This window comes from Pseudomonas stagnisoli (genome assembly GCF_048595745.1).
Lineage (GTDB): Bacteria > Pseudomonadota > Gammaproteobacteria > Pseudomonadales > Pseudomonadaceae > Aquipseudomonas > Aquipseudomonas alcaligenes_A.
Map to the genome: position 1 here is coordinate 2819736 of NZ_CP184361.1, position 221089 is coordinate 3040824.

224 protein-coding genes, 5 tRNA genes, 1 other RNA gene, 1 pseudogene and 1 riboswitch (2 of these 232 only partly in view) are annotated in these 221089 nt (G+C 65.3%); of the genes and pseudogenes, 69 read left to right on the top strand and 162 right to left on the bottom strand.

Features of this window, described 5'->3' with window-relative positions:
* Positions 1-1021: the 3' portion of a ribonuclease E gene (rne, locus tag ACOAPY_RS13545; protein WP_465153604.1), read on the top strand. Its footprint begins 1988 nt before the window's first position; 1021 of the gene's 3009 nt are visible here — the last part of the coding sequence; its start codon lies beyond the left edge, outside the window; it ends in the stop codon at positions 1019-1021.
* Between the two features lie 82 nt (positions 1022-1103).
* Here the strand turns inward: rne and murB are convergent, their stop codons facing one another.
* From murB to ACOAPY_RS13585, 8 genes are all read right to left on the bottom strand, one after another.
* Positions 1104-2123, bottom strand: coding sequence for a UDP-N-acetylmuramate dehydrogenase (gene murB / locus ACOAPY_RS13550; protein WP_465153605.1), 1020 nt, complete (start codon positions 2121-2123; stop codon positions 1104-1106).
* Entirely contained in the window at positions 2120-2584 is a 465-nt protein-coding gene (locus ACOAPY_RS13555; RefSeq protein ID WP_465153606.1) for a low molecular weight protein-tyrosine-phosphatase, read from the bottom strand. Before ACOAPY_RS13555 ends, murB begins: the two co-directional genes overlap by 4 nt.
* Positions 2584-3348: a 3-deoxy-manno-octulosonate cytidylyltransferase gene (gene kdsB, locus ACOAPY_RS13560; protein ID WP_465153607.1), complete on the bottom strand. Its 765-nt coding sequence runs from the start codon at positions 3346-3348 to the stop codon at positions 2584-2586. The genes ACOAPY_RS13555 and kdsB overlap by 1 nt, the downstream gene beginning before the upstream one ends.
* On the bottom strand, positions 3349-3534 hold the full coding sequence (locus ACOAPY_RS13565) for a Trm112 family protein (RefSeq protein WP_021700485.1): 186 nt from the start codon (positions 3532-3534) through the stop codon (positions 3349-3351).
* 39 nt (positions 3535-3573) lie between these two features.
* Positions 3574-4578 carry a tetraacyldisaccharide 4'-kinase gene (gene lpxK / locus ACOAPY_RS13570; RefSeq protein ID WP_465153608.1) on the bottom strand — a complete coding sequence of 335 codons (1005 nt, stop codon included), beginning with the start codon at positions 4576-4578 and terminating at the stop codon, positions 3574-3576.
* Positions 4575-5003 (bottom strand): ExbD/TolR family protein, encoded by a 429-nt coding sequence (locus tag ACOAPY_RS13575; protein ID WP_169919176.1) that lies wholly within the window; start codon positions 5001-5003, stop codon positions 4575-4577. The genes lpxK and ACOAPY_RS13575 overlap by 4 nt, the downstream gene beginning before the upstream one ends.
* Complete coding sequence (locus ACOAPY_RS13580) at positions 5000-5671, bottom strand: MotA/TolQ/ExbB proton channel family protein (protein ID WP_021700488.1); 672 nt, start codon at positions 5669-5671, stop codon at positions 5000-5002. The genes ACOAPY_RS13575 and ACOAPY_RS13580 overlap by 4 nt, the downstream gene beginning before the upstream one ends.
* A gap of 72 nt (positions 5672-5743) precedes the next feature.
* Positions 5744-7969 carry a DNA internalization-related competence protein ComEC/Rec2 gene (locus ACOAPY_RS13585; protein WP_465153609.1) on the bottom strand — a complete coding sequence of 742 codons (2226 nt, stop codon included), beginning with the start codon at positions 7967-7969 and terminating at the stop codon, positions 5744-5746.
* Between the two features lie 95 nt (positions 7970-8064).
* Here ACOAPY_RS13585 and ACOAPY_RS13590 point away from each other — a divergent pair, with 95 nt between their 5' ends.
* Positions 8065-8592 (top strand): DUF2062 domain-containing protein, encoded by a 528-nt coding sequence (locus ACOAPY_RS13590; protein ID WP_465153610.1) that lies wholly within the window; start codon positions 8065-8067, stop codon positions 8590-8592.
* A gap of 34 nt (positions 8593-8626) precedes the next feature.
* On the opposite strand, the gene ACOAPY_RS13595 is transcribed toward ACOAPY_RS13590, so the two are convergent.
* Genes ACOAPY_RS13595 through ACOAPY_RS13605 form a run of 3 tightly spaced genes read right to left on the bottom strand, consistent with a single transcriptional unit; the run spans position 8627 to position 11797 of the window.
* Entirely contained in the window at positions 8627-9871 is a 1245-nt protein-coding gene (locus ACOAPY_RS13595) for a lipoprotein-releasing ABC transporter permease subunit (RefSeq protein WP_465153611.1), read from the bottom strand.
* Positions 9871-10554 (bottom strand): lipoprotein-releasing ABC transporter ATP-binding protein LolD, encoded by a 684-nt coding sequence (lolD, locus tag ACOAPY_RS13600; RefSeq protein ID WP_076424685.1) that lies wholly within the window; start codon positions 10552-10554, stop codon positions 9871-9873. The genes ACOAPY_RS13595 and lolD overlap by 1 nt, the downstream gene beginning before the upstream one ends.
* Entirely contained in the window at positions 10547-11797 is a 1251-nt protein-coding gene (locus ACOAPY_RS13605; RefSeq protein ID WP_465153612.1) for a lipoprotein-releasing ABC transporter permease subunit, read from the bottom strand. The genes lolD and ACOAPY_RS13605 overlap by 8 nt, the downstream gene beginning before the upstream one ends.
* A 98-nt stretch (positions 11798-11895) precedes the next feature.
* Here ACOAPY_RS13605 and ACOAPY_RS13610 point away from each other — a divergent pair, with 98 nt between their 5' ends.
* From ACOAPY_RS13610 to ACOAPY_RS13620, 3 genes are read left to right on the top strand one after another with little or no spacing between them, the layout of a single operon-like run.
* A complete protein-coding gene (locus ACOAPY_RS13610) occupies positions 11896-12468 on the top strand; it encodes a PilZ domain-containing protein (protein WP_465153613.1) in 573 nt (190 codons plus the stop codon).
* Positions 12465-12767 (top strand): phosphodiesterase, encoded by a 303-nt coding sequence (locus ACOAPY_RS13615; protein WP_465153614.1) that lies wholly within the window; start codon positions 12465-12467, stop codon positions 12765-12767. Before ACOAPY_RS13610 ends, ACOAPY_RS13615 begins: the two co-directional genes overlap by 4 nt.
* Positions 12764-13483 (top strand): glycerophosphodiester phosphodiesterase, encoded by a 720-nt coding sequence (locus ACOAPY_RS13620; protein WP_465153615.1) that lies wholly within the window; start codon positions 12764-12766, stop codon positions 13481-13483. Before ACOAPY_RS13615 ends, ACOAPY_RS13620 begins: the two co-directional genes overlap by 4 nt.
* Before the next feature lie 338 nt (positions 13484-13821).
* Here ACOAPY_RS13620 and sthA read toward each other — a convergent pair whose 3' ends face one another.
* From sthA to ACOAPY_RS13670, 10 genes are all read right to left on the bottom strand, one after another.
* Positions 13822-15216 carry a Si-specific NAD(P)(+) transhydrogenase gene (gene sthA, locus ACOAPY_RS13625; RefSeq protein WP_465153616.1) on the bottom strand — a complete coding sequence of 465 codons (1395 nt, stop codon included), beginning with the start codon at positions 15214-15216 and terminating at the stop codon, positions 13822-13824.
* Positions 15217-15333: 117 nt separating this feature from the next.
* Positions 15334-15567: a (Na+)-NQR maturation NqrM gene (nqrM, locus tag ACOAPY_RS13630; RefSeq protein WP_280053857.1), complete on the bottom strand. Its 234-nt coding sequence runs from the start codon at positions 15565-15567 to the stop codon at positions 15334-15336.
* Positions 15564-16574: an FAD:protein FMN transferase gene (locus ACOAPY_RS13635; protein ID WP_465153617.1), complete on the bottom strand. Its 1011-nt coding sequence runs from the start codon at positions 16572-16574 to the stop codon at positions 15564-15566. Before ACOAPY_RS13635 ends, nqrM begins: the two co-directional genes overlap by 4 nt.
* A complete protein-coding gene (gene nqrF / locus ACOAPY_RS13640) occupies positions 16567-17790 on the bottom strand; it encodes an NADH:ubiquinone reductase (Na(+)-transporting) subunit F (protein ID WP_465153618.1) in 1224 nt (407 codons plus the stop codon). The genes ACOAPY_RS13635 and nqrF overlap by 8 nt, the downstream gene beginning before the upstream one ends.
* A 155-nt stretch (positions 17791-17945) precedes the next feature.
* Complete coding sequence (nqrE, locus tag ACOAPY_RS13645; protein WP_076424699.1) at positions 17946-18554, bottom strand: NADH:ubiquinone reductase (Na(+)-transporting) subunit E; 609 nt, start codon at positions 18552-18554, stop codon at positions 17946-17948.
* A complete protein-coding gene (locus ACOAPY_RS13650) occupies positions 18554-19228 on the bottom strand; it encodes an NADH:ubiquinone reductase (Na(+)-transporting) subunit D (RefSeq protein ID WP_465156808.1) in 675 nt (224 codons plus the stop codon). Before ACOAPY_RS13650 ends, nqrE begins: the two co-directional genes overlap by 1 nt.
* Complete coding sequence (locus ACOAPY_RS13655) at positions 19225-20010, bottom strand: Na(+)-translocating NADH-quinone reductase subunit C (RefSeq protein ID WP_465153619.1); 786 nt, start codon at positions 20008-20010, stop codon at positions 19225-19227. Before ACOAPY_RS13655 ends, ACOAPY_RS13650 begins: the two co-directional genes overlap by 4 nt.
* Positions 20003-21211 carry an NADH:ubiquinone reductase (Na(+)-transporting) subunit B gene (locus ACOAPY_RS13660; RefSeq protein WP_465153620.1) on the bottom strand — a complete coding sequence of 403 codons (1209 nt, stop codon included), beginning with the start codon at positions 21209-21211 and terminating at the stop codon, positions 20003-20005. Before ACOAPY_RS13660 ends, ACOAPY_RS13655 begins: the two co-directional genes overlap by 8 nt.
* Before the next feature lie 3 nt (positions 21212-21214).
* Positions 21215-22552 (bottom strand): Na(+)-translocating NADH-quinone reductase subunit A, encoded by a 1338-nt coding sequence (locus ACOAPY_RS13665; RefSeq protein ID WP_465153621.1) that lies wholly within the window; start codon positions 22550-22552, stop codon positions 21215-21217.
* Positions 22553-22853: 301 nt separating this feature from the next.
* Positions 22854-24320 (bottom strand): glyceraldehyde-3-phosphate dehydrogenase, encoded by a 1467-nt coding sequence (locus ACOAPY_RS13670; RefSeq protein WP_465153622.1) that lies wholly within the window; start codon positions 24318-24320, stop codon positions 22854-22856.
* Between the two features lie 133 nt (positions 24321-24453).
* On the opposite strand from ACOAPY_RS13670, the gene mfd reads away from it, so the two are divergent.
* Positions 24454-27894, top strand: coding sequence for a transcription-repair coupling factor (mfd, locus tag ACOAPY_RS13675; protein WP_465153623.1), 3441 nt, complete (start codon positions 24454-24456; stop codon positions 27892-27894).
* Positions 27895-27906: 12 nt separating this feature from the next.
* A complete protein-coding gene (locus ACOAPY_RS13680) occupies positions 27907-28431 on the top strand; it encodes a CsiV family protein (RefSeq protein ID WP_374560709.1) in 525 nt (174 codons plus the stop codon).
* Positions 28432-28488: 57 nt separating this feature from the next.
* Here ACOAPY_RS13680 and ACOAPY_RS13685 read toward each other — a convergent pair whose 3' ends face one another.
* The 4 genes from ACOAPY_RS13685 to ACOAPY_RS13700 are packed head-to-tail and all read right to left on the bottom strand — an operon-like array spanning position 28489 to position 31530.
* Positions 28489-29226, bottom strand: a complete 738-nt coding sequence (locus tag ACOAPY_RS13685) for an S-methyl-5'-thioinosine phosphorylase (protein WP_465153624.1) — start codon at positions 29224-29226, stop codon at positions 28489-28491.
* 13 nt (positions 29227-29239) lie between these two features.
* Complete coding sequence (gene nagZ, locus ACOAPY_RS13690; protein ID WP_465156810.1) at positions 29240-30238, bottom strand: beta-N-acetylhexosaminidase; 999 nt, start codon at positions 30236-30238, stop codon at positions 29240-29242.
* Positions 30239-30257: 19 nt separating this feature from the next.
* Positions 30258-30782 (bottom strand): L,D-transpeptidase family protein, encoded by a 525-nt coding sequence (locus ACOAPY_RS13695; RefSeq protein WP_465153625.1) that lies wholly within the window; start codon positions 30780-30782, stop codon positions 30258-30260.
* A gap of 40 nt (positions 30783-30822) precedes the next feature.
* A complete protein-coding gene (locus ACOAPY_RS13700; RefSeq protein WP_465153626.1) occupies positions 30823-31530 on the bottom strand; it encodes a TetR/AcrR family transcriptional regulator in 708 nt (235 codons plus the stop codon).
* 243 nt (positions 31531-31773) lie between these two features.
* Here ACOAPY_RS13700 and lexA point away from each other — a divergent pair, with 243 nt between their 5' ends.
* The gene (gene lexA / locus ACOAPY_RS13705; RefSeq protein ID WP_465153627.1) at positions 31774-32385 is read left to right on the top strand and encodes a transcriptional repressor LexA; all 612 of its coding nucleotides are present in this window, start codon (positions 31774-31776) and stop codon (positions 32383-32385) included.
* 17 nt (positions 32386-32402) lie between these two features.
* Complete coding sequence (sulA, locus tag ACOAPY_RS13710; protein ID WP_465153628.1) at positions 32403-32870, top strand: SOS-induced cell division inhibitor SulA; 468 nt, start codon at positions 32403-32405, stop codon at positions 32868-32870.
* Positions 32871-32919: 49 nt separating this feature from the next.
* Here the strand turns inward: sulA and ACOAPY_RS13715 are convergent, their stop codons facing one another.
* The 7 genes from ACOAPY_RS13715 to ACOAPY_RS13745 all read right to left on the bottom strand — a co-directional run bounded on the left by ACOAPY_RS13715 (position 32920) and on the right by ACOAPY_RS13745 (position 41076).
* Positions 32920-33153 (bottom strand): hypothetical protein, encoded by a 234-nt coding sequence (locus tag ACOAPY_RS13715; RefSeq protein WP_021700515.1) that lies wholly within the window; start codon positions 33151-33153, stop codon positions 32920-32922.
* 166 nt (positions 33154-33319) lie between these two features.
* Entirely contained in the window at positions 33320-33841 is a 522-nt protein-coding gene (locus ACOAPY_RS13720; RefSeq protein WP_076577948.1) for a DUF6586 family protein, read from the bottom strand.
* 71 nt (positions 33842-33912) lie between these two features.
* A complete protein-coding gene (gene topA / locus ACOAPY_RS13725; protein ID WP_465153629.1) occupies positions 33913-36522 on the bottom strand; it encodes a type I DNA topoisomerase in 2610 nt (869 codons plus the stop codon).
* 90 nt (positions 36523-36612) lie between these two features.
* Positions 36613-36867, bottom strand: coding sequence for a DUF1653 domain-containing protein (locus tag ACOAPY_RS13730; protein ID WP_076424729.1), 255 nt, complete (start codon positions 36865-36867; stop codon positions 36613-36615).
* Positions 36868-36929: 62 nt separating this feature from the next.
* Entirely contained in the window at positions 36930-38105 is a 1176-nt protein-coding gene (fadA, locus tag ACOAPY_RS13735) for an acetyl-CoA C-acyltransferase FadA (protein WP_076424731.1), read from the bottom strand.
* A gap of 30 nt (positions 38106-38135) precedes the next feature.
* Positions 38136-40283: a fatty acid oxidation complex subunit alpha FadB gene (gene fadB / locus ACOAPY_RS13740; RefSeq protein WP_465153630.1), complete on the bottom strand. Its 2148-nt coding sequence runs from the start codon at positions 40281-40283 to the stop codon at positions 38136-38138.
* A gap of 355 nt (positions 40284-40638) precedes the next feature.
* Entirely contained in the window at positions 40639-41076 is a 438-nt protein-coding gene (locus tag ACOAPY_RS13745; protein ID WP_076577942.1) for a hypothetical protein, read from the bottom strand.
* An 87-nt stretch (positions 41077-41163) separates the two neighbouring features.
* Here ACOAPY_RS13745 and ACOAPY_RS13750 point away from each other — a divergent pair, with 87 nt between their 5' ends.
* A complete protein-coding gene (locus ACOAPY_RS13750) occupies positions 41164-41607 on the top strand; it encodes a universal stress protein (RefSeq protein WP_076577940.1) in 444 nt (147 codons plus the stop codon).
* 28 nt (positions 41608-41635) lie between these two features.
* Here the strand turns inward: ACOAPY_RS13750 and ACOAPY_RS13755 are convergent, their stop codons facing one another.
* Entirely contained in the window at positions 41636-42322 is a 687-nt protein-coding gene (locus ACOAPY_RS13755; protein ID WP_076577938.1) for a DUF6901 family protein, read from the bottom strand.
* Between the two features lie 20 nt (positions 42323-42342).
* Positions 42343-44256, bottom strand: a complete 1914-nt coding sequence (locus ACOAPY_RS13760; RefSeq protein ID WP_465153631.1) for an ATP-binding cassette domain-containing protein — start codon at positions 44254-44256, stop codon at positions 42343-42345.
* Positions 44257-44405: 149 nt separating this feature from the next.
* Between ACOAPY_RS13760 and ACOAPY_RS13765 the strand changes: the two genes are divergently transcribed.
* Complete coding sequence (locus tag ACOAPY_RS13765; protein WP_465153632.1) at positions 44406-46334, top strand: transglycosylase SLT domain-containing protein; 1929 nt, start codon at positions 44406-44408, stop codon at positions 46332-46334.
* A gap of 84 nt (positions 46335-46418) precedes the next feature.
* On the opposite strand, the gene ACOAPY_RS13770 is transcribed toward ACOAPY_RS13765, so the two are convergent.
* From ACOAPY_RS13770 to ACOAPY_RS13795, 6 genes are all read right to left on the bottom strand, one after another.
* Complete coding sequence (locus tag ACOAPY_RS13770) at positions 46419-47225, bottom strand: MOSC domain-containing protein (RefSeq protein ID WP_465153633.1); 807 nt, start codon at positions 47223-47225, stop codon at positions 46419-46421.
* Between the two features lie 66 nt (positions 47226-47291).
* Positions 47292-48221 (bottom strand): chemotaxis protein, encoded by a 930-nt coding sequence (locus ACOAPY_RS13775; protein WP_465153634.1) that lies wholly within the window; start codon positions 48219-48221, stop codon positions 47292-47294.
* A gap of 79 nt (positions 48222-48300) precedes the next feature.
* Positions 48301-49221 carry a lipid kinase YegS gene (gene yegS / locus ACOAPY_RS13780; protein ID WP_465153635.1) on the bottom strand — a complete coding sequence of 307 codons (921 nt, stop codon included), beginning with the start codon at positions 49219-49221 and terminating at the stop codon, positions 48301-48303.
* Between the two features lie 47 nt (positions 49222-49268).
* Positions 49269-50828, bottom strand: coding sequence for an FGGY-family carbohydrate kinase (locus ACOAPY_RS13785; protein ID WP_465153636.1), 1560 nt, complete (start codon positions 50826-50828; stop codon positions 49269-49271).
* A complete protein-coding gene (locus ACOAPY_RS13790; RefSeq protein WP_465153637.1) occupies positions 50825-52411 on the bottom strand; it encodes a glycerol-3-phosphate dehydrogenase/oxidase in 1587 nt (528 codons plus the stop codon). The genes ACOAPY_RS13785 and ACOAPY_RS13790 overlap by 4 nt, the downstream gene beginning before the upstream one ends.
* A 1-nt stretch (position 52412) precedes the next feature.
* The gene (locus tag ACOAPY_RS13795; protein ID WP_465153638.1) at positions 52413-54011 is read right to left on the bottom strand and encodes an FAD-binding oxidoreductase; all 1599 of its coding nucleotides are present in this window, start codon (positions 54009-54011) and stop codon (positions 52413-52415) included.
* Between the two features lie 124 nt (positions 54012-54135).
* On the opposite strand from ACOAPY_RS13795, the gene gliR reads away from it, so the two are divergent.
* Positions 54136-55164, top strand: coding sequence for an AraC family transcriptional regulator GliR (gene gliR / locus ACOAPY_RS13800; protein WP_279999261.1), 1029 nt, complete (start codon positions 54136-54138; stop codon positions 55162-55164).
* A gap of 9 nt (positions 55165-55173) precedes the next feature.
* Here the strand turns inward: gliR and ACOAPY_RS13805 are convergent, their stop codons facing one another.
* Positions 55174-56370, bottom strand: coding sequence for a molybdopterin molybdotransferase MoeA (locus tag ACOAPY_RS13805; protein WP_465153639.1), 1197 nt, complete (start codon positions 56368-56370; stop codon positions 55174-55176).
* On the bottom strand, positions 56367-56906 hold the full coding sequence (gene moaB, locus ACOAPY_RS13810) for a molybdenum cofactor biosynthesis protein B (RefSeq protein ID WP_076577916.1): 540 nt from the start codon (positions 56904-56906) through the stop codon (positions 56367-56369). Before moaB ends, ACOAPY_RS13805 begins: the two co-directional genes overlap by 4 nt.
* A gap of 67 nt (positions 56907-56973) precedes the next feature.
* On the opposite strand from moaB, the gene mobA reads away from it, so the two are divergent.
* From mobA to ACOAPY_RS13825, 3 genes are all read left to right on the top strand, one after another.
* Positions 56974-57567, top strand: a complete 594-nt coding sequence (mobA, locus tag ACOAPY_RS13815; protein ID WP_465153640.1) for a molybdenum cofactor guanylyltransferase MobA — start codon at positions 56974-56976, stop codon at positions 57565-57567.
* 60 nt (positions 57568-57627) lie between these two features.
* Positions 57628-57849: a YgdI/YgdR family lipoprotein gene (locus ACOAPY_RS13820; protein ID WP_076577912.1), complete on the top strand. Its 222-nt coding sequence runs from the start codon at positions 57628-57630 to the stop codon at positions 57847-57849.
* An 89-nt stretch (positions 57850-57938) separates the two neighbouring features.
* A tRNA-Pro gene (locus tag ACOAPY_RS13825) sits at positions 57939-58015 on the top strand.
* Positions 58016-58126: 111 nt separating this feature from the next.
* Here the strand turns inward: ACOAPY_RS13825 and ACOAPY_RS13830 are convergent.
* A tRNA-Arg gene (locus ACOAPY_RS13830) sits at positions 58127-58203 on the bottom strand.
* Positions 58204-58613: 410 nt separating this feature from the next.
* Here ACOAPY_RS13830 and ACOAPY_RS13835 point away from each other — a divergent pair.
* The gene (locus ACOAPY_RS13835) at positions 58614-58940 is read left to right on the top strand and encodes an Arc family DNA-binding protein (RefSeq protein ID WP_465156812.1); all 327 of its coding nucleotides are present in this window, start codon (positions 58614-58616) and stop codon (positions 58938-58940) included.
* A 52-nt stretch (positions 58941-58992) separates the two neighbouring features.
* Here the strand turns inward: ACOAPY_RS13835 and mgtE are convergent, their stop codons facing one another.
* Entirely contained in the window at positions 58993-60435 is a 1443-nt protein-coding gene (gene mgtE, locus ACOAPY_RS13840) for a magnesium transporter (RefSeq protein ID WP_076577908.1), read from the bottom strand.
* 311 nt (positions 60436-60746) lie between these two features.
* On the opposite strand from mgtE, the gene ACOAPY_RS13845 reads away from it, so the two are divergent.
* Positions 60747-61250 (top strand): DUF4124 domain-containing protein, encoded by a 504-nt coding sequence (locus ACOAPY_RS13845; RefSeq protein ID WP_280053968.1) that lies wholly within the window; start codon positions 60747-60749, stop codon positions 61248-61250.
* A 40-nt stretch (positions 61251-61290) separates the two neighbouring features.
* Here the strand turns inward: ACOAPY_RS13845 and ACOAPY_RS13850 are convergent.
* From ACOAPY_RS13850 to ACOAPY_RS13910, 13 genes are all read right to left on the bottom strand, one after another.
* A tRNA-Arg gene (locus tag ACOAPY_RS13850) sits at positions 61291-61367 on the bottom strand.
* Between the two features lie 72 nt (positions 61368-61439).
* Positions 61440-61516, bottom strand: a tRNA-Arg gene (locus tag ACOAPY_RS13855).
* A gap of 104 nt (positions 61517-61620) precedes the next feature.
* Positions 61621-61711, bottom strand: a tRNA-Ser gene (locus tag ACOAPY_RS13860).
* 62 nt (positions 61712-61773) lie between these two features.
* Positions 61774-61959: a carbon storage regulator CsrA gene (gene csrA, locus ACOAPY_RS13865; RefSeq protein ID WP_003244478.1), complete on the bottom strand. Its 186-nt coding sequence runs from the start codon at positions 61957-61959 to the stop codon at positions 61774-61776.
* Between the two features lie 184 nt (positions 61960-62143).
* Positions 62144-63382 carry an aspartate kinase gene (locus ACOAPY_RS13870; protein ID WP_076424773.1) on the bottom strand — a complete coding sequence of 413 codons (1239 nt, stop codon included), beginning with the start codon at positions 63380-63382 and terminating at the stop codon, positions 62144-62146.
* 102 nt (positions 63383-63484) lie between these two features.
* Positions 63485-66109 carry an alanine--tRNA ligase gene (gene alaS / locus ACOAPY_RS13875; RefSeq protein ID WP_465153641.1) on the bottom strand — a complete coding sequence of 875 codons (2625 nt, stop codon included), beginning with the start codon at positions 66107-66109 and terminating at the stop codon, positions 63485-63487.
* A gap of 154 nt (positions 66110-66263) precedes the next feature.
* Positions 66264-67256 carry a succinylglutamate desuccinylase gene (gene astE / locus ACOAPY_RS13880; protein WP_465153642.1) on the bottom strand — a complete coding sequence of 331 codons (993 nt, stop codon included), beginning with the start codon at positions 67254-67256 and terminating at the stop codon, positions 66264-66266.
* A 19-nt stretch (positions 67257-67275) separates the two neighbouring features.
* Positions 67276-67560: a topoisomerase II gene (locus tag ACOAPY_RS13885; RefSeq protein ID WP_465153643.1), complete on the bottom strand. Its 285-nt coding sequence runs from the start codon at positions 67558-67560 to the stop codon at positions 67276-67278.
* Positions 67561-67572: 12 nt separating this feature from the next.
* A complete protein-coding gene (gene astB, locus ACOAPY_RS13890; RefSeq protein ID WP_465153644.1) occupies positions 67573-68919 on the bottom strand; it encodes an N-succinylarginine dihydrolase in 1347 nt (448 codons plus the stop codon).
* Positions 68919-70382, bottom strand: coding sequence for a succinylglutamate-semialdehyde dehydrogenase (astD, locus tag ACOAPY_RS13895; RefSeq protein ID WP_465153645.1), 1464 nt, complete (start codon positions 70380-70382; stop codon positions 68919-68921). Before astD ends, astB begins: the two co-directional genes overlap by 1 nt.
* Positions 70379-71404: an arginine N-succinyltransferase gene (gene astA, locus ACOAPY_RS13900; RefSeq protein WP_272793300.1), complete on the bottom strand. Its 1026-nt coding sequence runs from the start codon at positions 71402-71404 to the stop codon at positions 70379-70381. The genes astD and astA overlap by 4 nt, the downstream gene beginning before the upstream one ends.
* Positions 71405-71506: 102 nt before the next feature.
* Positions 71507-72523 carry an arginine/ornithine succinyltransferase subunit alpha gene (aruF, locus tag ACOAPY_RS13905; RefSeq protein ID WP_021700548.1) on the bottom strand — a complete coding sequence of 339 codons (1017 nt, stop codon included), beginning with the start codon at positions 72521-72523 and terminating at the stop codon, positions 71507-71509.
* Positions 72524-72694: 171 nt separating this feature from the next.
* A complete protein-coding gene (locus ACOAPY_RS13910) occupies positions 72695-73915 on the bottom strand; it encodes an aspartate aminotransferase family protein (RefSeq protein ID WP_465153646.1) in 1221 nt (406 codons plus the stop codon).
* A gap of 805 nt (positions 73916-74720) precedes the next feature.
* On the opposite strand from ACOAPY_RS13910, the gene ACOAPY_RS13915 reads away from it, so the two are divergent.
* Entirely contained in the window at positions 74721-75227 is a 507-nt protein-coding gene (locus ACOAPY_RS13915; protein ID WP_465153647.1) for a hypothetical protein, read from the top strand.
* A gap of 17 nt (positions 75228-75244) precedes the next feature.
* Here ACOAPY_RS13915 and ACOAPY_RS13920 read toward each other — a convergent pair whose 3' ends face one another.
* From ACOAPY_RS13920 to ACOAPY_RS14040, 25 genes are all read right to left on the bottom strand, one after another.
* Positions 75245-76015: a Mom family adenine methylcarbamoylation protein gene (locus ACOAPY_RS13920; protein WP_465153648.1), complete on the bottom strand. Its 771-nt coding sequence runs from the start codon at positions 76013-76015 to the stop codon at positions 75245-75247.
* Positions 75954-76178 carry a Com family DNA-binding transcriptional regulator gene (locus ACOAPY_RS13925; protein WP_465153649.1) on the bottom strand — a complete coding sequence of 75 codons (225 nt, stop codon included), beginning with the start codon at positions 76176-76178 and terminating at the stop codon, positions 75954-75956. The genes ACOAPY_RS13920 and ACOAPY_RS13925 overlap by 62 nt, the downstream gene beginning before the upstream one ends.
* 134 nt (positions 76179-76312) lie before the next feature.
* Positions 76313-76804 carry a hypothetical protein gene (locus ACOAPY_RS13930; protein WP_465153650.1) on the bottom strand — a complete coding sequence of 164 codons (492 nt, stop codon included), beginning with the start codon at positions 76802-76804 and terminating at the stop codon, positions 76313-76315.
* Positions 76804-77559, bottom strand: coding sequence for a hypothetical protein (locus ACOAPY_RS13935; RefSeq protein WP_465153651.1), 756 nt, complete (start codon positions 77557-77559; stop codon positions 76804-76806). Before ACOAPY_RS13935 ends, ACOAPY_RS13930 begins: the two co-directional genes overlap by 1 nt.
* Before the next feature lie 9 nt (positions 77560-77568).
* Entirely contained in the window at positions 77569-78600 is a 1032-nt protein-coding gene (locus ACOAPY_RS13940) for a phage tail protein (protein WP_465153652.1), read from the bottom strand.
* A 5-nt stretch (positions 78601-78605) separates the two neighbouring features.
* The gene (locus ACOAPY_RS13945; RefSeq protein ID WP_465153653.1) at positions 78606-79205 is read right to left on the bottom strand and encodes a YmfQ family protein; all 600 of its coding nucleotides are present in this window, start codon (positions 79203-79205) and stop codon (positions 78606-78608) included.
* Positions 79196-80257: a baseplate J/gp47 family protein gene (locus ACOAPY_RS13950; protein WP_465153654.1), complete on the bottom strand. Its 1062-nt coding sequence runs from the start codon at positions 80255-80257 to the stop codon at positions 79196-79198. Before ACOAPY_RS13950 ends, ACOAPY_RS13945 begins: the two co-directional genes overlap by 10 nt.
* Positions 80247-80702, bottom strand: coding sequence for a phage GP46 family protein (locus ACOAPY_RS13955; protein WP_465153655.1), 456 nt, complete (start codon positions 80700-80702; stop codon positions 80247-80249). Before ACOAPY_RS13955 ends, ACOAPY_RS13950 begins: the two co-directional genes overlap by 11 nt.
* A complete protein-coding gene (locus ACOAPY_RS13960; protein ID WP_465153656.1) occupies positions 80702-81250 on the bottom strand; it encodes a phage baseplate assembly protein V in 549 nt (182 codons plus the stop codon). The genes ACOAPY_RS13955 and ACOAPY_RS13960 overlap by 1 nt, the downstream gene beginning before the upstream one ends.
* The gene (locus tag ACOAPY_RS13965) at positions 81237-82277 is read right to left on the bottom strand and encodes a phage baseplate assembly protein (protein WP_465153657.1); all 1041 of its coding nucleotides are present in this window, start codon (positions 82275-82277) and stop codon (positions 81237-81239) included. The genes ACOAPY_RS13960 and ACOAPY_RS13965 overlap by 14 nt, the downstream gene beginning before the upstream one ends.
* Positions 82270-83496 carry a DNA circularization protein gene (locus tag ACOAPY_RS13970; protein WP_465153658.1) on the bottom strand — a complete coding sequence of 409 codons (1227 nt, stop codon included), beginning with the start codon at positions 83494-83496 and terminating at the stop codon, positions 82270-82272. The genes ACOAPY_RS13965 and ACOAPY_RS13970 overlap by 8 nt, the downstream gene beginning before the upstream one ends.
* Complete coding sequence (locus ACOAPY_RS13975) at positions 83496-85346, bottom strand: phage tail tape measure protein (RefSeq protein WP_465153659.1); 1851 nt, start codon at positions 85344-85346, stop codon at positions 83496-83498. Before ACOAPY_RS13975 ends, ACOAPY_RS13970 begins: the two co-directional genes overlap by 1 nt.
* Before the next feature lie 94 nt (positions 85347-85440).
* A complete protein-coding gene (locus ACOAPY_RS13980) occupies positions 85441-85785 on the bottom strand; it encodes a hypothetical protein (protein ID WP_465153660.1) in 345 nt (114 codons plus the stop codon).
* Positions 85786-85794: 9 nt separating this feature from the next.
* Positions 85795-86139: a phage tail tube protein gene (locus ACOAPY_RS13985; protein ID WP_465153661.1), complete on the bottom strand. Its 345-nt coding sequence runs from the start codon at positions 86137-86139 to the stop codon at positions 85795-85797.
* 9 nt (positions 86140-86148) lie between these two features.
* Entirely contained in the window at positions 86149-87621 is a 1473-nt protein-coding gene (locus ACOAPY_RS13990; RefSeq protein WP_465153662.1) for a phage tail sheath subtilisin-like domain-containing protein, read from the bottom strand.
* 3 nt (positions 87622-87624) lie between these two features.
* Positions 87625-87822 (bottom strand): DUF2635 domain-containing protein, encoded by a 198-nt coding sequence (locus ACOAPY_RS13995; protein WP_465153663.1) that lies wholly within the window; start codon positions 87820-87822, stop codon positions 87625-87627.
* Complete coding sequence (locus tag ACOAPY_RS14000; protein ID WP_465153664.1) at positions 87822-88406, bottom strand: hypothetical protein; 585 nt, start codon at positions 88404-88406, stop codon at positions 87822-87824. Before ACOAPY_RS14000 ends, ACOAPY_RS13995 begins: the two co-directional genes overlap by 1 nt.
* On the bottom strand, positions 88406-88918 hold the full coding sequence (locus tag ACOAPY_RS14005) for a phage virion morphogenesis protein (protein WP_465153665.1): 513 nt from the start codon (positions 88916-88918) through the stop codon (positions 88406-88408). The genes ACOAPY_RS14000 and ACOAPY_RS14005 overlap by 1 nt, the downstream gene beginning before the upstream one ends.
* Positions 88918-89418 carry a gp436 family protein gene (locus ACOAPY_RS14010; protein WP_465153666.1) on the bottom strand — a complete coding sequence of 167 codons (501 nt, stop codon included), beginning with the start codon at positions 89416-89418 and terminating at the stop codon, positions 88918-88920. The genes ACOAPY_RS14005 and ACOAPY_RS14010 overlap by 1 nt, the downstream gene beginning before the upstream one ends.
* A complete protein-coding gene (locus tag ACOAPY_RS14015; RefSeq protein ID WP_465153667.1) occupies positions 89418-89762 on the bottom strand; it encodes an HI1506-related protein in 345 nt (114 codons plus the stop codon). Before ACOAPY_RS14015 ends, ACOAPY_RS14010 begins: the two co-directional genes overlap by 1 nt.
* Before the next feature lie 13 nt (positions 89763-89775).
* The gene (locus tag ACOAPY_RS14020; RefSeq protein ID WP_465153668.1) at positions 89776-90684 is read right to left on the bottom strand and encodes a Mu-like prophage major head subunit gpT family protein; all 909 of its coding nucleotides are present in this window, start codon (positions 90682-90684) and stop codon (positions 89776-89778) included.
* Positions 90685-90711: 27 nt separating this feature from the next.
* Positions 90712-91110 carry a hypothetical protein gene (locus tag ACOAPY_RS14025; RefSeq protein ID WP_465153669.1) on the bottom strand — a complete coding sequence of 133 codons (399 nt, stop codon included), beginning with the start codon at positions 91108-91110 and terminating at the stop codon, positions 90712-90714.
* A 9-nt stretch (positions 91111-91119) separates the two neighbouring features.
* A complete protein-coding gene (locus tag ACOAPY_RS14030) occupies positions 91120-92178 on the bottom strand; it encodes a phage protease (protein ID WP_465153670.1) in 1059 nt (352 codons plus the stop codon).
* A 55-nt stretch (positions 92179-92233) separates the two neighbouring features.
* On the bottom strand, positions 92234-92662 hold the full coding sequence (locus ACOAPY_RS14035; protein ID WP_465153671.1) for a hypothetical protein: 429 nt from the start codon (positions 92660-92662) through the stop codon (positions 92234-92236).
* On the bottom strand, positions 92640-93458 hold the full coding sequence (locus ACOAPY_RS14040; RefSeq protein WP_465153672.1) for a DUF6731 family protein: 819 nt from the start codon (positions 93456-93458) through the stop codon (positions 92640-92642). The genes ACOAPY_RS14035 and ACOAPY_RS14040 overlap by 23 nt, the downstream gene beginning before the upstream one ends.
* Before the next feature lie 104 nt (positions 93459-93562).
* Between ACOAPY_RS14040 and ACOAPY_RS14045 the strand changes: the two genes are divergently transcribed.
* Positions 93563-94725 (top strand): IS3 family transposase gene (locus tag ACOAPY_RS14045; RefSeq protein WP_465153673.1). Its coding sequence is split into 2 segments (ribosomal slippage): positions 93563-93818 and positions 93818-94725, totalling 1164 coding nucleotides; the frame shifts between segments, so codons are not numbered across the junction.
* A gap of 369 nt (positions 94726-95094) precedes the next feature.
* Here the strand turns inward: ACOAPY_RS14045 and ACOAPY_RS14050 are convergent.
* From ACOAPY_RS14050 to ACOAPY_RS14070, 5 genes are all read right to left on the bottom strand, one after another.
* A complete protein-coding gene (locus ACOAPY_RS14050; protein ID WP_465153674.1) occupies positions 95095-95475 on the bottom strand; it encodes a hypothetical protein in 381 nt (126 codons plus the stop codon).
* Between the two features lie 257 nt (positions 95476-95732).
* On the bottom strand, positions 95733-96455 hold the full coding sequence (locus ACOAPY_RS14055; RefSeq protein ID WP_465153675.1) for a hypothetical protein: 723 nt from the start codon (positions 96453-96455) through the stop codon (positions 95733-95735).
* 23 nt (positions 96456-96478) lie between these two features.
* Positions 96479-97669: a phage head morphogenesis protein gene (locus tag ACOAPY_RS14060; RefSeq protein ID WP_465153676.1), complete on the bottom strand. Its 1191-nt coding sequence runs from the start codon at positions 97667-97669 to the stop codon at positions 96479-96481.
* Positions 97669-99198 (bottom strand): DUF935 domain-containing protein, encoded by a 1530-nt coding sequence (locus tag ACOAPY_RS14065; protein ID WP_465153677.1) that lies wholly within the window; start codon positions 99196-99198, stop codon positions 97669-97671. The genes ACOAPY_RS14060 and ACOAPY_RS14065 overlap by 1 nt, the downstream gene beginning before the upstream one ends.
* A gap of 8 nt (positions 99199-99206) precedes the next feature.
* Positions 99207-100706 (bottom strand): hypothetical protein, encoded by a 1500-nt coding sequence (locus ACOAPY_RS14070; protein WP_465153678.1) that lies wholly within the window; start codon positions 100704-100706, stop codon positions 99207-99209.
* Positions 100707-100846: 140 nt separating this feature from the next.
* On the opposite strand from ACOAPY_RS14070, the gene ACOAPY_RS14075 reads away from it, so the two are divergent.
* On the top strand, positions 100847-101311 hold the full coding sequence (locus tag ACOAPY_RS14075; protein WP_465153679.1) for a hypothetical protein: 465 nt from the start codon (positions 100847-100849) through the stop codon (positions 101309-101311).
* A gap of 2 nt (positions 101312-101313) precedes the next feature.
* Here the strand turns inward: ACOAPY_RS14075 and ACOAPY_RS14080 are convergent, their stop codons facing one another.
* The 21 genes from ACOAPY_RS14080 to ACOAPY_RS14180 form a co-directional block, all read right to left on the bottom strand.
* Positions 101314-101826: a DUF3486 family protein gene (locus ACOAPY_RS14080; RefSeq protein WP_465153680.1), complete on the bottom strand. Its 513-nt coding sequence runs from the start codon at positions 101824-101826 to the stop codon at positions 101314-101316.
* 1 nt (position 101827) lies between these two features.
* A complete protein-coding gene (locus ACOAPY_RS14085) occupies positions 101828-102139 on the bottom strand; it encodes a hypothetical protein (RefSeq protein WP_465153681.1) in 312 nt (103 codons plus the stop codon).
* Complete coding sequence (locus tag ACOAPY_RS14090; RefSeq protein WP_465153682.1) at positions 102132-102515, bottom strand: hypothetical protein; 384 nt, start codon at positions 102513-102515, stop codon at positions 102132-102134. The genes ACOAPY_RS14085 and ACOAPY_RS14090 overlap by 8 nt, the downstream gene beginning before the upstream one ends.
* Entirely contained in the window at positions 102515-103153 is a 639-nt protein-coding gene (locus ACOAPY_RS14095; RefSeq protein WP_465153683.1) for a DNA-packaging protein, read from the bottom strand. Before ACOAPY_RS14095 ends, ACOAPY_RS14090 begins: the two co-directional genes overlap by 1 nt.
* Positions 103150-103686, bottom strand: coding sequence for a lysozyme (locus ACOAPY_RS14100; RefSeq protein ID WP_465153684.1), 537 nt, complete (start codon positions 103684-103686; stop codon positions 103150-103152). The genes ACOAPY_RS14095 and ACOAPY_RS14100 overlap by 4 nt, the downstream gene beginning before the upstream one ends.
* Positions 103683-104018, bottom strand: a complete 336-nt coding sequence (locus ACOAPY_RS14105; protein ID WP_465153685.1) for a hypothetical protein — start codon at positions 104016-104018, stop codon at positions 103683-103685. Before ACOAPY_RS14105 ends, ACOAPY_RS14100 begins: the two co-directional genes overlap by 4 nt.
* A gap of 93 nt (positions 104019-104111) precedes the next feature.
* Entirely contained in the window at positions 104112-104591 is a 480-nt protein-coding gene (locus ACOAPY_RS14110) for a hypothetical protein (protein WP_465153686.1), read from the bottom strand.
* Between the two features lie 14 nt (positions 104592-104605).
* Positions 104606-105037, bottom strand: coding sequence for a Mor transcription activator family protein (locus ACOAPY_RS14115; RefSeq protein WP_465153687.1), 432 nt, complete (start codon positions 105035-105037; stop codon positions 104606-104608).
* A complete protein-coding gene (locus ACOAPY_RS14120) occupies positions 105034-105456 on the bottom strand; it encodes a gp16 family protein (RefSeq protein WP_465153688.1) in 423 nt (140 codons plus the stop codon). Before ACOAPY_RS14120 ends, ACOAPY_RS14115 begins: the two co-directional genes overlap by 4 nt.
* Positions 105453-105734, bottom strand: coding sequence for a hypothetical protein (locus tag ACOAPY_RS14125; RefSeq protein WP_465153689.1), 282 nt, complete (start codon positions 105732-105734; stop codon positions 105453-105455). The genes ACOAPY_RS14120 and ACOAPY_RS14125 overlap by 4 nt, the downstream gene beginning before the upstream one ends.
* An RNA gene (locus ACOAPY_RS14130) (hammerhead ribozyme type II) lies at positions 105735-105807 on the bottom strand.
* Positions 105807-105995 carry a hypothetical protein gene (locus tag ACOAPY_RS14135; protein ID WP_465153690.1) on the bottom strand — a complete coding sequence of 63 codons (189 nt, stop codon included), beginning with the start codon at positions 105993-105995 and terminating at the stop codon, positions 105807-105809. Before ACOAPY_RS14135 ends, ACOAPY_RS14130 begins: the two co-directional genes overlap by 1 nt.
* A 1-nt stretch (position 105996) precedes the next feature.
* Positions 105997-106284, bottom strand: coding sequence for a hypothetical protein (locus tag ACOAPY_RS14140; RefSeq protein ID WP_465153691.1), 288 nt, complete (start codon positions 106282-106284; stop codon positions 105997-105999).
* A gap of 1 nt (position 106285) precedes the next feature.
* A complete protein-coding gene (locus ACOAPY_RS14145; RefSeq protein ID WP_465153692.1) occupies positions 106286-106948 on the bottom strand; it encodes a DUF3164 family protein in 663 nt (220 codons plus the stop codon).
* 13 nt (positions 106949-106961) lie between these two features.
* Entirely contained in the window at positions 106962-107282 is a 321-nt protein-coding gene (locus ACOAPY_RS14150) for a hypothetical protein (RefSeq protein ID WP_465153693.1), read from the bottom strand.
* Positions 107269-107655, bottom strand: a complete 387-nt coding sequence (locus tag ACOAPY_RS14155; protein WP_465153694.1) for a hypothetical protein — start codon at positions 107653-107655, stop codon at positions 107269-107271. Before ACOAPY_RS14155 ends, ACOAPY_RS14150 begins: the two co-directional genes overlap by 14 nt.
* Positions 107652-108410, bottom strand: a complete 759-nt coding sequence (locus ACOAPY_RS14160) for a hypothetical protein (RefSeq protein ID WP_465153695.1) — start codon at positions 108408-108410, stop codon at positions 107652-107654. The genes ACOAPY_RS14155 and ACOAPY_RS14160 overlap by 4 nt, the downstream gene beginning before the upstream one ends.
* On the bottom strand, positions 108410-109126 hold the full coding sequence (locus tag ACOAPY_RS14165) for an AAA family ATPase (RefSeq protein ID WP_465153696.1): 717 nt from the start codon (positions 109124-109126) through the stop codon (positions 108410-108412). The genes ACOAPY_RS14160 and ACOAPY_RS14165 overlap by 1 nt, the downstream gene beginning before the upstream one ends.
* A 17-nt stretch (positions 109127-109143) precedes the next feature.
* Entirely contained in the window at positions 109144-111204 is a 2061-nt protein-coding gene (locus ACOAPY_RS14170; RefSeq protein ID WP_465153697.1) for a DNA-binding protein, read from the bottom strand.
* Positions 111197-111640 (bottom strand): hypothetical protein, encoded by a 444-nt coding sequence (locus ACOAPY_RS14175; RefSeq protein ID WP_465153698.1) that lies wholly within the window; start codon positions 111638-111640, stop codon positions 111197-111199. The genes ACOAPY_RS14170 and ACOAPY_RS14175 overlap by 8 nt, the downstream gene beginning before the upstream one ends.
* 2 nt (positions 111641-111642) lie before the next feature.
* The gene (locus tag ACOAPY_RS14180; protein ID WP_465153699.1) at positions 111643-111993 is read right to left on the bottom strand and encodes a helix-turn-helix domain-containing protein; all 351 of its coding nucleotides are present in this window, start codon (positions 111991-111993) and stop codon (positions 111643-111645) included.
* A gap of 159 nt (positions 111994-112152) precedes the next feature.
* On the opposite strand from ACOAPY_RS14180, the gene ACOAPY_RS14185 reads away from it, so the two are divergent.
* Positions 112153-112854 (top strand): XRE family transcriptional regulator, encoded by a 702-nt coding sequence (locus ACOAPY_RS14185; protein WP_465153700.1) that lies wholly within the window; start codon positions 112153-112155, stop codon positions 112852-112854.
* A gap of 536 nt (positions 112855-113390) precedes the next feature.
* Here the strand turns inward: ACOAPY_RS14185 and argR are convergent.
* From argR to ACOAPY_RS14235, 10 genes are all read right to left on the bottom strand, one after another.
* Positions 113391-114377 (bottom strand): transcriptional regulator ArgR, encoded by a 987-nt coding sequence (gene argR, locus ACOAPY_RS14190; protein WP_465153701.1) that lies wholly within the window; start codon positions 114375-114377, stop codon positions 113391-113393.
* Between the two features lie 16 nt (positions 114378-114393).
* Positions 114394-115158, bottom strand: a complete 765-nt coding sequence (gene aotP / locus ACOAPY_RS14195) for an arginine/ornithine transport ATP-binding protein AotP (protein ID WP_021700551.1) — start codon at positions 115156-115158, stop codon at positions 114394-114396.
* A gap of 19 nt (positions 115159-115177) precedes the next feature.
* Positions 115178-116290 (bottom strand): succinylglutamate desuccinylase/aspartoacylase family protein, encoded by a 1113-nt coding sequence (locus tag ACOAPY_RS14200; protein WP_465153702.1) that lies wholly within the window; start codon positions 116288-116290, stop codon positions 115178-115180.
* Between the two features lie 10 nt (positions 116291-116300).
* Positions 116301-116999, bottom strand: coding sequence for an ABC transporter permease (locus ACOAPY_RS14205; RefSeq protein WP_076424791.1), 699 nt, complete (start codon positions 116997-116999; stop codon positions 116301-116303).
* A 10-nt stretch (positions 117000-117009) separates the two neighbouring features.
* Complete coding sequence (locus ACOAPY_RS14210) at positions 117010-117699, bottom strand: ABC transporter permease (protein ID WP_061904752.1); 690 nt, start codon at positions 117697-117699, stop codon at positions 117010-117012.
* Positions 117700-117832: 133 nt separating this feature from the next.
* Positions 117833-118609 carry an ABC transporter substrate-binding protein gene (locus tag ACOAPY_RS14215; protein WP_061904753.1) on the bottom strand — a complete coding sequence of 259 codons (777 nt, stop codon included), beginning with the start codon at positions 118607-118609 and terminating at the stop codon, positions 117833-117835.
* Positions 118610-119017: 408 nt separating this feature from the next.
* Positions 119018-120382 (bottom strand): MBL fold metallo-hydrolase RNA specificity domain-containing protein, encoded by a 1365-nt coding sequence (locus ACOAPY_RS14220; RefSeq protein WP_465153703.1) that lies wholly within the window; start codon positions 120380-120382, stop codon positions 119018-119020.
* Positions 120382-122769, bottom strand: coding sequence for a phosphoketolase family protein (locus ACOAPY_RS14225; RefSeq protein ID WP_465153704.1), 2388 nt, complete (start codon positions 122767-122769; stop codon positions 120382-120384). The genes ACOAPY_RS14220 and ACOAPY_RS14225 overlap by 1 nt, the downstream gene beginning before the upstream one ends.
* A gap of 145 nt (positions 122770-122914) precedes the next feature.
* Positions 122915-124870 carry an acetate--CoA ligase gene (gene acs, locus ACOAPY_RS14230; RefSeq protein ID WP_076424795.1) on the bottom strand — a complete coding sequence of 652 codons (1956 nt, stop codon included), beginning with the start codon at positions 124868-124870 and terminating at the stop codon, positions 122915-122917.
* A gap of 273 nt (positions 124871-125143) precedes the next feature.
* Complete coding sequence (locus tag ACOAPY_RS14235; protein ID WP_203791939.1) at positions 125144-126697, bottom strand: sigma-54-dependent transcriptional regulator; 1554 nt, start codon at positions 126695-126697, stop codon at positions 125144-125146.
* A 218-nt stretch (positions 126698-126915) separates the two neighbouring features.
* Here ACOAPY_RS14235 and phhA point away from each other — a divergent pair, with 218 nt between their 5' ends.
* The 3 genes from phhA to ACOAPY_RS14250 all read left to right on the top strand — a co-directional run bounded on the left by phhA (position 126916) and on the right by ACOAPY_RS14250 (position 129387).
* Positions 126916-127740, top strand: coding sequence for a phenylalanine 4-monooxygenase (gene phhA, locus ACOAPY_RS14240; RefSeq protein ID WP_465153705.1), 825 nt, complete (start codon positions 126916-126918; stop codon positions 127738-127740).
* 97 nt (positions 127741-127837) lie between these two features.
* Complete coding sequence (locus ACOAPY_RS14245; protein WP_465153706.1) at positions 127838-128191, top strand: 4a-hydroxytetrahydrobiopterin dehydratase; 354 nt, start codon at positions 127838-127840, stop codon at positions 128189-128191.
* Positions 128188-129387, top strand: coding sequence for an amino acid aminotransferase (locus tag ACOAPY_RS14250; protein WP_465153707.1), 1200 nt, complete (start codon positions 128188-128190; stop codon positions 129385-129387). The genes ACOAPY_RS14245 and ACOAPY_RS14250 overlap by 4 nt, the downstream gene beginning before the upstream one ends.
* Before the next feature lie 362 nt (positions 129388-129749).
* On the opposite strand, the gene ACOAPY_RS14255 is transcribed toward ACOAPY_RS14250, so the two are convergent.
* Genes ACOAPY_RS14255 through selD form a run of 3 tightly spaced genes read right to left on the bottom strand, consistent with a single transcriptional unit; the run spans position 129750 to position 132243 of the window.
* On the bottom strand, positions 129750-130106 hold the full coding sequence (locus ACOAPY_RS14255; protein WP_278958415.1) for a hypothetical protein: 357 nt from the start codon (positions 130104-130106) through the stop codon (positions 129750-129752).
* Positions 130103-131209 (bottom strand): tRNA 2-selenouridine(34) synthase MnmH, encoded by a 1107-nt coding sequence (mnmH, locus tag ACOAPY_RS14260; protein ID WP_465153708.1) that lies wholly within the window; start codon positions 131207-131209, stop codon positions 130103-130105. The genes ACOAPY_RS14255 and mnmH overlap by 4 nt, the downstream gene beginning before the upstream one ends.
* Positions 131209-132243, bottom strand: coding sequence for a selenide, water dikinase SelD (gene selD / locus ACOAPY_RS14265; protein WP_465153709.1), 1035 nt, complete (start codon positions 132241-132243; stop codon positions 131209-131211). The genes mnmH and selD overlap by 1 nt, the downstream gene beginning before the upstream one ends.
* Before the next feature lie 160 nt (positions 132244-132403).
* On the opposite strand from selD, the gene ACOAPY_RS14270 reads away from it, so the two are divergent.
* The 4 genes from ACOAPY_RS14270 to phnE are packed head-to-tail and all read left to right on the top strand — an operon-like array spanning position 132404 to position 135634.
* On the top strand, positions 132404-133255 hold the full coding sequence (locus ACOAPY_RS14270; RefSeq protein WP_465153710.1) for a putative selenate ABC transporter substrate-binding protein: 852 nt from the start codon (positions 132404-132406) through the stop codon (positions 133253-133255).
* On the top strand, positions 133252-134049 hold the full coding sequence (locus ACOAPY_RS14275; protein ID WP_465153711.1) for a phosphonate ABC transporter ATP-binding protein: 798 nt from the start codon (positions 133252-133254) through the stop codon (positions 134047-134049). The genes ACOAPY_RS14270 and ACOAPY_RS14275 overlap by 4 nt, the downstream gene beginning before the upstream one ends.
* Entirely contained in the window at positions 134043-134870 is an 828-nt protein-coding gene (locus ACOAPY_RS14280; RefSeq protein ID WP_465153712.1) for a PhnE/PtxC family ABC transporter permease, read from the top strand. Before ACOAPY_RS14275 ends, ACOAPY_RS14280 begins: the two co-directional genes overlap by 7 nt.
* Entirely contained in the window at positions 134867-135634 is a 768-nt protein-coding gene (gene phnE / locus ACOAPY_RS14285; protein ID WP_465153713.1) for a phosphonate ABC transporter, permease protein PhnE, read from the top strand. Before ACOAPY_RS14280 ends, phnE begins: the two co-directional genes overlap by 4 nt.
* A 160-nt stretch (positions 135635-135794) precedes the next feature.
* Here phnE and ACOAPY_RS14290 read toward each other — a convergent pair whose 3' ends face one another.
* The 4 genes from ACOAPY_RS14290 to edd form a co-directional block, all read right to left on the bottom strand.
* Positions 135795-136769, bottom strand: coding sequence for a diguanylate cyclase (locus tag ACOAPY_RS14290; RefSeq protein ID WP_465153714.1), 975 nt, complete (start codon positions 136767-136769; stop codon positions 135795-135797).
* Positions 136770-136815: 46 nt separating this feature from the next.
* Positions 136816-137229, bottom strand: coding sequence for an alternative ribosome rescue aminoacyl-tRNA hydrolase ArfB (gene arfB / locus ACOAPY_RS14295; protein ID WP_465153715.1), 414 nt, complete (start codon positions 137227-137229; stop codon positions 136816-136818).
* Between the two features lie 151 nt (positions 137230-137380).
* Positions 137381-138094, bottom strand: a complete 714-nt coding sequence (pgl, locus tag ACOAPY_RS14300; RefSeq protein ID WP_465153716.1) for a 6-phosphogluconolactonase — start codon at positions 138092-138094, stop codon at positions 137381-137383.
* The gene (gene edd, locus ACOAPY_RS14305; RefSeq protein WP_465153717.1) at positions 138091-139914 is read right to left on the bottom strand and encodes a phosphogluconate dehydratase; all 1824 of its coding nucleotides are present in this window, start codon (positions 139912-139914) and stop codon (positions 138091-138093) included. The genes pgl and edd overlap by 4 nt, the downstream gene beginning before the upstream one ends.
* Before the next feature lie 132 nt (positions 139915-140046).
* Between edd and ACOAPY_RS14310 the strand changes: the two genes are divergently transcribed.
* Positions 140047-141090 (top strand): metal-dependent hydrolase, encoded by a 1044-nt coding sequence (locus ACOAPY_RS14310; RefSeq protein ID WP_465153718.1) that lies wholly within the window; start codon positions 140047-140049, stop codon positions 141088-141090.
* 60 nt (positions 141091-141150) lie between these two features.
* Positions 141151-142758, top strand: coding sequence for a methyl-accepting chemotaxis protein (locus tag ACOAPY_RS14315; protein ID WP_465153719.1), 1608 nt, complete (start codon positions 141151-141153; stop codon positions 142756-142758).
* A 66-nt stretch (positions 142759-142824) separates the two neighbouring features.
* On the opposite strand, the gene ACOAPY_RS14320 is transcribed toward ACOAPY_RS14315, so the two are convergent.
* The 3 genes from ACOAPY_RS14320 to ACOAPY_RS14330 form a co-directional block, all read right to left on the bottom strand.
* Entirely contained in the window at positions 142825-144228 is a 1404-nt protein-coding gene (locus ACOAPY_RS14320; RefSeq protein ID WP_465153720.1) for an amino acid permease, read from the bottom strand.
* A 304-nt stretch (positions 144229-144532) separates the two neighbouring features.
* On the bottom strand, positions 144533-145585 hold the full coding sequence (locus ACOAPY_RS14325) for a Leu/Phe/Val dehydrogenase (protein ID WP_465153721.1): 1053 nt from the start codon (positions 145583-145585) through the stop codon (positions 144533-144535).
* A gap of 172 nt (positions 145586-145757) precedes the next feature.
* On the bottom strand, positions 145758-149225 hold the full coding sequence (locus tag ACOAPY_RS14330) for an indolepyruvate ferredoxin oxidoreductase family protein (protein ID WP_465153722.1): 3468 nt from the start codon (positions 149223-149225) through the stop codon (positions 145758-145760).
* 198 nt (positions 149226-149423) lie between these two features.
* Here ACOAPY_RS14330 and ACOAPY_RS14335 point away from each other — a divergent pair, with 198 nt between their 5' ends.
* From ACOAPY_RS14335 to ACOAPY_RS14365, 7 genes are all read left to right on the top strand, one after another.
* Complete coding sequence (locus ACOAPY_RS14335) at positions 149424-149891, top strand: Lrp/AsnC family transcriptional regulator (RefSeq protein ID WP_021700581.1); 468 nt, start codon at positions 149424-149426, stop codon at positions 149889-149891.
* A 96-nt stretch (positions 149892-149987) separates the two neighbouring features.
* On the top strand, positions 149988-151178 hold the full coding sequence (locus tag ACOAPY_RS14340; RefSeq protein WP_465153723.1) for a DUF5677 domain-containing protein: 1191 nt from the start codon (positions 149988-149990) through the stop codon (positions 151176-151178).
* 981 nt (positions 151179-152159) lie between these two features.
* On the top strand, positions 152160-152369 hold the full coding sequence (gene cydP, locus ACOAPY_RS14345; protein WP_279999324.1) for a cytochrome oxidase putative small subunit CydP: 210 nt from the start codon (positions 152160-152162) through the stop codon (positions 152367-152369).
* Complete coding sequence (locus tag ACOAPY_RS14350; protein ID WP_279999325.1) at positions 152366-153931, top strand: cytochrome ubiquinol oxidase subunit I; 1566 nt, start codon at positions 152366-152368, stop codon at positions 153929-153931. The genes cydP and ACOAPY_RS14350 overlap by 4 nt, the downstream gene beginning before the upstream one ends.
* A 10-nt stretch (positions 153932-153941) precedes the next feature.
* Positions 153942-155084 carry a cytochrome d ubiquinol oxidase subunit II gene (cydB, locus tag ACOAPY_RS14355; protein WP_272793268.1) on the top strand — a complete coding sequence of 381 codons (1143 nt, stop codon included), beginning with the start codon at positions 153942-153944 and terminating at the stop codon, positions 155082-155084.
* A gap of 12 nt (positions 155085-155096) precedes the next feature.
* Positions 155097-155213, top strand: coding sequence for a cytochrome bd-I oxidase subunit CydX (gene cydX, locus ACOAPY_RS14360; RefSeq protein WP_049269383.1), 117 nt, complete (start codon positions 155097-155099; stop codon positions 155211-155213).
* Positions 155203-155496, top strand: a complete 294-nt coding sequence (locus ACOAPY_RS14365) for a cyd operon YbgE family protein (RefSeq protein ID WP_061904783.1) — start codon at positions 155203-155205, stop codon at positions 155494-155496. The genes cydX and ACOAPY_RS14365 overlap by 11 nt, the downstream gene beginning before the upstream one ends.
* A 46-nt stretch (positions 155497-155542) precedes the next feature.
* On the opposite strand, the gene maiA is transcribed toward ACOAPY_RS14365, so the two are convergent.
* The 4 genes from maiA to hppD form a co-directional block, all read right to left on the bottom strand.
* Positions 155543-156196, bottom strand: a complete 654-nt coding sequence (gene maiA, locus ACOAPY_RS14370; RefSeq protein ID WP_465153724.1) for a maleylacetoacetate isomerase — start codon at positions 156194-156196, stop codon at positions 155543-155545.
* Between the two features lie 102 nt (positions 156197-156298).
* A complete protein-coding gene (locus ACOAPY_RS14375) occupies positions 156299-157282 on the bottom strand; it encodes a fumarylacetoacetate hydrolase family protein (RefSeq protein WP_465153725.1) in 984 nt (327 codons plus the stop codon).
* 143 nt (positions 157283-157425) lie between these two features.
* Positions 157426-158565 (bottom strand): homogentisate 1,2-dioxygenase, encoded by a 1140-nt coding sequence (locus ACOAPY_RS14380; protein WP_465153726.1) that lies wholly within the window; start codon positions 158563-158565, stop codon positions 157426-157428.
* A 127-nt stretch (positions 158566-158692) separates the two neighbouring features.
* On the bottom strand, positions 158693-159775 hold the full coding sequence (gene hppD / locus ACOAPY_RS14385) for a 4-hydroxyphenylpyruvate dioxygenase (RefSeq protein ID WP_465153727.1): 1083 nt from the start codon (positions 159773-159775) through the stop codon (positions 158693-158695).
* 362 nt (positions 159776-160137) lie between these two features.
* Between hppD and ccoG the strand changes: the two genes are divergently transcribed.
* The 3 genes from ccoG (at position 160138) to ACOAPY_RS14400 (ending at position 163707) form a co-directional block, all read left to right on the top strand.
* A complete protein-coding gene (gene ccoG, locus ACOAPY_RS14390; protein ID WP_465153728.1) occupies positions 160138-161553 on the top strand; it encodes a cytochrome c oxidase accessory protein CcoG in 1416 nt (471 codons plus the stop codon).
* A 62-nt stretch (positions 161554-161615) separates the two neighbouring features.
* Positions 161616-163025 carry a GntR family transcriptional regulator MpaR gene (gene mapR / locus ACOAPY_RS14395; protein ID WP_465153729.1) on the top strand — a complete coding sequence of 470 codons (1410 nt, stop codon included), beginning with the start codon at positions 161616-161618 and terminating at the stop codon, positions 163023-163025.
* Positions 163026-163077: 52 nt separating this feature from the next.
* On the top strand, positions 163078-163707 hold the full coding sequence (locus ACOAPY_RS14400; RefSeq protein ID WP_465153730.1) for a hypothetical protein: 630 nt from the start codon (positions 163078-163080) through the stop codon (positions 163705-163707).
* 24 nt (positions 163708-163731) lie between these two features.
* Here ACOAPY_RS14400 and ACOAPY_RS14405 read toward each other — a convergent pair whose 3' ends face one another.
* The 5 genes from ACOAPY_RS14405 to ACOAPY_RS14425 form a co-directional block, all read right to left on the bottom strand.
* On the bottom strand, positions 163732-165510 hold the full coding sequence (locus ACOAPY_RS14405; protein WP_465153731.1) for an ABC transporter ATP-binding protein: 1779 nt from the start codon (positions 165508-165510) through the stop codon (positions 163732-163734).
* Complete coding sequence (locus ACOAPY_RS14410; protein ID WP_465156814.1) at positions 165503-166102, bottom strand: DsbA family protein; 600 nt, start codon at positions 166100-166102, stop codon at positions 165503-165505. Before ACOAPY_RS14410 ends, ACOAPY_RS14405 begins: the two co-directional genes overlap by 8 nt.
* A gap of 149 nt (positions 166103-166251) precedes the next feature.
* The gene (gene trhO, locus ACOAPY_RS14415) at positions 166252-167190 is read right to left on the bottom strand and encodes an oxygen-dependent tRNA uridine(34) hydroxylase TrhO (protein ID WP_465153732.1); all 939 of its coding nucleotides are present in this window, start codon (positions 167188-167190) and stop codon (positions 166252-166254) included.
* Positions 167191-167314: 124 nt separating this feature from the next.
* Positions 167315-167620 (bottom strand): BolA family protein, encoded by a 306-nt coding sequence (locus ACOAPY_RS14420; RefSeq protein WP_465153733.1) that lies wholly within the window; start codon positions 167618-167620, stop codon positions 167315-167317.
* Positions 167621-167633: 13 nt separating this feature from the next.
* A complete protein-coding gene (locus tag ACOAPY_RS14425; protein WP_076577819.1) occupies positions 167634-168131 on the bottom strand; it encodes a DUF2059 domain-containing protein in 498 nt (165 codons plus the stop codon).
* Positions 168132-168301: 170 nt separating this feature from the next.
* On the opposite strand from ACOAPY_RS14425, the gene ACOAPY_RS14430 reads away from it, so the two are divergent.
* The 3 genes from ACOAPY_RS14430 to ACOAPY_RS14440 all read left to right on the top strand — a co-directional run bounded on the left by ACOAPY_RS14430 (position 168302) and on the right by ACOAPY_RS14440 (position 171398).
* Positions 168302-169312, top strand: coding sequence for a DUF2804 domain-containing protein (locus tag ACOAPY_RS14430; protein WP_465153734.1), 1011 nt, complete (start codon positions 168302-168304; stop codon positions 169310-169312).
* Positions 169313-169390: 78 nt separating this feature from the next.
* Positions 169391-170785 carry a class II fumarate hydratase gene (locus ACOAPY_RS14435; protein ID WP_465153735.1) on the top strand — a complete coding sequence of 465 codons (1395 nt, stop codon included), beginning with the start codon at positions 169391-169393 and terminating at the stop codon, positions 170783-170785.
* Positions 170778-171398, top strand: coding sequence for an NAD(P)H-dependent oxidoreductase (locus tag ACOAPY_RS14440; protein WP_465153736.1), 621 nt, complete (start codon positions 170778-170780; stop codon positions 171396-171398). Before ACOAPY_RS14435 ends, ACOAPY_RS14440 begins: the two co-directional genes overlap by 8 nt.
* On the opposite strand, the gene ACOAPY_RS14445 is transcribed toward ACOAPY_RS14440, so the two are convergent.
* On the bottom strand, positions 171388-172353 hold the full coding sequence (locus ACOAPY_RS14445) for a DMT family transporter (RefSeq protein WP_465153737.1): 966 nt from the start codon (positions 172351-172353) through the stop codon (positions 171388-171390). The genes ACOAPY_RS14440 and ACOAPY_RS14445 overlap by 11 nt on opposite strands.
* Positions 172354-172560: 207 nt before the next feature.
* Between ACOAPY_RS14445 and ACOAPY_RS14450 the strand changes: the two genes are divergently transcribed.
* Entirely contained in the window at positions 172561-172770 is a 210-nt protein-coding gene (locus ACOAPY_RS14450; RefSeq protein WP_076577809.1) for a DUF6316 family protein, read from the top strand.
* Here ACOAPY_RS14450 and pap read toward each other — a convergent pair whose 3' ends face one another.
* Positions 172771-174258: a polyphosphate:AMP phosphotransferase gene (pap, locus tag ACOAPY_RS14455; protein ID WP_465153738.1), complete on the bottom strand. Its 1488-nt coding sequence runs from the start codon at positions 174256-174258 to the stop codon at positions 172771-172773.
* A 95-nt stretch (positions 174259-174353) separates the two neighbouring features.
* On the opposite strand from pap, the gene mnmC reads away from it, so the two are divergent.
* The 8 genes from mnmC to ACOAPY_RS14495 all read left to right on the top strand — a co-directional run bounded on the left by mnmC (position 174354) and on the right by ACOAPY_RS14495 (position 182329).
* Complete coding sequence (gene mnmC / locus ACOAPY_RS14460) at positions 174354-176306, top strand: bifunctional tRNA (5-methylaminomethyl-2-thiouridine)(34)-methyltransferase MnmC2/FAD-dependent 5-carboxymethylaminomethyl-2-thiouridine(34) oxidoreductase MnmC1 (protein WP_465153739.1); 1953 nt, start codon at positions 174354-174356, stop codon at positions 176304-176306.
* 85 nt (positions 176307-176391) lie between these two features.
* On the top strand, positions 176392-176937 hold the full coding sequence (locus tag ACOAPY_RS14465) for a Tll0287-like domain-containing protein (RefSeq protein WP_169919275.1): 546 nt from the start codon (positions 176392-176394) through the stop codon (positions 176935-176937).
* A 1-nt stretch (position 176938) separates the two neighbouring features.
* The gene (locus tag ACOAPY_RS14470) at positions 176939-177205 is read left to right on the top strand and encodes a metal-sensing transcriptional repressor (protein WP_076424883.1); all 267 of its coding nucleotides are present in this window, start codon (positions 176939-176941) and stop codon (positions 177203-177205) included.
* 28 nt (positions 177206-177233) lie between these two features.
* The gene (locus ACOAPY_RS14475) at positions 177234-177776 is read left to right on the top strand and encodes a rhodanese-like domain-containing protein (protein ID WP_465153740.1); all 543 of its coding nucleotides are present in this window, start codon (positions 177234-177236) and stop codon (positions 177774-177776) included.
* Complete coding sequence (locus ACOAPY_RS14480; protein WP_465153741.1) at positions 177776-178531, top strand: sulfite exporter TauE/SafE family protein; 756 nt, start codon at positions 177776-177778, stop codon at positions 178529-178531. The genes ACOAPY_RS14475 and ACOAPY_RS14480 overlap by 1 nt, the downstream gene beginning before the upstream one ends.
* Positions 178532-178533: 2 nt before the next feature.
* Positions 178534-179226: an MBL fold metallo-hydrolase gene (locus ACOAPY_RS14485; protein ID WP_465153742.1), complete on the top strand. Its 693-nt coding sequence runs from the start codon at positions 178534-178536 to the stop codon at positions 179224-179226.
* 92 nt (positions 179227-179318) lie between these two features.
* Positions 179319-182072, top strand: a complete 2754-nt coding sequence (locus ACOAPY_RS14490) for a 7TM diverse intracellular signaling domain-containing protein (protein WP_465153743.1) — start codon at positions 179319-179321, stop codon at positions 182070-182072.
* A gap of 26 nt (positions 182073-182098) precedes the next feature.
* Positions 182099-182329 (top strand): YheU family protein, encoded by a 231-nt coding sequence (locus ACOAPY_RS14495; RefSeq protein ID WP_076577795.1) that lies wholly within the window; start codon positions 182099-182101, stop codon positions 182327-182329.
* 16 nt (positions 182330-182345) lie between these two features.
* On the opposite strand, the gene ACOAPY_RS14500 is transcribed toward ACOAPY_RS14495, so the two are convergent.
* The 3 genes from ACOAPY_RS14500 to ACOAPY_RS14510 form a co-directional block, all read right to left on the bottom strand.
* Complete coding sequence (locus ACOAPY_RS14500) at positions 182346-182678, bottom strand: YnfA family protein (RefSeq protein ID WP_465153744.1); 333 nt, start codon at positions 182676-182678, stop codon at positions 182346-182348.
* A 65-nt stretch (positions 182679-182743) separates the two neighbouring features.
* Entirely contained in the window at positions 182744-183172 is a 429-nt protein-coding gene (locus ACOAPY_RS14505) for a hypothetical protein (RefSeq protein WP_465153745.1), read from the bottom strand.
* A gap of 67 nt (positions 183173-183239) precedes the next feature.
* The gene (locus ACOAPY_RS14510) at positions 183240-184400 is read right to left on the bottom strand and encodes an MFS transporter (protein ID WP_465153746.1); all 1161 of its coding nucleotides are present in this window, start codon (positions 184398-184400) and stop codon (positions 183240-183242) included.
* A 395-nt stretch (positions 184401-184795) separates the two neighbouring features.
* On the opposite strand from ACOAPY_RS14510, the gene ACOAPY_RS14515 reads away from it, so the two are divergent.
* Positions 184796-186976, top strand: a complete 2181-nt coding sequence (locus ACOAPY_RS14515) for a hypothetical protein (protein ID WP_465153747.1) — start codon at positions 184796-184798, stop codon at positions 186974-186976.
* Between the two features lie 55 nt (positions 186977-187031).
* Here ACOAPY_RS14515 and ACOAPY_RS14520 read toward each other — a convergent pair whose 3' ends face one another.
* From ACOAPY_RS14520 to cobG, 6 genes are all read right to left on the bottom strand, one after another.
* Complete coding sequence (locus ACOAPY_RS14520; protein ID WP_465153748.1) at positions 187032-188246, bottom strand: O-antigen ligase family protein; 1215 nt, start codon at positions 188244-188246, stop codon at positions 187032-187034.
* A gap of 33 nt (positions 188247-188279) precedes the next feature.
* Positions 188280-189692 carry an undecaprenyl-phosphate glucose phosphotransferase gene (locus ACOAPY_RS14525; RefSeq protein ID WP_465153749.1) on the bottom strand — a complete coding sequence of 471 codons (1413 nt, stop codon included), beginning with the start codon at positions 189690-189692 and terminating at the stop codon, positions 188280-188282.
* 233 nt (positions 189693-189925) lie between these two features.
* A complete protein-coding gene (cobJ, locus tag ACOAPY_RS14530) occupies positions 189926-191587 on the bottom strand; it encodes a precorrin-3B C(17)-methyltransferase (RefSeq protein WP_465153750.1) in 1662 nt (553 codons plus the stop codon).
* On the bottom strand, positions 191580-192320 hold the full coding sequence (locus ACOAPY_RS14535; protein ID WP_021699152.1) for a precorrin-2 C(20)-methyltransferase: 741 nt from the start codon (positions 192318-192320) through the stop codon (positions 191580-191582). Before ACOAPY_RS14535 ends, cobJ begins: the two co-directional genes overlap by 8 nt.
* Entirely contained in the window at positions 192320-192946 is a 627-nt protein-coding gene (locus tag ACOAPY_RS14540; protein WP_465153751.1) for a precorrin-8X methylmutase, read from the bottom strand. Before ACOAPY_RS14540 ends, ACOAPY_RS14535 begins: the two co-directional genes overlap by 1 nt.
* Positions 192943-194238: a precorrin-3B synthase gene (gene cobG / locus ACOAPY_RS14545; protein WP_465153752.1), complete on the bottom strand. Its 1296-nt coding sequence runs from the start codon at positions 194236-194238 to the stop codon at positions 192943-192945. Before cobG ends, ACOAPY_RS14540 begins: the two co-directional genes overlap by 4 nt.
* A gap of 97 nt (positions 194239-194335) precedes the next feature.
* Positions 194336-194533: riboswitch (cobalamin riboswitch) on the bottom strand.
* A 182-nt stretch (positions 194534-194715) separates the two neighbouring features.
* On the opposite strand from cobG, the gene cbiE reads away from it, so the two are divergent.
* Genes cbiE through ACOAPY_RS14560 form a run of 3 tightly spaced genes read left to right on the top strand, consistent with a single transcriptional unit; the run spans position 194716 to position 197360 of the window.
* The gene (gene cbiE / locus ACOAPY_RS14550; RefSeq protein WP_465153753.1) at positions 194716-195918 is read left to right on the top strand and encodes a precorrin-6y C5,15-methyltransferase (decarboxylating) subunit CbiE; all 1203 of its coding nucleotides are present in this window, start codon (positions 194716-194718) and stop codon (positions 195916-195918) included.
* Entirely contained in the window at positions 195915-196637 is a 723-nt protein-coding gene (locus ACOAPY_RS14555) for a cobalt-precorrin-6A reductase (RefSeq protein ID WP_465153754.1), read from the top strand. Before cbiE ends, ACOAPY_RS14555 begins: the two co-directional genes overlap by 4 nt.
* A 9-nt stretch (positions 196638-196646) precedes the next feature.
* Positions 196647-197360 carry a (2Fe-2S) ferredoxin domain-containing protein gene (locus tag ACOAPY_RS14560; protein WP_465153755.1) on the top strand — a complete coding sequence of 238 codons (714 nt, stop codon included), beginning with the start codon at positions 196647-196649 and terminating at the stop codon, positions 197358-197360.
* A gap of 117 nt (positions 197361-197477) precedes the next feature.
* Here ACOAPY_RS14560 and ttcA read toward each other — a convergent pair whose 3' ends face one another.
* Positions 197478-198305 carry a tRNA 2-thiocytidine(32) synthetase TtcA gene (gene ttcA, locus ACOAPY_RS14565; RefSeq protein WP_465153756.1) on the bottom strand — a complete coding sequence of 276 codons (828 nt, stop codon included), beginning with the start codon at positions 198303-198305 and terminating at the stop codon, positions 197478-197480.
* A gap of 86 nt (positions 198306-198391) precedes the next feature.
* Between ttcA and ACOAPY_RS14570 the strand changes: the two genes are divergently transcribed.
* From ACOAPY_RS14570 to ACOAPY_RS14580, 3 genes are all read left to right on the top strand, one after another.
* A complete protein-coding gene (locus tag ACOAPY_RS14570) occupies positions 198392-198985 on the top strand; it encodes a DNA-J related domain-containing protein (RefSeq protein ID WP_465153757.1) in 594 nt (197 codons plus the stop codon).
* Between the two features lie 166 nt (positions 198986-199151).
* Complete coding sequence (locus ACOAPY_RS14575) at positions 199152-199751, top strand: Yip1 family protein (RefSeq protein ID WP_280055222.1); 600 nt, start codon at positions 199152-199154, stop codon at positions 199749-199751.
* 85 nt (positions 199752-199836) lie between these two features.
* A complete protein-coding gene (locus tag ACOAPY_RS14580) occupies positions 199837-200331 on the top strand; it encodes a SprT family zinc-dependent metalloprotease (protein WP_465153758.1) in 495 nt (164 codons plus the stop codon).
* 9 nt (positions 200332-200340) lie between these two features.
* On the opposite strand, the gene ACOAPY_RS14585 is transcribed toward ACOAPY_RS14580, so the two are convergent.
* From ACOAPY_RS14585 to ACOAPY_RS14600, 4 genes are all read right to left on the bottom strand, one after another.
* Positions 200341-200631 carry a lysozyme inhibitor LprI family protein gene (locus ACOAPY_RS14585; protein WP_465153759.1) on the bottom strand — a complete coding sequence of 97 codons (291 nt, stop codon included), beginning with the start codon at positions 200629-200631 and terminating at the stop codon, positions 200341-200343.
* 147 nt (positions 200632-200778) lie between these two features.
* Positions 200779-201954, bottom strand: coding sequence for a CaiB/BaiF CoA transferase family protein (locus ACOAPY_RS14590; RefSeq protein WP_465153760.1), 1176 nt, complete (start codon positions 201952-201954; stop codon positions 200779-200781).
* A gap of 2 nt (positions 201955-201956) precedes the next feature.
* Entirely contained in the window at positions 201957-203594 is a 1638-nt protein-coding gene (locus ACOAPY_RS14595; RefSeq protein WP_465153761.1) for an AMP-binding protein, read from the bottom strand.
* 100 nt (positions 203595-203694) lie between these two features.
* Complete coding sequence (locus ACOAPY_RS14600; protein ID WP_076579201.1) at positions 203695-204618, bottom strand: LysR family transcriptional regulator; 924 nt, start codon at positions 204616-204618, stop codon at positions 203695-203697.
* Between the two features lie 156 nt (positions 204619-204774).
* On the opposite strand from ACOAPY_RS14600, the gene ACOAPY_RS14605 reads away from it, so the two are divergent.
* The 3 genes from ACOAPY_RS14605 (at position 204775) to ACOAPY_RS14615 (ending at position 208328) form a co-directional block, all read left to right on the top strand.
* Positions 204775-206475, top strand: coding sequence for an amidohydrolase (locus ACOAPY_RS14605; RefSeq protein WP_465153762.1), 1701 nt, complete (start codon positions 204775-204777; stop codon positions 206473-206475).
* A gap of 96 nt (positions 206476-206571) precedes the next feature.
* Positions 206572-207315 carry a TorF family putative porin gene (locus ACOAPY_RS14610; RefSeq protein ID WP_465153763.1) on the top strand — a complete coding sequence of 248 codons (744 nt, stop codon included), beginning with the start codon at positions 206572-206574 and terminating at the stop codon, positions 207313-207315.
* 110 nt (positions 207316-207425) lie between these two features.
* Positions 207426-208328 carry a DMT family transporter gene (locus tag ACOAPY_RS14615; protein WP_465153764.1) on the top strand — a complete coding sequence of 301 codons (903 nt, stop codon included), beginning with the start codon at positions 207426-207428 and terminating at the stop codon, positions 208326-208328.
* A 258-nt stretch (positions 208329-208586) separates the two neighbouring features.
* Here ACOAPY_RS14615 and cysK read toward each other — a convergent pair whose 3' ends face one another.
* Positions 208587-209561, bottom strand: coding sequence for a cysteine synthase A (gene cysK / locus ACOAPY_RS14620; RefSeq protein ID WP_465153765.1), 975 nt, complete (start codon positions 209559-209561; stop codon positions 208587-208589).
* 213 nt (positions 209562-209774) lie between these two features.
* On the opposite strand from cysK, the gene ACOAPY_RS14625 reads away from it, so the two are divergent.
* The 3 genes from ACOAPY_RS14625 to ACOAPY_RS14635 all read left to right on the top strand — a co-directional run bounded on the left by ACOAPY_RS14625 (position 209775) and on the right by ACOAPY_RS14635 (position 212524).
* A complete protein-coding gene (locus tag ACOAPY_RS14625; protein WP_142134971.1) occupies positions 209775-210620 on the top strand; it encodes an AAA family ATPase in 846 nt (281 codons plus the stop codon).
* A gap of 145 nt (positions 210621-210765) precedes the next feature.
* Complete coding sequence (locus ACOAPY_RS14630; protein WP_076424938.1) at positions 210766-211944, top strand: vWA domain-containing protein; 1179 nt, start codon at positions 210766-210768, stop codon at positions 211942-211944.
* 85 nt (positions 211945-212029) lie between these two features.
* Positions 212030-212524, top strand: a complete 495-nt coding sequence (locus tag ACOAPY_RS14635; RefSeq protein ID WP_021699176.1) for a PaaI family thioesterase — start codon at positions 212030-212032, stop codon at positions 212522-212524.
* A gap of 46 nt (positions 212525-212570) precedes the next feature.
* On the opposite strand, the gene ACOAPY_RS14640 is transcribed toward ACOAPY_RS14635, so the two are convergent.
* The 4 genes from ACOAPY_RS14640 to ACOAPY_RS14655 are packed head-to-tail and all read right to left on the bottom strand — an operon-like array spanning position 212571 to position 214829.
* Positions 212571-213104, bottom strand: coding sequence for a DUF2937 family protein (locus ACOAPY_RS14640; RefSeq protein ID WP_076424942.1), 534 nt, complete (start codon positions 213102-213104; stop codon positions 212571-212573).
* Positions 213105-213106: 2 nt separating this feature from the next.
* On the bottom strand, positions 213107-213886 hold the full coding sequence (locus ACOAPY_RS14645) for a class II glutamine amidotransferase (protein WP_465153766.1): 780 nt from the start codon (positions 213884-213886) through the stop codon (positions 213107-213109).
* 3 nt (positions 213887-213889) lie between these two features.
* Positions 213890-214336: an HIT family protein gene (locus tag ACOAPY_RS14650; protein WP_465153767.1), complete on the bottom strand. Its 447-nt coding sequence runs from the start codon at positions 214334-214336 to the stop codon at positions 213890-213892.
* A 10-nt stretch (positions 214337-214346) separates the two neighbouring features.
* Positions 214347-214829: an MFS transporter gene (locus ACOAPY_RS14655; protein ID WP_465153768.1), complete on the bottom strand. Its 483-nt coding sequence runs from the start codon at positions 214827-214829 to the stop codon at positions 214347-214349.
* A 106-nt stretch (positions 214830-214935) separates the two neighbouring features.
* Here ACOAPY_RS14655 and ACOAPY_RS14660 point away from each other — a divergent pair, with 106 nt between their 5' ends.
* The gene (locus ACOAPY_RS14660; protein ID WP_465153769.1) at positions 214936-216972 is read left to right on the top strand and encodes a S9 family peptidase; all 2037 of its coding nucleotides are present in this window, start codon (positions 214936-214938) and stop codon (positions 216970-216972) included.
* Positions 216972-217397, top strand: coding sequence for a hypothetical protein (locus ACOAPY_RS14665; protein ID WP_465153770.1), 426 nt, complete (start codon positions 216972-216974; stop codon positions 217395-217397). Before ACOAPY_RS14660 ends, ACOAPY_RS14665 begins: the two co-directional genes overlap by 1 nt.
* Here the strand turns inward: ACOAPY_RS14665 and ACOAPY_RS14670 are convergent.
* The gene (locus ACOAPY_RS14670) at positions 217381-217677 is read right to left on the bottom strand and encodes a hypothetical protein (protein ID WP_465153771.1); all 297 of its coding nucleotides are present in this window, start codon (positions 217675-217677) and stop codon (positions 217381-217383) included. The genes ACOAPY_RS14665 and ACOAPY_RS14670 overlap by 17 nt on opposite strands.
* 84 nt (positions 217678-217761) lie before the next feature.
* Here ACOAPY_RS14670 and ACOAPY_RS14675 point away from each other — a divergent pair.
* Positions 217762-218116, top strand: a pseudogene (locus ACOAPY_RS14675) (YajD family HNH nuclease).
* Between the two features lie 50 nt (positions 218117-218166).
* Here the strand turns inward: ACOAPY_RS14675 and ACOAPY_RS14680 are convergent.
* The 3 genes from ACOAPY_RS14680 to ACOAPY_RS14690 form a co-directional block, all read right to left on the bottom strand.
* Positions 218167-218709, bottom strand: coding sequence for a hypothetical protein (locus ACOAPY_RS14680; protein ID WP_465153772.1), 543 nt, complete (start codon positions 218707-218709; stop codon positions 218167-218169).
* Positions 218710-218804: 95 nt separating this feature from the next.
* Positions 218805-220028, bottom strand: coding sequence for a hypothetical protein (locus ACOAPY_RS14685; protein ID WP_465153773.1), 1224 nt, complete (start codon positions 220026-220028; stop codon positions 218805-218807).
* Positions 220029-220085: 57 nt separating this feature from the next.
* Complete coding sequence (locus ACOAPY_RS14690; RefSeq protein ID WP_021699188.1) at positions 220086-220535, bottom strand: YcgN family cysteine cluster protein; 450 nt, start codon at positions 220533-220535, stop codon at positions 220086-220088.
* Positions 220536-220723: 188 nt separating this feature from the next.
* Between ACOAPY_RS14690 and ACOAPY_RS14695 the strand changes: the two genes are divergently transcribed.
* On the top strand, positions 220724-221089 hold the start of the coding sequence (locus ACOAPY_RS14695; RefSeq protein ID WP_465153774.1) for a methyl-accepting chemotaxis protein. It continues 1257 nt past the right edge of the window; 366 of the gene's 1623 nt are visible here — the first part of the coding sequence; its start codon is at positions 220724-220726; the stop codon falls past the right edge of the window.

Genomic DNA, 221089 nt, shown 5'->3' on the forward strand with positions numbered 1-221089 from the left:
CGAGCGCGGCGAGCGCCAGCCGCGTGAAGCCCGTGAGCCGCGCGAGGAGCGCCGTCGCGAACTGCGCGAGCCGCTGGACGCTGCCACGACCGGTGAAGGCCAGGAACAGCGCGCCGAGCGCAAGCCGCGCGAAGAGCGTCAGCCGCGCCCGCCGCGTGAAGAACGTCAACCGCGTACCGAGCAGCTGAATACCGAGGCTGCCGAAGAGGAAGTGCTGGAGAACGCCGAGCAGCTGGAAGACGGCCAGGATGCCGCTGAAGGCGGCGAAGGCGGCGACCGTCCGCGTCGTCGCTCGCGTGGTCAGCGTCGCCGCAGCAACCGCCGCGAGCGCCTGCGCGATGCCGACGGCAACCCGATCGCGGATGACGCCGAGGACAACGCAGACGCAGCCGAGGCAAGCACCGAAGTCGCGCCCGCCGCAGGCGCTGCCGTAGCCGTCGCCGCTGCCGTGACCGTGGCCACCGAGGAAGCCCTGGCTCAGCCAGAGCAAGCGCCGGTAGCCGAGCAAGCGCCCGCCGAAATCACCGGTGCAACCGAAGAGCCCACCCCTGCCCCGGCCATCGTGGCCGAGCCGGTAGTGGAAGCTGCTGCGCCGGAGCCGGCTCCCGTTGCGCCGGTTGTCGAGACTCCGGTCGTGGCTGCCGAAGTGGCGTCCGTCCCCGTACAGGCCGCCCCAGCAGTCGCGCCGCAAAGCACTGGCGGCCGGGCACCGAATGACCCGCGCGAAGTACGCCGCCGTCAGCGCGAGGCAGAGCGCCTGGCTGCTGAAGCCGCTGCCGCAGCGCAAGTGGTCGCCGCTCCGGTCGAGGCGCCTGCTGAGGTCGAGGCTGCTCCAGCCGCTGCCGCTGCTGTGGTTGAACAGGCTGCTCCGGTCGAGGAAGCCGCTGAAGCGCCAAGCGAAGTCGTTCTGACGACTGAAGCGGTAGCCGAAACGCCGAGCGAGGAGCCGGTGATTGCCAGCGCCACCGAACCGGCTGCTGAGCAAGCGGAAAAGGCAGAAGAGGCAAAACCGCAGATCTAAGGTCTGCGGCACAAAAAAGGGGATGCTTCGGCATCCCCTTTTTTATTTCTGCCTTGCACCTCGGCAAAGCCAGATTACGGACCTAGAGCACGTTGGGCTCAATCTCCAGCAGCACACCGAAGCGTCGCTCGATATCCGCACGAATGCGCTGTGCCACTGCCAGCAACTGCACGCCACTGGCCGTACCGTAGTTCACCAGAACCAACGCCTGCAGGCGATGCACGCCGGCGTCGCCTTCGCGAAAGCCTTTCCACCCTGCCCGCTCGATCAACCAGCCGGCGGCCAGCTTGACCATCCCCTCGCCCGCCGGGTAGCTGACCAGGTCGGCGTGCTCGGCACGGATACGCTCGGCCAGCTCACTCGTCACCACCGGATTCTTGAAGAAGCTACCGGCATTGCCCAGCACGGTCGGATCCGGCAGCTTCTCGCTGCGGATGGCGCAGATGGCGCGACTGACGTCGCTCGGCGTCGGCACCTCGATGCCTTCGGCCTCCAGGCGCTGCCTCACCGGGCCATAGTCCAGGTGCAGGCTGGCCTGGCGGCTGAGGGCAAAGCGCACGCGCAGGATCAGCCAGCGCCCCGGCTGCTGCTTGAACAGACTGTCGCGGTAGGCGAAGGCACATTCCTCAAGGCCGAACTCGCGTAGCTCGCCGCTTCGGCGATCCAGCGCGGTCAGCCCGGCGAAGACGTCCTTGATCTCCACGCCGTAGGCGCCGATGTTCTGCATCGGCGCGGCGCCGACCGTGCCGGGAATCAGGCTGAGATTTTCCAGCCCGCTCAGGCCCTGCTCCAGGCTCCAGAGCACGAAGGGATGCCAGGGCTCGCCCGCCTCGGCCTCGACCAGCACCCGCTCGCCGTCGTCTTCGAGAATGCGCAGGCCACGGCTGGCCATGCGCAGCACCAGGGCTTCGACATCGCCGGTGAGCAACAGGTTGCTGCCGCCACCGATGGGCATTAGCGGCAGGCCGCGGCGCGCGGACTCGGCCAGGGCCTCACGCACCTCGCCGTCGTCGTGCGCCTCGGCGAACAACCGGGCTTTGGCATCGACAGCGAAGGTATTGAACGGTTTGAGGGAGACAGACTCTTGCAGTCGCAGGCTCACAGGCGCCCCCTGATCTCGGCGAGCAGCGCATCGCTGGCCTGTTCGATCAGGTCCAGTACCTGCTCGAAGCCATCGGCGCCGCCGTAGTAGGGGTCGGGCACCTCGTCCAACGCCAGGTCGTAACGGCGCAGGAACAGGTCCAGTTCGGCACCGCCCGTGGCGGGTCGCAGCGCCTGCAGGCGGGCCAGGTTGTCATGATCCATGGCCAGGATCAGGTCGAAGTGCTGGAAATCCTCGCGCTGTACCTGGCGCGCACGCAGGCTCGACAGATCATAGCCACGGGCCGCCGCAGCCTGGGCGGAACGCCCGTCCGGCGATTTGCCGACATGCCAGTCGCCGGTACCGGCGGAGTCCACCGTGACCTTGGCGGCCAGACCGGCAGCACTCAGGCGCTGGCGCAATACGCCCTCCGCGGTAGGCGAACGGCAGATATTGCCCATGCAGACGAACAGAACGCGCATCAGGCCCCCAGCAGGCGACGCACCCGCTCCAGGTCTTCCGGGGTATCCACGCCGGCCGGCGGCGCCTCGAGGGCATCGGCGACATGGATGCGCACGCCATGCCAGAGCGCACGCAGCTGCTCCAGGCACTCGGTGTCTTCCAGCCAGCACGGGCCCCAGGCCACAAAGTCATGCAGGAAGCCGGCGCGGTAGGCGTAGATACCGATATGGCGGCGATAGGGCACGCCCTCGGGAAGCACGTCACGGCTCTTGGCGAAGGCGTCACGGGCCCAGGCCAGCGGCGCGCGACTGAAGGTCAGGGCCAGGCCGCTCTTGTCGCTGACTACCTTGACCACATTGGGGTTGAACAGCGCCTGCACGTCCTCGATCGGCTCGGCCAGGGTGGCGATGCCGGCCTGTGGGTTGGTCGCCAGGTTGGCCGCCACCTGATCGATGATGGCGGGCGGGATCAGCGGCTCGTCGCCTTGCACGTTGACCACGATGGCGTCGTTGGCCAGGCCCAGCTGGGTGGCCACTTCGGCGAGGCGATCGGTGCCGGAGTTGTGGTCGACGCGGGTCATCAGCACTTCAGCGCCGAAACCCTGGCAGGCCTCGAGAATGCGCGCATCGTCGGTGGCCACCACCACGCGGGCAGCGGAGCTCTTCTTCGCCTGCTCCCAGACGTGCTGGACCATGGGCTTGCCGGCGATGTCCTGCAGTGGCTTGCCGGGCAGGCGACTGGAGGCGTAGCGCGCGGGAATGACAACGGTAAAGGCTTGGCTCATTTACTTGTCCAGACGCTCGTCGGTGGTCAGGGTGCGCGCCTCGCTCTCCAGCATCACCGGGATGCCGTCGCGAATCGGATAGGCCAGGCCGGCGCCCTTGCTGATCAGCTCGGTCTTGTCTTCGGAAAGCTGCAGCGGGCCTTTGCACACCGGGCAGGCCAGGATGTCGAGCAGTTTGGGGTCCATGGAGGAGATCCTCGGGGAGGTTGGAAAACGGCGCGAAGCTCAGTGCTTTGCGGCAAGCAGGCGATCCAGCTCGGTATCCAGCCAGGCGACGAAGGCCGGCGAAGGGGCGGCATCCACGGCCAGATACCACCAGTCGGCGGCGGCGAAGGCCCGGCATTTCACCGCGTCCTTCTCGGTCATCAGCAGCGGCAGCGCGGGGCTGAATTGCAGGGCCTCGGGGCTGAAGCTGGCGTGGTCGGCGAAGGGATGCGCAATCGGCCGCCAGTTTAGCGCTTCGAGGGTATTGAAGAAACGCTGCGGATTGCCGATGCCGGCGACCGCATGCACCTGCTGGCCGGGCGGAAAATGCTCCAGCCCTACCCGCTCGCCGCTGCGCAGATTGACCAGGGCGGTCGGCCGCAGTTGCAGCGCATAGCCCTGCTCGTCGTCTTCAGCGGCGCCGTTGCGCAGCACGGCATCGACCTCGGCCAGACGCTCGGCCGGCTCGCGCAGGGGGCCGGCCGGCAGACAGCGGCGATTACCCAGGCCTCGCGCCGCATCGATCAGCACCAGTTCCAAGTCACGCGCCAGGCGGTAATGCTGCAGGCCGTCGTCGCAGAGGATCAGGTCCAGCACTTCCTGCTCCAGCAGCGCCTGTACAGCGCGAGCGCGCTGGGGGTCAATCACCAGCGGCACATCCGTGCGCTGCACGATCAGCAGCGGCTCGTCACCGGCCTCCTCGGCGGCATGCTCGGCACGCACGCGCCAGGGCAGTTGCGGCGGCGTGGCGCCATAGCCGCGACTGACCACGCCAACGCGCAGGCCGCGAGCACGGCAGTATTCGATCAGCCAGAGAATCAATGGGGTCTTGCCGGTGCCGCCAACAGTGACATTACCGACCACGACGACCGGCACGGGCGCGCGGTAGATGTCGCCCTGCCCTGCCAGAAAGGCGCGGCGCTTGCCCATTACCACGCACCGGTACAACCACTCCAGCGGGCGCAGCAGAACCAAGGCCGGGTGGCCCTGGTACCAGGCAGCGGTGAGCCGGTCGGCCAGGCTCAAGGCTTGGCCTCGGCCTCGACCGTGGTGATCCGCAGGTGGGAGAAGCCCAGCTTGCCGGCTGCATCCATCGCGGTGATCACCGCCTGGTGCGGGGTCTTGGCATCGGCGCTGATGGCCAGCGGCAGGCTGTTGTCGCCACCGGATTCCTTGCTCAGGGCAGCCATCAGGCCTTCCAGATCACTCTTGAGCAGCGGCTGGCCATTCAGCGAGTAGCTGCCCTCGGGGCTGATCAGCACCTCCAGCTGCTTCAGCGCGGTTTCCTCGGGTGGCGTGCCGCTGGCAGCTTCCGGCAGGTCGACCTTGAGCTGGGTCTCGCGGGTGAAGGTCGTGGTGACCACGAAGAACAGCAGCAGGATGAACACCACGTCGATCAGCGACGCCAGGTTGATCTCTACGTTCTCCCGCGGTTTGCGCCGGAATTTCACGCCTTCTTGCCCTCTTTGCGGGTTTCCTTCGGCGCGGGAGCGCTGGCGTTGCCCAGATCGACGTCACGGTCGCCCTGCACCACTTCCACCAGCTTGATCGCCTCCTGCTCCATGCCGACCACCAGCTCGTCGACGCGACGCTGCAGGAAGCGGTGGAAGAACAGTGCGGGGATGGCCACGAACAGGCCGGCCGCGGTGGTTATGAGGGCCTTGGAGATGCCGCCGGCGAGTTGCGCAGCGTTGGCCATATTGGTGCCGATAAAGGCGCTGAAGATGTCGATCATGCCCAGCACGGTACCCAGCAGGCCGAGCAGCGGGGCTACACCGGCGATGGTGCCGAGGGCATTGAGGTAGCGCTCCAGCTCATGGATCACGCGGGCGGCGGCTTCCTCGATGCACTCCTTCATGATCTCGCGACCATGCTTGGAGTTGGCCAGGCCGGCGGCGAGGATCTGCCCCAGCGGCGAGTTGGCACGCAGCTCCTTGAGCTTGTCGTTGGTAAGCTTCTTTTCCTTGATCCACATCCACACCTGACCCAGCAGGTGCGGCGGTGTGATGCGGCTCGGCCGCAGGGTCCAGAGGCGTTCGGCGATGATGCCGGCAGCGGCGATGGAACACAGAATGATCGGCAGCATCATCCAGCCGCCAGATTTGACCAGCTCCCACACGGTATCGAATCCCCCTTCGAAAAGTGGCGCCACTCTAGCATAGGGTCGCGCCGACGCAGACCTCCCCGGTTCTCATTTTTCCCGCCAGAAACGCGGGCGTTCGCGCCAGGCGGAAACACCCTGCGCAGCGCCCAGCTGCAGCCGAATGGCGCCCAGCTCGGCGCTGTCATACAGGACGATGCCGCGCGCGTGGTAACGCGCAACGACACCGGGGTGCGGATGGCCGAACGGGTTGTGCCAACCGCGCGAAAGCAGCGCGCCGCGCGGCGCCACGGCGTCGAGAAAAGCCGCACTGGAGGAACTGCGACTGCCGTGATGTGGCACCTGCAGCCAGCTAGCGCGCAAATCGCGACCGCTCGCCAGCAGGGCCTTCTCCGCGGCAGCATCCACATCGCCGGTGAGCAGTAGACTCTCGCCTTGCGCCTCTACCTTGAGCAGGCAGGATGCGGCATTGCCCGGCGGCGCATCACGCCAACGCCAGGTGGTGAAAACCACGCCGTCCCACGCCCAGCGTGCACCGTCGACGCAGGGTTGCGCCTGCAGCCCCAGCGGCAGCTCGGCAGCCTCGCCACTTGTCACCCGAGCTACGGTCATGCCCCGGACCACCGCCTCAGCGCCGCCGGCATGATCGCTGTCGGCATGGCTGAGCAGCAGCAGGTCGAGTCGGTCGACACCCAGCTGGCGCAGCGAGGGCAGCACCACCCGCTCGCCGAGGTCGAAGTCCCCGAAGCGTGGGCCGGCGTCGTATAGCAACGCGTGTTCGCGAGTACGCACCAACACGGCCAGGCCCTGACCGACATCCAGCTGCCAGACCTGAGCCTGCCCCGCCGGAATGCGCTCGCGCGGCGGTAGCAACAGGGTGAGCAACAGCACCAGCCCCAGCGCCCGCAGCGGCACGCCCGCCGGCAGCAGGCAAAGCAACACACCGAGGCTGCCGAGCAGCCAGCACCAGAGCGGCACGGCGGTGGGCAACCAGGCTGGCAGCGCGCCGGCTATCCAGCCCAGCAGCTGAAACAGGATCGCCAACAGGCCACCCGCCAGCCACAGCAGGCCCTCACCCAGCCAGGGCACGGGCAGCAACAGGGTTCCAAGCAGCGCCATCGGCACCACCAGCAGACTGACCCAGGGTACGGCGAGCAGGTTGGCCAGCGGCCCGCTCAGGCTCAGCGGCAGCCCCAGCGCAAAGAACAGCGGCAACAGCCCCAGCGCCAGAGTCCACTGCGCACGCCACCAGACGCGCCACCAGGACCAGGCCCCGAGCCGCCCGCCAAACACCCAGGCCAACACCGCCACCGCGCCGAACGATAGCCAGAACCCGGCCTGTAGGCTGGCCAGCGGCTCGACCAGCAGCACCAGCACGAACGCCAGCAGCAACGGCCACCACAGGCCCAGATGACGAAAACGCAAACGCCACAGCAACACCAGGGCCACCATCACACAGGCCCGCCGCACCGGCACCTCGAAGCCGGCCAGCAACCCGTAGCCCAGCGCGCCGGCGAAGGCCAGCGCGCAAGCCCAGGGCAACCAGGGTAGAAAACGCGGCCACAGGCCAAGCCGCGCCAGACCGGAAACCAGCGCGTAGAGCACCGCCGCCAGCAGCGCCACATGCTGCCCGGAGATCACCAATAGATGCACCGTGCCGGTATCCTGCAGCACCCGCCAGTCGGCGCGACTGAGTCCGGAGTCGTCGCCCAGCACCAGCGCTGCCAGCGCCCCCGCGCGACCGAACGCCTCAACCGCGAGCAGCTCCTGGCGTAGCGCGTCGCGCCAGGCGGCCGCGCCCGCCGCCGCCTGCAGGCGCTCGCCGGCCTTGACCGTACCGGTGGCACCGATGCGCTGCGCCAGCAGCCAGGCTTCGTAGTCGAAGCCCTGTGGATTGACCAGGCCGCGCGGACGCTTGAGTTTGACCGCCAGTCGCCAGCGCTCGCCGGCCAGCACCGGCGGGCCGTCGTACCAGGACAGGCGCAATCGCCGAGGCAACCGATGCTCACGCGCCGCTGCATCTTCCAGCTGGAAGCGCACCACGCCCTCGCCCACCTCCGGCAACCCGCTGATCCTCCCCTCCAGCCACAGGGTGCGGCCGTCGAGGGCCATGGCCAGGCGGTCATCCAGTGCCGCCTGGGCGCTGAAGCAGGCCCAGACGAAGCCGAACAGCAACAAGGCCAGCGGATAACTGCGCCAGGGCAACAGCATCAGCGCCAGCGGCAAGAGCGCCAGCAACAGCCAGGTCGGCGGCAACTGCGGCAGCACCGGCAAACAGGCCAGGCCTGCGGCCAGCGCGAACATCCCTGTGCGCATGGTTTTCCCATCCCGGGGTTGAGCTGTCATCACAGGGCCAAGCCGGCCTGCGAGCATCGGTGCATAATAGCCGCTGATTTTTGCCGAGACCGCTCATGCCTCGCCGTCTGTTCAAACGTTACATGCCCGATCCGCAGATGATCAGGGACCACAAGTCACTGCGCTTCCTCGGTACCCTACTGCACGACCCCAACCTCTGGCACCTGAATCGGCACTCGGTGGCGCGCGCCATGGCCGCCGGGCTGTTCGCCGCCTTCATCCCAGCGCCAATGCAGATGCTGATCGCCGCCAGCCTGGCCATTCCGATTCGCGCCAACCTGCCGATCTCGGTAGGCCTGGTGTGGTTGACCAACCCGCTGACGATGCCGCCGATCTTCTACTGCACCTACAAGATGGGCAGCTGGCTGCTCGGCGTGCCGCCCATGGAACTGCCAGACGAGCTGACCTGGGAATGGATCAGCGACGAGCTGGCGATTCTCTGGCAGCCCTTCCTGCTGGGCTCGGTGATAGTCGGGGTGATCTCCGCCGCCCTGGGCTACGGCCTAACCATGCTGTACTGGCGCTGGTGGGTGGCGCACAACTGGCGCAAGCGTGCCGAGAAGCGCCGCCAGGCCTCGCGCTAGATAACAAAACGCCGCTTCTCAGCGGCGTTTTCGTTTACTCGTAGCGCAATGCCTCGGCCGGCTGCGTGCGTGAGGCACGCCATGACGGATAGAGCGTCGCCAGGAAGCTCATGCTCAGCGCTGCGCCGCAGATCAGCAGCACATCCAGGCCACGCAGGTCGGACGGCAAGCTGCTGATGAAATACACGTCGGAGCTGAAGATATGCGCGCCACTGGCCTTTTCCAGCCAGGCCACCCAGCCGCTGATGTTGAGCGCGACCGTCACGCCCAGCACGCCACCGATCAGGGTGCCGATACAGCCGATCACCGTGCCCTGCACCATGAAGATCGCCATCACCTGCCGCGGCGTGGCGCCGAGGGTGCGCAGGATCGCGATGTCGGCGCGCTTGTCGGCGACCACCATGATCAGCGTGGCGATGATGTTGAAGGCGGCCACCGCGATGATCAGCAACAGCAGCAGGCCGATCATGGTCTTCTCCATCTGCATGGCACTGAACAGGCTGCCCTGGGTGCGGGTCCAGTCGATCGCCTTGAAGCCGGCGCCCAGCTGCGTGGCGATGGCGGCCGACACCTGCGGCGCCTGGTACAGGTCCTTCAGGGCGATACGCACGCTCTGCACCTGGCCGTCGGCCAGACGCTGGATGCCGGAAGCATCGGCGATATGGATCAGCGCCAGGCTGCCATCCAGTTCGGCGCCGACCTTGAACACGCCGACCACCGACAGGCGCAGCATGCGCGGCGTGATACCACCGGCAGCCTTGCTCGCTTCGGGCACGATCAGGGTCAGCTTGTCGCCGACATTCAGGCGGAAACGCCGCGCGCTGATCTCGCCGATCACCACGCCGAACTCTCCCGCCTTGAGGTCCTCCAGGCGCCCCTGAACCATGTGCCGTCCGATGATCGAGACTTTCTGCTCCTCGGCCGGATCGATGCCGTTGATCTGCACCGGCTGCATGTTGCCCTTGTAGGAGAACATGCCATCCAGTTCGGCGAAGGGCGCGGCGCCAGTCACCTGCTTGTGCTGCATCGCGGTGGCGGCCACCTTCTGCCAGTCGTCCAGCGGACGGTCGGCGCTGAGGGTGGCGTGCGGCACCATGCCGAGGATGCGCGAACTCATTTCCTTCTGGAAGCCGTTCATCACCGACAGCACCACGATCATCGCCAGCACGCCCAGCGCCAGGCCGATCATCGAGGTCAGCGAGATGAAGGAGATGTAGTGGTTGCGCCGTTTGGCCCGGGTGTAGCGGGCGCCGACGAAGATGCTCAGCGGACGGAACATCAGGCGGCCACCAGCTTGCCGTCTTCCAGGCGCAGCACGCGGTCCATCTGGCCGGCCAGCTGCGGGTCATGCGTCACCACCAGGAAGGCCGTGCGCGAATCGCGACTGAGCTCGCGCATCAGTTCCTGGATGCCCTGCGCGGTGTGCTGGTCGAGGTTGCCGGTAGGCTCATCGAGCAGCACCAGCGCCGGGTTGTTGACCAGAGCACGAGCAATGGCCACGCGCTGGCGCTCGCCACCGGACAGCTCGGCCGGCTTGTGCGACAGGCGATGCCCCAGGCCCACCCGCTCCAGCAGCGCAGTGGCGCGCTGACGCGCCTCGGGGATCGGCGTCTTGCCAATCAGCAGCGGCATGCACACGTTTTCCAGCGCGGTGAATTCCGGCAGCAGGTGATGGAACTGGTAGACGAAGCCCAGCGCGCGATTGCGCAGCAGGCCGCGGGCCTTCTCGTTGAGCGCCGACAGCTCCTCGCCGGCCAGCCAGACGCTGCCCTGGCTCGGTGTATCGAGGCCGCCGAGCATGTTCAGCAGGGTACTTTTGCCCGAGCCGGAGGTGCCGACGATGGCCACGCGCTCGCCGGGCAGCAGCTCCAGCTCGACGTTGCTCAGCACCACGACCGTCTGCGGGCCTTCCTCGTAGCTCTTGCCCAGATTGCGGCAACTCAGCACGGACTTGTCACTCATAACGCAAAGCCTCCGCAGGCTGGGTGCGCGCCGCACGCCAGGCCGGATAAAGGGTGGCAAGGAAACTCAGGACCAGGGCGGCACCGCAGACCAGCGCCACGTCCGAACCCTGTACCTGCGAGGGCAGGTAATCGATGAAATACACCTCGGCATTGAGGAACTGGATGCCCAGCAGGCTCTCCAGTCCCTTGATCGCGGCGCTGACATTGAGCGCCGCGAGCACGCCGAGCACACCGCCAACCAGGGTACCGACGATGCCGATCACCGAACCCTGGACCATGAAGGTGGCCATGATCTGCCGCGGCGTGGCGCCGAGGGTACGCAGGATGGCGATATCGGATTTCTTGTCGGTCACCACCATCACCAGGGTGGAGATGATGTTGAAGGCGGCCACCGCGACGATCAGCAGCAACAGCAGGCCGATCATGGTCTTCTCCATGCGGATGGCCTGGTACAGGTTGCCGTGGGTGCGGGTCCAGTCGCGCGCGTAGAAGTCCTGCTCACGCAGCAGGGTAGCCAGTTCCCAGGCCACCTGCGGTGCCTGGAACAGGTCATGCAGTTTCAGGCGGATGCCCTGCACCTCGCCCGGTTTGAGGCGCAGCAGGCGGCCGGCGTCCTGCACATGGGCCATCACCACATGACCGTCGATCTCGCCGGCGCCGACATGGAAGATACCGACCACGGTGAAGCGTTTCATGCGCGGGAACATGCCGGCCGGTGTCACCGCCACTTCGGGGGCAACGAAAGTGACCTTGTCACCGATGGCCAGGCCTAGCTTCTTCGCCGCCAGGTCGCCGATAAGGATGCCGAAGCCGCCCGCTTCGAGCGACGCCAGCGAGCCCTCGCGGAAGTAGTCGCCAATGATCGACACCTTGCCCTCTTCGGCCGGGTCGATGGCGTTGACCAGCACCTTCTGCACCTGGCCGTTGTTGGTCAACAGCCCCTGCATCTGGGTGAACGGCGCGATGGCCGCCACCTGCGGATGACGCTGCAGGCCTTCGCCGATGGTGCGCCAGTCCTTGATCGGCGTGGCGCTGTCGAGAGTGGCGTGGGGCACCATGCCCAGCACGCGGTCGCGCATCTCGCGGTCGAAGCCGTTCATCACCGACAACACGACGATCATCACCAGCACGCCCAGGGCCAGGCCGATGATGGAAGTCAGGGAAATGAAGGAAACGAACAGGCTGCGGCGTCGGGCTCGCGTGTAACGCACGCCGATGAAGAACGGCAGGGGTCTGAACATGAGTGAGGGGATTCGCTGCGAAAAGGGAGAAACGTCCTTGTGGCGGGGCCTGGCGCGCGGCTTTACACTCAGACCACCACTGCTGCCATGGGTTCGCCATGTCGAATCAAGACGTCGATGATCGCCGCGAATACTACCGTATCGAGGATACGATCGCACTGGATTTCAGCCTGCTGTCCGGGCCGGAGGCGCACGCCAGTGATCCGCTTCACGACAACTCGCCGCTGTTCAATCTGCTCAGCGACCTGCACCTGATGGACTTCGAGTCGCAGCACCTGCTGCGTCACATCAGCGAGCGTGATCGCACCCTGGCCAACTACCTCAAGGTGATGAACAAACGCATCGACCTGCTCGGCCAGGCCGTGGCGCAGAGCCTGCTGCGCGATATCGGCGCGCCGCGTCGGGTATCGATTTCCGAAGGCGGCATCAGTTTCAACCATGGCCAGGCGGTGCCCAAGGGCAGTCATCTGGCGATCAAGATGGTGTTGATGCCCCAGGCCCTCGGCCTGCTGTTGCGCGCGCAGGTCGTTCACTGCCAGGCCCGCGACGACGGTCAGTTCGAGATCGGCACCGAGTTCGAGGCGCTGACCGATGCGCAGCGTCAGCTACTGGCGCGGCACATCCTGCAGAAGCAGGCCCTGGAACGGCGCATGGCCAAGGAGCAGCGATGAGGCCGTTAGCGCTCCTGCTCGGCGCCCTGCTGCTCTGCTCACCCGCCCTCGCCCAGACTCTCGAGATCCCGCTCGGCCAGCAAGGCGACGCGGTCGCCGGCCTGCCCCAGCTGGGCGAATCGAAGCGCTCCGTGCTGGAGCGTTTCGGCCTGGCCGACGAAGAGCACCCGCCGGTGGGGCAACCGCCCATCACCCGCTGGGACTACCGCAGCTTCAGCGTTTATTTCGAATACGACCATGTGATCAACAGCGTGCTGCACCATCAGCCGCACCACTCCCTCGACAAGGATCAACCGTGACCCTGATCTACGGCCACCGCGGCGCCAAGGGCGAAGCGCCGGAAAATACCCTCGCCAGCTTCCAGCGTTGCCTGGAGCACGGCGTGACCCGTTGTGAGCTCGACCTGCACCTGTCGCGTGACGGCGAGCTGATGGTGATTCACGACCCGACCCTCAAGCGCACCACCGGCCGCCGCGGCAAGGTGGTGGAGCACGATGCCGAGGAACTGGTGAAGCTCGACGCCCGCCAGGGAGGACCCGGCTGGAAAACGCCCTGCCCGATCCCGACGCTGGAAAGCCTGTTCGAGCAGTGCCCGTTCGAGCACTGGCAGCTGGAGGTCAAAAGCGCCTCGCGGGTGCGCGCCGCGCGCACCGTGCTGGCCATCCAGGCGCTGGCTGAGCGTTTCGACATTAAGGACCGCATCACCGTCACCAGCAGCTCGCGCGAGGTACTGCGCGCCCTGCGTCGCCTGACGCCAGAGCTGTCGCGCGGCCTGGTGGCCGAATACAACTGGCTCGATCCGCTGAAGGTGGCCGCCCACCATGGCTGCTCGATGCTCGCGCTGAACTGGACCCTGTGCACGCCGGAGCGCCTGCTCAAGGCGCAGAAGGCCGGCCTGCACGTGTCGGTCTGGACGGTCAACGAGCCGGCGCTGATGCGCCGCCTGGCCGACTTCGGCGTGAACAGCATCATCACCGACTTCCCGGGGCTGGCGGTGGATACCCTCAAGCGCTAGCAGGCGGCCCCTTGTAGCCTGGATGCAATCCGGGAAGCAGGCAACACCGCTCCCGGATTGCATCCGGGCTACGGACTGCTCGCGAAGCCTATTAGCCCGCGTGTACATTCCCTCTCCCATTTATGGGAGAGGGTTAGGGATAGGGTCGATAGCCCGCCCTCTCCCCCAGCCCCTCTCCCGCCAGCGGGAGAGGGGAGAAAGCAAAAAACCGGCCCAAGGGCCGGTTTTTCTTTGCAGCATCGCGCCTGGTCAGAAGCTCTCCCGGTTCGGCCAGCGCCAGCTGCGGGAGTCGCCGAGGGGGTCACCCCCGACCGGTTCAGGCCACCGGTCGGAGCCGCTCAAAAAAGCCGGTTGAGCCCGTCGAACGCCGCCACCCGGTAGGCCTCGGCCATGGTCGGGTAGTTAAAGGTGGTGTTGACGAAGTACTTGATGGAGTTCGCCTCACCCTTCTGGTTCATGATCGCCTGGCCGATGTGCACGATCTCCGACGCCTGGTAGCCGAAGCAGTGCACGCCGAGAATCTCCAGGGTCTCGCGATGGAACAGGATCTTCAGCATGCCCACAGGCTCGTGGGAAATCTGCGCGCGCGCCATGCCCTTGAAGAACGCCTTGCCGACCTCGTAGGGGATCTTGGCCTGGGTCAGCTCCTTCTCGTTCTTGCCGATCGAGCTGATCTCCGGAATGGTGTAGATGCCGGTCGGCACGTCGTCGACAAAGCGCCAGCTGTCATTCTCCACCGCGCTGCCAGCGGCCGAGCGACCCTGGTCGTAGGCGGCGCTGGCCAGGCTCGGCCAGCCGATCACATCACCGGCGGCGAAGATGTTGCTGACCTGGGTACGGTAGAACTGGTCGACCTCGATCTGGCCACGGCTGTTGACCTTGATGCCGATGTTCTCCAGGCCCAGCTTGTCGGTGTTGCCGGTACGGCCGTTGCACCACAGCAGGCAGTCGGCCTTGATCTTCTTGCCCGACTTGAGGTGCAGGATCACGCCGTTCTCCAGGCCCTCGATGCGCTCGTACTCCTCGTTGTGACGGATCAGCACGTTGTTGGTGCGCAGGTGGTAGCTGAGCGCGTCGGAGATCTCGTCATCGAGGAAGCTGAGCAGCTGGTCGCGGTTGTCGATCAGGTCGACCAGCACGCCCAGGCCACTGAAGATCGAGGCGTACTCGGAGCCGATCACGCCGGCACCGTAAATGATGATGCGGCGCGGCGTGTGAGTGAGGCTGAGAATGGTGTCGCTGTCGTAGATACGCGGGTGGTGGAAGTCCACATCGGCCGGGCGGTAGGGGCGCGAGCCGGTGGCGATGACGATCTGCTTGGCCACCAGTTTTTCCACCACGCCGCTGGTGCACACCACTTCCACGGTCTGCTCATCGGAGAAGCTGGCCGTGCCGAAGAACACGTCGATGCGGTTGCGCGCGTAGTAGCCGGTGCGCGAGGCGACCTGCTTGGCGATCACCCGCTCGGCGCTTTTCAGCACGTCGGGGAAGGAGAACCAGCGCGGTTCGCCGATCTGGCGGAACAGCGGGTTGGTGTTGTACTGCATGATCTGCCGCACCGAGTGGCGCAGGGCCTTGGACGGGATGGTGCCCAGGTGGGTGCAGTTGCCGCCGACCAGCGGGCGGTTGTCGACCACCGCCACCTTGCGCCCGGCCTTGGCCGCGTTCATCGCCGCGCCCTCGCCCGCCGGGCCGGAACCGAGCACCACCACGTCGTAGTTGTAGACCGCCATGCTTACTCCTCATCACGCACCGGGCACGTCACGCGGCACCCGGATCGGCCGCGACACCCCATGGTCGCGGCGTTTGAATGCTCACCACAGCTTAGCCGGGTGAATTTGCCCGGCACATTAGCGCTTGGTCGCGTCGTAGGCGAGCTTTGCGTCCACTACATCGCCTTTCTGCTCGCGATTGACCTCTTCGCACTTCTCGCGGCTGCCACCACAGATCGAACATTCCTTCTCGATGCCGAGATTGGCGATGCCACCACAGGAGCCGGCGATAGGCTTGCGACCCATGATCACGCCAATGGCCATCCCCAGCACCACCAGCAGCATGAGACCGAATACCAGTAACCAGGTCATGGCGTTTCTCCTGCGCCGAACCGGCGCTCGAATGCGGGCGTCGCGCGGGTGGCGAAGCCCTGGTCGGTGCGGGTCACGAAGAAGGCCGCCACCTGCACCTGCTCGGCGAAGGCGAAGCCGCGTTCGGGGCCTAGCACCATCAATAGCGTAGACAGCCCGTCGGCGCGCAAGGTCGAGGCATCGACCACCGTCACTGCCGCCAGGCGATGGCTGATCGGCGCGCCGGTCTGCGGGTCGAGGGTGTGCGAATAGCGCTTGCCGTCACGCTCGAAATAGTTGCGGTAGTCGCCGGAAGTCGACACGCCCAGGCCATCCAGGGTCAGTACCTTCTGCGCAACCTGGCGATCATCGCGCGGCACCTCGATGGCGATGCGCCAGGCGCTGCCGTCCGGCTTGCGCCCCAGCGCCTTCAGTTCGCCGGTGACATCCAGCAGGTAGCTATGCACCCCCAGCTCGGCCAGGCGTGCGGCGATGCGGTCCACCGTATGGCCGGCGGCGATGCTGTTGAGGTCGAGCTGCACGGCGGCGTCCTTGCACAGCTGCTCGCCGTCGATACGCAGGTGTTGATGACCGGTGCGCTGGCGCACGTCAGCGATTTCCTCCGCCGTCGGCACCCGCTCGCCACGCGACTGCGGGCCGAAGCCCCAAAGGTCGAGCAGCGGCTCCAGGGTCAGGTCGAAGGCGCCATCACTGTCTGCTGACAATTGCTCGCCGAAACGCACCAGCTCCAGCACCGGAGCAGGCATGGCGTGGCAGCTGCCGGCCGGCAGGCGGTTGAACTCGGAAAGATCGGAATCGGCGCGCCAGGTGGACATCTGCTGATCCACCTCGGCCAGCAGAGCCTCGACATCGGCCTTGAGTGCGGCAGGCTGAGGCGTGCCCTCGCCTGCCACATATTTCAGCGAGTAGTGGCTGCCCATGGTCGGGCCGCCGAACTCCTCGACCTTCTCGCCGCAACCGGCCAGCAGGACGCTGGCCAGCAGGGTGAACAACGCGGGTTTAACCACCGAAATCGTCCAGCAGTATGTTCTCGCGCTCGACCCCCAGGTCCAGCAGCATCTTGATCACCGCGGCGTTCATCATGGGCGGGCCGCACATGTAGAACTCGCAATCCTCGGGGACCGGATGGTCCTTGAGGTACTGCTCGAACAGCACGTTATGGATAAAGCCCTTGAGGCCGGTCCAGTTGTCTTCCGGCTGCGGATCGGACAGCGCCAGGTGCCACTCGAAGTTGGGGTTCTCCGCGGCGAGCTGGTCGTACTCCTCGACATAGAAGGCCTCGCGCAGCGAGCGAGCGCCATACCAGAAGCTGATCTTGCGCTTGGACTTCAGGCGCTTGAGCTGGTCGAAGATGTGCGAGCGCATCGGAGCCATGCCGGCGCCACCGCCGATGAAGACCATCTCGGCATCGGTTTCCTTGGCGAAGAACTCGCCGAACGGGCCGTACACGGTGACCTTGTCGCCCGGCTTGAGGTTGAACACCCAGGACGACATCTGGCCCGGCGGCAAGTGGTCCTTGCCCGGTGGCGGCGAGGCGATGCGGATGTTGAATTTGACGATGCCCTTCTCGTCCGGGTAGTTGGCCATGGAGTAGGCGCGGATCACCGGCTCGTCGACCTTGGACACGTACTTCCACTGGTTGAACTTGTCCCAGTCGCCACGGTATTCGGGCTGGATATCGAAATCCTTGTAGCTGACCACGTGCGGCGGACACTCAAGCTGCACGTAGCCACCGGCGCGGAAGTCCACGCTCTCGCCTTCCGGCAGGCGCAGGGTCAGTTCCTTGATGAAGGTGGCGACGTTGGGGTTGGACTCCACCGTGCATTCCCACTTCTTAACGCCGAACACCGACTCTTCCACCTCGATGTGCATATCCTGCTTGACCGGAGTCTGGCAGGACAGGCGCCAGCCGGCCTTGGCCTCGCGCTTGGTGAAGTGCGACTCCTCGGTCGGCAGCATCTCGCCGCCGCCGCTTTCGACGATGCACTTGCACTGCGCACAGGTACCGCCGCCGCCACAAGCCGAGGACAGGAATACGTTGTTTGCCGCCAGTGTCTGCAGCAGCTTGCCGCCCGCCGGCACGGTGAGGGTGCGCTCACCATTGATGACGATGTTCACGTCGCCGCTGGAGACCAGCTTGGCGCGCGCCGCCAGGATGACCACCACCAGCGCCAGCACGATGCCGGTGAACATGCCGATGGCCAATGCGATTTCAAAACCCATTCTTTAACCTCCGATTGAAACGCCGGAAAAACGTAGCGAGCGCAGCTCAGGCAAGGCGAAAACAGGCGAGGACGCGGAGTTTACGTGCCGGTAAATGAGCAGTCCGAGCCTGTTTTCAACACAGCCTGTGCAAGCGCAGTAGTTTTTCTGGTGTTTCACAGCTGAATGCCGCCGAAAGACATAAAGCCCAACGACATCAGACCGATGGTGATGAAGGTGATGCCCAGACCCTGCAGGCCTTCGGGGACATCGCTGTACTTGAGCTTCTCGCGGATGCCGGCCAGCAGCGCGATGGCCAGGGCCCAGGAGATGCCTGAACCAGCGCCATAGACCACGCTCTCGCCGAGGTTGTAGTCGCGTTCAACCATGAACAGCGAGCCGGCCATGATCACGCAGTTCACCGTAATCAGCGGCAGGAACACACCGAGGGCGTTGTAGAGTGCCGGCATGTACTTATCCAGCAGCATCTCGAGGATCTGCACGAGCGCGGCGATCACCCCGATGTAGCTGAGCAGGCCGAGGAAGGACAGGTCCACCTCCGGCAGCCCGGCCCAGGCCAGTGCGCCTTCCTTGAGCAGGTAGGTGTACAGCAGGTTGTTGGCCGGCACGGTGATGGCTTGCACCACCACCACGGCAATGCCGAGGCCGATGGCCGTTTCGACCTTCTTGGAAATGGCGATGAAACTGCACATGCCGAGGAAGAAGGCCAGCGCCATGTTCTCGATGAACACGGACTTCACGAACAGGCTGAGGTAGTGCTCCATCAGTAGGCCTCCTTATCCGAAACCTGCGGGGCCATGCGGAACGCGGGTTTTTCTTTCTGTTCCGGCTTCCAGCTGCGCAACGCCCAGATGATCAGGCCGATCAGGAAGAAGGCCGAGGGCGGCAGCAGCAGCAGACCATTGGGCTGGTACCAGCCGCCTTCGCTGACAGTAGGCAGCACGCTGTAGCCGAGCAGCTTGCCGGCACCGAACAGCTCGCGGATCACCCCGAGGACGATCAGCATGGCGCTGTAGCCCAGGCCATTGCCGATACCGTCGCAGAACGACAGCAGCGGCGGGTTCTGCATGGCAAAGGCCTCGGCACGGCCCATCACGATGCAGTTGGTGATGATCAGGCCGACAAACACCGACAGCTGCTTGGCCAGCGAGTAGGCAAAGGCCTTGAGCACCTGATCCACCACGATCACCAGCGATGCGATGATCACCATCTGCACGATCATGCGGATGCTGCTCGGAATCTGCTGGCGAATCATCGAGATGAACAGGTTGGAGAAGCCGGTCACCAGAGTCAGGGCGATCGACATCACCAGCGAGGTCTTGAGGTTGGAGGTCACCGCCAGCGCCGAGCAGATACCGAGGATCTGCAGGCCGATGGGGTTGTTGTGCAGGATCGGGTCGAGCAGCACGCTCTTGTAGGTGGGTTGCGACATGCTTATGCCTCCCCTTTCTTGAGGTTGGCCAGCAGCGGGCCGAAGCCGTTTTCGCCGAGCCAGAAATGCAGCAGGTTGTTGACGCCCTTGCTCGTCAGCGTCGCACCGGCCAGGCCGTCGACCTGATGGCTGGCCTTGGGCGACTGCGCGTCGACGCTGCCCTTGATGATCTCCACGGCCAGTTGGCCCTGCTCATCGAACAGGGTCTTGCCAGTCCACAGCGCCTTCCACTTCGGGTTGTCCACCTCGCCACCGAGGCCGGGGGTCTCGCCATGCTGGTAAAAGCCGAAGCCAACCACGGTGTTCAAGTCCCCTTTCACAGCGATAAAGCCGTACAGGGTCGACCACAGGCCGTAGCCGCGCACCGGCAGGATCAGGGTGTCCAGCGCGCCGTCCTTCTCCACCAGATAGACAGTGGAGAAATGCTCGCGACGCTTGATCGAGGCAATGTCCTTCTCACCCGGCAGGGCCTGGGACAGCTTGGGGTCCTTGGCGGCCTTGAGCGGGTCAAAGCTGGCGGCATCCTGAGCGTCGCTGAAGGTGCCTTTGTCCAGATCGACCACGCGGGCCTGGATGCGCTCGGCAAACAGTGCCTTCACTTGTTTGGCAGACATGCCCGCTTCACCCAGGCCGGCAATGGCCAGGATGCTGCGCTGCTTGTCCAGCTGGCGGTTCTCCACCTGCGCGGGCTTGAGTGCGATGGCCGCGCCGGCAACAAACACCGAGCAGACCAGGCACACCAGCACCGCGACGGTCAGGGTACGGACGGTCGATTCCTTGTTAGCCACGGGCGATCCTCCGCTTGATGTTGGCCTGCACCACGAAATGGTCAATCAGCGGGGCGCACAGGTTGGCGAACAGGATCGCCAGCATCATGCCCTCCGGGAAGGCCGGGTTGACCACGCGGATCAGCACGACCATCAGGCCGATCAGCGCGCCGAAGATCCATTTGCCGGTATTGGTCATGGATGCCGAGACCGGGTCGGTGGCCATGAAGATCATGCCGAAGGCAAAACCGCCGACCACCAGGTGCCAGTACCAGGGCATGGCGAACATCGGGTTGGTGTCCGAGCCGATGCTGTTCAACAGCGTGCTGGTGGCAATCATGCCGAGCAGCACGCCGGAGACGATGCGCCAGGAGGCAATCTTGGTCAGCAGCAGGAAGGCGCCGCCGATGAAGATGGCCAGGGTGCTGGTCTCGCCCATGGAGCCCTGCTCCAGGCCGACGAAAGCATTCCACCAGGTCAGACCACTGGCCGTGACCTGCTCCATGCCGCCGGCGGCGGCCACGGACAGCGTGGTGGCACCGGCGTAGCCGTCTACCGAGGTCCACACCATGTCGCCGGACATATCCGCCGGGTAGGCGAAGAACAGGAAGGCACGACCAACCAGGGCCGGGTTGAGGAAGTTCTTGCCAGTACCGCCGAACACTTCCTTGCCGATCACCACGCCGAAGCTGATACCCAGGGCCACCTGCCACAGCGGGATGTCCGGCGGCAGGGTCAGGGCGAACAGCACGGAGGTGACGAAGAAGCCTTCGTTGACCTCGTGACGGCGGATGGAGGCGAACAGCACCTCCCAGAAACCGCCGACGATGAAGGTGGTCAGGTACACCGGCAGGAAGAAGGCGGCGCCCTGGATGAAGTTGTCCCACAGGCTGTTAGGGTCGAAACCGGCCAGCGCGCCGATCAGGCCGAAACGCCAGCCGTCCTGGGCCGCCAGCAGCTCGGCGTTGCCGGCGAAGAGGCTGTTGGCCTGGTAGCCGATGTTCCACATGCCGAACAGCATGGCCGGGAAGGTGCACAGCCACACGGTGATCATCATGCGCTTGAGGTCGATGCCGTCGCGCACGTGGGCGGTGCTCTTGGTCACGCTGCCGGGGCGGTAGAAGAAGGTATCCACCGCCTCGTACAGCGCGTACCACTTCTCGTACTTGCCGCCCTGTTCGAAGTTGTGCTCGATCTTGTCGAGGAATTTACGCAAGGACATGGATCAGCCCTCCTTCTCGATGCGAGCCAGGTTGTCCCGCAGGATCGGGCCGTACTCGTACTTACCGGCGCACACGTAGGTGCACAGGGCCAGGTCTTCTTCGTCCAGTTCCAGGCAGCCGAGCTTCTGCGCCATCTCGGTGTCACCGACGATCAGGTAGCGCAGCAGCTGGGTGGGCAGGATGTCCAGCGGCATCACCGCCTCGTAGTTGCCCACCGGCACCATGGCGCGCGGGCTGCCGTTGGTGCTGGTGTCCATGGCCAGCTTGCGGCCGCCCATCAGCTGGGAGACGAAGATGTTCAGCACCGAGTGCTTGTTCACCCCGGCACGCAGGTAATGCAGCAGCTCGCGCTCGCGGCCCTCGTGCAGGCAGGAGATCTGCACGTGGTAGCGGCCGAGGAAGGCGAAGGCGCCACGCGAGGTCCGCCCACCCAGCACCGAGCCGGAAATCACGCGATTGCTGCCGGCCTGCAGCTCACCTGCGGTGAGTTCCTCCAGGCTGGCGCCCAGGCGCGTGCGCAGCAGGCGCGGCTTGTCCACCACCGGGCCACCCAGGGCCACCACGCGGGTGACGTCCAGCTGGCCACGACTGAACAGCGCGCCGATGGCGATCACGTCCTGATAACCGATCTGCCAGACGCTCTTGCCGGCGGACACCGGGTCGATGAAATGAATATGAGTACCGGCCAGACCGGCCGGATGCGGGCCGGCAAACTCGTGGGGCTGGACATTCGCCTGCACCTCGCCCGACAGGCCGACGCCGGCAGCCTTGCACAGATGCACCTTGCCCAGGCGGGCCAACACGGCCAGGCCATTGGCAAAGTCAGCCGGCCTTTCGCCGATCACCACGGCCGGATCGGCCGCCAGCGGATGAGTATCGATGGCCGTCACGAAAATCGAGCTGGGCACCGCGTCAACCGCCGGTACCTTGCTGAACGGACGCGTACGCAGCGCGGTCCACAGACCGGACTGCTGCAGGTTGTCGCGCACCGCCTGGGGATCGAGCGCCGGCAACTGCGCGGCGTCATAGCGGGCGAACTCGACGGCGTCATCGCCCTCCAGGTCAATCACCACCGACTGCAGCACGCGCTGCTCGCCGCGATGGATGGCACTGACCACGCCAGCCCCCGGCGCGGTGAAATGCACGCCCGGGTTTTTCTTGTCGGAGAACAGAACCTGGCCAAGCTTGACCCGGTCACCGACCTGGACCGCCATGGTCGGCTTCATCCCGTGATAGTCGCAGCCGAGCACAGCCACGCTGCGCACGGCGCGTGCCGGCTCGATGCGCTGTTCAGGCGCGCCGGCAAGGGGCAAATCCAGCCCGCGTTTGATCTTTATCATTAGAGCTTCCAGACACCGGAGCCGGTGTGCAGCAAGGTTGGAGTTCCGCCATGGCCCACCCGAGGGAACCGGAGCACGCACCAAAGCGGAGCAAAAAACTCAGGAATTATAAGGAGATATCCGCGGCATGCCCACCCATGAGTACCGCTTTAGACCAGAGAGTCGCAACAAGCGGTAACACGACCAACCGCGCCCGCCGGCCTGGCGCCCTTAGCCTCGGGGCGCTCAGCAGACCTGGCGAGGCCGGCGCCAAAAAGCAAAACGGGAGCCGAAGCTCCCGTTTTGTGGATTGCCCTGACGCTTACTGCGGGAAGGCCGGCGGGTTGACCCCAGCCATGTCTTCCATCACGCGCACGACCTGGCAGCTGTAGCCGAACTCGTTGTCGTACCACACATAGAGCACGACGCGGTTGTCGTTGGCGATAGTGGCTTCGGCATCGACCACACCAGCGTGACGCGAACCGACGAAGTCGGTGGACACCACTTCCTGCGAGTTGACGAAGTCGATCTGCTTCTGCAGATCCGAGTGCATGGCCATCTGGCGCAGGTACTCGTTGATCTCTTCGCGGGTGCAGGCCTTCTCCAGGTTCAGGTTGAGGATGGCCATGGAGACGTTCGGCGTCGGTACGCGGATGGCGTTGCCGGTCAGCTTGCCCTTCAGCACCGGCAGGGCCTTGGCAGCGGCAGTGGCGGCACCTGTCTCGGTGATCACCATGTTCAGCGCGGCACTGCGGCCACGACGGCTGCCCTTGTGGAAGTTGTCGATCAGGTTCTGGTCGTTGGTGTACGAGTGAACGGTTTCGACGTGGCCGTTGACGATGCCGTACTGGTCATTCACGGCCTTCAGCACCGGCACGATGGCGTTGGTGGTGCAGGAGGCGGCGGAGATGATCTTGTCGTCGGCGGTGATGTCGCCATGGTTGATGCCATGCACGATGTTCTTCAGCGCGCCCTTGCCCGGTGCGGTCAGCACCACGCGGTCGATACCCGGGCACTTCAGGTGCTGGCCCAGGCCTTCGGCGTCACGCCACTTGCCGGTGTTGTCCACCAGCAGGGCGTTCTTGATGCCGTACTGGGTGTAGTCGATGGACGCCGGGTCGTTGGAGTAGATGACCTGGATCAGGTTGCCGTTGGCGGTCAGGGTGTTGTTGGCTTCATCGATGGTGATGGTGCCGTCGAACGGACCGTGTACCGAGTCGCGGCGCAGCAGGCTGGCGCGCTTGACCAGGTCGTTCTCGGCGCCCTTGCGCACAACGATGGCACGCAGACGCAGGCCGTCACCGCCACCGGTCTTCTCGATCAGGATGCGCGCCAGCAGGCGGCCGATGCGGCCGAAGCCGTACAGGACCACGTCGGTGCCTTCGCGACCGGCGCCGTTCTGCTTGCCAGCCACGTCAGCCAGCACGTCCTTGGTGAACTGCTCGATGCTGCGACCGGCACCTTCGGCCTTGAACTTGGCAACCATCTTGCCCAGGTCCACGGAAGCGGCGCCCAGCTTGAGCTCGCTCATGGTCTTGAGGATGGGGAAAGTGTCATGCACGGACAGTTCGGTCTCGCCTTCCAGGCGGTGACGGGCGAAGCGGTGTGCCTTCAGGATATCGATCACCGAACGGTTGATCAGGCCACGGCCGTAGATCGAGGTCACGACGTTGTTGTTGCGGTAGAGCTGACCGATCAGCGGAATCATCGCTTCCGCGAGGGCTTCACGGTCAATCCACTCACCGAGACACTGGTCGGGCTTCTGAGTCACGAGCAATACCTTCCACATGTAGGGGCTGAAAAAAGGGGCTACATGATATGCCGTGACTCAGCCCCGAGCAATGCGCGCCTGTCGCCACTGACAGCCGCCACCTCGCCTCGCTACAATCGCGCACTATTTTTCGCCTGGGGCCGTGACACCCGTGTCCGTACTGCAACTGCCGAAACTGCCGGGCGCCGCCGGCAAACAGCACTGGGGCAACCTGCCCGGCGCCGCGCTGAGCCTGGCCGTGGCCGAGGCGGCGAGCGCCGCCAAGCGCTTCACCCTACTGCTGACTGCCGACAGCCAGAGCGCCGAGCGCCTGCAGGAAGAACTGGCGTTCTTCGCCCCCGACCTGCCGGTGCTGCACTTCCCCGACTGGGAAACCCTGCCCTACGACGTCTTTTCGCCGCACCAGGACATCATTTCCCAGCGCATCGCCACTCTCTACCGCCTGCCGGAAATCAAGCACGGCGTGCTGGTGGTACCGATCGCCACCGCCCTGCATCGCCTGGCGCCGACCCGCTTCCTGCTCGGTTCGGGCCTGCTGCTGGACGTCGGCCAGAAGCTCGATGTCGAGGAAATGCGCGCGCGCCTGGAGGCCGCGGGCTACCGCTGCGTTGACACCGTCTACGAGCACGGTGAGTTCGCCGTGCGCGGCGCGCTGATCGACCTGTTCCCGATGGGCAGCGAGACGCCCTACCGCATCGACCTGTTCGATGACGAGATCGAAACACTGCGCACCTTCGACCCCGAGACCCAGCGCTCGGTGGACAAGGTGGAGTCGATCCGCCTGCTGCCGGCCCGCGAATTTCCCCTGGAGAAAAAGGCCGTCACCGATTTCCGCGGGCGTTTCCGCGAGCGCTTCGACGTCGACTACCGCCGCTGCCCGATCTACCAGGACCTCGCCTCCGGCATCACCCCGGCCGGTATCGAGTACTACCTGCCACTGTTCTTCGAGGAAACCGGCACCCTGTTCGATTACCTGCCGGGCGACACACAGGTGTTCTCCTTGCCGGGCATCGAGCAGGCCGCCGAGCAGTTCTGGCTGGATGCGCGCACCCGCTACGAGGACCGCCGCGTCGACCCGGAGCGCCCACTGCTGCCACCGGCCGACATCTTCCTGCCGGTGGAAGACTGTTTCGCCCGCCTGAAGCAATGGCCGCGCGTGGTGGTGAGCCAGGAAGACGTCGAGGTCGGCGTCGGCCGCGAGCGCTTCGACGCCCGCTCCCTGCCCGACCTGGCCATTCTGGCCAAGGCCAGCGAGCCGCTGGCCGCGCTGCGTCGTTTTATCGAGGAGTATCCGGGCCGCGTGCTGTTCTGCGCCGAGTCCGCCGGCCGCCGCGAGGTGCTGCTGGAGCTGCTCGCGCGCCTCAAGCTCAAGCCGCTGGAAGTGGCCAACTGGCATGAATTCACCGCCAGCCGTGAGCGCCTGGCCATCTGCATCGCCCCGCTGGACGAAGGCCTGCTGCTCGACCAGATCGCCCTGATCGCCGAGAGCCCGCTGTTCGGCCAGCGCGTGATGCAGCGCCGCCGCCGCGAGAAGTCGCGCGACGGCGGTGACAACGTGATCAAGAACCTCACCGAGCTGCGCGAAGGCGCGCCGGTGGTGCATATCGACCATGGCGTCGGCCGCTACCTGGGCCTGGTGACCATGGAATTCGATGGCCAGGCCGCCGAATTCCTCGCCCTGATGTACGCCGAGGAAGCCAAGCTCTACGTGCCGGTGGCCAGCCTGCACCTGATCGCCCGCTACACCGGCAGCGACGACGCCCTGGCGCCGCTGCACCGCCTCGGCTCGGAGACCTGGCAGAAGGCCAAGCGCAAGGCCGCCGAGCAGGTGCGCGATGTCGCCGCGGAATTGCTCGATATCTACGCCCGCCGTGCCGCCCGCGAAGGCCACGCGTTCAAGGATCCGGCCGTCGACTACGCCACCTTCAGCGCCGGCTTCCCCTTCGAGGAAACCCCGGACCAGCAGGCCGCCATCGACGCGGTGCGCGCCGACATGCTGGCCGGCAAGCCGATGGACCGCCTGGTCTGCGGTGACGTCGGCTTCGGCAAGACCGAGGTGGCCATGCGCGCGGCCTTTATCGCCGTGCACAGCGGCAAGCAGGTGGCGGTGCTGGTGCCCACCACCCTGCTCGCCCAGCAGCACTACAACAGCTTCCGCGACCGCTTTGCCGACTGGCCGGTAACGGTCGAGGTGATGAGCCGCTTTAAGACCGCCAAGGAGGTCAACGAGGCGGTGGCCAAGCTGGCCGAGGGCAAGATCGACATCGTCATCGGCACCCACAAGCTGCTGCAGGACGATGTGCGCTTCAAGGACCTGGGCCTGTGCATCATCGACGAGGAGCACCGCTTCGGCGTGCGCCAGAAGGAGCAGCTCAAGGCCCTGCGCAGCGAAGTCGACATCCTCACCCTCACCGCCACCCCCATCCCACGCACGCTGAACATGGCGGTGTCGGGCATGCGCGACCTGTCGATCATCGCCACCCCGCCGGCCCGCCGTCTGTCGGTGCGCACCTTCGTCCTGGAGCAGCAGGATTCGGTGATCAAGGAAGCGCTGCTGCGCGAACTGCTGCGTGGCGGCCAGGTGTACTACCTGCACAACGACGTGAAGACCATCGAGAAGTGCGCTGCCGACCTGCAGGCCCTGGTGCCCGAGGCACGCGTCGGCATCGGCCACGGGCAGATGCACGAGCGCGAGCTGGAACGGGTGATGAGCGACTTCTACCACAAGCGCTTCAACGTGCTGGTGGCCTCGACCATCATCGAGACCGGCATCGACGTGCCCAGCGCCAATACCATCCTCATCGAGCGCGCCGACAAGTTCGGCCTGGCCCAGCTGCACCAGTTGCGCGGGCGCGTCGGCCGCAGCCACCACCAGGCCTACGCCTACCTGCTGACGCCGCCACGCAAGGGCATGACCGAGGATGCGCAAAAGCGCCTGGAGGCCATCGCCAACGCCCAGGACCTCGGCGCCGGCTTCGTCCTGGCCACCCACGACCTGGAAATCCGCGGCGCTGGCGAACTGCTCGGCGACGGCCAGAGCGGGCAGATCCAGGCGGTCGGCTTCACCCTCTATATGGAAATGCTGGAACGTGCCGTCAAAGCCATCCGCAAGGGCGAGCAGCCCAACCTGGAGCAACCACTGGGCGGTGGTCCGGAAGTCAACCTGCGGGTGCCAGCACTGATTCCCGACGACTACCTGCCGGACGTACATACCCGCCTGATCCTCTACAAGCGCATCGCCTCGGCCGCCGACGAAGACGGCCTGAAGGAGCTGCAGGTGGAGATGATCGACCGCTTCGGCCTGCTGCCGGAGCCAACCAAGAACCTGATGCGCCTGACCCTGCTCAAGCTGCAGGCGGAGAAGCTCGGCATCAAGAAAGTCGACGCCGGCCCCCAGGGCGGTCGCATCGAGTTTGCCGCCGACACCTGCGTCGACCCGCTGGTGCTGATCAAGCTGATCCAGGGCCAACCGAACCGCTACAAGTTCGAAGGCGCCACCCTGTTCAAATTCCAGGTGCCGATGGAGCGCCCGGAAGAACGTTTCAATACCCTAGAGGCGCTGCTGGAGCGCCTCGCCCCGCCATCCGCCTGAAAGGACTGACCCATGCGCGTGCTTCGCCCCCTCCTGATGCTGCTCTGCCTGATGGCCCCGCAGGCCTTCGCCGACGGCCTGTTCCAGATCGAAGTGATCGTCTTCCGTCAGGCCGGCGAAGCGCTGTCCAGCAGCCAGCCGGCACCGGATGACTGGGCCGTGGGCGCCGCGCCCATCGCCGGCAACGAGCGCGGCACCGCGCTGGACGGCGAGGCCGCCAAGCTCAATCCGGGCAATGGCTACGAAGTGCTGCTGCACAAGGCCTGGGCGCAGAACCTGACTGCCGCCCCGAGCAAGGCGGCACTGAGCACCGGCAACGAACAGTTCGGCCACTTCCCGGTGGAGGGCGTGGTGTCCTTGAGTGAACAGCAGCGTCTGATCGACCTGGAAGCCGACTTCTGGATCAACCGCTTCGACACCGACGGCCTGCTCACCGGCAGCGAACGCGTGCGGCAGAAGACTCGCCTGAAGCCGAACGAGCTGACCTACCTGGACAACGGCAGCCTGGGCGTGCTGGTGAAGATCACCCAGCCCTGATCACACCGCATGAAAAAAGCCCCGCACTGCGGGGCTTTTTTATTCCGGCCGGATGACTCAGGCGCTCAGCACATGCCCGAGTACGGCCCGCACATTGTCGATGCCACGGGCCAGCTCGGCCTCGATCTCGGCCATGGTGATGATGCCGCTGGACTTGCCGGCTGCCGGATTGACCACCAGCGCCAGACAGGCGTAGGGCAGCTCCAGTTCACGGGCCAGAGCGGCTTCGGGCATGCCGGTCATGCCGACGATGTCGCAGCCGTCGCGCTCCATGCGGGCAATCTCCGCCACTGTTTCCAAGCGCGGGCCCTGAGTAGCGCCATACACGCCATGGCTGCTGTGCGGGTAGCCGAGCTCTTGCAGCGCGTCGATCAGCTTGCCGCGCAGCGCTTCGTCATAGGGATAGCTGAAGTCGATATGGGTGACATGGTCGATCTCGCCCTCGAAGAAGGTGTGCGCCCTGCCCCAGGTGTAATCGATCACCTGGTGCGCCACGCACAGGTGGCCGCTGCCCATGGCCGCGTGGATGCCGCCCACCGCGTTGACCGCGATGATCGCCTCGGCGCCGGCCTGCTGCAGCGCCCAGAGGTTGGCGCGGTAGTTCACCTGGTGTGGCGGGATGCGGTGCGGGTGGCCGTGGCGAGCGAGGAACAGCACCTCCTGGCCGGCATACTCGCCGCGCAGCACCGGCGCAGAGGGCGCACCGTAAGGCGTATCGATGTTCTGCGCCTGCTTGAGGGTGAGGCCTTCCAGCTGGGTCAGGCCGGTGCCGCCGATGATGGCGTAGATGGTCATGCTGCGTCCTTAATCAGTCGATCAGCTGCGCGGCGCGCAGCGCGGCAACGGCCTGCAGCCAGCGCGGCTGCTCGCGGTAGTCGGTACGGGCGAAGCCACGCCCGCGCATGCGCGCCAGGCCCTTGGGCGGCTGCACCTTGAGGCGCTGCAGGGCGCCGAGAGCCAGCTCGGCCGAGGCGCGGTCGTTGCACACCAGGCCCATGTCGCAGCCGGCGTTCAGCGCCGCTTCGATACGGCTGGCGGCATCGCCCACCACATGGGCGCCGGCCATGGACAGGTCGTCGCTGAAGATCACCCCATCGAAGCCCAGCTCGCCGCGCAGAATCTCCTGCAGCCAGCGCCGCGAGAATCCGGCCGGGCCGGCGTCCACCTGCGGGTAGATCACATGCGCCGGCATCACCGCCGCCAGCTGCTGTCTCAGGCGCTGGAACGGTACCAGGTCCCTGGCACGGATCTCGTCCAGGCTGCGCTCGTCCACCGGGATGGCCACGTGCGAATCGGCCTCGGCCCAGCCGTGGCCGGGGAAGTGCTTGCCGGTGGCGGCCATGCCCGCCGCATCCATGCCGCGGATGAAGGCACCGGCGAGACGTGTGGCCAGCTCGGCATCGCCCTCGAAGCTGCGGCTGCCGACCACGGCGCTGCGCTGGTGATCCAGGTCCAGCACCGGGGCGAAGCTGAGGTCCAGACCCACGGCCAGCACCTCGGTCGCCATCAGCCAGCCGCAGTGCTCGGCCAGCTGCTCGGCGTTGTCGTTGTCGGCCAGGGCACGCATCGCCGGCAGGCGCACAAAGCCGTTGCGCAGGCGCTGCACGCGGCCACCTTCCTGGTCCACCGCCAGCAGCAGGTCCGGGCGCACGGCGCGAATGGACGCGCACAGCTCGCGCACCTGGCGCGGATCTTCGATATTGCGGGCGAACAGGATCAGGCCGCCCACCTCGGGCTGGCGCAGAATCCGGCGGTCCTCGGCAGTCAGCCAGGTACCGTGGATGTCCAGCATCAGGGAACCAAACAGGGTCGTCACAGAGAAGTCCTTAAACGGGATCGGCCGCTGCCCACTGCGGGCACGGCGCTTCGTCGATCATCACCGCGCAGTGAGACGGCACGCGGGGAAAGAGGTTCAACAGGTCGGCGTTGCGCAGACGCACACAGCCGTGCGACAGCGGCACGCCCATGGGCTGATTGTCCGGCGTACCGTGCAGATAAATGTAGCGGCGGAAGGTATCGACTTTGCCCAGGCGATTGCGACCGGGCTCGCAGCCGCTGAGCCAGAGAATACGGGTGAGGATCCAGTCGCGGCCGGGGAACTGCGCATCCAGCGCCTCCGACCAGACTTCGCCGGTCCAGCGTCGCCCGCGCAACACGGCCCCCTCGGGCAGGCCGTCGCCGATCTTCGCGCGCACCTGATGGCGGCCGCGCGGCGTGCAGTTGGACCCACTCTGCTCGCCCGCCCCGTTCAACGCGGTGGAAACCGGCAGGCGCACGACCAGCTGCCCGTCGGTAAACCCGTACAGGCACTGGTCGGCGATAGAGATATGCAGGAGGTCGAGCGGGCGCATGGGCCGCTAGCTTAGCCCATCGGCCCGCAGGGGCACAGCCTCAGACGGCCTTGGCGGCTACCGGCGCCTTGCTGCGCGGCTTGAACTGGGCGTTGGCCAGCGCCTCGTCGGTCACGCCGCTTTCGGCGCGCATGCCGGCGGCGAGAAACGGCACCATCAGGCGCATCACCTGCTCGATCGAGGTATCCACACCGAAGTCGTTCTCGGCGATGGCGCGCAGCGCCTTGATACCGGACATACTGAAAGCTGCGGCACCGAGCATGAAATGCACGCGCCAGAAGATCTCCAGCGGCGGCAGCCTGGGCGCGACCTCGTTCAGCAACAGCATGTAGCGGCGGAAGACCTTGCCATAGACCTCTTCCAGATACTTGCGCAGGTGGCCCTGGCTCTGGCTGAACGCCAGGCCGAGCAGACGCATGAAGATCGACAGGTCATTGCCACTGCGCGGCTTTACCGCCAGGGCCTGCTCCACCAGCATCTCCAGCAGCTCTTCGAGGCTGGGCTTGATCTCCGGCTTGGCCATGCGCCGGTCCAGCTCGCGCTCGAGACTGATGCAGAAAGGCCCGAGGAAACGCGAGAACACCGCCTGGATCAGCGCCTTCTTGGAGCCGAAGTGATAGTTGACGGCCGCCAGGTTGACCCCGGCCTTGCTGGTAATCAGACGCAGAGACGTCTCGGCGAAGCCCTTCTCCGCGAACAGCTGCTCGGCAGCATCCAAAATGCGCTCAACAGTTTCTGATTGAGCCATGACACCCTCACCTGACAAACACTTGTTTGAAACATACGTTTCAGACTGTCTGCCTGTCAAGTCTGGCAGGACCATTCATGGCTGGTCGGTCACGCATTTAACCATAGGCCAGATAGCGGAAATCCCAACCCACCCGCCGGGGTGGTGAGAAGGGCCGCGCCAAGCCTGGCCACAAAGAAAGGTTGCCAGCGGAGAATCACTGTATATAATCACAGCAACTGTATAAACAGACAGACCGCCAGCATGCTCAAACTGACGCCGCGACAATCCGAAATCCTCGCCTTCATCAAACGCTGCCTGGAAGACAACGGCTACCCGCCGACGCGCGCCGAGATTGCTCAGGAACTGGGCTTCAAATCGCCCAATGCCGCCGAGGAGCATCTCAAGGCCCTCGCCCGCAAAGGCGCGATCGAGATGACCCCGGGTGCTTCCCGCGGCATTCGCATCCCCGGCTTCGAACCGGCCGCCAATGAAGAGGAAGGTCTGCCGGTCATTGGCCGGGTCGCTGCCGGCGCACCGATTCTCGCCCAGCAGAACGTGGAAGACACCTGCAAGATCAACCCGGAGTTCTTCCATCCCAAGGCCGATTACCTGCTGCGCGTCCGCGGTATGAGCATGAAGAACATCGGCATTTTCGACGGTGATCTGCTGGCCGTGCACACCACCCGCGAGGCCCGCAACGGCCAGATCGTGGTGGCACGCATCGACGACGAAGTCACAGTCAAGCGCTTCCAGCGCAACGGCAACAAGGTGCTACTGATCGCCGAGAACCCGGAGTTCGCGCCTATCGAGGTGAATCTGGAAGAACAGGATCTGGTGATCGAAGGCCTGAGTGTCGGCGTGATCCGCCGCTAAGTATCAAGGAGAGCTTCATGCAGTTCCCGCAGTCGCTGAATCGTTCGCAACTTCCGCTGTTTGAAGCTTTCCTCGGCACCCACCTGCCGCTGCTCGACGAAGCCGTGCAGGCGCCCTGGCTCGACGAGCCGGAGCCCTTCAGTGAACTGCGCCTGTCCGGCTCGCTCGGCAACTGCCGCCACCTGCTCGGCCCGGTGCTGCGCGAGCTGAGTCTGAACCAGGACGCCCGCTGGCTGACCCTGGTCGCTCCGCCCGCCGCCATCACCAATGCCTGGCTACGTAGTGCCGGCCTTAATCTCGATCGACTACTGGTATTGCAACCGCGCGCCGGCCAGGATGCTTTGGAGCTGGCTCGTGAGGCCTTACGCCTGGGCCGCAGCCATACCGTGGTGAGCTGGATCAGCCTGCTGCCCGGCCAGCGAGCCAGCCTGAGCAGTGCCGCACGCCTGGGTAGCGCGCAAAGCCTGAATATCCGCCTGGATTGAGGCGCTTCGGAGCAAGGCTGCATAGGGCCATGGGCGGCCCGTCAATCGATCAGTGCAGCACGCGCGGCTGCTCATCCTGCTCGATATCACCTTCGGCAAGGCGACCGGCCATCTGCACGCCGACATTGAGCATGGCCTTGGCCACTTCGACATGATGGCCCTGCAGGAAGGCCTTGGCATCCGCCGAGAAGTCCAGCGTCACCAGCACTTCTTCATCCTCGGCACGGCGCAGAATGATGCGCCCATCGGGCAGTTCGACGATTTCGAGGAAGGAAGTGGACATGGTGCGGTTCTCCTAGCGAGGTGCCAGTGTAACAGTACCCGCCCTCAGGCCCTAGCCCGGAAGGCGCAAACAGCCCCGGGGCAAGCCGCACTGCAGCTGCACTGATCGCCGAAGATATGCATTCCAGAGGCCGGCGTATCGCCATGCAAGCGACCCGCCGCGAATCTCAGCACTCGCTGAGCGACTCCCGGTAGCGCAATACCAGCTGCTTGAGTTGCTGGCGCCAGCTCTCCAGCTCGGCGTAGCCCAACTGCGGTGCCTCTTCTGGCTCCAGGCTGACCGTCTGGATCAGCGGCAGGGTCGGGTCCACCTTGGCCGTCTTCGGCGCCTGCGGCGGCAGGAACAGCGCGGCATGAGCAGCCAACAACTGCGCTAACCAACTCTCCGGCTGAGCCGCGATTTCCATCAGCTCGGCAAGCTCAGGCGTCGGTGAACGCTGCAGGACGTCCTGATTCAGCAGCAGCTCGACTCGAGGGGCACGGGCCTCGGCCAGCTTGTAGTAATCGGCTATCTCGTGGCACAGCGCCAATACGGCGCCATGCAGATGGAACAGCACGACCTCACGCTCGGCCTGCATCAGCGCCTGGGCATTCATGGCCTCGCCAGCCTCGGCTTTGCGCAGACTCTCCAACGCCAGGCCGGCGAAAAAGATCTTTTGGTTGGTACGGGTATAGGGCTCGTGAGCCATGGCCTACTCCTCGACTGCGAGAGCGGAACATGCCGGGTGCATCAGCACCCGGTATCAGAGGGCAACAGAGATCAGCGCTTGTCTTCGATCTTCCACTTGCCACCATCGAAGAAGGCGCGCCAGCCGGTGGGCTTGCCGTCCACTTCGCTCTGCACATACTGCTCCTTGGTCTTGCGGCTGTAGCGGATCACTGCCGGACGGCCATCGGGATCCTTGGCTGGAGCAGCCAGCAGGAAGTGATACTTGGGATCGATCTCGTCCTTGTGCGGAATCAGCTCCAGCACCAGCGGCGCACGGGTCTCACGGTTCTTCGGGAAGCCACTGGCGGCGAGGAACAGGCCGGATGCCCCGTCACGCAGCACGTAGGTGTCGTCGACCTTCTCGCACTTGAGTTCCGGCATCGGCACCGCATCCATTTTCGGCGGTGCCGCCTCGCCATTCTTCAGCAGCTTGCGGGTGTTCTTGCAGCTGGCATTGGTGCAACCGAAGAACTTGCCGAAGCGCCCGGTCTTCAGCTGCATCTCGCTGCCGCACTTGTCGCACTCCAGGCTCGGACCTTCGTAGCCCTTGATGCGGTACTGACCCTGCTCGATCTCATAACCGGCACAATCCGGGTTGTTGCCGCAGATATGCAGCTTGCGGGTCTCGTCCAGCAGGTAGGCATCCATCGCGGTGGCACAGATCGGGCAGCGGTGCTTGCCCAGCAGTACGCGGGACTCGGACTCGCCCTCGTCATCCGCAGCGATCTCATCGCCCGGGATCAGGTTGAGGGTGGCCTTGCAGCGCTCCTTGGGCGGCAGCGCATAGCCGGAGCAGCCGAGGAAAACACCAGTGGAGGCGGTACGGATCATCATCGGCCGGCCGCATTCGCGGCAGGCGATATCGGTCGGAGTCGGCTGGTTGGCACGCATGCCCTTGTCCGCCGTCTCGGCCACTTCGAGCTTCTTCCTGAAGTCGCCATAGAACTCGTCGAGCAGGTGCTTCCAGTCGCGCTCGCCCTGGGCCACATCGTCCAGATGCTCTTCCATGGCGGCGGTGAAGCCGTAGTCCATCAGGTTGGCGAAGCTTTCGTCGAGGCGCTCGGTGACGATGTCACCCATCTTCTCGGCATAGAAGCGACGGTTGTGTACGGTGACGTAGCCGCGCTCCTGAATGGTGGAAATGATCGCCGCATAGGTGGACGGACGGCCGATGCCGCGCTTTTCCAGCTCCTTGACCAGGCTGGCCTCGGAGAAGCGCGCCGGCGGCTTGGTGAAGTGCTGGCTGGGGTCGAGCTTGAGCAGCTTGAGCGCCTCGCCTTCCTTCATCTCCGGCAGTACGTCGTCCTCGCCTGGCTTGCTCTGTTGCGGCAGCACGCGGGTGTAGCCGTCGAACTTGAGGATGCGGCCCTTGGCACGCAGTTCAAAGCCACTGGCCGCCACACTGACGCTGGTGGACAGGTATTCGGCCGGCGGCATCTGGCAGGCCACGAACTGGCGCCAGATCAGCTCGTACAGGCGCTCGGCGTCACGCTCCATGCCGGACAGCTGGGTCGGGCGCAGATTGACGTCGGACGGGCGAATCGCCTCGTGCGCTTCCTGGGCGCCCTCCTTGCTGGAGTAAAGGTTCGGCTTGGCCGGCAGGTATTTCTGGCCGAACTCGTTGTCGATGAAACCGCGCACCATCTCGATGGCATCGGCCGACAGGTTGGTCGAGTCGGTACGCATATAGGTGATGTAGCCCGCCTCATAGAGACGCTGGGCCATCATCATGGTCTTCTTCACCCCGAAGCCGAGTCGGTTGCTCGCCGCCTGCTGCAGGGTGGAGGTAATGAACGGCGCGGACGGCTTGCTCGAGGTCGGCTTGTCCTCGCGCTTGACCACGCTGTAGCTGGAGGCCTTGAGCTTTTCCAGCGCCGCCATGGCCTGGGCCTCATTCAGCGGCTTGAAGGCCTCGCCGTTCTCGCGGACCACCTCGAAGCGCACCTTGTCGCTCTTGGCGGTGCCCAGATCGGCGTGCACTTCCCAGTATTCTTCCGGGACGAAGGCACGGATTTCCTTTTCACGCGCCACCACCAGCTTCACCGCCACCGACTGCACGCGACCGGCGGAGAGGCCACGGGCGATCTTGGCCCACAGCAGCGGCGAGACCATGTAGCCCACCACGCGATCGAGGAAGCGGCGTGCCTGCTGCGCGTTGACGCGGTTGATGTCCAGTTCGCCGGGCTGGGAGAAGGCCTCCTGGATGGCCTTCTTGGTGATCTCGTTGAACACCACGCGCTTGTAGCGGCTATCGTCGCCGCCGATGGCCTCGCGCAGGTGCCAGGCGATGGCCTCCCCTTCGCGGTCCAAGTCGGTTGCGAGGTAGATGGTGTCGGCATCCTTGGCCAGTCGGCGCAATTCCTCGATCACCTTCTCCTTGCCGGGCAGGATCTCGTACTTGGCTTTCCAGCCATGCTCGGGATCAACGCCCATGCGCGCGAACAGCTGACGCTTGGCCTTCTCCTTGGGCGACAGGGCCGGCGCCTCGGCAGCCGCGGCCTTGCCGCGCTTGGCCGGCTCCTTGCTGGCACTGGCGGAACCGCTGGTGGGCAGGTCACGAATATGGCCGATGCTCGACTTCACCACAAACTGGTTGCCCAGGTACTTGTTGATGGTCTTGGCCTTGGCCGGGGATTCCACGATGACCAGCGATTTGCCCATGGACTGGAGAATTCCTGAATACGAAAAAGAAAGAATAAGCGGCGGGAGCCTATCAAGGCACCGCTATATATAGTGGCTGTCGAGTTGCGGTCAAGCGTGATTCCCGGCAGCCCCCTGCCCGATCACCGCCGGTTCGGCCTCGATCAGAGCAAAGCGCGGCACCGTCTCGCCGTCCAGTTCGACCGTGCCACAGAACATCTCGAGCGGCCGCACCCACAGGCCGAAATCACCATAAAGTGCCTGATAGACCACCAGCCACTCTTCGCTTTCCGAATGGCGCGCGGTACCGAACACGCGGTACTGCGGCCCCTTGTAGTGGCGGTAGAGGCCAGGTTGCAGTTGCATGGGAGTTCTCCTGAAAAACAAAAACCGGGGCACAAGGCCCCGGTCTTCGCATCGACTAACGCTTAGACGCGTTCGAAGATGGTGGTGATGCCCTGGCCGAGACCCACGCACATGGTGGACACGCCCAGAGTACCGCCGTTCTGCTTCATCACGTTCAGCAGGGTGCCGGAGATACGCGCACCGGAGCAGCCGAACGGGTGACCCAGAGCAATGGCGCCACCATGCAGGTTGACCTTCTGCTCCATCTTGTCGAGGAGTTTCAGGTCCTTCAGCACCGGCAGGGCCTGAGCGGCGAAGGCTTCGTTGAGCTCGACGTGATCGATATCGTCCATGGTCAGGCCGGCACGCTTAAGTGCCTTCTGAGTGGACGGTACCGGGCCGTAGCCCATGATGGCCGGATCGACACCGGCAACGGCCATGGCGCGAACCACGGCCATCGGCTGGATGCCCAGGTCCTGAGCGCGCTGGGCGCTCATGACGATCATGCAGGAAGCGCCGTCGGTGATCTGCGAGGAAGTACCCGCGGTCACGGTGCCGCCTTTCGGGTTGAACGCCGGCTTCAGGGCCGCCAGGCTTTCCAGGGTGGTCTCCGGACGAATGGTTTCGTCGAAGTCGAACACCTTCAGGAAGCCGTTCTCGTCGTAGCCTTGCATCGGGATGATTTCATCCTTGAACTTGCCTTCGACGGTGGCCTTGTGCGCCAGACGGTGAGAACGCTCACCGAAGGCATCCTGCTGCTCGCGGCTGATGCCGTGCATCTTGCCCAGCATCTCGGCGGTCAGACCCATCATGCCCGACGCCTTGGCAGCGTACAGGGACAGGTGCGGGTTCGGATCGACGCCATGCATCATGCCAACGTGGCCCATGTGCTCCACACCGCCGACGACGAAGACGTCGCCGTTGCCGGTCTGGATGGCCTGCACAGCAGTGTGCAGGGCGCTCATGGAGGAACCGCACAGACGGCTGACGGTCTGGCCGGCACTGGTGTGCGGGATCTGGGTCATCAGCGACGCCATGCGCGCGATGTTCCAGCCCTGCTCCAGGGTCTGGTTGACGCAACCCCAGATCACGTCTTCGACTTCAGCCGGGTCCAGCTTGGTGTTACGCGCCAGGACGCCGCTGATCAGGTGTGCCGACATGGTCTCGGCACGGGTGTTGCGGTGCATGCCGCCCTTGGAACGACCCATCGGGGTACGACCGAAGTCGACAATGACTGCGTCTCTCGGATTCAGGCTCATATTTCTACTCTCGCTCTGTTCGCTGCGCGATTAACCGAAGAACTTCTGGCCCTTGGCGGCCATTTCACGAAGCTTGGCGGTCGGGTGGTACAGGGCGCCCAGCTCGGCGTACTTGTCGGCCAGGGCGACGAACTCGGCCACACCGATGGAATCGATGTAACGCAGAGCACCACCGCGGAAGGGAGGGAAGCCGATACCGTAGATCAGGCCCATGTCGGCCTCAGCTGCGGTTTCGACGATGCCGTCTTCCAGGCAACGAACGGTTTCCAGGCACAGCGGGATCATCATGAAGTTGATGATGTCTTCGTCGGTCAGCTCACGCTGCTCGACGACGATCGACTTCAGCAGCTCGTAGGCGGCCGGGTCGGAGACTTTCTTCGGCTTGCCGCGCTTGTCGGTCTCGTAGGCGTAGAAGCCCTTGCCGTTCTTCTGGCCCAGGCGGTTGGCTTCGTACATCACGTCGACGGCGGTCTTGCCTTCAACGCCCATACGATCCGGGAAGCCTTCGGCCATCACGTCACGGCCATGGTGACCGGTGTCGATACCAACCACGTCGGACAGGTAGGCCGGACCCATGGGCCAGCCGAACTTCTCCATGACCTTGTCGATGCGCACGAAGTCGACACCGAAGCCCAGCAGCTTGGAGAAGCCGCCGAAGTACGGGAACAGCACGCGGTTGACCAGGAAGCCGGGGCAGTCGTTGACCACGATCGGGTTCTTGCCCATCTTCTTGGCGTAGGCCACGGTGGTGGCAACGGCCACGTCGCTGGACTTCTCACCACGGATGACCTCAACCAGCGGCATCATGTGTACCGGGTTGAAGAAGTGCATGCCGACGAAGTTTTCCGGACGCTTGAGGGCCTTGGCCAGCAGGTTGATCGAGATGGTGGAGGTGTTGGAAGCCAGGACGGCATCTTCCTTCACCACGCCTTCCACCTCGGCCAGCACGATCTGCTTGACCTTCGGGTTCTCGACCACGGCTTCGACCACGATGTCGACGGCACCGAAGTCGCCGTAGGACATGGTCGGGCGAATGGCGTTCAGCGCCTCGGCCATCTTGGCCGGAGCCATGCGGCCTTTCTCGACGCGCTTGCCGAGCAGCTTGGAAGCCTCGTTCAGACCCATCTGGATACCCTCTTCGCGGATATCCTTCATCAGGATCGGAGTGCCTTTGGAGGCCGACTGGTAGGCGATACCGCCACCCATGATGCCGGCGCCGAGTACGGCGGCCAGTTTCACGTCGCGGGCGATCTCGTCGTGCTGCTTGGCCTTCTTCTTCAGTTCCTGGTCATTCAGGAACAGACCGATCAGGCTTTCGGCAACGGAGGTTTTGGCCAGCTTGACGAAGCCGGCGGCTTCGACTTCCAGGGCCTTGTCGCGACCGAAGTTGGCAGCTTTCTGGATGGTCTTGATGGCCTCGACCGGAGCCGGGTAGTTCGGGCCGACCTGGCCAGCGACGAAACCTTTGGCGGTTTCGAAGGCCATCATCTGCTCGATGGCGTTGAGCTTGATCTTTTCCAGCTTGGGCTGACGCTTGGCCTTGTAGTCCAGCTCGCCGGAGATGGCGCGCTTGACCAGGTCCAGAGCGGCGGCGTGGAGCTTGTCGGCGGCAACCACGGCATCGACGGCACCCACTTTCAGGGCGTCGGCGGCCTTGTTTTCCTTGCCGGAAGCAATCCACTCGATGGCGTTGTCGGTACCGATCACGCGCGGCAGGCGCACGGTGCCGCCGAAGCCCGGGTAGATGCCCAGCTTGACTTCCGGCAGGCCGATCTTGGCGCTCTCGGCGGCGACACGATAGTCACCGGCCAGGCACATCTCGAAACCGCCGCCCAGGGCGATGCCGTTGATGGCGATAACGGTCGGAACGGCCAGGTCTTCGAAATCGCTGAAGATCTTGTTGGCTTCGAGGTTGCCGGCCACCAGCTCTTCGTCGGGCAGCTTGAAGTTGTCGACGAATTCGGTGATGTCGGCGCCGACGATGAACACGTCTTTGCCGCTGGTGACGATTACGCCCTTGATCGAACCGTCGGCCTTGATGGCATCCACGGACTGACGCAGCTCGGTCAGGGTGAGACGGTTGAACTTGTTAACGGACTCACCCTTGAGGTCGAAATTCAATTCGACGATGCCGCCCTCAAGAGCCTTAACCGTGATGGCTTTACCTTCGTAAATCATCAACTGATCTCCACGGTATGGAAGCTGAACTGTACACATCGGAGCCAACCGGCCGGGGCCGCTCTAGGCATAGAGCCGTCGAGCATAGTCCCAATCGATCCGACACACCCGCCGACGCGATAATCGGGCTGTAAAGGCGCTGCCATAGGGGCAGACCGCTCAATTCATACGCCCGTTTGATTTGGGTGGGCGTACATTCAGTGAAAACCCGGCAATTGTCAATTGCCCGTCGCAGAAGCCCCGAATGAGTGCAGAGCCACTCGATGACCAGAAGTTGCCGCCGGGTCACGCATGGTCGTTCAAGCCCTCTGGCACCAGCATTCAGCAGTTGAATAATGACAATAAGCAAATGCCATCAGGCCAGTTGCGCCAGCAATGCCGCTACCACCCGTAGCTCCTCTTCGCCACCGCGCTCGCCCCAGAACAGGGAGATCATCTGCGGGTTGGCCTCGACCTTGTAGACATCCGCCGGCAAGGCCTGCAGCCGCTCCAGCATGACCGCATCGGTACAGGGCTCGCGCCACTGGTTGCACCACTGCCCCGGCGCGACCTGCCAGTAGCTCCAGCTGTCACTGCGCCCTGCGCGGCGCCCCCGGTGATACTGGGCACAGCGCTCCGGCGGCTGTTTCTCCAGCCAGTGCGGCCACTGCTGCTGCCCCAGCTGCATGCCAAGCCCCAGGCGCCGCGCGGCCAGGCGCAATTCCATCTGCCCGCGCTGCTGCGGCGAGGGGCGCAGCCACACCAGCGGACTGAGGGCCGCACCGACGAGCAAAAGCACTATCCACCAGGTCATATCTCTCTCTTGTTACTGCTAGGGTCTGTGTTATGAAGGAAGCAGAACTTACTGCAAGCATGCCCACTGGAGTGGAGGAAATTCATCATGCCCTACCAGCACATCCTGATTGCCGTCGACCTGACTGACGAATGCCACCCGGTCGTCGAGCGCGCCCTGGCCATCGCCGCCAGCAGTGGCGCCAAAGCCGCGCTGGTACACATTGTCGAGCCCATGGCCATGGCATTCGGCGGCGACGTTCCCATGGACCTGTCAATGCTGCAGCAGCAACAGTTCGACCAGGCCCGCGAGCGCCTGCAGAGCTTTGCCGGACGCTACCCGCAACTGAGCGCCGAGCAGCGCCACCTGGCCTACGGCCAGCCACGCCAGGAGCTGCACCGACTGGCCGAGGAACAGGGCTGCGACCTGATCGTCGTGGGCAGTCACGGCCGCCACGGCCTAGCCCTGCTGCTCGGTTCCACCGCCAACGACGTGCTGCACGGCGCCCCGTGCGACGTGCTGGCGGTACGCCTGAAGAAAACCAAGGAATAACGCCGGGCCCGGCAACGGGCCCTGCAGCTCACTCCGGAACGTCGCCGGCGCTCATGACCAGCGGACGGATCTTCTGCAGCTGGGTCTCCATCGACACCGTCATGCTCGACGACATGGAGAAGAAGGTGAGGAAGGCCTTGAGGTTGGAATCCCCCTCGCAGACATCGTGAATGCGCTGCCAGAACGCCTGGTTGACCAGCTGTAGCTGCTGGAACTGCTTGACCAGCCCCTTGAGCTCCCAGTCGGCGAGGCGCCCCTCGCGGAAGTTGAAGTACTGCCGGGTCAGGTACAGCGAAATGGTGCGCAGGATGAACTCCTGGCTGCTGGCGAACGGCAGGTGGTTGTGCGCCATCGGCTTGAGCTTGCCCAGCACCGGGCAGGCACTGGTGGCCATGATCACGCCAAGCAGAGAGCGCAAGCCCTCCTCCAGTCCGACCAGCTTGCTGTACTCGCGCTCCGGCGTGCGCACCCATACCTGGGCCTTCTTGAAGGCCGGCAGGCCCTGGAAGTCCTCGATCACGCGGTGCAGGTCGACCGCTGCCGGGCAGCGGCTGAATTCATCCTTCTTCAGTGGGCAGTTGCTGCACTGATTGTTTTCCAGGCGCGTCCACTTCGGCGTCGCCTCGGCACCCTGGGGGTCGTACTGACGGTCCAGCTCGATCCTGTAGCTGAACTGATGGTTGTCATCCAGGGTGATGCGGTACTCAATCGCCATGCATGTCTCCGACAAGCGTTTTAGGCTTCCAATTCGGCCCAGCGCTCCAGCAACTGGTCCAACTCCTCTTGCAGGCTCTGCAGGCGCTGCAGCACCGGCCCGGTAATGGTCGGTGCCTGCTGGTAGAAGGCCGGATCGGCAATCTGCCCCTGCAGTTCTGCCAGCTGGGCCTCCAGGGCGTCGATCTGCCCGGGGATGGCCTCCAGCTCTCGCTGCAGCTTGTAGCTGAGCTTCTTCGCGGCCGGAGCCGCAGTACCGCTTGTCACTGCCACCGGCGCCGGATCTGCCGCACGGGGAGCTTCGACCTTGGCCGGCTTGGATTCGCCGACACCCAGCAGGCGCGGCGAACCGCCCTGGCGCAACCAGTCCTGGTAACCGCCGACGTACTCGCGCACCCTGCCCTCGCCCTCGAAGACCAGCGTGCTGGTCACCACGTTGTCGAGGAAGGCCCGGTCGTGGCTGACCATCAGCACGGTGCAGGGGAAATTCAGCAGAACCTCCTCGAGCAGCTCGAGGGTTTCCACGTCCAGGTCGTTGGTCGGTTCGTCCAGCACCAACAGGTTGGCCGGTTTACTGAACAGCTTAGCCAGTAACAGGCGCGCCCTCTCGCCACCGGACAACGCCTTGACCGGCGTACGTGCCCGCTGCGGACTGAACAGGAAGTCCCCCAGATAGCTCAGCACGTGGCGGCTCTGACCATCGATGCTGATGAAGTCGCGACCTTCCGCGACGTTGTCGATCACCGTCTTTTCCGGCTCCAGCTGATGGCGCAGCTGATCGAAATACGCCACTTCGATCTTGGTCCCTGCCACTATCGTGCCACTAGTGGGCTGCAGGTCGCCAAGCAGCAGTTTCAGCAGCGTGGTCTTGCCGGTTCCGTTGGCCCCGAGCAGGCCGATGCGGTCGCCGCGTTGCAGCACCAGCGAGCAGTCGCGGATCAGGGTAGGTCCCCCTGCGTGCGCAAAACTGACATTTTCCGCCACTATCACCTGCTTGCCGGACTTTTCCGCCGACTCCAGCTGGATGTTGGCCTTGCCCTGGCGCTCGCGGCGCTCGCTGCGTTCCTGGCGCATGGCCTTGAGCGCGCGTACGCGGCCCTCGTTGCGGGTGCGGCGGGCCTTGATACCCTGGCGAATCCACACTTCCTCCTGGGCCAGGCGCTTGTCGAACAGCGCGTTGGCGGTCTCCTCGGCGGCCAGTTGCTGCTCCTTGTGCACCAGGAAGCTGGCGTAGTCGCCGTTCCAGTCGATCAGGCCACCACGGTCCAGTTCGAGGATGCGCGTGGCCAGGTTCTGCAGGAAGGAGCGGTCGTGAGTGATGAACAGCACGGCGCCGGTGAACTCCTTCAGCGCCTCTTCCAGCCAGGCAATGGCGCCGATATCCAGGTGGTTGGTCGGCTCATCGAGCAGCAGCAGGTCCGGTTCGGAGACCAGCGCCTGGGCCAGCAGCACGCGGCGACGCCAGCCACCGGATAGCTCGGCCAGGGTCTTGTCGGCCGGCAGCTGCAGGCGGCTCAGGGTGCTGTCGACCAGCTGTTGCAGGCGCCAGCCATCCTTCGCCTCCAGCTCCTGCTGGACATGCATCAGCTGGTTGAGGTCATCCTCGCCCTGGATGTTCTGGCTCAGGTGGTGATAGCGCGCCAGCAGCTCGCCGACCCCGGCCAGGCCCTCGGCCACCACGTCGAATACCGTACGCTCGTCGGCACGCGGCAACTCCTGCGGCAGCTCGCCGATCTTCAGCGCCGGCGCGCGCCAGATTTCGCCGTCATCGGGCATCTGCTCGCCCTTGACCAGGCGCAGCATGCTCGACTTGCCGGTACCGTTGCGGCCGATGATGCACACCCGCTCTCCCCGGGCTATCTGCCAGGACACCCCGTCCAGCAGGGGCATGGCGCCGTAGGCCAGGGAAACATCGGAAAACTTGAGCAGGGTCATGACTACCACCTTCGTGAACAGGCGCGCATTCTAACCGAGTTAAGCTGGCCCAATGCTGGCGCGTTGTCGCACGCTGCGGTGCCATTCTGCCGCCCAGTCAGGCTAAGCTAGGCGAAAGCTCCATTTCGTTTTCTCTGTCCGGATGTGTCATGCGCCGCCCTCTGTTCTGCCTGCTTTCCGCGTTCCTTTCCTGTTCCCTCGGCCTCGCCAGCGCTCAGGCCGCCAATCTGACCCAGCAGCGGCAGATGTATGACGAAGCCAAGCGCGCCCTGGCCAAGGGCGACAAGGGCCCTTACCTGCGCTACGCCAATGCCCTGCGTGACTATCCGCTGGAGCCCTACCTGGCCTACGACGAGCTCACTGCCCGCCTGAAATGGGCCAGCAACGACGAGATCGAGGCGTTTCTCACCGAGCACGGCGACCTGCCCCAGGCCGGCTGGATGAAACTGCGCTGGCTGCGCTGGCTGGCCGAGCGCGGCGAGTGGCAGACCTTCGCCAACCACTACGACCCCAAGCTTAACTTCACCGAACTGGACTGCCTGTATGGCCAGTACCTGTACAAACAGGGCATGAAAGCCGAAGCCCGGGTCGCCGCCGAGAAGCTGTGGCTGGTCGGCAAATCCCAGCCCGAGGCCTGCGACACCCTGTTCAGCACCTGGCGCGCCGACGGCCAGCTCAGCGAGGATCGCCGCTGGCAGCGCGCCAAGCTGGCCGCCGAGGCGCGCAACTACGGCCTGGCCAGCTACCTGATCAAGGGTCTGCCCAACCTCGGCAAGCAGGGCCAACTGATGCTCGATGCCGCGCAGAAGCCGCAGATGATGAGCCAGACCGCGCGTTTCGCCCCGGCCGATCGCTACATGGCCGACGCCGCCGGCCTCGGTCTGCGCCGCCTGGCACGCCAGGATCCGGAAAAGGCCCTGAGCCTGCTGGACGTCTATGCCGGCAAACTGCCCTTCTCCGCCGAGGAAAAGGTCGCCATCGCCCGCGAGATCGGCCTGACCCTGGCCAAGCGCTTCGATATCCGCGCGCTCAAGGTCATGGCCCAGTACGACCCGGAGCTGCGCGACAACACCGTCTCCGAATGGCGTGCGCGCCTGCTTTTGCGCCACGGCCGCTGGGACGAGGCCTACCAGCTGACCAGTCGCATGCCGAGCCCGCTGGCCACCACCAGTCGCTGGCGCTACTGGCAGGCGCGCAGCCTGCAACTGGCTCAGCCCCAGGCCCAGCAAGCCATCGCCCTGTACCAGCCGCTGGCCAAGGAGCGCGACTTCTACGGTTTCCTCGCCGCCGACCGCATCGAGGTGCCCTACAGCCTCAACCACAAGCCGATGCCCATCAAACCGCAGGTGATGCAGAAAGTGCGCAACACGGCGGGCATCCGTCGCGCTCTGGAGTTCCATGATCGCGGCCAGATCGTCGATGGCCGCCGCGAGTGGTACCACGTCAGCCGCCTGTTCAGCCGCGAGGAAATGGTCGCCCAGGCCAAGCTGGCCTACGACAAGGGCTGGTACTTCCCGGCCATCCGCACCATCAGCCAGGCGCAGTACTGGGATGACCTGGACATCCGCTTCCCCATGGCACACAAGAGCAGCCTGACCCAGCAGGCCAAGCTGCGCGGCCTGCACTCCAGCTGGGTGTTCGCCATCACCCGCCAGGAAAGCGCCTTCATGGCCGACGCCCGCTCGCCGGTCGGCGCCATGGGCCTGATGCAGCTGATGCCGGGCACCGCCAAGGAGACCGCACGCAAGTTCGGCATCCCGCTGGCCGACCCCAAACAGGCCCTAGTGCCGGAGAAGAACATCCAGCTCGGCGCCGCCTACCTGAGCCAGGTGCACGGCCAGTTCAACGGCAACCGGGTGCTCGCCTCCGCCGCCTACAACGCCGGCCCCGGCCGTGTACGCCAGTGGCTGCGCGGCGCCGACCACCTGGCGTTCGACGTGTGGGTGGAGAACATTCCGTTCGACGAGACCCGCCAGTACGTGCAGAACGTGCTGTCCTACTCGGTGATCTACGGCCAGAAGCTGGGCTCGCCGCAGAAGCTGGTGGACTGGCATGAGCGCTTCTTCGACGACCAGTGAGAAGCCGGTTCAGAAAAAAGGGCGCCCGTAGGCGCCCTTTTTTGTTTCTGCCGCCGAAGCCCGCATGCAGGCCGGGAATTCAGACTACTTCAGCACTTCCACCGGCATGCCTAAGCGCAGCTCGCCGATACCGCGCGGCAGCAGGTTCTGGCCGAAATACACATCACCCTCGCGCTCGCGATAGGTCTTCAGCGTGGTCAGCGGTTCGCGGTCAGCACTGCGCTCGCCGGTCTGCGGATCGATGGTGGTGAGGATGCAGCGGCTGCAGCCCTTGGCCACCTCGAACTCGAGGTCACCAATGCGGATACGCTTCCAGCCATCCTCGGCGTAGGGCGCACTGCCCTCGATCACCAGGTTGGGACGAAAACGCAGCATCTCCAGCGGGCGTCCGACGCGCGCACAGAGGTCGTCCAGCGAGGACTGGCCGATCAGTAGCAGGGGGAAGCCATCGGCGAAACCCACCCGGTCATCTGGCTGGGCGTAGTTGGCATCTACCTGGCGAGCCCGAGACTCAGGCACGTGTACCAGCCGGCAGGGCCGACCAATCGCGGCAGCCAGCCAGAGCGCAGCCTCATCGCCAGCGTCAGGGGCCTGCAGACAGTCGCTCCAGACCGTGACTTCACGTAGCGCGCTGTCAGCCTCGGGAACCTTGACCTCCAGCGGTTCCATACCGGGCACCATCAGGGTCAGCGAACCGCCCTCGCGCCAGTGAGCCCTGATACGCCCCATCTGCGGCAGAGCACGCTGGGTCAGGAATCGACCCGTCACTGGATCTACCAGCATCCAGCGTCGATCACCCTCCAAACCCTGCAGCCGCACTCGTGCCTCACTCAGCACATCGGCGGCCGTGGATTTGATCGGGTAACGGTACAACGCGGAAAGTCGCAACATGACAGCCATTCCTGGCAATGGAAAAGGCGCTTATAAAGCGCCTTTTCCACTAACTCAAGCACAGCCCTAAGGCTGTAGTAACTCAAGCCGCTTGCGGACCACATCCACCAGCTTGTCCGGCTGGAATTTGGAAAGGAAGTCGTCACAGCCAACCTTCTTGACCATCGCTTCGTTGAAGCTGCCAGAAAGCGAGGTGTGCAGAACCACGTACAGATCCTTGAGCCTGGGGTCATTGCGGATTTCAGTGGTCAGCCGGTACCCGTCCATCTCCGGCATTTCGGCATCGGTAATGACCATCAGCAGCTTGTTGGGCACATCCACATTCGAGTCGACCCAGAGCTTGAGCATCTTGAGCGCCTTCAGTCCGTCACCCGCCTGATGTGAACGGATTTCCAGCTGCGCCATGGTCTCCTTGAGCTGCCCCATGGCCACTCCGGAATCATCCACCAGCAGCACTTCGCGCCCGCGAGCCTGGGCCAGCAGCGGATCCTCGAGTTTCTCTTCGGACACCTTGGTACTCATCGGTGCGATTTCCGCCAGCACCTTCTCCACGTCGATGACCTCGACAATCTGATCGTCCACCTTGGTGATGGCCGTCAGATAGTGTTGACGGCCGGCACCACCCGGCGGGGGCATGACCGACTCCCAGTTCAGATTGATGATGCGGTCCACACCACCCACCAGGAAGGCCTGCACCGAGCGGTTGTACTCGGTGACGATGATGGTGCTGTTCTGGTTGGGCGTCAGCGGACGCATGCCGATGGCCTGCGACAGATCGATCACCGGCAGCGTCTGGCCGCGCAGATTGACCACACCACACACATAGGGATGGCGGTGCGGCATCAGCGTCAGCTTGGGCAGTTGCAGGACTTCCTGCACCTTGAACACGTTGATGGCGAACAGCTGCCGGCCAGCCAGACGAAACATGAGGATTTCCAGGCGATTCTCGCCCACCAGTTGGGTGCGCTGGTCCACCGTATCGAGAATGCTGGCCATCGAGTGCTCCTCATATTTACTTCGAGTCTAGCTGCTATCGGCCACTTGTTAAGAAACTGCAGCACATGGCCTCAGGCCATCATGCCGCAGGCGCACCAACAGCGCCATGACCGAGCAGCGGCGAGGCCTCCGGCAAGTGTAGGCGCAAGGCGCCCGACCTCGTGGCAAAACGCAAGCGTCGCCCCTCCATCGGTTCGCCATCGAGATTGATGTCCAATCCCTCCGGGGCCTCCACCTCCAGCCAGGGCAGACGGACCCGCAGGGACACGGACTCCAGCCCCAGAACACCTCCGGAGAGCAGGGTACCCAGGGTGCCCACCACATCCTGGGGGGCCGGCACGATACAGATGTCGAGCAAGCCGTCATCGATGCACGCCTGCGGGCACAGCACATGACCACCGCCTGCCTGACGGCCATTACCGATTCCCAGGGCGAGGAAATCACCGTCCCATTCGAAACCTGGCCCGCGAAAGCGACCATAGGACGAATGCACCTCGGAGAACCGCGTCAGCCCGGTGAGGAAATACGCGGCGCCGCCCAGTAGCTTCTTGAGCTCCTCGGACGTGTTGGCCGTTACCCTGGAGCCAAAACCCCCAGTGGCCATGTTAAGAAACAGCTGACCGTCCACTTCACCGAGGTCGACCGCCACCGGCGGACGCGCCAGCAGCGCCAGCGCCTCGCTCGGCACCAGCGGGACCCCGGCCGCGCGACAGAAGTCGTTTGCGGTCCCCAGCGGCAGCAATGCCAGGCTGGCCTGAGCGCCGGCCAGCGCGAGTGCTTCAGCCACCTCACGCAAGGTGCCATCGCCGCCCCCGGCGATCAGGGTGGAATAGCCGGCGGCCAGCCCCTCCTGCACCAGGCGCGCCGCATCGCCACCTTCCCAGGTCAGGCGCACGACCAGCTGCCAGCCCCGCTCGCGCAGCGCCATCACGGCTGCACGGACCTCCTCGTTCTGCGCCTGCTTGCCATGCAGGATCAGCATCGCCTTACGCTCGCTCATGCCCCCTCCTTTGCCTATCGGCTCAGTATAAGCGGGCAGACATGCATTCAGGCGGGATAGCCAGTGATCTCCCGAATGCTGCGGTACAGCGGCCTCAGCTGCCTGTACATGCGCAGATAGACCTCGCGGTACAGGCGCTCGTACACCGCCACGGCCTGTGGGTTGGGCTGGAACACTTTACCGACGCGGGTCATGGCGGCGATGGCCGTGGGGAAGTCAGGATGCAGACCGAGGCCAACGGCGCAGTCAATGGCCGCGCCGAGGCCGGAAGTCTCGTACAGGTGCGGGCGCTCGGCCGGCAGGTTGAAGATGTCGGCGGTCAGCTGCATGGCCGCATCGCTCTGCGAGCCCCCGCCGGAGATGCGCAAACGCTCGATGCGCGTGCCGGAACGCTGCTCGATCTTCTCGCGGCCCTGGCGCAACGCGTAGGCCAGCCCCTCGAGGATGGCGCGATACAGGTGCGCACGGGTGTGCACATCGCCAAAGCCGATGATCGAGCCCTTGGCCTCCAGCCCCGGCTCGCGAATACCCGGCGACCAGAACGGCTGCAGCATCAGGCCCATGGAACCGGGCGGCACGCTCTCCACCAGCTCGTCGAACAGCGTCTCGGCCTCCACCCCCAGCTCCAGGCCGCGCTGGCGCTCGGCGTGGCCGAACTGCTCCTTGAACCAGCTGACCATCCAGAAGCCGCGAAACACCATGACCTCGGTGTTGTAGTGGTCGGGAATCGCCGCCGGGTACGGCGGGATCAGCGGGATGGTCTCAAGATACTGGCTGCGGGTGGTGTTGATGGTCGCCGTGGTGCCGTAGGACAGGCAGGCCGTGCTTGGCTCCACGCCGCCGGCGCCGATCACCTCGCAGGCCTTGTCCGAGGCGGCGGCGATCAGCGGCAGGCCCTCGGGAATGCCGGTGTGCAGGCTGGCCTCGGCGCTGATGGCGCCGATACGCTCGCCCGGCTTGACCAGCTCCGGCAGCATGTCCGGGCGCACCGGAATGGCCTGCCACTTCCAGTCGCTCGGCTTAGCCCAGCACAGGCGCTTGTAGTCGAACGGCAGGTAGGCCACGCAACTGCCCACCGAGTCGGCGAAGCGGCCACACAGGCGGTGGGTGAGAAAGCCCGACAGCAGCAGGAACTTGTGCGTGCGCGCCCAGATATCCGGCTGCTGCTGGGCGATCCAGTTGGCCTCGGCCTGGCTGCGGAAGTAGTCGATGGTCTCCTCTTCGCGGATCAGCTTGAACAGCCAGCCCCAAGGTCCCTGGATGCGACCCGCCACATCGGCACGGCGCTGGTCGAGCCAGAGGATGGCCGGGCGCAGCGGCTGGCCGGCCGCGTCGACATTGATCAGGGTGCCGCGCTGGGTGGTCAGCGACACGCCGGCAATCTGGCTTTTATCGATGTCGACGCTGGCCCACAGCTGCCGACAAGCCTCGCCGAGGCTGCGCCAGTAGTACTCCGGGTCCTGCTCGGCCCAGCCGGGGTGCTCGGAATAGTAGGGTTCCAGCTCCACCTTGCCCTTGCCGACCAGATTGCCGGCCAGGTCGAAGAGCAGCGCGCGCACGCTCTGGGTGCCGTTGTCGATGGCCAGCAAATAGCGTTGTTCGCTCACGAAGATTCACCCGGCAGGCTGTAGCACTGGCGCCATAGCGCCAGGTAGCGTTGTTGTTGTTGTTCCCAACGCGCATCGCTCCAGCCCAGACGCGGCTGGCACAGGGCGCGGATGCGCGGCAGCTCGGCGGCAGCACCGCCCGCCAGCAACAGGCCGATGCGCGTGCGGCGCAGCAGCAGGTCGTCCAGTTGCAGCACCAGTTCGTCGTCACAGGCCAGGGCCAGCTCGGCCCACAGCGTGGTGCTGGCGCCGATGCACTCGCTGCCCAGCTCGCCAATCAGCTCGGCCAGACGCGGCAGCGCATGGCCATGGCGCCCGGCCAGGCGCCGCTGTTGGCTCAGGCTCAGGCCGGTCAGCGCCACCGGCGGCGCGGCATGGAATACCGTCTGCCCCACATCCGCCACCTCGCGTCCGAGCATCGGCGCACAGGCGCGCAGCACTTCGAGCGCCAGCAGGCGGAAGGTGGTCAGCTTGCCGCCGGCCAGAGTCACGCAGCCGGGCTCGACCCACAGGGCATGCTCGCGCTTCTCGTCCGACGGCTTCTTGCCGGTGCTTTCGCCCTCGCTGACCACCGGGCGCACGCCGGCCCAGGTAGACAGCACGTCGGCGCGACCGACCTTGGCATGCGGGAACACGCTGGCGCAGGCCGCCAGCAAATACTCGACCTCGTCCTCCGTGATCCGCGCATCGCGGTTCAGCGCCTCGCCATGGTCCAGGTCGGTGGTGCCGATCACCGTGGCGCCCTCCCAGGGGAAGACGAACACCGGTCGCTGGTCCTCGGGGTGCATAAAGCTGATGGCCTGGGCCACCGGCAGGCGCCAGGCCGGCAGCAGCAGGTGGCTGCCGCGCAGCGGGCGGATATGCTCCAGGCCGATCTTCTGGCGCAGCTCGTCAGCCCAGGCACCGGTGGCCTGGGCCACGGCGCGTGCGCGGAAGCTGAAGCGCCGGCCGCTTTCGCCGTCCTCGGCGACCAGGCCGTTCACCCGTTCGCCATCGCGGCTCAGCTCGACCACGCGCAGGCCATTCAATGCCTCGCCGCCCTCGGCCCGCGCCTCACCCAGCACGCGCATGACCAGGCGCGCGTCATCGGTGACCGCATCGGTGAACAGGGTGCCGCCGAGCAGCTCCTTATCGCTCAGCCCCGGCGCCAGGTAGCGCAGCTCGGCGGCCGGGTGATAGCGGTGCAGGCGCTGGCCAGCCAGGGCGTCGTACACGCCGAGCAGGCCGCCGAACACCCGGGGGCCGGGGAACTGGCCGCGGTAGTGGGGGAACAGGAACGGCAGCGCATCGACCAGGCCAGGCGCCTCGCCGAGCAGGCGCTGGCGCTCGCGCACCGAGTCGCGGGTCAGGCCCAGCTGGCCCTTGGCGATATAGCGCAGGCCGCCATGGACCATCTTCGACGAGCGGCTGGAGGTGCCCCAGGCGAAATCGCGCTGCTCCAGCAGCAGGCAGCTCCAGCCGCGCCGCGCCGCCTCGCGCAGGATGCCGGCGCCGCTGATGCCGCCGCCGACGACGATCAGGTCCCAGTCGCGCGCTGCCAGCTCGGGCAGCGCCGCCTCACGCCAGACCGCGTTCCAGGCCATCTCAGTCATCCAAGAGCACGCCCGGAGCCAGACGTCGCTCCGGATCGAAGTGCTGCGCCATGGCCTTGAGCGCCGCCATGCCCAGCTCGCCCTTCTCCGCCGCCAGGTACGGCGCGTGGTCGCGACCGACGCCATGCTGGTGACTGATGGTGCCGCGGTTGGCGGCGATGGTCCGGCTGGCGGCCTGCTTGAGCTTGGCCCAGCGCGCCAGGGTCGCGTCGTAGCGGTCGCCCGGACGGAACACGTAGGTGGTGTAGATGCTCGAACCCTGGCCGTAGACATGCGACAGGTGGGTGAACACGTGGACACGCTCGCCCTCCTCCGCCAGGCACTGGCGCAGACTGGCCTCGACCTGGTTCAGCAGGTGGTCGACGTTGTTCCAGTCGGTGGCCGTCTCCAGGGTATCCACCGCGTAGCCGGCCTCCCACAGGCCATGGCGCAGGTAGGGGAAGCGGAAGCGGTTCTCCGCCCATTTCTTGCCCAGCAGGGTACCGGTGAACACGCCGCCAAAGCTCTTCAGCAGCTTTTTCGCCTGCTTCACCGACAGCGCATTCTGGCTGCGGTTGCCGGTGACGCCGAAGGTCAGCATGCACTTGCCGGCGCGCGCGCCGCGCAGGGCCAGGTACTTCTCCAGCAGGGCGATCTGCTCGGGGTGGCCGGCCAGGGCCAGCTGGGTCTCGGTCTCGATGGCGTTGGACAGGCGCAGCATGGATAGCGGGATGCGTGCCTGGACCAGGGCGCGGATTCCGGCCAGGGCCTGCTGCCAGCTGGGCAGGAACACGGCGAAGAACTTCTCCTGCTCGGCCAGTTTGCTCACGCGCACGCGCACCTCGGAGATCACGCCGAAGCGGCCCTCGCTGCCGAGGATCAGCTCGCGCAGATCCGGTCCGGCAGCCGAGGCCGGGAAGGTGGGGATCTCCAGGGTGCCGGCGAAGGTCTCGACCTTGCCGCCGGCAAACAGTTGCTCGATGCGCCCGTAGCGCAGCGACTGCTGGCCGCTGGAGCGGCTGGCGACCCAGCCACCGAGGGTGGACAGCTCCCAGGACTGCGGGAAGTGGCCGAGGGTGTAGCCGCGTGCGCGCAGCTGCGCCTCTACTTGCGGGCCGTTAGCGCCGGGGCCGAAGGTGGCGATCTGGCTCTGCTCGTCGAGGTCGAGCAGCTGGGTCATGCGCTCCAGCGACAGGGTCAGCACCGGCTTGGCGGACTCGACCGGGTTGATGTGCCCGGCCACCGAGGTACCGCCGCCGTAGGGGATGACGATGGCGTCCTGCTCCCTGGCCCAGGCCAGCAGCTCGCGGATCTGCGCTGCGGTTTCCGGCAGGGCGACACCGTCGGGGAACACGCCGAACTCACCGGAACGCATGGCCAGCCAGTCCGGCAGGCTCTGCCCGCGGGCGTGGCGCACGCGCACTTCGGCATCGACGCTGACCAGCGGATGGCGAACGCCCAAGCGCGATTCGGGCACCCGCGCCAGCACCTGCTCCAGACTGGCATCCGGCAGACGCTGCCCCACGCCGACCCGCTGTTCCAGGAAGGCCGCGCCATGCGCCGGCAGCTCCACCACGGTGGCCTCGTCGCCCCATCCATTCCAACGTCGCATGCGTGCTCCCACTATTCCGGTCATTCTCGATGGCTGCCTATACTAGCCAGCCGCCCGCGCCGGTCACTGTCGGATCGGGCCAGCGGCTGTCGCCAATCATGACAAGCAGAACAACAAGAAAACCATGCTGACCCTCGGCTATACCTCGGTTCCCGCCCTGCTCAAGTACCTGCGCCACGCCGAAGCCCTCGGCCTGGATCTGGAGGCTGCGCGCAACGCCGCCGGCGTGACCCTCGAAGATCTGGCCGACAACGGCCGGCGCATCCCCAGCGAAGCCCACGAACGCCTGCTGCAGTACCTGATGCAGGTCTCCGGCGACCCGCTGTTCGGCCTGCATTCGGCGCGCTACGTGCAGCCGGGCTCCTGGAGCGTGCTTGGCTACATCACCATGAACTGCGCGACCCTGGGTGAGGCCATGAGCCGCATCGTGCCCTACGAGAAACTGGTCGGTGACATGGGAACCAGCCGCCTGGAAATGGCCGGCGACCATGTACGGCTGATCTGGAACTGCCGCCACGAGAGCCCCGGCATCCGCCGCCATATGGTCGAGAACGTGCTGGCCTCATGGATGCTCTACGCGCGCTGGATCGCCGATATGGACCGGTCGCCCCGCGAGGTCTGGCTGGAGCATGAGCGCCCCGCCGAGGCGCCACAGGAGGATTACGAGACCTTCTTCGGCTGCCCGGTGCGCTTCGGCCAGCCCTGCAACGCCCTGCTGGTACCACTGGACTACCTGGCCATCCCCCTGCGCCAGGCCGACGCCAACCTGCTGCGCACCCTGGAAGAACACGCGCTGACCATGATGGCCGGGCTGGACGACAACGAGCCGCTGCCACAACGGGTGAAGAACGCCCTGCGCCTGCTGCTCAAGGACGGCCTGCCGCGCAAGGAAAAGGTCGCCGAGAAATTCCACATGACGGTACGCACCCTGCAACGCCACCTGCAACAGGCCGGCACCAGCTACCAGGAAATCCTCGACCAGCTGCGCCAGGAGCTGGCCGAGCACTACCTGCTGCGCAGCGACCTGGCGATCCAGGACATCGCCAGCTACCTCGGCTTTACCGAGTCGCGCTCCTTCCACCGCAGCTTCAAGGCCTGGACCGGCATGACCCCGGGTGAATACCGCGAGCGGCGCAAGGGTGCGCCGCTCTGAGCTGACGCCCTAGCCGAGCACTTCGCTCAGCGGAATAAAGCGCAGCGTGTCACCTTCGGCATAGCTCCGCTCTTCCAGCACCTCCACCAGGCCATCGGCCCAGGCCGCGCTGCGCAGCACGCCGGAACTCTGGTTTGGATAGAACACGGCGCGGCCGTTTTCCAGGCGCGCGCGCAAGTACTCGCGGCGCTTGCCCGGCTTGCTCCAGACGAAGCCGGCCGCCACCTCGAAGGCCAATGGCGCGACCCGCTGGACGCCGAGGCGACGCAGCAGGTAGGGCCTGGCCAGCAGGGCGAAGGTCACCAGGGTCGAGGCCGGATTGCCCGGCAGACCGAGCACCGGCACACCACGGAAGTGCCCACAGGTGAGCGGCTTGCCCGGCTTGATTGCCAGCTTCCACAGCGCCAGCTCGCCCTCCTCGCGCAGCACCTGGCCAAGGTGATCGGCCTCGCCGACCGATACCCCACCGGTGGAAAGGATCAGATCGGCATCACCCAGCGCCGCCAGGGCTTCGCGGGTGCGCTGCGCATCGTCCGGCAGGATGCCGGCGTCGCGCACCTCGCAGCCCAGGCGCTGCAACCAGGCGCACAGCAGGCTGCGGTTGCTGTTATAGATCTGCCCCGGGCCGAGCGCCTGACCGGGCTCGACCAGTTCGTCGCCGGTCGACACCACCGCCACCCGCGGCCTGCGTCGCACCGCCAGCACCGCACAGCCAAGCGAGGCGGCCAGCCCCAGCTCGACCGGCCCCAGACGGGTGCCGGCCGGCAGCACCACTTCACCAGCACGGGTCTCCTGGCCCTGGGGGCGGACGTTCTGCCCGACCTTGATCGGCTCAAGGAAACGCACGCGGCCATCGGCCAGAATCTCGGCGTTCTCCTGCATTTCCACCGTGTCAGCGCCCGCCGGCAGCGGCGCACCGGTAAAGATGCGCGCACAGCTACCCGGCTGCAGCGATTCCGGTGCCTGGCCGGCAAGAATGCGCTGGCTCACCGCTAGCGGCTCGCCCTGCCAGTCGGCCAGACGCAGGGCATAACCATCCATGGCGCTGTTGGGCCAGGGCGGCAGGTCGAGGCCAGCGACCAGATCGGTGGCCAGTACACGTCCATCGGCAGCGGCCAGCGATACGATCTCGCGCGCATCGATCGGCGCCGCCTCGGCCAGCGCCAGCAGGCGCCCCAGTGCGTCCTCGACCGGCAGCAGGCTCATCCGCGGCTCTCGCAGGGCACAGCCTGCTTCAAGTGCGGGACGAAGTTGCAGGGCCGGTGGCGATTGTCCAGCTGCTCGCCGAGGATGCCGTCCCAGGCGGTGCGGCAGGCATTGGTCGAGCCCGGCAGGCAGCACACCAGGGTGCCGTTGGCCAGGCCGGCCAGGGCGCGCGACTGCATGCTTGAGGTGCCGATATCGGCCACCGAGATCTGCCGGAAGTACTCGCCGAAGCCATCCACCTGCTTGTCCAGCAGGCAGGCCACCGCCTCGGGCGTGCTGTCGCGGCCGGTAAAACCGGTGCCGCCGGTAATCAGCACCACCTGCACCTCGTCCTCGGCGATCCACTGCGCCACCTGGGCGCGAATGCGGTACAGGTCGTCCTTGAGCAGCACCCGCGCGGCCAGGTGATGGCCGGCGGCGCTGAGGCGCTCGACGAACAGCTGGCCGGAGGTGTCGGTGTCCAGGGTACGGGTATCGCTGACGGTAAGAACGGCGATATTCAGCGGCACGAAAGCCGCCTCGGCCTTGTGGCTCATGGCAGGGTCCGGTTGTGGCGAAAACTGGCCGGTGTTATATCACAGGCCCCGCACCAGAGCGTCCGCCATGACCCGCCCGCACCTGCCGCCCTGCTCCATCCTGCTGCTCGCCGGTGGCCGTGGCCAGCGTATGGGCGGGCAGGACAAGGGGCTGATCGCATGGCGCGGCCAGCCGCTGATTACCCACCTGCATGAGGTGGTACGCCCCCTGACCGACGACCTGATCATCTCCTGCAATCGCAACGCCGAGCACTACGCGGCCTACGCCGACCGTTTGGTCAGCGATGTCGAGAGCGACTTCCCCGGCCCGCTGGCCGGCATCCTCGCCGGCCTCGCCGTCGCCCGCCATGACTGGCTTTTGGTGCTGCCCTGCGACGCCCCGCTGATTGATCACGCACTGCTGCAGGCGTTGCGCGAAACGGCAGGCGACGACACGACAACCCCGGTAATGGTGCAGCAGGGCGAGCAGTGGCAGCCCATGTTCTGCCTGCTGCCGAGGACTGCACTCGGACGGCTGCAGGCGGAGTGGCAAAAAGGTGAACGCAGCCCTCTGCGCACCCTGCTGCGCCTGGATGCGCGAGCCTGCTGCTGCGCCGTAGACGACCCACGCCTGGCCAATCTGAACACCCCCCAGCTACTGTCAAAAACCACAACGGGTTGAACTTGAGCCACAGGATTCCGTCAGACCAACGGTACTCACTCGTACATCAAGGAGTTACCCATGAATCGACGGAAATTGCCCACCCTCTTCGCCAGCCTCGGCTTCTTCGCCCTCACCGCCTGCTCGACCCCGAGCGTGATCACCCTCAACGATGGCAGCCAGATTCAGACCGTGGACACCCCCGCATTCGATGAGGACTCGGGCTTCTACGAGTTCGAACAGCTCGACGGCAAACCCGCGAAGATCAACAAGGATCAGGTGATTACCGTCAAGGAACTCTGATGCAGCGCCCCACAGGGATGCGGGGCAAAAAATCTTTTCAGCTAACCCCTTGTGCAGCAAAACTTTTTCGGTAAAATGCGCGCCATCTTCGGAGCGTAGCGCAGCTTGGTAGCGCGTCTCGTTCGGGACGAGAAGGTCGCTGGTTCGAATCCAGTCGCTCCGACCAAATCCCGAATCGACGAAAGTCGATCAGAAAAACCGGCCATAGGCCGGTTTTTTCGTTTATACGCCCATAAAAAAGCCCGCATGCCTGAACGGCTGCGGGCTTTTGACATTCTGGCGTCCCAGAGAGGGGTCGAACCTCCAACCTTCCCCTTAGGAGGGGGATGCTCTATCCGATTGAGCTACTGGGACACACAACGGGGCGGCATGTTAACGGTCGGTCGCGCATTTGTCATGCCATTCGCAGCATGGAATCGACTACCCATTCATTTGCGGCGACCACGACCGCGCAGCCCTTTTCTGGCCACCAATGGAAAATCGCAAAAACCGGCGAGAAGGCTCTAGAATGGGCATTACAGAGTACAGCACGCCAATAAACGCGACTGCTTTTGCCTATCTGTACGCATTTCGGACAACTGGTGCTGGCAATGCGCCGCTACTAGGGCCACACTTCGACATGTAATTGGCGTCAATTAGTTGTCCGGCGCCCCAAAAAATCCGATGCAGATCCCGGCTGAACGGCTAGTGCCTATCAAGGTCAAAGCAGCGACAATCAATAGCTGAATGCCAGCATCGCTTTCCTGAACTAACCGGTTTAATGTATACGCCCTATGAAACAGGCCATCTATTCCAGCCGTACGGCTGACAAGCTTGTAGTCCGCCTGCCCGACGGTATGCGTGAACGCATCGCCGACGTGGCGCGTAATCATCACCGCAGCATGAACTCGGAGATCATCGCTCGCCTGGAGCAGAGTCTGATCCAGGAAGACTCTCTGGGCGATGACTTGAATCTGCGCCTGGACAGCCCCGAGCTATCCCTGCACGAACGCGAGCTGCTGCAGCGCTTTCGTCAGCTGTCGCGCCGCCAGCAGAACGCCTTGGTCTCCCTGATCGCCCACGATGCCGAGATGGCCGCCGACGAGGCCTGATCGCTCCACCCAAGAAAAAGCCGGCTCACGCCGGCTTTTTTGTGCCCATTGATCAGAGCAGGAACAGCGTCGCGAGCCCCAGGAAGATGAAGAAACCACCGCTGTCGGTCATCGCGGTGATCATCACGCTGGCGCCCATCGCAGGATCTCGCCCCATACGCATCAGCGTCATGGGAATCAAAACCCCCATGAGCGCCGCCAGCAGCAGGTTGAGCGTCATGGCCCCGGTCATCACCAGGCCGAGCGACCAGCTGCCATACAGCAGGTAGGCAACTACACCGATCACCCCCCCCCAGAGCACACCATTGATCAGCGCCACCCCCAGCTCCTTGCGCATCAGACGCGAGGTGTTGCCGGTGCTGACCTGATCCAGTGCCAGGGCACGCACGATCATGGTGATGGTCTGGTTGCCCGAGTTACCACCGATACCCGCCACGATCGGCATCAGGGCGGCCAACGCCACCAGTTTTTCGATGGAACCCTCGAACAGACCAATCACCCGAGAAGCGATAAAGGCCGTGATCAGGTTGATGGCCAGCCACGCCCAGCGGTTGCCAACCGACTTCCACACGGAGGCGAAGATATCCTCTTCCTCGCGCAGACCGGCCATGTTGAGCACTTCGCTCTCGCTCTCTTCACGGATCAGGTCGACCATCTCGTCGATGGTCAGACGACCAATCAGCCGCCCCTCTCCATCCACGACCGGCGCGGAAATCAGGTCATAGCGCTCGAAGGCCTGCGCCGCGTCGTGAGCGTCTTCGCCGGGCTGGAAACTCACCGGATCACTGGCCATCACCTCACCGACCTGTTTGTCGGGGTCGTTGACCAGCAGACGCTTGATTGGCAGGACACCCTTGAGCACGCCGTCATAGTCGACCACGAACAGCTTGTCGGTGTGCCCCGGCAGCTCCTTGAGGCGGCGCAGATAGCGCAGCACCACCTCCAGACTGACGTCCTCGCGAATGGTGACCATCTCGAAGTCCATCAGCGCGCCGACCTGGTCATCCTCGTAGGACAGCGCCGAACGCACGCGCTCACGCTGCTGTGCGTCGAGCGACTCCATGAGTTCGAGCACCACGTCACGCGGCAACTCCGGCGCCAGGTCCGCCAGCTCATCCGCATCCATCTCCTTGGCCGCAGCGAGGATTTCATGGTCATCCATGTCCGCGATCAGCGACTCACGGACCGCATCGGACACTTCGAGGAGGATGTCACCGTCACGCTCGGCCTTGACCAGTTGCCAGACGGTCAGGCGATCAGCCAGCGGAAGGGCTTCGAGAATATGGGCAACGTCGGCGGAGTGCAGCTCATCGAGCTTGCGCTGCAGCTCAGCGAGGTTCTGGCGATGGACCAGGTTTTCCACCAGGTCACGGTGCAGGCCTTCCTGGCGGTGAGTCAGGCCCTCCACAAGCTTATGGCGATGCAACAGATCGACCACCTGTGCGAGGCGATCCTGCAGGCTCTCTTGCGGCTTTTTGGCTTCTACTTCAGTCATACGGCACGCTCCACCCCAGCAGCAGGGCGCGCCGCGGGGCTCAATCGATCAGATCGGGCGAAAGGAAATTTGAGTAACTACTGGGTAAGTCCATGGTGGTTATCCACAAGCCCCGGCGGGGCTGACACGACAATGATAGCACCGCGACCTGTTTCGGCGCGACAAAATCGAGCCTAGAACAAGCGCTTGCGCTATTTTCTTAGACCAGCACACAACCTGCTTTTCCGACGCATGCGTCAGATCACAAGACACGCTGGCAACATCGAAAAGCGGGACTAGGCTGCAATGGCACTCGTCAAGGAGGACGAATCATGCAGCGCTCAATCTGCGCAGGAATTTGCGCACTTCTGCTCTACCCTTCCGCCCCGGCATCCGCCTCCACGGTCTTCCGCTGCGAAGACAGCAAAGGCCACATCACCTACACACTGCATGGCTGCCCGGACAGCGCCAGCCAGGATCTGCAGGAAGCCCACAACCCCACGCCCGGCAAAGGCAAGGCCGTGCCCCTGGCCAAGACCAAGAAGCCGCGCAGCAAGGCCAAGAGCAAAGAGAAGGATGAACAGTTGGTCGTAGTCGGCACCAAGCAGGACGGCTGCGGCAACCAACTCAGCAGCAGCGAACGGCGCCGCGCCGTGATTCGCCAGCAGATCCGCAGCGGGATGACCCAGCGCGACGTGGAGAGCGCGCTCGGCAAGCCTGACAAGATCACCACCAACGACGGCCAGACCCGCTATCACTATGCCGACGACAAGGGCAACAAACGCCAGGTGAACTTCGACGAATACGGCTGCGTGAAGAAAAAAGGCAAACGCTGAAAAGACAAAAGGCCCGCATCGCTGCGAGCCTTTTGCTGTATGGCGCACTCAGGAGGATTCGAACCTCCGACCGCCCGGTTCGTAGCCGGGTACTCTATCCAGCTGAGCTATGAGTGCGTGTGGCGCTTTTAGACCAGTTCACCGCTGGTTGAAACAAAATGGCCTGCATCGCTGCAAGCCATTCCAAAATGGCGCACTCAGGAGGATTCGAACCTCCGACCGCCCGGTTCGTAGCCGGGTACTCTATCCAGCTGAGCTATGAGTGCGTGGGTTGCGCATTTTAGTGATCTTAACCATCAGGTCAAGCACTTTTCCGAATAATTTCAATAACTTATCGGACTTAGCGCAAACACAACCAAGGTTGTGAATATGGCGGAGAAGGGGGGATTCGAACCCCCGACACCCTTTTGAGGTGTACTCCCTTAGCAGGGGAGCGCCTTCGGCCACTCGGCCACCTCTCCGCAACACGGGGCGCATGATAACCATGTTTTCCCCGTTTGCAAAGACAAAATTTCGAGAAAAATTAGTGGCTTGGTTCGTCGCCCTTCTCTTTCTGGATGCGCTGGTAAATCTCTTCGCGGTGCACGGCGACTTCCTTGGGAGCATTGACGCCAATGCGCACCTGATTACCTTTCACGCCCAACACGGTGACGGTGACATCATCACCCACCATCAGGGTCTCTCCGACCCGGCGAGTCAGAATCAGCATTCCTTTCTCCTTACGGATTCAATTACGGGACAACAGTCTGCAGAAATAAAATGGTGGCAGCCCCGCGCATATCAAGTGCGACGCCTTCACCCAAGTATTGACCAGCCCGGACAAAAGGAAAGTTCCTCGCCAAACCGACCAAAAAAACGAAAGGCGCGGATCGCCGCGCCTTTCAGGTAGAGCATCACTCGGCCTGTCGGGCCGGAGCGTCCAGATCGAAGGCGGTGTGCAGCGCGCGCACGGCCAGCTCCAGGTACTTCTCTTCGATGACCACGGAGACCTTGATCTCGGAGGTGGAGATCATCTGGATATTGATGGTTTCCTTGGCCAGCGCCTCGAACATGCGGCTGGCGACACCGGCGTGCGAACGCATGCCGACACCCACGATGGAGACCTTGGCGATATTGGTGTCGCCGATTACCTCGCGAGCACCCAGCTCGCGCGCGGTGTTCTCCAACACGCCCATGGCGTTGTTGTAGTCGTTGCGGTGCACGGTGAAGGTGAAGTCGGTGGTGTTATCGTGCGCCACGTTCTGCACGATCATGTCCACTTCGATGTTCGCGGCGCTGATCGGGCCGAGGATCTTGAAGGCCACGCCGGGGATATCCGGTACGCCACGGATGGTCAGCTTGGCTTCGTCGCGATTGAAGGCGATGCCGGAGATGATCGGCTGTTCCATGGATTCCTCTTCATCAAGGGTAATGAGGGTGCCCGGACCCTCCTGGAAGCTGTGCAGCACGCGCAGCGGGACGTTGTACTTGCCGGCGAACTCCACCGAGCGGATCTGCAGGACCTTGGAGCCGAGGCTGGCCATTTCCAGCATCTCCTCGAAGGTGATCTTGTCCAGGCGCTGGGCCTTGGCCACCACGCGAGGATCGGTGGTGTAGACGCCATCGACGTCGGTGTAGATCTGGCACTCGTCGGCTTTCAGCGCTGCGGCCAGGGCCACGCCAGTGGTGTCGGAGCCGCCACGACCGAGCGTGGTGATATTGCCTTGCTCGTCCACGCCCTGGAAGCCGGCAACCACCACGACCTTACCGGCCTTGAGGTCGGCACGGATCTTCTGGTCGTCGATCTGCAGGATGCGCGCCTTGGTGTGCGCACTGTCGGTGAGGATGCGCACCTGGTTACCGGTGTAGGACACCGCCGGCACGCCGCGCTGGATCAGGGCCATGGCCAGCAGGGCGATGGTTACCTGCTCGCCGGTGGAGACCATCACGTCCAGCTCGCGCGGAACCGGCTGGCCGTCGCTGACCTGCTTGGCCAGGTCGATCAGACGATTGGTCTCGCCGCTCATGGCGGAAACCACGACGACGATGTCGTCGCCGCGCTCGCGGAATTTCTTCACCTTCTCGGCCACCTGCTGGATACGCTCCACGGTGCCGACTGAGGTGCCCCCAAACTTCTGTACGATCAAAGCCATGTCAAAAAGCCGCCTGATTCCTCGAAGGGCGCCCATTAAACCCGCATCGGGTCACACTGCCAAGGCCCGCCGGACGCACTGCGGGCCCTGGTTTCGCTGCCTTTAGGCGCCTTGTTCGACGAAGGTCGCCGCCAGTGCCAGCGCCTCGTCCAGCTTGCCGGCATCGACGCCACCGCCCTGGGCCATGTCCGGGCGACCACCGCCCTTGCCACCCACGGCGGCGGCAGCTTGACGCATCAGGTCGCCGGCCTTGAGCTTGGCGGTCAGGTCCTGGGTGACGCCAGCAACCAGCACCACCTTGTCCTCGAATACGCCACCGAGCAGGATCACCGCACTGCCGAGCTTGTTCTTCAGTTGGTCGACCATGGCCAGCAGGGCCTTGCCGTCCAGACCGTCGAGACGCGCGGCCAGCACTTTGACGCCCTTGACGTCCACGGCCGAACCGGCCAAGTCGTTGCCGGCGGCGCTGGCGGCCTTGGCCTTGAGCTGCTCCAGCTCCTTCTCCAACTGGCGGTTGCGCTCGATCAGGCCGGACAGCTTGTCCAGCACGTTGTCGCGGCTGCCCTTGACCAGCACGGCCGCTTCTTTCAGCTGCTCTTCCGCGCCGTTCAGCCAGGCCAGCGCAGCAGCGCCGGTAACGCCCTCGATACGACGCACGCCGGCGGCCACACCGCCTTCGCTGGTGATCTTGAACAGGCCGATGTCGCCGGTACGCGAGACATGGGTACCGCCGCACAGCTCGACGGAGAAACCGCCACCCATGGTCAGCACGCGCACGTCATCGCCGTATTTCTCGCCGAACAGCGCCATGGCGCCCTTGGCCTTGGCGGTCTCGATATCGGTTTCTTCGGTCTCGACCGCGGAGTTCTTGCGAATCTCGGCGTTGACCAGCTCTTCCAGCGCTTTCAGCTGCTCGGGCTTGATCGCCTCGAAGTGGCTGAAGTCGAAGCGCAGGCGCTGGCTATCGACCAGCGAGCCCTTCTGCTGCACGTGCTCGCCCAGCACCTGGCGCAGCGCGGCGTGCAGCAGGTGGGTGGCCGAGTGGTTCAGCGCAGTGGCCTGGCGCACCGAGGCGTCGACTTCGGCTTTCAGCAAAGTGCCGACGGACAGGCCGCCCTTGGCCACCACGCCGTGGTGCAGGAAGGCGCCGCCAGCCTTGGTGGTATCGCGCACGTCGAAGCGCACACCGGCGCTTTCCAGGAAGCCGCAATCACCGACCTGGCCACCGGACTCGGCGTAGAACGGGGTCTGATCCAGCACCACCACACCCTCCTCGCCCTCGGCGAGGCTGTCGACGGCGGCGCCGGCCTTGAACAGGGCGACGATCTTGCCGCTGCCGCTGGTGCCCTGGTAGCCGAGGAAGACGGTGTCGCTGTCGACCTTGACCAGGCTGTTGTAGTCCATGCCGAAGGAGCTGGCGGAACGGGCGCGCTCGCGCTGGGCCTCCATCTCGCGCTCGAAGCCTTCTTCATCGAGGGTCAGTTCACGCTCGCGGGCGATGTCGCCGGTCAGGTCGACCGGGAAGCCGTAGGTGTCATACAGCTTGAACACCACGTCACCAGGAATGACGCTGCCCTTGAGTTCGGCCAGGTCCTGCTCGAGGATCTTCAGGCCCTGCTCCAGGGTCTTGGCGAACTGCTCTTCTTCGGTCTTCAGCACGCGCTCGATGTGCGCCTGCTGCTGTTTCAGTTCGGGGAAGGCTTCACCCATCTCGGCCACCAGCGCGGCGACGATCTGGTAGAAGAAGCTGCCCTTGGCGCCCAGCTTGTTACCGTGGCGGCAGGCGCGGCGGATGATGCGGCGCAGCACGTAGCCACGGCCTTCATTGGACGGGGTCACACCGTCGGCGATCAGGAAGCCGCAGGAGCGGATGTGGTCGGCGACGACTTTCAGCGAAGCCTGGCCTTCGTTGGCGCAGCCGATGGCCTTGGCCGCGGCATTCAGCAGGCTCTGGAACAGGTCGATCTCGTAGTTCGAGTTGACGTGCTGCAGTACCGCGCTGATGCGCTCCAGGCCCATGCCGGTGTCCACGCTCGGCGCCGGCAGCGGGTGCAGCACGCCGTCCGCGGTACGGTTGAACTGCATGAACACGTTGTTCCAGATCTCGATGTAGCGGTCGCCATCTTCCTCCGGAGAGCCGGGCGGGCCGCCCCAGATGTGCTCGCCGTGGTCGTAGAAGATCTCGGTGCAGGGGCCGCATGGGCCGGTATCACCCATGGCCCAGAAGTTGTCGGAGGCGTACGGCGCGCCCTTGTTGTCACCGATGCGCACCATGCGCTCGGCCGGGATGCCGACTTCCTGGGTCCAGATGTCATAGGCCTCGTCGTCGGTGGCGTAGACGGTGACCCAGAGCTTTTCCTTCGGCAGGTTCAGCCACTTTTCGCTGGTCAGGAATTCCCAGGCGTAGGTGATGGCGTCGCGCTTGAAATAGTCGCCGAAGCTGAAGTTGCCCAGCATTTCGAAGAAAGTGTGGTGGCGCGCGGTGTAGCCGACGTTTTCCAGGTCGTTGTGCTTGCCGCCGGCGCGCACACACTTCTGGCTGGTGGTAGCGCGGGTGTAGGCACGCTTCTCCAGGCCCAGGAAGCAGTCCTTGAACTGGTTCATGCCGGCGTTGGTGAACAACAGGGTCGGGTCGTTCGCGGGGATCAGCGAACTGGAGGCGACGCGGGTGTGCCCCTTCTCTTCGAAGAAGCGGAGGAAGGCTTCACGGATTTCTGCGCTTTTCATTGATTTCATCCAGGCAAACGACAGCACGGCAAACGCCGGCAAAGGGCCGCATTATATCGGCCCGGCGCTGCAGGGACAGCCCGTTTGCGGGGAATTTGGATAGAAAGCCTCTATCGGGCCACCTTGTGACCCGAATCCGCCACGCAGAGCCGTGTCAGAGTGAGGTAGGGACGATCAGGATGCCGGCGCGCAGGCCGTTCTTGACCTTGGGATTGGGGAAGATGATGCGCGCGCCCTCCTCCTCCACCAGCCAGCGGGTACCGGCGATGTCCTCGGCCAGCAGGAACCCCTGCTCCAGCTCGGTGAAGTTCTCGATGTCGGCCGGCAGGTGCAGCTTGAAGGCATCGCTGTGCTTGATCACCTCGCGCGACACGGCAAATAGCTGCATGCCGTCCAGCGAGTCGGCCTGAGGCTCGCAATTCTCCACCAGCTCGCGCAGGCGCTTCTCCAGCAGATCGAGGTTGACCTGCTGGTTCTGGCCGAAGGGGCGCGCCTTGCCCAGCTCCAGGGTGAAAGCCTCGGCGCCCAGGCGCGCGTAGGTGTAGGAGCTGAACGTGATGCCGGTCTTGCGCTGCAGCAGTACGGCGTCGATACCGGCGGCACGCAGGCGCGCCAGCTCGGCACGCGAATGTTCGCGGCCTTCGACGTAGGGATAGAGGGCGAACTGCTCGATCTTCGAGCCGCGGATCGCCGTGTGCAGGTCATAATGCAGGCGCGCCCGGCCTTCCTTGCTGAAGAAGGCGGCCGCGAAGCGCTCCAGTTCATTGGCGCGCAGCGCCTCGAAGCCACTGCTCTGCTCATGGCGGCCATCGAACAGGCGGTTGATGTCCTGCTCCACGAAACGCTCGCCACGGCGCATGGCCTCGGGGTTGCCGAGCAGGAACAGGATGCGCGCCCTGGGCAGCAGCTGGCCTGAGGCGATGGCCTGCAACAGGCGGTCTAGCAGCTCGATCGGCGCCGTCTCGTTGCCATGGATACCGGCCGACAGCAGTAGGTCGAGACCGCTGTCATCCTGGGTGGTGGGCGTCACTTCCAGCACACCCTCGCCCAGCCAGTGCAGGCGCGCGCCCTCGCGGGTCAGCTGAATCTTCTCGGTCGGCTCGCGGCCGGCCAGGGTGAGTTCGAGCAGTTTGCCGAGGGCGAGCATGGGATTACCTCAGTCGGGCTCAGTGATTGCAGTCGGGACCGTGCACATGATCCTCGTCGTCACCGGCGAGACCCGCCGGTTCCATTTCCAGCTGCAGGCCGACCAGGTTGGTGGCCTGCGGGCGCAGCAGCAGGTTGGCGTACTCGGTATCGCCCTCCTCCACGTCCACGCCGATCAGCAGCTGGTCGCCGACCGCCTGGATCCAAACTTCCTTGCCCTGCCAGACGACAGCGAAGCGGGTGCAGGAGGTCTCCAGCTGGGTGCCGTCGGAGTCTTCGAGGATCAGTTGCAGGGCGTCGGACATGTTTCAGTGCTCTCAGGCGAGTTGGAAAGGGTAGACGGAGCCCAGTTTAAGGATCTGCGTCAATTCATCCAATGCCGTGCGGCATTCGATCAGCAGTTGCGGGTCGGCCAGGTCGCTTTCCGCCAGGCGGTCACGGTAGTGCTTGTCGACCCAGGCGTTGAGAGTGGTGAACAGCTCGGGGGTCATCACCACGCCCGGATTCACTGCCGCCAGCTCGTGCTCCTTGAGCGCCACGCGCAGGCGCAGGCAGGCTGGGCCACCGCCGTTCTGCATGCTCTGCTTGAGGTCGAACACCTTCACTTCGCGGATCGGGCCATTGCCGCGGGTCAGCTCGCTCAGGTAGTTCCACACGTTGGCGTTGTTGCGGCACTCCTCCGGCACGATCAGCAGCATGCTGCCGTCGGCGCGGGTCAGCAGCTGGCTGTTGAACAGGTATGACTTGACCGCGTCCTCCACGCTCACCGCGCTGGCCGGTACGCGCACGGCCTGGAAGTTGCCGCCGCGACGAGCCAGCTTGTCGCCCAGTTCGACTAGTACCTTGTCGGTGTCGAGGAAAGCGTCCTGGTGGTAGAACAGCACCTCGCCGTTGCCCACAGAGATCACGTCGTTGTGGAACACGCCCTGATCGATCACCGCCGGGTTCTGCTGGGCATAGACCACGCCCTCGTCACCCAGGCCGTGCAGGCGGGCCACCGCCTGGCAGGCTTCCAGGGTCTGCCGCGCCGGGTAGCGCTGCGGCGCCGGGAAGCGGCTGTCGAAGGCACTGCGGCCGAACACGAAGAACTCCACGCCGGCCTCGCCGTAGCTCTTGCAGAAGCGCGTGTGATTGGCCGCGCCCTCGTCGCCGAACTGGCTCACCGCCGGCAGCGCAGCGTGGTGAGCGAAGTGCTCGTCGTTGTTGAACATGGCACGCAGTACGCGGCTGGTGGTCGGATGTTCGATCGAGCGGTGGAACTTGCAGTTGAGATTGGCAGCGGTGAAGTGCACGCGACCATCCGCGGTGTCGGCACTGGGGCTGACGGTGCAGGAGTTGGCGGTCCACATGCTGGAGGCGGAGCTGCACGCAGCCAGCAGCGGCATGGCTTCCTTGGCGGCCCGGGCGATCACCTCGGCATCAGTGCCGGTAAAGCCCAGGCTGCGCAGGGCGGCGACGTCCTGGCGTTCCTGCGGGGCGAACACGCCCTGCTTGAAGCCCATGTCCATCAGCGCCTTCATCTTGCCCAGGCCCTGCTTGGCCGCTTCCTTCGGGCTGGACACCGCCTGGCTGTTGCTCTGCGACGCCACGTTGCCGTAGGACAGGCCACCGTAGTTGTGGGTCGGGCCGACCAGGCCGTCGAAGTTCATTTCATAGGCGGACATCACAGACTCACTCCCGGGGTCAGGGTGGCGGGCAGGCTCAGGGTTTCACTTTCCAGCGAGGCGACCGGGTAGGCGCAGTAATCGGCGGCATAGTAGGCGCTGGCGCGATGGTTGCCGGAGGCGCCTACGCCGCCGAACGGCGCGCTGCTGGCGGCGCCGGTCAGCTGCTTGTTCCAGTTGACGATGCCGGCGCGGCACTCGATCAGGAACTGCTGGTAGCGCTCGGCGGACTCGGACAGCAGGCCGGCGGCCAGACCGTACTGGGTGTTGTTGGCTTCGGCGATGGCGGCATCGAAGCCGTCATAGCGGATCACCTGCAGCAGCGGGCCGAAGAACTCTTCGTCGATACGCTCGGCCACCTGGGTCACGTCGAGAATGCCGGGGGTCAGCAGCGCGGCATTCGGCACCGGCTGGATCATCTCCAGCAGCACCTCGGCGCCCTTGTCGACCAGGTGGCGCTGGGCCTTGAGCAGATGCTCGGCCGCGGCCAGGGAAATCACCGAGCCCATGAAGGGCGCCGGCTGCTCGTCGAAGGCGCCGACCTTGAGGCTCGAGGCCACCGCCACCAGGCGCGCCAGCAGGGCATCGCCCCAGGCACCGACCGGCACCAGCAGGCGACGGGCACAGGTGCAGCGCTGGCCGGCGGAAATGAAGGCGGACTGGATGATGGTGTAGACGGCGGCATCGACGTCCTTGACCTCCTCCACCACCAGCGGGTTGTTGCCGCCCATCTCCAGCGCCAGGATCTTGTCCGGGCGGCCGGCGAACTGGCTGTGCAGCAGGTTGCCGGTGCGGCTGGAGCCGGTGAAGAACAGCCCGTCGATGCCGGTGCTGGCAGCCAGGGCCACACCGGTTTCGCGGGCGCCCTGCACCAGATTGAGCACGCCGGCAGGCAGACCGGCCTCAATCCAGCACTTCACGGTCAGTTCGGCAACCTTGGGGGTCAGCTCGCTGGGCTTGAACACCACCGCATTGCCGGCCAGCAGCGCCGGCACGATGTGGCCGTTGGGCAGGTGACCGGGGAAGTTGTAAGGACCAAACACGGCGACTACGCCATGCGGCTTGTGGCGCAGCACGGCGGTGGCGTCGGCCAGCGGGCCGCTCTTCTCGCCGGTACGCTCGCGGTAGCTCTGCACGGAGATGGCGACCTTGTTGACCATGCTGGTCACCTCGGTGGCGGACTCCCACAGCGGCTTGCCGGTTTCCTCGCCAATGGTACGGGCCAGTTCGTCACTGTGCGCCTTGAGGGTGGCGGCAAACTGTTCGAGGACGGCAATGCGCTCTTCCAGCGGGCGGCGCGCCCAGGCCGGGAACGCGGCACGAGCGGCGGCAACGGCCTGCTCAACCTGCACGGCAGTAGCGCTCTGGCCGCTCCACACGGCTTCCTGGGTCACCGGATTGAGCGAATCGAAGGCCTCGCCCTGCCCGGCCAGCCACTGGCCGGCGATGTAATGAGTGGTCATTGCTTGCTCTCCTTGGCCGACAGCGGCACGGCGCGCACCTGGGCGCCTGCGCTCAGCTGCAGGCGCTTGGCGGTCAGCGGATCGACCACCAGGGTGCCGGCGGCGGCACGCGCCGGCGCGGCGGTGATGCGGCAGTCTTCGCGCTTGCGGTTGTGAATCAGGTAGGGAATGGCGTCGTCGCCCGGAGTACCGACGGCCAGCACCAGGGTCTGGCTGTCGCGCACGGCGCGGATCTTGTCGGTTTCCACCTCGATGGCCGGGCCTGCGTCGAAGATGTCGACATAGCCCTGGTAGCTGAATCCTTCGCCCTTGAGCATGGCCAGCGCCGGTTCGGTGTCCGGGTGCACGCGGCCGATCACGGCGCGCGCCTCCTCGGAGAGGAAGCAGGTGTAGAGCGGGAACTTGGGCATCAGTTCGGCGATGAACGCCTTGTTGCCCACGCCGGTGAGGTAGTCAGCCTGGCTGAATTCCATCTTGAAGAAGTGCCGACCCAGGCTCTCCCAGAACGGCGAACGACCACTCTCGTCGGACATGCCGCGCATCTCGGCGATCACCTTGTTGCCGAACAGCTCGCGGAACTCGGCCATGAACAGGAAACGCGCCTTGGACAGCAGGCGGCCGTTGAGCCCGCTGCGGTAACCGGCGTGCAGGAACAGCGAGCACAGCTCGGAATTGCCGGTCAGGTCGTTGGCCAGGAACAGGGTGGGGATCTCGCGGTGGATCTTCAGCTCCTGCGAGGCGCTGACGGTGAGGCCGACCCGGTAGTTGTACCAGGGCTCGCGCAGGCCGACAGCGCCGGCCACGGCGGAGATGCCGACGACCTTGCCGTCGTCGTCTTCCATCACGAACAGGTAGTCGGCGTCGGCGCGTTCGGCCTCGCCACGGAAGGTCTTCTCCGCCCAGCCGACCCGGTGCGACAGGCGCTCCTCGTTGGCCGGCAGGGTGGTCAGGCCGGTGCCGGTGCTGCGGGCCAGGTCGATCAGCGCCGACAGATCGGCGCTACGGACGGGACGAACAATCATATTGCCTCCAGAATTCTCGCCCCACTCGGGGCCAAGGGTGAGGGAAAGGCCCTAATCCGGCCCTGCGGGCCACCTTCTCCCGGCGGGAGCAGGGTTGACGCATCAAACCGCAACCAGGCGCACGCTCACGCCTTCACCCACACCCAGCGCCTCGGCGGCCTCCAGACTCAGGGTCACCGGCTTGCCGGGCACCCAGTCGAGGTCGGCGATGATGGCGCGGAAATCCTGCAACTGGCCGTTGCTCACCAGGTACTGGCGCCCGCCCTTGCCCGGCTCACCGATGCGCACCGGCACCACGCGGCTCTGCGCGATCGAGCGGATACCCGAGGTGCGCGCATGCAGGGTCGGACCGCCGTCGAAGATGTCAATGTAGTGATCGGTCTCGAAGCCTTCGCGCATCAGGATGTCGAAGGTCACCTGGGCGCGGCTGTAGACCTGGCCCATGGCTTCCTGGGCGCTGTCCGGCAGCAGCGGCACGTAGATCGGGTAATGCGGCATCAGCTCGGCGAGGAAGGTGCGGCTCTTCAGCCCGCACAGGCGCTCGGCCTCGGTGTAGCTCATGTCGAAGAAGTTGCGGCCGACGGCGTCCCAGAACGGCGAATCGCCGTGCTCGTCGCTGTAGCCGACGATCTCCACCACCACCGCGTCGGCGAAGCGCTCCGGGTGGGCGGCCATGAACAGCAGGCGGCCACGCGAGTTGAGCTCGGCCAGCGGGCTGTCGACCAGGTCGCGCTGCACGTAGAAGCTGGTCAGCAGGCTGTTGCCGGTGAGGTCGTGGCACAGTGAGAGGACGTGGATCTTGTTGTGGATCTTCAGCTCGCGCGAGGCATGCACGAAGGTCTCGTTGCGGAAGCTGTAGAACGGCTCGGAATAACCCGCCGAGGCGACGATGGCGGAGCAGCCAACCAGCTTCCCACTGGCTGTGTCCTCGAGAACGAAGAAATAGCTCTCCTCGCCGTTGAAGCTGACCTCGGCGGCGAAAGAGGCCTCGGAGGCGGCGATCTTGTCGCTCAGACGACCAGCATCGTCCGGCAGCGAAGTAACGCCCACCGGGCTGTCGGCAGCCAGACGCTGCACTTCAGCGAGGTCGGACATCTGCGCAGGGCGCATCACCAGCATGGCGTTACTCCTTTTCGGAAAACGCGCCCCGCACGGGCGGAGCGATTGACGAATAAAAGCTCCAACAGGCCTGAGGCTGCCCACTGGAGAAAGACCGGAGCACTCCGATCACACATGAATCAGCTCATCCTGAGCAGTCGGCGGCGCATCCTGCGCCGCCGGTTGCAGCCATCAGCCCTGCGCGAGCTTGGCGACGGCGCACTCGAAACGGTCCAGACCGTCAACGATATCGGCCTCGTCCACCACCAGGCTGGGTGCGAAACGCACCACGTCCGGGCTGGCCTGCAGCACCAGCACGCCCTCGGCGGCAGCGGCATCCAGCACGGCCTTGGCCTTGCCCTTCCAGGCATCGTTGAGCACGCAGCCAAGCAGCAGGCCCAGGCCACGCACTTCTGCGAACATGCCGTAACGCTCACCGATGGCTTGCAGGCGCTGCTTGAACTGCTCGCTCTTGGCCTTCACGCCCTGCAGCACCTCTGGGGTGTTGACGATGTCCAGTACCGCTTCGGCCACCGCGCAGGCCAGCGGGTTGCCGCCGTAGGTGGTGCCGTGGGTGCCGACGGCCAGGTGCTTGGCCAGCTCGGTAGTGGTCAGCATGGCGCCGATGGGGAAACCGCCGCCCAGGCTCTTGGCGCTGGAAAGGATGTCCGGGGTGACGCCGTAGTGCATGTAGGTGAACAGCTCGCCGCTGCGGCCCATGCCGCTCTGCACCTCGTCGAACACCAGCAGCGCGTTGTGCTGGTCGCAAAGGGCACGAGCGCCTTCCAGATACGCCTTGTCGGCCGGCAGCACACCGCCCTCGCCCTGGATCGGCTCCAGCACCACGGCGCAGGTCTTGTCAGAGATGGCCGCTTTCAGCGCGTCCAGGTCGTTGTACGGGACATGGGTGATGCCCTCGATCTTCGGCCCGAAACCATCGGAGTACTTGGGCTGGCCACCGACGCTGACGGTGAACAGGGTACGACCGTGGAAGCTGTTGAGCGCGGCGATGATCTCGTACTTCTCCGGACCGAAACGGTCATGGGCGACGCGCCGGGCCAGCTTGAAGGCGGCCTCGTTGGCCTCGGCGCCGGAGTTGCAGAAGAACACGCGCTCGGCGAAGGTGGCATCGACCAGCTTGTGGGCCAGGCGCAGGGTCGGCTCGTTGGTGAACACGTTGGAGATGTGCCACAGGGTGTTGGCCTGCTCGGTCAGCGCCTTGACCAGTGCCGGATGGCAGTGACCGAGGGCGTTGACGGCGATACCACCGGCGAAGTCGATCAGCTCGCGACCGCTCTGATCCCAGACTCGCGAACCCAGGCCACGCACCGGAACAAAGGCGGCAGGGGCATAGTTGGGGACCAGATACTGATCGAAATCGGCGCGTTGCACCGGATCGTGCTGAACGGACATCGGGGCTCTCCTGAATAAGGAACACCGCACAAAATGGCAGGTGATGAAAGGATTGTAGGGGCTGCCCACGGGCCCGCATTGTCGCCATGCGACAACTTCTTACAGCGGAACCCCGCGGTTTTCGGGGGCTTTCGGCAATGCGACAGAAAGCTCCGGAATTGCGCAGTTTAAACGCTGCGCGAGGGGATCGGGGCAATTCGCTGCGCCCATCAAACCCCTCCTGGAACACACTCCAACCTCACGAGCTCCTATTCCCAGACTTCCTGCCCATACTCCAGAGCCTGATCGCAGCACGTTCCTCGGCACCGACTGCCGATTTCGCCTTGCACGGCGAGTTACTTTCTCTTGTCTGGCCAAGAGAAAGTAACCAAAGAGAAGGCCACCCCGGCATCCGGCCCCGCCTGCGGCGGGGTTCCCTCCTTCCGGCGCTGCTCCGGGGGCCGTCACGATGGGACGTCCTGTCCCATCGCTCCTAGCTCGGCGTCCTGCCTCGCGTCCCCCTGCGCAACACCTCCACTCGGCCTACTGACGGGGACTCGGGCACCGAGTTGCTTGGCAGCCCTTCTCGCTGTGTAAACGCGCGTCGGATTTGGCACCGACTTGCAGCATTCTTGGCATACAAGCTAGGCCGCAGGCGCACCGGGTCTAGCGGCTCGTTTGGCATCGCAACGGCTGCCCGCTCACTCACCACTGTTTCATGAGCTGCTTGGCATGCAGGCGGTCTCCACAACGGCAACCAAGTCAGCACTTGAAATGCCAGCCAGTGGTCGCAATCTACGAGTAGACCAGCACCAAGGAGCACGCGATGTCACAACTGGAAGCACTTCACAAACACCTTAAAACCAGGGTAGAGCGCGAGCAGCGCGAAGCTCTCTTACGGACAAGCAAGTCTCTGCGATGGGCAGATGCCGTGAGGGACCTCCATGCCTCTATTCAGAAGTGGCTGGCGCCTATGGTCGCCGACAACCTGGTGACCTTCACGAGCGCTAACGTCAAGAGAGTCGAACTGAGTGGCACGTCAGAGGAATGCAGCTACTTTGTCCCTGAACTCACCATCGAATTGAGAAAATGCCCCCCAATCGTGGTTTCGCCTGGCCCCATTTTTGATGATTTCGGCGGCCGGGGTTTTGGGGAAGCAGTGGTAGTTATCACAGATGCTGACGGTGCTCTCGGCTATCTCCATTCGGATTCTCTTCAGCTAATCGACTGGAAAATATCAACAGAAGATCGTGCCCAATACCCCTTGAATGTAGACACCTTTGCCTATTTTCTTATGCAAGTCGTGGAGTGTGCGGAGGAGGAAGCCCGCTAGATGTGGGCTTCCTGGCTTTATAGCGCTTTGACTTGCCTAAGCCGGCGTCTATCGGGAAGCGGCTGACCCGGCTTCGGGAACGGTAACGGACTCTTCTTAAAGCGCGAGAGCCAGCCCTGCTTGATCAGGTAGATGTAGCGGAACTGCAGCAGGCTGCGCCGGGTGGCTCGGTGCAGGTTGTCCCTCAGGTACTGACCACGGCCGCCGCCCTTTCTGCCTGTTGTCAGCAGCATCTCGTGGTAGGTCTCGCCGTCCAGCTCGTAGAAGCTGGTCTTGTGGTGACCCAGGTAGAGGAAATTCGCCGCCTGGTAGACCACACCCCAGCCCCCGCAGCGCTCGTCTGCGAAAGATTGCACCCAAGCCACGCGCGGACAGGCCCGCTTGATGAATTTGAAGGCGTACGACAGGGCACGACTCTCACTGTTGCGCGGCGCCACGTCGTCGAACCACATGCGGTTTAGCTCCAGGTACTGGTCCACCTCAGTGCCGGCGACGATCTTCTGTGCCCCGGCGACGGGGTTGAGGGCATAGCCGAACTGGAGAACCCCTCGCATGACGCCATCCACCCAGCAGCCCAGGTGGACGTAGGAGTTGGCGACGATGCGGCCTGAGTAGTGGTTGGCCAGAATGACGCGGTTGGCCTCGGCGCGGGGGATTAGTGCCACATAGAAGGCGCTGCAGCCGAAGCCAGCCAGCGCCTGTTCCCCGTTGAAGTAGCCGACCAGGTCAGTGGACGGTGGGTTGTAGTTGCCCGGCTGGGCCGGATGGTGGTCTTTCTTTGTTGCCATGAGCAGCCTCGGAACGAGGCGCTCTATGGCGCTCAGGGTTCGGGCAGCTCGCGGCTGTCTGGTGGTTCAGTGTCCCGCAGCGCGGGCACTTGATTTGTAGGGTGTAGCAACCGCTCGCGCGGGCAAGTAGGCGGGCGCAGCCGCCGCAACGTATGTCAAACATCCTGCAAAATGGCCTTCTTTCAGGTAGGCTCCCCGGCGCTCGCGCGAGCGAGAGGGCCTTGGCTGGCTTGCAGGTACGGTCTGCGGGCTGGTGCCGGTAGGGGGTGTTCCCGCACCCTCGGCCGGCGCCCTCTTTTATATATGGTCGAGCAGCTCCATAGGCTTGCTCGGGCGGATGTAGGGGTTATCCAGCATCCACAGGTGCTGGGGGGTAATGCGCCCCACCAGGGTCTCGCGGAACAGCGGCACTCCGCCCTGGGCAAGCGCCCAGGCGATCAGCTCGCTACAGAACCAGTCCTCTTCCCCCTGCCAATCGCGGCTACGGGTAACCAGACCAGCTACGCCCACCCAATCGTATGGCTTGCCCACCTGGCTACGCGCCGCAGCTAATACGGCCGCCGCGCTTCCTACACGGAACTCCACAAGCGCGGCGCGGCTGGCTTTCTGGAGCCTGTAGGCCAGCGGCTCCACCACCACGCCAGAGGGCGCTACTGCGCCGACCAGCTCTGGCCGACCAGCACTGTCGTCTAGCAGGTCGACGTGCGACCAGGCCGACCAGGTGAAGGTGCGGATAGCCAAGCTGCCGAGGTGTCGCCGCCGGGTGAAGAGCACGCGGATGGTTTCCATCACACCCCCTTGGCGTTACCAATGCCGGCGACAGACGCGCGGATGGCCTCTACGGTGCTGGCCGCCAGTTCTTCGGCCTGCTCGATCTCGCCAGCCTGGATCAACTGGCGAACCTGCACCTTGGCGCCCAGGCGCACTTGGCGCAGCTGCAGCATGGCGCCGTTGTAGAGCCCGGCTTCCCGCCGGATATCGTCGGCCGCCTGCTCAGGCGTAAGGCCGCCAATAGCCCAGGCAGCAACGTAACCAGGCACCTGATCGGCCGGATAGCCAGCGGCAGCAAAGGCCTCTGCCTCCTCAGCGGCACGCAGGTACTCCATCGCTCGCAGTGGATCTCCTGCCACAGCATGGCGGGCGCCGTCTGCTGCCGTGTCGATGCGACCACAGAGGCGTCCGGCGAGGGCCTGACGGTTTTCAGCCTGCAACTCGGCGCTGAACTCCCAGGTCGAGCCGTTCCAGGCGTGATCCGCCGTTGGCCTTGGCAGAAGGGTCAGCCCCTCGGGCAGCTCGCCCAGCTGCCCATGCTGGACAGCGCTGCCATCTGCTGTGCTGAAAACGGCACCACGGAAGTCAGGCAACTGGTGCACCTCGCCATCGACAAGCGCCCAGGCAAAGCCCTCGTCTGGCTCAGGCAGCTGCTGCTCAAGCTCTACGCCGCCGGCCGGCAGCTGTACTCCAAGGCCAGGAATCTCGGGAATCTCAACCGGGCCGACCAGGGCGCCAGAGCCGTCCGTAAGATAGATAAGTGGTGCGGTCATGACGGCTCCTTAGATCAGCTTGATACGGCCTGGATAGGCGATGTTTCGCGGGCGAGTGGCGCCAATGTATTGAGACGATGCAGCCTGAATGCTGTTGGCAGAAGACGCTGACTGCGCTGTAGCAATGGAGTCGCTCGCATTGCTGACATCGAAGAACTTTGTTGTGAGATTCTGCATACGACGGAACGAGCCCACAGCATCCACGATCTCGCCGATCACCAGCGAGCCATGCTGGAAGGAGCCCGCCAGGCGGGAGGGGTCAGCGCCCCGGCTGTCATCCAGAATCCGCAGAAACTCGCCACGGCCCTCAGGCCCCCGGAAAGTCGCCACGCCGTCGCCGCTGGTCCAGCCACCCTCGCGCCCCACACGTGCGGCCTCGGTGGTGAGCATCCCCGACTGGTTGGCGTGGTCCCACAGCCACGGCCAATCCGCCCGGTTGAGCAGCGGTCCGTTCAGCGCGCCGTAGCCACCAGGGCTGAACAACGTGGTGGTCTCGAATACCGGCCGGCCGAGCGAGGTGCTATCGAAGCGCCCAACGACCCACCAGGTGGTGCCGTCGCTGCGCAGGCGCCACCAGTCTCCGGCCCCCATCAGCACAAAGAAGGAATAGCCGGCAGCATTCAGGTGGGTGTGAAACTGGATCTTCTCCGCGCCACTGGCCTGGACCACCAGGCGGTTGCCGCTGTTGTCTACCCGCCGCAGGATGAAATCATGGGGCGTCTTCGCCGAGGTAGCCGGCGGCAAGGTGAAAGTCCGGGCACCGCCAGCAGCATCGAGGTGTAAGAGCCCGGCGTGCAGAGCGGTGAGCTGCGTGTTGGCGGCAAGGGTTGATTGCCCGCCCCGAAGGGCTCGCAGCAGCTGTGCAAGGTCCGCTTCGGATGGGGCTTGGCCGGACGCTGTTATGACGTTAAGAAGTTCGTCCGTGACCATGTTGTTCCATACCGCCGGGTCAAGGGATGCGGGAATGCTCAGCAGCGGGTTGCCATCGGTAAATTTGCCAGCTAGCAGGTCTACGTTTGGCACAGAGTGTGGGTAATCCATGGTGGTCAGTTACCTCCATAACTGAAGAAAACAATGGAGCCACCCTGACGCTGGTGGCTGATAACACATTCGAGATAGGTGTCGCCCCACACGCGGAAGCGCTCGCCGCATGCACTGACACCATGCCGTCGGGCAGTAACCTTTTGCTCAGGCAGATTCATCTGCCAGACCTGTTCCCAATCCACCCCGCCAAAGCGCTCACCCATGCGAGCGCGGCCATGCCGCCGGGCGCCATATTCGGTGATCGTTGCGTGGGGATAGCCGAGTAGCGCGGCCAAAGCTATGTAGTACTCGCGGCTCTGGCCTCCGACGGCGAAAACCTTGGCGTTCAACGCTTGCAGGCGCTCCAGTAGCGTTTGGCTGCCATGGACACTGCACGCGTCAGGTAGGCCGAAGGCGGCTTCCCAGCGCTCCAGCATCTGGTAAGTGGCGCGCGGATCAGTTTCGCGCCACAGGTCATCGCTGCGAGCGTGAACGCGTGAAAAGCTCTCGCCCAATCCCCGCAACAAGCGCTGCAGGCCGCTCTCGGGCTCTTGGGTCCATGCCGGCCCAGGCGGCAACAACTGGCTGAGCTGTCGGCCATAGGCCTCTGCACTCATGACCATGTGAAGCCCCCTACGACAGCCAACTTCCCTGGAGTGGTGGCAACATTTGTCAGGGGCGCAAGTAGCTGATGGTCGTTCTCGCCGGGGGCGGTGCTGATGGCCTCGCGAATATGAGTAAGCAGCAGCGTTCCGCCAGGAACTGCCTCGCGGCGGTGCAGATCCCGTAGCTCGGCCTCAACCGCCGCGCGGGTCGCAGAACTGTCGGGGTTTAACCGAATGTCATAGTTAATCAGCTCAGCGACAGGCGGTAACACGTACACTGAACGCCGACCAGCCGGGCGGCGCTTACCGATGTACTCGTCCACCGCTTCTAGCACTTGGGCGGAGGGGATGGGCGTGTCTTCGTTATCACAAACCACCCGCACGACCACGCTACCAATGCCTAGCTCATGCTCGGTTGCCCAGGCGCGTGTTACCGAAGGGTGTGCAGCCTTTGCCCAGGAAACATAGTCATCCAAGTGGCCGGCTTTCGGCGGATTACGCATGCGGTCCTGGACGCGGGCCAGCAGGCCCTGGAGCTGCTCGGCATCAGCCCCGCCCGCAATTCCGGCAGCGCCGACCACCAGGGTGGGCTGGACGCCAGGCACTGGGCTGAGCAGGGTTAGCACGCTGCCGGCTGGCAGGTTACCGGCGGCTCCGGGTTCCTCGGCCTGAACCGTGCCCTCGCCGCCCTCGCTGCCGAGCACCAGCGTGTCCTGGAGGACGTAGACAGCGCCCGCCCTCGACTGCATGCGGTTGCCGGCATCGAGCACGGCGCCGGGCATGCCAGCTGCCACTGCCGGCCCATTGGCAAAGGTCGGCTCCAGATACCAGAGGCCATAGCCGCGCGCCCAGCGCTCGATACCCTCGGCGTCTGCCTGCTCATCGGGTAGGAAGTTACGAGCGCGGTACTCGATATGGGCGTGCAGGCCCTGCTCGACGCCTGCCTGGGCGTGGGCAATTACCCCAACCGTAGTGCGGCGGGTAGCCGCTGATTTTCCCGGCAGCCAGGTTTGCATATCCGTGGCGGTCAACTCACGGGTGTCAGCAAGGCTGGGAATCTTAAAGTCCATTCATTGCCTCCCAGAGGATCTCGAATTGGTAACTCTCACGGCCGCCATCGCGGCGGTTGATGGCCACGGCCAGGCCGAGGACGCCACGGCGCGGAACGCTTGGCTGCACGTCGATGCTGGCGGCGATGCCGTCCTCGGTCAGCCAGCTCAACGCCTCCAGGGCGTAGTCGCGGGCGCGGCGCATGGGCTCGGGCAGCTCCTTCTCGCGGCCGAGCAGCCAGAGCCGCGAGCCCAACTGGTCGCCGGGCACCTCGGCCAACTGATCCGCCCACCAGCCCCGGCGGTCGGTGCTGCCGTCTGGCAAGGTGTCGTCGGCGCGGGCGCGGCGGTCGGAAAAAAGGCTGACGATGACAGCGGTCTGCAGACCGTCATCAATGACCAGGTCGCCATCCTCGAAGACCAGGTCAGCCCCGGTGCCGTCCCACTTGAGCGCGATGTCTCCCATCAGCTCACCTCCGCAAAGGGGCGGCCGCTCTGCTGGCCGGCGGCTGGCTGAGTGTCTTTGTGCGGGTGGGTCTTGAGGCTCACGCCGGCACCGATCACATCGCCCTGGGCGACGATGCGGCCGGTGCTGGTGATCAGCGGGGTTTCGTAGTGAACCGCCGTGCCGGCCTTGACCTGGAGGGTCATGGTCTCGACCTCGATCACGCGGCCGCGCTTGAGGTGAATCTTGTCCTGCTCGTCGGTGTAGATGGCCACCTCGCCAGTCTTCATGCCCACCAGCCGGTAGCGGCGGTCGGCACAGGAGATGACCACGCTGTGCGCGCGGTGGCCTCCGGTGGCGAGCACCAGGGCCTCGGCGCCAGGGTGCGGGACCACGGTCAGGCCGTAGCCCTGCCAGTGCTCGACGCCATCCAGGGTCTCGTCCTTGAGAATGCCGATCTGCAGCGTTTGCATTTTGGCTGCGTCGTTGACCAGGGTGACCACGGCGCGGGCCACAATATGGGCCAGGCCACGACGCAACGGATTAAGGAGCCGGTCAATACCCGCCATCGGTGGCCTCCGGCTCGGGAATGGAGAGCACCTCGAAGGCCTCGCGGGGCATGACTGTCGGCTCCACGCGCTCGCCTTGCTCGTCCAAGATGTAGTTGATGTCGGTAATCAGGCGCTCGGCGCCGCGCAGGTAGCTGTAGTCGTCGAAGACTGTGGCCAGTGTGTTGTGCCGCCACAGCTCGCCATTACTCTGGCGGTGGCCGATCAGGGTGTAACTGATGGCCTGCGAGCGGCCCCAGCGCACATTGCGCTCCCAGGTGACACGCTGGCGGGCGGCGGCCGGGTCCAGAGGGCCGTCGGCGATCAGGGTCAGCGGCCGGTAGCGCTTGATGCGCTTGTCCACGGCGGTGGCCAGCACGGCGGCGGCCTGCTCGCCGTACCAGTCGTCGCTGCCCTGGCTCTGGCCCTTGAGGGTGTAGTGGCTGTAGACGTCGGTCAGGTCGCGGTTGGGCGCGCCCGTGTTGATGTTGCGCCCCAGCACCAGGTCGTCCTTAGCCCGCGCCTGGCCGGCGCGAGTAATGACCAGGTTGCCCTTGCCGTCAGTGATCAGCAGCACGCCACGAATGCGCGCAGCCTGGTCGAGCATCTCGAACACGGTTTCGCCGTCGTTGGGCTTGAGGCTGCGAAACGGCGCATTGGCCCCTGCCAGGTCGATGACGTTTATGCCAAAGGGCGCGCAAAGCTCGCGGGCCACATCGGCCAGGCCGCGCCCGATCCATTGGGTGGCGGGCGCCGAGCAGTCGACCAGGTCGGCAGTCTTGTCGCGGCCGCTGACGGAAATGCTGTGATCCTGGCTGTTGTAGGTGGGGCCGACGCGGTCCACATGGCCTGTGATCAGCAACTCGCCGTCGTAATGCAGGGTGCAGGGAGCGCCCTCGGGAATCTCGCGGGCGGTTGCCTGGCCGGCCCAGCGCTCGGTCAGGGTCAAGTCGAAGCGCCCGGCCAGCTGCTGCATGCCGAGGTTGATGCGGTAGCCCTTCCAGCCGCCCCAGTCTTTGCCATCCACGATCAACATGACTTCAGACATCGCGCAGCACCTCCAGCGGCTGCCCACCGGCCACGAATCCGGGGTGGGTCAAGCGGTTGCGGGCAGCAATGTCGGCAGCCCGGCGCGCGTCGCCATAGAGTTTGTGGGCGATCAGCAGCGCCGGCATGGTGGCCTGCGGGGTGAAGCTGGCCAGCGGCGCCAGGTCGGCGGCGGTACGCTGCAGCTCGACTACCAGGCTAGAGCTGAGCCCGGCCAGGGCGCGATAACATTGGGCGCTGGCCTCCAGCTGCTGGCGCTCCAGCTCGGCTACCACCTGGTCACGCACCTGGATGGCCTGGTCGCGGTTGTCATAGGTCATGCCGGGCAGCGGGCGGCCGCTGGCATCGAGCGGCCGGCCGGTGGCCAGGCGCACGGCCTCAGCTGCAGCAGCGCGCTCAACCAGGCGGTAGACGGCGGCTTGGTTGGTTGCCTGCTGGGCGCGAGCCTTGGTCACATAGCCGGCGCTGCGCACGGGCTTGGCCTTGCTGCCCATGTTGAACAGCGAGGACTGCGCGCGGAAGGCCGCAAACGGGTCAGAGGTGGCGGTCATGCCGCGAACCAGACCGATGATGTTGCCGGCCAGGTTGCCCGGCGAAAGGAGCAGTTGCTGGAAGCTTCCAGTCAGGCGACCAACCATGGAGCCGAAGCCCGAGGCGCTGGTGAGCATGCCGCCCGCGCTGCCGATGTAGCCGGTAGCTTCCTGCAGCACATCCACCGCTTCCTCGGCGACGAAGCTGGCATAGCCGGCCACAGCCCATACCTCGGCAAACTCGCTGGCGGCCTCTTCCTGCACCAGGTCGGCGGCGGCGTTGGCCTGGGCGCCCTGCAGGGGTTTGTTGTCCGGGCGCGGTTCTTCGCCGTCCTCGACGAAGGTCTGGCTGATGGTGGCGCGTCCGCCCTCGGCGGTGCTCTCCTCGCAGCTGTAATCGCCCAGGACAGCAACCTGCATCTCGCCGTAGTACGGGTGCACCAGGGTGCCGGGGCCTTTAGCCTCCAGGGCCTCGATCAGCTTGTCGCGGCGCGCCATGTAGTCGGCGCCGGTCACCACCATGGTCAGGCTGAACTTGCGCGCGGACCGGCCCATGTCCTGGGTGCTGGGCACGTCGCGCAGCGGGTACTCGTCCAGGATGGTACGGCGGCCCCCGGTGCGGGAACTGGTGCGCAGGTTGAACGGCACGCCACGGAAGGAGCCGGGCCGGTATTCGTCGCGCCAGGCCATTAGCGCCCCACCCCTGTGCGGCCTGTAGTAACAGCCAGTTCCAGGCCGTTGTCGCTCTCTAACTGAGTGACTTTGGTGGGCAGTGTGCTGAGCACCTCGACGGTGAACTTTCCTCCTACTTCTACAGGTTCGGCCTTGGTGCCCATGATGGCTTCGGTCAGCTGCTGGCTCAGAGTGGCTGCTGCTGCGGCGAGGGGGTTGGCCACCCATGCGGTACCCTTGGCCAGGGTGCCTGCGGCCTCCATGCGCTCGTCGCGCTCGCCATTGAACATGTCGTACAGCAGGCCGCCCAGGCTGGTTTCCTCGCCGTGCAGCTTGCTCAGACCCGCATCAATCCCAGCATTGGCAACAGTGCCCACGCCATAGCCTGTAGCGCCTGCGCCTGCTACCGCCAGCGCAGGCAAGCCGAAGCGCCCTGCGCCAGCCAGCAGCTTTCCGCCGTTGCCTTTGCCAACGATGGCGTCAACAGGGTTGAGTGAGCCGCCAAGGCTGTCAGGCATGTTGACGACATAGACCGGGGTGACGCCTGCCACCTCCTCCAGGGCCTTGCCGGTGGCCACGCCCGCTGCCGTGCCGCCCAGCTTGCCGGCCAGGCCCTTGATGGCCTTGCTGCCGTAGCGGGCCGCGCCTAACAGGCCGAGTGCACCGGCAGCGCTGCCGGCGATGATGTCCGTGCCATCCAGGCCCAGGCCGCCGTTTTGCTTGCTGTCCAGACCCCACTTGATCAGGCCGGAAAGGGTGTCATTGATCGGCTGAGCGAAGCCATCGGCGGCCTCGCGCAGGGCGCCCTTGAGGCGGCTGGTCTGGTCCACGGCGTTGCCGATGGCGTCTGGCAAGTCGCGGGCAATGGTGCCGCTGGCGTTGCTGACCTGGGCGAACACCTCATCCAGTTTGCCTAGGGAGTCGCCATCGAGCAGCGCCTTGAGGCCGCGCTGGGTGTCCAGGTCGGTGTTGCCGAACGCCTTGGAGATGAACTTGAAGCGGTCCTGGTCTGTTCCAAGCTGGGAGTATTTACCCTGGATCTCCTCGATCACTGCCAAGGCATCGCGGCGGCTGCCGTCGGCATCGAAGAACTTGATGCCCGTGGCCTTCTGGGCATCCTTCATGTACTTGCTGTTGGTGAAGACACGCAACGTGCTGTCGGTGAGGGTCGCCAGGCGCTCGGCGTTGGGCTCTACCAGGGAGAGCGTTTCCACCAGGGCCAGGGTCTGCTCCAGGCTCAGGTTGGACGACCTGGCGCTGCCGCCCACGCGGGCGAAGATGTCCGGCAGGTTCTCCAGTTCGGCGTTGCCGGCACGGCCTGCTACCACCATTTTGTCCAGGAGCAAACGGGCTTGCTCGGTCTGGCTCAGGTCGATATCAAACTGTTTGCTGGCCACGCCCATGGCCTTGGCCAGGGCGTCGGCGTTGGTCTTGGCCACGGCCAGGGTCTCGGCCATCGGGTCAACCGTGGCGGTGGCCTCGGCCATGCTCAGGCCGCCCGCGATCAGGGCGTCCACCCCGGCCTTCAGCTCATCCGCACCTTGGCCAGTGGCAATCTGCGCCTCCATCAGTTCGCGGCGCAGGCGGCCCGCCTCATCAGCGGTCGCGCCCGCTGTGAGCTGCAACTGCTTGAGGTCTTTGTCGAGGCGCGCCGACTGCACGCCCAGGGCGACCGCCGATACGCCAATACCCAGCTGGGCCAGCTTGCCCTCAACCGAGCCCATGAAGTGCCCAAGTTGCTCCATCTCATGCTTGGCCGCGCGGCCGAACTTGCGCACGCCACCCTCGCCCTTGGCCATCCCGGCCATAAGGCGGGTGACGTCGGCGCTGACGCGCAGTGCCAGATTGAGATTGCTGGAGGTGCTCATGACTTCTTCTTGGTCAGGTTGGCCAGGTAGTGGTCGAACTCGTAGCGCGGCAGCGCGAGGATGGTCTCGCGCGACCAGTGGTGCTTAAGGGCGATTAGCTGGATGGCGTCGAGGTAGTGGCGGATTCGCTCAGCTCGACGTTTCCCAGCCGATCCAGCACGATCTGGGCCGAGCGCAGTGCCAGGAAGTCCGCGCGCTTCTTAACCATGCCGACGGTGAACGGGCCGGGATATTCGCGGCCGTCATCGCTGCGAATCTTGGTCAGCTGCCGCACCGCCAGCTGGGCGTTGTAGTGGATGGCGTGGCCCGCGCCACCCGAGTCGGCCTCGGCCTCGATCATGTCGGCCAACTCAGCCTCGCGCATGTCGAAGTGACGGTAGACAGTGCCCTCGATCACGAAGCCTTTCGGCAGGGTGCCGCTGGTAACGAGCAGTTGCATGGTGGCTCCTTAGACTTGCGCGGCCGGTTGGCCGCTGAACTTGATGGCTACATCGGCGCCGACGGTGATGGCGTCGACGGTGAAGGCGTCGCGGATGACCCAGCTGCGGCCGGTGTCGGACTCGAACACGACGTTGGCGCCGGTCAGGGCGCGCAGGCCCTCGACGTCCAGGTCTCGGGTCAGCGGGACGCTGCAGCTCAGCTCAGGGGCGGCGGTGGCCTCGGTGAAGCCGACCGACCCGTCGTCCAGCGGGTCCGGCGTGCGAGCGACACCGCCCAAGTTGAGGGTGGCGCCAGGCTTGGAGCGCAAGCGCTGGCCGTTGAAGCTGATGGTGGCGCGGCCGTGGTGTTGCATGGGGCCTCCTTACAGGCGGAACTGCACTGCGGCAGCGAAGATGTCGAACTGGTTGACCAGGTTCGGCGGCATCACCGCGTTGACCCGGTTGGGGTTCTGGTTGGAGCGTTTGATCAGCAGATCGCGCTTGAAGCCCTCCATGTCCTCGATCAGGCCATCCTCCTCGTGCAGCTTGGTGGCCTCTGCAACCAAGGTGGCGCGGATCAGGTTCGGGGTGGCGATGGCCTGGCCGGGAATGGCCCTGTCGCCCAACTTGTGGCGCGGGTAGTCGCGGGCAACCGCCGTGTTGAAGCGGAAGCGAATCAGGTCGGCGGTCCACTTGGTCTCCAGGCGCAGCAGGCTGATATCGGGCAGGCCGAAGCTGTTGGTCTGGTAGTTGGTGATGATCACTTCGCACAGCACCTGGCCGCCCTGGTCGACGGTGAAGGTGCTGATGCCGTCGTACAGCAGCAGGTTGCGCTCGGCACGGGTGAAGCGGATCTTCTCGGCAGGCGGCAGCACCCCTGGCAGCACCAGGCTGCGGAACGGGCGAGCCGGGTCGTTAGCGCCCGAAAACTCGGCAACCGTTGCCCACACCGAAGCCACCACCCATGGCGCGGTCGGCACGCCATGCAGGCCGAGGGTGCTGCAATGCGGCGAGTTGCGGCCGCTGCCCCAGGTAGTCAGCTGGGCATGGTTGCCGGTCTTGGCGTTGAAGACATGCCCGGTCAGGGTGTCCATCGGGCCGAAGCGGTCCACCATCTCCGCCTCCAGGGCGGCCAGGTTGGCGCCGTCCAGGTACGGGCAGACGATGCTGTAGTACTGCTTGCCCGCAATGGCATCGAGCACCGGCTGTACTTCCGGGTTTGCAGTGCCACCGGCCATGGCGGTGATGGCCACGGTCAGACCAGCTGGGGTCTGCTCGCCGTCGTAGTAGTTCAGGCGCAGGTCCAGGTCGTTGCCGGTCTCGCCCTTCCAGCGGCAGGTCAAAGTCACCTCGCCGGCCGTTGCGGCAGCAGTAACCGGCAGGCCGGTGGTGGCGTTGATGGTCGAGGCCAAGCGGCTGGCCAGAGTGGCAACCGGCTCGGCAGCCGCTACACCGATACGCACACGGTTGCCACCAATGTAGAGGCACAGGGTGCCGCTGGCAGTTGGTGCGCCGCCGAAGGTGACCTTGCCGGTCGCCGCTTGGCCGTCGCCGTCGTCATCCAGGGCGATGGCCCACAGGTCGACGTACTCGTTTGCCTCGCGGGCAGCGGCGGCCATGGCATGGAGCATGGAGCCTTGACCGAAGGCGTCGGCGGCCTGGTCACCGGCCTGGCTACCCAGGCGAATCGTGTTCAGGGCCGCGACCTTGCCGGTGGCCAGGCGCTGGCCGACCAGGAGCAGGCGGCGCTCCATGACAGCGCCGCCGCCATTGGCCTTGCTCGGGTCGATCTCGATATAGATGCCCGGTACCCGGATGCTATCCGGGACTTCGTTGAAGCTGACGTTCTCGGCCATGGCTTACTCCTTGGCTTCCGACTTGCGCGAGGTGGCCGGCTTCGGCGGCTGGCCTTTCTTGACGGACTCGTCCGCCAGCTGGCGACGCCAGTAGCTGTCGAGCACTACGAAGCCCCCCTCAGGCGGCAGGTAGCCGCCTTGCGGGTGGCGCACCTTGAGGCCCTCGGCGGGCACCAGGTACTCGGGTTTGGGTTGAGTCATCACTCCTCCTGAGGGTTGATGCTGGATTGCAGGTCAGGCGCTGGGGCGTCGTGGTTCTCGTCGAGCCAGCGCTGGTGCTCGCTTGGGGTTTGGGGCTCCAGATCGAAGTCGGCGTGGAACTCCAGGAAGTCGCCCAGGTTCTGCTGCTCGGGCTCCGGGGTGTCGCAATTGCACTGCACTGCCAGCAGGGACACATACAGGCCCTTGTCGCGCAGCGCGTTGTCCTGCTGGAACTGGTAGCCGGTTACCTGCCAGCTGCCGCCGTTGGTGACACCGCCGTGCAGGTACGCAACGCCGGCATCGACCATCTCGTAAAGACCGATGGTTGCCTTACTGCCGTGGCGGGCTTCCTGATGGCCTTTGGCATTGCGAGCGACCATGACCACGACAAAGCGCGGGGTGGCCACCAGGTCCGCCAAGGTGCCGTCCATGGCAACGACGTAGGCTGCCGGGGCATCCACGCCCCAGCGGTTGAGGACGTCCTTGCCCGGTACGTCCGGTAGGCTGTCGACGGTCTTTAACCTCAGGCCTAAGGGACACTCCTTAATCAGTTGCACCAGCTGGTTTTCGAGGTCGCCGAGCATCAGGCCCCCCCAGCCGCGGAGCGGCGGATCAGCTGAGTGATGTGGTCGGCAGCCAGGTCGAGGATCTCGCGGCTGTCCTCGGCCGATACGCCCAGGAAAGCGCGCGCCTCGATCTTCACCTGGCGCTTAGAGGCCCAGCCGAGACCGGGAATGGCGAAGCGCAGGAACTGGCCGGCCTTGGCCGCGATGGTGGCGCCGAACTGGTGGACTGCCGCATAGATGCGGTTGGTGCCCCACTCGGCGGCCTCGCTGTCGGCCTGGCTGGTGATGGAGTCACCCAGGTGGCCATCCTTGGTCAGCGTCTTACCGCCGCTGTGCAGGGCGCGCAGACTGGGCTTCCAGCGCTGGCCGTCCGGGCCGGTCTGGGTGCTGAAGCGCTCGCGGGTGCTGTTCTCGCCATAGAGGGCGATCTGTTGCAGCAGCGGCTGCGGGTTGGCTCCCATCTGTCGGATGCTGGTAAACACGCGCTGCACGGCTGCCAGGTTGGAGTCCAGCTGAATGCTGACGGCCATTAGATGAACCCCTTCGAGTCTTCGCGGCTGAACACCAGCGGCTCGCTGACCATCTCGGCGCTGGCCGAGGACTGTGCAGTGGCGCCGCTTTCACCTGGGCCGAGCTGCACGTTGCCCCTCGACACGTCGCGCAGAAAGGCGACGGCGTCGTCGTGGTTCTTCTTCACCTGGTCGGTTACCGCGTCGTCATAGAGGAAGTAGCGGGCCAGCTGGCAGGCGATGCGTTCCAGGACGCCCGCCGCGTTGGTGACGGGCGTCTGGTAGCGGCTGGCCAGGTAGCCATTTATGGTGCTGTCGGCGTCGCGCAGGGTGCGCTCGATGTTGGCCAGCGCCGCCCCTGCAGCCGCCTGCTCCTCGGGGGAGTAGCCGGTCAGGTCGTCACCGCGCACGGCCTTGGCCAGCAGCACACCATCCACCAGGGACGGCACGCTGTCGTCGGCGCGCTGGGCGATCTCCTCGGCGCCATAGCGCGCGAGCAGTTGGGCGGCGCTGGCGTACATCAGGCGTTACCCCCGGCCTGGGGCTCGGTGGTACCACCGTTAGCGCCGGGATTGGCACCGGTCTCGTGCTGCTGCAGCTGCTCGTCGTCCTCGGCAGTTGCCGGGAACTCGCACTCCTGGACGGACAGCATGGGCTCCTCGCGGATGGCCTTGAGCTGTTCCTCGGTCAGGTTCTCCAGGAGCAGGCCGTGGCCTTCGCGGGTGAAGACATGACCCGCGCGGCGGAACACTTCGGAAAAGCTGCGGACGAAGATGCCCGGCAGCATGTTCGGTTCTTTGCCTGCGGCAGGTTTAGCGGTGGCCTTAGCCTGCGGCTTGGAGGCGCCAGATTTTGCTGTTGCCATGGGTCAGCCCTCCTTAGGCGCCGGTACCAGTGGAACCAAAGGACAGCTGCCAGAAGCCATAGCCGGCGGCAGCTCGGGCCTCGGCGCCGAACTTGTACTTCTTCAGGTTGAACACGTCCTCGGCTTCCGGGTTGGTCTGCGAGACGAACAGCGGCTTCTTGCGAGGCTGGTAGATGAAGGGCTTGATCGGCTTGGTGGTGTCCAGGAGGAACCAGGCGGTATCGGACTCGATACGGCCATCCACCAGCAGCTCGGCGGTGCCCTTGTAGGGGTTGGGGGTGCCGTCTGCGAGCTTGTCGTTGGTCAACAGCGACTTGGCCATGTCTTCCAAGGCGGGGCCGACCAGAAGCACGTTGGGGGTGATGTTGAGCGAACGGCCCTCGTCGTCCTTGAACTTCTTCATGGCGGTACGGGCAGCGCCATAGCCAGCCTTGGCGGCAACCAGCGTGGCATTGGAAAGTGGCGCGGTGCTCTTGTTGCTGGCGATCCCATTGCCCACCGGGTGGTCGGTGTCGAAGTGGTACTGGCCGTCGTAGGTCAGCTTGGTGAAGCCGCCATTGACCGCCTCGTACACCAGCTCGTCCGGCAGCTGCGCCGCCGAGTAGCCGGCCATCTCGGCCTGGGGCTTGTAGATACCGAGCTGGTCGTCCTCGATGTGGTTGCGGTCGACCTCGACGGTGGCCTCGAAGTCTTCGTTGACCACCACGTACTTGTAGGCTTCCAGGGCCTTGGCGACCTTGGCGCCGACCCAGCGACGCATCTTCGGGAAGAGGCTGAGCCAGCTGTAGTCGTTCTGACCGCTGGTGCTCGGCACTTCCATGGCGATCTTCTGCCAGGTGCTGGGCGCGGCGTCGAACGCCTTGTTGAAGATGGTCTTCAGGTTGATGAAGACGGCCGTCAGGCTTTGCTTATTGATCAGCATTGCGGGTGCTCTCCTTGTAGTTCCGGGTTATTCCACCCACACGCCGTCGGCCTCGATGCCGACGATGCGGCCAGCCGGGGAGCGAGTGCTGCCGCCATCGGTGGCGGCCAGGGTCTGGTCGTCCACGATGTAGGCGGTTTTCATGAGGTGGGCTTGGGTGATAGAGCCGTCGTTGACCCACTTGAAGGCCAGCAGGCGGCGCACCGGCACAGACTTGGCGCCGTTGGCGCCGCCGGTGTTATCCACCGCTTCTTCGGCGCGGCCGATATAGGACAGGCCGAGCGCGGTGCTGCCGGGGGCGCCGTAGCCGGCGGCATTGGTGACGACAATGGCCCCGGCGAAGACCTTGGCATTGGCGGCCAGTGCGATGCTGAGGATGGATGCAACCTGTTGATGGGTGTTGCGGTCACGTACGAGCGCAGTCATGGGGCCTCCTTAAGCCTTGAGCGTGGCCAGGTAGTCTTTCGGGTCGGTGCCCATGGCGCGGCAGGCGGCCAGGGCCTCCTCGCTCAGCTCCTCGACCGTTGCCGGAACCGGCGGTTTGGCCTGGGTTTGCTGGCCCTTGAGCGCGGCAATGGCTGGGGTGTTATCCAGGTAGGTCTTGAGGGCGGCTACGTCTTTGCCGCCCAGATCACGCGCCCACTTCTCCTGGGCAGGCAGGAGGCGGCCGTCGGCCAGGCCGGTTTTCACCAGATCCTCCACCTCGCGGCCAACCTGGCCGGACTTGAGGGCAACGATGTCTTGTTTCAGCTCCTCGACCACGGAGACCGGCACGTGCTTGGCCGGGTCAACGACCTGAGCCTTGGCGGCGGCCAGCTGGGCCTCCACCTCGGGCAGTTTGTCGGCGTTGCCCTTGACCATGGTCAGGGCGTTCTGGATGTCCTCGTCGCTGGCGTCCTGGGCCAGGCCGAGCAGAGCGATCAGTTGTTCGCGTTTCACACTGTGGTTCTCCTCTGCGGATGGGGCGGCCGGGTCGGCCAGTTGAAAACGGGCAGCCGCCAACGCCGGCAGGGATTCCATGCCGTCCAGGGCGGGGTAATTGGTGAGCGCGACGTGCAGCAGCTCCAGCACCGAGCCAGTGCGGGTGTCGTAGGAAAAAACCGGGGACAGGTAGCGGTATTCGCGGGCCTTGATGAAGGCGGCAGCGTTGTCAGTCCACTCCGGAGCAGTGGCGAACAGGCCTAGCCCGTCGCGCCACTCCAGGGTGGCGCCCTTGATCCAGCCGGCGGCCGGGGCTGGCTTGCCGTTGTCTGCGCTGTTGAGGGTCTGGTGCTCGTAGTCGATGACCAGGTCAGTGGCTCGCGCAGCGGCCTTGGACAACACGCGGGCTGCAATCTGGGCGTCAATGAACCAGTGGCCGGCTTCGACGTCAGCCGGTCGGCCGTCGCGGGCCTTGAAGGCGCCAGCCGGAAAGAGCTGGATGGCCGCGCCCTCGGCCTGCAGCTCGAAGGTGCAGGCGGCGAAGGCGGTATGGAGGGGGGCTTGTTTGCTCATGCCGCCATGGTCGGCGGCTGGAGCGGGCTATTGCAGATTGAGGGGGTTCAGTAGGTTAGGCGTAGTACAGCACCAGATAAAAACGCCGGAGTGCTAGAAGGTTGATATAGCTAGCGAAGACGAAACCACCGACAAGAACTGAAAAATATAGGTAGAGGTGGCTCGCAGGTATCAAGGCAGAGGTTAACCCCCAGATCATAATCAGCAGCGCCGCAACGCCCGCATAGGCAAGGCAAGCCAGCAGGCCGTTGAAATGTCCTGTCTTCTTCATATTCTCTATGAGCTGCCTGCTCCAGAGCGAGCCCAGTATGGATAGAGCAGTCAGTGTGAAGCCAAAGAGAGTGCCCGCCACTGTTGATGCGGTAGCGACCGTTGACCTGATTTCAGCATCAAGTCCAGGCGGCAAATACCGGTAGGTCGCCCAACCTGCAGCAACGGCTATCAGCAATGCTAGGAGCGTGTTAAACCAGCCGATTGCCTTCATCACCAAAAATCTCAAGTAGCTCATCGCGTTTTTCTTCCAATGCGAGGTACAGAGCCGGAAGAATTGACGCTCGCAGCGGATAGCGGCCGGCCATCTCGACCGTTTGCGTGCTGGCCATTCGATCAGCAATCAGATCGATGGGATGGCTGAAGCCGTCTTCCTCAACATGAATTTTCGCCCTTTTAGCGGCTCCGCAACCGATGAGCTCCTGGACGGCACGTTTGATGTTTTGGTTAAGAAATCGCCCATCGTCCCTGGCTCGGCCGTCAGCATGCAAGTACAAGGTGACTCCCGCGCCTCCTGAGCTGCTAAGAAGCTCTAACGCAGCGCGTCCCCAATCCGACTGCGGTACCAACTCAGGGTTTGTTGGTCGAGCCATGGTGAGATAAGCCTTCTTCGGTAAAGCCTCGCCGCGCATCAATCGTCTCATTGGCTCGGGCTGGAGCACTGGGTGGAAAAGGGTCAGTGCTTCGTGGTGAATCTGTGCAAAGTACTTTTCTAGATTCAGCACAGATCCGCCGTGCGCGTTGCGCTGGTAAATCAACAGTTGGCGCGCGGGCTCAAACAAGAAGTAATTCTTCTCGATCAGGAACTCATCCGCCCGAATCTCCAACTCGCGTTCCTGTGCATTTGGGGCTCCAACATGTGGGAGGAAATCCTGGCGAAATTTTACGAACTCGCCTGTGAACATGCCGTCCGCAAGCTCCTCGATTCTTCGTAGGTCGAAGGTAAAAGCACCGATTCGTACTGGATGGCTTCCACCATTCTCTGGCGCCTGTTGAACACGCCGACGCATTATGTCGCTGACCCTGCCAGCGTTTCCGTCTGCCCCCACTGTAGTGGTCTACTGATCCCGGACACCAATTTAGGGCGAGAATGCTCGCCATAGAGAGGTGTCTGATGACCAAGCAACGTCGTTCCTTTACGCCCGAGTTCAAACGAGAGGCCGCCTGCCTGGTACTCGACCAAGGCTACAGCCATATCGAAGCCGCCCGTTCGCTTGGGCTGGTTGAGTCGGCCCTGCGCCGATGGGTAAACCAGCTCCAAGAGGAGCGCCTGGGCGTGACCCCGAAGAGCAAAGCACTGACGCCCGAACAGCAGAAAATCCAGGAGCTGGAAGCCAGGATCGACCGGCTGGAACGGGAGAAAGCGATTCTAAAAAAGGCTACCGCTCTCTTGATGTCGGACGAATTCAATCGTACGCGCTGATAGACCAGTTGAGTGAGCGGGAGTCGGTGGAAGTGGTCTGTTCAGCCTTCGACGTGGTGCGGTCTTGCTACTACGCCCACCGGCTTCGTCGTCGCTGTGTTGATACGCGTCGCATGGCACTGCGCAGCAAGGTCAATCAGCTGTTTAACCAGAGTCGAGGCTCAGCTGGCAGCCGCAGCATTCTGGGTATGCTGCGTGAGGATGGCGTATCCATTGGCCGCTTTCGTGTGCGTCGGTTGATGCGTGAGTTGGGCTTGGTCAGCAAGCAGCCGGGCTCACACGCTTACAAGCAGGCTACGGTTGAGCGGCCAGATATTCCGAACCGGCTGAACCGCGAGTTCACCACCGAGCGCCCCAACCAGGTGTGGTGCGGCGACATCACCTACATATGGGCGCAAGGTCGTTGGCATTACCTGGCGGCGGTGCTTGACCTGCATACAAGGCGAGTGATCGGCTGGGCACTTTCCGCCAAGCCGGATGCAGAGCTGGTCATCAAGGCGCTAGACATGGCCTACGAGCAGCGAGGCAAGCCGCAGCAGGTGCTGTTTCATTCCGATCAGGGCAGCCAATACGCCAGCCGCTTGTTTCGGCAGCGGCTGTGGCGATATCGAATGGACCAGAGTATGAGCCGTCGAGGTAACTGCTGGGACAACTCGCCGATGGAGCGGTTGTTCCGCAGTTTGAAATCGGAGTGGATTCCACCAACCGGTTACCTGACAGCTCAGGAGGCCCAGCGGGACATCAGTCATTACCTGATGCACCGCTACAACTGGATCAGGCCGCATCAATTCAACGATGGGCTACCGCCTGCGGTGGCCGAAGAAAAACTTAACCCACTGTCCGGGATGGGTTGACCACTACACACAGTGCCCTGATAAAATTCGATTTGGATGTTGCGGCTTGCCGGCATGGGTAACGTCCCTGATCTGACTACTACGGCAGAGAGACTATCCAACCGGCCGCCGCTTAGCCATAGACCGCGTTAGATTGCCGTTAGATTCAACGCCCACCCTTTCAACTGTGCCGTCCCTAACCTCTTCCCCTTCATGCCCCTTATAGGCCCTCCCACGCTGAACATCGAATCCGAGCTAATAGCTGCTATAGTGGGGTAAGGCAGACGTGACACGGTGATACTCTCCCGGCCGTACCACGCAGCTTGCTGCGGAGGGCAATGTGGGGTTCCTGGCCTCGGCCAGACTGGGAGGCCCCACCGCCTGCCTTAACTACTCAAATGCGAAGGGAAACTCCCAGGCGCATCCTGCTTTTAACCTCTCGTATAGTTGCCGCTCACGCTCAGGCGTCTTCGCCTCCTCATGAAAGGCTATGTCCAGGTAGTAGTTCATTCCGTTGTGGATGTAGTAGACGATCCACTCCCCGGTAAGCTGTTGCCGCCCAGCGCGCCGCTGATAGCCATCCATTGTGAAGGTATGGGCTATGCGCCCCGCCTTTTGCCATGCGTCATTCTCATCCTCCACAACAGAGCCTAGTGGGCTGACCTTCTCTATTTCAGCAGCCAGCAGCTGATGCTTTCGGCCGTAGCCTTCAAACCACTGGTTATAGAGATTCGCCCCTAGGAATGCCGCGCTGGTGTAATGCTTGTGCATGAAGCGCCCGAGAATTGGCCCGCGAAGAGGGGCCGGAGGCATTGTTGATGTCTGCCTAGCCCCGTGTGCACGCTCAAGCCATCTCAGCTCGTCCATTATTCTCCATGTATGGATCAGAGCTGATCGCCCCAAGAACGCGTTGTGTAGTCGTATGGCCATTGTTTCGCTGATGCGAGGCCAGAAGCCGGCACCGCCGCAGTACCGTTTTTTTAATAGTGCTGCGCCATATCGGTTAAGGAGAGGCATGGTGGCTTTTCTTATCCTCCTAACACCTGGCCTAGTGAGCCAACTGCAAAAACCAGCGCTGCGATCAGCACTAACTCCCAAGGGGTAAATAGGTGCTGGAAGGCGCCGAGGTATCCTCTGCGATTGCGAACATCTAGAAACCGCCAAACCCGAACCCTCACCCTGTCCCAGAGCCTCGGGCGGATCAACGCACTTTCCGCCCGATTGAAGACAAGTAACCTGGCTATATTCTTTTCAGCCCAGGAATTGGTTAAGTCATCCGTGTTGTATGTGTGATCGATCAGAAGGCTGTCTCGGCCATTCTGTTCGTTTTGGCCAACCGTCTGTACTTTGGGCGGCTGTAGGTACACCTGCACAAGCCCCTCGGCTGGAGAATGGTGTACGACTAGCGCGGTACCAAGCTCAATATCGAAGTGCCTTTTCAGCCCCTTCTCATCCCTTTCAAAATAACCGTGCCCTGTTGGCTGATTACCGAACCTCAGGATGACAGCCGTTTCCCCAAACGGCAGTGAGCCTCCAAGGTCTCTTACCATCTGGGCCATTTCGAATCGGTTCCAGATAGGCTCGTCTACATACATCTCGACGCCATCTCTTTTGGCGATTTCAGCGAACCCCTTGAATAGATTCACCAGCTTGTCTGCATGTCCTGGCCAGTTCCGGTTCACGCGCTCTTTGCGGGCGGTGTCCTTCGAGCGGCGTCTATTCTCGCGCCTCCATATGCGCTCTAGGCTCATTGCGATACATCTCCCTGATAACCCTATTCAGTGGGTCTTAGCTTATCGGCCTTTTTCCGCAGCCGCTGTAACTCCCGATCCCTCTGCGCCTGCCGGCTACTCAGTCGCCGCAGGCTCGTCAGAAATACGCCCTTGCCGCTCTTGGTCGCCTTGATCACCGTGACGTAGCCCGCTTCCTCCAGGATGAAAATCAGCGAGCCGTCCCTGGCGTCGAGTATCTGCTCGCCCTGGTCGATGGCCGCCTGCACCACGCCGTATTCATCCAAGGTGATTTCCGGGTGCTCTCGCAGCTGCTTGGCCAGGGTGTCCTCGGATAGTGCTACCAGCTGGGTCTTGGCGCCCAGGCGCTCGGCCAGTCCCTGCGCCAGGTAGGCCAGCGGGAAGGAGCCTGCCGGTTTACGGTACCACTCGGCGAAGGCCTGGCCGCCGACCAGGTCGGCGATGCTGGCACGGGCTATTGGTGGCGGCGCGGCTTCCAGCTTTTCCACCAGGTGGCGGGCCAAGCTGGCGCGGCGCCCGCCGGGCGGGTAGTGGAAGGCCGGGTGCACACCTTCGGGAATCTGCTGGACTTCGCCGGTTCGGGCATTCACATAGCTGCGCGTGGCCACTGCGGGCGCCTGCCCGACCTGCTTGCCCTGGCGCTCCAGCTGGCGGGCGCTGCGCGGGATGACCCTGCACTTGCAGCCAAACTCCTTGACCGGGCAGTGGCTGAGCCAGAACGGGTCGTCCACCGGCAGCACCAGGCCATCCCAGGCGCTGTGCTGCAGGCGCGGGTTTTCCGAGTTGGCGCCGTCGTACTCCAGGAACGGAAAGGCCGCCTTGTTTGCCTGGATGCGCGCCCATTGGCCCTCGGCGTGGGCGGTGCGCAGGTTGGTGTCGTAGATGACCTTGAGCCGGCGCGGGCTGCCCAGCTGGGCCTCCACCTCCGCGCCGGTCAGCGGGTCGCGCTGCTGCTGGCGGCCCCACCATCCCCTGGCCTGCAGGTTGGGCGTGAGGCGCTTCTGGAACTCCTGGATCGTGGTGCCTTCGTCCAGGGCGCGGTCGACCTCGGCGCGAATGTCCTGGAGCAGATCCAGCTGCATCGCCTTGGCCACGGTGAATGCGGCCTGGTGCTGGGCCTGCCAGACGTCGCGGTAGTCAAAGCCAATCGCGTAGCCCTTCTGGCGGAAGTACTCGACGGCCTCTTTGGGTGGCAGCGGGCGCAGTTCGATCATCAGGCTGCGCCGCTACGTCCGGCCAGGTTGGCGGCGAACATGCCTTGGGCGATCAGCTCAGCCAAGTCGTCGACATCAAGCTGGGGGATGATCTCGGGCAGCCGGTCGCGGAACTCCTCCAGGGTCTTACAGCGGGCCAACAGCTGTTGCACCGGCTCGGCCAGCGCCGCGACCGGCTGCCAGTCACCGGCGAGTTGCTCGGCTAGGTCGTCCAGTGGGTCAGCCGGCTGCTGAGTCTTGAGCGCCGCCACGCGGGCAGCGGCGGCGCCTTGTTCGGCCCCGACCAGCTTACCCAGGATCGGCTCCTTGCCATTGGGTAGAGGAATACGCAGCTTGTCGTGCGCCCAACTGGCGGGAATCTGCATGCCGGCGGTGACCAACTTGGGCAGGGCCTCGGCATAGACGCCAAGGTCTTCGGCCTCGACCAGGTCGAACTGGAAGCGTGGCAGCCGGCGCGGGTCGCGCTCACCTCCCTTGTTGAGTACCAGGAGCGGGTAAAGCAGGTACTGCCGCAGCGATGTCGCAACTTGTTTGGCATCACTGCGCAGCAGGTCGTGGCGCACCTCGTTGTGCACAGCACCTAGCGCATGGGTGGCGCTCTTGCCGTCGGCCTGGCTGGTCAGAGTGCCACCCAGGATGGCCTTGGACATGCTCTTTTCCGCCCACTGCACCATCCAGTCGAAGGGCTCGTGAGTGCCCTTGGCGGCCTCCTTGAAGTCGATGGCCATGCCCTCGGGGATGATGCCCGCCGCGTTGTGGCCGATGCTGACCACGGCACGCAGCAGCGTGGCCTTCTCCTGAGCGCTGGCACCTGGCGGGTACTTGCCCAGGCGCAGTGGCAGGCCATAGACCTCCAGGAACTCGGCCAGGTCGCGCACGGCGTAGTTCTTGAACAGGTAGGGCCAGGCCAGCACGCGGTAGAGGCCGCCGCGCGCCACATAGCCCGACTTGGCCTTGTGCTGGTGAACGATCCAGCCGAATGGGTTGAGGGCTTCCCCCTCGGGCGTGCCATCGCGCAGGCGCAACTCGGTGCGGGTTTGCGGGTCGAGCTGGAACCAGGACGACTCGCGGTAGTTGAACGCTGCGGGCATCCATTCGCGCCCCACCAACTGCCAGTCCAGCTCGATGCAGGAGAAGCCCTTGCCGATGGCATCGAGCATGTCGAACAGCAGATCCTCGAAGTCCCCCAGATCCTGGAGCATCTCATTGAGCCACTCGGCCTCGGCTTTCTCGGTAGGGGTTGGGTTACGCGGTGGCGCTACTTGCCATTCAATAGTGGTGAGGGCGCGGCGGCGCTTGCCGATCTCGGCCAGCAGGTGGGCGTCCTTTTCTTCCATGTCTTGGAACAGCTCGCACTGCGCCCTGATGTCGCCTTGTTCGGCCGCGCGCAGGATCTGCGCAAGACGCGGCGGCGTCAGGCCGTTGGATGGGTGGTCGGCGTACTCACTGTGAAGCTGGCTCAGGCGGCTGGTCTGCTGTTCCTTGAGGGTTTCGCGTTCCAGGGGGCGGCCGTGGATATCTACGATCATGGGGGCTCCTACCAGGCGCCGTCGAAGCTGGCGTGGTCGTCTTGGTCGTCCAGGTTCCAGCGGCTGGCGCTGGTGGGTGCTGAGGTGTATTCGATGGGGGCGGCCGGGCTGCGGCTGGCGGCGTGGGCCAGCACGCCCGCGACAGCAGCATCGCCGTGTCGCTTGCCGCCGCCTTTCTCAGTGGTGCGGGCATCGGGGATGCGCGGCACGCCCTTGATGACGGTGATGGCGCGGTAGTCGTCCACGGTGTCCTTGTCGGCCGGGATCTGGTCGAGGGTGCCGTCTTCTAGGGCGGCCTTGAACGGCGGCATGTTGTCCCGGTACCAGCCCTCGGTGAGCATGACCTGGTCGATGCGGGTGTGGCCGTAGCGCACGGCGGCGGCCTCGGCCAGGGCCTGGCCGTTGCCGCGCGCGTCGTGCTTGCCGCCCATGAAGCCGGGCAGGCGGTCGGCGGTGAAGAAGAGAATCTGCTCCTGTTGCTTGAAGGGCACGTTGCGCAGCTCGACCTGGAAGGGTTGGCGGCGGCGTAGGTCCTGAAGCTGCAGCAGCGGCACGATCACCGACAGGTCGCCGCTGCGGCCGAAGTCCATGCCGTAGAAGCTGCGCAGCTCGCGGGGGATGGCCTGCAGCAGCGGCAGCAGCTCGCGCTCACACCAGGCCAGGGAGTCGGCCAGGCGCAGGTGTTCGGCGATGGTTTCGTAGCCCTGCGGGTAGGCCAGGCGCAGCACGGGCACGTCGCGGCTGGCGCGCTGCTCCAAGAGCGCCAGGCTCAGGTAGGCGCCGCCGCCCTGGCTGGGTACGCAGTCCAGCTCTTCCTCGGCGGCATCGCCGTAGAAGGCGTAGACCGACTCGACCCATGCGGCCTCGCCCTCGGCCGTCCACTCGGTGCCTTTGCGCAGGCAGACGCGGCGGTAGAGGCCGTCGGCCACCGCCTGCTTGAAGGTGCAGCGGAACAGCTGGCCCTTGCGCTTGCCGGCGCGGATGTCCTGGATCAGCTCGTTAAAGGGGTTGTCGGTGCCGTCGTGGGTACTGATGACGTGCACCTCGCCGCCCCAGATCAACAGCGCCAGGGCGGCCTTGAGCAGCTCGGCCAGGTCCTGGTGGAAGGCGGCCTCGTCGATCACTACCACACCCTGGCGGCCGCGCAGGTTGGATGGGCGGCTGGTCAGGGCGACGATGCGGTAGCCGGAGGGAAAGGTGATGGTGAAGGTCTTGATGTGCTTGTCGGGGTCTTCGTCCGGCCAAATGCCTTCCTCGATCTCGCCGGCCGCGTAGTTGAAGGCGCGCGCCCACATGGCGCAGGCCTGGATGTACTCGACCGTCATGTCCTGGTTGTAGCCCAAGTAGTAGACGTTCATGCCGCCGGCCTGGGTGGAGCTGGCAGCCACCAGGACGTTGTCCGCTGCCTCGGCCCAGGTCAGGCCGATGCGGCGGGACTTTTCGCCGACCTTGAGGGGGGCTCGGATGCCGATCCAGTCTTTCTGGTAGGGAAGCAGGACAGAGGGCACGTCCGCTACCTGGCCGACTGAAATGACGTCGGCTAGTGGGGAGCGCTGGTGTTCATCGGCTGGGATAGGTGCTGGCTTCATGCCGGCCTCACAGCGGTGGTAGCCTGCAGGTGCCAAACAAAACGCAAAAGGAGTGGGCAATGCTGGATTGGGTAGCGGGCGCGGTCGAAAGCACGAAAGCTGCATTCGGCATCACGAAAGCGATGATCGCTCAGCGAGATGAGGGTCTTGTTCAAGAGCGAGTTTTTGAGCTCAACAGTCTTCTGGCCGGTCTGCAGCAACAGATGCTGCAAGGGCAGCTTGAGCAAATGCAGTTGATTGATGAACTGCGGGAGTTGAAACGCGAGCTTGATGCGATTAAGAGCGCCCGTGATGAAGATGGGCTGTACGAAAGGTACCAGCTTGAGCGCGGCCCTTTTGTCTACAAACTTATTGCTGAGCGAGATCCGGAGAAAATCAGCCATCTGTTGTGCAGTGTGTGCTTTGAGAAAGACCGCCGCCACGTGACACTCCACACCATTGGTTCCTTCTATGTGTGCCCTGCGTGCGATACGAAGCTGCGATTCAAGAAAGACCCACCGCTGAACACTTCTGCGTGGCGCTAGAGTCACCCGGCCACCCCCAGAATCTCGCGGCGAATCTCGGCCACGGTGTCGGCATTGAGCCCACCCTTGCGGGCGATCTTTTCCACGGCCTGAGCAGCAGCCTCTGCCTTAGAGCGCACCTCGGCCTGCCACTTCTTCTGCACCACGGCCGCGCGGCCCAGCTCGGCAACGGCCTTGGCCACCTTGGGCAGATCGAGCTTGCCGTCCTGGGCCATCAGCATCTTGAACAGGTGCTCCTGCACAAGGCGCATCAGCGCCTCGTTGACCGCGCCTTCCTCGTCCGGCGCCGCCGCTACCACGGCGCGAGCCTGCTCGCTGGCCATGCGCAGGGCCGACAGCCTGTCCTCGAAGCTCTGCCCGTAGGCGTGCAGTGCAGACTTGCCGATGCTGATGCCTCGCGCAGCCAGCTCAGCGGAGAGCACCTCATAGCCGCTGAAGTTATTCTCAACCAGGTATTGGTCGAGCCAGGCTTTCAGTTCTGGCGGCAGTTGGGCGACCTTGCCACGGGGCGGCATATCAGGCGCTCCAGTACTTTTCCGGCCGGGCGATGCCGGGGCGGCATTCCACGGTGTACTCGGCGATATCCACGCCCAGGCTGGTCAGGCCGCAGACCCATACGCCCATCGGCTGCTTATTCAGCGTGACCAGGCTGCGGTCAGCTAGGTAGTCCATCTCGCGGCGCAGCTCCATCGCCGTGGCGTCGGGGTAGATGCCCTGGATGATCGACAGCACCACGGCCTCGTGGGGGTCGACCGGGCGGGAGGTGTTCAGGGCCAGCAGGATGTACCAGCGCAGGCTTTCGCGCCGGGCCTTGGCGGCGTCAATCATGGCGCGCTCCTTTGAGGTAGATGTTCTCGAACTTGAGGGCCAGGCCGTCGAGCTTGGCCTCGATCACCGATTGCCCGCGCACCCACTCCTCACGGCGCACATAGGTGACGGGCAGCTCGGCCTGGAACTTGAGGAAGGCGCGCTCCAGCTGCTGTACAGCTTCGGCATCCTTCTCCTGGCGCTCTAGGACCTTGGCGAAGCTCTCCTCCCAATGTTTGGTGGCGGCTTCGCGGGCTTTGTCTTGGGCGGCGAAGCGCTCACCCAGGCGTTTCTCGAACTGGGCCAGCAGCAGCTTGACCAGACCGAAGACCACGGTGGTGAAGATCGAAAGCAGGGAAATGGCCCAGCCGATCAGCTCGCCGAACTCCAGTGGCATCAGTGTTTCTCCTGTACGGCGTCGCTCAGAGCGTCCAGCTGGGCGGCCACGTTGCGGCACTGCTCGGCATAGCGGACGTGATGGGCCAGGACAGCGCTCTGGCTGAGGCCTGAATCGAGCTGCTCAGCGGCGAGGGCTTCGGCGCTTTGCGCAGCAGCTCGGCCGGGATCTGCGGCTTCGGGCACTGCGGTTCGGGCTCCGGTGGCTTCGTCCCACACCCGGATAAAACCGCGAGTGAACACGCAAGCAGGCAGAGGCTTAGGCGGCGCATCGAGCGCTTCCCGATAGAGGTCGTTGACACGGGCTATCTCCCCAGAGAGTCGGTCGGTGGTTTGGCGGTGGAGGCGTTGCTGGTCAGCCAGCTGGCCGGCTAGCTGGTCGTTGCGGGCCTGTTCTTCCTGCAGGAGCTTGGCGGCAGCTTTGGCACTGGCCTCGGCGGCGCGGGCGCGCTCCAGCTCCTGCTGGCTGTGCTCGCCTCGCAGTTGCTCCAGGGCAAGGGCGCCTTCGTCTGCGGCTTTGGCGTAGCCCTGGTCGTAGGCCGCGCTCTTCCAAGACTCAATCAGCAGATACCAGGCCAGGAGCAAGACAACGCCCAGGGCCAACGGGAGCAGCTTGCGAAGAAATTCGAGCCAGCTCACTTCAGCCCCTCCAGGCAAAGCCTCATCTCGTCCAGACGCCGGTAGTGCAGACCGCGCACGAACACCCGGCGCCCCTTGGCATCGGTGACATAGGCCCAGACCGGTGTCTTGCCGTCGGCCGCCCAGGCCAGGGCCTTGCAGCCTTCGACGATGCGGCCCTGATTGATCAGACCCACCGCCCGGCTTGCGCAGGTGTTGGGGTTGCCGAAGTTGTGGCCGTGGCTGCTCAGGGCGTCGAAGGTGTTCTGGCTGATGTGCTGGTTGTCGATGCAGGCCGCCAGCTCCAGCTGGCCCTGGCTGACCACCAGGCGCTCAACCTCTTCGCAGCGCTCGTCCGACCAGTAGTCGCCCACCACTAGGGGGTAAGGGCTGGTGTATTGGGTGATGCCCTTGCACACGGTGGGCAGGCCACGTGCCAGCTTGTCGGCGTAGACCCTGTTTTGGCCTTCGCCCTCCCAGGTGCCGAGGAAGGCCAGCAGCGTGCCGCTGGCCAGCGCCAAGGTGCCGGCGGCGATACGGGCGCGCAGGCTCATGCGACCCCCTTGATGGACGCCCGCAGCTTGGCCAGGTGGCCGTTGCCGACTTCCGGGGCGCTCTTGCGGTGGTTGAGGACGTTGGGGGTGTCTTCGCGGCGCGGCGCCGCCGGGGGCTTTTGCTTGGCGCCTTCCCGCTGCTCCCGCTTGAGGCGATGGTAAGCGGCTGCCTTGGGAAAGGCCGAGCGCACATGCTCCTCGACCAGGCCGCGCCACTCCGCCGGGCAGCGCTCCATCAGCCATTGGCGGCGCTCCAGCGCTGGCTCGGCCAGCACGGCCGCCGCGTAGTCGCGTGGGTTGGTCAGGCGGTGGGGAGCGGCTTGAGTATTCATGCCGCCATGGTCGGGCCTGGCGGCGCTCGGGTTTAGCTGGAAGGGGTTCAGTAGAAAGCAGAAGCCCCGCGAGGTGCGGGGCTTCGGTGGGGGTCAGAGCTGTTCTATGCCCTGGTCCTGGGCGTACCGGTAGGCATCGTAGCCGATGCCGCTGTGGTAGCTCTCCATGCGCTGCTGGAACGCCTTGCCGTTGCGGTCCAGCGCCAGGATTTCCTTGGCCAGGGCGGCGGACTTCTGCATCAGCTCGGCCAACTGGCGGTCCTGCTTGCTCAGCCCGCCCGAGGTTTGCGCTTGTTTGACGGCCTGCTGTTGCCGGTCGATCAGGCGCTGCAGCAGTTCGGTGTCCTGGGCTGTCAGCGCGCCATCGCGGTACAGCGATAGCCCGTTCTTGACCTGCATCAGGTAGGCCGCTTGCTGGGCCAGGGTTGCGCCATTCTGCGCGCTGTTAGCTTGGTCGGCCGCGTCGCGGAACTCGCTCACCGCCATCTCGGTTAGCGGGTCGGTTGCCGCCTGGGCATTCGCGGCGGCGCAGGCGGCCAACAGCGCCCCGGCCAGGATCAGGTTACGCCACATGCTCGCTCTCTCCTTCAATGGAACAGGTCTCCAGTCGCCTCGGGCGTCGGCTGCTTGAGAATTTCCCAAATGCGCCGGTCGCTCAGGCTATACGAGCGCGCCAGCTCGGTCACCACGGCGTTAGCGCTGACCCCGTCGCGCACCGCCTGCTCGAACTGGCGGTTGATCTCCAAGTCACGTAGCCGGCGCAGCGGGCCGTCGCACTTGGCAATATACAACGGCACATTGCCCCAACGCTCGGCCAGGATGTTTGCGGCGTCTTCTCCTACCACCTCCTTGAGCGCCTCATGGCGGATGATGCCAAGGCGGCGAACGCCTTTGGCTACAGGCCAGGTGGTGCCACCCAGTTCCTCGACCAGACGCTGGGTGGCCGGCAGGCCAATCGCATCGGCGATATCCTGGATTTGCTGCGGCAACAGGGAGCGCACCCGTTCCAGATCCATCATGCGGTTCTCCCATTGCGCTTGGCATCGTAGGCCAGAGCGGCCACCAGGCGGCGCAGCTGATCCGGGTCGCACCACTCGACCCGCTCGACCTTGAACATGCGGTGTGCCATGCCGTCGGCGTACTCCCACTGACGGCCCGCCTCGGCAAGCTGCGCCTCGATCTTGCCGACCAGGGCCTGACGCTCGTCCGATGGGTTCGGTGCTGCGCGGCCGGTGCGCTTTGCTGCAGGCTTGGCCGAGGGTTTCGGCTCCCAGCCCAGGCGCTCGAACTCAGCCAATACGCGCCCGATCTGGCGCGGGGCCAGCTCTTTGGACGAACGAACACCGGCCACGCGGGCCAGGATCGAGCGGTAAACGTCATCGTCCAGGCCCAGGTCGCGGCGGGCAATGTGGATCTTCTTCAGGCCTGCGCTGCTCATGCTGGGTTCCTCGGGTCCATGGCCGCCAGGAAGGCAGCCGGGTCACGCCTGGCCAGGCCTGCCATGTAACGAATGACTAGGGTGATCACCTCGTCGCGCTCCTCGTAGCCGCCGACCTGCTGCATCAGCTCCAAGTCGGCGCGGGTGCCGCGATAGGTGACGATCTTGGTTTTCTCGGCGCCGACCCGTTCGCGGTGTTCGGCATCGCGGTCACGCTTGCTTTGCTGGCGCTTGGCGTCCTGCTGGCGGATGCGGTCGGTGCGTTCTTGCCTGTTCATGTATGGCTGCTCATCAGTACCGGGCAACCACGCCCGGCAGACCAGCCCCGGCCAGGCCGGGGCGGTTTCGCGTCAGTGAATGGTGTGGTTGGGCGGCTGGCAGCGGTGCGGCGGCAGCTGGCTGAGCCTGGAGTCGAGCACTGCCAGTTCGAACATCGTGGCCGCCACGCTGCGAGCCCTGGTGCCGGTTGGGCCTTGGCCGTTCATGGTCAGGGTCACGCGCTCGCCGTTGTCTTCCAAGGTGATGGTGATCTTCGCCATGTCAGGCCCCCAGCGCGCGGATGCCAGGCGTGCCGCGCTGTGCCAGGGCCTGGATATAGCGGGCAATGGCGTCGAGGTTGGCGCGCGGCTCGGCCGCGTCCTGCGTTTCCGGCACGCGGTAACGGCCAGGGTGATCGGCGTGGTCGTAGTGGGGCGTGGCGGTTTGGTGGATCTCCTCGACCAAGACGGAGAAGTCGCCTACGGCCAGGGCGAACTGGCCCTCGCCGGGTTGCTGGTCTGTCAGGCGGATCAGGCCGGCGATGTTGCAGGTGGCGTAGAACTTGACCATGTCAGTGCACCTTCTGCGCGTGTGCTTCGAGCGTGTCGGCGGTCGCGATGGCCGCGATGTCCAGGCTGATTGGGCGGTACTGGTCGCTGTCGCCGACGCGCTCATAGAGGCGCAGGTACTCCTTGGAGCTGGTGACCTGGCAGGCTTCGCCGATGGCTTTCATCGCCCGCTGCCAGCGCTCGTCGGCAATCTCCAGGCGGCGCAGGGCCAGCACGCGGGCGGTGCGAATCTCGCCCTTGGTGTCGGTGCGGAAGGCGTCATTGACCAGGGTGACGACTTCCGGGCGGGCGCCTTCGGTCCACTCGGCCAGGCATTCGTCGATCAGGGCGCGGGCCGCCTGCAGGCGCTCGTCGAAGCTGATGGAGTCCTGGACGGCGATCTGCAGCTTGTAGCGGCCGTCGTAGGTGAGCAGCGTGACGTTGCCTTTCTTGCCGCCGACCTTGGCGCCGTACTCCTCGAAACTCATCTCGATGAAGGCGCGCACATCGCCGAAGGCGACTGCCTTGAAGTCGGCCAGCTCGCTGTTGAGTTCGCTGGCGCGGTCGACCAGGTGGCGCACCAGGCGGTCGCGCTCCTGGTCGATGGGTTTGACCATGCTGACCGGTACAAGGCGCCCTTGGGCGTCTTGCCAAAAGCCGGCTTGTACTTCGGGGGTTCCGTACATGGGTTACTCCTGATTAGTGAAAAGTGGTGCCGGCGTACTCGGCGGGGCGGGTGTGGCTGATGGGCTCGCGCCATTCCAGGGTCACGCCCTGGAACTGCGCGGTGTAGAAGGTGCTGCCCGCCGTGGGGCGGCGGGTCAGGCCGATGACCAGGCGCTCCTGCACCAGGCGGCGGCCGTCCTCGTGGCCGACGGTCAGGCGGTTGCCCAGTAGCTCGATGCGGTGCAGGCGAATGCCCAGGCGTTGCAGGTCGCGGCAGGCTTGGTTGAAGTTGGCGACCTGGGCGCGGTGGTCATGGGTCAGCACTTTCAGCGGGCGTTGCTCAGTGGCGGACATGGCGTCGCTCCTGTGTCATGCAGTTGGGGTTGTTCGGGCAGTGCTGGCAGGCGCGCCAGTGCTGCATGGCCATGGGGTTGTGGGTTGGGGCCGGGCGTTCGCGGTAGCTTTGGCACTGCTCGACCGTGACCACCCCGCCGATGGCTGCGCAGGGGATGCGGCCGAGCACCTTGAGCACGCGGCGCTCGACGCCCTTGGTGGTGGGTGACGGGTAGCGGTTCTGCAGGACCAGGGTCACGGTGGTGCGGCTCATGCCGATGCGCTCACCGGCCCTGGTGCGGTTGGTCTGCTCGACCTCGCGGGCCAGCAGGGTGACGAACAGCGGCGGCTGGTCGCCCCAGGCGGACAGGTCGACTTGGGCGGCTTGGTTCATGCCAGGGCCTCCGTCTGCTCGCCGAGCGCGGCCTTGATCTGCTCGATCCAGGTATCGCCGTAGAGCACCAGCGGCCGGGCCGATTTCAGCTCCGTCAGCAGTTTGCGCAGGCGTTCGTTTTCGATGCGCAGGCCGCTTTGCTCGACCGTGTCCAGTTGCTGCCCCTTAACCCATACGACCTGGTCCAGGTTCGGGTCGTAGACCTGCTCGTAGGTGCAGCGCTGGTAGATCGGGTGCAGCGGCCCGCTGTTGCGGGCTTGCAGCAGGCGGTAGCGCGCGGGCTTGCCTGGGGTGCCGCCCTCGCGGGTGACATATCCGGCCAGGGCCAGCCCCTGCAGGTAGATGCGCGCGGCGTTCTCGGTGATGGCTGCGCCGCCCGCGTGCGCCTGCTGGGCGGCTTCGGCGGCATTCAGGTCGCCCATGATGCGCAGGGCGCGCCAGATGCACTCGACGGCATCGGGCGGCTGGCGCTCGCCGCGCCGGTTGACGCGCGGGGCCTCGGCGCCTTCGTCCTTGTGCAGTTCCCAGAGGGCGTCGCGGCCCATCGGCCGAACCTGGCGCACGATCCCCGCCTTGCCCAGGCCGAGCAGGTACTCGCGCACCGCTTCGTCGTCCTGGCCGCTGCGGCGGGAGATGTTGTAGGTGGTCAGGGCGACATTGCTATTGGCCAGGGCGCGCAGGGTTTCCCAGATGCGCTGGCGGGGGAGCTTGCCGCCGGCCATGGCCAGGTGGGCAGGTGCCTTACCGGGGCGCATTAGGCAATCCTCCGGGCCGGGGCTTCGCCGGTGAACCAGCCCTTTTTCCCCCAGGTGGCCATGTCCACGACCGTGGTGCCCATGGCCTTGGCCTCCGTGTGAACGCGGTAGAGGTTTACCGCGACGCGGCGCAGGCAGCCCTGCACCTGGCGGCGCAAGTCTTCCAGCAGGTCGTCGGCGATGTTCAGCGTCGGGTAGGTGGCGGTGGCCAGGTCGCGTAGGTCGTCCAGGGTGGCGGGCTGGGCCGGCACCCACTCCAGAACGCGGTTGTGTAGGCGCTCCAGCTTGGCCAGGCTGCTCGGCACCCGCTCCTCGCCGATCAGCACGATGGTGCCCTGGCTGGCGTTGTAGAGGTCGGTCAGGATGTTGGCGGCGGCCTTGTCCAGCAGGTACTGGACGTCGTCCACGATTAGCGGGCGGCTGCTGCGGCTGAGTTGCTCGGCTACCTGGTCGACCATCTCGGAAAGGGTGCGGGCCGGGATGATGGCCATCTCGCGCAGTACCGCCTGCAGGAAGGCCTTCTTCGTCCAGGTGTCGCGGCACTCGACGTAGTAGGCGCGGTGCTGGTTGGCCGCGAAGGCGGCGGCCACGGATTTGCCATAGCCGGACGGGCCGTACTGGACCACCAGGCCGGGCAAGCCGACTGGCCGCATCAGGGCGCGGTCGATGGCGCTGGCCAGCAGGCCTACGTTGGTCAGGGGGACAATCTTGCTCATGGTGGGTGCTCCTGTGGTCAAGCGCGGGCCTGTCCGGCCTCTGCGAAGTCGTACATCTGTTGGGTGGTCTGGAATTCGCGGGTAGTGCGATATTCGCCGTGCCAGCGGGCCTCGGCTTCGGCCAGGGCTGCGCCTGCGGCCAGGCGGGCGTCGAGGCGTTTCCAGAGGCGGAAGCGGGCCATCGAGTCGCCCGGTACCTCGAAGGCGGCGGGGGCCTCCGGGGCTGCGAGTTGGGCGGCATAGCGGCGGGCGCCGTCGAGTTGCTCGGTCGACATCGCGGCGGCCTCCTGGCCTTGCGGCACCACGCGCAGCTCGACGTCCTGGCCGGTGAGGGTCTTGGCCTTCTTCACCAGGCGGGCCAGCTGGCCGCGCTCGCGCTTCTCGGCGGCCTTCTCCAGGAGGGACTGCGGCATGGCGGGGCTGGCATTGCCATCGAGCAGGGCCTCGCCGATCAGCTCTCCCTCCAGGGTGTGGACCCACACGCGGCTGGCGTCGCGGAAGTCGTAGGCCACGCGCACCTCCTCGCCGTGAAGGTCGACCAGGTCGGCCAGGAAGTAGATGTGGCCGGCGTGGCGTACCTCGCCGCGGTTGGTGACACGCACCACCTGCGGGCGGGTCAGGCTGGCCACGACCTGGGCGTCTGCCTGCAGCGGCTCCCAGCCTTCGGCCAGGGCGGACTTCCAGGACTCCATCGGGCTCTGGTGGCGGCGGTTACCGCTTTCCAGGTCGCGAATCTTCGGCAGGCCACGGTGCGGGGCGTGGTTGTACTCGTCGAGGGCGTTCTGCAGGTCGGCGAAGAAACGCTCGAAGGTTGGAATCTGTGTCGGTTCGACGCCCAGGGCCAACTGCTTGCGGGAAATCCGGTGGACTTTGGTGCCGGCCTCCTTGTCCATGTCTGCGCCGATGTAGCTGTCGTAGGTCTTGGCCAAGCGCACCAGGATGGTCTTGTGGACCCGCTCGATCACGCCACGGGCCTGCGAGTTGTAGGGCAGCGAGTGGGTGATGGTGCCGCCCAGGCGGTCGTTGACCTCGTAGACGTTGGCGTTGTCGAAGCCGCCGCCGTTGTCGACATACAGGACCTTGTACATGCCGCAGCGGCTGACCCCGTCGCGCAGGGTGTCGAGCGTGGCGATGGTCGACTCGGCCAGGTTGACCGAGAAGCCTGTGATGCGGCGGGTGCCCCAGTCGATTACCAGCGTGATCTCAGGCCGGAATATTTGCCCGGTCAGCGGGTTGATCACTTCGGCGTCGAAGGTGTGGCCGTCCGATACCCACACGTCGTTGGGCCAGAGCATGTCGGCCTTGCGGCGATTGAAGGCTTTGATCGCCTTGATTTCGCGGGAGCCCATCCGGCCGTGCTCGCGGGCCTCGGGGCTGAGCTTGGCCAGGAAGCGGCGCACCGCGTGGACGCTGGGAGCGCCTGGGTACTCGGCCTTGAAGCAGGCGTAGGCGGCCTCGACGCTGGGCTTTTGCGGGCGCTGGTAGTGCTTGAGGAACACGGGGGCCCAAGTCGGCGTGCTCATGTCGGGCTTGCGCCGGGCCGGGGCCAGGGCAACCTCGCCGTGCTTGCGGTAGTCGGCCAGCCAGCGCTTGAGGGTACGCTCGCTCAGGGTGCGATCGGGAGTCTTGCGGTCGTTGGCCCGCTCGATGCGCTCGGCCAGGTAGGGGCTGAGCTGGCCGTCCTGGGCCAGGCCGATCAGGGTCAAGATTGCCCGCTGCTGGCTGACGACCTGGCTCATGCGCTCGACCTCGCGGATGATCGACACGCGGGCGGCCATCACATCGCGCTGGTCATCGGTTAGGCGTGACGCTGGAATCGCGTCACGCTTAGCCGAAATCAGCGTATGCGGGGCACTTGGAGCTGGCTGGGCTTTGGGCTCCTGCTGCTGCATTTGGCGGGCCAGCAGTGCGGCCTGGGTCTCGCTCGGCAGCACGGCGAAACTGTATTCAACCGCCTTGGAGCCGAGGCGGCGCTGGCCTTCCCAGCCCTCGCGCACGGCCATGAGCCTGACATTGCGGTCAGTGCCCGGCATTCCCGGCAGGCCGGCCAGTTCCTGGGCGGTGAGCCAGCTACGCATGGTCATCACCCAGCAGGCGCTTCAACTCGCGGGCGCGGCGGCCGGCTTCGTCGCGGGCCCGCTCCAGGCGGCCTAGCTCGGCATGGAGGGCGTCGCGGCCGTAGGCAACCCGGCCGCCGCGTACGCTCACCAGCCAGTCGGTCAGCAGGTGGCTGGCGCAGACTTCTTCAAGGAGCGCCGCCCGGTAGAACGGCAGGTTGTTGTCGGTGCGCGCCGGGCTGGACCAGGCATCGAGCATTGGCTTGCTGACGTCATCGCCGGAAAGGCGGGACATGCGGGCAGAGACCTCGTAACGGTCGAGGTCGGTGCCTTTCAGCATGGCGCCGACTATCTCGCTCACCTGGGCCGAGTAGTTGCCTTGACCCGGAACGGCCAGGATCGGTCGGGGAACGGGGAAGAACAGGTCAAGAGTTCGGTCGTCTTTTCCGTGACGCATGTTCATGCCTCCTTGGCCTTTTTACGGTGCCCAACCGGACACGCTGCGTTATGCTTCCGCAATGCCGAAATTGAACTGGGGTTCAAACTCTCGGGCCGGTTAGGGCGTTGGCGGTGCGGCGTGCCGTCTGCGTTCCAGCGTTCTGGCCAGAGTTGTGCAGGACGCACCCCCAGGGCAGTGGCAATTGCCCGTTCGATGCGGGGATAGGGGCGGCGCTTCGCGTTGCGAATCGCGCGGTCCGTAACCCCAAGCTGGCGGGCGAGCTTGGCGGTCGAGTTCCCATTGATGCGCAGCTGGTACTTGATCCATTCCCAGCGCTCCTCAAGGGAGAGCGGCATATCTGTAACGTCCATCGTTCTAACCATCTTGGCGGGTGGTTCTGGCTGGCCATCTAACGGCCTGTTACGGATATACGTTACTCGGAAATGTGCGCGAGTCAATCGGATAAATGCGCATCCGATTCATTTTTTTGCGCTGGATACACAGAAAAAAGAATAATCCGAGGAGTATCAATGAGTTACGCGGAATCGGACGAATCGGATGCAGTAGCACCTGAGCATCCGATTGACCTTGGAGAGATCGGACGCTTCAGTAAGCGCCTGCTTAAGGCCATGGGATTGACCAAGGCACGCGCTTTTGCGCGCGCTTGCGGCCTTTCTGAGGGGGCGATACGCAGTTATCTGAGCGGAGAGACGTTCCCGACCCTGGATCGCCTGGCTCAAATTGCGAGTGCAGCAGGCGTTGACCCCATGTGGCTTGCGTTCGGGACAGAGCCTGCGGCAGTCGTCGAGGATGACGCCCACGCCTTCATCCCCCTCTACGACGCCCGTTGCAGCGCCGGCCACGGCTCTTGGAACGAGCGCGCTCGCGTACTCACGCAGCTGGCGTTCACCAAGTACTCCCTGCGAAAGAAGGGGCTTAACCCCGCAAACCTTTCGTGCTTGCGTAATGACGGCGACTCGATGAAGGGGCTGATCGAGGACGACGACACGGTGATGATCGACGAAAGCCGCAACACGCTAGAGGGTGAGGGTGTCTATGTGATCCTGCTGGATGACCACCTCTACGCGAAGCGGCTGCAGCGCCAGTTCGACGGCTCCGTCAGCATCATCAGCGAGAACAAGGCCTACCACGATATGCTGGTGCCCAAGGAGCAGCTCGCGGAGCTGCAGATTATTGGCCGCGTGGTTTGGGCGGGCGGCTGGCTTATCTGATGCGGGCTATGCCAATTGGCCCGCTAAACCACCTCTAAGCCGCCTCGCGCGGCTTTGGCACAACTCCCGCTGCCATCGTCCCCGGCCCCCGCGCCATCCGGGGCTTTCCGGTTTCTTCCGGGCTCTTCCGGCTTCCTCCTGCCCTGTGCCATACCTCTCACTAGCTCACACGCTGCTGCGCGCTTTTGATCGTTCCCACGCAGAGCGTGGGAACCATCGGGAAAGGAATACAGAACTTCCAGGCAACTCCAAACGCCCCCTTCAGGAGGCCGAACGGAATCATTGCGGAAGGGGTTGAGCGGCATGGATGCCGCGAGAGACGCGATGGGCCAAGGATGGCCCTTCGCGGCGCGCCCCTGGAGCGATGATGGAGTGAGGGAACCCCGCCGCAGGCGGGGCCGGATGTCGGGGGCAAGCCCTTTTGGTTCCTTTTGGGGCGACTGCCAAAAGGAACCCGCCCAGCAGGGCGGAACAGAAGCATCGAACAGCACGATAAACAGCCACTGCACAAAAAAGGCTAGCGCCAGCTGCCAGCCTCAGCCGCGCTCAACGGAAGCCGGAGCAATCTCAAACGGACTGGCACTCCGCCGCTGATTGCGATCTTCCCGCGGCGTCGCCCCGAAGAAGTTGCGATAGGCGCTGGAGAAGTGCGGGCCGGAGGAGAAGCCACAGGACAGCCCGATCTGGATGATCGACTTGCTGGTCTGCATCAGCAGCTGGCGCGCCTTGTTCAGGCGCAACTCCAGGTAGTACTGGCTCGGCACGCGGTTGAGGTACTGCTTGAAGATGCGTTCCAGCTGACGCCGCGACACGCACACGTGTTGGGCGATCTCATCGGTGGTCAGCGGCTCCTCGATGTTGGCCTCCATCAGCAGCACGGCCTGGGTCAGCTTCGGATGGCTGGAGCCGATGCGGTTCTGCAGTGGAATACGCTGGCGCTCACCGCCCTCGCGGATGCGCTCGACCACCAGCTCCTCGCTCACCGCACCGGCCAGTTCGGCACCGTGGTCGCGAGCAAGCACGGCGAGCAGCAGGTCGAGCACGGCCAAGCCACCGCAGGCGCTGAGGCGATCGCGATCCCAGTCGAACAGATGGCTGGTGGCGATGACCTTGGGGAAGCGCTCGGTGAAGTCGTCCTGCCAGCGCCAGTGCACGGCGGCGCGATAGCCGTCGAGCAGGCCGAGCTGGGCCAGCGGGTAGACGCCGGCAGACAGGCCGCCGATGGGGATGCCGCCACGAGCCAGCTGCTTGAGCGCCTGGGCCAGCGCCGGAGCAACCTGCGCCGGCGGCTCGTCGGCCAGCACGAACAGCTTGTGGCAACCCTCCAGGCGCCCGGCCCAGGACTCGCCCGGCAGTTGCCAGGCGCCGGCCGCTGGCGCTTCGGCCTGGAGGAAGCGCAGTTCGTAGGACACTTCCGGGTGAACGCGCTGCGCCACGCGCAGGGCCTCCTCGGCCAGGGCCAGGGTCATGGGCCTAGTTTCCGGCCAGATCAGGAAGGCAATGCAGTGGGCAGTCGAAGTCATGAGGGCAGTCTAGTGCTTACTTCAGGCTGCCGGAAAGGAACTGTTTCAGGCGATCGGACTGCGGGTTGGCCAGCACCTCTTTCGGGCAGCCGGTTTCTTCCACCAGGCCCTTGTGCAGGAAGATCAGCTGGTTGGACACCTCGCGGGCGAAGCCCATCTCGTGGGTCACCACCACCATGGTGCGGCCTTCCTGGGCCAGGTCCTGCATCACCTTGAGCACTTCGCCGACCAGCTCGGGGTCGAGCGCCGAAGTCGGCTCGTCGAACAGCATGACCTCCGGCTCCATGGCCAGGGCACGAGCGATGGCCACGCGCTGCTGCTCACCACCGGACATATGGGCCGGATAGGCGTCCTTGCGGTGTGCCACACCCACCTTGGCCAGGTAGTGCTCGGCCTTCTCGATGGCTTCCTTCTTCGGCACGCCAAGCACATGCACCGGCGCTTCGATGACGTTCTCCAGGGCGCTCATGTGCGACCACAGGTTGAAGTGCTGGAACACCATGGACAGGCGCGAGCGCATGCGCTGCAGCTGCTTGGCATCGACTGCCTTGAGCGCACCGTCCTTGTTGGCCACCAGCTTGAGCTCTTCGCCATTGAGCAGGATCTTGCCGCCATGCGGCTGCTCCAGCATGTTGATGCAGCGCAGGAAGGTACTTTTGCCCGAACCGCTGGAGCCGATGATGCTGATCACGTCGCCAGCCTTGGCCGCCAGCGACACACCCTTCAACACTTCGTGGCTGCCGTAGCGTTTGTGCAGATCCTGAACTTCGAGTTTGTACATGGTTGGGCTCTCGTATGGCTCAGTCGCTCAGCAGGCGACCCTGGCGAATGGGTTGCTGACCGGCCACCTTGGCCAGCCAGAGTCCGGGTTGGGCGAAGCGCAGGCGCTCGCGCACATAGAGCACCCCGGCGGTCGAGGCACGCACGATGCTGTGGCGGTCCTCCAGCGGATCAATGACCTCGAACAGCGGGTCGCCCACCTCGACACGGGCGCCGACCGGCTGCAGGAAGCTGACCACGCCGGCATGCGGCGGGTAGGCGTATTCGGCGCCGGCAAACGGCGTGGGTGCGCAGGTTGGTGCCGGCGCGGCAGGCCAGGCACCGTCGATCAGCCCCTGCTCGGCGAGGAAGGCGAGGATGCTTTCGGCGCTGGCCTGGGCACGCTCGCGCTCGGTATCCAGCATGCCACCCAGCTCCACCGTGCTGGCCTGGCAGGCCAGCGGCACGGCGGCCTGCGGGAAACGCCGCGCCAGGCGCAGCCAGGCCATCGAACAGGCCTCGTCGAAGGAGCTGCCGCCGGTGTCCTCGGACACCAGCACGGCGCCGGCGCTCAGCCGCGCACCCAGCGAGGCGAAGTTCTCGGCCTGCTGCGGAATCATGTACAGGTGCACCACGGCGTCGAAGTCACAGTGCAGGTCGAGCACCAGGTCGGCATCGCAGGCATGGCGCAGCAGCAGGCGCTGCAGGCCCTGCAGCTCGGAACCGGCTGGCGGCAAAGCATCCAGGCCGGCACGCATGGCCTGGCGAATCAGCTCGACGTTGGCCTGGCTATCCGCCCCCAGGCGCCCTTCCAGCGTGGGCGCGACCAGCGCGGCGAGGTCGACGAAGTCACGATTGAAATTCTTGCCGCTGCCCAGCTCGAAACGCCCCTGGCTGGTAGCCTGAAACATCTGACCGAGACCGATGGGGTTGGCCACCGGCACCAGCTCGACCACGCCCGTAAGGCGCCCCTGCCCTTCCAGCTCGACGAGACGACGCTTGAGCTCGACGGCCACGCGCATCCCAGGCAGCTCGTCGGCGTGCAGGCTGGCCTGGATATAGGCCTTGCGCGCGCCGGCGCCGAAACGGAACACACTCAAGGTGCGCTCGGTGCCGGGACAGCCCCAGGGCAGACGGTGATCGATACGCTGCATGATCTCGACCTCAGTGCTTGCGCGGGGCCAGGTAGGCCAGGTAGCGGCGCTCGGCCAGCTTGAACAGGCGCACCAGGATCAGCGTCAGCACCAGATAGAACACACCGGCGGTGATGTAGGCCTCGAACGACAGGTAGTACTGCGAGTTCACGGTCTTGGCCGCGCCGGTGATGTCGATCAGGGTCACCACCGATGCCAGGCTGGTGGTGTGCAGCATCATGATCACCTCGTTGCTGTACTGCGGCAGCGCGCGGCGCAGCGCGGACGGCAGGAGGATGCGGCGATACAGCTTGGCGCGCGACATGCCCATGGCCTTGGCCGCCTCGATCTCGCCATAAGGCGTGGCCTTGAGGCTACCGGCGAGGATTTCGGCGCTGTAGGCGCTGGTGTTGATGGCGAACGCCAGGCAGGCACAGAAGGTAGCGTTGGACAGGTAGGGCCACAGGGCACTCTCGCGCACCACCTCGAACTGGGCCATGCCGTAATACAGCAGGTACAGCTGCACCAGCATCGGCGTACCACGGATCACGTAGGTATACAGCCAGGCCGGGAAGTTGATCGCCGGTTGCTTGGAAACCCGCATCAGCGCCAGCGGCACCGCCGCGAGCAGGCCCAGGGCCAGGGAGATGACCAGCAGCTTGAGGGTGACCAGCACACCGCCGAAGTACAGCGGCAGGCTTTCCCACACCACGTTGTAGTCGAAAAGCATGGTAAATCCCTCAGATCTCGGCCGTTTTCACGCCGACCGAATAGCGGCGTTCGAGGTAACGCAGGACCAGCAGCGATACGCTGGTGATCGCCAGGTAGATGGCGGCGGCCAGCAGGATGTAGGTGAAGGGCTCGCGGGTCGCGTCACCGGCGCTCTTGGCGCGGGCCATCATGTCCTGCAGGCCGACCAGGGAAATCAGGGCAGTGGCCTTGATCAGCACCAGCCAGTTGTTGGTGAAACCGGGGATGGCCAGGCGGATCATCTGCGGCACCAGGATACGGAAGAACACCCGCAGCGGACTCATGCCGTAGGCCAGACCAGCCTCGCCCTGCCCTTTGGGGATGGCCATGAAGGCGCCGCGGAAGGTCTCGGACAGGTAGGCGCCATAGATGAAGCCCAGGGTACCGACGCCAGCCACGAACGGATTGATATCGACATAGCCCTCGTAGCCGGACAGCTCGAGGACGCGATTGAGCATTTCCTGGCCGCCGTAAAAGATCAGCAGGATCAGCACCAGGTCGGGGATGCCGCGAATCACCGCGGCATAGGTTTCGCCCAGCAGGGCCAGCCACTTGACCGGCGACAGGCGGAAGGCCGCGCCGAGCAGGCCGAGCGCGATGGCCACCGCCATCGACAGCAGAGCCAGCTGCACGGTGAGCCAGGTACCGTCGAGAATGGTCGAGCCGTAGCCGTTGAACATGGAATCTATCCTCTGCAGACAGGAGGAGCGCTCTTGCTCAGAGCGAGGGGCGGAGGTGAGTCCGGCAGAGCGCTGCGCTCACCCGGCCCGACGTACCACCCTCCCCGCTCCGGGGAGGGCGGCCGCAGCGGCGTTATTCGCCGTAGACGTTGAACTGGAAGTACTTGTCCTGCACTTCCTTGTACTTGCCGTTGGCGCGGATCGCCGCGATGGCGGCAGTGATCTTGTCGGCCAGGGCCTTGTCGCCCTTGCGCACGGCGATGCCGGCACCGTTACCGAAGTACTTCTCGTCGGTGTAGTCCGGACCTACCAGGGCGAAGCCCTTGCCGGCGTCGGTCTTGAGGAAGCCATCGTCGATGTTGACCACGTCGGCCAGGGTGGCATCCAGGCGACCGGCGGTCAGGTCGAGGAAGATTTCGTTCTGCGAGCTGTAGCGCACCACTTCCACGCCTGCCGGGGCGAACACCTCGGTGGCATAGCGGTCGTAGATGGAGGCCCGCTGTACGCCGACCTTTTTGCCTTTCAGATCAACCAGCGGGTCCTTGATCTCGGTACCGGCCTTCATCGCCAGCTTGGCGGGGGTGTGGTAGTACTTGCCAGTGAAGTCCACGGACTTCTTGCGCTCTTCGGTGATCGACAGCGACGACAGTACGGCGTCGAACTTGCGCACCTTGAGGGCCGGGATCAGGCCGTCGAACTCCTGCTCGATCCACTGGCACTTGACCTTCATCTCTTCGCACAGCGCGTTGCCGATGTCGTAGTCGAAGCCAGTGATGTTGCCTTCCGGGGTCTTGTAGGCAAACGGCGGGTAGGCCGCTTCGATGCCGATACGCAGGGGTTTGTCTTCTGCCTGAACCAGCGCACTGAAAGCGGAAAGCGCCAGGGCGCCGAGAAGTACGATCTTCTTCATCTTGTGCTCCTTCGAATGGGGTACAGCGATTGGCAGAATGAGGTTCGCCATGGCCATGGGTGAATTGTAGAAAGTGTCACCGTCTTTGCCGCCACCAGGGACGCCACAAGAGGGTTGGCCAAGTGGGCGGCATTCTATCGACCGGGGGTGGGTCGATATTTCTTCAAAGCGACAACAAATTACAGAAGCACAGGGCGAGCGCGGAGCGCGTATTGACAGGCCAGCCAAAAGATGACCAAGGGGACACAAACAAAACTTTGTAATACAGCAATAAGCAGGCCATAAAATACAAACACCCTATTCCACAGGGCCTGCAGCCCCGCACCCGCATCCAATCATGCACGCATGCAGGGCACGGCGTTCCCCGCCCACCCCAAAAGTGGGCGAGGTGTTACTCGACGCTGTTACTCACAGCTCGAATTCCTGCCCCTGCAGCGGCACGCACACCGACCAGCCGAGTTCGCGCTGGATGCGCTCGCGCAGTGCCTCGGAGGCATCCGCCTCGCCGTGCACCACGAAAACCCGCCGCGGCGCGCGCTGGAAGCCGGACAGCCAGCGCATCAGCTCGTCGCTGTCGGCATGCGCCGACAGCATCGGCAGCTCGGCGATTTCCGCGTTGATCGGCAGCCACTGGCCATAGATCTTGGTTTCGCGAGCCCCTTCCAGCAGTTTGCGCCCGCGTGTGCCGGCAGCCTGGTAGCCGGAGAACAGCAAGGTGTTGCGGTGATCCGCACCGAAGGCGGCGATGTGGTGCAGCACGCGCCCCCCGGTGGCCATGCCGCTGGCCGAGATGATCACCTTCGGGTAGCGGTTGGCCGACAGCGCCTTGGATTCCTCGACATCGCGCACATAGGTGACCGAGTCGCAGGCCGCCTCGCAGTCCTGCCGGCCCAGACGGTGCTCCTTGGGGTAACGCTGCAACAGTTCGCTGGCACTGGTGGCCATGGGGCTGTCGAGATAGACCGGCAGGTTGTGCAGCCGACCACTGCGGCGCAGCTGCCAGAGACTGTGGATCAGCGATTGCGCACGGCCCACGGCGAAGGCCGGGATCACCACCGTGCCGCCGCGCTGCACGGTGCGCTTGATCACCTCTTCGAGCGCATCCAGCGGATCGGTGGTGTCGTGACGACGGTTGCCGTAGGTCGACTCGATCACCACGTAGTCCGCCTCCGGCACGCTCTCGGGATCGTGCATGACCGGATCGTCATAACGCCCCAGGTCGCCGGAGAACAGGATGCGTCGACCACCGATGTCGATCTGCGCGGTGGACGCGCCGAGAATATGCCCGGCGCGGCGCAGCAGCAGGCGACCATCCCCCGGCAGCGCCACTTCCTCATGCAGTGCCGCCGGTTTGAACAGCGCCATGGTCCGGTCGATATCGGCGACGCGATACAGAGGCAGGGCCGGCGAGTGCTTGGAGAAGCCCTTGCGGTTGGCCAGCTCGGCGTCCTTCTCCTGCAGGAAGGCGCTGTCACGCAGGATCAGCTCGGCCACGTCGCGGGTCGCACTGCTGCAGTGGATGCGCCCGGAAAAGCCATCCAGCACCAGCCGCGGCAGGTAGCCGCAATGGTCCAGGTGAGCATGGGTCAGCACCACCGCATCGATGTCGCCGGGATTGATCGGCAACCGCTGCCAGTTCAACTCGCGCAAGTTCTTCAGCCCCTGGAACAGCCCGCAGTCGATCAGCAGACGGGTATCGCCACAGGTCAGCAGATGCTTGGAGCCGGTTACGGTGCCGGCACCACCGAGGCTGGTCAGAGAAAGCTTGGCCATCAGATGTTCCTTTCGAGATTGGCAATGTGCAGATCGGCAGCCCGCCCCAGGCCCTGGATGGCCAGGCGCCGGGGCTCATCGAGCAGACTGGGCAGCGGGCGACCGCTGAGTGCTGCCACGGCCTCGACCGCATGGGCCCAAGTGCAACGGTTGGCGAACAGCATGCCGTCGACATCCAGCGTGCCGCCGCGGTTGATGTAGCCCAGGGCACGCGTGCATTCCGAGCCACCATCGAGGCGGCGCAATACACCCAGCATAGGCTCGGGACGGGTATGGCACAGCAGCACACGCGGCAGGCGGCGCGGGAACAGCGCCTGCAGGCGGGCCTCATCCAGCACGAAGGCGGCCTCCAGCTCATCCCGCGGGCTGCGCAGGCGACCCGGCTCGATGATCAGGGTGACGCAGGTGCGGCAGCCGCGCGCGGCCAGTTCGGCGTGAGCCAGCAGCGCCTGCTCCAGTTGATAGGCGCCGATAGCCACCAGTTGCACCTCGGCGTCGGCAGGGTCGCCGCGCAGGTGCAACGCGCCCTGCTGCAGCAGCTGGCGACAGGCCTCAGCGTCCAGCTGGCCGGCCACCTCGCGCTTCGACACCACCAGGCAGCCAAGCTGGCCACGCTCGCCGTAGAGCGCCTGCAGGGCGGCCTGGGCGCTGTTGGCGTCGACCGGGAACAGCACCCGCGTGGTGTCGGCCATTTCGCCGAGCAGCGCTTCGCCGATGGTCGGGTCCTGGTGCGATTGTTCGTTCTTGGCGTTCTCCCAGGTGTGCGACGTCACGATCAGGGGCACGGCGAGCCAGCCCGGCGCCTGGCCGAGCAGTTTCTGGTGACGGGCAAAGATCGCCTCCTGGCGCAGCAGGCCGAGCATCTTCACGGCGAACGCCTCGTAGCTGACGATCAGGTTCAGCCCACCCTTGTTGCCCAGTGCCGCCGCCGCGACGGCCTCTTCGTTGAGTGCGGTAATCACCGCGCCGTGCAGGTCCTCGGCCACGCCCGGCTCCGGCGCGTTGACCCGGTGTCGCAGCAGCGCCAGGGTCTCGCCCATCTTGTTGCTGGCCAGCTCGTCGGGGTTGCCGACCCGCACGCGCAACTGCGGGTTGGCCCGCACCAGCTCGACGAACCAGCGATCCAGCGCGCTCATCGCGCTGCCGTGCGCGCCAGGCGCCTGCCAGTGCACCGGTGGCAGCTGCGCCGGCGCCGGATGGCGGTGCACCATCGGGTGCTGGCTTTCGCGCGGGCGCGCCACACGCTCATGGTTGTTCAGACAGGCGATGGCGGCCTCCAGCTCGGCCGGGGGCACGTGCAATGCCCGCGCCGCCGCGTTGAACTGCAGGCGAGCCCGCGCATCCGTGTGCGGATTGGCCGCCAGCGGCAGGTTGTGCGCCGCATTGCTGCCGGCTCCGGGGAAGCCGAAGCCCTTCTCGGTGACAGCGATCACGTAGGGCAGTGGTGCCGGGTAGCGACGCTGCGGATCAGCGGCGAAGGCTTGCAGACGCGCCTCGGCTTCGAGGATGGCCCAGGCGATCGCCGCCGGATCGCGGCCGTCGATGATCAGCGGATCGAAACCATTGAGGCGCAGGTCCTCGGCCATCCAGGCGGCACCGCCCTGCTGCACGATCTGCGTGCGCTGCTCAATGCGCCGGCCATTGAGGATCATCACCGGCACCGCCAGTCCGCAATCCTCGGCCCGCCACCAGCGTGGCGCCCAGTCCGAGCCGCGCTGTTCCTCGAAAGCGCCATCACTGAGAAAGGCCACCAGGCGCTCGCCTGGCAACGGCATGTGCACGTACTGCAGGCCGGCGAAGCCGAGGTAGCCGCCCTCGCACACCGCACCGGCCGTGTGCGGCCCGGCATGGCTGCCCAGCGGCACGGCTGGCATGCCCTGGGCATCGATGGCGTAGGAGTAGAAATCGCCGATCAGCCTGGCCAGTCCGGCCGCACTGCGGTCATAGCGGCCCTGCTGGGTCGGCGACAGATCGCCGGTCAGGGTGTTGATCGCCTCGATGGCTGCCACGCAGTGGCCCTGCCCCATCAGCCAGCCACGGGTCGTCGCACTCAGGGCATTGGCCAGCAGATAGCCGACGAAGGCCGGCACCATGTTCAGCGAACCGCCGGTGTGCCCCTCGGGAACGGCCTTGAAGTCCTCGGCAGCCAGTTCACCGCCGTCGAGGTCGATGCGCCGCGCATAGGTCATGTGCGCCACCAGGCTCAGGGCCATGCTGGTCAGCCGGTCGGCACTGCGCAGCAGCTCCAGCCCATGCGCCTGGTCAGCCAGGCGGCCGGCGGCGACCAGTCGCGCAACCAGGTCGCGCACGCGCTCGATGGTTTGCGGCTGACGGCACAGCGGCCCCCAGCCCTCGCACCAACCGGCCCAGAGATCGGTATCGTTCATCAGCACAATCCTCATCCTTGTCTACACGCATTTTCAGCGCCACAACGCCGCCCTGCACTGCCGCGCGTCAATGAACCTGCGTAGCGACCCCAGAAACGACAAACCCCGGCTTGTGGCCGGGGTCGTGCACGTTGCGTGGCTGCCGTCAGGCGGCTTGCATGGTGCGATGAGTGTCGATGAGGTGCTGCACCACGCCAGGATCGGCCAGCGTGGAGATGTCGCCGAGAGAATCGTATTCGGCAACGGCGATCTTGCGCAGGATGCGGCGCATGATCTTGCCCGAGCGGGTCTTCGGAAGTCCCGGAGCCCACTGGATGACGTCTGGCGAGGCGATCGGGCCGATCTCCTTGCGCACCCAGTTCTTCAGTTCCTGACGCAGTTGTTCGGACGGTTCCTCGCCGGCATTCAGGGTTACGTAGACATAGATGCCCTGGCCCTTGATGTCGTGCGGTACGCCCACCACCGCGGCCTCGGCGACCTTGGCATGCGCGACCATGGCGCTTTCGATCTCGGCGGTGCCCATGCGGTGGCCGGAGACGTTGAGTACGTCGTCCACACGACCGGTGATCCACCAGTAGCCATCCTCGTCGCGACGCGCGCCGTCACCGGTGAAGTACATGCCCTTGAAGGTGTTGAAGTAGGTGTCGACGAAGCGGTCGTGGTCACCATACAGGGTGCGGGCCTGTCCCGGCCAGGAATCGATGATGACCAGGTTGCCCTCGGTAGCACCCTCAAGGATGTTGCCCAGGTTGTCCACCAGGGCCGGCTGCACGCCGAAGAACGGCCGGGCGGCGGAGCCCGGCTTCATCGCGTGAGCACCCGGCAGCGGGGTCATCAGGCAGGCACCGGTCTCGGTCTGCCACCAGGTGTCGACGATCGGGCAGCGGCTCTGGCCGACATTCTCGTAGTACCAGTGCCAGGCTTCCGGGTTGATCGGCTCACCGACCGAACCGAGCAGGCGCAGGCTGGAACCATCGGCACCCTGCACCGCCGCCTTGCCTTCAGCCATCATGGCGCGAATGGCGGTCGGCGCGGTGTAGAGGATATTGACCTTGTGCTTGTCGATAATCTGCGCCACGCGGGTGACGTCCGGATAGTTCGGCACACCCTCGAACATGACGGTGGTGGCGCCGTTGGAGAGCGGGCCGTAGATCAGGTAGGTATGGCCGGTGACCCAGCCGATGTCGGCGGTGCACCAGAAGACTTCGCCCGGGCGGTAGTCGAACACCCGCTCATGGGTCAGCGAGGCATACACCAGGTAGCCGCCAGTGGTGTGCAGCACACCCTTGGGCTTGCCGGTGGAGCCGGAGGTATAGAGGATGAACAGCGGCTCCTCGGCCCCCATCTCCTTGGGTGCGCAGGTGGAGCCGGCGACTTTCATCAGGTCTTCGTACCAGATGTCGCGGTGCTGGTTCCACTTGATCTCGGAGCCGGTGCGCTTGGCCACGATGACCTTCTGCACGCTGTGGGTTTCCGGGTTGGTCAGGGCATCATCGACGTTGCTCTTCAGCGGAACCTTCTTGCCGCCGCGCACGCCTTCGTCGGCGGTGATTACCACCTTCGACTTGCAGTCGATGATGCGACCGGCCAGGGCCTCCGGCGAGAAGCCGCCGAACACCACCGAGTGGATGGCACCGATGCGCGCGCAGGCCAGCATGGCCACCGCCGCTTCCGGAATCATCGGCATGTAGATGGTCACCACATCGCCACGGTGCACGTCCTGGCCACGCAGGGCGTTGGCGAACTTGCACACCTGCTCGTGCAGTTCGCGGTAGGTGATTTCGCGGTGCTCGGAGGGATCGTCACCTTCCCAGATGATGGCGATCTGGTCACCACGGGTTTCCAGGTGGCGGTCCAGGCAGTTGGCCGAGAGGTTGAGGGTGCCATCGGCGAACCACTTGATGTCGACATGGTGGTCGTCGAAAGAGGTCTGCTTGACCTTGGTGAACGGCTTAATCCAGTCGATGCGCTTGGCCTGCTCGCGCCAGAAACCGTCCGGATTGATCACCGACTGCTGGTACATCGCCTTGTAGGTGGCTTCGTCGGTCAAGGTATTGGCGGCCACCTCGGGACGCACGGGGTAAATGGAAGCAGCAGTCATGACGGATACCTCAAAGGGCGGTTGTTTTTGTATGGCTCCTTTTGTATCCCCCGACACCCTGTGGGGCCATTCGACCATGGTCTTACCGCTCTACGACCATGGTCTCAGGGCCGCCTTCCGGCTAAACGGCAGGCAAAAAAAAGGCGACCCTAGGGTCGCCCGCCAAGTCATTCCGGGGAGGAATGTCAGAAACGCATCCGGATATCGCAGGAGCCGGATGACGACTTTCTACGCCCTCGCCCGCGCCGCAACCATTGCACCAAGGTCGTAGCCCTAGTCCTTGCCCACCCCGTGCTGACGCAGCTTGTTGGCAATGGTGGTGTGCGACACGCCCAGGCGCTTGCCCAGCTGGCGGCTGCTCGGATGCTCGGCGTACAGGCGCTCCAGCACCGCTTTCTCGAAGCGGCCGAGGATCGCATCGAGGTCGCCGTCGATGGAGAAATCGCCCAGCGGCTGCGGCGCACCATAGTCCGGCAGACGGATATGCTCGGCCTTCACGGTGCCGCCGTCGCACAGCGACACGGCCTGGAACAGCACGTTCTCCAGCTGGCGCACGTTGCCCGGCCAGTGGTAGTGGGCCAGGCGCTCGAAGGCCTGCGGCGCCAGCTTGGGTAGCGGGCAGCCGATCTGCCGGCTGGCCGAGTCGAGGAAGTGCTCGACCAGCGGCGCCAGGCCATCCAGGCACTCGCGCAGTGGCGGGATATGCAGCGAGAGGACGTTCAGGCGGTGATACAGGTCCTGGCGGAATTCGCCTTTGGCGCACAGCTCAGACAGGTCGACCTGGGTGGCGCAGATCACCCGCACATCCAGGTACACCTCCTCGTCGCTGCCCACGCGGCGGAAGCAGCCGTCCTGCAGGAAGCGCAGCAGCTTGGCCTGCAGGCGCGGGCTCATCTCGCCGACACCGTCGAGAAACAGCGTGCCGCCGGCCGTCAGCTCCAGTAGGCCGAGCTTGCCCTCCGGGCGCGCGCCCTCGAAGGCGCCGGGGCCGTAGCCGAACAGCTCAGTCTCGGCCATGGATTCCGGCAGCCCCGCGCAGTTCAGCGCCATGAACGGCGACTGGCCACGCGGGCTGGCCAGATGGCAGGCGCGCGCCAGCAGTTCCTTGCCGGTGCCGGTCTCGCCCTCGATCAGCAGCGGCGCATCCAGCGGCGCCATGCGCCGCGCTTCGCGCACCACCGCGGCCATCACCCTGGAGCTCTGGAAGATCGAGTCGAAGCCGCGCAGCTCGTGCTTGCGCACGTTATAGATACGCTCACCGACGCGGTCGGCACGGTGCAGGGTCAGCACGGCGCCGGCCAGCGCCTCGCTCTCGTCATGCTCGGACTGCAGCGGCGCGATGTCGGCGAGGAACACATCGCCCTTGACCCGCACCCGCAGGCCGTTGACCCGCGACTTGTTGGCGCGCACCAGCTCGGGCAGGTCGAAGTCCTCGATATAGCGCGACAGCGCCATGCCCGGCACCTCGTCGACGCGCACGCCGAGCAGCTGCGCCGCGCTGCGGTTGGCGGCCACGATCGAGCCGCCCATGTCGATGGAGAGCACCGGGAAATCCAGCGCGCCAAGCAGCGCGTTGAGCTCCAGGTGACGGCGTTCGCTGGGCATCAGGCCGACGCGCTTGACGCCGAACACGCCGGGAATGGCCTCGAACTTCGGCCGCAGCGACTGAAACTGCAGGTTGATCAGGTTCGGGCAGTGCAAATAGATGGCGTTGCCCTGCTCGCCGCCGACTTCGCCACGGGCGACGTTGATGCCGTAGTCGACCAGCAGGTTGAGGATGTCGCGCAGGATGCCGACGCGGTTCTGGCAGTGGACTTTGATGCGCACGCTGAGCCCCTTGAATTGTGATTGTCGGGCGGGAGCGGCCGAGTTTTCGCAAGGCGGCCGTCATTTTTCGTCAAGAATATGTGACAGCCAGGACCAGCAACAAGGTCGCCATCTGTCATTTCCACATAGTCGTAATCAATTCTTTACGAAAAAGCCCACTCCTTCTGGCTCGACGAGGTTGCCAGCCCCTCCTCAGGTTGCGCCATCGGCGTTATCCCTTGTCCCAGACAAGAACAACAGCCCAGCGGGAGACCTGCATGAAAGGCACGCAGTACGTAGCTCGGCAACCGGACGAGAGCGGCTTCATCCATTACTCGGACAGCGAGCACCAGGTGTGGAACACCCTGATCACCCGGCAGATGAAGGTGCTGGAAGGCCGCGCCTGCCAGGAGTACTTCGACGGCATCGAACAGCTGCGCCTGCCGCATGAGCGCATCCCCCAGCTCGGCGAGATCAACCAGGTGCTCGGTGCCACCACCGGCTGGAGCGTGGCCCAGGTGCCGGCGCTGATTCCCTTCCAGACCTTCTTCGAGCTGCTGGCCAGCAAGCGCTTCCCGGTCGCCACCTTTATCCGCACCCCGGAAGAGCTGGACTACCTGCAGGAGCCGGACATCTTCCACGAGATCTTCGGCCACTGCCCGCTGCTGACCAACCCCTGGTTCGCCGAATTCACCCACACCTACGGCAAGCTCGGTCTGGCCGCGACCAAGGAACAGCGCGTGTACCTGGCGCGGCTGTACTGGATGACCATCGAGTTCGGCCTGGTCGATACTCCGGCCGGCCGGCGCATCTACGGCGGCGGCATCCTCTCCTCGCCCAAGGAGACGGTCTACTCGCTCTCCAACGAGCCGGAACACCAGGTCTTCGACCCACTGGAAGCCATGCGCACGCCCTACCGCATCGACATCCTGCAGCCGCTGTATTTCGTCCTGCCGGACCTCAAGCGCCTGTTCGACCTGGCCCAGGAGGACATCATGGGCCTGGTGCAGCAGGCCATGACGCTCGGTCTGCACGCGCCGAAGTTCCCGCCGAAAGCCGCGTAGGGTGGATAACGCCGCTTGCGGCTTATCCACGCCCCCTGGTGGACAAGGCCTGTGGCCGTTGTCCACCCTACAGACAGCCCATTTCAGGAGAAAACCGATGAGCCTTGCCCAAGCCCAATGCGAAGCCTGCCGCGCCGATGCGCCCCATGTCAGCGAAGAAGAGCTGGCCACGCTGATCCGCGAGATCCCCGACTGGAACATCGAAGTACGTGACGGCCACATGGAGCTGGAGCGCCAGTACCTGTTCAAGAACTTCCGCCATGCCCTGGCCTTCACCAACGCGGTGGGCGCCATCGCCGAGGAAGTCGGCCATCATCCGGCCCTGCTCACCGAGTGGGGCAAGGTCACGGTGACCTGGTGGAGCCATGAGATGAAGGGTTTGCACCGTAACGACTTCATCATGGCCGCGCGCACCGACGTGCTGGCCAACGCAGCCGAGGGGCGCAAGTGAAACACTTCGCCACCATCGCCCGGGTGCCGGGCGACCCCATTCTCGGCCTGCTCGACGCCTACCGCGCCGATGGCAACCCGGCCAAGCTCGACCTGGGCGTCGGCGTGTACAAGGACGCCTCCGGTCTGACGCCCATCCCGCGCGCGGTGAAGCTGGCCGAGCAACGCCTGATCGATGGCGAAACCAGCAAGACCTACATCGGCGGCCACGGCGCACCGGAGTTCGGCGAACGCCTGCTGGAGCTGTGCTTCGGCACCGGCAACGCGCTGCTCGCCGATGGCCTGCTCGGCGCCACCCAGACGCCCGGCGGTACCGGCGCCCTGCGCCTGGCCGGCGAATTTATCGCCAGGAATCTTCCGGGTAGAGGCATCTGGCTCAGCGACCCGACCTGGCCGATCCACGAGACGCTGTTCGCCGCCTGTGGCCTCAAGGTCGGCCACTATGCCTATGTCGGCGCGGACAACCGCCTCAACGTCGAGACCATGCTCGCCGCCCTCGCCCACCTGCCCAGGGGCGATGTGGTGCTGCTGCATGCGTGCTGCCACAACCCCACCGGCTTCGACCTCGCCCCGCGCGACTGGAAGCGCGTGCTGGAGGTGGTCAAGGCCCGCGAGCTGCTGCCGCTGATCGACTTCGCCTACCAGGGCTTCGGCGACGGCCTGGAGGAAGATGCCTGGGCCGTGCGCCTGTTCGGCGCCGAGCTGCCGGAACTGCTGGTCACCAGCTCCTGCTCGAAGAACTTCGGTCTCTATCGCGAACGCACAGGCGCGCTGATCGTGCGGGCGGATAACGTCGAGAAGCTGATCGATATCCGCAGCCAGCTGGCCCTGCTTGCCCGCAACCTGTGGTCGACCCCGCCCGCCCATGGCGCTGCAGTAGTGGCCGAGATTCTCGGCGATGCCGAGCTGAAGGCCCTGTGGGCAGCGGAAGTCGATGCCATGCGCCGACGCGTAGCCGACCTGCGCACGGGCCTGGTCGAGGCCCTGCGCCCGCACGGCCTGGCCGAACGTTTTGCGCATATCGCCGCGCAGCGCGGCATGTTCTCCTACACCGGCCTGACGCCAGAGCAGGTGCAACGCCTGCGCGACGAGCTCAGCGTGTACCTGGTCAGCAGTGGTCGCGCCAGCATGGCGGGGATGAGCGAGGCTCGCCTGGACTACCTGGCCGAAGCCATCGCCCGCGTCTGCCGAGGCTGAACGAAAACGCCGCCCGAGGGCGGCGTTTTTTCTGGGGATCCGGGTCGTCAGGGGCCAGACCTAAGGACTGGGCGAAGCGCGATGCCAGAGTCCCTCACCCCAGCCCTCTCCCGAGGGGAGAGGGAGACAAGCCAACCTTGCCTCAGCCGGACCATGCTCGCCGGCACCGCCGACTTCGCGGAAAAAACCGCCAGGACGGACACTCCCCTCTCCCACCGGGAGAGGGGCTGGGGGTGAGGGAGTGCGACGCGGCGCAGGGCTAACCCGACGACGCCCCTCACGACCCGTTGCAACCCTAACGGCTCCGTACGCCCCACAACTCCCAATCGCGGGAGCAGGACCAAGGAATAGGAAATCCCCCGTCAGTCCAGCTGATCGTCGCGGATCAGCACATAGCTGGCATCGGCGCGGTCGTAGACGTAGTACATCTCCACCTGCATGCCGCGCATCACCGCCAGGTAGTCGCCGGGCTCGGCAACGAAGAAGTCGTTGCTGTCGGCCTTGGCCGGGCTCTCGATGCGCGCGGTGACGAACAGCGCAGGATCACTGCCGTCGAAGTAGTCCTCGCGCTCGGCGGCATCCCACTCGGCAGGCGCCTCGAAAGGCCCCTCAAACAGCACGTGGCCGTCGCCCAGTTCCAGTTCCTCGGCGTCCGGGTCGTTCTCGTCCGGGCGGTACAGGGTGCAGTCCAGGGCGTCCGGGTGGTCTTTCAGTTTCATGCCTTGCTCCGTGATGCGCGGTCGCGCAGATAGGCCAGCACGGCATCGTGCTCGCCGGCGAATTCGATGCGCGCGGCCTTGCTCTCGCGCTGGTAGACGTACATCGGGTCGTAGTACTCGTTCAGCAGCGCCCCGATCCAGGCCCGGTGCAGGTCCACCGCGCCGCTGCGCGCCTGCTCGTCCAGTGCCTGCGCCAGGATGGCCCGTAGCCGCGCATGGCGCTCGCCGCCCAGGCGTTTCTGGATATTGTCCATGCTCTGCAGCAGGCGCGCGGCGAACAGCGCAAAACCCTGCTCCTCGCCATGTACGGCGAGGAATTCGGCGGCCAGGTCGATAACATAGTCGCGCAGGATGCGCTCGACGCGATCGGCAACGCTGTCTTCCAGCCAGACCAGCGGGTAGTCCTGCATGCCCTGGTGCAGCGACAGCGGCAGCGAGCAGGTGCCGATCAGGCGACTCTCGTCTTCCAGCACGAACTGCTGCTGACCACGCGCGCGGCGCTTGAGCAGGTCGATGGCCAGGCGGTTCTCGAAGTCGATCTGTGCCGGCTGGCCGGTGGCACGCTTGCCGAAGCTGGAGCCACGGTGATTGGCGTGGCCTTCCAGGTCGATGCTGTTGTCGAGTGCGGCGATCACCTCGGTCTTGCCGGTGCCGGTCATGCCGCCGACGATGACGAAGTCGCACTCGGCCACCGCGCTGTCGAGGGTCTCGATCAAGAAGGTACGCATGGCCTTGTAGCCACCGATCACCCGTGGGTAGTCGATGCCGGCATCCTTGAGCCACTGCTGGACGATCTGCGAGCGCAGGCCGCCACGGAAACAATACAGGTAGCCGTTCGGGTTGGCCCGGGCGAAGGCCTCCCAGGCCTCGACCCGCGCAGCCTTGACCTTGCCGGAGACCAGCTGGTGGCCCAGCTCGATAGCCGCCTGCTGGCCCTTCTGCTTGTAGCAGGTACCAACCTTCTGCCGCTCGATGTCAGTCATCAGTGGCAGGCTGATGGCATTGGGGAAGGCGCCCTTGGTGAATTCCACCGGGGCGCGCATGTCCATCATCGGCAGGTCGTTGAGGAAGATGTCGCGGTAGTCGGCCGTGTTGTCGCGCATCACAGAACCTCTACCGCGTAACGCTGTCGTGCAACCAGCTGGCCGATGGGCGCGAGGGTCAGGCCCAGCTCGGCGGCCACGACGAGGAACTCGGCCTCGCCCTCAGGGCTGACGGCGATCAGCAGGCCACCACTGGTCTGCGGGTCGCACAGCAGATTGCGCTGCTGCTCGGAAATCGGCGCGATCTTCTCGCCGTAGCTGTCGAAGTTGCGCAGGGTGCCGCCCGGCACGCAGCCCTCGGCCAGGTAGTAGTCGACGCCCGGCAGGCGCGGCACGGCGGCGTAATCCAGCTGGGCGGTGAGGCCCGCGCCATCGGCCATCTCCACCAGGTGGCCGAGCAGACCGAAGCCGGTGACGTCGGTCATCGCCTGCACGCCAGCCAGCTTGCCGAAGCGGCTGCCGGGTTTGTTCAGGGTGCACATCCAGTCGCGTGCCAGACCGACGTCCTGCTCGCGCAGCTTGGCCTTCTTCTCGGCGGTGGTGAGGATGCCGATACCCAGCGGTTTGGAGAGATACAGCTGGCAGCCCGCCGTGGCGGTGTCGTTGCGCTTCATGTGCTTCTTGTCGACCACGCCGGTCACCGCCAGACCGAAGATCGGCTCCGGCGCGTCGATCGAGTGCCCACCGGCCAGCGGGATGCCGGCGGCGTCGCACACGGCGCGGCCGCCACGGATCACCTCGCGGGCCACTTCCGCCGGCAGCACATTGACCGGCCAGCCGAGGATAGCGATGGCCATCAATGGGTCGCCGCCCATGGCGTAGATGTCGCTGATGGCGTTGGTCGCGGCGATGCGTCCGAAGTCATAGGGGTCATCGACGATCGGCATAAAGAAGTCGGTGGTGGAGACCACTCCGCGCTCCTCATCCAGCGCATAGACCGCCGCGTCGTCGCGCGAGGCGTTGCCGACCCAGAGCTTCGGGTCGAGGTTCTGCGCGCCGCTGCCGGCGAGGATCACCTCCAGCACCTTGGGGGAAATCTTGCAGCCACAACCGGCACCGTGGCTGTACTGGGTCAGGCGGATCGGCTCGCTCATCGCAACGCTCTCGGCAAATCGGATAACAGGCGGCGGATTCTAGCAAAGCTGTTCTTTATCCCGGTCACTCATATAATCGCCGCCGTTCTACTAACCTGACGGAGCCCGCCCGATCGGCGGCCCCTTCGAACCTTTTCCGCTATTGAACCGGAGAATCTTCATGCTCAAGCCCGTTCTGGCCCTGTCTGCTGGCCTGGCCCTGTCCTTTACCGCCCTGGCTGCCCAGGCCGCCGACGTCCTCAAAGTCAGCGCCATTCCCGACGAGGCCCCCACCGAGCTGCTGCGCAAGTTCAAGCCGCTGGGCGCCTACCTGGAAAAAGAGCTGGGCATGAAAGTCGAGTTCGTCCCGGTCGCCGATTACCCGGCCGTGGTCGAGGCCCTGGCTACCGACCGCCTGGACCTGGCCTGGCTGGGCGGCTTCACCTTCGTTCAGGTACGCCTGAAGACCGGCGACGCCATCCCACTGGTGCAGCGCGAGCAGGACGCCCAGTTCACCAGCAAGTTCATCAGCGCCAACCCGGACGTGAAGTCGCTGGCCGACCTCAAGGGCAAGAGCTTCGCCTTCGGCTCGGTGTCCTCCACCTCCGGCAGCCTGATGCCGCGCTACTTCATGCTGCAGGACGGGATCAAGCCGGAAACCTTCTTCAGCCGCGTCGGCTACTCCGGTGCGCATGACGCCACTGCCGCCTGGGTCCAGGCCGGCAAGGTCGACGGCGGTGTGCTCAACGCCAGCGTATGGGACAAGCTGGTCGCCGCCGGCAAGGTCGACACCAGCAAGGTCAAGGTATTCGCCACCACCCCGGCCTACTACGACTACAACTGGACCGTGCGCGGCACCCTCGACCCGGCCCTGGCCGCGAAGATCAAGCAGGCCTTCCTCGCCCTCGACCCGGCCAACCCGGAGCACAAAGCGATCCTCGACCTGCAGGCTGCCTCGCGCTTCATCGAAACCAAGCCCGAGAACTACAAGGGCATCGAAGACGCCGCCCGCGCCGCCGACCTGCTGAAATGAGCCTGCGCCTGACCGGCGCGCACCTGCAGCACGGCAACGGGGTCCACGCCCTGCGCGGCGTGGACCTGAGTATTGCCAGCGGTGAGCGAGTGGCCATCATCGGCCCTTCTGGCGCCGGCAAGTCCAGCCTGCTGGGCCTGCTGGCCAGCGCCCTGGCGCCGAGTAGCGGCAGCGTCGAGCTGCTGGGCGCCGCCCCCTGGCACCTGCCTGCCAGGGCACGCCAGCGCCTGCGCACGCGCATCGGCCTGATCCACCAGGCGCCACCGCTGCCGCCCAGGCAGCGGGTGGTGACCGCGGTGCTGGCCGGCAAGCTCGGCCAGTGGGGGCTGGGCAAGAGTCTGCTGAACCTGCTGCACCCCGTCGATATTCCCGGGGCCAGGGAAGTGCTCGCCCGCCTGGACCTGGCCGACAAGCTGTTTGCCCAGTGCCAGCAGCTCTCCGGCGGCCAGCTGCAGCGCGTCGGCATCGCCCGTGCGCTGTACCAGGACCCCGAGCTGCTGCTGGCCGACGAGCCGGTGTCGGCGATGGACCCGGTGCTGGCCGACCACACCCTCTCCGTGCTGTGCCGGCATGCCGAGGCGCGCGGCGTGACCCTGGTCGCCAGCCTGCACGCAGTGGACCTGGCGCTGGCGCACTTTCCGCGCATCGTCGGGGTGCGCGAGGGGCAGATCGTCTTCGATCGCCCGGCCAGCGAAGTCAGCCAGGAACTGCTCGACGCGCTCTACGCCAACGAGCAGCTGGTGTCGCCACAGGCGCCGGCAGTGAGCCTGACCCTGCAGATTCCGCGATGCTGAGAAGCGACAGCCGCGACCCCGCTGCCCTGCCCCGCCTGCTGCTGACGGTGCTGGCCGTGGCACTGTTGTGGCCGGGCATCCAGCTCGCCGAGCTGAACCCGGGCGTGCTGCTGCAGGCCGACAGCCAAAGCGAGATGGGCCGCTTCGTCGCCGCCTTCTGGCCGCCGGCGCACACCCCGGAGTTCCTCCAGCTGCTGCTCGACGCCACCCTGCAGACCCTGGCCATCGCCACCGCCGGCATGGCCCTGGCACTGCTGGTGGCGATTCCCGCCGGTCTGGCCGCCAGCCGCGCGCTGTCGCTGTCGGCGGCCTCGCGCGGCGGCCGTCCCAGTGCGCTGGGCCAGGCCCTGCGCTGGCCGGTGCGCGGCCTGCTGATCTTCCTGCGCAGCGTGCCGGAGATCGTCTGGGCCCTGCTGTTCGTCCGTGCCGTCGGCCTCGGCCCGACCGCCGGGGTGCTGGCCATCGCCATCACCTACGCCGGCATGCTCGGCAAGGTCTATGCGGAAATCCTCGAGTCGGTCGACCAGCGCCCCATGCACGCCCTGCTGCAGGGCGGCAGCGGCCGACTCAGTGCCTTCGTCTACGGCCTGCTGCCGAATGCCGCCGCCGAGCTGACCTCCTACACCGTGTACCGCTGGGAATGCGCGATCCGCGCCTCGGTGGTGATGGGCTTCGTCGGCGCTGGCGGCCTGGGCCAGCAGATCGACCTGTCGCTGCGCATGTTCGCCGGCGGCGAGGTGGCCAGCATGCTGCTGACCTTCCTCCTCCTGGTGCTGCTGGCTGACGCGCTGAGCCGCGTACTGCGCGGGAGGCTGGCATGAATCGGCTGGCCAACCTTGCTCTGCTGCTGGCGATTGTCGCCGTCGTCGTCGCATCTTTCAGCTACCTGGGCCTGGACCTGGCCGCACTGGGCCAGGCGGATAACCTGGGGCACATGGCCGATTACGCTGCACGCTTCCTGCAACCGGACCTGAGCAGCGGTCACCTGCTGGCCATCGGTCGCGGCGCGCTGGAAACCCTGGCCATGTCGGCCCTTGGCACCCTGCTCGCCGCCCTGCTCGGCCTGCTCCTGGCGCTGCCGGCGGCCGGTCGCTTCGGCGTGCTGGCACAGAGCGTCACGCGCCTGCTGCTCAACGGCCTGCGGGCGATTCCGGAACTGGTGTGGGCGGCGCTGATTGTGCTGGCTGCAGGACTCGGCCCGAATGCCGGCACCCTGGCCCTGGCCCTGCACACGGCAGGGGTACTCGGTCGGTTGTTCGCCGAAGCGCTGGAGAACACGCCCACGGCACCGGCCGAGGCGATTCGCCTGCAGGGCGGCAGCCAGATCAGTGCCTTCTGCTACGGCACCCTGCCCAACCTGTGGCCGCAACTGCTGGCCTACTCGCTGTACCGCTGGGAGAACAATATCCGCATGGCCAGCGTGCTCGGCTTCGTCGGTGCCGGCGGCCTGGGGCAGATGCTCTATGTCAGTCTCAGCCTATTCCAGGAAGCGCAGGCCAGCACGGTGATCCTTGCCATGCTGGTACTGGTGTTCGCGGTGGATGCGCTGAGTGGCTGGACGCGGCAGCGCTGGGTACGCGCCTAACCCCCCTCTCCCACTTGTGGGAGAGGGGCTGGGGGAGAGGGCTCGTCCTTTTCCCTCTCCCTAACCCTCTCCCGTAAACGGGAGAGGGGACAGAAGCCACGTGGCTCACTTGGCTCCGCACCCGGATTGCATCCGGGTTACTCAACCTTGCCCTCGCAGGTTACGCCTGGCGGACACCCACTTCGCTGCCCCCGCAGTGTCCGTGCAGCAGGCGGTCGCGGCCCTGCTGCTTGGCCTGGTAGAGCAGGCGATCGACCGCCTCGATGAAGGCCAGTGACGTGTCATCGGCCTCGGGAATGATGGTGCCGACGCCCAGGCTGACCGTGACCAGCTGCGCTACATTGGACTGCTCGTGGGCGATCTGCTCCTTGCGCACCAGCTTGCGGCAGCGCTCGGCGATCTTCTTTGCCGACTCGGCATCGGTCTCCGGCAGCACCAGCACGAACTCCTCGCCGCCGAAGCGCGCCACGCAATCACGCGGCCGCGCCGCCGCGCCCTGCAGGGCCTGGCCGATACGCCTGAGGCAGTCGTCGCCGCGGATATGCCCGTAGTGGTCGTTGAACTGCTTGAAGAAGTCGATATCCAGCAGGATCAGCGACAGCGGGCGGCGAGTGCGCTGGGCATTGCCCCATTCGATCTCGAGGATCGAGTCGAACATGCGCCGGTTGCTGATACCGGTCAGGCCATCCTTGTAGGAGTACTCCTCCAACTGCTTCTGCAGGGCCAGCAGCTGCTCCTCGGTCTTCTTGCGTTCGCTGATGTCGAACATGAAGCCGATCAGCGCCTCGGTCTCGCCGGCGGCGTTGCGTTGTACATGCACCACGTCGCGAATCCACACATAGCGGCCATCGGCGGTCAGCGCCCGGTAGTCGGCCTCGTGGTCGATGCCATGCTGCGACTGGGCGATGCAGAAGTTCACCACGCGCTCGCGGTCTTCCTCATGGATGCGCTCGGCCCAGTCGTTGGCGCTGATCCAGCTCTGCTGCGTCCAGCCCAGCAACGGCTCGATCTGCGGGCCGATATAGGCGAAGGTCATGGTCTTCCAGTCGATCTTCCAGGGAATGGCCTTGGTCGATTCGAGCAGGGTCTTGTACACGGCGCTGTCGGCCGTATCGGGCACTTTGGGGTCGAGCATGCTGGTGAATCCGCGACGATATACGCAGAAGCTATGCCGGTTCGCCTCAGTAGTCCACCTTTCCACGCCCGGCCTTGACGGTCGCCCGTCGGCTTTTGCCATCCAGACGGCGCTTCTTCGAGCCCAGGGTCGGCTTGGTCGGGCGCCGCGCCTTCTCGGTCTTGCCGGCGCTACGGATCAGTTCGGCCAGGCGCTCCAGCGCATCGGCGCGGTTCTGCTCCTGGGTGCGGTACTGCTGGGCCTTGATGATGACCACGCCACCCTCGGTGATGCGGCTGTCGCGCAACTCCAGCAAGCGCTCCTTGTAGAATGGCGGCAGCGACGAGGCCTGGCTGTCGAAGCGCAGATGCACGGCACTGGAGACCTTGTTGACGTTCTGCCCACCCGCACCCTGGGCACGGATGGCGGTCAGCTCGACCTCATCGTCGGGCAGATGGACAGTGTTTGAGATCACCAGCATGGCGCACAGGCACAGGACAAGGGGATGCGCAGGATAGCGCAATCGCGCAGCGCGGCCGCTCGCCACGCGCGCAGGGACGCACCCCGGCGGTTGCCGGAGGCAGCCATGCCCTCGGGCGACGCCCGGTGCCTCGAACCAGACCGGGCAGCCACTAAGGGCACCAATGGATCTGCAGCGGCGGACGCAGCAAGGCGCGAATCGGCAGCTCCTCGGCCGGCCCCGGCTGCAGGGCGCGGGCCAGTGTCGCCAGCTTGGGCTGGCCCTGAATGGCCAGCAGTGCCTGGCGCGCAGCGCGCAGGGAGGGCAAGGTCAGGCTCAGGCGCTCGACCGGCGCGCTCGGCGCGCGCATCGGCAGCAGCCGCTGCGGGCAGTCCTCGCGCAGGGCTTCGGCAAGGTTGGGACTGCCGGGAAACAGCGAGGCGGTATGGCCGTCGTCGCCCATGCCCAGCAGCAGCACGTCGGCCGGTGGCAGCCCGGACAAGCGAGCATCGGCCCGCTCGGCCGCCTGCGCATGGCTGGCCGCAGGCTGGCACAGACTGACGAAACAGGCCTCGGCCGCCGCCCCCTGCAGCAGGTGACGGCGTACCAGGGCCTCATTGCTGTCGGGATGTGACGGAGCCACCCAGCGTTCATCGACCAGGCTCACCAGCACCTGCTTCCAGGACAGCGGCTCGCGTGCCAGGCGTTCGAACAGGGCGACGGGGCTGCGTCCCCCCGAGACCAGCAACAACGCCCGCCCCCGCTCGCCCAGCGCCTGGCGCAGGGCATCGGCGACGCGCTGCGCCAGCGCCTCGGCCATCTGCGCAGCGGTCTCGTACTGGTAGCCCGGCACGCCGAGCGGCATCTGCAGCGATGCCAGGCTCATTGCAGCGTCGCCAGGCTGGCGGAGAACACGCTGGCGCCCTGCTCCGCGCTACTGAACCCGGCACGCATGAAGGCGAATAGCTCGCGACCGCTACCGATGGCCGGCGGCGGCGGCGCTACCGGTTCGCGGGCGGCGAACTCGGCGTCTTCTACCAGCACCCGCAGCTCGCCCGTGCGCCCGTCGACGCGGATCAGGTCACCGTCGCGCACACGCGCCAACGGGCCGCCATCACAAGCCTCGGGGCAGACGTGGATGGCCGCAGGGACCTTGCCCGAGGCGCCGGACATGCGCCCGTCGGTGACCAAGGCAACCTGGTAGCCGCGATCCTGCAGCACCCCGAGGAACGGCGTGAGCTTGTGCAGCTCGGGCATGCCGTTGCAGCGCGGGCCCTGGAACCGCACCACGGCGACGACGTCACGGTCCAGCTCGCCGGCCTGGAAGGCGGCGGCCAGCGCGGCCTGGTCATGGAAGACCCGCGCAGGGGCCTGAACCACATGGTGCTCGGGCGCCACGGCGGAGAGCTTCATCACCCCGCGGCCGAGGTTGCCCTGGAGCAGGCGCAAGCCACCTTCGGGCGAGAACGGCCGCGCCGCCGGGCGCAGGATGCTCTCGTCCAGGCTGGCCACGGCACCCGCGCGCCAGACCAGGCGCTCGCCATCAAGGAAAGGCTCCTCGGTATAACGGCGCAGACCGGGGCCGGCCACGGTGGCGACGTCCTCGTGCAGCAGACCGGCGTCGAGCAGCTCGCGGATCAGCAGCGCGGTGCCGCCGGCAGCCTGGAAGTGATTGATGTCGGCCTTGCCGTTGGGGTAGACGTGGGCCAGGGTCGGCACCACCTCGGACAGCTCGGCCATGTCCTGCCAGGTCAGCTGGATGCCGGCGGCCTGGGCAATGGCCGGCAGGTGCAGGCTATGGTTGGTCGAGCCACCGGTGGCATGCAGTGCCACCACCGCGTTGACCAGGCAACGTTCGTCGACCAACTGCCCCAGCGGAAGGTAGTGCCCGCCCTGGCGCGTCAGGCGCGCCGCCTGCTGCGCCGCCGCGCGGGTCAGGGCATCGCGCAGCGGCGTGCCGGGGTTGACGAAGGAGGCGCCCGGCAGGTGCAGGCCCATCACCTCCATCAGCATCTGGTTGGTATTGGCGGTGCCGTAGAAGGTGCAGGTACCGGGACCGTGGTAGGCCTTCATCTCGGACTCGAGCAACTCGTCACGGCTGGCCTTGCCCTCGGCGAAGCGCTCGCGCACGGCGGCCTTGTCCTTGTTGGACAGGCCGCTGGTCATCGGCCCGGCCGGCACGAACAGGGTAGGCAGGTGACCGAAGCGCAACGCGCCGATCAGCAGGCCGGGGACGATCTTGTCGCATACGCCCAGGCACAGCGTGGCATCGAACATGTTGTGCGACAACGCCACGGCGGTGCTCATGGCGATCACCTCGCGGCTGGCGAGGCTCAGTTCCATGCCCGCCTCGCCCTGGGTCACGCCATCGCACATGGCCGGGACCCCGCCGGCCACCTGGCCGACCGAGCCAACCTCGTGCAGGGCCTGCTTGATCAGCGCGGGAAAGCGCTCGTAAGGCTGGTGCGCCGACAGCATGTCGTTGTAGGCGCTGACAATGGCCACGTTGGCCGCATCGGGCAGGCGCAGGGTCTGCTTGTCATGGCTGCTGCAACCGGCCACGCCGTGGGCGAAGTTGGCGCACTGCAGCTTGCCGCGCTGCGGCCCCTGTGCAGCGGCCGCGCCGATCAGCGCCAGGTAGTGCTGGCGGGTGGCGCGACTGCGCTCGATCAGGCGCTCGGTGACTTCCAGTACACGGGGATGCATCGCAAGGCTCCTCTGTTCATGCGCACACTTTACCCCCACAGGCGCCTGAAATCTTTGGTCGGAAATTAGCGGCTGCCGAGCATCACGCTCGGCGCTAAGTTAGCCGCCTGGTTTTTTCTCACGAGAAGACACATGGATTCGATTACCCAGGCGGTCCTTGGCGCCAGTATCCAGGGCGCCCTGCTCGGCCGCTGGCAGAGGCGCCGCGCCCTGCTCTACGGCGCCATGCTCGGCACCCTGCCCGACCTCGATGTGATTATCGACTACGGCGATGCCGTGGCCGACATGACCTACCACCGCGGCTTCAGCCACTCGCTGTTCGTGCTCAGCGCCCTGGCGCTGGTGATCACCCTGCTGGTACGCCATCTGCGCCCCAATCCCGGCTACTCGACGCGACGACTGTTCTTCGCCATCTGGCTGGTGTTGATCACCCACCCCCTGCTGGACGCCTTCACCAGCTACGGCACCCAGCTGCTGTGGCCGCTGCAGACGCCGCCGGTGGCCTGGTCGTCGATCTTCATCATCGACCCGCTGTACACCCTGCCGCTGCTGGTGGCCGTGATCGTTGGCCTGATCCGGGGCCTGCGGCACCGCCCGCAGTGGCTGGCCATTTCCGCGCTATGCCTGTCTACCGTCTATCTGGCCAGCACCCTGGGCGGCAAGTGGATGGCCGAACAGCGGGTACAAACCGTGCTGGCGGAACGCGGCATCCAGGCCGACATGCTGTTCAGCACGCCAACGCCGTTCAACAGCCTGCTCTGGCGGGTCATCGTGATCGAGGGCGACGACTACCACGAGGCACTGGTTGGCTGGCTGGACGACGTGCCACCGCACCTGGAGCGCATTCCCCGCGGCAGCGAGCTGGCCAGGGTTCTGCGCCACTCGCCGCAGCATCAGCGGCTGGACTGGTTCACCCAGGGCGTGTTGCGCTACGACCGCATCGGCAACGAGCTGATCGTCACCGACCTGCGCCTGGGCATGACCGGTTTCCATCCCTTCCGCTTCGTCTTCGCCAAACACCTCGACGGACGCTGGCATCCTCTGCCGCAGGTCGACCGCCTGCCCTTTAGCCGCGGTGAACCCCAGCATCTGCAGTCACTCTGGCAACGTATCTGGGATGAAGGCGAACCCATTGAACTGTTGAGCTGGGCCGAAGGGCTGGAGAGAAGGCCCTGAGTTTACGACTCGCCACCCTGAGCTAGGCTTGACGGAAAGCCGGCTACAGGAGGGCCTTCCATGAACATCCGCCAGAAAATGATCGCCTGCGGCGCCATCAGCGTCCTCGCTGCGGCCCTGCTCGGTGGCGTGGGCTTCTGGGGCCAGATGCGCCTGAGCCAGGCCCTGGCTGAAAATCAGCTGAGCGTCAGCGCGCTGCGCAACCATCTGGAAGGCGACATGATGCACGATGCCCTGCGGGCGGATGTCCTGGCCGCCTTCTATGTTCAGACTGGCGACAGCGCTGCGGCCGACCAGGTGCGCGCCGATCTTGTCGAGCACAGCCAGTGGTTCCAGCGCACGCTGCAGGACAACGCCGCCCTGCCGCTGACGGCCAACATCAAGCAGGCCATCGCCCAGTCGCAGCCGGCGCTGGCGGAGTACATCGCCGAGGCCAAACGCATCGTCGACCTGGCCCTGGTCGACCCACAGGCAGCACGCGCCGAGATGCCCGCCTTTGATCGTGCCTTTTCGGAGCTGGAGGAAAAGAACGAGGCGCTCAGCAGCCTGATCGAACAGCATTCGGCCACGGCCCGCAGCCAAAGCGAGACGGCCGTCAAACAGGCGGCCTGGCTGCTGATAGGTGGCATGCTGCTGGTCTGCCTGCTGCTGTGCCTGCTGACCACCCATTTGCTGAAAACAGTGCTGCGACCGCTGGGCAAGACCATCGCCGTAGCCCGTGCCATTGCCCAGGGCAACCTGCGCAGCGCCATCAATGTGGAAAGTGACGACGAAGCGGGCCAGTTGCAGAAAGCCCTGGCCGATATGCAGACCTACCTGAAGCAGATGATCGAAATCATCCGCCGTGAAAGCGAGCAACTGCAGAACACCGCCCAGCACCTCAAAGACGCCTCACAGAGCATCGTGCACAGCTCGCGCGAAGAGTCGGAGAATGCGGGCAGCATGGCGGCGGCCATGGAGCAGATGATTCACAACATCTCGCAGATCGCCAACCACGCCCGCAGCGCACAGAGCATCTCATCCCACTCCGAGCAACTGGCCAGCGACGGCGGCCAGGTGATACTCGGAGTGGTCGACGGCATGAGCCGCATTGCCGAGGCGGTCAACGAATCGTCAGAGACCATCACCGCGCTGGGCCAGTCGTCCGAGGAGATCCATTCGATCATTCAGGTGATCAATGGCATCGCCGAGCAAACCAATCTGCTCGCGCTCAATGCGGCCATCGAGGCGGCTCGCGCGGGCGAAGCCGGACGCGGCTTCGCCGTGGTGGCCGACGAGGTGCGCAACCTAGCCTCGCGCACGGCGCAGTCGACCCAGGAAATCAGCGCCATGATCGAGCGCATCCGCAACAGCACTGCCCAGGCAGTCAGCAGCATGCAGGCCGGCGTGACCCGGGTGAGCGACGGTGTCAACCTGGCCCGCCAGGCTGGCGAGTCGATTGGCGAGATTCGTGGCGGCGCCCAGCGTGCCGCCGAGGTGGTGGAAGAGATTTCCCACACCATCAGCGAACAGAGCAAGGCCTCCAGCGAGGTGGCCGAGCGAGTCGAGCAGATCGCCCGCATGTCGCAACAGAACAGCCAGACGGTCAACGAACTGGCCGCCGCCGCCCAGCGGCTGGAGAGCGTGGTCCGCAGCATGCAGGCGCAAGTGCTGCAATTCCAGACCTGAGCAGCCTGAGCGACCATCAGCCACAAAAAAGCCCGGCCTGAGCCGGGCTTTTTTACGCCGCCGCGATCAGCCCTGACTGCCGGCCAGGCGCGTGCCGGCCGCCAGCTTGAAGCGGTAGCAGGCCCAGAGCAACAGCAGCCAGAACGGAATCGCGTACACCGATACCTGGATGCCCGGAATGAACAGCATCACGCCGAGGATGAACAGCACGAAGGCCAGGCAGATGTAGTTGCTCAGCGGGAACCAGAAGGCCTTGAAGCTGGGCTCCACGCCCTTGGCGACCATGGCCTTGCGGAACTTCAGATGCGCCAGGCTGATCATCGCCCAGTTGATCACCAGAGAGGCCACCACCAACGACATCAGCAGCTCCAGCGCGCTCTTCGGCGCCAGGTAGTTGACCACCACGCAGAGCAGGGTCACCGCCGCCGACAGGGCAATGGCCAGCACCGGCACGCCACGGCGGTTGACCTTCATCAGCGCCTTGGGCGCATCACCCTGCTCGGCCAGGCCGTAGAGCATGCGGCTGTTGCAGTACACGCCGCTGTTGTAGACCGACAGCGCGGCAGTGAGCACCACGAAGTTGAGCACATGGGCAGCGGTATCCTCGCCGATCAGCGAGAAGATCTGCACGAAGGGGCTGCTGGCATAGGCGTCGCCGCCCGAGGTCAGGGTCTTCACCAGATCGTCCCAGGGGTGCAGCGAGAGCAGGATGGTCAGCGCGCCGATGTAGAAGATCAGGATCCGCCAGACCACCTGGTTGATCGCCTTGGGGATCACCGTCTTCGGCTGGTCGGCCTCGGCGGCGGTGATGCCCACCAGCTCCAGGCCGCCGAAACTGAACATGATGATGGCCATCATCATCACCAGGCCGGACACCCCGTTGGGGAAGAAGCCGCCATGGCTCCACAGGTTGCTGATGCTGGCCTGCTCGCCGCCGGCGCCGCTGAACAGCAGGTAGCCACCGAGCAGGATCATGCCGACGATGGCCACCACCTTGATGATCGCGAACCAGAATTCGGTCTCGCCGAACGCCTTCACGTTGACCAGGTTGATCAGGTTGATCAGCACGAAGAAGGCCAGCGCGGTAGCCCAGGTCGGGATCTCCGGCCACCAGTACTGCACGTACTTGCCCACGGCCGTGAGCTCGGCCATGCCCACCAGTACATAGAGCACCCAGTAGTTCCAGCCGGACAGGAAGCCGGCGAACGGGCCCCAGTAGCTATGGGCGAAGTGGCTGAAGGAACCGGCCACCGGCTCCTCGACGATCATCTCGCCGAGCTGGCGCATGATCAGGAAGGCAATGAAGCCGCCGATCGCATAACCCAGGATCATCGACGGCCCGGCGCTCTGCATCACCCCGGCGGAGCCGAGGAACAGGCCGGTGCCGATGGCGCCGCCGAGGGCGATCAGCTGGATATGGCGATTTTTCAGACCGCGCTTGAGCGGGCCGGTGTGCAGATGTTCGGACATCAGCGGGCGCTCCGGGTCGGACGACGGGAAAGGCAAGTGCGAGGCATGGGTTCACCTGTCTGGGAAATGTGCCGGCGGACTCGTGATCCGCCAGTCGGGGCCCGCCGGCCGTGGCCTCGGGCGCGGCGAGTATACACCCGAGGCCTATAGACTATGGCCTGTTGACGCTTCGGGGGCAGGTAGTTCTTTGTGGGAGCGGCCTTGGCCGCGAAGCTCTTATACCGCCTGCCGCTATCGCGGCCAAGGCCGCTCCCACGCTGCGCTTGAGGCTAACTGCGTGAAGTAAAGCAAGCGTCGACAGACCCTAGCGGCCGAGGCGCTCACGCGCCATGCGGTCGGCGATGGCGGTAGTGGTGGCCCCCTCGGCCTCCGCGCGCTGGAAGATCTCCGCCAGGGTCGTTTCGATGCCCTCGATGTGCGCCTTCAGCGCGGCGGTGCTGCCGCCGGTGCGCTCGTAGCACACGTCGATGATGCCGCCGGCGTTGATCGCGTAATCCGGTGCGTACAGGCAGTTGCGTCGGCGCAGCTGCTCGGCCAGTTCCGGGCTGGCCAGCTGGTTGTTGGCGGCGCCGGCGATGATCGGCGCGCGCAGCGCCTCCAGGGTCTGCGGGTTGACGATGGCGCCCAGGGCACAGGGCGCGAACACGTCCACGTCGAGGCCGAAGATCTCGTGCTGGCCCACCGCGCGGGCGCCCAGCTGCTCCACGGCGCGGCGCTGGTTGGCCTCGAAGATGTCGGTCACCCACAGCTCGGCGCCGGCGTCCTTGAGGTGTTTGGCCAGGCTGAAACCGACTTCGCCGACGCCCTGGATGGCCACGCGCAGACCCTTGAGGTCGTCGCGGCCGAGACGGTGACGCACCGCCGCGCGGATACCGACGAATACCCCGTAGGCGGTGGATGGCGAGGGATTGCCGTCGCGGCTGCCGCCGTCGAAGGCCTCGCGCTGACCGGCACCGGCCACGTGGCGGGTGCGCTGAGCCATGATCTGCATCTCGGCCACGCCGGTGCCCGAGTCGGCGGCGGTGATGTAGCGTCCGCCGAGCTTGTCGACGAAGTCGCCCATGGCCTGGAACAGCGCCTCGCTCTTGCCGCTGCGCGGATCGCCGATGATCACCGCCTTGCCACCGCCCAGCGGCAGGCGCGCCAGCGCGGACTTGTAGGTCATGCCACGGGACAGGCGCAGCACGTCGCGCAGGGCCTCCTCGTCGCTGGCGTAGTTCCACATGCGGCACCCGCCCAGGGCCGGGCCGAGGGTGGTGTCGTGCACGGCGATGATGGCCTTGAGGCCGCTGGCCGGGTCGTGGCCGAAAACCACCAGCTCGTGGTGGTCGAAGTCGATATGGGTGAAGACGGGCATGGGGATTCTCTGTTCTTGTTGGATATGGAATGTTGAGTGAGCACGAACACCCTTCTCCCGTTGGGAGAAGGTGGCCGAAGGCCGGATGAGGGAATCCCTGGCGCCTGGGAGACCCTCACCCCTAACCCCTTCCCCAAGGGGAGAGGGGAATGGCTTCCGAGTTGGATTGGCTTTAGGCAGCCGGCTCGAACAGCTGTACTGCGGCGATCTCGCTGACCAGCAACCGCGCCTTGAGCTGCTCGGCCTGCTCGCGAGCCTTGGCCAGGGCGTGCTCCTTGACGTGGCCGTAGCCGCGGATCTGCTCCGGCAGCTCGGCCAGGGCCACGGCGGTGCGGTAGTTGTCCGGGCGCTGCTCCTTGAGCAGCAGCTCGATCCACTGCTCGTACTCTTCGATCAGCTCGCGCTCGACCTTGCGCTCGGCGCTGTGGCCGAACGGATCGAACACACTGCCGCGCAGGAACTTGAAGCGCGCCAGCACGCCGAACACCTTGAGCATCCACGGTCCGAACTCGCGCTTGATCGGCGCGCCGGTGCGCGGGTCGGGCTTGGCCAGCCAGCTCGGCGCCAGGTGGAAGTGCAGGCGGTAGTCGCCCTCGAACTGCGCCTCCAGCGCCTGACGGAAGGCCGGCTCGCTGTACAGCCGCGCCACTTCGTACTCGTCCTTGTAGGCCAGCAGCTTGAAGTAGTAGCGCGCCACGGCGCGGCTCAGCGCCTGGTCGGCGCCGCTGTCGGCCTGGCGCACGCGGGTCACCAGTTCCAGGTAGCGCTGCGCATAAGCCGCGTCCTGGTAGGCGGTCAGGCGCGCCATGCGGTCGGCGACGATCTCGTCGAAGGTTTCGCAACGCGGCGCATCGGGCGTTTTCGGCTTGGCCAGCTGCTCCACGGCGGCCAGGTCATGGGCCGCACGGCGGCCCCAGAGGAAGGCCTGCTGGTTGAGCGGGATTGACACGCCGTTGAGCTCGATGGCCTTGTTGATAGCCTCGGCCGAGACCGGCACCAAACCCTTTTGGTACGCGAAACCCAGCATGAACAGGTTGCTGGCGATGGTGTCGCCGAGCAGCGCGGTGGCCAGGCGGGTGGCATCGACGAAATGGGTCTTGCCCTCACCCACCGCCTCCACCAGCGCCTCGCGCATGGCCGCGCCGGGAACCTGGGCGTCCGGGTTGCGGGTGAACTCGGCGGTGGCCGCCTCGTGGCTGTTGACCACGGCGTGGGCGATCTTGTCGTTGAGCTTGGCCAGGGATTCCTCGCCGGCCGCCACCACCAGGTCGCAGGCCAGCAGCAGATCGGTCTCGCCGGCGGCGATGCGCACGGCATAGATGTCGTCCTGCTTGGCGGCGATACGGATATGGCTGATCACCGGGCCGAACTTCTGCGCGAGGCCCGCCTGGTCGAGCACGGTGCAGCCCTTGCCTTCCAGGTGCGCGGCCATGCCCAGCAGGGCGCCGACGGTGGTCACGCCGCTACCGCCGACCCCCGGCAGGAGGATGTTCCAGGGCCGGTCGAGCTGCGGCTGACGCGGCTCCGGCAGGGCCACGAACAGCGCCTTGGCGCCGAGGGCCTCGGGCTTGCGCAGGCCGCCGCCGTGCACGGTGACGAAGCTCGGGCAGAAGCCCTCGACGCAGGAGAAGTCCTTGTTGCAGGCGTTCTGGTCGATCTCGCGCTTGCGCCCCAGCTCGGTCTCCAGCGGCAGCACGGAGAGGCAGTTGGACTTCACGCTGCAGTCGCCGCAGCCCTCGCACACGGCCGAGTTGATGAAGGCGCGCTTCTGCGGATCGGCCAGCTTGCCGCGCTTGCGCCGGCGGCGCTTCTCGGTGGCGCAGGTCTGGTCATACAGGATGACCGTGGTGCCCTTGATCTCGCGCAGCTCGCGCTGCACGGCGTCCAGCTCGCGGCGATGGTGGAAGGTGACAATGGGCGCGAAGGTGGCGCGGGTCGGGTACTTGTCCGGCTCGTCGCTGACCAGGGCGATGCGTTTCACGCCCTCGGCGTAGACCTGCTGGCTGAGCTGATCGATGCGCAGCTCGCCGTCGATCGGCTGGCCGCCGGTCATGGCCACCGCATCGTTGTAGAGGATCTTGTAGGTGATGTTGACGCCCGAAGCCACGGCCGCGCGCAGGGCCAGTTGGCCGGAGTGGAAGTAGGTGCCGTCGCCGAGGTTCTGGAACACATGCTTGGTGTCGGTAAACGGCGCCTGGCCGATCCAGGTGGCGCCCTCGCCGCCCATCTGGGTGAAGGTATCGGTACGGCGGTCCATCCACTGGGTCATGTAGTGGCAACCGATGCCACCGAGGGCGCGGCTGCCTTCCGGCAGCTGGGTGGAGCTGTTGTGCGGGCAGCCGGAGCAGAAGTGCGGGGTGCGCTTGGTGTCGTGCTTGGGCGCGGCCAGCGCGGCTTCCTTGGCGGCGAGGAAGGCCAGGCGCTCCTCGATCTGCGGGCTGGTGTAGATCGGCGCCAGGCGCTTGGCGATCACCCGGGCGATCATCGCCGGGGTCAGCTCGGCCAGGTTGGGCAGCAGCGAGTTGCCCTGCTCATCGAACTCGCCGACCACGCGCGGGCGCTTGCCGACCGGCCAGTTGTACAGCTGGCCGGTGAGCTGGTCCTCGATGATGCTGCGCTTCTCCTCCACCACCAGGATCTCGTCCAGGCCTTCGGCGAAGTTGTGCACGGACACCGGCTCCAGCGGCCAGCTCATGCCGATCTTCAGCACGCGCAGGCCGACCCTGGCGCACAGTTCCTCGTCCAGGCCCAGGTCATCGAGGGCCTGGCGCACGTCCAGGTAGGACTTGCCGGTAGTGATGATGCCCAGGCGCGGGTTGGGCGAATCGAGCTTGATCTGGTCGAGGTTGTTGGCCAGGGCGAAGGCGCGCGCGGCGTAGATCTTGTACATGTTCAGGCGCTTTTCCTGCGCCAGGGGCGGGTCCGGCCAGCGGATGTGTACGCCGTCTTCCGGCAGCTGGAAATCGGTCGGCAAAGTGATCTTCACGCGCAGCGGGTCGACGTCTACCACGGCCGATGAATCGACGTTCTCGGCGATGGTCTTGAGCGCCACCCAGCAGCCGCTGTAGCGCGACAGCTCCCAGCCGATGATGCCGTAGTCGAGCATCTCCTGGACGTTGGCCGGATTGAGCACCGGAATCGATGCGGCGATAAACGCATGTTCGCTCTGGTGGGCGATGGTCGAGGACTTGCAGCCGTGGTCATCGCCGGCCAGCAGCAGCACACCGCCATGCGGGGACACGCCGGCCGAGTTGCCGTGCTTGAACACATCGCCGCAGCGGTCCACGCCCGGGCCCTTGCCGTACCACATGGCGAACACGCCGTCGTAGCGCGCGCCAGGGAACAGGTTGGCCTGCTGGCTGCCCCACACGGCGGTGGCGCCCAGCTCCTCGTTGACGCCGGGCTGGAAGTGGATGTGGTTTTCCTGGAGGAACTGCTTGGCGTCCCACAGGCTCTTGTCCAGGTTGCCCAGGGGCGAGCCCCGGTAGCCGGAGATAAAGCAGGCTGTATTGAGGCCGAAGGCGGCATCACGCTGCTTCTGCAGCATGGGCAGGCGGGTCAGGGCCTGGGTACCGGTGAGGTACAGCTGGCCCGTGGCTACACGGTACTTGTCGTCCAGGCGGATTTCGGCCAGAGACATGGTGCGCTCCTTTTATTCTTGTGTGAGCGACGCGGCCCTTCTTGGAGGCCGCCGTTTGACCCAGGCGCGGGATCGCCGCGCCGAGTCGCATGGTCAAAACTATGACCGAGCAGTTCTGGATTTTTCTTTCTTTTTTCGGGTCTACAGCGAGATACTGCGCATGACTTATCCCTTCATGACCAATAAAGAGAACAATTCATGCAGGAATCATTAAGCCCCATCGACCGCCGCATCCTCCGCCTGCTGCAGCACAACGCCGACCTCTCCGCCGCCGAGATCGCGGAGAAGGTGGAGCTGTCGCAATCACCCTGCTGGCGCCGCATTCACCGCATGCAGGAGGAAGGGCTGATCGAGCGCAAGGTCGCCCTGCTCAACCCGAAAAAGCTCGGCCTGGGCATCACGGTGTTCGTCGATATCAAGCTCTCGGCCCACGGGCGCAGCAACCTGGAGGAGTTCGAGCAGGCGGTGGTCGGCTACCCACAGGTGCTGGAGTGCCACACCATGGCCGGGGGTTCGGACTACCTGCTCAAGGTGGTGGCCAAGGACATTGCCGACTATGAGCGCTTCCTGCGCGACCATCTGCTGCAACGCCCGCATGTGCACGAAGCGCACTCGCATATTGCGATGAGTGAGGTGAAGAGAACTACGGAGTTGCCGTTGGACTAAGTCGTAAGTCTGGTATCACTCGCTGGACGCTGGGGAACCGGAGCCTGACTCCCCCTCTCGTTTGCTGTTTTTTGTATCTATTTTTAGGAGCAAGTGATGGTGCAGGGCGACACAGACAAGGATCGTCAAAGCTTGGTTGATAAAGGCTCCTTGGGGGCAGAACCATCTGAGCACTACCTTGAAAGAGTACAAGCACTCGACAACGTCATACGCGAGTGCATGCATGTATCTCAAAGTTATGCAGGTATCCGCTCCCCATCTGGACGTCATTACTATGCTTCCGTGCTCTTTACTGCCCTCATCACAAGAAGTGTGTCTCTAGCAAATCTAGTCCCACATACACCTTGGGCCTCAAAATTGATCGAGCATTGGGACTACGCATCTGTTGCTGGAATTACCAGAACCATCCTTGAGTTACGTCTAGCCTTCTTCTATCTCTGCGCGGAACCATGCAGCGATGAAGAGTGGGACTGCCGCTGGAACATCTTTAACCTCCACGACTGTACCTCTCGCAGACGAATGTTTGAGTCATTGCCAAGTGGAGCAGATCAACTTCCAGGCTTCGACGCTCAAGCCGAGGAACTACGTGACAGGTTGCGCAACAATACATTTTTCCAGTCACTCCCCCCTAAAAAGCAGAAAAGCCTGCTTCACGGACAAACTGCATACATTATGCCTTTGGAGGACATCGGAGAGCGTGTAGGTGTTGAGAAAGAAACTTTTCGATGGCTATACGTACTCTTATCAAGCCATGTTCATGGGCTGCCTATGTCGTTTTATCGTATAAGTAGCGGAGAGGAAGAAAGAGGTCGTGGACTACCAAGTGAAACCGAGGAGGGCTACACGTCACTTTGCCTTTCTTTTGTAGTTTCTCTCATTGTTGGTGCTAGAGACGAATTACATAATTTTTTTAGCAACTTGATTCCAGAGCGACCTGAGCAATCCAACCTGCATTCAGCACCTCCTGCAGAAGCATCACCTTCCACATCGAAATTTTACGTAGGTGAGACACGCACGATATTCGATAATGGAGACACGCGCTTGGAGGCTACTCGCGACAGTGATACATCAATGAGCATTATTGTTTTTGCTTCCGAGACTCCGGTCTTGCGTCGACGCGAATCTGAAGATGAAGAAGCTAGCCTTGAGTGGTTTGACCCTTTTTATTGGAGCGTAACAATCGATGAGTTACCTGCCACAGAAAAACTCTTTACCAAATTAAAATCCACTCCGCATGCCTTCCGAGTAGATATAGAGACCCGAACCCTACTATTCAAAACCAAGTAATAATCAAACAAAAAAGAGGGAATTTATTCCCCAAACAGGAAAAGGGGACAGATTTATTTTCCATGTCACTGTGCTGAACGAATCTTCCCCTTTCGCCCTTACGGCGAGTTACTTTCTCTTGCGTGCCCAAGAGAAAGTAACCAAAGAGAAGGGCACCCCGACATCCGGGTCTCGCTACTCTCGACTCCCCTCCCTCCGGTGCCGCTCCGGGGGCCGGCGTACAAGGGCCGTCCTGGCCCTTTACGCCTCTCGCCGCATCCATGCGGCTCGTCCCCCTGCGCAACACCTCCACTCGGCCTCCTGACGGGGACTCAGGCTCCGAGGTGCCTGGCGGTTTTTCTTGGCGCTGCGCGCATTGATCGTTCCCACGCTTTGCGTGGGAATGCAGCCGTTCACGCTTTGCTCCCATTGCTTGTTTTGTACTTCTGGCAGCGCTCTGACGCAGAGCGTTGTGGGAACCATCAGGACAAGAATGCGGAACTTTCAGGCAACTCCAATCGCCCCCTTCAGGAGGCCGAACGGAATCATTGCGGAAGGGGTTGAGCGGCATGGATGCCGCGAAAGACGCGATGGGCCAGGGATGGCCCTTCGTCGGTGGGCCGCATCCGGTCGTGCCCCTGGAGCAATGATAGAGTGAGGGAACCCCGCCGCAGGCGGGGCCGGATGTCGGGGGCAAGCGTTTTTGGTTACTTTTTCCGCGACTGGAAAAAGTAACCCGCCCAGCAGGGCGGAACCACTGCCTAAGCCAACACGCCAATAAGCCGGACCACGAACACCAAAACAGCAGCCCCAAGTCCCCAGAAACCAGAGCAACTGCGACACCCCACCACACCACCCCGCCCAACTAACCGCCATCACGTTGACATCAGTCAACACTCCCACATACCCCCATGGGTATCTTCACCCCCATCAGCAAAGAACCCGGCACCCCTGCCCGCCTCCCCGGCAGCAAGGCCACCCCGACTCACCAGGCGCTGCAAGATGAAAAACAGCCAATCCCCCTGGCGAATCCCGCTGGTCCGCGAGATCGGCGTGATTCTGCTGGTCAAGCTCGTGCTCCTGATGGGCATCAAGGCCATCTGGTTCGACCAACCGACCCTGCCTGAAAACGGCACCGAACGCCTGGACAGCCACCTGTTCACCCGTCCTGCCACACCGTCTTCCCCCCTTGCCGAGGAGACCCCGAGATGATCTCGGAAACCGTCGTCGACCTGTCGCGTCTGCAATTCGCCATGACCGCGATGTACCACTTCCTGTTCGTGCCCCTCACGCTGGGCCTGGCCTTCCTGCTTGCCATCATGGAGTCGGTCTACGTCATGACCGGCAAGCAGGTCTACAAGGACATGGTCAAGTTCTGGGGCAAGCTGTTCGGCATCAACTTCGCCCTCGGCGTCACCACCGGGCTGACCATGGAGTTCCAGTTCGGCACCAACTGGGCCTACTACAGCCACTATGTCGGCGACATCTTCGGCGCGCCGCTGGCCATCGAGGGGCTGATGGCGTTCTTCCTCGAATCGACCTTCATCGGCCTGTTCTTCTTCGGCTGGGAGCGCCTGTCCAAGGTCCAGCACCTGGTGGTGACCTGGCTGGTGGCCATCGGCTCGAACCTCTCGGCACTGTGGATCCTGATCGCCAACGGCTGGATGCAGAACCCGGTCGGTGCGGAGTTCAACTACGAAACCATGCGCATGGAGCTGACCGACTTCGGCGCCCTGCTGTTCAACCCGGTGGCGCAGGTCAAGTTCGTCCACACCGTGGCGGCCGGCTACGTGACCGGGGCGATCTTCGTCCTGGCGATTTCCAGCTACTACCTGCTGAAGAAGCGTGACTTGGGCTTCGCCCGCCGTTCTTTCGCCATCGCTTCGGCCTTCGGCCTGGCCTCGATCCTCTCGGTCATCGTGCTGGGCGACGAGTCCGGCTACGAGATCGGCGACGTGCAGAAGACCAAGCTGGCGGCCATCGAGGCCGAGTGGGAAACCCACCCCGCGCCGGCCGGCTTCACCCTGTTCGGCTTGCCCAACCAGGAGGAAATGCGCACCGACTACGCGGTGAAGATTCCCTACGCCCTGGGCCTGATCGCCACCCGTTCGCTGGATACCGAGGTCAAGGGCATCAAGCAGCTGGTGGCCGAGCATGAGCTGCGCATCCGCAACGGCATGCAGGCCTACGCCCTGCTGGAGCAGCTGCGTGGCGGGGACAAGAGCGCCGCGACCATCGCCGCGTTCGAGGCGGTCAAGCAGGACCTGGGCTACGGCCTGCTGCTGAAGAAGTACACCGCCAAGGTGGTGGACGCCAGCGACGCGCAGATCAAGCAGGCCGCGCTGGACACCATCCCCAACGTGTTCAGCCTGTTCTGGACCTTCCGCATCATGGTCGCCTGCGGCTTCCTGATGCTGGCCCTCTTCGCCTGCGCCTTCTGGGCCTCGGCGCGCAAGAACGAGGAACGCAAGCCCTGGCTGCTCAAGTGGGCGCTGCTCAGCCTACCGCTGCCGTGGATCGCCGCGCAGACCGGCTGGTACGTGGCTGAGCATGGCCGCCAGCCCTGGTCCATCGGTGAAGTGCTGCCTACCCATCTGTCCGCTTCCAGCCTGTCGGCCGGTGACGTGTGGGGTTCGCTGACCGCGCTGATCGCCTTCTACAGCCTGCTGCTGGTGGTGGAGATGTACCTGATGATCAAGTTCGCCCGCCTCGGCCCGTCCAGCCTGCACACCGGGCGTTACCACTTCGAACAACAGCAGCCGGCCGCCGCCTGAGGAGACAACCATGTTCGACTATGAAAGCCTCAAGCTGATCTGGTGGGTGCTGGTCGGCGTGCTGCTGATCGGCTTCGCCCTGACCGACGGCTTCGACCTTGGCGCCGCCGCGCTGATGCCCTTCGTCGGCCGTACCGACAACGAGCGGCGCGTGGTGATCAACACCATCGCCCCGCACTGGGATGGCAACCAGGTGTGGCTGATCACCGCCGGTGGCGCGCTGTTCGCCGCCTGGCCGCTGGTCTACGCCGCATCCTTCTCCGGTTTCTACTGGGCCATGCTGCTGGTGCTGTTCGCCCTGTTCGTGCGCCCGGTGGGCTTCGACTACCGTAGCAAGCTGGAAAACACCCGCTGGCGCCAGACCTGGGACTGGGGCCTGTTCGTCGGCGGCCTGGTGCCCTCGCTGGTATTCGGCGTGGCCTTCGGCAACCTGCTGCTGGGCGTGCCCTTCCAGTTCGACGCCGACCTGCGCGTGACCTACTACGGCAGCTTCTGGCAGTTGCTCAACCCCTTCGGCCTGCTGGCCGGGGTGGTCAGCCTGTCGATGCTGCTGCTGCACGGCGCCACCTGGCTGATGATGCGCACCGAGGCCGATGTCGCCCGCCGCAGCCGGCGTGCCGCGCAAGTGACCGCGCTGGTGTACCTGGTCGCCTTCATCGGCGCCGGTGCCTGGCTGTGGCTGGGCAATATCCAGGGCCAGGTGCTGCAGGGCGCGCTGGATACCGGCGCCGCGCTCAACCCGCTGGGCAAGCAGGTGGCCGCCGGCAACGCCGGCTGGATGGCCAACTACGCGCAGTATCCGCTGACCAAGCTGGCCCCGCTGCTGGGCATCCTCGGCGCGGTGCTGGCACTGGCCGCAGCCAGCGGGCGCAAGGGCGGCTTCGCCTTCCTCGGTTCCAGCCTGGCCATCGTCGGCACGCTATGCACCGCCGGTTTCGCCCTGTTCCCCTTCATCATGCCGTCCTCGCTCGACCCGGCCTCCAGCCTGACCGTGTGGGACGCCGTGTCCAGCCGCATGACCCTGGGCATCATGTTCGTGGTGGCCTGCATCTTCGTGCCGATCATCCTCGCCTACACCCTGTGGGGTTACGCGAAGATGTGGGGCACAGTGACCACCGCGCAGATCGACAGCAACCGCCACGGCCTGTACTGAGGAGAACGCATCATGTGGTATTTCACCTGGATTCTCGGTGTGCTGCTGGCCTGCAGCTTCGGCATCATCAATGCCCTGTGGCTGGAGACCACGCAGAACCTCGACGAGGAACCGGTCGGTGACGACTGAGGCCCGCCCCCTGCTGCAGCGCCCGTGGAGCCGGGCGCTGTCGCTGTTGCTGGCCAGCCCGCTGGCCTTGCTGCTGCTGATCCACCCCGCGGCATACCTGGATGATCAGGGCCGCTACAGCCACAGCCTGCTGATGCTGGTGATGCTCGGCATCAGCGGCGGCTTCGTCCACGGCGTCGGCTTCGACCCGATCAACCGCCTGTGGCGCCTGCTGTTCGGCCCGGCCTGCGCCTGGCCGCTGCTGGTGCTCGGCTATGTCGTGCTGGTGCAGGCGCAGGGCTGATGCTCCGCACCTCTCCCTAGCCCTCTCCCATCAACGGGAGAGGGGACTAGAGCACCGCGTCGGGCTGGGCCTCGGGGGCGGCGGCCTTGAAGGCATCGAGGGCCAGGCAGCGGTCTTCCATCGCCAGCAGGCGCGGGAAAGTCTCCAGCGCGCAGGCAAAACGCCGCGCGTTGTAAAGCTGCGGGATCACGCAGGCTTCCAGATAGCCCGGTCGGTTGCCCAGTGACAGGCCGTCGTCGAGCACCGCCAGCCCCTGCTCCACCGCCGCCAACCCCTTTTGCACCCAGTGCCGGTACCAGGCGTTCTTCGCCTCGTCCGAGGCGCCCAGCTCGGCGCTGAGGTAGTGCAGCACGCGCAGGTTGTTCAACGGATGGATGTCGCAGGCGATATGCAGCGCCAGGGCGCGCATCTGGGCGCGCTGGGCCGGGTCGGCCGGCAGCAGTGCCGGCACCGGGAAGACTTCATCGAGGTATTCGAGGATGGCCAGCGACTGGGCGATGCGCACCCCGCCATTGCCCTCGTCCACCAGCAGCGGCACCAGACCCTGCGGGTTCAGCGCCTGGTATTCGGCCGCATGCTGCTGACCGCCGTCCTTGACCAGGTGCACCGGCACCTGGCGGTAGGCCAGGCCCTTGAGATTGAGCGCGATGCGCACCCGATAGGCGGCGCTGGAGCGCCAGTAGGAATAGAGTTTCAACATGCCGAATGCCCTGTAGGGTGGAAAACCGCGAAACGTTTTCCACAGGGAGGCCATCCACCGGATATCCGCTCGCCCTGGTGGATGTGGAAAGCGACATCCACCCTACGAACCATAACGCTCCACCACCTGGTCGATGGCGCCGAAGATGCTTTGCCCTGCGGCATCGAACATCTCGATGCGCACCCGGTCGCCGAACTTGAGGAAGGGCGTCTTGGCCTCACCCAGCTCGACGATTTCCAGCATGCGCTTCTCGGCCAGGCAGCTGGAGCCGGCGCTGCGGTCGTAGTTGGACACGGTGCCGGAGCCGATGATGGTACCGGCGCCCAGCGGGCGGGTCTTGGCGGCGTGGGCCACCAGGGTCGGGAAGTTGAAGGTCATGTCCACGCCGGCGTTGGGCTGGCCGAACAGCGCGCCGTTGATGTGCGACACCAGCGGGCGGTGCACCTTGCCGTCCTTCCAGGCCTCGCCCAGCTCGTCCGGGGTCACGGCCACCGGCGAGAAGCTGGATGAGGGCTTGCTCTGGTAGAAGCCGAAACCCTTGGCCAGCTCGCCGGGGATCAGGTTGCGCAGCGACACGTCGTTGACCAGCAGCAGCAGGCGGATGTGTTCGCCCGCCTCGGCCGCGGTGGCGCCCATCGGCACGTCGTCGGTGATCACCGCCAGCTCGGCCTCCAGGTCGATGCCCCAGGCCTCATCAGCCAGGCGGATCGGCGCGTGCGGCGGGATAAAGCTGTCCGCCCCGCCCTGGTACATCAGCGGGTCGTGCCAGAAGGATTCGGGCATCTCGGCGCCACGTGCCTTGCGTACCAGCTCGACGTGGTTGACATAGGCGCTGCCGTCGGCCCAGTGGTAGGCACGCGGCAGCGGGCTGTGGCAGGCGGCCTGATCGAAGGCGAAGGCGCCCTGTTCCAGGCCGTCGTTGAGGCGCTGGTACACCGCTTCCAGTTGCGGGCGCTTGCTGGCCCAGTCGTCCAGCGCGGCCTGCAGGGTGGCGGCGATCTGCGGCACCTTGACGGCACGGGAGAGGTCGCGGGAGACGACGATCAGCATGCCGTCACGGCCTTGGTTGAGTGATGCGAGTTTCATGTTTACTACCTATTCGTCTGTTCGCACGCGGGCCTTTACTCCCCTCTCCCATTCATGGGAGAGGGGCCGGGGGAGAGGGTTAGCTGTCTGCCCCCTCTCCCTGGCCCTCTCCCCGAGGGGAGAGGGAATGGTCCGTGCAGTTCTCAGCCTGGTTTCCCCGGCGCACGCCAGGAGTTCACGTATTCCGGCACGTCCACCGCGGCGGCGGCCTCGGCCACCTCCAGCGCGCGACGGGTGTCGATCATCACCGCCACTTCCTCGGCGAAGGTGGCCGGGTCTTCCTGGGCCTTTTTCAGCGCCTTGGGATGTGGGCCGTGGGGGAAGCCGCAGGGGTGCAGCGTCACCATCCCAGCCTCGATGTTGTCGCGGCTGAAGAAGTTGCCACGGTGGTAGAACAGCACCTCGTCGTAGTCGTCGTTGTTGTGGAAGAACGGCACCTTGAGCGCGCCGGGATCACTCTCGACCGGGCGCGGGGTGAAGGTGCAGACCACGAAGCCGTTGGCGACGAAGGTGGTGTGCGCCGACGGCGGCAGGTGGTAGCGGTGGCTCATCAGCGGGCGGATGTCGCGCCAGTTCAGGCGCACCACCGTGTTGTCGCCGTGCCAGCCCACCGCATCCAGCGGGTTGAACGGATAGGTGACGGTGCTGATCTGGTTGCGCCGCTTGATTTTGATCTGCCAGGTGCGCTCGTCCTGCTGGGCCTTGAAGGCGGCGTCGATGCGCGGGTGGTCGAGCACCGCCGGGTCGAAGATCGCCTGCGGGCCGAGCAGGCCCCTGTCCGGCAGCTGGTAGGCGCCGTCGGTGTTTTCGATCAGCAGGAAGTGGCTGGGTGCCGTTGGCTCGATGCGCCAGGCGGTGCCACGCGGGATCACCAGGTAGTCGCCGTCACGGTACTCCAGGTGGCCAAAGTCGCAGTAGAAGTGCCCGGCGCCGTCATGCACGAACAGTAACTCGTCGCCATCGGCGTTGCGTACCAGGTGCTGCATGGCGCCAACGGTCTTCCACACGCGCAGTTTCACATCGGCGTTGTGCAAGGTCAGCGGTGCCTGCAGCGGGCAGTCGCGCTCGCTGGCGATCCGGTTGAAGTTGAAGGCGTGCGGGCGCAGCGGCCCTTCCCAGTCGACCCAGCCGGTGGGCGGGTGCTTGTGGTGCAGCTGGGTCACCGGGCCGAAAAAGCCCTCGCGGCCCATCTCCCGCTCGTAGGTGCCCTCGGGAAAATCACAGTGGGCCTGGCGCGAGTGCTCGCCCTCGCGCAGGGGGAAGTTGATCCATTGGCGGCTCATGCACATCTCCTCGTCATGGCACACAGAGTCGTAGGGTGGAAAACCGCGAAGCGTTTTCCACGGGGTGGCCATCCACCGGCTATTGGCGTTCCTTGGTGGATGTACAAAGCGACATCCACCCTACGGATCACTGCTCGGAGATCACGCCACGGCGCAGCTGATCTTCCTCGATGGATTCGAACAGCGCCTTGAAGTTGCCCTCGCCGAAGCCCTGGTTGCCCTTGCGCTGGATGATCTCGAAGAAGATCGGGCCGATCACCGTGTTGGTGAAAATCTGCAGCAGGATGCCGTCATCACCCGGCGCGCCATCGATCAGGATGTTCAACTCGCGCAGTTGGTCGAGCGGCTCGCCGTGGCCGGCCACGCGGCTGTCGACCTTTGCATAATAGGTGTCCGGGGTGGTCATGAAGTCCACGCCGTTGGCGCGCAGGCGGCGCACCGTCTCGTAGATATCGTCGGTGCTCATGGCGATGTGCTGGATGCCCTCGCCGTGGTACTCGCGGATGAATTCCTCGATCTGCGACTTGTCGTCGGCCGACTCGTTGATCGGGATGCGGATCTTGCCGCAGGGCGCGGTCATGGCGCGGGAGAACAGGCCGGTGAGCTTGCCCTCGATGTCGAAGTAGCGGATCTCGCGGAAGTTGGCGATGCGCTCGTAGAAGCCGGACCAGACGTCCATCTGCCCGCGTTTGACGTTGTGGGTCAGGTGGTCGATCTGCTGCAGGCCGACGGCGTGGTCGCCCGGCTTGCGGCCCTCGATGTATTCGAAGTCGACGTCGTAGATGGTCTTGTCGCCGTAGCGGTCGACCAGATACAGCAAGGATCCGCCGATACCCTCGACGCAGGGGATATTCAGCTCGCCGAAGTTGGCGTGGCTGCCGACCAGGGTGGCGCCCTGCTGCTCGACGTAGGCGGCGGCCTGGGCCGCGTTCTTCACCCGGAAGGCCATGGCGCAGGCGCTCGGCCCGTGCTTCTCGCCGAAGGCGCGGACGTGGCCGGTGGGGCTGCCGTTGAGGACGAAGTTGATGTCGTTCTGCTGGAACAGCCAGACCTGCTTGGAGCGGTGCTTGGCTGTCTCGGTGAAGCCCATGGCGCCGAACAGCTGGCGCAGTTGCTCGATGCCTTCCGGCGTCGGCGCGGTGAATTCGACGAACTCGAAACCGTCGGTTCCGATGGGGTTGTGCTGATCGATCTTGGCCACGGCGTTCATCCGGCCTCCCTGAATTGTTGTTGTGGGGCAGTCGTCCGCCAGTCGGCGGCGCGTTTGGACTGTTGTCATCACAACCCTTGGCCGGCACGCGGACAAGCGGCGGCGGATGCCGCCGCGGCCGCACGTCCCTGGTCTTACGGCAAGTTTTCCTTACAGCGCCAGGCGCGCTCCCCCAACCCCGGCATTCGCGTAACGATTTCTTGCCAAGGTGGTTCAGGCAGCTGCCAGCGGCCTGCGACACGGCGCCGCAGTGCATCTACGCGCCATCTGATACGGTTTTTCCCGGGCAAGCTGAGTCTGTTACGCATACCGCCCGACCGGCAGAGTGCGCGCAGCCTGATTAGCAGCCCGAGAGGCCCACCATGAGCGAGCGCATACCGGCGCAGATCATCGACACCATCGACCCGCGCCAACCGGTCCGCCTGACCCCGGCGCAGGCCGGCGGCCCGATTCACCCCCGCAGCTTCAGCGGCCTGTACCGCAACCTGCGCCTGTATGGCGCGGGGCTGCTGATGCTGATCTTCTTCGGCACCGCCTGGCTCGACTGGGACGGCCGCCAGGCGGTGCTGTGGAACCTGGCCGAGCACCGCTACTACATCTTCGGCGCCACCTTCTGGCCGCAGGACTTCATCCTGCTTTCGGCGCTGCTGATCATCTGCGCCTTCGGCCTGTTCACCATCACCGTGTTCGCCGGCCGCGTCTGGTGCGGCTACAGCTGCCCGCAGAGCGTATGGACCTGGGTGTTCATGTGGGTGGAAAAGCTCACCGAAGGCGAGCGCCACCAGCGCATCAAGCTCGACGCCGCGCCCTGGGGTCCGGCCAAACTGCTGCGCCGCAGCGCCAAGCACCTGCTGTGGCTGGCACTGAGCCTGCTTACGGCGCTGACCTTCGTCGGCTACTTCACGCCGATCCGCCCGCTGGCGCTGGAGCTGTTCACCTGGCAGATCGACGGCGCCACGTTGTTCTGGGTGCTGTTCTTCACCAGCGCCACCTACCTCAACGCCGGCTGGCTGCGCGAGAAGGTCTGCGTGTACATGTGCCCCTACGCGCGCTTCCAGGGGGTGATGTTCGACAAGGACACCCTGCTGGTCGCCTATGACGCCGCCCGGGGCGAGAGACGCGGGCCGCGCCGGAAGGACACCGACCACAAGGCCGAGGGCCTCGGTGATTGCATCGACTGCACCATGTGCGTACAGGTCTGCCCCACCGGCATCGACATCCGCGACGGCCTGCAGGTGGAATGCATCGGCTGCGCCGCCTGCATCGACGCCTGCGACAGCATCATGGACAAGCTGGGCTATGCCCGCGGCCTGATTCGCTATGGCTCCGAGCATGAGATGCAGGGCGGCCGCCGCCACCTGCTGCGGCCGCGCCTGCTGGGTTACGCGGCGGCCCTGCTGCTGATGATTGGCGCCTTCGCCTGGGCCCTGCAGGCGCGCTCGCTGGTGTCGCTGGATGTGGCCAAGGACCGCGGCATGTTCCGCGAGAACGCCGCCGGGCAGATCGAGAACGTCTACCGCCTCAAGCTGATCAACAAGACCCAGCAGCCGCAGCGTTACCACCTGGGCCTGGTGCCCGGCCAGCCGTTCCGCCTGAACGGGCCGAACGACCTCAGCCTGGCCGCCGGCGAAATCCTAGAGGTGCCGGTCAGCGTGGTGCTGGAGCGCGAGCCACTGGGCCGTAGCCCCGCGCCGGTGTTCTTCGAGGTGGTCAACCTGCGCGACGGCAGCGAGCGCCTGGAGGCCGGCAGCACCTTTATCGCCCCCAGCGGGCGCTGATGGCCGGCCAGCCGCCCCAGCCCTTAGACTGTGCCCCGGAATGGACCGCAGTCAGGGGCGAGATGAAACGCTACGAACAGTTGGCCGAACAGATCGCCGAGCTGATCCGCAGCGGCGTGCTCGCCCCCGGCGAGCGCGTGCCCTCGGTGCGCCAGGCGCGGCGCAGCTACGGCGTCAGCCCCTCGACCATCTTCCAAGCCTACTACCTGCTGGAAGATCGCGGCCTGATCCAGGCCCGTGCGCGCTCCGGCTACTTCGTCCGCGAACTGGCGCGCCAGCCGCTGGCCGAGCCCGGCAGCAGCGCACCAACGGCCACCAGCACCGAGGTGGATGTCAGCGAGCTGGTGTTCTCCGTGCTCGGCTCGCTCAAGGACCCGGCCACCGTGCCGTTCGGCTCGGCCTTCCCCAGCCCCGAGCTGTTCCCCCTGCCGCGCTTGGCGCGCTCGATGGCCCACGCCCTGCGCGACATGCCCGGCCATGCGGTGATCGCCGACATGACCGCCGGCAATCCCGACCTGCGCCGGCAGATCGGCCTGCGCTATCGGGTTGCCGGCGTAAGCCTGGCGCTGGAGGAACTGGTGATCACCAACGGCGCCATGGAGGCGCTCAACCTGTGCCTGCAGACGGTGACCCAGCCGGGCGACCTGGTGGCCATCGAGTCGCCGGCCTTCTACGCCACCCTGCAGGTGCTGGAACGGCTCAAGCTCAAGGCGGTGGAGATCCCCGTGCACCCGCGCGAAGGCATCGACCTCGGCGTGCTGGCCGAGCGCCTGGCCAACCTGCCGATCAAGGCTTGCTGGTTCATGAGCAGCCTGCAGAACCCCATGGGCGCCACGCTCGGCGAAGCGCAGAAGGCCGAACTGTACGCCCTGCTCAGGCGCCACCAGGTGCCGCTGATCGAGGACGACGTGTACGCCGAGCTGCACTACGGCGCCCAGCCGCCGAGGCCGCTGAAGAGCTTCGACGACGCCGGCCTGGTGATGCACTGCGGCTCCTTCTCCAAGAGCCTGGCGCCGGGCTACCGGGTCGGCTGGGTAGCCGGCGGGCGCTATGCCGAGCAGATCGCGCGGCTCAAGCTGATGACCACCCTCTCGCCCTCGGTGCCGGCCCAGGCGGCTATTGCCGACTACCTGCAGCACGGCGGCTATGACCGCCACCTGCGCAAGCTGCGCATCGCCCTGGAGACCCAGCAGGCGGCCATGCTCGCCTCCGCCGCGCGGCATTTCCCGGCCGAGACCCGTGTCACGCGCCCCAGCGGCGGCTACTTCCTGTGGTTCGAATTCCCCGAGCGGGTCGACTCGCTGCAGCTGTTCCAGCTGGCCCTGGCCCAGGGCATCAGCCTGGCACCGGGGCCGATCTTCTCCGCCACCCGCAGCTTCCGCCATTGCGCGCGGCTGAACCACGGCCACCCCTGGGATGCCCAGAGCGAGCAGGCGATGGCGGTACTCGGACGCATCCTCGCCTCGTTCTAGACGCTATGCTGCACATAGCAATGCCGCGCCCCATACAACAAGGACAGGCAGCATGAGTGACGACAACGCACCCGCAGAAGGCAACAGCGCCCCCAGGGATGAGGGCGACCCGCCAGCACCGGAGCTGGGCAAGGCCGCCAAGGTCAATCGCTTGCTGCTCTATGGCCTGGCAGGCACCTTGGTGCTCAACCTGATCGCCTGGATCCTGGTCTTCGTGCTGGGCGGCTCCTCCGAACCAGACGAGGAAACCCTCGCCGCCCTGGCCAGCAAGGCCAGCGTCGAAGCGCTGCAGAAAGAGGTCGCCGCTCTGCAGTTGCAGATCGCGCCACTGCAACAGCAGATCAAGGACCAGCAGCGGCTCATCGGCCTGCTCTCGCAGCAGAGCCAGAAGCCAGTCCAGCAGCCCGCCGCCGAGGGCGGTGGCGACAGTACGGCGATGGCCGAACTGCAGGAGCGCAACAAGGAAAACGTGCGCATGCTGGCCCGCACGCTGATCGGCCAGGAACGCAACTACCAGCAGAGTCTGGTGGCGCTCAAGGAGGGCATGCGCGAGCTGGCCGGCATGACGGCAGGCTCGCGCAGTTGGCTGGAGTTCTACGAGGAAGCCCTGGATAAACCGATGTCCGACAGCCAGGCGCGGGTCAAGGCGCTGGAGAAGTGGTCGGCGCAGCAGAGCAAGTGACGCGGGCCGCCCAGGGCGGCCCAGCTACTGTTGCAGATGCCCGTAGAGCTTGGCGTACAGCCCGCCCTCGGCGATCAGCTGCTGGTGATCGCCATCCTCGGCGATGCTGCCGCCGTCGAATACCAGCACGCGGTCGGCCTGCTTCACCGCCGACAGGCGATGGGCCACGATCAGCGTGGTACGGCCACTGAGGAAACGCCCAAGCGCCTCGTGCAGGGCATACTCGGTGGCGGCGTCGAGGGCCGAGGTGGCCTCGTCGAGGATCACCACCTTGGGCTCGGCCAGCACCATGCGGGCGATGGCCAGGCGCTGGCGCTGGCCACCGGACAGACGCACGCCGGAGCGCCCGACCACGCTGTCCAGGCCATCCGGCAGGGCGCGGATGGTGGCGGACAACTGGGCGATCTCCAGCGCCTGCCAGCAGGCCTCGTCGCTGCGCTCACGGCCCATGCACAGGTTGGCGCGCACCGTGTCGTTGAACAGCGCCGGGTGCTGCAGCACCACCGCCACATGCTCGCGCACCCGCTCCAGACCGATCTCCTCCAGGCTCGCCCCACCGAAACGGATGGTTCCGGCCTGGGCCGTGTAGAGCCCCAGCAGCAGCTGCACCAGGGTGCTCTTGCCGCCGCCGCTGGCGCCGACCAGGGCGACCTTCTCGCCGGGCGCGATGGCCAGGTCGAGATCATGCAGCACCGGTTCGTCACGGTAGGCGAAGCGCAACCCGCGCACCTCGATACCGACGGTGTCGCGGCCCTTGAACGGGTCACTGCGGCCTTCGTGCTGCGGCTCGTCGGCACGCGCCAGCAGCTCGTTGATCCGCGCCAGCGCACCGCCGGCGGCGTAGTAGGCGTACTGCACGCCGAGCAGCTGCTCGACCGGGCCGATCATGTACCAGAGGTAGCTGAACACGGCGAGCATCTGGCCGATCGACAGGTCGGAGAACAGCACGGTGAGCATGGCTGCGGCGCGGAAGATGTCGATGCCGAACTGGAACAGCAGGCCGCTGGTGCGCCCCGCCGCGTCGCTCTTCCACTGCGAGGCCACCGCGTAGTCGCGCACCTCGCGGGCGCGCAGGCCGAGGCGGCCGAGGAAGTAGCCCTGGCGGTTGCCGGCGCGCACTTCCTGGATCGCCTCCAGGGTCTCGGTCAACGCCTGGGTGAAGCGCGAAGTACTGTCGTTCTCCAGCTTCTTCAGGTGCTTGACCTGCTTGCCCAGCTGCACCGTGGCAAAGATCACCAGCGGGTTGAACAGCAGGATCAGCAACGCCAGCTGCCAGTGCATCCAGATCAGCACGGCGGCGGTGCCGGTCAGGGTCAGCAGGGCCACCAGCACCTTGCTCAGGGTCTCGCCAATGAACTTGTCGAGGGTGTCCAGATCGGTGACCAGGTGGGCGGTGACGGTGCCGCCTCCGAGGTTCTCGTACTCGCTCAGGGCGATGCGCTTGAGCCGCTCGATCAGGCGCACCCGCAGCCGGAAGATCACGTCCTTGGACAGGCGGGCGAACAGGCGCGCCTGCAGCACGTTGCTGACCAGCGCCCCCAGGCGCAGCACCAGGGTCAGTACCAGCATCAGGCCGATGTAGCCGGCCGCACTCTGCCAGTCGGCGGGGAGGAAACGGTCCATCACCCGCAGCGCCGCATCGCCCTGCTTGAGCAGCACCTCGTCCACCAGCAGCGGCAACAGCAGCGGAATCGGCACGCTGCACAAAGTGGCGAGCACGGCGATCAGGTTGGCCAGGATCAGGCCCTTGCGGTGGCGCAGCGCCAGGCGGCGGATTTCCGCCCAAGTCAACCGATCAGGCATGCGCGGCCTGCTCCAGCCAGCGGCCGAGCAGCGGCGCCAGCGCCTGCAGCGGCTGGTAGCCGTTGGTCAGCAGGGCCAACTGGCCGTTACGCTCGGCCAACAGGGTGGGGAAGCCGGCGATGCCAAGGTCCTGCACCCAGTTGAAGTCGACCTCGGTGGCGGCCTGCATCGCCTGGCTGTCGAAAGCCGCGGCGAACTCGATACGCGGGATGCCGGCACGTTCGGCCAGCTCCACCAGCACCTGGGCACGCGTCACGTCGCGCCCCTCGGCATAGAAGGCCTCCTGGATCAACTGCAGCAGGGGCCAGACGCTCTGCTCGTCCAGCTGGCGCGCGGTGACCAGCGCCCGACAGGCCGGTTCGGTGTCATAGACGAAGCCTTCAGGCAGGGCATCCTGGAAGTTGAACAGCTGGCCGGTGCTGGCGTTGACCGCCTGCCAGTGCGAGAGGATGCGCACCCGCGCCGAAGGGTCCATGGCCGCGCGCTCGCGGCGCAGGCCACCCACCACCAGCTGCAGCGGTATGCCGGCGGCAGCCGCCTGCTCGGCCAGGGCCTGCACCACCGGGGCAAACCCCCAGCACCAGGAACACATGGGGTCCATCACGTAGAGCAGACGGGCTGGGCGCAAGCTGGGCTCCTCGAAATTCCGCGGGGTGGTTGTAGGGGGGATAACGGCGCCGCCTTATCCACCAAGGGTGACGGCCGGTGGAAAAGACCTGCGGTCGTTTTCCACCCTGCTCCTCATTGCTCCTGCAGCGCCTTGTAATTGAAGCCGATGGGGTGCGGCAGGTTGCGCTGCTGGGCGATCTCGATCTGCTTCTGCCGCTCGCGGGCGGCCTGGCGGGTCTTCTCCGGCAGCGAGTCCCAGCAATGCGGGCAACTGATGCCCGGCGAGTAGTGCGCGCTTTGCCGATCCTCGGCGGAGATCGGGTTGCGACAGGCATGGCACTGGTCGTAGTCGCCCTCGCTGAGGTCGTGGCGCACGGTCACGCGGTTGTCGAAGACGAAGCAGTCGCCCTGCCACTTGCTTTCATCCTGCGGCACCTCTTCCAGGTACTTGAGGATGCCACCCTTGAGGTGGAAGACCTCCTCGAAGCCCTCGCCGAGCATGTAGCTGGAGGCCTTCTCACACCGGATGCCGCCGGTGCAGAACATGGCGACCTTCTTGTGCTTGCTCGGGTCGTAGTGGGCCTTGATGTACTCGGGGAACTCGCGGAACGACTTGGTCTTGGGATCGACCGCGCCCTCGAAGGTGCCGATGGCGACCTCGTAGTCGTTGCGGGTATCGATCAGCAGCACCTCGGGGTCCGCGATCAGGGCGTTCCAGTCCTTGGGCTCGACGTAGGTGCCGACGCGCTGGTTGGGGTCCACGCCCGGTACGCCGAGGGTGACGATTTCCTTCTTCAGCTTGACCTTGGTGCGGTAGAAGGGCTGCTCGTCGCAGTAGGATTCCTTGTGATCGACATCCGCCAGGCGCGGGTCGCGCTTGAGCCAGGCCAGCAGGCCATCGATGCCCTCGCGCGTGGCGGAAACGGTGCCGTTGATGCCTTCCTCGGCGAGCAGCAGGGTGCCCTTCACGCCGAATTCCAACATGGTGTTGAGCAGGGGCTCGCGCAGCGCTTCGTAATCCGGCAGGGACACGAACTTGTACAGCGCCGCGACAACAATCTTCGCAGTCATGCAGTGTTCTCCAGTGGTCACCCTCGCAAAGGGCGGACCGGGGCTCTAAATAAAAGCGCCGGCTTGAGCCGGCGCGGAGCACGATTCTAACGCAGCGGCGCGGCCTGGGGCACGCGCTGCGGGATTAGTGGTCGTGCTTGCTGCCACCACGGCAGGTTGGCGAATCCGGTGCGACGCCCTGCGCGGCCCACTCCTCGGGGGTGTAGGTGTGCAGCGCCAGTGCGTGAAATTGCTGCATCAGATCGCCCAGGGTGGCGTAGACCTTCTGGTGGCGCTTGACCGCATTCAGGCCGGCGAAGGCCGGGCTGACGATCACCGCCTTGTAGTGGGTTTCCTGGCCACGGCTGTGCATGTGGCTCTCGTCCTGCACATCGAGGTGCTCGCTGTGCAGCGGCTGCAGGGCGGCGATGATCTGGTCGCGCATGCTCATGTCCGGTTCCTCGTTACGGCTTGGCGGGTTTCAGTTCGCTGGTCATCGCCCCCAGCAGGCGGTCGACTTCCGGCACCGCCTGCTGCAGGCGGGCCTGGGTCAGCTGGGCGGAATGCGCCATCAGCTGCGGCATCTGCTCCAGCACCTTGCGCCCGACCGGGGTCTGGTAGAAGGCCAGCAACTCCTTAAGTTCGGCTTCGCTGAAGGCATCGGTGTACAGCGCCACCAGCGCCTCATCCAGCTTGCCCTCGCCCACTACCTTGTCCAGCGCAGTATCGGCCTGGGCCTGGTAGCGCTCCAGCACGGCCTTCTGCGCCTCGCTACCGCCGGCCTGGGCGAAGCGCTGGGCGAACATCTGACGGACCTGCATGTAGGCCGGCACGGCCAGCTTGTCGACGCGAGTCAGCTCGACGAAGCGCTTGGCCTCGGCAACGTGACTGGCAGACGCGGCCAGCAGAGGCCCGCTGGCGAACAGCAGCAGGAGAGAACAAACGGCGCGCAAGCGGCTCATGGGTAGATCCTCGGGTAAAACGCGGGGCGCCATTCTGCGCGCAGCGTCTGCCGGGCTCAAGCGCCGGGGGCGGCGCAAATGGCCATCACTTGCCCCGCAACCCCGGTAATAGGCATGATCACTCATCTTTCGGGGCCGGCTCCCCCCTGCCCCACACATGGATGTGTCTGATGAACAGCTTCACCAACCCGCTCACGCCGCACTCACAGCCCCTGTGCGATGCCCAAGGCCGCCTGCAGGCGAATGCCGTCGGCTGGTCCACTCGCCCGCTGGTGAACTGCGCGCTACCGCGCAACCTGGGCCGCCGCAAGCGCTGGAACCACTGGTGCATCACCACGCCGGACTGGATGCTGGCCCTGACCTTCGCCGACCTCGACTACCTGGGCTACGGCGCGGCCTATTTCCTCGACCTGCACAGCGGTAAAGCGGCCGCGCGCACCCAGCTGAGTCCCTTCGGCCAGGGCTGCGACCTGCCGGATACGCCGCTGGAAAGCCACGCTTTCCGCCATAGCCGCCTGCAGCTGCGCGCCGATGATCGTGGCAGCATGATCCGCCTGACGGCCATGGCCCCGGACATCGGCGGCCAGCCGCTGCAGGTGGCACTGGATATCCAGCGACCGCCGCACCTGGAGTCGGTCAACCTGATCTGCCCGATGGGCCGCCGCACCTTCCACGCCACCAGCCGCCAGCTCGGTCTACCGGTGACCGGCAACCTGCAGCTGGGGGGGCGACAGTACCTGTGCACGCCGGGGCAAAGCTTCGCCTCGCTGGACTTTGCCCGCGGCGTCTGGCCACTGAAAAGCCACTGGACCCGCGCCGCCTTCGCCGCACCCGGCGGCATTGCCGGTAACTTCGGCACCGGCTGGTGCGACTACAGCGGGCTGTCGGAAAACGCCCTGTGGTTCGGCGGGGAGCTGGTGCATCTGGAAGAGCGGGTCGAGATCGAGCGGCCGCCGAAGGGCCCGCTGGAACCCTGGAACCTGCACAGCGCCAGCGGCCGGGTCGAACTGCGTTTTACCCCGCGCCAGCAGCACCAGGCCTGCCCGCGCCTGGGGCCGCTGTATGCCGACACCCGCCAGTGGTTCGGCCGCTTCGACGGCGTGCTGCGCGGCCCGCAGGGTGAGAAGGTGCCGGTGAGCAGTGCCTACGGCTGGATGGGCGCGACCCACGCGCGCTGGTAATCGCTGCCATAGAAAAGCTGTGGAACCGCGGCAACGTACGGCGGCCTAAACTGCCGACCAGTGATGAGGAGCCGCCCCATGAGCCGTATCGAAACCGACAGCATTGGCGCCATCGAGGTGCCCGACGACGCCTACTGGGGTGCCCAGACCCAGCGCTCGCTGATCAACTTCGCCATCGGCGAGCAGCGCATGCCACTGGCCGTGGTGCATGCCCTGGCGCTGATCAAGAAAGCCGCAGCACGGGTCAACAGCCGCATCGGCGAGCTGCCGCCGGACGTCGCCCGGCTGATCGAGCAGGCCGCCGATGAGGTGCTGGCGGGCCAGCACGATGCGCAGTTCCCGCTGGTGGTGTGGCAGACCGGTAGCGGCACGCAGAGCAACATGAACGTCAATGAGGTGATCGCCGGGCGCGCCAACGAACTGGCCGGCCAGGGCCGTGGCGGCAAGCACCCGGTGCACCCCAACGATCACGTCAACCGCGCACAGAGCTCCAACGACAGCTTCCCCACCGCCATGCACATCGCCACCGTGCAGGCCGTGCAACACCAGTTGCTGCCAGCCATCGCCGAGCTCTCCGGCGCCCTGGCCGAACAGGCGGCGCGGCACATGGACCTGGTCAAGACCGGGCGCACGCACCTGATGGACGCCACCCCGGTGACCTTCGGCCAGGAGCTGTCGGCCTTCGTTGCGCAACTCGATTATGCCGACAAGGCCATCCGCGCCAGCCTGCCGGCGGTCTGCGAACTGGCCCAAGGCGGCACCGCGGTCGGCACCGGACTGAACGCGCCCAGGGGCTTCGCCGAAGCCATGGCCGCCGAGCTGGCTGCACTGGCCGGCCTGCCCTTCGTCTCGGCACCGAACAAGTTCGCCGCCCTCGCCGGCCACGAGCCGCTCACCGCACTGTCCGGCGCGCTGAAGACCCTGGCCGTGGCGCTGATGAAGATCGCCAACGACCTGCGTCTGCTCGGCTCCGGCCCACGCGCCGGCCTCGCCGAGGTGCGCCTGCCGGCCAACGAGCCGGGCAGCTCGATCATGCCCGGCAAGGTCAACCCGACCCAGTGCGAGGCGCTGTCCATGCTCGCCTGCCAGGTGCTGGGCAACGACGCCACCATCGCCTTCGCCGCCAGCCAGGGGCAGCTGCAGCTCAACGTGTTCAAGCCGGTGATCATCCACAACCTGCTGCAGTCGATCCGCCTGCTGGCCGATGGCTGCCGCAACTTCGCCGAGCACTGCGTGGTCGGGCTGGAGCCGGACACCCGGCAGATGGCCGCACACCTGGAGCGTGGCCTGATGCTGGTGACGGCGCTGAACCCGCATATCGGCTACGACAAGGCCGCGGAGATCGCCAAGAAGGCCTATGCCGAGGGCCTCACCCTGCGCGAGACGGCCCTGCAGCTGGGCTATCTGAGCAACGAGGAATTCGACGCCTGGGTGCGTCCGCACAACATGCTGGAGTCGGGACAACATGGCTGAAGAAACGAAAAGCGGCGCCACCCCGCTGGAAGGCGACGGCAAGCGCATCCTGCTGATTCTCGGCACGCCCAAGCGTGACAGCCTCTGTCATGCCCTCGCCGAAGCCTACAGCAGCGGCGCCCGTGGCCAGGGCCATGTGGTGCGCCAGCTCAAACTCGGCGAGCTACAGTTCGACCCGATCCTGCGCGAGGGCTTTGGCCAGCAGCAGACGCTGGAGCCGGACCTGCTGGAGGCGCAGCGGCAGATCCACTGGGCCGAGCACCTGGTGTTCGTCTACCCGGTCTGGTGGGGCGGCGTGCCGGCGCTGCTCAAGGGTTTCTTCGACCGCACCTTCCTGCCCGGCTTCGCCTTCAAGTACCGCAACCGCTCGCAGCTGTGGGACAAGCTGCTGAGCGGGCGCACCGCCGATCTGCTGGTCACCCTGGACACCCCGCCCTGGTACTTCCGCTGGATCTACGGCGCGCCGGCGCACCGGCAGATGGTGCGCACCATCCTCGGCTTCTGCGGCATCAAGACCCGCCGCCTGACCGAATTCGCCCCGGTGCGCCCTTCCTCCGAGGAACAGCGCCAGGGCTGGCTGCGCAAGGCCGAGGGGCTGGGCGTCAGGGCCTGAGCGTCACCAGGCGGGCACGACGCGCGCGCCAACCGGCCAGCAACGAAGGTCCCAGCGCCGTGAGCGCCGAGCCCAGCACCACCAGCACTGCGCCACCGTAACCGAGCAGGTTGATCTGCTCCGGCTGCACATGGTCGGGCCACCAGACGGCAGCCAGGGCCACCGCGACAAAAGTCACCAGCGGGGTGATCGACAGGGTCGCGCTGACCCGCGAGGCCTCCCAGTGCGCCAGCGCCTCGGCGAAAGCGCCGTAGGCCACCAGCGTATTCAGGCAGCAGGCCAGCAGCAGCCAGCACTGCAGTGTGCTGAGCTGCAGTACCTGCAGCGGATGGGCCCAGGGCGTGAGCAGCAAGGCGCAGGCCAGGTAAATCACCATCATGATCTGTGGTGAGCTCCACTGGGTCAGCAGCTGCTTCTGCGCAAGTCCGTAGAACACCCAGACGAAAGCCGCCAGCAGTATCACCAGCACCCCGGTGGTGTAAGTGGTCAGCGAGGTCAGCAACTCTGCCAGGCGCTGGTTGAAGAACAGGCCGAAACCGAGCAACAGGATTGCCATGCCGACACCCTGGCCAAGGCTGAATGACTCGCGGAACACGAACAGGCTGGCCACCAGAAACAGGATCGGCGCCATCTGGATTACCAGCTGGGTAGTGCCGGGGCTGAGCATGTTTAGGCCGATCAGGTAGAGCACGTAGTTGGCGGTCAGGCCGAGAATGGCCAGCACCAGAAGACCCTGGCCACGGCGCCCGAGCGGGGCAAAACGCGGCAGGCGACGCTGGGTCGACAACCAGATGAACAGCAGCACACCGGACACCAGCAGGCGGCACCAGGTGACGGTGACCGGGTCCATCACCTGCAGCACTTCCTTGAGCTTGATCGGCAGGATGCCCCAGAGCACGGCAGTGGTAAGGGCGAGCAGCAGGCCGAAAAGCCAGCGGCCGGAGGAAACGTGCATGACAGCCTCGACGGCGAAACAGCGGAACGGCCGGGAATTATAGGCCGCGCCCGATTGACCCGACAGCCACAGCTGACCACGCAGACAGGAACAAACTGTGCCGCCCGCTCGAGATGACTAAAAAATGACCACTTGTCGCGCCAGCCTACTCGCTAATGACCAGGCACTAGACTGAAAGCAGTGCACCCTGTCGCAGGAGGCTTAGCCATGTTCGGTCAACGCAATATCGACCCCGCCCCCGGCACCCACTACCGCAGCGAGCGAGTCAGTGCGGTCAATGGTCAGTATTTTTTCGCCACTCGCGAAGGCACCCTGGAAGGCCCCTTCTTCACCCGCGTCGATGCGGAGCGCGAGATCGCCTTCTACATCCGCCGCATGCAGCAGGCCAACGACATCATCGAAAGCCGCGCCTTCTAGTCAGTCGTTGGCAAAGGCCCTTTCCAGCGCTTCATTGATGGTGCGCAGCACCTTGACCCGAGCGAAGCGCTTGTCGTTGGCCTCCACCAGGGTCCAGGGCGCGATCGAGGTACTGGTGCGGTCGACCATGTCGCCTACGGCATCACAATAGGCGTCCCACTTGTCGCGATTGCGCCAGTCCTCTTCGGTGATCTTGAAGCGCTTGAAGGCGATCTGCTCGCGCTCCTTGAAGCGCTTGAACTGCTCGTCCTGGTCGATGGCCAGCCAGAACTTCACCAGCACCACGCCGGCGCGACTCAGTTGCTCTTCGAAGTCGTTTATCTCGCCATAGGCGCGCAGCCAGTCACTGGGCTGGCAGAAGCCCTCCACACGCTCCACCAGAACCCGGCCATACCAGGAACGGTCGAACACGGTGAACTTGCCGCGCGCCGGAATGTGCCGCCAGAAGCGCCACAGGTAGGGCTGGGCGCGCTCCTCCTCGGTCGGCGCGGCGATCGGCACGATACGGTACTGGCGCGGGTCCAGGGCCGCTGCCACACGGCGGATGGCGCCGCCCTTGCCGGCCGCATCGTTGCCCTCGAACACCGCCACCAGCGCGTGCCGGCGCATGCGCTTGTCGCGCATCAGCATGGCCAGGCGCGCCTGCTCCGCCGCCAGCATGTCCTTGTAGGCGTCCTTGTCCAGACTCTGGGTGAGGTCCAGGCTGTCCAGCAGGATGCGGTTGTCCAGGCTGGCCACTATCGGCGCCACATGCGGCTGGGCGGTCGGACGCGTCTTGGCTTTGAGCGCCGCCTGCAGGCCGTCGAGGAGAATGCGCCCCACCGTCAGGCTGCGATAGCACTCGTCGCTGCCCTCGACCACGTACCAGGGGGCGAAGTCGCGACTGCTGCGCCGCAGCACGCGTTCACCGTTGCGCACGAACTTGTCGTAGGTCTTGGACTGCTGCCAGTCCAGCGGGCTGAGGCGCCAGGCGCGCTGCGGGTCGTCCTGCAACTCCTTCAGGCGCATCTTCATCTGCTTCTTGGACAGGTGGAACCAGAACTTGAAGATCAGCGCCCCCTCGTCGCACAGCATCTGCTCCAGCGCCAGGGCACCATCGATGGCCTGGTCCAGCACGGCATCCTTGAAATGGCCATGGATGCGGCCCTGGATCATCTGGCTGTACCAGTTGCCGAAGAAGATACCGATGCGGCCCTTGGGCGGTAGTTGCCGCCAGAAACGCCAGGCCGGAGGCCGCGCCAGCTCTTCGTCGGTCTGCACGTCGAAGGTGCTGACCTGAATCAGGCGCGGGTCCATCCACTCATTGAGGAGCTTGACCGTCTCTCCCTTGCCGGCGCCCTCCACGCCATTGATCAGAATGATCACCGGGAAGCGCCCCTGCTGCTGCAGTTCAAACTGCGCCTCCAGCAAGGCCTCGCGCAGCGCGGGCAGTTCCTTTTCGTATTCGGCCGGATCAATCTTGCGGCCCAGTTCGGCGGACTCAAACATAGAGGTCTCCCTGTCTCGATTCGCTCAGCCTAGCGGATTCGCCGAGCCTTGGCGCAAGTAGCTACAATGCCGCACCTTGTTTTCCGGGTGCCTCGATGTCCGACCTCTGCAACGCCCAGCTCGACTGGAACGACCAAGGCCAGCCACTTTCGCGCCAGTTCGGTGACGTGTATTTCTCTCGCGACGACGGCCTGGGAGAAACCCGTCATGTGTTCCTCGCCGGCAACGACCTGCCGGCACGCTTCGCCGCCCTGCCTTCCGGCGCAAGCCTGGCAATCGGCGAAACCGGCTTCGGCACCGGGCTGAACTTCCTTTGCGCCTGGCAGCTGTTCGACCAGTTGGCCCCAGCGGATGCCTGTCTGCATTTCGTCAGCGTGGAGAAATACCCGCTCACCGCGGCCGACCTGCACCGTGCCCTGGCCCTGTGGCCGGAGCTGGCGCTCTGGTCCGGGCAGTTGCTGGAGCAGTACCGGGCCATCCATCCCGGCTTCCAGCGCCTGGTGCTGGATGGCGGTCGGGTCATCCTCACCCTGCTGATCGGCGATGCGCTGCAGATGCTGCCGCAACTGGACGCGCGCATCGACGTCTGGTTCCTCGATGGCTTCGCCCCGGACAAGAACCCGGAAATGTGGACCCCGGAGCTGTTCCAGGAATTGGCGCGGTTGTCCGCCCCGGGCGCCAGCCTGGCCACCTTCACCAGCAAGGGCACGGTACGCCGAGGGCTGATCGAGGCCGGCTTCGCCATGCGCCGCGCGCCCGGCCACGGCAAGAAGTGGGAAATCCTCTGCGGGCGTTTCGAGGCCCATGCGCGAGTGGCGGAAAAGCCCTGGCATGCCCGTCCGCCCAGGCCGGAAGCGCGCGAAGCACTGGTCATCGGCGCCGGTCTGGCCGGTTGCGCTACGGCCGCCAGCCTGGCTGCGCGCGGCTGGCAGGTGACCCTGCTGGAGCGCCACGATGCAGTGGCGCAGGAAGCTTCCGGCAACCCCCAGGGCGTGCTTTACCTCAAGCTGTCCGCCCATGGCACCGCGTTGTCGCAACTGGTGCTGGCCGGCTTCGGCCACACCCGCCGCCTGCTCCAGCACCTGCAGCAGGGCCACGACTGGGCTGCCTGCGGCGTGCTGCAACTGGCGTTCGATGCGCCGGAAGCCGGGCGCCAGGCCAAGCTGGCCGAGGCCTTCCCGGCGGACCTGCTGCACAGCCTGACGCGCGAGCAGGCCGAGGCTCGCGCCGGCGTCGCGCTGCCGGCCGGCGGCCTGTTCTACCCCGACGCCGGCTGGGTGCATCCGCCGGCGCTGTGCCGCCAGCTCGCCAGCCATCCGCGCATTCGTCTGCTGACGCACAGCGAGGCGCTGGAGCTGCGGCGGGTCGACGGCCGCTGGCAGGCGCTGGACGGCGAGCGCCTGCTGGCCGAGGCTCCCGTGGCGATCCTGGCCGGTGCCGCCGAGGTGCGCCGCTTCGCCGCCGAGCTGCCGCTCAAGCGCATCCGTGGGCAGATCAGCCGCCTGCCGCAGACCACCCGCAGCGCCGAGCTGGCCTGCGTGGTCTGCGCCGAAGGCTATGTGGCGCCGCCGCGCGGCGGCGAGCACACCCTGGGCGCCAGCTTCGACTTCCACAGCCAGGACTGCGCACCGACCGCTGCCGAACACGCCGGCAACCTCGAACTGCTGTGGGAAATCTCTGCGGACCTGGCCGAGCGCCTGGACGCCGACCGGCTCGATCCGGCGCAGCTCGAAGGCCGCGCCGCCTTCCGCTGCACCAGCCCCGACTACCTGCCGATCGTCGGCCCGCTGGCCGACCCGGCGGCCTTCGCCGAGACCTACGCGGTACTCGGCAAGGATGCCCGCCAGGTGCCGGACAGCCCCTGCCCCTGGCGCGATGGCCTGTACGTCAACAGCGGGCACGGCTCACGCGGGCTGATCACGGCACCGCTGTGCGGCGAGTTGCTGGCCGCGTGGCTGAACGACGAACCGCTGCCACTGCCGCGCGCCGTGGCCGAGGCTTGCCACCCCAACCGTTTCCTGCTGCGCAAGTTGATCCGCGGCCAATGACCGCAGGGCGGACGCGACGAGCGACGGTTGCCTTTTCTGCCATCCAACATATACTCCCCCCTGTATATAGATAGGGAGTATGCCGATGCGCCTATTCACCACCCTGCTCTGCTGTGCCCCGCTGCTCGCCCAGGCCGCCGACCTGGCACAGCTGCGCGGCGAGGCCGAAGCCCTAATCCCGCCCTTCCAGCAACAGCTGCTGGCCAGCGTGCAGACCGCGGTCGCCACAGGCGGCCCGGCACAAGCCGTCGAAGCCTGCCGCCAGCTGGCGCCCGGCATCGCCCAGCAGCACAGCGTCGCGCCCTGGAAAGTGGGACGCACCGCGCTGCGCCTGCGTAACCCGGACAACCGTCCGGATGCCTGGGAACAAGCCGTGCTGGAAGATTTTCAGCGCCGCAGCCAGGCCGGCGAGGCCGTCGCCAGCCTGAACCGTGCCGAAGTGGTGGACGGCGAATTCCGCTACATGCGTGCCATCGCCACCGGCGAGCCCTGCCTGGCCTGCCATGGCAGCGCAATCAAACCCGAGCTGGTACAGCTGCTCGACCGTCACTACCCGCAGGATCAGGCCCGCGGCTTCGCCGCCGGCGAACTGCGCGGCGCCTTCACCCTGCGCCGCCCCCTGGAGCTCTGAGATGACCACCCCCAACACCCAGCAACAGGACGCCATGCTCAAGCGCCTGGCCCGCGTCGAGGGCCAGATCCGCGGCATTCAGGCGATGATCCGTCGCGGCGAGGAATGCGAGGCCATTGCCCAGCAGTTCGCCGCCGCGCGCAAGGCGCTGGACAAGGCCTACCAGGAGATGCTCGCGTGCCTGCTCGAGGAAACCGTGCTCGACCCCTCGCGCGACGACGCCGAGACCCTGGCCCGCGTGCGCGCCATCTTCACCAAATACACCTGAACCACATACCCCCAGGGAGTACCCTGCAATGACTGATACCATCTGCCTGATCGACGCCCCGCGCTTTGCCAGCGCGCGCCAGCAGGGGCATGTGCGCTTCCTCATCGACGTGCGCAGCCCGGCGGAATTCCGTGCCCAGCACGTGGCCGGCGCGCGTAACGTGCCACTCGACCAGCTCAATCCGGCCGCCCTGGTGCAGCAGCTGCGCCAGGAAGGCCTGCAGCGTGGCGACGAACTCTATCTGCTGTGCCACAGCGGCCAGCGCGCCCGCCGCGCCGCCGACCATTTGCAGCAACTGCTGCCCGGCGTGCAGGTGATCGACGGTGGTACCCAGGCCTGCGTGGCCTGTGGCCTGCCCACTGAAGAGGCCCCCAGCGGCGTGATCAGCATCCAGCGCCAGGTGCAGATCAGCGCCGGCAGCCTGGTACTGCTGGGTGTCGCGCTTGGCACCTGGGTGCATCCGGGCTGGTACGGTCTGGCCGCCTTCGTCGGCGCCGGCCTGACCTTCGCCGGCCTCAGCAACACCTGCGCCATGGCCCTGCTGCTCGCCCGCATGCCCTGGAACCGTTGATGGAGATATTGCTGCTGGAGGCCCTGGGCGTCGGTGCCGTGCTCGGCCTGCTGCTCGGTCTCACCGGCGCCGGTGGTTCACTGGTGGCCCTGCCGCTGCTGCTCAGCCTGCACCTGCCGCTGCGCGATGCGATCGGCGTCAGCCTCGGCGCCGTAGCCATCACGGCCCTGATCGGCGCCGTCCCGCGCGCTCGCCAGGGCCTGGTGGCCTGGCGCCCGGTGCTGCTGCTGGCCATCGCCGGCCTGCCGGGCAACTTCGCCGGCCAGTGGCTGGGCCGGCAGATTCCCGAGGCCGCGCTGATCCTCGGCTTCTGCGCCCTGGTGCTGTGGACGGCTTGGCGCATGTGGCGCAGTTCGAACCTGCCCCGTGAAAGCAGCGGCCCGCTGCGCAGCGCCCCGCTGATCGCCATTGGTCTGGGTGTCGGCCTGTTCTCCGGGCTGATGGGCGTCGGCGGCGGCTTCCTGGTGGTACCGGCGCTGCTGGCCTTCACCCCGCTCGGCATGCTGGCTGCCACCGCCACCTCGATGGCGGTAATCGCCCTGGTTTCCGGCGGCGGCTTCCTGTTCTACCTCAGCGGCGCGCAGCCCTCGCTGCTACTGCTGGCCGGCCTGGCTCTGGGCGGCGCGACCGGCGTGCTCGGCGGCAACGCCCTGGCCCAGCGCCTGGGCGGGCGCACGCTGCAACGCCTGTTCGCCCTGATGCTGGTGGCGGTCAGCCTGTCGCTGGCCGCGCAGAAACTCCTCGGAGGACACTGATCATGCTGTTTCGCCAACTCTTCGACAGCGAAAGTTCGACCTACACCTACCTGCTGGGCGATGCCGGCCAGGCGGTGCTGATCGACCCGGTGAAGAACAAGCTGGACGACTACCTGCGCCTGCTGCGCGAGCTGGACCTGCAGCTGCTGCTGGCCCTCGACACCCACACCCATGCCGACCACATCACCGCCCTCGGTGAGCTGCGCACGGCCACCGGCTGCCGCAGCGGCTTCGGCCAGCAGAGCGGCAGCGCCTGCGCCAGCTTCACCTTCGCCGACAGCCAGCGTCTGGCCTTTGGCGAGCGCGAGCTGGTCGCCTGGCATACACCGGGGCACACCGACGACTCCTACTGCTTCCTGCTGCCGGCCAGCGCCGATGAGCCAGGCAAGGTCTTCACCGGCGACACCCTGTTGATCCGCGGCAGCGGCCGTACCGACTTCCAGAACGGCGACGCCCGCGCCCAGTGGGCCAGCCTGCAGCGCCTGCTGGCCCTGCCCGGTGACACCGAAGTCTGGCCCGGCCATGACTACCGCGGCTGGACCCGCTCCAGCATCGCCGAGGAAGCCGCGCACAACCCGCGCCTGCAGGTGGCCGATGGCGAAGCCTATGCGCAGCTGATGGCCGGTCTCAGCCTGCCCAACCCACGGCTGATGGACATCGCCGTGCCAGCCAACCGGGCCTGCGGCCAAACCTGAATAGGCCAACAGGCTCTGGCCAGCGCTCTTGCCGCCGACGCAGCAACTAGGCAAAGTGACACAAACAAGTAAAACAACTCAGAGGTTGGCGGATGCCTCGTTTGCTCCTGGCAATGCTGCTGCTGTGCCTCTGCGGGCCGTTGTGGGCATTAGCCCCGGCGCCGCTGGACCGGGATGATCTGCGCCTGTCACTGGGCCCTTACATGGGCTACCACGAAGACAAAGACGGCCGCCTGAGCGTCGATGAGGTGCAGCGCCTACCCGACAGCGCCTTCACCCAGGTCAGCGGGAACCACGCCAATCTGGGCAAGAACGACTCGGTGTGGTGGTTCAAGGTGCGCCTGGTCAACAGCCGCCCGCAGGCGCTGTCCGGCTATCTGGAGATCAACTACGCTCTGCTCGATCGCATCGACCTGTACCTGCAGGACGAGGACGGCCGCCTGCACAGCCAGCAAAGCGGTGACGGTTTCGCCTTTGCCCAGCGCCCGGTGCAGGTACGCAATTTCTGGTTCCCCGTCGAGTTGCCGCCCGGCAGCAACACCTTGCTGGTGCGGGTACAGAGCAGCAGCACGATCTTCGTCCCCCTGTACTTCAGCACCTATGGCGCCAGCGCGGCGACCCAGGAAAACCTGATGGGACTGAACGGCGCGTTTTACGGCGTGCTGTTTGCCATGTTCGTGTACAACCTGTTCCTGTTCGTCTCGCTGCGTGAACGGGCGTACTTCTGGTACCTGGCCTACATCCTGGTATCTGCCCTGTTCGCCTGCGCCTTCGACGGCATGCTGTTCAAGCTGCTGCCAGAGAACGTGGCTCTGCAATCGGTCAGCATCTACGTATTGATGTTCCTGCTCTGCCTGGTCGCAGTGCAGTTCAGCCGCCACTTCCTCAGTATTCCGCAGAGCTTCCCCAGGCTGGACAGAGGCATGCGCCTGCTGATGCTGGTCATCTTCCTCTGCCTGCTGTCGGGGCCGCTGATCGGCCTGCAGGCCTGGAACATCCTCGCCAGCCTGACGGTACTGGTGTTCTCCAGCATCCTGCTGGCGATCGGCATCTACGTATGGCGACGCGGCCTGCGCTACGGCTCCTACTACGTGCTGGCCTGGGGCGTCCTGCTGATCTGTTTCATCCTCGCCACCAGCGGCTCCCTGGGGGTCGAACTGTTCGGCATCTATGGCGCCAACGCCGTGAAGCTGGGTTCGACCTTCGAGCTGCTGACCCTGTCGCTCGGCCTCGCCGACCGCATCAACCTGCTGAAGGAAGAGGGTTTTCGCTCCCACCAGGCGGCTGAACGGGCGGAACTGGAAAACCAGGCCAAAAGCCGCTTTCTGGCCAAGATGAGCCACGAGATACGCACGCCGCTCAATGGCGTGCTGGGCATGCTGCAGATGCTGCGCGAGACGACTCTCGACCGCACTCAGCGCTTCTATGTGGACACTATCGCCAGCTCCGGCAGCGCTCTGATGTCGGTAATCAACGACATTCTCGACTATGCACGCATCGAGTCCGGCAAGCTCAGTCTCGAAGAGATCGAGTTTGATCTCGAAGAGATGGCCTCGGACACCCTGATGCTGTTCACCGCCCAGGCCATGGAGAAACGGCTGCGCCTGTATGTCAGCCTCGAAGGCGGCGTCCCCCGGCGCGCGCTGGGCGACCCGACACGCCTGAAGCAGGTGCTGATGAACCTGCTGGGCAACGCCCTGAAGTTCACCCAGCAGGGCCATGTAACCCTGACCATCTGCCGCCGCAGCGACAGCCAGGGACAAGCCCACCTGGTGTTTGCCGTCAGCGACAGCGGTATCGGTATCAGTGGCGATACCCTCGGCCAGCTGTTCAAGTCTTTCTCCCAGGGCGACTCCAGCACCACTCGCCGCTATGGCGGCAGTGGCCTGGGCCTGGCCATCAGCAAGGAGCTGGTGGAGATGATGGGGGGGCGCATCGAGGTGCAGAGCACGCCTGGCCAGGGTTCGCGCTTCGCCTTCGACATCCCGCTGCGGACACCCGCCGAAAGTAGCGACGACCTGCCCCGACTGCTCGACAATCGCACCGCCCTGCTCTGCTCGCTGGACAGCCAGGGGCTCGATTGCCTGAGCCATCTGCTCAGCCGCTGGGGCATGCGCACCCAGCGCTGTCAGGACCCGGAGCGTCTGCAGGACTTCCTCGAAGACTTCGCCAGCCCCCCCCTGCTGGTGCTGATGGCGCCCTGGCCGGGCAGCAGCAGCCAATGGCTGGAGAGCCTGCGCCCGAACCTGGAACAGGGTCAGCGTATTCTGCTACTGAGCCCGCCCGGGCAGCACCAACCGCTGCCCGAGGGCCGGGGCCTGCGCCTGCTCGGCCTGCCTCTCCCCCTCTCGGCAACGGCATTGCGCGCCGCGCTGCATGATCTCTACAGCGAGCGCCGCCTGAGCCAGGCAGCGACGCCTCAGACGCTCGAGCGCCGCAATGGCCGTGCCCCCTGCATCCTGGTGGCCGAGGACAACCGGGTGAATCAGATGGTGGTGGAGGGCTTTCTCAAGAAGCGTGGCTATGCCATGCGGCTGGTAGCGGACGGCTGCAGCGCCGTCGCGGAGTATCGCCGCGATCCCGACGCCATCCAGCTGATCCTGATGGACTGCGAAATGCCTGAAATGGACGGCTTCGAGGCCACGCGGCAGATCCGTACCCTGGAGGCCGAGCGCCAGTTGAGCCCCGTGCCCATTGTCGCGCTGACCGCCCACATACTGGAGGAGCACCGTGCCGCCGGGCAGGCTGTCGGCATGGATGACTTCCTCGGCAAACCGCTGGATCGCCAGCAACTCTACGATGTGCTTGACCACTACCTGCTCGCCCACGCCCGCGCAAGCGATTAGCATGACCACCCCGCCGAGGAGACCTCATGCTGATTCCCCACCATCTGCTGGAAGCCGAAACCCTGACCCGCCTGCTGGAGGACTTCGTCAGCCGCGACGGTACCGACAATGGGGATGACACACCGCTGGCAACCCGCGTGGAACGGGCACGCCGGGCTCTGGAAAAGGGCCAGGCCGTGATCGTCTTCGATCCGGACAGCCAGCAGTGCCAGCTGGCGCTGCGCGAGGAAGTGCCCAAGGAGTGGCTGCAGGACTAGCTTTGCGTGAGCAGGCCTAGTGACTGGCGAAGCGCGGCCCGAGCAGGATGATGCCTGCGCCGACCAGGCATAATGCCGCGCCCAGCCAATCCGACAGCAGCGGCCGGGTGCGTTCGATCAGCCCCAGCCAGAACAGCGAAGCCACCACATACACCCCACCGTAAGCGGCATAGGCGCGCCCGGCATATCCCGCCTCAATACGCGTCAGCAGCAGGGCGAACAGGGTCAGGCTGAGCAGGCCCGGCACGATCCACCAGGCGCTTTTGCCCAGCCGCAGCCACATCCAGAAGGCATAGCAGCCGCCGATCTCGAACAGCGCGGCGAGGAAAAACCAGAAGTAATTGAGCATCGTCCGCCTCAAGGAAGCTGTTTGATCTCGGCGCGCCGTCGCGGCGCCGCATGACGGATCGGGGATCAGCCGCGCAGGCTGCCCTCGCGCTCCCACACGCAACGCACCCGCAGATCGGCTTCCTGCGGGCTGTGGAAGCCGCTCTCAGACTCCCAGCGGAAGGTATGCAGGCCGTTCAGTTCGGTTTCCAGGTGCACCACGGCGCTGGCCCAATACAGGCGCTGCAGCAAGGCCTCGAACTCCTTGACCCACAGCGCCCACTCATACTCGATGGCCTGATAGCTGGCGCCGAAGTGGATGACCTGGGTCTGGTACAGCCCCTCGCCCTCGTTGCCGCAGAAGGAGAACATTTCGCGGCCGAGAAACGGCCAGGCGTCGCCCTGGGGCAGTTGCTCCAGCACCTGGCGATTGGTGCCACGACGCAGCAGACGCTGCTCGCGATCACCGGACGGCCAGTCGCGGATGCAGCCATAGACGATGGATTCGGACTCCACGCGGGTACTCCAGAAAGTGCAGGCAGCCTTCTAACACAGGGAGTCCTCCCTGCAAAGGAACCAGTGCCTATGTCGACCGTTTCGGTGCCCGCAGGGCCCAGGCAATCAGACTCATCAGCGCCCCGAGGCCAATCAGCACCGCGAACGGTGCCTGGTAGCTGCCCGCCAGATCACGCCCCAGGCCGACCAGAATGGGCGCCAGGCAGGCCATGCAGTAGCCGGCACACAGCATCATCGCAGTCCAGCGGCTGACCGCCAGCGGCGTGTGGACCTCATACAACGGCAACACCAGCGACAGGGCAAAGGAGCCACTGAGGGCGAAACCCATCAGCACGGCCCAGAGCTCCGGCAACAGGGTCGGCTGAAACGTGATCATGCCCAGACACAGCGTCAGGGTCAGCCCACAGGCCACCAGCAGCGGCTGGCGGATATCGAAGCGCTGGGCCAACCAAGGCAGCAACCAGGCGCTGGGCAGTCCGACCAGCATGAACAGGCTGAACAGCGCGTTGCTGTACAGCAGGCTCAAGCCAGCCTCGTGATAGCGCGCCACCAGCCAGGTCGCCATGGTGTAGAAAAACCCGGCCTGAATCGCGAAGAAACCCGTTACCAGCCAGGCGCGAGGCTCGCGCCAGGGCAGCCCCTGGCCATCGCCGACCACAGCCGCTTCGGCGCGGCTCGGCAGGCGCAACCAGAGCAAGCCGGCCAGCAGGGCCGGGAGGAACCAGGCGGCCAGGCCCAGACTCCAGTCATCACCCAGGCCCAAGGTCAGTGGCACAGACAGCACGGCGCCACCCGCACCACCGATGGCCATGCTGAAGGAATACCAGCCCACCACCTGGCCAACCTGATCGCGGAAATGCCGTTTGATGAAACCCGACAGCAGCGGCCCGGCCACGGCGATGCCAGTACCGAGCAGCACGGCGCTGCCGATCAGCAACGGGCTGAGGTGCCCGCCGACACGCAGCAGTAGCGCCAGCATGATCAGCATGAGGCAACAGGCGATGGTCCGCTCCAGGCCGAAAAGCACGGCAAGACGCGGAGCCAGGGGGGCCAGCAGGCCCATGCAGAGAACCGGCAAGGCGGTGGTCAGGCTGATCAGGCCACGGCTCAGCGCGAGCTCCTCGGCGATACGTTCGATCAGCGGGGCGAAGGAGGTGATGCCGGGGCGCAGATTGATCGCCGCCAGCACCAGCGCCACCATCAACAGGGCCCTGGATACGGGTTTCACGGTACATCCAACAGCATGACGGCCAGATAGGCCGGGGCGCTTACCCTACCCCGCGGCATGTCGGTACGGCAATACGAATCTGACCAATCAGGCAAGTTAATAACCCACATGAGCTTCCCGTAAATGACATTCCTGCGACCCGCAGAATGCGTTCATATGTCTGCCAAAGCGACAGAAAACCGACCACGAACAAACGGCCGACGAACCTAAATGGCACTTCGCCATTGAACCGTCGCCAGACCACGGCCAGCGCGGCACGCGCCAAATAAAAAGAGTGGCGCCTGCCTCGAACAATGTTCATACGCTGTATATAGTGCTTATTCGTGAAAGCCTGGGTTTTACGGAATAACCCACCAATAAGAAAAGCTGCTGCCAACAGTCACGGAATGTCGACGATGAAAACAACTAAAGACGTAGATTCCACCGTTTCCGAGCCCCGTACCGTCGCATCGCCCGTGATCGAACCCCCATCGGTACCGGCCATACCCGCCTCGACCCTGCCGCTCAGTAGCGAGCAGTACATGTATTTCACCGAGCGTGACATCGACCGCATCCTGGAAAATCTCGACGGACTGCGCGAGCGGGTGTTCCCCAAACTGCATGGCGAAGACGCACTGGATGCGCTGCATGCCCAGCACTTCCCTTCGGTGTGCCTGATCGGCCTCGGCCGTTGCGGTTCGAACATCGCCCTGGATGTCGCCTCGCTGGTGTACAACGCGCGGCGCTTCTACCTCAACGAATTCAGCAACCAGGAAAAGAGCGGCTCCGAACAGCGCCCGGCCGGCTGGCTGCGCAGCAACCTGCGCCTGGCCGGCAGCCGCGCCGCCAAGCCGGTATTCCTGATCGAGCCGCTGGTGATGCTGGGCGACCTGGACAAGGACATCGAGGGGCGCATCCGCTTCTCGCGCAAGGCCGAGACCAGCGGCTTCCTCGACGACTACAGCAAGATGAAGATCATGGACCTGTCCGAGGTCCACGCCGGCGGCGCCGGTAACGCCCCGATCCTCGGCCAGTACCTGGCCAAGATCATCCTCAACAAGGATACCCAGCGTTTCTCCAACGCCGACTGGAAGTTCATCCACAGCTACCTGATCGACTCCTGCGGCATCAAGGCCAACCAGTCGCGCCTGTACTTCTACATCTTCAGCGCCGGCGGCGGCACCGGCTCGGGCATGGCCTCGGAGTTCGGCCTGGCCCAGCAGTTCGCCTACATGAGCAAGACCTTCGAGACCAAGCAGGAAAGCAGCAGCGAGGACAACCGCGGCCACTCCTTCGTCTTCGAGCCGATCTTCACCAGCGGCATCTGCATCCTGCCGAACATCTCCGACCAGCGCATCGAGATGTCCGAGGCCCTGCATATCAACGCCGGCCGCCTGCTGTGCAAGTACCTCGCCGAGGAGTGGGACTTCTCCTACAACTTCGACAGCGAGGAAACCGGCGAAGAGAGCGTGATGCGCCGCATCCGCCCATGGAACGCCATGATGCTGATCTCCAACGACATCATGCGTTATGCCGAGGAAAGCGACGGCGGCAACGTGCAGAACATCGACGTGAACGCCATGGAGCGCCACGCCAACCAGTACATCTCGCAGCAGATCTTCAACATCCTCACCGCCCAGGCGGTGACCACCGACTACGACCAGAACTACTTCCGCCGCGCCGGTATCGACATCGGCGAGACCATCCGCCTGGATGCCAATGACCTGTTCATGAGCCTGGCCGGCCCGGTCGCCGTGGCTTACGCGGAGTCCGTGGTGGCCGAGCAGGCCACGCCGGCGCCCACCGACAAGTTCAAGGTGTTCGAGAAAGAGCAGCCCAAGCTCAATATCGACGACCTGTTCTTCCGCTCCATCGACCTGCCGCACTTCAACAAGGCGACCCAGGCCATCGAGGGCATCAGCCTGCTGCCGATCGAGGCCAAGCGCTACCGCGCGGCGCTGGAGCAGTACAAGAAGTCCAACTACGACGCCAGCGCGCTGAGCGACCTGCACTTCTTCAAGAACTGCTCCTCGGTGGTGTCCATCGTCTCGCTGCCGAAGGACTACAAGCTGTCCTACATGGACCTGAACCGGCTCAAGACCCACCTCAACAGCCTGTTCCCCAACACCACCCTGAAACGCTACGCCCTGGTCATCGGCGCCTCGGCCAACCTGTCGCTGACCACCCTGATCGTCAAGAGTCCGTGCCTGTCGGACGACTTCCTGACCCTGATCGTTGCCTTCATCAAGCGCTGCTTCGCCCGCGACCAGTACCGTTACGACGAGAGCCTGGACAACGCCATGCTCGACTTCATCGTCTCCGAGGACTTCGACGAGGCGCGCATCGAGGCCATGCTCAACGAGTACGAGAACCCGGCGAAGATCCTCGACACCAACTGGTACGCGATCAAGCCGATGTACGAGAAGAAGTACCGCGAGTTGATCCACGACCACGACAAGTTCGTCTCGATCAATGACATCCGCCTGTCGCGCGACAGCGTGAAGAAAGCCATCAAGTACCTGCGCGAGATCTACCGCCACCGCGTCGGCAAGACCCGCGTCATCTCGCTCAACGACTACGACGGCCACAAGGCCTGAGTGGCGGCGAAAAGAGAAAGGCCTGCAGTTGCAGGCCTTTTATATTGAGCTCGTTTTAGGTCACTGGCTTTCTCAAACCCAGCAGAATGCCTACTGGAAACCAGAACAACGCCCAATATGGGCTAGGCCGATGAAAGATCGCATAGACATCGGAAATCATCGCCACCATAGCCAACACCAGCAGCCCCATAGCCAATTGTGCCAATGGTAACGCTCGGCACTGCCAGGCCTTGAACAGCAGGCTTAGCACAAAGGCTACAAATAAGCCGATCCCGACAAGCCCATACTCATACCAAAGCTGCAGATACAAACTGTGTGCGTGGATAAATGACTGCCCGGTAGGGAAGGTGAACTCAAAGTCGGCCCCCGCGCCACGCCCCATGAGCCAGAATTCCGAAAGGCGACCCAGCCAGCCCACCCAGATGAGCTCACGGCCGTTGACCCCAACTCTCTGCTCATTCTGTAGTTCAGGCCAAAACCAGTAGGCCGCCAAACAGAGCACTACAGCACCCAAGCTAAGCAGCGCGTAAGACTTGCGGCTGTTCGTAATGAGTAGAAGAGCCAGCCCACCGGCTCCCAGAGAAAACCAAGAGCCCCGAGAGAACGTCAGCAAAATATAAAAGGCGAGACCCGCGATGGCCAACATCAAGAACAGCGAGCGCCAAGGCCCCATACCGGGCCGCAACAAAAGCCAGGTAGCAATAATTGTGAATATTGAATAGTAAAGACCCGCTATGATCGGGTGCTTCAAGTCCCCAAAGCCTCGCCAGCCCAACTCCCACAAGCGTACCCAGCGAAATGCCTCATAACTTAACGGGCGATCGAGAACAACAAACTGGTAGTAGAGGGTCAACCAGGCGAATACAGCAGCCACTATCAGCGAGATGACCAAAACGAGCATTAGAAACTTCTCATGCCGAGTCAAACTGGCTACTGCAGCAACATAAAAGATCAGCAATAGCACAAGTTTCAACCAGTTCCAGAAGTCTTTATCTGACCCAGGATGTACACCTGCGTACAACAGCACCCAACCCAGCAAAAAAAGAAAAATAACCGCGGGCAACTGCCTCCAGAGATCGAGCATCAGGCGCTCACGCAGGAGCAGCAAGAGTGCTGGCAAGAACAGCGACAGATAAAGCTGCGTAGCGTACCGACTGCCATCATTATTCAGCAGAAGACCACTTAACTGAATAAAAACGCCGAGAGCCAGAAGAAGAATGAGCACCTTACCAAGCCCCTTTATCTCCCGCCCAATCAACTGCCGCAACATCGAGACTCTCTTAAAACGAAAATAAAAATAAAATCAATAGGCATTTCTATTGATAAATCCTTTGAAGATCGTCCATAGAATAATCTTCAAATCCAGCCCCAGCGACCAGTTATCGATATACCAGAGATCAAACTCCACTCGCTTCTGCATCTTCTCCAACGTATCAGTCTGCCCGCGATAGCCATTCACCTGAGCCCACCCGGTTATACCTGGCTTAACCTTGTGGCGCTGCATGTAAGATTCGACCAGGTCCTTATAATATTCGTTATGCATGAGTGCATGCGGGCGCGGCCCCACAATCGACATCCGCCCCTGTAATACGTTAAAGAACTGAGGCAACTCATCCAGGCTGGTGCGCCTTAAAAACGCACCCACCTTGGTGACGCGCTCATCATTCTTGCTGGCCTGAGTGACCTGTCCGTTCGACTCCTGATGCACCACCATCGAGCGAAATTTGTAGACCTTGAAGCGCTTGCCATTGATACCCGTACGATATTGCTTGAATAAAACAGGCCCCTTGGAAGTGAGGGCAATCGCCACCATAATCAAAAGACAAACTGGCAATATCAAGATAGAGATCAGCCCCCCCAGAATGATGTCCTCCATTCGTTTGAGCACCCGAGCAGGGCCATCCATCGGACTGCAACTCAGGTCCAAAGCATAAAGCCCCGCGATATTGGTCACCTTGTGATTAAGCAGAGGTATATCGCCCCACTCTGGAATAAAACGTATTGCCACTGTGTGATGACGCAGCGCATACATAACTTCTTTAACCGCCGCCCCTTCACTTAGAGGCAAACACAACCAAACTTCATGAACCCCCAAGACAGCGACCCGCAACTCCAAAGCATTGATCCATTCGCTATCTCGAGAGAAATCTAGGCTCTCTGCGATACGGAAACCGAACTCCCTAAGTGACCGACTACTGTTCAGACGCTCAACAGAAGCACCACCAGCATCAACGACCAATACATGCTTCAGATTCCGCCCACCCGAACGCAGCAAACGCAGAAGCCAGTACACTATCAAGCGAAGCAGTACGCTCAACCCACCCCCAAGAAAAAGCACATATACAAACCAACGACGGGAGTAATTATCGGATACCTTTAGAAAAAAAATTACCGCAAGCAATATACCAACAGCGAAAACCCACCCAACTAATACATTACCAATCTGTCTGGCAAGAGAAATACCGCGCCAAGAACCGTAGACGCCACTCCCCCAGAGACTGAGCATGACAACGGAGGAAATGGTGAACGCGGCCGTTGTGTAGTGCGCATTCAAGTCTGCAGAATCAAACCGCAACCAGTAAGCAAGATAGACAGCAGCAATGACCAACAGAAAATCGAGTACCGCCGCCAATAGCGGAATGGGATATCGCTCGGCGAAAGTAGGCTGGTATCGAGACTCAAACAACATGACCAGATACGACTCCATGTCATCCATGGCCACCGCATAGCGGCAGAAGGGGCAAAAACCTCCCTAGTTTACGGCAACAGCCTCGGTCTGTCCGTCATTTCTCCGTCCTATTGGACAACATCAGGACTGAGACCTGCATCACACTGCCAGCCGAAGCGCGATATGCGCACAAGAGATAATGATTCTCAAACCATGTACTGACGACACCTTATTCGATGGTCAAGACTTCCGGCAGTATGGGATCAGACTCTATGCAGTCCCTATCGCTCAAACGGATACCACCTCGGCGTGTACACCCACTCGCCGCCGCCCTGACGCGGGAAACGGCGGGTCTGGCTGGAGCCGATGATCACCAGGGTGCGCATGTCCACCAGCTCCGGGGTCAGCTCGCCGAGGGTCAGCACGCGCAACGCCTCCGCGGGGCGACCGATGTCGCGACCGAGCACCACCAGGGTCTGCGGTTCGCGGTGCTGGCGCAACAGGTCGAGCGCGCGACCGAGTTGCCAGGGGCGTGCCTTGGAAATGGGGTTGTAGAAAGCCATGGCCAGGTCGGCGGCGGCCGCGTGCTGCAGGCGTTTCTCGATCACCGCCCAGGGTTTGAGGTTGTCGGACAGCGAGATCAGGCAGAAGTCGTGCCCCAGCGGCGCACCGGCCCTGGCGGCGGTGGCCAGGGCGGCGGAGATGCCGGGCAGTACTTCCAGCTCCACACCCTGCCAGCGCGGGTCGCTGGAGGCTTCAAGCGCTTCCATCACGGCTGCGGCCATGGCGAATACGCCGGGGTCGCCCGACGACACCATCACCACCCGCCGCCCCTGCGCGGCCAGCTCGAAGGCATGGGCAGCGCGCTGCAGTTCCTCACGATTGTCGCTGGCGTGCAGGCACTGGCCTTCACGGTAGGGACCGGCCATGGCTACGTAGGTCTCGTAGCCGAGCACGTCCTCGGCCTGGTCCAGCGCACTGCGCACGGCCGGAGCCAGCAGTTCGGCGCAGCCGGGGCCGATGCCGACCACGCTGAGGCGACCACGCGGGCGCCCCAAGGCGCTCGCGGACTCGGGGCTGCCAGCCAGATGCAGGCTCAGCCCCGGCGTCTCGTGGCAGGCCGGCGGCAGTGCAGCCGGCGAGTCGATGAAGCGCAGCGGTACTTTCAACTCGGCGGCGGCCTGCTCGGCGAGTGGCAGCGCACGTCCCTCGCCCTCGACCAGCAGCGCGGCCAGCGCCGCCTCGGCCAGGCCGGCATCTGCCAGTGCGGCACGCACGCGCTCGACGCTGGGCTCCGTGCATCGCGCCAGCACCCGACGCGGATGAATCAGCAGCGCATCGTCGCCACTGACGGCGGACACATCAATACGCAGGCAGCGCTCGCCCTCGGCATGCACAGGCAGATTGGCCTGCTGCAACCAGGGAGCCTCGCCCTCGACGCGCAGGCGTGCGCCGCCGAGCAGGTCGCTGACCAAGCGCTTGCCCTGTTCCAGGTCGGCCAGAACATAGCCCTCCGGCGGATCGAGCAGGCAGGTACCGAAGCGCAGCTCACCGCTGGTGGTAATGGCCGGCGCTACCGTCAGCCACTCGCCCAGCTCGCGCGCCAGGCGGTTGACCCCGGCTAGGCCGCCGAGCAACGGCACCACGGCGCTGCCATCTTCGGCCAGTGCCAGCACCGGCGGCTCCATCCCCTTCTCCGCCAGCAGCGGCGCCAGGCTGCGGATCACGATGCCGGCTGCGCACAGGGCGATGATCGGAGTGCCGGCGCGGTACAGGCCACGCAGATGCTCGCCGAACTCGTGGTAAGGCTCATCGACCTCCTCCACCCGCCCGACCAGGCCGTGGATGCGGGCCTCGGGATAGCGCTCGCGCACGCGGCGTGCGGTCTCTAGAGCCGAGGTGCCGAGAATAACGATGGCGGCAGGATTCACGGACTCAGCCACGCCACTTCTCCCCTGGCACCAGGATCATGGAGAAGTACGGCGAGGCCAGCGGGTCCACCTGGTCCAGCGGCACTATCTGCTGGTTGTGCATGGTGGCGCGCTCCACATAGTGGGCGCGCTCGGCCAGACCGAGGCGTTGCAGGACGCGGCGCACCTTGTCGAAGTTGCGACCGAGCTTCATCACCACGGCGGCTTCGGCGCTACGCAGGCGCTGCTCCAGCTCTTCCTCCGGCAGCACGCCAGAGAGCACGCTCAGGGACTGGTTGCGGTACACCAATGGCGTGCCCAGTACCGAGGCGCAGCCGAGCATTGAGCACACGCCGGGCACCACCTCGGCCTCATAGCGTTCGGCCAGGCGGTCGTGCAGGTACATGTAGGAACCGTAGAAGAACGGATCGCCCTCGCAGATCACCGCCACATCGCGGCCGGCATCCAGCTCGGCGGCTATCTGCACGGCGCAGGTGTCGTAGAAGTCGGCGATCACATCCTCGTAGGTCAGCGGCGGCTCCAGCTTCTCGGTGGTCACCGGGTAGACCAGCGGCAGGCGACGCTGCGCAGTGGTGAGATGAGCCTCGATGATGCCGAAGGCGTTGCCGCCCTGGCCCTTGTTGGCCTTGGCCTTGGCCACGAAGTAGCCCACCACCGGCGCAGACTGCAGCAGGCGCAGAGCCTTGAGGGTAATCAGTTCCGGATCACCGGGGCCGACGCCGAGGCCGAGCAGACGTCCCTTCATCACTCCACCTCCGTGGCCAGGGCGTTCACCGCGGCAGCGGCCATGGCGCTGCCACCACGGCGCCCGCGCACGATGATGTAGGGCACGCCGCGGCTATCGGCAGCCAGCATGTCCTTGGACTCGGCCGCGCCGATAAAGCCCACCGGCATGCCCAAGATCAGCGCCGGCCTGGGCGCGCCGGCGTCGAGCATCTCCAGCAGGTAGAACAACGCGGTCGGTGCGTTGCCGATCACCACCACGCTGCCTTCCAGGTGCTCGCGCCAGTGTTCAAGAGCCACGGCAGAGCGGGTGTTGCCAAGCTCGCGGGCCAGCTGCGGCACGTCTGTATTGTGCAGCGTGCAGATCACCGGGTTGTTCGCCGGCAGGCGCGCGCGGGTGATGCCTTCGGCCACCATGCGCGCATCGCAGAGGATCGGCGCGCCCTTGGCCAGGGCGGCGCGGCCGGCGGCACCGGCACCGGGCGAGAAACGCAGGTCCTGCACCACATCGACCATCCCGCAGGCGTGGATCAAACGCACGGCGAGCTTTTCCAGGTCGACGGGGATCGCCGAGAGGTCGGCCTCGGCGCGGATGGTGGCGAAGGACTGGCGGTAGATCTCCTGACCATCGCGGATGTAATCGATCATTCGGGGCTTCCTGCGGCGAGGCGCTCGCCGGCTTGGTCGATATCGAGGGATTGCGCCAACAGGCGGCCGAACCCGGCCAGGCCCTGCTCGCGGCGATAGAGGTCGTAACGGCCGCCGGGCTGGGCCAGCAGCGTATAAGGCGCGATATGAGCGGCGGCGCAGCTGCGCGGGCAGCCGCTCAGGTGCACCTGGGCGATGTGCGCCGGGAGGCGCTCAGCCAGCTTGCGGGCATCGGCCTTGGTGTCCGCCTGGGCCCTGGCGCAGCCGGGCAAGCCGCTGCAGGCGAGCAGGCGGGCCAGCGGCGCGCGCGTTTCCAGCAGCAAGCCAAGGTCATGCAGGGCTTGGCCGACGAAGGCTCGACGGCTCCCAGGTATGTCCGGCAGCAGCAACCCCTGCCATGGCGTGAGACGCAGCTCACCACAGCCCTCGGAGTCAGCCAGTTCAGCCAGGGCACTCAATTGGTCGGCGTGTAGCCTCCCGAGCGGCACGCCGGCCAGCAGCATCACCCAGCCTGACTGCGCCTGCACATGCGCCCCCAGTGGCGGGCTGTCATAGCGCGGACGCCGCGGAGTGGCCCATGGCTGCTGAACAGACAATGGCAGGCGCGCCAGGAACTGCTCCACCGGCAGCTCAGCCAACAGCTGGCGCATCCGGGTATGCGCGCCGGCCAACTGCAGGAACAGCCGTAGCACGGCCTCCACCAGTCGCTCCGCCTGTGCCAGGGGAATCACGCCCAGCGCCGCATCGCGCGGGCAGCCCGCCAGGCCGAAGGCCAGGTGCGTGCCGCCAGGCAACGCGCTGAGCCACAGGTCGTGGGGATGGTCGAGCATGGCGAGGGCCTCGCCGCCGTCCAGCTGGAGGGCGAACTTGGCCGACAAGGCGTGAAACTCGGGCGTATTTTCCAGCAGCGCCAGCAGGCGGCCGGCCAGCGGGCGGGTATCGAGGTGCGCGCTGCGATCGCGCCCGGCCGCCGGACTGAGTAGCAGGTTGCGCACATCATCAGCATCCGGGTGGCGCGGGCCGAGGCCGGCGGCCAGCAGGTGCTGCACCAGCGGTTCATGATTCTCGTCGCGCACGCCGCGCAACTGCAGGTTGCTGCGGTTGGTCAGCTCCAGCACGCCACTGCCGCAGAGCCGCGCGGCCTCGGCCACGGCGCGGGCCTGCGCGCTGGTCAGCAGCCCACCGGGCAGCTTGACGCGGCAAATGCCGCCATCGCGCGCGGGCACGACACGCCATAACCCCGGGCAGGCCGAGGGACGCAACAAAGACGCGGCAGGAGCAACTGGCTGCATGCGGTCACCGACAACAAACGACGCGGCGACCGAACCGGAGGCATCACCCGGGCAGGGCGATTCCTTGGCATCGGTACACCCCGCCCGATGTTGGCACTCGCGACTGCGTCGTCGGCAGGTCTCCTGGCTGGCAGGTCATCATCGCGGCGCGGCCTTCCCGATTGCTCAGTGGCGTGTGTGCGGAGCGACTCGCTGCTTACAGTTGCGGGGGCAGCCATGGTTGGAGCCGGAGCTCACCCATGTTCCCTCTTAGGCCCGTAAGGAGCCACGATCTGCTGCGCGTCGGAAAAACTGCGTTGAAAGCGGCTTCGGAATGCTCATTTACCGTTCGTAAACTCCGCTTCCTCAGCCCCTTTCGCCTGGTTTTTCTCTAGCTCGCCAGATCGTGAACCGTCTCATGGGCACCGACGAAGGCGCTATTATGCCCGCTTTTTCCGGCGCAGGGCCAAGCCCGCGCGTCACCGCAAGGAGAGCTGCATGACGGCCTGGCTGACAGTGGTGGGCATTGGCGAAGACGGCTACGCCGGTCTGGGCAAGGCGGCGCGGCGCGCGTTGCTGGAGGCCGAGTGCATTGTCGGTGCGCCGCGCCAGCTCGACCTGCTGCCACCTTGCATCCGCGCCGCGCGCCTGACCTGGCCAAGCCCCTTCAGCCTGGAGCCGGTGTTGCAGCGGCGCGGCATGCCGACCTGCGTGCTGGCGAGCGGCGACCCCATGCTCTACGGCGTCGGCGCCAGCCTGGCGCGCCAGCTGGATGAAGGCGAGATGCTTGTGCTGCCGACGCCCTCCGCCTATTCGCTGGCCGCCGCGCGCCTGGGCTGGCCGCTGCAAGACATCACCCTGCTGTCGGTGGTCGCGCGCCCGCTGCCGGCCGTCGCCCGCCATCTGCACGACGGCCAGCGCCTGCTGATCCTGTGCAACGACGGCAGCAGCCCGAGCGCCCTCGCCGCTCTGCTGCGCGAGCGCGGCTTCGGCGCCAGCCGCCTGAGCGTACTGGAGCACCTGGGCGGCCCGCTGGAGCGGCGAATCGATGGCCTGGCAGATAGCTGGAACCTGGAGGAAGTGGCCGCACTCAATCTGCTGGCCGTCGAGTGCCGGGCCGATACCGGCGTGCAGCCGCTGCCACTGACGGTCGGCCTGCCCGACGATGCCTATCGCCACGACGGCCAGCTGACCAAGCGCGACGTGCGCGCCGTCACCCTGGCCCGCCTGGCACCCCGCCCCGGTGAGCTGCTGTGGGATGTCGGTGCTGGTTGCGGCTCGATCGGCATCGAATGGCTGCGCAGCCACCCACACTGCCGCGCCATTGCCATCGAAGCTGATGCCGGTCGCCAGCAGTTGATCGCTCATAACCGCGACGCTCTCGGCGCACCGCAGCTGCAACTGGTGGCCGGCGAGGCACCGCAGGCCCTGGGCGGGCTGGAAGCGCCCGACGCCATCTTTATCGGCGGCGGCGTCACCGTGCCCGGCATGCTGGAGCAGTGCTGGCAGGCGCTCAAGCCGGGCGGCAGGCTGATCGCCAATGCCGTGACCCTGCAGAGCGAGGCCGTGCTGGTGGCTTTTCGCGCACAGCACGGCGGCGAGCTGACCCGCATCGCCATCGCCCAGGCCCAGCCGTTGGGCGACTTCGATACCTGGCGCAGCGCACTGCCGATCACCCTGCTGCAGGTGCACAAACCGTGACCCGCGTGTTGCTGCTCGGCGGCGTCGGCGATGCCCTGCGCCTGGTGCGACGCCTGGGCCCCGAGCATCTTTACAGCCTGGCCGGGCTGGGCAAGGTGCCGGATGATCTGAGCTGCCGGGTGCGCGTCGGTGGATTTGGCGGTGCCGAAGGGTTGGCCGATTTCATTCGCACTGAAGGCTTCGACCTGCTGCTGGACGTCACTCACCCCTATGCCGCGCGGATCAGCGCCAATGCCGCTGCGGCCGCGCGCCTGGCCGGGGTACCCTGCTGGGCGCTGCGCCGGCCCGGCTGGCAGCCGCAGCCTGGCGACGACTGGCGCGAGGTAGCCGACTGGGCCGCACTGGTCTCGGCGCTGGCGCCCTTCCGCAAGCCCCTCTTCACCCTCGGCCGCGAACCGCTGGCGCACCTCGATGAAATCCCGGTACACCAGCACTGGACCCTGCGCCTGCTCGACGCCCAGCCCGAACACCCACGCGCCCGCTGCATCGCCGCGCGCGGCCCGTTCGCGCTCGAAGATGAACGGGCGCTATTCGCCAACGAGGGCTTCGATGTGCTGATCAGCAAGAACAGCGGCGGCAACGCCACCGAGGCCAAGCTGCAGGTCGCCCGCGAGCGCGGCCTGCCGGTTTTGATCCTGCAACGCCCGCCACTGCCCGAGGTGGAGCGCAGCTTCGCCGATCCCGACACCCTGTGGCAGGCGCTACAGCCGCTGCTTTGAGAACACCCAATGAAGACCTCAATCTACGCCCGTGTCCTGTTCGCCGGCCCCGACCTCGACCATGGCAGCTTCGCCGAGCTGATCCGCCGCCAGTTCGGCGAACAGTTCGGCGCCGCCGTGCTGAGCGATCTGTTCGAAACCAGCACCGGTTATGACGCACTCTGGACGCACGTGCGCGAGTGCCTGAGCGGCGAAGAACTGCCGCTACTGGTCGTGGATCTGGACCCGCTCGGCAGCAGCCAGCAACTGGACTGGCTACGCGGCGAGCTACAGGCGCTGGGAGGCGAGCACGCCGACCGGCTGTTCGTCTGCGCAGGCAATGCCGAGGACGCGGCAGCGCTGGCCGAGCTGATCCGGCAACCGGAAAAGCACCTGGGCTGTGTGGACGTGCCGCAGCTGCCGCCATCCCACGCCTGGTCGTGCATCCCACCGCACCGCTATCGCGTGCTGCTGTGCAACGGCCCGCGCTGCACCCGGCGTGGCGCCCTGCCGCTGTGGAAGCTGTTGCGCGAAGAGCTGAAGGCAGTCGGGCGCCTGGAGACCGAGGATGGCGTGCATATCACCCGCACCCAGTGCCAGTTTCCCTGCGACCAGGGGCCGACCCTGAGCGTCTACCCGAGCGGCGAGTGGTACCGCATTCGCGATGCAGCCGAGGTGAGGCGTCTGGTGCAGGAGCGTTTCGTCGAGGAGCGCGCCGTGCCCGAGCTGATCATGCGCGCATGATCATGGAACCCATGTAGGACGAGTGGAACCCACGCGGTGTGATTACGCAGGTTTCAAACGCCCTACCAAAAGCTCACCCGGAAACGAAACCGGCCGCTCTGGGCGGCCGGTCGGGGATCACAGATTCATCACGTCGAGGAAGCGTGGCGTGGCGCTGTCGTCGATCTTCAGGCTCTGGAAATCGAACAGATTGCGGTCGGCCAGTTGCGACGGCACCACGTTCTGCAGGGCGCGGAACATGATTTCGGTACGGCCCGGGCTCTTGCGCTCCCACTCGGTGAGCATTTCCTTGACCACCTGGCGCTGCAGGTTTTCCTGCGAACCGCACAGGTTGCACGGGATGATCGGGAATTCCTTCATCACCGAATAGGCCTCGATGTCCTTCTCGCTGCAGTAGGCCAACGGGCGGATCACCACGTTGCGGCCGTCGTCGGACAGCAGCTTGGGCGGCATGGCCTTGAGCGTGCCGCCGTAGAACATGTTGAGGAAGAAGGTCTCGAGGATGTCGTCGCGGTGGTGACCGAGTGCCATCTTGGTCGCGCCGATCTCGTCGGCGTAGGTGTACAGGGTGCCGCGGCGCAGGCGTGAGCACAGCGAGCAGGTGGTCTTGCCCTCCGGGATCTTCTCCTTCACCACCGAGTAGGTGTCCTTCTCGATGATGTGGTACGGCACGCCGATGGACTCCAGGTAGGCCGGCAGCACGTGCTCGGGGAAGCCGGGCTGCTTCTGGTCCATGTTCACCGCCACGATCTCGAACCGGATCGGCGCCACCTTCTGCAGGTACAGCAGCACGTCGAGCATGGTGTAGCTGTCCTTGCCGCCGGACAGGCAGACCATCACCTTGTCGCCGTCCTCGATCATGTTGAAGTCGGCAATGGCCTCGCCGACCTGGCGACGCAGGCGCTTCTGCAGTTTGTTCTGGTTGACCGAGAGGGTGCTGGGCATGGTGCTGGGAAATCCGGGGTGAAGGCGAAAAGCTGGCTATTTTACGCACAAAGCCGGCGCACGGCAGCCCGTGTTAGGCTCAGCCGATGAACAACGACCTTGATCCCGCCCTCGACCTGCCCGAGCAACTGCACGAACTGCTGCGCGCCGCGCCCGCCGGCATCAGCGAATTCCAGCTGATCCAACAGCTCAAGGCGCGCCACTGCACGCATATCCCCAACCTCGGGCTGGCCGACAAGCTGGTGCTGTTCCGCACCCACTTCCTGCTGTTCAACGCCCTGTACCTGTTGCGCGAACGCCTTTGGGGGCGCGAGGAAGCGCACCTGCAGATCAGCCCGCTGTGCGTGCAGTTGCAGCCCTGGCACAGCGGCGGCGAAGGCCTGGCCCAGCACGACCCGCTGCGTGACTACTATCTCAATCTGAACAATCTGCGCGACACCACCGAACGCGACGTGGAAAAGCTGCTGGCCAGCTTCTGGACGCGCATGCAGGGCGGCGACGAGAAGCGCGCGGCCCTGGAGCTGTTCGAGCTCAATGGCGACCAGCCGCTCAATCTCGCCGCTATCAAGCTGCGTTACCGCCAGCTGGTGAGCCAGCACCATCCGGATCGCGGCGGCAGCACGGAGCGTCTGCAGTCGATCAACCTGGCGATGGAAATACTTGAGCGCTATTACGGCTGACAGATAGAGAGCAATTCGCTCTAAAGCCACGGCTCACGCGGACTCCAGCCTTCTCCTATACTGCGACACACGGTCGCACTTAATTCGGCCTGCACCCGGCGCTGCTGAGCACGCACTCCGGGCGCTACGCTCGGGGCGATCGACAATAAAAAGAGGAGGTGTCTGCATGATCCACCATGTTTGGGGGCTCTTCACCCATCCCGACCAAGAGTGGCAGGAAATCCGTGGCGAGGAAGAAAGCATCAGCCACATGTACCTGACCCACGTCCTGATTCTCGCTGCCATCCCCGCGCTCTGCGCCTACTTCGGCACTACGCAGGTAGGCTGGACCATCGGCGATGGCGATCCGGTAAAACTCACCGCCGAAAGTGCGTTGCAGATGACCATCATGTCCTACCTGGCGATGCTGGCCGGCGTAGCCGTGATGGGCGCCTTCATCCACTGGATGGCACGTACCTATGACTCCAACCCGACCATGACCCAGTGCGTGGTCTTTGCCGCCTACTGTGCCACCCCGCTGTTCATCGGCGGTGTCGCCGCACTCTACCCGAGCCTGTGGCTGGGCATGTTCATCGGTACGGCGGCCATCTGCTACACGGTCTACCTGCTATATGCCGGCATTCCTACCTTCATGGGCATTCCCCAGGACGAAGGCTTCATGTTCTCCAGTTCGGTGCTGGCCGTAGGCCTGGTGGTGCTGGTGGCGATGATCGCCTGCTCGGTGATTCTCTGGGGCTTCGGCGTGGGGCCGGTCTACACCAGCTGATTGGAAACCCGGCCTGCCGCCACAGGGAGCCGCCTTCGGGCGGCTTCGTGTTTTATGGCGCCCCTGGACGCGGCATAATCGCCGCATGCCCGAACTGCTCCATGCCCGCGTCGAAGCCTGTTACCAACTGGCCGAGGACTTCTTCAAACGCTCATTCCCTCGCCCCGAAGTCAGCTTCAAGCTGCGCGGGCAGAAGGCCGGGGTCGCGCACCTGCAGGAAAACCTGCTGCGCTTCAACCCCAAGCTCTACGCGGAAAACCGCGAGCACTTCCTCAAGCAGACGGTGGCCCACGAAGTCGCCCACCTGGTGGCGCACCAGCTGTTCGGCCCGCGCATCCAGCCGCATGGCGAGGAATGGCAGCTGATCATGCGCGGCGTCTACGAGCTGCCACCGGACCGCTGCCATAACTATGACGTGGGCCGGCGCAAGGTCACCCGCTACCTCTACCTGTGCCAGTGCCCGGACGGCGAGTTCCCCTTCTCCGCCAAGCGCCATGGCCTGGTGCGCCAGGGCCGCCGCTACTTCTGCAGGTGCTGCCGCGCGACGCTGGTGTTTAGCGGCGAGCAGCGGGTGGAGTGACCCGTCGGGTCAATAGCCCACTTCGAGCATGTGCTTGATCGATAGAGTGCGCCTGCGCGCCTCGTCGGCCATGCACTCAGCCTCCCAGAAGCCGGTCCAGCTACTGCCCTCCACCCGGTCGCGGGCATACACGCTGCAGTACTGCTCGCGAAAGCGGATCCAGGTGCGCTGAGCCCGCACAAGATCCGGCAACAGATGAGGGCTCTGCTCCTTTACGTGAGCCACCTGCAGGTCATAACTGGCCTGCAGCTCCTGCTCAGCGGCTTTCCACTTGGGCTCTTGGCACGCACTGGTAGCCATCGCACTACCCAGGGAGCAAGGGTCTTCCTCCGCAAAGGCAAACGTGCTCAAAAGCATTAGCAGAGACATCCAAATCGACCTGACCATAGCTCGCCTCCTTGGCAAAAGGAGGCAAGGCTAGTGCAGTGGGTGAAGGTCGTCGAGCCCCTATGCCAGCGCCTTGCTCGCCCTGAGCGCGGCGATCTGCTCGGCGTCATAGCCCAGCTCGCGCAGCACCTCGTCGCTGTGTGCACCGACGGCCACGCCGATATGCCGGGGCGGCTCCAGCCCTGCGGAGAAACGGATCGGGCAGGCCAGCTGGCGCTGCGCCGCCCTGCCCTCGCGCGGTACTTCGGTGACCACGCCACGCGCCCTGAGCTGCGGGTGCTCGACCGCCTCGGACAGCCTGAGTACCGGTTCGACGCAAGCATCCAGGGCGGCGAAACGCTCCTGCCAGTCGGCCAGGTCGTGCTTCTCGATCTCGATCTCGATCTCGCGCTTGAGCGCCTTCTGGTCCTTGGGCGACAGGCCCAGGGCGGCCAGCTCCGGGCGGCCGATGGCGGCGCAGAACTGCTGCATGAATTGCGGCTCCAGGCTGCCCACCGACAACCAGCGGCCGTCGCGGGTGCGGTAGTAGTCGTAGAAGCTGCCGCCGTTGAGCGCCTGGTTCTCCATGTCCGGCTCCTGGCCGGCGGCGAGGTAGCCAGCACCGGCCATGGCGTGAAGGCTGAAGACGCAATCGGTCATGCTGATGTCGACGTGCTGGCCCTGCCCCGTGCTGTGCCGGGCGATCACCGCGGCGAGCAGGCCGATCACCCCGTGCAGGGAGCCGCCAGCGATGTCCGCCACCTGCATGCCGAGCGGCAGCGGGCCGCTGTCGCGGCGCCCGGTGTAACTGGAGAGGCCGCTCAGCGCCAGGTAGTTGAGGTCGTGGCCAGCGCGGTCCTTGTACGGCCCGGTCTGGCCGTAGCCGGTGATGGAGACATAGATCAGCCGCGGGTTGATTGCCTTCAGTGCCTCGTAGCCGAGGCCGAGTTTGTCCATTACCCCGGGGCGGAACTGCTCCAGCACGATGTCGTACTCGGCCACCAGGCGGCGCACCACCTCCAGGGACTCGGGCTTCTTCAGGTCCAGCGCCAGCGAGCGCTTGTTGCGGTTGAGGTAGGCATGGCTGGCGGATACGCCGTCGACATGCGGCGGCAGCACGCGCACCAGGTCCATGCGCGTCGGCGACTCGATGCGCAGTACCTCGGCGCCCAGGTCGGCCAGCAGCAGCGAGGCGAACGGCCCCGGCAGCAGGGTGGAGAAGTCGAGGACTTTCAGCGAGGACAGCGGGCCTTTCATATTCAGTCTTCCCAGTGAACAGCAGGTTGATGCGGCAGGCGGGCGACCCACTCGGCGTAGCGGGCCTCCAGCACGTTGCGGCGGATTTTCAGGGTCGGCGTCAGGCTGCCGTTGTCCACGGTCCAGCTCTCGCTCACCAGCAGCAGATGGCTCAGACGCTCGTGTGCCGGCAACGCAGCATTGAGGCGCTCCAGGGTCACCAGCAGGTCGGCGGCAATCTGCTCGCGGGCCTGAGCACGAGCCGCCGGCGAAAGATCGATCAGCGCCAGTGGCTGGTCGCGGTTGCTGCCCATCAGGCAGACCTGCTCGACCCAGGTGTTCTTGGCGATCTCGCCCTCGATGGGCGCCGGTGCCACGTACTTGCCCTTGCTGGTCTTGAAGATGTCCTTGACCCGCCCGGTGATGCGCAGATAGCCGTCGGCATCCACCTCGCCCTTGTCGCCGGTGTGCAGCCAGCCGCCCTCCAGGGCTTGGGCGCTCAGTTGCGGCTCACGGTAGTAGCCCTGCATCAGGGTCGGACTGCGGAACAGCACCTCGCCGCTGTCGGCCAGGCGCATTTCGAGGAACGGCATGGGCCGCCCGACCGTGCCTAAGCGCACTTGTCCAGGGCGGTTGAAGCAGCCGTAGGCGAAGTTCTCGGTCATGCCGTAGCCCTCGCAGAGCGTCAGGCCGATGCGCCGGTACCATTCCAGAAGCCCCGGGGAAATCGCGGCGGCACCGGACACCAGCACGCGTGCCCGATCAAGGCCCAGGCCACGGCGAATCCTGCGCGCCACCAGGCTGCCGAGCAGCGGCAGGCGCAGCAGCAGGTCCAGCTTGCGTTGCGGCAGGCGTTCCAGCACGCCCTGCTGGAAGCGCGTCCACAGCCGCGGTACCGAGAAGAACACGGTCGGGCGCACGTGCTGCAGGTCAGCGGCGAAGGTCTCCAGCGACTCGACGAAGGCCACCGCCGCGCCAGCGTAGAGGCTGTTCATCTCCACCAGGAAGCGTTCAGCGGCGTGCGACAGCGGCAGATAGGAGAAGAACTGGTCGCGCTCGTCCATCTTCATCTCGGCGCAGGCGTTGGCGGCGGAGAAAGCCATGGCCCGCGCCGACAGCATCACGCCCTTGGGCTGACCGGTGGTCCCGGAGGTGTAGAGAATGCTGAGCAGCTCGTCGCCCTGCTGCCGGTGCACCTGCTGCAACGGCGCATGGGCCTGCAACTCGTGCCACTGGTAATCGGCGCGCAGGGTCGGATAGGGCATGGCGATGCGCGCCACCTGTGCGCCGATAGCCCCCTCCAGCTTGTCCGGCTCGTCCAGCTTGCCGAGGATGATCGCCCGGCACTCGGCATGCTCCAGCACGTAGGCGATGCTCTCGGCGGTCTGCAGCGGATAGAGCGGCACGCTGATCAGCCCGGCCATCATGATGGCCAGGTCGCTGATGAACCACTCGGCGCAGTTCTTCGCCAGGATCGCCACCCGGTCGCCCTGCGCGCAGCCCAGCGCCTGCAAACCGGCGGCCAGGCGGCGCGCCTGTTCGTCGACCTGATGCCAGGTGAAGTCATGCCAGTGGCCGGCCACCGGCTGGCGCAGCCAGACCCGCTCGGGCGTGCGCTCGCACCAGTGCTGGAAACGTTCTAACGGCAGTTGTTCGGTCATGCGGGCGTCCCTTCTTGTTGTTATCTGCCCCGCCGGGCTGGTTCAAGGTAGACCCGCCCTCGCCGCCTCTCAATGACCCAAGCGCTCGGTGCGATTGACCCTAGCGGTCAGCCTCCAGGGTGAAGGCCAGGAAGCGCTGCAGGTAATCGATGAAGGCCTGCACCTTGCCGGTGGCACGGCGGTGGCTGGGATAGACGGCGAGGATGTCTTCGCCAAAGGCGTCCGGCTCGATCTGGTAGTCCGCCATCAGCCGCACCAGGCGGCCATCGGCCAGATGAGGCGCAACGCTCCACAGCGGGGTGTGCAGCACACCGTTGCCGGCCACGGCATTGGCCAGCAGCAGGTCATAGTTGTCGCTCTCCAGGCGCACCTGCTGCGGGTGCGGCAGGCGGATGCGCACGCCGTCGCGCACCACCCACCAGCCGTCGCGCCCGAGCGCCGGGTGGGCGTACATCAGCCAGTCGTGCTGCTCCAGGGTCTGCGGCGTCAGCGGTAGCGGGTTGCGGGCCAGGTACGCGGGGCTGGCAGAGAGACAGATGCGGTTCTTGCCGACCACCCGTGCGATCAGCCCCGGAAGGTCGCTCGGTCCCTCGCGCAGGGCCAGGTCGTAACCGGACTCGACCAGGTCGACGAAGTCGTCGCACAGGTCGACGCGCAGGCGAATCTGCGGGTACTCGGTCAGAAAACCGGCACACACCTGATCGAGAAAGGCCTGGCCGAACGCCAGTGGCGCGGTCAGCCGCAGGCTGCCGTGCAGGCCGTGCTGCAGTTGGCCGATCTCCTCCCCCGCCTCGTGCAGGCGCTGCAGCACCTGGCGCGCGGTGTCCAGATACAGGCGCCCGGCCTCGGTCAGCACGATGCGCCGGGTGCTGCGCTCGAACAGCTGCGCGCCCAGCTCGCGCTCCAGGTGACCGACGGCCTTGGTCAGGGCCGAGGGCGTCTTGCCCAGCAGCTCAGCGGCGCGGCTGAAACTGCCCTGCTCGGCCGTGGCGACGAACATGCCGAGGGCACTGAACTTGTCCATGGTCGTTTCCTACCAGGCAAAAGGATTTTGCACGAACAGGCCGTTCTGCCCGCTCCCCATGCTCGCTAGTCTCGCCGGCAGCTCAATAAAAACAAGGGGTCTGCTGTGAAAAGAGCGTTACTGGCAAGTGCACTAGCTTTTTCCTCCCTGGAAGCCATGGCCGCCGCCGATATGGTGTTTTATAACGGCCAGGTGTTTACCGCCGAGGCCAGCCAGCCCAGGGCACAGGCCATCGCCGTGGACGACGGCAGGATTCTCCAGGTCGGCAGCGACGCCGCCATCCTCGCCCTGGCCGACGCCACCACCCAACGCATCGACCTGGCTGGCAAGGTGCTGATGCCGGGCATGATCGACACCCACAGCCACCCGGTGATGGGCGCCCTTGCCAGTCTGCGCGCCAACCTCTACGACGAGGTCAAGCCGCTGGCGGAACTGGAACAGTGGATCCTCGCGCAAGACGCGGCCGGCACCGCGCGCCTGGACGACATCATCGCCATCAGCGGCGTCAGCTCGGCCTACTGGAAGGACAGCCGCGAACTGGCCAAACGCTTCAACCAGGGCCGCTGGGCCGAGCAGCCGCTGGTGCTCGACGGCATCGACGGGCACACCGGCTGGGCCAACCAGGCCATGCTGCGGCGCGTCGGCATCGATGCCGCACTGATCAAGACCCTGGACGCCAAGGAAGCCAGCTACATCGAGCACGAGGCGGACCTGACACCCACCGGCTACCTCAGCGAAACCGGCTGGGACCGGGTGCGCAGCAAGCTGCCCAAGCCCTCCCATGAACTGATGCTGAAGGCCGCCCGCGAGGCGGTGCGCCTGAATCTGGAAGTGGGCGTCACCGCGTGGATGGACGCTGCGGCCAATGGCGGCGGCGAGCAGTCGCTGTTCGAGATGCGCCCCACCACCCAGGATCTCGGCGTACTGCCGCTGTACCGCGAGCTGGCCGAGAAGGGCGAGTTGAACGTACACGTGGCCGCCCTGCTGCTGGCCCACCCGCAGAGCAAGCCCGAAGACCTCGCTGTGCAGGCCGAGGTAATGCGCCAGTTCAAAGGCGTGCCCAACCTGACCTTCCCCGGCCTCAAGGTGTTCGTCGACGGCATCCTCGAATATCCGGGGCAGACCGCCGCGGTGATCGACCCGTACACCAACAGCCACAAGCAGGGCCAGCTGCTGATCGATCCACAGGGCTTCGGCCCGCTGCTGGCCGCTGCCGAGCAGCGCGGCTGGATCGTGCACATGCATGCGGTCGGCGACCGCGCCGTGCGCGAATCGCTGAATGCCGTGCAGTACGCCCGCCAGCACAATGCCCAGCCAGTGCCACACAGCATCACCCACCTGCAGCTGGTCAACCCCAAGGAGTTCGCGCGCTTCAAGGCGCTCGGCGTGATCGCCTCCATGCAGCTGCTGTGGGCCACCGCCGAGAGCTACACCGAGGAGCTGGTCAAGCCCTACGTCAGCGCCTTCGCCTACCGCTATCAGTACCCGGCGCGCTCGCTGCACAAGGCCGGCGCCACCATTGCCGGGGCCAGCGACTGGCCGGTGTCCAGTCCCAACCCGTGGAACGCCATCGCCCAGGCCAGTACCCGCACAGGCCCGCTCGGGGTGCTCAACGCCGCCGAGAGCATCGACCGCGAAACCATGCTGCGCGCCTACACCATCAATGCCGCCAAGGCCTTGCGCCTGGAAGACCGCATCGGCTCGCTGGCGCCCGGCAAGCAGGCCGACCTGATCTTGCTCGACCGCGACATCTTCACGGTCAGCGATGCCGAGCTGTTCGACACCCGTGTGCTGCAGACCTGGTTCGCCGGCAAGCCGGTGCACCAGGTCGGCGCCACCACCGCCCACGCCGAATAAGACCCACCCGCCGCCTTCACCGTGCGCCCTGCGGCGCGCGGCGGAGCGGCTCGCCTTCGAACTGCCGACCTAACAACCACAACACAAGGCTCTTCCATGCGCATCCAGCACCTTCTCGCCCTGGCCATCGCGGCCGGCGGCACCCTGCAGGCCCAGGCCATCGAACTCAACGAGCAGTTCGCCCTGGCCATCACCCCGGCCATCTACAGCGACTACCGCAACAGCGGCATCTCGCAGACCCTCGGCGACCCCGCCGCCCAGCTCGACCTGATGCTCAGCCACGCCAGCGGCCTGTACGCCGGGGTGTGGACCAGCAACGTCGACTTCGGCTACGACTGGGAAAACGACGATCGCTTCGGCACCCGCCAGGAGATCGACTACTACCTCGGCTACTACTGGCAGATCACCGACGCCATCAGCCTGGACGGCTACTACAACCACTACACCTTCCCCGGCGAAGGCCAGTTCAACGGCAGCGACATCTACCTGACGCTAGAGGCCTACGGCTTCTTCGTCGGCGGCAAGCACTCCCACGACACCGACGACACCGCCTTCACCCAGTACGCCGGCTACCGTACCCAGCTGCCGCTGGAGATCGGTCTGGAGCTGCGCTGGGAGAACGTCGACTACAAGGACGGGGTGTTGTTCAACGCCGATTACAGCGATTCGCGCGAGGACTACGACAACTGGCAGGTCTCGCTCAACCGCGAGCTGGCCGGCATCACCTGGGGCCTCAGCTATGTCGATACCGACCTGTCCGATGCCGAGTGCCTGAGCTTCACCGGCTACGAGGACCTGTGCGGCGCCGACCTGATGGTCAGCGCCAGCAAGACCTTCTGAGCCATGACCACGGCCGTGCGAATGCATCTGTACGGCCGATTTGAGAGTCAGCTGCGGATTGCGCCGCCTGCTGGGCGGCGTAATCTGGCGGCTCCTGCCTGGAGCCGTTGATGAACGCCGCCGACCTGTTCCGCCTGCTGCTGCTCGCCGCCATCTGGGGCGCCAGCTTCCTGTTCATGCGCATCGCCGTGCCGGTGCTGGGCAGCCTGCCGACCGCCTTCTTCCGTGCCAGCCTCGGCGCCCTCGGCCTGCTGGCCTTCCTCCTGCTGATGCGGCCGCTGTGGAACTATCAGGGCAAGTTTCGCGCCTGCCTGATCCTCGGCGTGATCAACGCCGGTCTACCCTCGGTGATGTACTGCCTGGCAGCGCTGGTGCTGCCGGCCGGCTACTCGTCGATCTTCAACGCCACCACGCCGCTGATGGGCGTACTGATCGGCGCGCTGTTCTTCAGCGAGGGGCTGACCGCGAGCAAGGCCGCCGGCGTGGCGCTCGGCCTGTTCGGCGTGGCCGTGCTGACCCGCACCGGCCCGGTGGACTTCGACCTGCCGCTGCTGCTGGGCGCCGCCGCCTGCCTGGTGGCCACCACCTGCTACGGCTTTGCCGGTTTCCTCACCCGCCGCTGGATCGGCCCGCTGGGCCTGGACAACCGCCTGGTGGCCTTCGCCAGCCTGGTCGGTGCCAGCCTGTTCCAGTTGCCGCTGTTCGCCGGCAGCCTGGTCTGGCAGCCGCCCACCAGCTGGGGCGGGCCCACGGTATGGCTGTCGCTGGCCGGCCTGGGCCTGGTCTGTACCGCCTTCGCCTACGTCCTGTACTTCCGCCTGCTGGCCGATATCGGACCGATCAAGGCCAGTACCACCACCTTCCTGATCCCGCCGTTCGGCGTGCTGTGGGGCGCGCTGCTACTGGGCGAACCGCTGAGCTGGGACTACCTGCCGGGCTGTGTGCTGATCGGTGTGGCGCTGTGGCTGGTGGTGAGGCCGAGCGCACCGAGTGCGGCGCCGGCCAGAACGTAGCCCGGATGCAATCCGGGAGCGGAGTGGTCCGTTTCCCGGATTACATCCGGGCTACGACCTTTAGTGCATCCGCGCGCACCGAGCGGGACACTAGCCACGGTGTAGGGCGCGTGGCCAGGGCTAGGGTGAGGGGCTGACGGGCAACTCCGTGGCGCCTGTCGCACCCTCACCCTACGCGGGCCGCCCCGCCCCCTCTCCCATGGGGAGAGGGGATACAAAAAGCCGCCCGAGGGCGGCTTTTTCATGCACGGCAGCTGCTTACTGCTGCAGCTCCTGCTCGGTGAACAGATCACTGAACAGCATGCTCGACAGGTAGCGTTCGCCCGAGTCCGGCAGGATCACCACGATAGTCTTGCCCTGCATCTCCGGCTTCTCGGCCAGGCGCACGGCGGCGGCCATGGCGGCGCCGCAGGAGATGCCGCAGAGGATGCCTTCTTCCTGCATCAGGCGCAGGGCCATGGCCTTGGCCTCGTCGTCGCCGACCTGCTCGACGCGGTCGACGATGGACAGGTCGAGGTTCTTCGGCACGAAGCCGGCGCCGATACCCTGGATCTTGTGCGGGCTGGGCTTGACCTCTTCGCCGGCAATGGTCTGGCTGATCACCGGCGAGGCGATCGGCTCCACCGCCACCGAAAGAATCGGCTTGTGACGCTGCTGCTTGATGTAGCGCGAGACACCGGTGATGGTGCCACCGGTACCGACGCCCGCCACCAGCACATCTACCGCACCGTCGGTATCGTTCCAGATTTCCGGGCCGGTGGTCTTCTCGTGGATGGCCGGGTTGGCCGGGTTGTCGAACTGCGCAGGCATGAAGTGGGTCGTGGGGTTGGCCGCAACCAGTGCCTCGGCCTCCGCGATGGCGCCCTTCATGCCCTTGGCGGGCTCGGTCAGCACCAGCTCGGCACCCAGGGCCTTGAGCACCTTGCGCCGCTCAAGGCTCATGGACGCCGGCATGGTCAGGATCAGCTTGTAGCCACGGGCGGCGGCGACGAAGGCCAGGCCGATGCCGGTGTTGCCCGAGGTCGGCTCGACCAGGGTCATGCCCGGCTTGAGCACGCCGCGCGACTCGGCGTCCCAGATCATGTTGGCGCCGATCCGGCATTTGACCGAATAGCCCGGGTTGCGCCCTTCGATTTTCGCCAGAATGGTCACGCCCTTGGGCCCCAGGCGGTTGATCTGCACCAGCGGCGTGTTGCCGATGGATTGGGCGTTGTCGGAATAGATGCGGCTCATGGCGGAAGTCCTTGTGCAGGCAGGAACGAGACCGCCAAGCCTATGCCCAGGCCGCGCGGGCGTCCAGCCGCTGACCTTGAGCGGGTGACCCGCCATTCAGTGACTGAATGGCGCGTCTGCGTTCACAGTGCGCCGGCACGCGGGGTATATTGGGCTTTTCAGCTGTTCGCCGTGCCGGGCGCCGCCCGCGCGTTACCGTTCGAGGATGACACGATGAAGTTCGAAGGCACTCAGTCCTACGTCGCTACCGACGACCTGAAGCTCGCGGTCAACGCCGCCATCACCCTGCAGCGCCCGCTGCTGGTCAAGGGCGAGCCGGGCACCGGCAAGACAATGCTGGCCGAGCAGCTGTCCGCGGCCTTCGGCGCCAAGCTGATCACCTGGCACATCAAGTCCACCACCAAGGCGCACCAGGGCCTGTACGAGTACGACGCGGTCAGCCGCCTGCGCGATTCGCAGCTGAACTCGGAGAAGGTCCACGACGTTCGCAACTACATCAAGAAAGGCAAGCTGTGGGAGGCCTTCGAGTCCGAGGAGCGGGTGATCCTGCTGATCGACGAGATCGACAAGGCCGACATCGAGTTCCCCAACGACCTGCTGCAGGAACTCGACAAGATGGAGTTCTACGTTTACGAGACCGACGAGACGATCAAGGCCAAGCAGCGCCCGATCATCATCATCACCTCGAACAACGAGAAGGAACTGCCGGATGCCTTCCTGCGCCGCTGCTTCTTCCACTACATCGCCTTCCCCGACCGCGAGACCCTGAAGAAGATCGTCGACGTGCACTACCCGGGTATCAGCGGCGAGCTGGTGGCCGAGGCGCTGGACGTGTTCTTCGACGTGCGCAAGGTGCCTGGCCTGAAGAAGAAGCCCTCCACCAGCGAACTGGTCGACTGGCTGAAGCTGCTGATGGCCGACAACATCGGCGAGGCCGTGCTGCGCGAGCGCGATCCGACCAAGGCCATCCCGCCGCTGGCCGGCGCCCTGGTGAAGAACGAGCAGGACGTGCAGCTGCTTGAGCGTCTGGCCTTCATGGCGCGCCGCGCCGGGCGCTGATTGCTTGTCTCCCCTCTCCCTTTGGGAGAAGGGCTGGGGGTGAGGGATTGCCGGGCGACTCGGTGTTGCCTGCCGGACCCTCTCCCTCCCCCTCTCCCATGAATGGGAGAGGGAACTGTCCGTACATGCCTAGAGGTCCGCAGCCATGCTGCTCAACCTGTTCAATGAAATGCGCGCGGCCAAGGTACCGGTCTCGGTGCGCGAGCTGCTCGACCTGATCAACGCGCTCAAGCACAACGTCGTGTTCGCCGACATGGACGAGTTCTACTACCTCGCCCGGGCGATCCTGGTGAAGGACGAGCGCCACTTCGACAAGTTCGACCGCGCCTTCGGCGCCTACTTCAAGGGCCTGGAAAACCTCAACGAACACATAGAGGCACTGATCCCCGAGGAGTGGCTGCGCAAGGAATTCGAGCGCCACCTGACCGAGGAAGAGAAGGCGCAGATCCAGAGCCTGGGCGGCCTGGACAAGCTGATCGAGGAGTTCAAGAAGCGCCTCGAAGAACAGAAGGAGCGCCACGCCGGCGGCAACAAGTGGATCGGCACCGGCGGTACCAGCCCGTTCGGCTCCGGCGGCTACAACCCGGAAGGCATCCGTGTCGGCGACGCCGGCAAGCGCCAGGGCAAGGCCGCCAAGGTGTGGGACCAGCGCGAGTACAAGAACCTCGACGACCAAGTCGAACTGGGCACGCGCAATATCAAGGTGGCCCTGCGCCGCCTGCGCAAGTTCGCCCGCGAAGGCGCGGCGGAAGAGTTCGACCTCGGTGGCACCATCGACCACACCGCCAAGGACGCCGGCCTGCTCAACATCCAGATGCGCCCGGAGCGCCGCAACACGGTCAAGCTGCTGATCCTGTTCGACATCGGTGGCTCGATGGATGCGCACGTCAAGGTCTGCGAGGAGCTGTTCTCGGCCTGCAAGACCGAGTTCAAGCACCTGGAGTACTTCTACTTCCACAACTTCATCTACGAGAGCGTGTGGAAGAACAACCTGCGCCGCACCAGCGAGCGCTACTCCACCAATGACCTGCTGCACAAGTACGGCCCGGACTGGAAAGTGGTGTTCGTCGGCGACGCCGCCATGGCGCCCTACGAGATCACCCAGCCCGGCGGCAGCGTCGAGCACTGGAACGAGGAAGCCGGCTACGTCTGGATGAAACGCTTCATGGACAAGTACAAGAAGCTCATCTGGATCAACCCCTACCCCAAGGACGCCTGGAGCTACACGGCCTCCACCAACATCGTCCGCGAGCTGATCAACGATCAGATGCACCCGCTGACGCTGCGGGGGCTGGAGGAAGGGATGCGCTTCCTTTCCAAGTGACCAATGAACGGGCCCTGCGGGGCCCGTTCTGCTTTATGGCGAAAGCCGTTAGGCTTGGCCCGTTACCCTTCGCAACGAGCCAAACATGCACGACATTTCCCTGCAGGACGCCGCCGCACCCGAAGGCGTCTGCTACGGCTGCGGCAGCCGCAACCCGCACGGCCTGCACGTCAAGAGCCGCTGGCACGAGGACGGCATCCACGTCGTCGCCGAACACCTGCCCGACCCCATGCACTGCGGCTGGCCGGACCTGGTCTACGGCGGGCTGATCGCCATGTTAGTGGACTGCCATTCGAACTGGACGGCCATGGCCTACCACTACCGAGCCGAGGGCCGCGAGCCCGGCAGCCTGCCGCGCATCGACTGTGTCACCGGGTTCCTCGGCATCAAGTACATCAAACCGACGCCCATGGGCGTGCCACTGCAACTGCGCGCACGGGTCGAGGGCGAGGTGGGGCGCAAGACCCAGGTGATCTGCGAGATCTACGCCGGCGATGTGCTCACCGCCATCGGCGATTCGGTCTTCGTGCGGGTGGATACCGGGCAACTGGCTGCCGCCGCCCACGGTCGCGACAGCTGAAGGCACCACGAACAAAGAAAAGGCCCCTCGCGGGGCCTTTTTCATGTCAGCGCCAGTGGCGCTTCTCGTAGGCGATGGTCTTGTGCTTGCGGCCGATGCCGAGGGTCCAGCCGATGCCCAGCGCCAGCAGCTCGACCAGCCAGGCCAGCAGCAGCCCGACGCCGAGCGCCCAGGCGATGGCCTGGGGCGCCAGCAGCACCTGGTAGCTGTAGGCATCCAGGGTCTGCTGCAGGATCTCGCGATCAGCCGCCGTGGCCAGGTGCCAGGCCTGGGCGTACCAGGGGCCCTGCATGGCCAGCCACTCGGCTTCCAGCAGCTCGGAGCGGCTCACCAGGTGGGCGATGCTGTCGGCGTCGCTGCGCATGACTGCGTCGGTACTGGCGCGGTAGTGGGCGACCAAGGCATTGAGATCGGCATTGAAGAAGCGCGCGGCGGTCTCGCGAAAGCCCAGCAGGCTTTCCTCGGACTCGGCGCGCTGGGCGGCCACACGCTTGCCGTAGTCGTCGACCAGGCCCGGCACCTGCACGCCAACCAGCAGGCCGAAGGCGAATACCAGCAGTCGCAGGTAGCTTCTGAACATCCTCACTCCCCCATCTGTCCCTGGGCAATGCGCTCGCCGCGCCGCCACAGGCTCCACTCGCCCGGGCGCAGCAGGTTCCAGCGCTCGTTATCGGTCAAGGGTTCGGTGGCGATCACGGTCACCACGTCATTGGGCGTGGTCTCCGCCTGGAAGTCCACCGTCACGTCCACATCCTTCAGGCGCGCCGGGCCGAAAGGCGCGCGGCGGGTAATCTGCGCCAGCTTGGTCGAGCAGAAGCAGAACAGCCAGTCGCCGTCGCTGAGCAGGCAGTTGAACACGCCCTTGCCCCGGTACTCCTGGGCCGCCTGCACCAGCACCGGCAACAATACCTCGACCGGCACCGGCTCGGGGAAGGCGCCGCGTACCCGGTTGAGCAGGTCGCAGAAGGCCGCCTCGCTGTCGGTATCACCGACCGGGCGGTAGAACTCGAAACGCGGCGCGAAGCCGGCCAGCTGGCCATTGTGGGCGAAGCACCAGTTGCGCCCCCACAGCTCACGCACGAAGGGGTGGGTGTTGGCCAGGCAGACGCGGCCGACGTTGGCCTGGCGAATGTGGCCGATCACCGTCTCGCTCTTGATCGGATAGCGCTGCACCAGGCGCGCCACCTCGGAATCGACGCTGGCCGCCGGGTCCTGGAACAGGCGCAAGCCGCGCCCCTCGTAGAAGGCGATGCCCCAGCCGTCACGGTGCGGGCCGGTGCCGCCGCCGCGCTGCATCAGCCCGGTGAAGCTGAACACGATGTCGGTGGGCACGTTGGCGCTCATGCCGAGCAGTTCGCACATGGCTCAGCAGCTCTCCGCCAGCGCGACACGCAAGCGCTCGGCCTCGCGCACCAGGCGTGCTTCGATGCGCTTGCGGCCGAACGGCAGGAAGCGGGTGAGAATGCGCCAGCACAGCGCCGGCAGGTCGCCGACACGTCGGGGAATCAGGTGCAGATGCAGGTGCGGCACATGCTGGTTGGCCACCGGACCGTCGTTGATCAGCAGATTGATACCGAGCACCGAGGGATCGCTGCGGTAAAGCGCGCGACCTACTCGGTCGGCCAGGGCCAGCAGCGCCTCACGCGGCGCAGCCGGCAGGTCGGCGAGAAAAGGCGCGTGGCCGCGGGCGACGATCAGCACATGGCTGGGGCGCAGCGGGAAGATATCCAGCAGCACGACGAAATGCTCATCTTCATGGATCACATGGGCCGGCAGCTGGCCGTCGACGATGGCGCAGAACACACAGGTCATGCACTGGGCCTCACAGGCGTGGCTCGATACGCAGGCGCCGCTCGCCCTGGGCATCCAGACGGGTATCGGCGTCGAAACGCTCGTCACGGTCCATCAACTGGCGCAGGGTCGGCTCGTCCGCTGCGGCGGCGGCCTGGTCCGCTTGGCCGCGACGTGCCTGCCACCAGCGCTCGATCGGCCAGCGCAGCCCAGCGAAGGCCAGCCATACCGCCAGCGCGATCAGGCCGTAGATGGAAAGGTCGGCCACCGCCCGCCAGGCGTTGTTGCCCACCTTGAACAGCAGGTCCAGCGCGGTAATGGCGATGGCCGGAGCGAACAGCTCCTTGGCCGGATCGACGATGGTCGGGGTCAACAGCAGCACCGCAACCACCACACGCAGCGGCTCACGCAGCCAGCGCCACATCCAGCCGGTCATGCGGAACCACACCAGCAGGCAGCCCAGCGCGGCGATCGCGTAGAGGCCCCAGGCGAGCAGATAGTCTTGTTCGGTCATGGTGTGTCGTGGCTTGGCCGGCTAAGGGGGGCTTATGATAACGGCTTTTGCGCGACCTGCGCCTCCCCATGGTCGCCCCAGCCGCAACCGAAAGCCGAGAAGCGCGATGACCGACGCCCCGATTACCCGCCGTGAAGCCGGCGCCGACCCCTACCGCTGGCTTGAGCTGCGCGACAGCGCCGAGGTGCTCGAACATCTCAGGGCCGAGAACGCCTACCTCGAGGCACAGCTGGCCGAACAGGCCGAGCTGCGCGAGACGCTGTTCCAGGAGATCAAGGGCCGTATCCGCGAGACCGACCTGTCCCTGCCGGTGCCCTGGGGCCCCTGGCTGTACTACCAGCGCACCACCGCCGGCGACGAATACCCGCGCCACTACCGCTGCCCGCGCCCGGCCGACGGCTCGCTGAGCGTGGATGAGGACGCCGAGCAGCTGCTGCTCGATCCCAACGCCCTGGCCGGCGACGGCTACCTGGCCCTAGGCGCCTTCACCATCAGCCCGGACCACCGCCTGCTCGGCTACAGCCTGGACACCAGCGGCGACGAGATCTACCGCCTGTTCGTCAAGGACCTGGACGACGGCCACATCGACGAGCTGCCGTTCGACGACTGCGACGGCCAGATGACCTGGGCCAACGACAGCCAGACCCTGTTCTTCGTCACCCTGGACGATACCCATCGCCCTCATCGCCTGTATCGTCATGCACTCGGCAGCGAAGGCGCCGATCTGGTGTTCGAGGAAGCCGACGGACGCTTCTTCCTCAGCTGTCATCGCACCAGCTCCGAGCGCCAACTCGTGCTCAGCCTGGGCAGCAAGACTACCAGCGAGGCCTGGGTGCTGGATGCCGACACGCCAGCCGGCGAGTTCCGCTGCCTGGCGCCACGCCAGGAAGACCACGAGTACGACGTCGACCACGGTCTGCTGGACGGCCAGTGGACCTGGTTCGTGCGCAGCAACCAGGCCGGCATCAACTTCGCCCTGTATGCCGCGAGCGAGGCACAGCCGAGCCGCGAGCACTGGCGCGAGCTGATCGGGCACGACAACGCACGCATGCTGGAAGGCATCAGCCTCAACCAGAACGCCTTCGTCCTCAGCCTGCGCGAAGGTGGCCTGCCGATCATCGAGGTGCATCCGCAGGGCGGCGCTCCCTACCCGGTGCAGCTGCCGGATGCCGCCTATAGCCTGTACGTGCAGGACAGCCTGGAGTTTCACAGCCCGGTGATCCGCCTGCGCTACGAGGCGCTCAACCGCCCGGCCCAGGTGCGCCAGCTGGAGCTGGCCACTGGCGCGCAGCAGGTGCTCAAGCAGACTCCGGTGGAAGGCCCGTTCGATGCCGACGCCTACGAGAGCCGCCGCCTCTGGGCCACGGCGGCCGACGGCACGCAAGTGCCGATCAGCCTGGTGGCGCGCCGCGAGGTGCTTACCGCAAGTAACCCCGCCCCGCTCTACCTGTATGGCTACGGCGCCTATGGCGAAAGCCTCGACCCCTGGTTCAGCCATGCGCGCCTGAGCCTGCTGGAACGCGGCTTCGTCTTCGCCATCGCCCACGTGCGCGGAGGCGGCGAACTGGGTGAAGCCTGGTACCGCGCCGGCAAGCTGGAACACAAGACCAATACCTTTGGCGACTTCATCGCCTGCGCCGAGCAGCTGGTCGCCAAGGGCCTGACCACGCCGGCGCAGCTCGCCATCAGCGGTGGCAGCGCCGGCGGCCTGCTGATCGGCGCGGTGCTCAACCAGCGTCCCGAGCTGTTTGCCGCGGCCATCGCCGAAGTGCCCTTCGTCGACGTGCTCAACACCATGCAGAATCCCGACCTGCCGTTGACGGTGACCGAGTACGACGAATGGGGTGACCCCAACCAGCCGGACGTGTTCGCCCGCATCAAGGGCTACGCGCCCTACGAGAACGTGCGCGCGCAGGGCTACCCGGCAATCCTCGCCGTGGCCGGCTACAACGACAGCCGCGTGCAGTACTGGGAAGCCGCCAAGTGGGTGGCCCGCCTGCGCGAACTGAAGACCGACGGCAACCTGCTGCTGCTCAAGACCGACCTCGGCGCCGGCCACGGCGGCATGAGCGGACGCTACCAGGCGCTGAAGGATGTGGCGCTGGAGTACGCCTTCCTGTTCAAGGTGCTGGGGGTCAGCTGATGCAGACCCTGCTCTATCGCTGGCTGCTACTGGTCGGCATGAGCCATATAGTGCTGGGTGTAGTGCTGGCCTTCGCCGTGCACCTGCCGCTCACCCAGGCCTATTTCGACTACCTGCACGCCAGCGTTTCCGCTGCGCCACCCTCGGCGGAGTACCAGGCACTGCTGCGCACCATGGTCGGCCTGTTCGGCCCTACCGTGGCGAGCTGGGGCGTGCTGTTCAGCCTGCTGGTGGTGCTCTATCGCCAGCATGGCCATTGGCAGATAAAACCGGTGATCTTCGTCGCACTGCTGCTCTGGTGTGTGCTGGACAGCGGCATCTCCGCCTATTTCGACCTGTGGCTGCATGCGTACCTCAACAGCGCTGCCGCCCTCGCCATCGCGCTGCCACTCTGGGCATTGCGGCCGCTCAGGGCTTGCCGCTAGCGTCCGCCGGCTTGGCTGAGGGCGGGTTGCCTCGGGTATCCAGCTGCGGCAGCGGCTGATCCCGGGGGAGTGGCTGCGGCGCGAGCAGCGGCGAGCGCGGCGCAGGCTGGCCGGGCCGCACCTGCAGCGGTGGACTACTGCGCGGAGCGGCCGGCAGAGTGCGGATCTGCGGCTGTGCATAGGGCTGGGGCGTGGCGGTGCCAGGCAGACCTGGCGGCTGGGCCAGGGTCTGCGCAGCCGGCAGCAGCAACAGACAGGCGAAGAAATACAACGAGCGCATGACAGGCCTCCACCCTTTTGGGCTTTCCCTCTATTCTGGCAGCCTTCCCCGGTAACCATCGGCCAACCGACCATAGGCACCCGCATGAACAAGCTCGACCAGATCCTCGCCGAGGCCCAGCGCCGGCGCGAGACCAGTTATCGCGAGAAGGCGCTGAAGATGTACCCGCACATCTGCGGGCGCTGCGGCCGCGAGTTCAGCGGCAAGCGCCTGAGCGAGCTGACCGTGCACCATCGCGACCACAACCACGACAACAATCCGGAAGACGGCTCCAACTGGGAGCTGCTGTGCCTGTACTGCCACGACAACGAGCACCAGCGCCAGGTCGACCTGCATTACCAGAAAGAGGAAGCAGCGACCGCCGGCTCGGACCAGCAAGGTCACGCACAAGGCCCTGGCCGGCCTTGAAGCACTGCTCAAGAGCAAACCGGACGCCTGAAACGCAAACGCCCGCTCAGCTGAGCGGGCGCCTTACTGCCTGCCGAACGATCAGAGCATGTGGTTCTTCTTGAACTGGGCGATGGTCTCGTCCGGACGCCCTTCTTCCTTGCCCAGACCGTAGGTCACGGTCTTACCCTCTGGACCGCCGCCGATGTCGGTGTAGCGGAAGATCGGCTCACCCAGCTTGATCATATCCTGCATGTCGCCGTAGCGCTTGAACACGTAGATATTGCCATCCTGGCGTACTTCGCCGTAGAAGGGATGGGCCGGCACCTGAGCGAACTTATAGAAGCGGTAGGCGGCGATCTTGTCCAGCGGCTTGCCCTGGTCCTCGGCACGCAGGGCCAGGATGACTTCCTGACCACCGATCGGGTCCTTCTCCTCCAGCGCGCGCGTATTCGGTGCCTGGCCGCTGGAGAGGAAGTCCTTGAACACTTGGTAATCGTCGAAAACGAACACCTGCGTCTCGCTACGGACCTGGTACCAGTCCTCATTGTTCAGCGGCTCCGGCTTGGGCACTGACATGGGCGCTGCGCAGGCGGCGAGAGTCGCGGCAACCAAGGCGACGGACAGAGGCTTGAGGATGGACATGGCAACTCCTGATGGCTGTTGTAATGGCCGAGCAAGTTGCCGTAGTACCGTGACGAGTGGATGAAGAAGCTGTTTCAGTTACGTGACTGCACCAATCAGCGCAGGAGCTTGCTATCGAGCACCTCGGAGCCACGCCCCATGACGTTCTCGCTGATCTCGATGAAATCCTTGGTGCTGGCCTTGTCCAGACGCATCAGGCCGCGGGTGACATCATCCAGCGAACGCTGGTTGTCGGTGTTCTTGCGAATCTCGCGGTCCAGCTCCTGCAGCAGCAGCACAGCGCGCGCAGTGACCGGCCCGGTGGAGTCGTCGGTGCGCAGGCTGTCGACCTTCTTGCTCCAGCCCACCAGTTTCTTGCGAATGGACTGGTAGCGATCCTCGCTCATGCCACCGGCGCGGCGCACCAGTTCGATGGCGTAGTACTCGGCCAGGCCCTCGCTGATCCAGTCGCTCTCGTCGGTGTCACGGATACGGCTGAACACGTGTACCAGTTCGTGGACCAGCGAACTGGTGCCATTCTCGCTGACCAGCGGTCGGTCAGCGTGGAAGAAGATCGAGTTGGGTGCCGACAGGCCGCCGCGCCACATCGGATCATTGGCGCCGACGATCAGCAGCTTGGCCGGGTCGCGCGGGAAAACGGCCTGGGCCTCGGGCCAGACGAAGGTCAGCAGGGTCAGGATGTCCATGCGGCGCATGCCCTCGCCCACCGGCGCGGCCACGGTCACATCGGTGTCGCCGAGCTGGGCGCGACGGCTGCCGATCTTGCCGGCCAGGATCCAGCCCGTCGGGCGGTCGAACTGGCGCGACGGATTGTCGATGCGGAACTTGTTCTCGCCGATCTTGGGCCAGCCGGTCTCGATGCCGTTCCAGCCCTTGGGCAGTTCGAACTGCAGGCGTGCGACCAGCTCAACCTTGTCATCCTTGCTCAGGCGCGCGCTGGGTACCAGGTCATCACCGCGCAGCAGGGCCCAATCCGGTGTCATGCGCGCGTCGAAGGTGTCATTGGCACGCGGGTGGCTGATACGCACCTTGTAGATCAGGCTGCTTTTGCCCTTGCCCGGCAGCCAGGTGCCGCTCTCGGGGCCGTCCTGGGTCCAGGTACCGTCGGCGCTGAAGTCGCTGTAGTAGCCCTTGCTGCCCAGGTTGAAGGCCAGTCTCTGAACGGCCTCGCCCTTCTCCAGAGTCAGGCTGACTTCGGCCTGATCACTTTCCGGCAGAAATTTCACCTGGTAGTCCAGGTCGACCCGCTTGGCCGCCCACAGCGGTGAGCTCATGCCAAGCAGTAAGGTAGCGGTCAGCAGCGAACGACGGGCGGACATCGAGAAGCTCCATGCGGTGAGATTGAACAGCCTTGGACAGGCGTCGACAGAGAAAAATCAGCCGGCGCGGAAGATCAGATGATCCTCCCAGTCATCCTCGGCCACGCTGCCTTCGGCGAGCATGCGCCCGGACTGGGAGATACGTTCGTGGTGCACGGCATCGGGGTCGCCGCAGACCAGGTGGTGCCAGAGCGGCAGGTCCTTGCCCTCGCTGACAAGACGATAGGCGCAGGTCGGCGGCAACCACTTGAACTCATCGGCCTGGGCCGGGGTGAGCTGGACGCAATCCGGAACGTGCTGGCGGCGATTGGCGTAGTCGCTGCAGCGGCAGGTTTTGAGGTCCAGCAGCTTGCAGGCGATGCGCGTGTAATAGACGCTGCCATCGTCCTCGTCTTCCAGCTTCTGCAGGCAGCACAGGCCGCAGCCGTCACACAGGGACTCCCACTCGTCCTGGTCGAGCTGGGCGAGGGTCTTGCGTTTCCAGAAGGGTTGAACGATGGCGGCCATGGCAATCAGTACAGCGGCTAAAGGCGCGGCAGTCTAGCCCCTGGCGCCAGCGCGGCCAAGCAGGCGCGACTGCCGGTCGGACTGGCCGAGATTTTTACTGACCAATAAACCAGATTTTCGCCGAACTGATCTAGGCTTTCTCCTGTCATGGCCCCTGGCCAGTTTCTGCCTAGTCAAGGACGAGCCTCATGAAAAGCTGGAAGATCAGAACCCATCTGTTCCTGCTGATCGGCACGCTGCTCTCGAGCCTGCTGCTGGTCGGCCTACTCGGCCTGAGTGGCCTCAGATCCACGGTACAGGGGCTGGAAACCGTCTACCTGGACCGTGTGGTGCCGCTACGCGACCTCAAGCTGATTGCCGACCTCTACGCGGTGAACATCGTCGATGCCACGCACAAGGCCAATAGCGGTACTCTCGCCCCCCATTCCGCACAGCAACTGATCGCCAAGGCCCGCGACGATATCGAGCAGACCTGGCAGGCCTACCTGGCCACGCAACTGATCGCCGAGGAGCAGCAGCTGATTGCCGAGATAACACCCCTGATGGCCGCCACC

Bases quoted from the DNA above. Each gene is read 5' to 3' on its own strand.
- ACOAPY_RS13555 (WP_465153606.1), bottom strand. From the start codon at position 2,584: ATGCGCGTTCTGTTCGTCTGCATGGGCAATATCTGCCGTTCGCCTACC.
- kdsB (WP_465153607.1), bottom strand. From the start codon at position 3,348: ATGAGCCAAGCCTTTACCGTTGTCATTCCCGCGCGCTACGCCTCCAGT.
- ACOAPY_RS13565 (WP_021700485.1), bottom strand. From the start codon at position 3,534: ATGGACCCCAAACTGCTCGACATCCTGGCCTGCCCGGTGTGCAAAGGC.
- ACOAPY_RS13585 (WP_465153609.1), bottom strand. From the start codon at position 7,969: ATGCGCACAGGGATGTTCGCGCTGGCCGCAGGCCTGGCCTGTTTGCCG.
- ACOAPY_RS13590 (WP_465153610.1), top strand. From the start codon at position 8,065: ATGCCTCGCCGTCTGTTCAAACGTTACATGCCCGATCCGCAGATGATC.
- ACOAPY_RS13595 (WP_465153611.1), bottom strand. From the start codon at position 9,871: ATGTTCCGTCCGCTGAGCATCTTCGTCGGCGCCCGCTACACCCGGGCC.
- lolD (WP_076424685.1), bottom strand. From the start codon at position 10,554: ATGAGTGACAAGTCCGTGCTGAGTTGCCGCAATCTGGGCAAGAGCTAC.
- ACOAPY_RS13605 (WP_465153612.1), bottom strand. From the start codon at position 11,797: ATGTTCAGACCCCTGCCGTTCTTCATCGGCGTGCGTTACACGCGAGCC.
- ACOAPY_RS13610 (WP_465153613.1), top strand. From the start codon at position 11,896: ATGTCGAATCAAGACGTCGATGATCGCCGCGAATACTACCGTATCGAG.
- ACOAPY_RS13615 (WP_465153614.1), top strand. From the start codon at position 12,465: ATGAGGCCGTTAGCGCTCCTGCTCGGCGCCCTGCTGCTCTGCTCACCC.
- sthA (WP_465153616.1), bottom strand. From the start codon at position 15,216: ATGGCGGTCTACAACTACGACGTGGTGGTGCTCGGTTCCGGCCCGGCG.
- nqrM (WP_280053857.1), bottom strand. From the start codon at position 15,567: ATGACCTGGTTACTGGTATTCGGTCTCATGCTGCTGGTGGTGCTGGGG.
- nqrF (WP_465153618.1), bottom strand. From the start codon at position 17,790: ATGGGTTTTGAAATCGCATTGGCCATCGGCATGTTCACCGGCATCGTG.
- nqrE (WP_076424699.1), bottom strand. From the start codon at position 18,554: ATGGAGCACTACCTCAGCCTGTTCGTGAAGTCCGTGTTCATCGAGAAC.
- ACOAPY_RS13660 (WP_465153620.1), bottom strand. From the start codon at position 21,211: ATGTCCTTGCGTAAATTCCTCGACAAGATCGAGCACAACTTCGAACAG.
- ACOAPY_RS13665 (WP_465153621.1), bottom strand. From the start codon at position 22,552: ATGATAAAGATCAAACGCGGGCTGGATTTGCCCCTTGCCGGCGCGCCT.
- ACOAPY_RS13670 (WP_465153622.1), bottom strand. From the start codon at position 24,320: ATGTGGAAGGTATTGCTCGTGACTCAGAAGCCCGACCAGTGTCTCGGT.
- ACOAPY_RS13680 (WP_374560709.1), top strand. From the start codon at position 27,907: ATGCGCGTGCTTCGCCCCCTCCTGATGCTGCTCTGCCTGATGGCCCCG.
- ACOAPY_RS13685 (WP_465153624.1), bottom strand. From the start codon at position 29,226: ATGACCATCTACGCCATCATCGGCGGCACCGGCCTGACCCAGCTGGAA.
- ACOAPY_RS13695 (WP_465153625.1), bottom strand. From the start codon at position 30,782: ATGCGCCCGCTCGACCTCCTGCATATCTCTATCGCCGACCAGTGCCTG.
- ACOAPY_RS13700 (WP_465153626.1), bottom strand. From the start codon at position 31,530: ATGGCTCAATCAGAAACTGTTGAGCGCATTTTGGATGCTGCCGAGCAG.
- lexA (WP_465153627.1), top strand. From the start codon at position 31,774: ATGCTCAAACTGACGCCGCGACAATCCGAAATCCTCGCCTTCATCAAA.
- sulA (WP_465153628.1), top strand. From the start codon at position 32,403: ATGCAGTTCCCGCAGTCGCTGAATCGTTCGCAACTTCCGCTGTTTGAA.
- ACOAPY_RS13715 (WP_021700515.1), bottom strand. From the start codon at position 33,153: ATGTCCACTTCCTTCCTCGAAATCGTCGAACTGCCCGATGGGCGCATC.
- ACOAPY_RS13720 (WP_076577948.1), bottom strand. From the start codon at position 33,841: ATGGCTCACGAGCCCTATACCCGTACCAACCAAAAGATCTTTTTCGCC.
- topA (WP_465153629.1), bottom strand. From the start codon at position 36,522: ATGGGCAAATCGCTGGTCATCGTGGAATCCCCGGCCAAGGCCAAGACC.
- ACOAPY_RS13730 (WP_076424729.1), bottom strand. From the start codon at position 36,867: ATGCAACTGCAACCTGGCCTCTACCGCCACTACAAGGGGCCGCAGTAC.
- fadA (WP_076424731.1), bottom strand. From the start codon at position 38,105: ATGAGCCTGAATCCGAGAGACGCAGTCATTGTCGACTTCGGTCGTACC.
- fadB (WP_465153630.1), bottom strand. From the start codon at position 40,283: ATGATTTACGAAGGTAAAGCCATCACGGTTAAGGCTCTTGAGGGCGGC.
- ACOAPY_RS13745 (WP_076577942.1), bottom strand. From the start codon at position 41,076: ATGACCTGGTGGATAGTGCTTTTGCTCGTCGGTGCGGCCCTCAGTCCG.
- ACOAPY_RS13750 (WP_076577940.1), top strand. From the start codon at position 41,164: ATGCCCTACCAGCACATCCTGATTGCCGTCGACCTGACTGACGAATGC.
- ACOAPY_RS13755 (WP_076577938.1), bottom strand. From the start codon at position 42,322: ATGGCGATTGAGTACCGCATCACCCTGGATGACAACCATCAGTTCAGC.
- ACOAPY_RS13760 (WP_465153631.1), bottom strand. From the start codon at position 44,256: ATGACCCTGCTCAAGTTTTCCGATGTTTCCCTGGCCTACGGCGCCATG.
- ACOAPY_RS13765 (WP_465153632.1), top strand. From the start codon at position 44,406: ATGCGCCGCCCTCTGTTCTGCCTGCTTTCCGCGTTCCTTTCCTGTTCC.
- ACOAPY_RS13770 (WP_465153633.1), bottom strand. From the start codon at position 47,225: ATGTTGCGACTTTCCGCGTTGTACCGTTACCCGATCAAATCCACGGCC.
- ACOAPY_RS13775 (WP_465153634.1), bottom strand. From the start codon at position 48,221: ATGGCCAGCATTCTCGATACGGTGGACCAGCGCACCCAACTGGTGGGC.
- yegS (WP_465153635.1), bottom strand. From the start codon at position 49,221: ATGAGCGAGCGTAAGGCGATGCTGATCCTGCATGGCAAGCAGGCGCAG.
- ACOAPY_RS13790 (WP_465153637.1), bottom strand. From the start codon at position 52,411: ATGGCCTGGAACGCGGTCTGGCGTGAGGCGGCGCTGCCCGAGCTGGCA.
- ACOAPY_RS13795 (WP_465153638.1), bottom strand. From the start codon at position 54,011: ATGCGACGTTGGAATGGATGGGGCGACGAGGCCACCGTGGTGGAGCTG.
- gliR (WP_279999261.1), top strand. From the start codon at position 54,136: ATGCTGACCCTCGGCTATACCTCGGTTCCCGCCCTGCTCAAGTACCTG.
- ACOAPY_RS13805 (WP_465153639.1), bottom strand. From the start codon at position 56,370: ATGAGCCTGCTGCCGGTCGAGGACGCACTGGGGCGCCTGCTGGCGCTG.
- moaB (WP_076577916.1), bottom strand. From the start codon at position 56,906: ATGAGCCACAAGGCCGAGGCGGCTTTCGTGCCGCTGAATATCGCCGTT.
- mobA (WP_465153640.1), top strand. From the start codon at position 56,974: ATGACCCGCCCGCACCTGCCGCCCTGCTCCATCCTGCTGCTCGCCGGT.
- ACOAPY_RS13820 (WP_076577912.1), top strand. From the start codon at position 57,628: ATGAATCGACGGAAATTGCCCACCCTCTTCGCCAGCCTCGGCTTCTTC.
- mgtE (WP_076577908.1), bottom strand. From the start codon at position 60,435: ATGACTGAAGTAGAAGCCAAAAAGCCGCAAGAGAGCCTGCAGGATCGC.
- ACOAPY_RS13845 (WP_280053968.1), top strand. From the start codon at position 60,747: ATGCAGCGCTCAATCTGCGCAGGAATTTGCGCACTTCTGCTCTACCCT.
- csrA (WP_003244478.1), bottom strand. From the start codon at position 61,959: ATGCTGATTCTGACTCGCCGGGTCGGAGAGACCCTGATGGTGGGTGAT.
- ACOAPY_RS13870 (WP_076424773.1), bottom strand. From the start codon at position 63,382: ATGGCTTTGATCGTACAGAAGTTTGGGGGCACCTCAGTCGGCACCGTG.
- alaS (WP_465153641.1), bottom strand. From the start codon at position 66,109: ATGAAAAGCGCAGAAATCCGTGAAGCCTTCCTCCGCTTCTTCGAAGAG.
- astE (WP_465153642.1), bottom strand. From the start codon at position 67,256: ATGCTCGCCCTCGGCAAACTGCTCGAACTCACCCTGGCCGGCCGCGAG.
- ACOAPY_RS13885 (WP_465153643.1), bottom strand. From the start codon at position 67,560: ATGTCCGACGCCCTGCAACTGATCCTCGAAGACTCCGACGGCACCCAG.
- astB (WP_465153644.1), bottom strand. From the start codon at position 68,919: ATGTCCGCCTATGAAATGAACTTCGACGGCCTGGTCGGCCCGACCCAC.
- astD (WP_465153645.1), bottom strand. From the start codon at position 70,382: ATGACCACTCATTACATCGCCGGCCAGTGGCTGGCCGGGCAGGGCGAG.
- astA (WP_272793300.1), bottom strand. From the start codon at position 71,404: ATGATTGTTCGTCCCGTCCGTAGCGCCGATCTGTCGGCGCTGATCGAC.
- aruF (WP_021700548.1), bottom strand. From the start codon at position 72,523: ATGCTGGTGATGCGCCCTGCGCAGATGTCCGACCTCGCTGAAGTGCAG.
- ACOAPY_RS13910 (WP_465153646.1), bottom strand. From the start codon at position 73,915: ATGTCCGTTCAGCACGATCCGGTGCAACGCGCCGATTTCGATCAGTAT.
- ACOAPY_RS13915 (WP_465153647.1), top strand. From the start codon at position 74,721: ATGTCACAACTGGAAGCACTTCACAAACACCTTAAAACCAGGGTAGAG.
- ACOAPY_RS13920 (WP_465153648.1), bottom strand. From the start codon at position 76,015: ATGGCAACAAAGAAAGACCACCATCCGGCCCAGCCGGGCAACTACAAC.
- ACOAPY_RS13925 (WP_465153649.1), bottom strand. From the start codon at position 76,178: ATGTTTGACATACGTTGCGGCGGCTGCGCCCGCCTACTTGCCCGCGCG.
- ACOAPY_RS13930 (WP_465153650.1), bottom strand. From the start codon at position 76,804: ATGGAAACCATCCGCGTGCTCTTCACCCGGCGGCGACACCTCGGCAGC.
- ACOAPY_RS13935 (WP_465153651.1), bottom strand. From the start codon at position 77,559: ATGACCGCACCACTTATCTATCTTACGGACGGCTCTGGCGCCCTGGTC.
- ACOAPY_RS13940 (WP_465153652.1), bottom strand. From the start codon at position 78,600: ATGGATTACCCACACTCTGTGCCAAACGTAGACCTGCTAGCTGGCAAA.
- ACOAPY_RS13945 (WP_465153653.1), bottom strand. From the start codon at position 79,205: ATGGTCATGAGTGCAGAGGCCTATGGCCGACAGCTCAGCCAGTTGTTG.
- ACOAPY_RS13950 (WP_465153654.1), bottom strand. From the start codon at position 80,257: ATGGACTTTAAGATTCCCAGCCTTGCTGACACCCGTGAGTTGACCGCC.
- ACOAPY_RS13955 (WP_465153655.1), bottom strand. From the start codon at position 80,702: ATGGGAGACATCGCGCTCAAGTGGGACGGCACCGGGGCTGACCTGGTC.
- ACOAPY_RS13960 (WP_465153656.1), bottom strand. From the start codon at position 81,250: ATGGCGGGTATTGACCGGCTCCTTAATCCGTTGCGTCGTGGCCTGGCC.
- ACOAPY_RS13965 (WP_465153657.1), bottom strand. From the start codon at position 82,277: ATGTCTGAAGTCATGTTGATCGTGGATGGCAAAGACTGGGGCGGCTGG.
- ACOAPY_RS13970 (WP_465153658.1), bottom strand. From the start codon at position 83,496: ATGGCCTGGCGCGACGAATACCGGCCCGGCTCCTTCCGTGGCGTGCCG.
- ACOAPY_RS13975 (WP_465153659.1), bottom strand. From the start codon at position 85,346: ATGAGCACCTCCAGCAATCTCAATCTGGCACTGCGCGTCAGCGCCGAC.
- ACOAPY_RS13980 (WP_465153660.1), bottom strand. From the start codon at position 85,785: ATGCAACTGCTCGTTACCAGCGGCACCCTGCCGAAAGGCTTCGTGATC.
- ACOAPY_RS13985 (WP_465153661.1), bottom strand. From the start codon at position 86,139: ATGCAACACCACGGCCGCGCCACCATCAGCTTCAACGGCCAGCGCTTG.
- ACOAPY_RS13990 (WP_465153662.1), bottom strand. From the start codon at position 87,621: ATGGCCGAGAACGTCAGCTTCAACGAAGTCCCGGATAGCATCCGGGTA.
- ACOAPY_RS13995 (WP_465153663.1), bottom strand. From the start codon at position 87,822: ATGACTCAACCCAAACCCGAGTACCTGGTGCCCGCCGAGGGCCTCAAG.
- ACOAPY_RS14000 (WP_465153664.1), bottom strand. From the start codon at position 88,406: ATGCTCGGCGACCTCGAAAACCAGCTGGTGCAACTGATTAAGGAGTGT.
- ACOAPY_RS14005 (WP_465153665.1), bottom strand. From the start codon at position 88,918: ATGGCCGTCAGCATTCAGCTGGACTCCAACCTGGCAGCCGTGCAGCGC.
- ACOAPY_RS14010 (WP_465153666.1), bottom strand. From the start codon at position 89,418: ATGTACGCCAGCGCCGCCCAACTGCTCGCGCGCTATGGCGCCGAGGAG.
- ACOAPY_RS14015 (WP_465153667.1), bottom strand. From the start codon at position 89,762: ATGGCAACAGCAAAATCTGGCGCCTCCAAGCCGCAGGCTAAGGCCACC.
- ACOAPY_RS14020 (WP_465153668.1), bottom strand. From the start codon at position 90,684: ATGCTGATCAATAAGCAAAGCCTGACGGCCGTCTTCATCAACCTGAAG.
- ACOAPY_RS14025 (WP_465153669.1), bottom strand. From the start codon at position 91,110: ATGACTGCGCTCGTACGTGACCGCAACACCCATCAACAGGTTGCATCC.
- ACOAPY_RS14030 (WP_465153670.1), bottom strand. From the start codon at position 92,178: ATGAGCAAACAAGCCCCCCTCCATACCGCCTTCGCCGCCTGCACCTTC.
- ACOAPY_RS14035 (WP_465153671.1), bottom strand. From the start codon at position 92,662: ATGAAGGCAATCGGCTGGTTTAACACGCTCCTAGCATTGCTGATAGCC.
- ACOAPY_RS14040 (WP_465153672.1), bottom strand. From the start codon at position 93,458: ATGCGTCGGCGTGTTCAACAGGCGCCAGAGAATGGTGGAAGCCATCCA.
- ACOAPY_RS14050 (WP_465153674.1), bottom strand. From the start codon at position 95,475: ATGCACAAGCATTACACCAGCGCGGCATTCCTAGGGGCGAATCTCTAT.
- ACOAPY_RS14055 (WP_465153675.1), bottom strand. From the start codon at position 96,455: ATGAGCCTAGAGCGCATATGGAGGCGCGAGAATAGACGCCGCTCGAAG.
- ACOAPY_RS14060 (WP_465153676.1), bottom strand. From the start codon at position 97,669: ATGATCGAACTGCGCCCGCTGCCACCCAAAGAGGCCGTCGAGTACTTC.
- ACOAPY_RS14065 (WP_465153677.1), bottom strand. From the start codon at position 99,198: ATGATCGTAGATATCCACGGCCGCCCCCTGGAACGCGAAACCCTCAAG.
- ACOAPY_RS14075 (WP_465153679.1), top strand. From the start codon at position 100,847: ATGCTGGATTGGGTAGCGGGCGCGGTCGAAAGCACGAAAGCTGCATTC.
- ACOAPY_RS14080 (WP_465153680.1), bottom strand. From the start codon at position 101,826: ATGCCGCCCCGTGGCAAGGTCGCCCAACTGCCGCCAGAACTGAAAGCC.
- ACOAPY_RS14085 (WP_465153681.1), bottom strand. From the start codon at position 102,139: ATGATTGACGCCGCCAAGGCCCGGCGCGAAAGCCTGCGCTGGTACATC.
- ACOAPY_RS14090 (WP_465153682.1), bottom strand. From the start codon at position 102,515: ATGCCACTGGAGTTCGGCGAGCTGATCGGCTGGGCCATTTCCCTGCTT.
- ACOAPY_RS14100 (WP_465153684.1), bottom strand. From the start codon at position 103,686: ATGAGCCTGCGCGCCCGTATCGCCGCCGGCACCTTGGCGCTGGCCAGC.
- ACOAPY_RS14105 (WP_465153685.1), bottom strand. From the start codon at position 104,018: ATGAATACTCAAGCCGCTCCCCACCGCCTGACCAACCCACGCGACTAC.
- ACOAPY_RS14110 (WP_465153686.1), bottom strand. From the start codon at position 104,591: ATGTGGCGTAACCTGATCCTGGCCGGGGCGCTGTTGGCCGCCTGCGCC.
- ACOAPY_RS14115 (WP_465153687.1), bottom strand. From the start codon at position 105,037: ATGATGGATCTGGAACGGGTGCGCTCCCTGTTGCCGCAGCAAATCCAG.
- ACOAPY_RS14120 (WP_465153688.1), bottom strand. From the start codon at position 105,456: ATGAGCAGCGCAGGCCTGAAGAAGATCCACATTGCCCGCCGCGACCTG.
- ACOAPY_RS14125 (WP_465153689.1), bottom strand. From the start codon at position 105,734: ATGAACAGGCAAGAACGCACCGACCGCATCCGCCAGCAGGACGCCAAG.
- ACOAPY_RS14135 (WP_465153690.1), bottom strand. From the start codon at position 105,995: ATGGCGAAGATCACCATCACCTTGGAAGACAACGGCGAGCGCGTGACC.
- ACOAPY_RS14140 (WP_465153691.1), bottom strand. From the start codon at position 106,284: ATGGTCAAGTTCTACGCCACCTGCAACATCGCCGGCCTGATCCGCCTG.
- ACOAPY_RS14145 (WP_465153692.1), bottom strand. From the start codon at position 106,948: ATGTACGGAACCCCCGAAGTACAAGCCGGCTTTTGGCAAGACGCCCAA.
- ACOAPY_RS14150 (WP_465153693.1), bottom strand. From the start codon at position 107,282: ATGTCCGCCACTGAGCAACGCCCGCTGAAAGTGCTGACCCATGACCAC.
- ACOAPY_RS14155 (WP_465153694.1), bottom strand. From the start codon at position 107,655: ATGAACCAAGCCGCCCAAGTCGACCTGTCCGCCTGGGGCGACCAGCCG.
- ACOAPY_RS14160 (WP_465153695.1), bottom strand. From the start codon at position 108,410: ATGCGCCCCGGTAAGGCACCTGCCCACCTGGCCATGGCCGGCGGCAAG.
- ACOAPY_RS14165 (WP_465153696.1), bottom strand. From the start codon at position 109,126: ATGAGCAAGATTGTCCCCCTGACCAACGTAGGCCTGCTGGCCAGCGCC.
- ACOAPY_RS14170 (WP_465153697.1), bottom strand. From the start codon at position 111,204: ATGCGTAGCTGGCTCACCGCCCAGGAACTGGCCGGCCTGCCGGGAATG.
- ACOAPY_RS14175 (WP_465153698.1), bottom strand. From the start codon at position 111,640: ATGCGTCACGGAAAAGACGACCGAACTCTTGACCTGTTCTTCCCCGTT.
- ACOAPY_RS14180 (WP_465153699.1), bottom strand. From the start codon at position 111,993: ATGGACGTTACAGATATGCCGCTCTCCCTTGAGGAGCGCTGGGAATGG.
- ACOAPY_RS14185 (WP_465153700.1), top strand. From the start codon at position 112,153: ATGAGTTACGCGGAATCGGACGAATCGGATGCAGTAGCACCTGAGCAT.
- argR (WP_465153701.1), bottom strand. From the start codon at position 114,377: ATGACTTCGACTGCCCACTGCATTGCCTTCCTGATCTGGCCGGAAACT.
- aotP (WP_021700551.1), bottom strand. From the start codon at position 115,158: ATGTACAAACTCGAAGTTCAGGATCTGCACAAACGCTACGGCAGCCAC.
- ACOAPY_RS14200 (WP_465153702.1), bottom strand. From the start codon at position 116,290: ATGCAGCGTATCGATCACCGTCTGCCCTGGGGCTGTCCCGGCACCGAG.
- ACOAPY_RS14205 (WP_076424791.1), bottom strand. From the start codon at position 116,999: ATGCTTTTCGACTACAACGTGGTGTGGGAAAGCCTGCCGCTGTACTTC.
- ACOAPY_RS14210 (WP_061904752.1), bottom strand. From the start codon at position 117,699: ATGTTCAACGGCTACGGCTCGACCATTCTCGACGGTACCTGGCTCACC.
- ACOAPY_RS14215 (WP_061904753.1), bottom strand. From the start codon at position 118,609: ATGAAGAAGATCGTACTTCTCGGCGCCCTGGCGCTTTCCGCTTTCAGT.
- ACOAPY_RS14220 (WP_465153703.1), bottom strand. From the start codon at position 120,382: ATGGCCAAGCTTTCTCTGACCAGCCTCGGTGGTGCCGGCACCGTAACC.
- ACOAPY_RS14225 (WP_465153704.1), bottom strand. From the start codon at position 122,769: ATGAACGATACCGATCTCTGGGCCGGTTGGTGCGAGGGCTGGGGGCCG.
- acs (WP_076424795.1), bottom strand. From the start codon at position 124,870: ATGACTGCTGCTTCCATTTACCCCGTGCGTCCCGAGGTGGCCGCCAAT.
- ACOAPY_RS14245 (WP_465153706.1), top strand. From the start codon at position 127,838: ATGAGCCTTGCCCAAGCCCAATGCGAAGCCTGCCGCGCCGATGCGCCC.
- ACOAPY_RS14255 (WP_278958415.1), bottom strand. From the start codon at position 130,106: ATGAAACTGAAAGACCACCCGGACGCCCTGGACTGCACCCTGTACCGC.
- mnmH (WP_465153708.1), bottom strand. From the start codon at position 131,209: ATGCGCGACAACACGGCCGACTACCGCGACATCTTCCTCAACGACCTG.
- selD (WP_465153709.1), bottom strand. From the start codon at position 132,243: ATGAGCGAGCCGATCCGCCTGACCCAGTACAGCCACGGTGCCGGTTGT.
- ACOAPY_RS14270 (WP_465153710.1), top strand. From the start codon at position 132,404: ATGCTCAAGCCCGTTCTGGCCCTGTCTGCTGGCCTGGCCCTGTCCTTT.
- ACOAPY_RS14275 (WP_465153711.1), top strand. From the start codon at position 133,252: ATGAGCCTGCGCCTGACCGGCGCGCACCTGCAGCACGGCAACGGGGTC.
- ACOAPY_RS14280 (WP_465153712.1), top strand. From the start codon at position 134,043: ATGCTGAGAAGCGACAGCCGCGACCCCGCTGCCCTGCCCCGCCTGCTG.
- phnE (WP_465153713.1), top strand. From the start codon at position 134,867: ATGAATCGGCTGGCCAACCTTGCTCTGCTGCTGGCGATTGTCGCCGTC.
- ACOAPY_RS14290 (WP_465153714.1), bottom strand. From the start codon at position 136,769: ATGCTCGACCCCAAAGTGCCCGATACGGCCGACAGCGCCGTGTACAAG.
- arfB (WP_465153715.1), bottom strand. From the start codon at position 137,229: ATGCTGGTGATCTCAAACACTGTCCATCTGCCCGACGATGAGGTCGAG.
- pgl (WP_465153716.1), bottom strand. From the start codon at position 138,094: ATGAGCCTGGCATCGCTGCAGATGCCGCTCGGCGTGCCGGGCTACCAG.
- edd (WP_465153717.1), bottom strand. From the start codon at position 139,914: ATGCATCCCCGTGTACTGGAAGTCACCGAGCGCCTGATCGAGCGCAGT.
- ACOAPY_RS14310 (WP_465153718.1), top strand. From the start codon at position 140,047: ATGGATTCGATTACCCAGGCGGTCCTTGGCGCCAGTATCCAGGGCGCC.
- ACOAPY_RS14315 (WP_465153719.1), top strand. From the start codon at position 141,151: ATGAACATCCGCCAGAAAATGATCGCCTGCGGCGCCATCAGCGTCCTC.
- ACOAPY_RS14320 (WP_465153720.1), bottom strand. From the start codon at position 144,228: ATGTCCGAACATCTGCACACCGGCCCGCTCAAGCGCGGTCTGAAAAAT.
- ACOAPY_RS14325 (WP_465153721.1), bottom strand. From the start codon at position 145,585: ATGCCCGTCTTCACCCATATCGACTTCGACCACCACGAGCTGGTGGTT.
- ACOAPY_RS14330 (WP_465153722.1), bottom strand. From the start codon at position 149,225: ATGTCTCTGGCCGAAATCCGCCTGGACGACAAGTACCGTGTAGCCACG.
- ACOAPY_RS14335 (WP_021700581.1), top strand. From the start codon at position 149,424: ATGCAGGAATCATTAAGCCCCATCGACCGCCGCATCCTCCGCCTGCTG.
- ACOAPY_RS14340 (WP_465153723.1), top strand. From the start codon at position 149,988: ATGGTGCAGGGCGACACAGACAAGGATCGTCAAAGCTTGGTTGATAAA.
- cydP (WP_279999324.1), top strand. From the start codon at position 152,160: ATGAAAAACAGCCAATCCCCCTGGCGAATCCCGCTGGTCCGCGAGATC.
- ACOAPY_RS14350 (WP_279999325.1), top strand. From the start codon at position 152,366: ATGATCTCGGAAACCGTCGTCGACCTGTCGCGTCTGCAATTCGCCATG.
- cydB (WP_272793268.1), top strand. From the start codon at position 153,942: ATGTTCGACTATGAAAGCCTCAAGCTGATCTGGTGGGTGCTGGTCGGC.
- cydX (WP_049269383.1), top strand. From the start codon at position 155,097: ATGTGGTATTTCACCTGGATTCTCGGTGTGCTGCTGGCCTGCAGCTTC.
- maiA (WP_465153724.1), bottom strand. From the start codon at position 156,196: ATGTTGAAACTCTATTCCTACTGGCGCTCCAGCGCCGCCTATCGGGTG.
- ACOAPY_RS14375 (WP_465153725.1), bottom strand. From the start codon at position 157,282: ATGAAACTCGCATCACTCAACCAAGGCCGTGACGGCATGCTGATCGTC.
- ACOAPY_RS14380 (WP_465153726.1), bottom strand. From the start codon at position 158,565: ATGAGCCGCCAATGGATCAACTTCCCCCTGCGCGAGGGCGAGCACTCG.
- hppD (WP_465153727.1), bottom strand. From the start codon at position 159,775: ATGAACGCCGTGGCCAAGATCGATCAGCACAACCCCATCGGAACCGAC.
- ccoG (WP_465153728.1), top strand. From the start codon at position 160,138: ATGAGCGAGCGCATACCGGCGCAGATCATCGACACCATCGACCCGCGC.
- mapR (WP_465153729.1), top strand. From the start codon at position 161,616: ATGAAACGCTACGAACAGTTGGCCGAACAGATCGCCGAGCTGATCCGC.
- ACOAPY_RS14400 (WP_465153730.1), top strand. From the start codon at position 163,078: ATGAGTGACGACAACGCACCCGCAGAAGGCAACAGCGCCCCCAGGGAT.
- ACOAPY_RS14405 (WP_465153731.1), bottom strand. From the start codon at position 165,510: ATGCCTGATCGGTTGACTTGGGCGGAAATCCGCCGCCTGGCGCTGCGC.
- ACOAPY_RS14410 (WP_465156814.1), bottom strand. From the start codon at position 166,102: ATGTGTTCCTGGTGCTGGGGGTTTGCCCCGGTGGTGCAGGCCCTGGCC.
- trhO (WP_465153732.1), bottom strand. From the start codon at position 167,190: ATGACTGCGAAGATTGTTGTCGCGGCGCTGTACAAGTTCGTGTCCCTG.
- ACOAPY_RS14420 (WP_465153733.1), bottom strand. From the start codon at position 167,620: ATGAGCATGCGCGACCAGATCATCGCCGCCCTGCAGCCGCTGCACAGC.
- ACOAPY_RS14425 (WP_076577819.1), bottom strand. From the start codon at position 168,131: ATGAGCCGCTTGCGCGCCGTTTGTTCTCTCCTGCTGCTGTTCGCCAGC.
- ACOAPY_RS14430 (WP_465153734.1), top strand. From the start codon at position 168,302: ATGAACAGCTTCACCAACCCGCTCACGCCGCACTCACAGCCCCTGTGC.
- ACOAPY_RS14435 (WP_465153735.1), top strand. From the start codon at position 169,391: ATGAGCCGTATCGAAACCGACAGCATTGGCGCCATCGAGGTGCCCGAC.
- ACOAPY_RS14440 (WP_465153736.1), top strand. From the start codon at position 170,778: ATGGCTGAAGAAACGAAAAGCGGCGCCACCCCGCTGGAAGGCGACGGC.
- ACOAPY_RS14445 (WP_465153737.1), bottom strand. From the start codon at position 172,353: ATGCACGTTTCCTCCGGCCGCTGGCTTTTCGGCCTGCTGCTCGCCCTT.
- ACOAPY_RS14450 (WP_076577809.1), top strand. From the start codon at position 172,561: ATGTTCGGTCAACGCAATATCGACCCCGCCCCCGGCACCCACTACCGC.
- pap (WP_465153738.1), bottom strand. From the start codon at position 174,258: ATGTTTGAGTCCGCCGAACTGGGCCGCAAGATTGATCCGGCCGAATAC.
- mnmC (WP_465153739.1), top strand. From the start codon at position 174,354: ATGTCCGACCTCTGCAACGCCCAGCTCGACTGGAACGACCAAGGCCAG.
- ACOAPY_RS14465 (WP_169919275.1), top strand. From the start codon at position 176,392: ATGCGCCTATTCACCACCCTGCTCTGCTGTGCCCCGCTGCTCGCCCAG.
- ACOAPY_RS14470 (WP_076424883.1), top strand. From the start codon at position 176,939: ATGACCACCCCCAACACCCAGCAACAGGACGCCATGCTCAAGCGCCTG.
- ACOAPY_RS14475 (WP_465153740.1), top strand. From the start codon at position 177,234: ATGACTGATACCATCTGCCTGATCGACGCCCCGCGCTTTGCCAGCGCG.
- ACOAPY_RS14480 (WP_465153741.1), top strand. From the start codon at position 177,776: ATGGAGATATTGCTGCTGGAGGCCCTGGGCGTCGGTGCCGTGCTCGGC.
- ACOAPY_RS14485 (WP_465153742.1), top strand. From the start codon at position 178,534: ATGCTGTTTCGCCAACTCTTCGACAGCGAAAGTTCGACCTACACCTAC.
- ACOAPY_RS14490 (WP_465153743.1), top strand. From the start codon at position 179,319: ATGCCTCGTTTGCTCCTGGCAATGCTGCTGCTGTGCCTCTGCGGGCCG.
- ACOAPY_RS14495 (WP_076577795.1), top strand. From the start codon at position 182,099: ATGCTGATTCCCCACCATCTGCTGGAAGCCGAAACCCTGACCCGCCTG.
- ACOAPY_RS14500 (WP_465153744.1), bottom strand. From the start codon at position 182,678: ATGCTCAATTACTTCTGGTTTTTCCTCGCCGCGCTGTTCGAGATCGGC.
- ACOAPY_RS14515 (WP_465153747.1), top strand. From the start codon at position 184,796: ATGAAAACAACTAAAGACGTAGATTCCACCGTTTCCGAGCCCCGTACC.
- ACOAPY_RS14520 (WP_465153748.1), bottom strand. From the start codon at position 188,246: ATGTTGCGGCAGTTGATTGGGCGGGAGATAAAGGGGCTTGGTAAGGTG.
- ACOAPY_RS14525 (WP_465153749.1), bottom strand. From the start codon at position 189,692: ATGGATGACATGGAGTCGTATCTGGTCATGTTGTTTGAGTCTCGATAC.
- ACOAPY_RS14535 (WP_021699152.1), bottom strand. From the start codon at position 192,320: ATGAAGGGACGTCTGCTCGGCCTCGGCGTCGGCCCCGGTGATCCGGAA.
- ACOAPY_RS14540 (WP_465153751.1), bottom strand. From the start codon at position 192,946: ATGATCGATTACATCCGCGATGGTCAGGAGATCTACCGCCAGTCCTTC.
- cobG (WP_465153752.1), bottom strand. From the start codon at position 194,238: ATGCAGCCAGTTGCTCCTGCCGCGTCTTTGTTGCGTCCCTCGGCCTGC.
- cbiE (WP_465153753.1), top strand. From the start codon at position 194,716: ATGACGGCCTGGCTGACAGTGGTGGGCATTGGCGAAGACGGCTACGCC.
- ACOAPY_RS14560 (WP_465153755.1), top strand. From the start codon at position 196,647: ATGAAGACCTCAATCTACGCCCGTGTCCTGTTCGCCGGCCCCGACCTC.
- ttcA (WP_465153756.1), bottom strand. From the start codon at position 198,305: ATGCCCAGCACCCTCTCGGTCAACCAGAACAAACTGCAGAAGCGCCTG.
- ACOAPY_RS14570 (WP_465153757.1), top strand. From the start codon at position 198,392: ATGAACAACGACCTTGATCCCGCCCTCGACCTGCCCGAGCAACTGCAC.
- ACOAPY_RS14575 (WP_280055222.1), top strand. From the start codon at position 199,152: ATGATCCACCATGTTTGGGGGCTCTTCACCCATCCCGACCAAGAGTGG.
- ACOAPY_RS14580 (WP_465153758.1), top strand. From the start codon at position 199,837: ATGCCCGAACTGCTCCATGCCCGCGTCGAAGCCTGTTACCAACTGGCC.
- ACOAPY_RS14585 (WP_465153759.1), bottom strand. From the start codon at position 200,631: ATGGCTACCAGTGCGTGCCAAGAGCCCAAGTGGAAAGCCGCTGAGCAG.
- ACOAPY_RS14590 (WP_465153760.1), bottom strand. From the start codon at position 201,954: ATGAAAGGCCCGCTGTCCTCGCTGAAAGTCCTCGACTTCTCCACCCTG.
- ACOAPY_RS14595 (WP_465153761.1), bottom strand. From the start codon at position 203,594: ATGACCGAACAACTGCCGTTAGAACGTTTCCAGCACTGGTGCGAGCGC.
- ACOAPY_RS14600 (WP_076579201.1), bottom strand. From the start codon at position 204,618: ATGGACAAGTTCAGTGCCCTCGGCATGTTCGTCGCCACGGCCGAGCAG.
- ACOAPY_RS14605 (WP_465153762.1), top strand. From the start codon at position 204,775: ATGGCCGCCGCCGATATGGTGTTTTATAACGGCCAGGTGTTTACCGCC.
- ACOAPY_RS14610 (WP_465153763.1), top strand. From the start codon at position 206,572: ATGCGCATCCAGCACCTTCTCGCCCTGGCCATCGCGGCCGGCGGCACC.
- ACOAPY_RS14615 (WP_465153764.1), top strand. From the start codon at position 207,426: ATGAACGCCGCCGACCTGTTCCGCCTGCTGCTGCTCGCCGCCATCTGG.
- cysK (WP_465153765.1), bottom strand. From the start codon at position 209,561: ATGAGCCGCATCTATTCCGACAACGCCCAATCCATCGGCAACACGCCG.
- ACOAPY_RS14625 (WP_142134971.1), top strand. From the start codon at position 209,775: ATGAAGTTCGAAGGCACTCAGTCCTACGTCGCTACCGACGACCTGAAG.
- ACOAPY_RS14630 (WP_076424938.1), top strand. From the start codon at position 210,766: ATGCTGCTCAACCTGTTCAATGAAATGCGCGCGGCCAAGGTACCGGTC.
- ACOAPY_RS14635 (WP_021699176.1), top strand. From the start codon at position 212,030: ATGCACGACATTTCCCTGCAGGACGCCGCCGCACCCGAAGGCGTCTGC.
- ACOAPY_RS14640 (WP_076424942.1), bottom strand. From the start codon at position 213,104: ATGTTCAGAAGCTACCTGCGACTGCTGGTATTCGCCTTCGGCCTGCTG.
- ACOAPY_RS14645 (WP_465153766.1), bottom strand. From the start codon at position 213,886: ATGTGCGAACTGCTCGGCATGAGCGCCAACGTGCCCACCGACATCGTG.
- ACOAPY_RS14650 (WP_465153767.1), bottom strand. From the start codon at position 214,336: ATGACCTGTGTGTTCTGCGCCATCGTCGACGGCCAGCTGCCGGCCCAT.
- ACOAPY_RS14655 (WP_465153768.1), bottom strand. From the start codon at position 214,829: ATGACCGAACAAGACTATCTGCTCGCCTGGGGCCTCTACGCGATCGCC.
- ACOAPY_RS14660 (WP_465153769.1), top strand. From the start codon at position 214,936: ATGACCGACGCCCCGATTACCCGCCGTGAAGCCGGCGCCGACCCCTAC.
- ACOAPY_RS14665 (WP_465153770.1), top strand. From the start codon at position 216,972: ATGCAGACCCTGCTCTATCGCTGGCTGCTACTGGTCGGCATGAGCCAT.
- ACOAPY_RS14670 (WP_465153771.1), bottom strand. From the start codon at position 217,677: ATGCGCTCGTTGTATTTCTTCGCCTGTCTGTTGCTGCTGCCGGCTGCG.
- ACOAPY_RS14680 (WP_465153772.1), bottom strand. From the start codon at position 218,709: ATGTCCATCCTCAAGCCTCTGTCCGTCGCCTTGGTTGCCGCGACTCTC.
- ACOAPY_RS14685 (WP_465153773.1), bottom strand. From the start codon at position 220,028: ATGTCCGCCCGTCGTTCGCTGCTGACCGCTACCTTACTGCTTGGCATG.
- ACOAPY_RS14690 (WP_021699188.1), bottom strand. From the start codon at position 220,535: ATGGCCGCCATCGTTCAACCCTTCTGGAAACGCAAGACCCTCGCCCAG.